The sequence below is a fragment of the Pseudomonas sp. LBUM1674 genome (assembly GCF_059695635.1).
In genome coordinates, this window is sequence record NZ_CP166779.1 from 2,691,323 (window position 1) to 2,916,755 (window position 225,433).

The 225,433-nt window shown below is 60.0% G+C and carries 207 protein-coding genes and 7 pseudogenes (2 of these 214 cut by a window edge); 105 read left to right on the forward strand and 109 right to left on the reverse strand.

The genetic code is table 11. The features are described from left to right. The 6 genes from ACA067_RS12555 to ACA067_RS12580 form a co-directional block, all read right to left on the reverse strand. On the reverse strand, nucleotides 1-529 hold the 5' end (the start) of the coding sequence (locus ACA067_RS12555) for an LTA synthase family protein (protein WP_497462048.1). It extends 1,508 nt beyond the left edge of the window; the window shows 529 of its 2,037 coding nt (coding positions 1-529); it begins with the start codon at nucleotides 527-529; its stop codon lies beyond the left edge, outside the window. A gap of 48 nt (nucleotides 530-577) precedes the next feature. Next, a complete protein-coding gene (locus ACA067_RS12560) occupies nucleotides 578-1,174 on the reverse strand; it encodes a hypothetical protein (RefSeq protein ID WP_497462049.1) in 597 nt (198 codons plus the stop codon). Then, nucleotides 1,171-2,469: a sialidase family protein gene (locus ACA067_RS12565; protein ID WP_497462050.1), complete on the reverse strand. Its 1,299-nt coding sequence runs from the start codon at nucleotides 2,467-2,469 to the stop codon at nucleotides 1,171-1,173. Before ACA067_RS12565 ends, ACA067_RS12560 begins: the two co-directional genes overlap by 4 nt. A 252-nt stretch (nucleotides 2,470-2,721) precedes the next feature. Continuing rightward, complete coding sequence (locus ACA067_RS12570) at nucleotides 2,722-3,717, reverse strand: TerC family protein (RefSeq protein ID WP_497462051.1); 996 nt, start codon at nucleotides 3,715-3,717, stop codon at nucleotides 2,722-2,724. Between the two features lie 180 nt (nucleotides 3,718-3,897). Next, the gene (locus ACA067_RS12575) at nucleotides 3,898-5,076 is read right to left on the reverse strand and encodes a cystathionine gamma-synthase (RefSeq protein WP_497462052.1); all 1,179 of its coding nucleotides are present in this window, start codon (nucleotides 5,074-5,076) and stop codon (nucleotides 3,898-3,900) included. Then, nucleotides 5,073-6,449, reverse strand: a complete 1,377-nt coding sequence (locus ACA067_RS12580) for a pyridoxal-phosphate dependent enzyme (protein ID WP_497462053.1) — start codon at nucleotides 6,447-6,449, stop codon at nucleotides 5,073-5,075. Before ACA067_RS12580 ends, ACA067_RS12575 begins: the two co-directional genes overlap by 4 nt. Before the next feature lie 283 nt (nucleotides 6,450-6,732). On the opposite strand from ACA067_RS12580, the pseudogene ACA067_RS12585 reads away from it, so the two are divergent. Beyond that, a pseudogene (locus ACA067_RS12585) lies at nucleotides 6,733-6,933 on the forward strand (DUF1801 domain-containing protein); the annotation flags it as partial. A 229-nt stretch (nucleotides 6,934-7,162) separates the two neighbouring features. Beyond that, complete coding sequence (locus tag ACA067_RS12590) at nucleotides 7,163-8,263, forward strand: polyamine ABC transporter substrate-binding protein (protein WP_497462054.1); 1,101 nt, start codon at nucleotides 7,163-7,165, stop codon at nucleotides 8,261-8,263. A gap of 438 nt (nucleotides 8,264-8,701) precedes the next feature. Here the strand turns inward: ACA067_RS12590 and ACA067_RS12595 are convergent, their stop codons facing one another. The 4 genes from ACA067_RS12595 to ACA067_RS12610 all read right to left on the reverse strand — a co-directional run bounded on the left by ACA067_RS12595 (nucleotide 8,702) and on the right by ACA067_RS12610 (nucleotide 13,199). Continuing rightward, a complete protein-coding gene (locus ACA067_RS12595; RefSeq protein WP_497462055.1) occupies nucleotides 8,702-11,134 on the reverse strand; it encodes a TonB-dependent siderophore receptor in 2,433 nt (810 codons plus the stop codon). A 102-nt stretch (nucleotides 11,135-11,236) separates the two neighbouring features. Further along, the gene (locus ACA067_RS12600; protein ID WP_497462056.1) at nucleotides 11,237-12,205 is read right to left on the reverse strand and encodes a FecR domain-containing protein; all 969 of its coding nucleotides are present in this window, start codon (nucleotides 12,203-12,205) and stop codon (nucleotides 11,237-11,239) included. Next, nucleotides 12,202-12,708, reverse strand: a complete 507-nt coding sequence (locus ACA067_RS12605; protein WP_497462057.1) for a sigma-70 family RNA polymerase sigma factor — start codon at nucleotides 12,706-12,708, stop codon at nucleotides 12,202-12,204. The genes ACA067_RS12600 and ACA067_RS12605 overlap by 4 nt, the downstream gene beginning before the upstream one ends. A 251-nt stretch (nucleotides 12,709-12,959) precedes the next feature. Further along, on the reverse strand, nucleotides 12,960-13,199 hold the full coding sequence (locus ACA067_RS12610; RefSeq protein WP_497462058.1) for a hypothetical protein: 240 nt from the start codon (nucleotides 13,197-13,199) through the stop codon (nucleotides 12,960-12,962). 168 nt (nucleotides 13,200-13,367) lie between these two features. Here ACA067_RS12610 and ACA067_RS12615 point away from each other — a divergent pair, with 168 nt between their 5' ends. Beyond that, entirely contained in the window at nucleotides 13,368-13,616 is a 249-nt protein-coding gene (locus tag ACA067_RS12615; RefSeq protein ID WP_497462059.1) for a hypothetical protein, read from the forward strand. 11 nt (nucleotides 13,617-13,627) lie between these two features. Then, nucleotides 13,628-14,794 carry a carboxylate-amine ligase gene (locus tag ACA067_RS12620; protein WP_497462060.1) on the forward strand — a complete coding sequence of 389 codons (1,167 nt, stop codon included), beginning with the start codon at nucleotides 13,628-13,630 and terminating at the stop codon, nucleotides 14,792-14,794. A 13-nt stretch (nucleotides 14,795-14,807) separates the two neighbouring features. Here ACA067_RS12620 and yghX read toward each other — a convergent pair whose 3' ends face one another. Beyond that, on the reverse strand, nucleotides 14,808-15,695 hold the full coding sequence (yghX, locus tag ACA067_RS12625) for a YghX family hydrolase (protein ID WP_497462061.1): 888 nt from the start codon (nucleotides 15,693-15,695) through the stop codon (nucleotides 14,808-14,810). 354 nt (nucleotides 15,696-16,049) lie between these two features. Here yghX and ACA067_RS12630 point away from each other — a divergent pair, with 354 nt between their 5' ends. The 3 genes from ACA067_RS12630 to ACA067_RS12640 all read left to right on the forward strand — a co-directional run bounded on the left by ACA067_RS12630 (nucleotide 16,050) and on the right by ACA067_RS12640 (nucleotide 19,185). Further along, the gene (locus ACA067_RS12630; protein ID WP_497462062.1) at nucleotides 16,050-16,376 is read left to right on the forward strand and encodes a helix-turn-helix transcriptional regulator; all 327 of its coding nucleotides are present in this window, start codon (nucleotides 16,050-16,052) and stop codon (nucleotides 16,374-16,376) included. Next, entirely contained in the window at nucleotides 16,366-17,685 is a 1,320-nt protein-coding gene (locus ACA067_RS12635; RefSeq protein WP_497462063.1) for a type II toxin-antitoxin system HipA family toxin, read from the forward strand. Before ACA067_RS12630 ends, ACA067_RS12635 begins: the two co-directional genes overlap by 11 nt. 150 nt (nucleotides 17,686-17,835) lie before the next feature. Then, the gene (locus tag ACA067_RS12640) at nucleotides 17,836-19,185 is read left to right on the forward strand and encodes an MFS transporter (protein ID WP_497462064.1); all 1,350 of its coding nucleotides are present in this window, start codon (nucleotides 17,836-17,838) and stop codon (nucleotides 19,183-19,185) included. Here the strand turns inward: ACA067_RS12640 and ACA067_RS12645 are convergent. From ACA067_RS12645 to glcD, 5 genes are read right to left on the reverse strand one after another with little or no spacing between them, the layout of a single operon-like run. Then, the gene (locus tag ACA067_RS12645) at nucleotides 19,134-21,308 is read right to left on the reverse strand and encodes a malate synthase G (protein WP_497462065.1); all 2,175 of its coding nucleotides are present in this window, start codon (nucleotides 21,306-21,308) and stop codon (nucleotides 19,134-19,136) included. The two genes, ACA067_RS12640 and ACA067_RS12645, sit on opposite strands and share 52 nt — an antisense overlap. 50 nt (nucleotides 21,309-21,358) lie before the next feature. Beyond that, a complete protein-coding gene (locus tag ACA067_RS12650) occupies nucleotides 21,359-21,760 on the reverse strand; it encodes a heme-binding protein (RefSeq protein ID WP_497462066.1) in 402 nt (133 codons plus the stop codon). A gap of 19 nt (nucleotides 21,761-21,779) precedes the next feature. Next, nucleotides 21,780-22,997 carry a glycolate oxidase subunit GlcF gene (gene glcF / locus ACA067_RS12655; RefSeq protein ID WP_497462067.1) on the reverse strand — a complete coding sequence of 406 codons (1,218 nt, stop codon included), beginning with the start codon at nucleotides 22,995-22,997 and terminating at the stop codon, nucleotides 21,780-21,782. 3 nt (nucleotides 22,998-23,000) lie between these two features. After that, on the reverse strand, nucleotides 23,001-24,065 hold the full coding sequence (gene glcE, locus ACA067_RS12660; RefSeq protein ID WP_497462068.1) for a glycolate oxidase subunit GlcE: 1,065 nt from the start codon (nucleotides 24,063-24,065) through the stop codon (nucleotides 23,001-23,003). Then, entirely contained in the window at nucleotides 24,065-25,564 is a 1,500-nt protein-coding gene (gene glcD, locus ACA067_RS12665) for a glycolate oxidase subunit GlcD (protein WP_497462069.1), read from the reverse strand. The genes glcE and glcD overlap by 1 nt, the downstream gene beginning before the upstream one ends. 234 nt (nucleotides 25,565-25,798) lie before the next feature. Here glcD and glcC point away from each other — a divergent pair, with 234 nt between their 5' ends. The 7 genes from glcC to ACA067_RS12700 all read left to right on the forward strand — a co-directional run bounded on the left by glcC (nucleotide 25,799) and on the right by ACA067_RS12700 (nucleotide 32,984). Then, the gene (gene glcC / locus ACA067_RS12670; RefSeq protein ID WP_497462070.1) at nucleotides 25,799-26,566 is read left to right on the forward strand and encodes a transcriptional regulator GlcC; all 768 of its coding nucleotides are present in this window, start codon (nucleotides 25,799-25,801) and stop codon (nucleotides 26,564-26,566) included. Continuing rightward, nucleotides 26,566-27,477 carry a LysR family transcriptional regulator gene (locus tag ACA067_RS12675; RefSeq protein ID WP_497462071.1) on the forward strand — a complete coding sequence of 304 codons (912 nt, stop codon included), beginning with the start codon at nucleotides 26,566-26,568 and terminating at the stop codon, nucleotides 27,475-27,477. The genes glcC and ACA067_RS12675 overlap by 1 nt, the downstream gene beginning before the upstream one ends. Before the next feature lie 104 nt (nucleotides 27,478-27,581). Further along, nucleotides 27,582-28,511: a hydroxymethylglutaryl-CoA lyase gene (locus ACA067_RS12680; protein ID WP_497462072.1), complete on the forward strand. Its 930-nt coding sequence runs from the start codon at nucleotides 27,582-27,584 to the stop codon at nucleotides 28,509-28,511. 22 nt (nucleotides 28,512-28,533) lie between these two features. Continuing rightward, the gene (locus ACA067_RS12685; protein WP_497462073.1) at nucleotides 28,534-29,724 is read left to right on the forward strand and encodes a CaiB/BaiF CoA transferase family protein; all 1,191 of its coding nucleotides are present in this window, start codon (nucleotides 28,534-28,536) and stop codon (nucleotides 29,722-29,724) included. Nucleotides 29,725-29,736: 12 nt separating this feature from the next. After that, a complete protein-coding gene (locus ACA067_RS12690; protein WP_497462074.1) occupies nucleotides 29,737-30,261 on the forward strand; it encodes a gamma carbonic anhydrase family protein in 525 nt (174 codons plus the stop codon). Nucleotides 30,262-30,328: 67 nt separating this feature from the next. Continuing rightward, complete coding sequence (locus ACA067_RS12695; protein ID WP_497462075.1) at nucleotides 30,329-31,642, forward strand: MFS transporter; 1,314 nt, start codon at nucleotides 30,329-30,331, stop codon at nucleotides 31,640-31,642. Between the two features lie 55 nt (nucleotides 31,643-31,697). Next, nucleotides 31,698-32,984: an OprD family porin gene (locus ACA067_RS12700; RefSeq protein ID WP_497462076.1), complete on the forward strand. Its 1,287-nt coding sequence runs from the start codon at nucleotides 31,698-31,700 to the stop codon at nucleotides 32,982-32,984. Between the two features lie 144 nt (nucleotides 32,985-33,128). Here the strand turns inward: ACA067_RS12700 and ACA067_RS12705 are convergent, their stop codons facing one another. Continuing rightward, complete coding sequence (locus ACA067_RS12705; RefSeq protein WP_497462077.1) at nucleotides 33,129-34,892, reverse strand: L-lactate permease; 1,764 nt, start codon at nucleotides 34,890-34,892, stop codon at nucleotides 33,129-33,131. A gap of 168 nt (nucleotides 34,893-35,060) precedes the next feature. Between ACA067_RS12705 and ACA067_RS12710 the strand changes: the two genes are divergently transcribed. After that, entirely contained in the window at nucleotides 35,061-35,297 is a 237-nt protein-coding gene (locus ACA067_RS12710) for a hypothetical protein (protein WP_128869851.1), read from the forward strand. A gap of 111 nt (nucleotides 35,298-35,408) precedes the next feature. On the opposite strand, the gene ACA067_RS12715 is transcribed toward ACA067_RS12710, so the two are convergent. The 4 genes from ACA067_RS12715 to ACA067_RS12730 all read right to left on the reverse strand — a co-directional run bounded on the left by ACA067_RS12715 (nucleotide 35,409) and on the right by ACA067_RS12730 (nucleotide 41,094). Next, a complete protein-coding gene (locus ACA067_RS12715; RefSeq protein ID WP_497462078.1) occupies nucleotides 35,409-36,974 on the reverse strand; it encodes an amino acid permease in 1,566 nt (521 codons plus the stop codon). A 155-nt stretch (nucleotides 36,975-37,129) separates the two neighbouring features. After that, nucleotides 37,130-38,290 carry an iron-containing alcohol dehydrogenase gene (locus tag ACA067_RS12720; RefSeq protein ID WP_497462079.1) on the reverse strand — a complete coding sequence of 387 codons (1,161 nt, stop codon included), beginning with the start codon at nucleotides 38,288-38,290 and terminating at the stop codon, nucleotides 37,130-37,132. Between the two features lie 17 nt (nucleotides 38,291-38,307). Further along, a complete protein-coding gene (locus ACA067_RS12725) occupies nucleotides 38,308-39,699 on the reverse strand; it encodes an aldehyde dehydrogenase family protein (protein WP_497462080.1) in 1,392 nt (463 codons plus the stop codon). Between the two features lie 21 nt (nucleotides 39,700-39,720). Beyond that, the gene (locus ACA067_RS12730) at nucleotides 39,721-41,094 is read right to left on the reverse strand and encodes a glutamine synthetase family protein (protein ID WP_497462081.1); all 1,374 of its coding nucleotides are present in this window, start codon (nucleotides 41,092-41,094) and stop codon (nucleotides 39,721-39,723) included. A 197-nt stretch (nucleotides 41,095-41,291) separates the two neighbouring features. On the opposite strand from ACA067_RS12730, the gene ACA067_RS12735 reads away from it, so the two are divergent. Then, nucleotides 41,292-41,609, forward strand: a complete 318-nt coding sequence (locus ACA067_RS12735) for a carboxymuconolactone decarboxylase family protein (RefSeq protein WP_497462082.1) — start codon at nucleotides 41,292-41,294, stop codon at nucleotides 41,607-41,609. Between the two features lie 12 nt (nucleotides 41,610-41,621). On the opposite strand, the pseudogene ACA067_RS12740 reads toward ACA067_RS12735, so the two are convergent. Further along, nucleotides 41,622-42,061 (reverse strand): annotated as a pseudogene (locus ACA067_RS12740) (glutathione S-transferase family protein); the annotation flags it as partial. A 683-nt stretch (nucleotides 42,062-42,744) separates the two neighbouring features. On the opposite strand from ACA067_RS12740, the gene ACA067_RS12745 reads away from it, so the two are divergent. Genes ACA067_RS12745 through ACA067_RS12760 form a run of 4 tightly spaced genes read left to right on the forward strand, consistent with a single transcriptional unit; the run spans nucleotide 42,745 to nucleotide 47,484 of the window. Beyond that, nucleotides 42,745-44,142, forward strand: a complete 1,398-nt coding sequence (locus ACA067_RS12745) for a TackOD1 domain-containing metal-binding protein (RefSeq protein WP_497462083.1) — start codon at nucleotides 42,745-42,747, stop codon at nucleotides 44,140-44,142. Then, nucleotides 44,139-45,467: a glycosyltransferase family 2 protein gene (locus ACA067_RS12750; RefSeq protein ID WP_497462084.1), complete on the forward strand. Its 1,329-nt coding sequence runs from the start codon at nucleotides 44,139-44,141 to the stop codon at nucleotides 45,465-45,467. The genes ACA067_RS12745 and ACA067_RS12750 overlap by 4 nt, the downstream gene beginning before the upstream one ends. Nucleotide 45,468: 1 nt before the next feature. Then, entirely contained in the window at nucleotides 45,469-46,317 is an 849-nt protein-coding gene (locus tag ACA067_RS12755) for a hypothetical protein (protein WP_497462085.1), read from the forward strand. A gap of 6 nt (nucleotides 46,318-46,323) precedes the next feature. Beyond that, on the forward strand, nucleotides 46,324-47,484 hold the full coding sequence (locus tag ACA067_RS12760) for an HlyD family secretion protein (RefSeq protein ID WP_497462086.1): 1,161 nt from the start codon (nucleotides 46,324-46,326) through the stop codon (nucleotides 47,482-47,484). Here ACA067_RS12760 and ACA067_RS12765 read toward each other — a convergent pair. Continuing rightward, a complete protein-coding gene (locus ACA067_RS12765) occupies nucleotides 47,474-47,734 on the reverse strand; it encodes a hypothetical protein (protein ID WP_497462087.1) in 261 nt (86 codons plus the stop codon). The genes ACA067_RS12760 and ACA067_RS12765 overlap by 11 nt on opposite strands. A gap of 444 nt (nucleotides 47,735-48,178) precedes the next feature. Between ACA067_RS12765 and ACA067_RS12770 the strand changes: the two genes are divergently transcribed. Further along, nucleotides 48,179-49,243 (forward strand): hypothetical protein, encoded by a 1,065-nt coding sequence (locus ACA067_RS12770; protein ID WP_497462088.1) that lies wholly within the window; start codon nucleotides 48,179-48,181, stop codon nucleotides 49,241-49,243. Nucleotides 49,244-49,259: 16 nt separating this feature from the next. Beyond that, complete coding sequence (locus ACA067_RS12775; protein WP_064678178.1) at nucleotides 49,260-49,613, forward strand: DUF1428 domain-containing protein; 354 nt, start codon at nucleotides 49,260-49,262, stop codon at nucleotides 49,611-49,613. Nucleotides 49,614-49,627: 14 nt separating this feature from the next. On the opposite strand, the gene ACA067_RS12780 is transcribed toward ACA067_RS12775, so the two are convergent. Then, a complete protein-coding gene (locus ACA067_RS12780) occupies nucleotides 49,628-49,822 on the reverse strand; it encodes a hypothetical protein (RefSeq protein WP_497462769.1) in 195 nt (64 codons plus the stop codon). Between the two features lie 60 nt (nucleotides 49,823-49,882). On the opposite strand from ACA067_RS12780, the gene thpR reads away from it, so the two are divergent. Next, nucleotides 49,883-50,422 (forward strand): RNA 2',3'-cyclic phosphodiesterase, encoded by a 540-nt coding sequence (gene thpR, locus ACA067_RS12785; protein WP_497462089.1) that lies wholly within the window; start codon nucleotides 49,883-49,885, stop codon nucleotides 50,420-50,422. 347 nt (nucleotides 50,423-50,769) lie between these two features. Here the strand turns inward: thpR and ACA067_RS12790 are convergent, their stop codons facing one another. From ACA067_RS12790 to ACA067_RS12810, 5 genes are all read right to left on the reverse strand, one after another. Beyond that, nucleotides 50,770-51,867 carry a polyamine ABC transporter substrate-binding protein gene (locus ACA067_RS12790; RefSeq protein ID WP_497462090.1) on the reverse strand — a complete coding sequence of 366 codons (1,098 nt, stop codon included), beginning with the start codon at nucleotides 51,865-51,867 and terminating at the stop codon, nucleotides 50,770-50,772. Between the two features lie 185 nt (nucleotides 51,868-52,052). Continuing rightward, nucleotides 52,053-52,937 (reverse strand): ABC transporter permease subunit, encoded by an 885-nt coding sequence (locus tag ACA067_RS12795; RefSeq protein ID WP_497462091.1) that lies wholly within the window; start codon nucleotides 52,935-52,937, stop codon nucleotides 52,053-52,055. Continuing rightward, nucleotides 52,934-53,815 carry an ABC transporter permease subunit gene (locus tag ACA067_RS12800; RefSeq protein ID WP_497462770.1) on the reverse strand — a complete coding sequence of 294 codons (882 nt, stop codon included), beginning with the start codon at nucleotides 53,813-53,815 and terminating at the stop codon, nucleotides 52,934-52,936. The genes ACA067_RS12795 and ACA067_RS12800 overlap by 4 nt, the downstream gene beginning before the upstream one ends. A 29-nt stretch (nucleotides 53,816-53,844) precedes the next feature. After that, entirely contained in the window at nucleotides 53,845-54,987 is a 1,143-nt protein-coding gene (gene potA, locus ACA067_RS12805; protein ID WP_497462092.1) for a polyamine ABC transporter ATP-binding protein, read from the reverse strand. Nucleotides 54,988-55,372: 385 nt separating this feature from the next. Continuing rightward, complete coding sequence (locus ACA067_RS12810; protein ID WP_497462093.1) at nucleotides 55,373-56,134, reverse strand: gamma-glutamyl-gamma-aminobutyrate hydrolase family protein; 762 nt, start codon at nucleotides 56,132-56,134, stop codon at nucleotides 55,373-55,375. 280 nt (nucleotides 56,135-56,414) lie between these two features. Here ACA067_RS12810 and ACA067_RS12815 point away from each other — a divergent pair, with 280 nt between their 5' ends. The 8 genes and pseudogenes from ACA067_RS12815 to ACA067_RS12850 all read left to right on the forward strand — a co-directional run bounded on the left by ACA067_RS12815 (nucleotide 56,415) and on the right by ACA067_RS12850 (nucleotide 63,629). Further along, nucleotides 56,415-57,791, forward strand: coding sequence for a glutamine synthetase family protein (locus tag ACA067_RS12815; RefSeq protein ID WP_497462094.1), 1,377 nt, complete (start codon nucleotides 56,415-56,417; stop codon nucleotides 57,789-57,791). 220 nt (nucleotides 57,792-58,011) lie between these two features. Further along, a complete protein-coding gene (locus tag ACA067_RS12820) occupies nucleotides 58,012-59,502 on the forward strand; it encodes an aldehyde dehydrogenase (RefSeq protein ID WP_497462095.1) in 1,491 nt (496 codons plus the stop codon). Nucleotides 59,503-59,554: 52 nt separating this feature from the next. Beyond that, complete coding sequence (locus ACA067_RS12825) at nucleotides 59,555-60,841, forward strand: NAD(P)/FAD-dependent oxidoreductase (protein WP_497462096.1); 1,287 nt, start codon at nucleotides 59,555-59,557, stop codon at nucleotides 60,839-60,841. A gap of 280 nt (nucleotides 60,842-61,121) precedes the next feature. Continuing rightward, nucleotides 61,122-61,670 carry a cupin domain-containing protein gene (locus tag ACA067_RS12830; RefSeq protein ID WP_007895886.1) on the forward strand — a complete coding sequence of 183 codons (549 nt, stop codon included), beginning with the start codon at nucleotides 61,122-61,124 and terminating at the stop codon, nucleotides 61,668-61,670. Between the two features lie 174 nt (nucleotides 61,671-61,844). Further along, on the forward strand, nucleotides 61,845-62,129 hold the full coding sequence (locus ACA067_RS12835; RefSeq protein ID WP_497462097.1) for a hypothetical protein: 285 nt from the start codon (nucleotides 61,845-61,847) through the stop codon (nucleotides 62,127-62,129). A gap of 77 nt (nucleotides 62,130-62,206) precedes the next feature. Then, nucleotides 62,207-62,866 (forward strand): ATPase, encoded by a 660-nt coding sequence (locus tag ACA067_RS12840; protein WP_497462098.1) that lies wholly within the window; start codon nucleotides 62,207-62,209, stop codon nucleotides 62,864-62,866. Nucleotides 62,867-62,910: 44 nt separating this feature from the next. After that, nucleotides 62,911-63,098: pseudogene (locus ACA067_RS12845) on the forward strand (cupin domain-containing protein); the annotation flags it as partial. Between the two features lie 84 nt (nucleotides 63,099-63,182). After that, nucleotides 63,183-63,629 (forward strand): hypothetical protein, encoded by a 447-nt coding sequence (locus tag ACA067_RS12850; protein ID WP_497462099.1) that lies wholly within the window; start codon nucleotides 63,183-63,185, stop codon nucleotides 63,627-63,629. A 135-nt stretch (nucleotides 63,630-63,764) separates the two neighbouring features. Here the strand turns inward: ACA067_RS12850 and ACA067_RS12855 are convergent, their stop codons facing one another. From ACA067_RS12855 to ACA067_RS12885, 7 genes and pseudogenes are all read right to left on the reverse strand, one after another. Beyond that, nucleotides 63,765-63,956 (reverse strand): hypothetical protein, encoded by a 192-nt coding sequence (locus ACA067_RS12855; RefSeq protein ID WP_497462100.1) that lies wholly within the window; start codon nucleotides 63,954-63,956, stop codon nucleotides 63,765-63,767. Between the two features lie 12 nt (nucleotides 63,957-63,968). Next, nucleotides 63,969-64,100, reverse strand: a pseudogene (locus ACA067_RS12860) (type II toxin-antitoxin system RelE/ParE family toxin); the annotation flags it as partial. A 95-nt stretch (nucleotides 64,101-64,195) separates the two neighbouring features. Next, the gene (locus ACA067_RS12865; protein ID WP_497462101.1) at nucleotides 64,196-64,489 is read right to left on the reverse strand and encodes a fructose-bisphosphate aldolase; all 294 of its coding nucleotides are present in this window, start codon (nucleotides 64,487-64,489) and stop codon (nucleotides 64,196-64,198) included. 682 nt (nucleotides 64,490-65,171) lie between these two features. Then, nucleotides 65,172-65,390, reverse strand: a complete 219-nt coding sequence (locus tag ACA067_RS12870) for a PLD nuclease N-terminal domain-containing protein (RefSeq protein WP_497462102.1) — start codon at nucleotides 65,388-65,390, stop codon at nucleotides 65,172-65,174. A gap of 185 nt (nucleotides 65,391-65,575) precedes the next feature. After that, on the reverse strand, nucleotides 65,576-66,991 hold the full coding sequence (locus ACA067_RS12875) for a purine-cytosine permease family protein (RefSeq protein ID WP_497462103.1): 1,416 nt from the start codon (nucleotides 66,989-66,991) through the stop codon (nucleotides 65,576-65,578). A gap of 352 nt (nucleotides 66,992-67,343) precedes the next feature. Further along, nucleotides 67,344-67,568, reverse strand: a pseudogene (locus ACA067_RS12880) (M20/M25/M40 family metallo-hydrolase); the annotation flags it as partial. A gap of 6 nt (nucleotides 67,569-67,574) precedes the next feature. Then, nucleotides 67,575-68,885, reverse strand: coding sequence for a flavin-containing monooxygenase (locus ACA067_RS12885; RefSeq protein WP_497462104.1), 1,311 nt, complete (start codon nucleotides 68,883-68,885; stop codon nucleotides 67,575-67,577). Nucleotides 68,886-69,076: 191 nt separating this feature from the next. Here ACA067_RS12885 and ACA067_RS12890 point away from each other — a divergent pair, with 191 nt between their 5' ends. From ACA067_RS12890 to ACA067_RS12915, 6 genes are all read left to right on the forward strand, one after another. Beyond that, a complete protein-coding gene (locus ACA067_RS12890; RefSeq protein ID WP_497462105.1) occupies nucleotides 69,077-69,763 on the forward strand; it encodes a DUF2268 domain-containing putative Zn-dependent protease in 687 nt (228 codons plus the stop codon). Between the two features lie 69 nt (nucleotides 69,764-69,832). Then, nucleotides 69,833-70,255, forward strand: coding sequence for an HD domain-containing protein (locus tag ACA067_RS12895; RefSeq protein WP_497462106.1), 423 nt, complete (start codon nucleotides 69,833-69,835; stop codon nucleotides 70,253-70,255). A 204-nt stretch (nucleotides 70,256-70,459) separates the two neighbouring features. Continuing rightward, on the forward strand, nucleotides 70,460-71,125 hold the full coding sequence (locus ACA067_RS12900; protein ID WP_497462771.1) for an ATPase: 666 nt from the start codon (nucleotides 70,460-70,462) through the stop codon (nucleotides 71,123-71,125). Nucleotides 71,126-71,266: 141 nt separating this feature from the next. Further along, nucleotides 71,267-72,268: a GlxA family transcriptional regulator gene (locus ACA067_RS12905; protein ID WP_497462107.1), complete on the forward strand. Its 1,002-nt coding sequence runs from the start codon at nucleotides 71,267-71,269 to the stop codon at nucleotides 72,266-72,268. A 560-nt stretch (nucleotides 72,269-72,828) separates the two neighbouring features. Next, nucleotides 72,829-74,040, forward strand: a complete 1,212-nt coding sequence (creA, locus tag ACA067_RS12910; protein ID WP_497462108.1) for a creatinase — start codon at nucleotides 72,829-72,831, stop codon at nucleotides 74,038-74,040. Between the two features lie 358 nt (nucleotides 74,041-74,398). Next, the gene (locus ACA067_RS12915; protein WP_497462109.1) at nucleotides 74,399-75,739 is read left to right on the forward strand and encodes an MFS transporter; all 1,341 of its coding nucleotides are present in this window, start codon (nucleotides 74,399-74,401) and stop codon (nucleotides 75,737-75,739) included. Nucleotides 75,740-75,956: 217 nt separating this feature from the next. Here ACA067_RS12915 and cahR read toward each other — a convergent pair whose 3' ends face one another. The 3 genes from cahR to ACA067_RS12930 form a co-directional block, all read right to left on the reverse strand. Further along, a complete protein-coding gene (gene cahR / locus ACA067_RS12920; protein WP_497462772.1) occupies nucleotides 75,957-76,973 on the reverse strand; it encodes a transcriptional regulator CahA in 1,017 nt (338 codons plus the stop codon). A 300-nt stretch (nucleotides 76,974-77,273) separates the two neighbouring features. After that, the gene (gabP, locus tag ACA067_RS12925; protein WP_497462110.1) at nucleotides 77,274-78,653 is read right to left on the reverse strand and encodes a GABA permease; all 1,380 of its coding nucleotides are present in this window, start codon (nucleotides 78,651-78,653) and stop codon (nucleotides 77,274-77,276) included. Nucleotides 78,654-78,731: 78 nt separating this feature from the next. Further along, complete coding sequence (locus tag ACA067_RS12930) at nucleotides 78,732-79,514, reverse strand: creatininase (protein WP_497462111.1); 783 nt, start codon at nucleotides 79,512-79,514, stop codon at nucleotides 78,732-78,734. A 383-nt stretch (nucleotides 79,515-79,897) separates the two neighbouring features. Here ACA067_RS12930 and ACA067_RS12935 point away from each other — a divergent pair, with 383 nt between their 5' ends. The 5 genes from ACA067_RS12935 to ACA067_RS12955 all read left to right on the forward strand — a co-directional run bounded on the left by ACA067_RS12935 (nucleotide 79,898) and on the right by ACA067_RS12955 (nucleotide 84,964). Then, entirely contained in the window at nucleotides 79,898-81,025 is a 1,128-nt protein-coding gene (locus ACA067_RS12935) for an extracellular solute-binding protein (protein ID WP_497462112.1), read from the forward strand. Between the two features lie 23 nt (nucleotides 81,026-81,048). Next, a complete protein-coding gene (locus ACA067_RS12940) occupies nucleotides 81,049-81,966 on the forward strand; it encodes an ABC transporter permease (RefSeq protein ID WP_497462113.1) in 918 nt (305 codons plus the stop codon). Then, nucleotides 81,963-82,760, forward strand: coding sequence for an ABC transporter permease (locus tag ACA067_RS12945; RefSeq protein WP_497462114.1), 798 nt, complete (start codon nucleotides 81,963-81,965; stop codon nucleotides 82,758-82,760). The genes ACA067_RS12940 and ACA067_RS12945 overlap by 4 nt, the downstream gene beginning before the upstream one ends. Before the next feature lie 36 nt (nucleotides 82,761-82,796). Continuing rightward, nucleotides 82,797-83,885 (forward strand): ABC transporter ATP-binding protein, encoded by a 1,089-nt coding sequence (locus ACA067_RS12950; RefSeq protein WP_497462115.1) that lies wholly within the window; start codon nucleotides 82,797-82,799, stop codon nucleotides 83,883-83,885. A 290-nt stretch (nucleotides 83,886-84,175) separates the two neighbouring features. Next, on the forward strand, nucleotides 84,176-84,964 hold the full coding sequence (locus ACA067_RS12955) for a DeoR/GlpR family DNA-binding transcription regulator (RefSeq protein WP_497462116.1): 789 nt from the start codon (nucleotides 84,176-84,178) through the stop codon (nucleotides 84,962-84,964). Nucleotides 84,965-84,984: 20 nt separating this feature from the next. On the opposite strand, the gene dctA is transcribed toward ACA067_RS12955, so the two are convergent. After that, entirely contained in the window at nucleotides 84,985-86,292 is a 1,308-nt protein-coding gene (gene dctA / locus ACA067_RS12960; protein ID WP_497462117.1) for a C4-dicarboxylate transporter DctA, read from the reverse strand. A 103-nt stretch (nucleotides 86,293-86,395) separates the two neighbouring features. Continuing rightward, nucleotides 86,396-87,565 (reverse strand): mandelate racemase/muconate lactonizing enzyme family protein, encoded by a 1,170-nt coding sequence (locus tag ACA067_RS12965; RefSeq protein WP_497462118.1) that lies wholly within the window; start codon nucleotides 87,563-87,565, stop codon nucleotides 86,396-86,398. A 99-nt stretch (nucleotides 87,566-87,664) separates the two neighbouring features. Here ACA067_RS12965 and ACA067_RS12970 point away from each other — a divergent pair, with 99 nt between their 5' ends. Continuing rightward, nucleotides 87,665-88,543, forward strand: coding sequence for a LysR family transcriptional regulator (locus tag ACA067_RS12970; RefSeq protein ID WP_497462119.1), 879 nt, complete (start codon nucleotides 87,665-87,667; stop codon nucleotides 88,541-88,543). Between the two features lie 80 nt (nucleotides 88,544-88,623). On the opposite strand, the gene ACA067_RS12975 is transcribed toward ACA067_RS12970, so the two are convergent. Continuing rightward, nucleotides 88,624-91,068 (reverse strand): hypothetical protein, encoded by a 2,445-nt coding sequence (locus ACA067_RS12975; RefSeq protein WP_497462120.1) that lies wholly within the window; start codon nucleotides 91,066-91,068, stop codon nucleotides 88,624-88,626. Between the two features lie 180 nt (nucleotides 91,069-91,248). Between ACA067_RS12975 and ACA067_RS12980 the strand changes: the two genes are divergently transcribed. Next, the gene (locus tag ACA067_RS12980; protein ID WP_497462121.1) at nucleotides 91,249-91,476 is read left to right on the forward strand and encodes a hypothetical protein; all 228 of its coding nucleotides are present in this window, start codon (nucleotides 91,249-91,251) and stop codon (nucleotides 91,474-91,476) included. Between the two features lie 36 nt (nucleotides 91,477-91,512). Here ACA067_RS12980 and ACA067_RS12985 read toward each other — a convergent pair whose 3' ends face one another. Then, nucleotides 91,513-92,412, reverse strand: a complete 900-nt coding sequence (locus ACA067_RS12985) for a bestrophin family protein (protein WP_497462122.1) — start codon at nucleotides 92,410-92,412, stop codon at nucleotides 91,513-91,515. A gap of 319 nt (nucleotides 92,413-92,731) precedes the next feature. Continuing rightward, the gene (locus ACA067_RS12990; protein ID WP_497462123.1) at nucleotides 92,732-93,583 is read right to left on the reverse strand and encodes a CAP domain-containing protein; all 852 of its coding nucleotides are present in this window, start codon (nucleotides 93,581-93,583) and stop codon (nucleotides 92,732-92,734) included. Between the two features lie 142 nt (nucleotides 93,584-93,725). Between ACA067_RS12990 and ACA067_RS12995 the strand changes: the two genes are divergently transcribed. Further along, the gene (locus ACA067_RS12995; RefSeq protein ID WP_497462124.1) at nucleotides 93,726-94,346 is read left to right on the forward strand and encodes a cell wall hydrolase; all 621 of its coding nucleotides are present in this window, start codon (nucleotides 93,726-93,728) and stop codon (nucleotides 94,344-94,346) included. Between the two features lie 89 nt (nucleotides 94,347-94,435). Here the strand turns inward: ACA067_RS12995 and ACA067_RS13000 are convergent, their stop codons facing one another. Further along, the gene (locus ACA067_RS13000; RefSeq protein WP_497462125.1) at nucleotides 94,436-94,921 is read right to left on the reverse strand and encodes an adenosine-specific kinase; all 486 of its coding nucleotides are present in this window, start codon (nucleotides 94,919-94,921) and stop codon (nucleotides 94,436-94,438) included. Between the two features lie 242 nt (nucleotides 94,922-95,163). Here ACA067_RS13000 and ACA067_RS13005 point away from each other — a divergent pair, with 242 nt between their 5' ends. Continuing rightward, on the forward strand, nucleotides 95,164-95,364 hold the full coding sequence (locus ACA067_RS13005) for a YbdD/YjiX family protein (RefSeq protein WP_497462126.1): 201 nt from the start codon (nucleotides 95,164-95,166) through the stop codon (nucleotides 95,362-95,364). Here ACA067_RS13005 and ACA067_RS13010 read toward each other — a convergent pair. Next, nucleotides 95,361-98,849: a hypothetical protein gene (locus tag ACA067_RS13010; protein ID WP_497462127.1), complete on the reverse strand. Its 3,489-nt coding sequence runs from the start codon at nucleotides 98,847-98,849 to the stop codon at nucleotides 95,361-95,363. The genes ACA067_RS13005 and ACA067_RS13010 overlap by 4 nt on opposite strands. A gap of 125 nt (nucleotides 98,850-98,974) precedes the next feature. Here ACA067_RS13010 and ACA067_RS13015 point away from each other — a divergent pair, with 125 nt between their 5' ends. After that, nucleotides 98,975-99,907, forward strand: coding sequence for a GlxA family transcriptional regulator (locus tag ACA067_RS13015; protein WP_497462128.1), 933 nt, complete (start codon nucleotides 98,975-98,977; stop codon nucleotides 99,905-99,907). 191 nt (nucleotides 99,908-100,098) lie between these two features. On the opposite strand, the gene ACA067_RS13020 is transcribed toward ACA067_RS13015, so the two are convergent. Genes ACA067_RS13020 through ACA067_RS13030 form a run of 3 tightly spaced genes read right to left on the reverse strand, consistent with a single transcriptional unit; the run spans nucleotide 100,099 to nucleotide 101,629 of the window. Beyond that, the gene (locus ACA067_RS13020; RefSeq protein WP_497462129.1) at nucleotides 100,099-100,797 is read right to left on the reverse strand and encodes a dienelactone hydrolase family protein; all 699 of its coding nucleotides are present in this window, start codon (nucleotides 100,795-100,797) and stop codon (nucleotides 100,099-100,101) included. A gap of 55 nt (nucleotides 100,798-100,852) precedes the next feature. Beyond that, the gene (locus ACA067_RS13025) at nucleotides 100,853-101,368 is read right to left on the reverse strand and encodes an HvfX family Cu-binding RiPP maturation protein (RefSeq protein WP_497462130.1); all 516 of its coding nucleotides are present in this window, start codon (nucleotides 101,366-101,368) and stop codon (nucleotides 100,853-100,855) included. Nucleotides 101,369-101,425: 57 nt separating this feature from the next. Then, complete coding sequence (locus tag ACA067_RS13030) at nucleotides 101,426-101,629, reverse strand: HvfA family oxazolone/thioamide-modified RiPP metallophore (protein ID WP_497462131.1); 204 nt, start codon at nucleotides 101,627-101,629, stop codon at nucleotides 101,426-101,428. A gap of 370 nt (nucleotides 101,630-101,999) precedes the next feature. Here ACA067_RS13030 and ACA067_RS13035 point away from each other — a divergent pair, with 370 nt between their 5' ends. Further along, entirely contained in the window at nucleotides 102,000-103,502 is a 1,503-nt protein-coding gene (locus ACA067_RS13035) for an aldehyde dehydrogenase family protein (RefSeq protein WP_497462132.1), read from the forward strand. 55 nt (nucleotides 103,503-103,557) lie between these two features. Next, nucleotides 103,558-103,908, forward strand: coding sequence for a BON domain-containing protein (locus ACA067_RS13040; RefSeq protein WP_497462133.1), 351 nt, complete (start codon nucleotides 103,558-103,560; stop codon nucleotides 103,906-103,908). A gap of 73 nt (nucleotides 103,909-103,981) precedes the next feature. On the opposite strand, the gene ACA067_RS13045 is transcribed toward ACA067_RS13040, so the two are convergent. Continuing rightward, a complete protein-coding gene (locus ACA067_RS13045) occupies nucleotides 103,982-104,641 on the reverse strand; it encodes a carbonic anhydrase (RefSeq protein WP_497462134.1) in 660 nt (219 codons plus the stop codon). 60 nt (nucleotides 104,642-104,701) lie between these two features. Continuing rightward, on the reverse strand, nucleotides 104,702-105,169 hold the full coding sequence (gene cynS, locus ACA067_RS13050) for a cyanase (protein ID WP_497462135.1): 468 nt from the start codon (nucleotides 105,167-105,169) through the stop codon (nucleotides 104,702-104,704). A gap of 123 nt (nucleotides 105,170-105,292) precedes the next feature. Here cynS and cynR point away from each other — a divergent pair, with 123 nt between their 5' ends. Further along, nucleotides 105,293-106,198: a transcriptional regulator CynR gene (cynR, locus tag ACA067_RS13055; RefSeq protein ID WP_497462136.1), complete on the forward strand. Its 906-nt coding sequence runs from the start codon at nucleotides 105,293-105,295 to the stop codon at nucleotides 106,196-106,198. On the opposite strand, the gene ACA067_RS13060 is transcribed toward cynR, so the two are convergent. The 3 genes from ACA067_RS13060 to ACA067_RS13070 form a co-directional block, all read right to left on the reverse strand. Then, complete coding sequence (locus ACA067_RS13060; protein ID WP_497462137.1) at nucleotides 106,184-106,486, reverse strand: hypothetical protein; 303 nt, start codon at nucleotides 106,484-106,486, stop codon at nucleotides 106,184-106,186. The two genes, cynR and ACA067_RS13060, sit on opposite strands and share 15 nt — an antisense overlap. A gap of 137 nt (nucleotides 106,487-106,623) precedes the next feature. Further along, on the reverse strand, nucleotides 106,624-106,953 hold the full coding sequence (locus ACA067_RS13065) for a hypothetical protein (protein ID WP_497462138.1): 330 nt from the start codon (nucleotides 106,951-106,953) through the stop codon (nucleotides 106,624-106,626). A 521-nt stretch (nucleotides 106,954-107,474) separates the two neighbouring features. Beyond that, the gene (locus ACA067_RS13070; protein ID WP_497462139.1) at nucleotides 107,475-107,978 is read right to left on the reverse strand and encodes a GNAT family N-acetyltransferase; all 504 of its coding nucleotides are present in this window, start codon (nucleotides 107,976-107,978) and stop codon (nucleotides 107,475-107,477) included. A 357-nt stretch (nucleotides 107,979-108,335) separates the two neighbouring features. On the opposite strand from ACA067_RS13070, the gene ACA067_RS13075 reads away from it, so the two are divergent. From ACA067_RS13075 to ACA067_RS13160, 18 genes are all read left to right on the forward strand, one after another. Next, nucleotides 108,336-109,682 (forward strand): outer membrane beta-barrel protein, encoded by a 1,347-nt coding sequence (locus tag ACA067_RS13075; RefSeq protein WP_497462140.1) that lies wholly within the window; start codon nucleotides 108,336-108,338, stop codon nucleotides 109,680-109,682. A gap of 104 nt (nucleotides 109,683-109,786) precedes the next feature. Next, nucleotides 109,787-111,097: an ABC transporter substrate-binding protein gene (locus tag ACA067_RS13080; RefSeq protein ID WP_497462141.1), complete on the forward strand. Its 1,311-nt coding sequence runs from the start codon at nucleotides 109,787-109,789 to the stop codon at nucleotides 111,095-111,097. 25 nt (nucleotides 111,098-111,122) lie between these two features. Continuing rightward, entirely contained in the window at nucleotides 111,123-111,848 is a 726-nt protein-coding gene (locus ACA067_RS13085) for an ABC transporter ATP-binding protein (protein ID WP_497462142.1), read from the forward strand. Nucleotides 111,849-111,869: 21 nt separating this feature from the next. Then, nucleotides 111,870-112,562, forward strand: coding sequence for an ABC transporter ATP-binding protein (locus ACA067_RS13090; RefSeq protein WP_497462773.1), 693 nt, complete (start codon nucleotides 111,870-111,872; stop codon nucleotides 112,560-112,562). 2 nt (nucleotides 112,563-112,564) lie between these two features. After that, entirely contained in the window at nucleotides 112,565-113,428 is an 864-nt protein-coding gene (locus ACA067_RS13095) for a branched-chain amino acid ABC transporter permease (protein ID WP_497462143.1), read from the forward strand. After that, nucleotides 113,428-114,462 carry a branched-chain amino acid ABC transporter permease gene (locus ACA067_RS13100; RefSeq protein ID WP_497462144.1) on the forward strand — a complete coding sequence of 345 codons (1,035 nt, stop codon included), beginning with the start codon at nucleotides 113,428-113,430 and terminating at the stop codon, nucleotides 114,460-114,462. The genes ACA067_RS13095 and ACA067_RS13100 overlap by 1 nt, the downstream gene beginning before the upstream one ends. 148 nt (nucleotides 114,463-114,610) lie before the next feature. Continuing rightward, nucleotides 114,611-115,528 carry a transporter gene (locus ACA067_RS13105; protein WP_497462145.1) on the forward strand — a complete coding sequence of 306 codons (918 nt, stop codon included), beginning with the start codon at nucleotides 114,611-114,613 and terminating at the stop codon, nucleotides 115,526-115,528. Nucleotides 115,529-115,593: 65 nt separating this feature from the next. Beyond that, on the forward strand, nucleotides 115,594-117,321 hold the full coding sequence (locus ACA067_RS13110; RefSeq protein WP_497462146.1) for an FAD-dependent oxidoreductase: 1,728 nt from the start codon (nucleotides 115,594-115,596) through the stop codon (nucleotides 117,319-117,321). Nucleotides 117,322-117,382: 61 nt separating this feature from the next. Further along, complete coding sequence (locus ACA067_RS13115) at nucleotides 117,383-117,772, forward strand: c-type cytochrome (protein ID WP_497462147.1); 390 nt, start codon at nucleotides 117,383-117,385, stop codon at nucleotides 117,770-117,772. A gap of 44 nt (nucleotides 117,773-117,816) precedes the next feature. Then, nucleotides 117,817-118,278 (forward strand): nuclear transport factor 2 family protein, encoded by a 462-nt coding sequence (locus tag ACA067_RS13120; RefSeq protein WP_497462148.1) that lies wholly within the window; start codon nucleotides 117,817-117,819, stop codon nucleotides 118,276-118,278. A gap of 107 nt (nucleotides 118,279-118,385) precedes the next feature. Beyond that, nucleotides 118,386-119,315 carry a LysR family transcriptional regulator gene (locus ACA067_RS13125; RefSeq protein ID WP_497462149.1) on the forward strand — a complete coding sequence of 310 codons (930 nt, stop codon included), beginning with the start codon at nucleotides 118,386-118,388 and terminating at the stop codon, nucleotides 119,313-119,315. A 246-nt stretch (nucleotides 119,316-119,561) separates the two neighbouring features. Further along, nucleotides 119,562-120,056, forward strand: coding sequence for a cupin domain-containing protein (locus tag ACA067_RS13130; RefSeq protein ID WP_497462150.1), 495 nt, complete (start codon nucleotides 119,562-119,564; stop codon nucleotides 120,054-120,056). Nucleotides 120,057-120,100: 44 nt separating this feature from the next. Continuing rightward, on the forward strand, nucleotides 120,101-121,120 hold the full coding sequence (locus ACA067_RS13135; RefSeq protein ID WP_497462151.1) for a hydroxyquinol 1,2-dioxygenase: 1,020 nt from the start codon (nucleotides 120,101-120,103) through the stop codon (nucleotides 121,118-121,120). A gap of 104 nt (nucleotides 121,121-121,224) precedes the next feature. Beyond that, a complete protein-coding gene (locus tag ACA067_RS13140) occupies nucleotides 121,225-122,688 on the forward strand; it encodes an aldehyde dehydrogenase family protein (protein WP_497462152.1) in 1,464 nt (487 codons plus the stop codon). An 8-nt stretch (nucleotides 122,689-122,696) separates the two neighbouring features. Then, nucleotides 122,697-123,764 carry a maleylacetate reductase gene (locus tag ACA067_RS13145; RefSeq protein ID WP_497462153.1) on the forward strand — a complete coding sequence of 356 codons (1,068 nt, stop codon included), beginning with the start codon at nucleotides 122,697-122,699 and terminating at the stop codon, nucleotides 123,762-123,764. A gap of 76 nt (nucleotides 123,765-123,840) precedes the next feature. Next, entirely contained in the window at nucleotides 123,841-124,713 is an 873-nt protein-coding gene (locus ACA067_RS13150) for a dioxygenase family protein (RefSeq protein WP_497462154.1), read from the forward strand. A 3-nt stretch (nucleotides 124,714-124,716) separates the two neighbouring features. After that, nucleotides 124,717-125,028, forward strand: coding sequence for a YciI family protein (locus ACA067_RS13155; protein ID WP_497462155.1), 312 nt, complete (start codon nucleotides 124,717-124,719; stop codon nucleotides 125,026-125,028). 5 nt (nucleotides 125,029-125,033) lie between these two features. Further along, nucleotides 125,034-125,369: a Rieske (2Fe-2S) protein gene (locus tag ACA067_RS13160; RefSeq protein ID WP_497462156.1), complete on the forward strand. Its 336-nt coding sequence runs from the start codon at nucleotides 125,034-125,036 to the stop codon at nucleotides 125,367-125,369. 4 nt (nucleotides 125,370-125,373) lie between these two features. On the opposite strand, the gene ACA067_RS13165 is transcribed toward ACA067_RS13160, so the two are convergent. Beyond that, nucleotides 125,374-127,323 (reverse strand): DNA topoisomerase III, encoded by a 1,950-nt coding sequence (locus tag ACA067_RS13165; protein ID WP_497462157.1) that lies wholly within the window; start codon nucleotides 127,321-127,323, stop codon nucleotides 125,374-125,376. Nucleotides 127,324-127,668: 345 nt separating this feature from the next. Here ACA067_RS13165 and ACA067_RS13170 point away from each other — a divergent pair, with 345 nt between their 5' ends. After that, nucleotides 127,669-128,037 carry a DUF427 domain-containing protein gene (locus ACA067_RS13170; RefSeq protein ID WP_497462158.1) on the forward strand — a complete coding sequence of 123 codons (369 nt, stop codon included), beginning with the start codon at nucleotides 127,669-127,671 and terminating at the stop codon, nucleotides 128,035-128,037. A 176-nt stretch (nucleotides 128,038-128,213) separates the two neighbouring features. Here the strand turns inward: ACA067_RS13170 and lldD are convergent, their stop codons facing one another. The 3 genes from lldD to ACA067_RS13185 all read right to left on the reverse strand — a co-directional run bounded on the left by lldD (nucleotide 128,214) and on the right by ACA067_RS13185 (nucleotide 132,965). Further along, nucleotides 128,214-129,356, reverse strand: coding sequence for an FMN-dependent L-lactate dehydrogenase LldD (gene lldD, locus ACA067_RS13175; RefSeq protein WP_497462159.1), 1,143 nt, complete (start codon nucleotides 129,354-129,356; stop codon nucleotides 128,214-128,216). Between the two features lie 98 nt (nucleotides 129,357-129,454). Further along, a complete protein-coding gene (locus tag ACA067_RS13180; RefSeq protein WP_497462160.1) occupies nucleotides 129,455-131,077 on the reverse strand; it encodes an MFS transporter in 1,623 nt (540 codons plus the stop codon). 241 nt (nucleotides 131,078-131,318) lie between these two features. Continuing rightward, entirely contained in the window at nucleotides 131,319-132,965 is a 1,647-nt protein-coding gene (locus ACA067_RS13185) for a GMC family oxidoreductase (RefSeq protein ID WP_497462161.1), read from the reverse strand. A 133-nt stretch (nucleotides 132,966-133,098) separates the two neighbouring features. On the opposite strand from ACA067_RS13185, the gene ACA067_RS13190 reads away from it, so the two are divergent. Next, the gene (locus tag ACA067_RS13190) at nucleotides 133,099-133,995 is read left to right on the forward strand and encodes a LysR family transcriptional regulator (protein ID WP_497462162.1); all 897 of its coding nucleotides are present in this window, start codon (nucleotides 133,099-133,101) and stop codon (nucleotides 133,993-133,995) included. Nucleotides 133,996-134,094: 99 nt separating this feature from the next. Here the strand turns inward: ACA067_RS13190 and ACA067_RS13195 are convergent, their stop codons facing one another. From ACA067_RS13195 to ACA067_RS13225, 7 genes are read right to left on the reverse strand one after another with little or no spacing between them, the layout of a single operon-like run. Beyond that, nucleotides 134,095-135,513, reverse strand: coding sequence for an ATP-binding protein (locus ACA067_RS13195; RefSeq protein ID WP_497462163.1), 1,419 nt, complete (start codon nucleotides 135,511-135,513; stop codon nucleotides 134,095-134,097). Beyond that, entirely contained in the window at nucleotides 135,510-136,172 is a 663-nt protein-coding gene (locus ACA067_RS13200; protein ID WP_497456979.1) for a response regulator, read from the reverse strand. The genes ACA067_RS13195 and ACA067_RS13200 overlap by 4 nt, the downstream gene beginning before the upstream one ends. Nucleotides 136,173-136,183: 11 nt before the next feature. Next, nucleotides 136,184-136,828, reverse strand: coding sequence for a tetratricopeptide repeat protein (locus ACA067_RS13205; RefSeq protein WP_497462164.1), 645 nt, complete (start codon nucleotides 136,826-136,828; stop codon nucleotides 136,184-136,186). Continuing rightward, nucleotides 136,825-137,634, reverse strand: coding sequence for an SDR family oxidoreductase (locus tag ACA067_RS13210; RefSeq protein WP_497462165.1), 810 nt, complete (start codon nucleotides 137,632-137,634; stop codon nucleotides 136,825-136,827). The genes ACA067_RS13205 and ACA067_RS13210 overlap by 4 nt, the downstream gene beginning before the upstream one ends. Further along, entirely contained in the window at nucleotides 137,621-138,295 is a 675-nt protein-coding gene (locus ACA067_RS13215; RefSeq protein WP_497462166.1) for an iron-containing redox enzyme family protein, read from the reverse strand. The genes ACA067_RS13210 and ACA067_RS13215 overlap by 14 nt, the downstream gene beginning before the upstream one ends. Continuing rightward, on the reverse strand, nucleotides 138,292-139,773 hold the full coding sequence (locus tag ACA067_RS13220; protein ID WP_497462167.1) for an AMP-binding protein: 1,482 nt from the start codon (nucleotides 139,771-139,773) through the stop codon (nucleotides 138,292-138,294). The genes ACA067_RS13215 and ACA067_RS13220 overlap by 4 nt, the downstream gene beginning before the upstream one ends. Continuing rightward, nucleotides 139,763-140,440 (reverse strand): thermostable hemolysin, encoded by a 678-nt coding sequence (locus ACA067_RS13225; protein ID WP_497462168.1) that lies wholly within the window; start codon nucleotides 140,438-140,440, stop codon nucleotides 139,763-139,765. Before ACA067_RS13225 ends, ACA067_RS13220 begins: the two co-directional genes overlap by 11 nt. A gap of 206 nt (nucleotides 140,441-140,646) precedes the next feature. On the opposite strand from ACA067_RS13225, the gene ACA067_RS13230 reads away from it, so the two are divergent. Beyond that, nucleotides 140,647-141,219, forward strand: coding sequence for a cytochrome b (locus ACA067_RS13230; protein WP_497462169.1), 573 nt, complete (start codon nucleotides 140,647-140,649; stop codon nucleotides 141,217-141,219). On the opposite strand, the gene ACA067_RS13235 is transcribed toward ACA067_RS13230, so the two are convergent. The 4 genes from ACA067_RS13235 to ACA067_RS13250 form a co-directional block, all read right to left on the reverse strand. Then, entirely contained in the window at nucleotides 141,200-142,309 is a 1,110-nt protein-coding gene (locus ACA067_RS13235) for a DNA alkylation repair protein (protein ID WP_497462170.1), read from the reverse strand. The two genes, ACA067_RS13230 and ACA067_RS13235, sit on opposite strands and share 20 nt — an antisense overlap. 175 nt (nucleotides 142,310-142,484) lie before the next feature. Then, a complete protein-coding gene (locus tag ACA067_RS13240) occupies nucleotides 142,485-144,293 on the reverse strand; it encodes a monovalent cation:proton antiporter-2 (CPA2) family protein (RefSeq protein WP_497462171.1) in 1,809 nt (602 codons plus the stop codon). 348 nt (nucleotides 144,294-144,641) lie between these two features. Next, the gene (locus ACA067_RS13245) at nucleotides 144,642-144,965 is read right to left on the reverse strand and encodes a protealysin inhibitor emfourin (protein ID WP_497462172.1); all 324 of its coding nucleotides are present in this window, start codon (nucleotides 144,963-144,965) and stop codon (nucleotides 144,642-144,644) included. Continuing rightward, nucleotides 144,962-146,026 carry a M4 family metallopeptidase gene (locus ACA067_RS13250; RefSeq protein WP_497462173.1) on the reverse strand — a complete coding sequence of 355 codons (1,065 nt, stop codon included), beginning with the start codon at nucleotides 146,024-146,026 and terminating at the stop codon, nucleotides 144,962-144,964. The genes ACA067_RS13245 and ACA067_RS13250 overlap by 4 nt, the downstream gene beginning before the upstream one ends. A 145-nt stretch (nucleotides 146,027-146,171) precedes the next feature. Here ACA067_RS13250 and ACA067_RS13255 point away from each other — a divergent pair, with 145 nt between their 5' ends. Then, entirely contained in the window at nucleotides 146,172-146,510 is a 339-nt protein-coding gene (locus ACA067_RS13255; RefSeq protein ID WP_497462174.1) for an FKBP-type peptidyl-prolyl cis-trans isomerase, read from the forward strand. 3 nt (nucleotides 146,511-146,513) lie between these two features. Here the strand turns inward: ACA067_RS13255 and ACA067_RS13260 are convergent, their stop codons facing one another. Further along, on the reverse strand, nucleotides 146,514-147,545 hold the full coding sequence (locus ACA067_RS13260) for a D-cysteine desulfhydrase family protein (RefSeq protein WP_497462175.1): 1,032 nt from the start codon (nucleotides 147,543-147,545) through the stop codon (nucleotides 146,514-146,516). Nucleotides 147,546-147,694: 149 nt separating this feature from the next. Between ACA067_RS13260 and ACA067_RS13265 the strand changes: the two genes are divergently transcribed. Together ACA067_RS13265 and ACA067_RS13270 are read left to right on the forward strand one after the other, a co-directional pair. Further along, complete coding sequence (locus tag ACA067_RS13265; protein ID WP_497462176.1) at nucleotides 147,695-148,576, forward strand: LysR family transcriptional regulator; 882 nt, start codon at nucleotides 147,695-147,697, stop codon at nucleotides 148,574-148,576. An 82-nt stretch (nucleotides 148,577-148,658) separates the two neighbouring features. Beyond that, on the forward strand, nucleotides 148,659-149,135 hold the full coding sequence (locus ACA067_RS13270; protein ID WP_497462177.1) for an MEKHLA domain-containing protein: 477 nt from the start codon (nucleotides 148,659-148,661) through the stop codon (nucleotides 149,133-149,135). Between the two features lie 302 nt (nucleotides 149,136-149,437). On the opposite strand, the gene pncA is transcribed toward ACA067_RS13270, so the two are convergent. From pncA to ACA067_RS13290, 4 genes are read right to left on the reverse strand one after another with little or no spacing between them, the layout of a single operon-like run. Further along, on the reverse strand, nucleotides 149,438-150,070 hold the full coding sequence (gene pncA / locus ACA067_RS13275) for a bifunctional nicotinamidase/pyrazinamidase (protein WP_497462178.1): 633 nt from the start codon (nucleotides 150,068-150,070) through the stop codon (nucleotides 149,438-149,440). Nucleotides 150,071-150,120: 50 nt separating this feature from the next. Continuing rightward, nucleotides 150,121-150,888 carry an anti-sigma factor family protein gene (locus ACA067_RS13280; protein ID WP_497462179.1) on the reverse strand — a complete coding sequence of 256 codons (768 nt, stop codon included), beginning with the start codon at nucleotides 150,886-150,888 and terminating at the stop codon, nucleotides 150,121-150,123. After that, on the reverse strand, nucleotides 150,885-151,382 hold the full coding sequence (locus ACA067_RS13285; RefSeq protein WP_497462774.1) for an RNA polymerase sigma factor: 498 nt from the start codon (nucleotides 151,380-151,382) through the stop codon (nucleotides 150,885-150,887). The genes ACA067_RS13280 and ACA067_RS13285 overlap by 4 nt, the downstream gene beginning before the upstream one ends. Before the next feature lie 54 nt (nucleotides 151,383-151,436). After that, nucleotides 151,437-151,970, reverse strand: coding sequence for a tetratricopeptide repeat protein (locus ACA067_RS13290; protein WP_497462180.1), 534 nt, complete (start codon nucleotides 151,968-151,970; stop codon nucleotides 151,437-151,439). A 237-nt stretch (nucleotides 151,971-152,207) separates the two neighbouring features. On the opposite strand from ACA067_RS13290, the gene ACA067_RS13295 reads away from it, so the two are divergent. Then, nucleotides 152,208-152,981, forward strand: a complete 774-nt coding sequence (locus ACA067_RS13295; RefSeq protein ID WP_497462181.1) for a class I SAM-dependent methyltransferase — start codon at nucleotides 152,208-152,210, stop codon at nucleotides 152,979-152,981. A gap of 133 nt (nucleotides 152,982-153,114) precedes the next feature. On the opposite strand, the gene ACA067_RS13300 is transcribed toward ACA067_RS13295, so the two are convergent. From ACA067_RS13300 to ACA067_RS13315, 4 genes are all read right to left on the reverse strand, one after another. Continuing rightward, complete coding sequence (locus ACA067_RS13300; RefSeq protein WP_497462182.1) at nucleotides 153,115-154,068, reverse strand: D-2-hydroxyacid dehydrogenase family protein; 954 nt, start codon at nucleotides 154,066-154,068, stop codon at nucleotides 153,115-153,117. A 13-nt stretch (nucleotides 154,069-154,081) separates the two neighbouring features. Continuing rightward, a complete protein-coding gene (locus tag ACA067_RS13305; RefSeq protein ID WP_497462183.1) occupies nucleotides 154,082-155,107 on the reverse strand; it encodes an alpha/beta fold hydrolase in 1,026 nt (341 codons plus the stop codon). An 85-nt stretch (nucleotides 155,108-155,192) separates the two neighbouring features. Beyond that, a complete protein-coding gene (locus tag ACA067_RS13310; RefSeq protein ID WP_497457003.1) occupies nucleotides 155,193-155,627 on the reverse strand; it encodes a YqaA family protein in 435 nt (144 codons plus the stop codon). Continuing rightward, a complete protein-coding gene (locus ACA067_RS13315) occupies nucleotides 155,627-156,073 on the reverse strand; it encodes a DUF411 domain-containing protein (protein ID WP_497462184.1) in 447 nt (148 codons plus the stop codon). The genes ACA067_RS13310 and ACA067_RS13315 overlap by 1 nt, the downstream gene beginning before the upstream one ends. A 367-nt stretch (nucleotides 156,074-156,440) precedes the next feature. Between ACA067_RS13315 and ACA067_RS13320 the strand changes: the two genes are divergently transcribed. The 9 genes from ACA067_RS13320 (at nucleotide 156,441) to ACA067_RS13360 (ending at nucleotide 168,890) form a co-directional block, all read left to right on the forward strand. Next, the gene (locus tag ACA067_RS13320; protein ID WP_497462185.1) at nucleotides 156,441-159,041 is read left to right on the forward strand and encodes a type VI secretion system Vgr family protein; all 2,601 of its coding nucleotides are present in this window, start codon (nucleotides 156,441-156,443) and stop codon (nucleotides 159,039-159,041) included. Next, nucleotides 159,038-159,580, forward strand: coding sequence for a hypothetical protein (locus tag ACA067_RS13325; RefSeq protein WP_497462186.1), 543 nt, complete (start codon nucleotides 159,038-159,040; stop codon nucleotides 159,578-159,580). The genes ACA067_RS13320 and ACA067_RS13325 overlap by 4 nt, the downstream gene beginning before the upstream one ends. A 51-nt stretch (nucleotides 159,581-159,631) precedes the next feature. Then, on the forward strand, nucleotides 159,632-161,071 hold the full coding sequence (locus ACA067_RS13330) for a hypothetical protein (protein WP_497462187.1): 1,440 nt from the start codon (nucleotides 159,632-159,634) through the stop codon (nucleotides 161,069-161,071). A 12-nt stretch (nucleotides 161,072-161,083) separates the two neighbouring features. Beyond that, nucleotides 161,084-162,142 (forward strand): hypothetical protein, encoded by a 1,059-nt coding sequence (locus ACA067_RS13335; protein ID WP_497462188.1) that lies wholly within the window; start codon nucleotides 161,084-161,086, stop codon nucleotides 162,140-162,142. A 1-nt stretch (nucleotide 162,143) separates the two neighbouring features. Then, a complete protein-coding gene (locus ACA067_RS13340; protein WP_497462189.1) occupies nucleotides 162,144-163,040 on the forward strand; it encodes a hypothetical protein in 897 nt (298 codons plus the stop codon). A 644-nt stretch (nucleotides 163,041-163,684) separates the two neighbouring features. Continuing rightward, nucleotides 163,685-163,942 (forward strand): PAAR domain-containing protein, encoded by a 258-nt coding sequence (locus ACA067_RS13345; protein ID WP_497462190.1) that lies wholly within the window; start codon nucleotides 163,685-163,687, stop codon nucleotides 163,940-163,942. Between the two features lie 3 nt (nucleotides 163,943-163,945). Next, complete coding sequence (locus ACA067_RS13350) at nucleotides 163,946-165,184, forward strand: KPHS_23130 family T6SS system protein (RefSeq protein ID WP_497462191.1); 1,239 nt, start codon at nucleotides 163,946-163,948, stop codon at nucleotides 165,182-165,184. Between the two features lie 7 nt (nucleotides 165,185-165,191). Then, on the forward strand, nucleotides 165,192-168,527 hold the full coding sequence (locus tag ACA067_RS13355) for an ImcF-related family protein (protein WP_497462192.1): 3,336 nt from the start codon (nucleotides 165,192-165,194) through the stop codon (nucleotides 168,525-168,527). 174 nt (nucleotides 168,528-168,701) lie between these two features. Then, nucleotides 168,702-168,890 (forward strand): hypothetical protein, encoded by a 189-nt coding sequence (locus tag ACA067_RS13360; protein WP_497462193.1) that lies wholly within the window; start codon nucleotides 168,702-168,704, stop codon nucleotides 168,888-168,890. Between the two features lie 19 nt (nucleotides 168,891-168,909). On the opposite strand, the gene ACA067_RS13365 is transcribed toward ACA067_RS13360, so the two are convergent. Then, nucleotides 168,910-169,281, reverse strand: a complete 372-nt coding sequence (locus ACA067_RS13365) for a fe2+ zn2+ uptake regulation protein (RefSeq protein WP_497462194.1) — start codon at nucleotides 169,279-169,281, stop codon at nucleotides 168,910-168,912. 251 nt (nucleotides 169,282-169,532) lie between these two features. Between ACA067_RS13365 and pvdQ the strand changes: the two genes are divergently transcribed. Next, nucleotides 169,533-171,878, forward strand: coding sequence for a bifunctional acylase PvdQ (gene pvdQ / locus ACA067_RS13370; RefSeq protein WP_497462195.1), 2,346 nt, complete (start codon nucleotides 169,533-169,535; stop codon nucleotides 171,876-171,878). Nucleotides 171,879-171,933: 55 nt separating this feature from the next. Here pvdQ and ACA067_RS13375 read toward each other — a convergent pair whose 3' ends face one another. Both ACA067_RS13375 and ACA067_RS13380 read right to left on the reverse strand, forming a co-directional pair. After that, nucleotides 171,934-172,935, reverse strand: a complete 1,002-nt coding sequence (locus ACA067_RS13375; RefSeq protein ID WP_497462196.1) for a FecR family protein — start codon at nucleotides 172,933-172,935, stop codon at nucleotides 171,934-171,936. Between the two features lie 172 nt (nucleotides 172,936-173,107). After that, nucleotides 173,108-177,937, reverse strand: coding sequence for a dermonecrotic toxin domain-containing protein (locus tag ACA067_RS13380; RefSeq protein ID WP_497462197.1), 4,830 nt, complete (start codon nucleotides 177,935-177,937; stop codon nucleotides 173,108-173,110). A gap of 239 nt (nucleotides 177,938-178,176) precedes the next feature. Between ACA067_RS13380 and ACA067_RS13385 the strand changes: the two genes are divergently transcribed. Further along, entirely contained in the window at nucleotides 178,177-179,217 is a 1,041-nt protein-coding gene (locus ACA067_RS13385) for an Ldh family oxidoreductase (RefSeq protein ID WP_497462198.1), read from the forward strand. A 116-nt stretch (nucleotides 179,218-179,333) separates the two neighbouring features. Here ACA067_RS13385 and ACA067_RS13390 read toward each other — a convergent pair whose 3' ends face one another. After that, the gene (locus tag ACA067_RS13390) at nucleotides 179,334-179,651 is read right to left on the reverse strand and encodes an ElaB/YgaM/YqjD family protein (protein WP_497462199.1); all 318 of its coding nucleotides are present in this window, start codon (nucleotides 179,649-179,651) and stop codon (nucleotides 179,334-179,336) included. A 165-nt stretch (nucleotides 179,652-179,816) separates the two neighbouring features. Between ACA067_RS13390 and ACA067_RS13395 the strand changes: the two genes are divergently transcribed. Beyond that, on the forward strand, nucleotides 179,817-180,068 hold the full coding sequence (locus ACA067_RS13395) for a hypothetical protein (protein WP_497462200.1): 252 nt from the start codon (nucleotides 179,817-179,819) through the stop codon (nucleotides 180,066-180,068). A 52-nt stretch (nucleotides 180,069-180,120) separates the two neighbouring features. On the opposite strand, the gene ACA067_RS13400 is transcribed toward ACA067_RS13395, so the two are convergent. Then, nucleotides 180,121-181,038, reverse strand: coding sequence for a LysR family transcriptional regulator (locus ACA067_RS13400; protein WP_497462201.1), 918 nt, complete (start codon nucleotides 181,036-181,038; stop codon nucleotides 180,121-180,123). Between the two features lie 84 nt (nucleotides 181,039-181,122). Between ACA067_RS13400 and ACA067_RS13405 the strand changes: the two genes are divergently transcribed. Next, the gene (locus tag ACA067_RS13405) at nucleotides 181,123-182,046 is read left to right on the forward strand and encodes a carbon-nitrogen hydrolase family protein (protein ID WP_497462202.1); all 924 of its coding nucleotides are present in this window, start codon (nucleotides 181,123-181,125) and stop codon (nucleotides 182,044-182,046) included. Between the two features lie 95 nt (nucleotides 182,047-182,141). Here ACA067_RS13405 and ACA067_RS13410 read toward each other — a convergent pair. The 4 genes and pseudogenes from ACA067_RS13410 to ACA067_RS13425 all read right to left on the reverse strand — a co-directional run bounded on the left by ACA067_RS13410 (nucleotide 182,142) and on the right by ACA067_RS13425 (nucleotide 185,898). Beyond that, a pseudogene (locus ACA067_RS13410) lies at nucleotides 182,142-182,683 on the reverse strand (GNAT family N-acetyltransferase). Nucleotides 182,684-182,734: 51 nt separating this feature from the next. Continuing rightward, a complete protein-coding gene (locus ACA067_RS13415) occupies nucleotides 182,735-183,208 on the reverse strand; it encodes an LEA/WHy family protein (protein ID WP_497462203.1) in 474 nt (157 codons plus the stop codon). Between the two features lie 112 nt (nucleotides 183,209-183,320). After that, on the reverse strand, nucleotides 183,321-184,772 hold the full coding sequence (locus ACA067_RS13420) for a nucleobase:cation symporter-2 family protein (RefSeq protein WP_497462204.1): 1,452 nt from the start codon (nucleotides 184,770-184,772) through the stop codon (nucleotides 183,321-183,323). Between the two features lie 232 nt (nucleotides 184,773-185,004). Further along, a complete protein-coding gene (locus ACA067_RS13425; RefSeq protein WP_497462205.1) occupies nucleotides 185,005-185,898 on the reverse strand; it encodes a LysR family transcriptional regulator in 894 nt (297 codons plus the stop codon). Between the two features lie 101 nt (nucleotides 185,899-185,999). On the opposite strand from ACA067_RS13425, the gene ACA067_RS13430 reads away from it, so the two are divergent. Then, on the forward strand, nucleotides 186,000-187,091 hold the full coding sequence (locus ACA067_RS13430; protein ID WP_497462206.1) for a polyamine ABC transporter substrate-binding protein: 1,092 nt from the start codon (nucleotides 186,000-186,002) through the stop codon (nucleotides 187,089-187,091). 14 nt (nucleotides 187,092-187,105) lie between these two features. Beyond that, nucleotides 187,106-188,065, forward strand: a complete 960-nt coding sequence (gene speB, locus ACA067_RS13435; protein WP_497462207.1) for an agmatinase — start codon at nucleotides 187,106-187,108, stop codon at nucleotides 188,063-188,065. Between the two features lie 114 nt (nucleotides 188,066-188,179). Here the strand turns inward: speB and ACA067_RS13440 are convergent, their stop codons facing one another. Next, nucleotides 188,180-189,232, reverse strand: a complete 1,053-nt coding sequence (locus ACA067_RS13440) for an aldo/keto reductase (protein WP_497462208.1) — start codon at nucleotides 189,230-189,232, stop codon at nucleotides 188,180-188,182. Nucleotides 189,233-189,449: 217 nt separating this feature from the next. Between ACA067_RS13440 and zapE the strand changes: the two genes are divergently transcribed. From zapE to ACA067_RS13455, 3 genes are all read left to right on the forward strand, one after another. Then, on the forward strand, nucleotides 189,450-190,568 hold the full coding sequence (gene zapE, locus ACA067_RS13445) for a cell division protein ZapE (RefSeq protein ID WP_497462209.1): 1,119 nt from the start codon (nucleotides 189,450-189,452) through the stop codon (nucleotides 190,566-190,568). Nucleotides 190,569-190,584: 16 nt separating this feature from the next. Beyond that, nucleotides 190,585-191,166, forward strand: coding sequence for a DinB family protein (locus tag ACA067_RS13450; RefSeq protein WP_497462210.1), 582 nt, complete (start codon nucleotides 190,585-190,587; stop codon nucleotides 191,164-191,166). Between the two features lie 201 nt (nucleotides 191,167-191,367). Next, nucleotides 191,368-191,859 (forward strand): GNAT family N-acetyltransferase, encoded by a 492-nt coding sequence (locus tag ACA067_RS13455; RefSeq protein ID WP_497462211.1) that lies wholly within the window; start codon nucleotides 191,368-191,370, stop codon nucleotides 191,857-191,859. 106 nt (nucleotides 191,860-191,965) lie between these two features. Here the strand turns inward: ACA067_RS13455 and ACA067_RS13460 are convergent, their stop codons facing one another. From ACA067_RS13460 to ACA067_RS13475, 4 genes are all read right to left on the reverse strand, one after another. Next, nucleotides 191,966-192,169 carry a hypothetical protein gene (locus ACA067_RS13460; RefSeq protein ID WP_497462212.1) on the reverse strand — a complete coding sequence of 68 codons (204 nt, stop codon included), beginning with the start codon at nucleotides 192,167-192,169 and terminating at the stop codon, nucleotides 191,966-191,968. 101 nt (nucleotides 192,170-192,270) lie between these two features. Further along, nucleotides 192,271-194,508 (reverse strand): TonB-dependent siderophore receptor, encoded by a 2,238-nt coding sequence (locus ACA067_RS13465; RefSeq protein ID WP_497462213.1) that lies wholly within the window; start codon nucleotides 194,506-194,508, stop codon nucleotides 192,271-192,273. A 259-nt stretch (nucleotides 194,509-194,767) separates the two neighbouring features. Further along, entirely contained in the window at nucleotides 194,768-196,513 is a 1,746-nt protein-coding gene (locus ACA067_RS13470) for a phosphoethanolamine transferase CptA (RefSeq protein WP_497462214.1), read from the reverse strand. Between the two features lie 196 nt (nucleotides 196,514-196,709). Further along, on the reverse strand, nucleotides 196,710-196,892 hold the full coding sequence (locus tag ACA067_RS13475) for a DUF6026 family protein (RefSeq protein WP_150766558.1): 183 nt from the start codon (nucleotides 196,890-196,892) through the stop codon (nucleotides 196,710-196,712). 246 nt (nucleotides 196,893-197,138) lie between these two features. Here ACA067_RS13475 and gnd point away from each other — a divergent pair, with 246 nt between their 5' ends. The 3 genes from gnd to ACA067_RS13490 are packed head-to-tail and all read left to right on the forward strand — an operon-like array spanning nucleotide 197,139 to nucleotide 200,481. Next, a complete protein-coding gene (gnd, locus tag ACA067_RS13480; RefSeq protein ID WP_497462775.1) occupies nucleotides 197,139-198,143 on the forward strand; it encodes a phosphogluconate dehydrogenase (NAD(+)-dependent, decarboxylating) in 1,005 nt (334 codons plus the stop codon). Then, entirely contained in the window at nucleotides 198,140-199,663 is a 1,524-nt protein-coding gene (gene zwf, locus ACA067_RS13485; RefSeq protein ID WP_497462215.1) for a glucose-6-phosphate dehydrogenase, read from the forward strand. Before gnd ends, zwf begins: the two co-directional genes overlap by 4 nt. Further along, complete coding sequence (locus tag ACA067_RS13490; RefSeq protein WP_497462216.1) at nucleotides 199,660-200,481, forward strand: HAD family hydrolase; 822 nt, start codon at nucleotides 199,660-199,662, stop codon at nucleotides 200,479-200,481. Before zwf ends, ACA067_RS13490 begins: the two co-directional genes overlap by 4 nt. Before the next feature lie 120 nt (nucleotides 200,482-200,601). On the opposite strand, the gene nhaB is transcribed toward ACA067_RS13490, so the two are convergent. The 3 genes from nhaB to ACA067_RS13505 all read right to left on the reverse strand — a co-directional run bounded on the left by nhaB (nucleotide 200,602) and on the right by ACA067_RS13505 (nucleotide 204,022). Then, nucleotides 200,602-202,104 (reverse strand): sodium/proton antiporter NhaB, encoded by a 1,503-nt coding sequence (gene nhaB, locus ACA067_RS13495; protein WP_497462217.1) that lies wholly within the window; start codon nucleotides 202,102-202,104, stop codon nucleotides 200,602-200,604. A gap of 78 nt (nucleotides 202,105-202,182) precedes the next feature. Then, nucleotides 202,183-203,472, reverse strand: coding sequence for an NHL repeat-containing protein (locus tag ACA067_RS13500; protein ID WP_497462218.1), 1,290 nt, complete (start codon nucleotides 203,470-203,472; stop codon nucleotides 202,183-202,185). Nucleotides 203,473-203,755: 283 nt separating this feature from the next. After that, a complete protein-coding gene (locus tag ACA067_RS13505) occupies nucleotides 203,756-204,022 on the reverse strand; it encodes a hypothetical protein (RefSeq protein WP_497462219.1) in 267 nt (88 codons plus the stop codon). A gap of 342 nt (nucleotides 204,023-204,364) precedes the next feature. Between ACA067_RS13505 and ACA067_RS13510 the strand changes: the two genes are divergently transcribed. Continuing rightward, nucleotides 204,365-205,690: a sigma-54 dependent transcriptional regulator gene (locus ACA067_RS13510; protein WP_497462220.1), complete on the forward strand. Its 1,326-nt coding sequence runs from the start codon at nucleotides 204,365-204,367 to the stop codon at nucleotides 205,688-205,690. Nucleotides 205,691-205,761: 71 nt separating this feature from the next. Here ACA067_RS13510 and fapF read toward each other — a convergent pair whose 3' ends face one another. The 8 genes from fapF to pnuC form a co-directional block, all read right to left on the reverse strand. Next, the gene (gene fapF / locus ACA067_RS13515) at nucleotides 205,762-207,069 is read right to left on the reverse strand and encodes a fibril amyloid transporter FapF (protein WP_497462221.1); all 1,308 of its coding nucleotides are present in this window, start codon (nucleotides 207,067-207,069) and stop codon (nucleotides 205,762-205,764) included. A 45-nt stretch (nucleotides 207,070-207,114) separates the two neighbouring features. Next, nucleotides 207,115-207,858 carry a fibril amyloid subunit FapE gene (gene fapE / locus ACA067_RS13520; RefSeq protein ID WP_497462222.1) on the reverse strand — a complete coding sequence of 248 codons (744 nt, stop codon included), beginning with the start codon at nucleotides 207,856-207,858 and terminating at the stop codon, nucleotides 207,115-207,117. Between the two features lie 44 nt (nucleotides 207,859-207,902). Continuing rightward, complete coding sequence (fapD, locus tag ACA067_RS13525) at nucleotides 207,903-208,583, reverse strand: fibril amyloid maturation endopeptidase FapD (protein WP_497462223.1); 681 nt, start codon at nucleotides 208,581-208,583, stop codon at nucleotides 207,903-207,905. A 63-nt stretch (nucleotides 208,584-208,646) separates the two neighbouring features. Further along, the gene (gene fapC, locus ACA067_RS13530) at nucleotides 208,647-209,660 is read right to left on the reverse strand and encodes an amyloid-like fimbrin subunit FapC (protein WP_497462224.1); all 1,014 of its coding nucleotides are present in this window, start codon (nucleotides 209,658-209,660) and stop codon (nucleotides 208,647-208,649) included. Between the two features lie 61 nt (nucleotides 209,661-209,721). Continuing rightward, the gene (gene fapB / locus ACA067_RS13535) at nucleotides 209,722-210,300 is read right to left on the reverse strand and encodes a fibril amyloid subunit FapB (RefSeq protein WP_497462225.1); all 579 of its coding nucleotides are present in this window, start codon (nucleotides 210,298-210,300) and stop codon (nucleotides 209,722-209,724) included. A 1-nt stretch (nucleotide 210,301) separates the two neighbouring features. Further along, the gene (gene fapA / locus ACA067_RS13540; protein WP_497462226.1) at nucleotides 210,302-210,748 is read right to left on the reverse strand and encodes a functional amyloid chaperone FapA; all 447 of its coding nucleotides are present in this window, start codon (nucleotides 210,746-210,748) and stop codon (nucleotides 210,302-210,304) included. Between the two features lie 352 nt (nucleotides 210,749-211,100). Next, a complete protein-coding gene (locus tag ACA067_RS13545) occupies nucleotides 211,101-211,625 on the reverse strand; it encodes an AAA family ATPase (protein ID WP_497462776.1) in 525 nt (174 codons plus the stop codon). Beyond that, on the reverse strand, nucleotides 211,622-212,185 hold the full coding sequence (pnuC, locus tag ACA067_RS13550) for a nicotinamide riboside transporter PnuC (RefSeq protein WP_497462227.1): 564 nt from the start codon (nucleotides 212,183-212,185) through the stop codon (nucleotides 211,622-211,624). The genes ACA067_RS13545 and pnuC overlap by 4 nt, the downstream gene beginning before the upstream one ends. A 152-nt stretch (nucleotides 212,186-212,337) precedes the next feature. Between pnuC and ACA067_RS13555 the strand changes: the two are divergent. The 3 genes and pseudogenes from ACA067_RS13555 to ACA067_RS13565 form a co-directional block, all read left to right on the forward strand. Continuing rightward, nucleotides 212,338-212,454: pseudogene (locus ACA067_RS13555) on the forward strand (IS110 family transposase); the annotation flags it as partial. An 877-nt stretch (nucleotides 212,455-213,331) separates the two neighbouring features. Continuing rightward, nucleotides 213,332-214,162: an undecaprenyl-diphosphate phosphatase gene (locus ACA067_RS13560; RefSeq protein WP_497462228.1), complete on the forward strand. Its 831-nt coding sequence runs from the start codon at nucleotides 213,332-213,334 to the stop codon at nucleotides 214,160-214,162. After that, nucleotides 214,159-214,587, forward strand: coding sequence for a DUF1294 domain-containing protein (locus ACA067_RS13565; RefSeq protein WP_497462229.1), 429 nt, complete (start codon nucleotides 214,159-214,161; stop codon nucleotides 214,585-214,587). The genes ACA067_RS13560 and ACA067_RS13565 overlap by 4 nt, the downstream gene beginning before the upstream one ends. 12 nt (nucleotides 214,588-214,599) lie before the next feature. On the opposite strand, the gene ACA067_RS13570 is transcribed toward ACA067_RS13565, so the two are convergent. Both ACA067_RS13570 and ACA067_RS13575 read right to left on the reverse strand, forming a co-directional pair. Further along, a complete protein-coding gene (locus tag ACA067_RS13570) occupies nucleotides 214,600-214,959 on the reverse strand; it encodes an MmcQ/YjbR family DNA-binding protein (protein WP_497457043.1) in 360 nt (119 codons plus the stop codon). After that, on the reverse strand, nucleotides 214,956-215,864 hold the full coding sequence (locus tag ACA067_RS13575; protein ID WP_497462230.1) for a LysR substrate-binding domain-containing protein: 909 nt from the start codon (nucleotides 215,862-215,864) through the stop codon (nucleotides 214,956-214,958). Before ACA067_RS13575 ends, ACA067_RS13570 begins: the two co-directional genes overlap by 4 nt. Nucleotides 215,865-215,993: 129 nt before the next feature. Here ACA067_RS13575 and ACA067_RS13580 point away from each other — a divergent pair, with 129 nt between their 5' ends. Both ACA067_RS13580 and ACA067_RS13585 read left to right on the forward strand, forming a co-directional pair. Then, a complete protein-coding gene (locus ACA067_RS13580) occupies nucleotides 215,994-216,605 on the forward strand; it encodes an FMN-dependent NADH-azoreductase (protein WP_497462231.1) in 612 nt (203 codons plus the stop codon). 168 nt (nucleotides 216,606-216,773) lie between these two features. Further along, a complete protein-coding gene (locus ACA067_RS13585) occupies nucleotides 216,774-217,811 on the forward strand; it encodes an alpha/beta hydrolase family protein (protein ID WP_497462232.1) in 1,038 nt (345 codons plus the stop codon). 184 nt (nucleotides 217,812-217,995) lie between these two features. Here ACA067_RS13585 and ACA067_RS13590 read toward each other — a convergent pair whose 3' ends face one another. Together ACA067_RS13590 and ACA067_RS13595 are read right to left on the reverse strand one after the other, a co-directional pair. Beyond that, nucleotides 217,996-219,183 carry an MFS transporter gene (locus tag ACA067_RS13590; RefSeq protein WP_497462233.1) on the reverse strand — a complete coding sequence of 396 codons (1,188 nt, stop codon included), beginning with the start codon at nucleotides 219,181-219,183 and terminating at the stop codon, nucleotides 217,996-217,998. A gap of 260 nt (nucleotides 219,184-219,443) precedes the next feature. Continuing rightward, nucleotides 219,444-221,033 carry an ABC-F family ATPase gene (locus tag ACA067_RS13595; protein ID WP_497462234.1) on the reverse strand — a complete coding sequence of 530 codons (1,590 nt, stop codon included), beginning with the start codon at nucleotides 221,031-221,033 and terminating at the stop codon, nucleotides 219,444-219,446. 494 nt (nucleotides 221,034-221,527) lie between these two features. On the opposite strand from ACA067_RS13595, the gene lpxO reads away from it, so the two are divergent. Continuing rightward, nucleotides 221,528-222,427, forward strand: a complete 900-nt coding sequence (gene lpxO, locus ACA067_RS13600) for a lipid A hydroxylase LpxO (RefSeq protein ID WP_497462235.1) — start codon at nucleotides 221,528-221,530, stop codon at nucleotides 222,425-222,427. Nucleotides 222,428-222,586: 159 nt separating this feature from the next. On the opposite strand, the gene ku is transcribed toward lpxO, so the two are convergent. After that, nucleotides 222,587-223,459 carry a non-homologous end joining protein Ku gene (gene ku / locus ACA067_RS13605; RefSeq protein WP_497462236.1) on the reverse strand — a complete coding sequence of 291 codons (873 nt, stop codon included), beginning with the start codon at nucleotides 223,457-223,459 and terminating at the stop codon, nucleotides 222,587-222,589. A 203-nt stretch (nucleotides 223,460-223,662) separates the two neighbouring features. Here ku and ACA067_RS13610 point away from each other — a divergent pair, with 203 nt between their 5' ends. Both ACA067_RS13610 and ACA067_RS13615 read left to right on the forward strand, forming a co-directional pair. Beyond that, nucleotides 223,663-224,016 (forward strand): hypothetical protein, encoded by a 354-nt coding sequence (locus tag ACA067_RS13610; protein WP_497462237.1) that lies wholly within the window; start codon nucleotides 223,663-223,665, stop codon nucleotides 224,014-224,016. A 50-nt stretch (nucleotides 224,017-224,066) separates the two neighbouring features. Continuing rightward, the gene (locus tag ACA067_RS13615; protein WP_497462238.1) at nucleotides 224,067-225,218 is read left to right on the forward strand and encodes a PQQ-dependent sugar dehydrogenase; all 1,152 of its coding nucleotides are present in this window, start codon (nucleotides 224,067-224,069) and stop codon (nucleotides 225,216-225,218) included. A gap of 25 nt (nucleotides 225,219-225,243) precedes the next feature. Here the strand turns inward: ACA067_RS13615 and ACA067_RS13620 are convergent, their stop codons facing one another. Further along, nucleotides 225,244-225,433, reverse strand: partial view of an ABA4-like family protein gene (locus ACA067_RS13620; RefSeq protein ID WP_497462239.1) — the 3' portion only. It continues 137 nt past the right edge of the window; 190 of the gene's 327 nt are visible here — the last part of the coding sequence; its start codon lies off the right edge, out of view; the stop codon is at nucleotides 225,244-225,246.

The following is a 225,433-nucleotide window of genomic DNA, read 5'->3' on the forward strand; positions in this document are numbered from 1 at the left end:
TGACTTTGCGCGGGCGGTCCAGGGTCACGCGTTCCAGGCGCACCAGGGCCAGGGTCACCAGGGCGACGGTCGCCAGCCAACCGAGTGAAATCCAGATGACCGGGTAGGTCTGCCAGACCATGTCCCGGGAGATTTGCGCATCATCGATGAAGCGCAGCACGGTGGCGTTGATTCTCACGCCCAGGTACGCGTAATGGCCGAAATCGATGATGTAGATCAGCAGCATGACGCTCAGGATCGCGGCCAGGTACACCCGTGCGATCCGACGCAGCAGGCGGCTGGTCGTGAGGTTCCAGCGCGGGATCCAGGCCAGCAACGCCACCGGCAACATCGCCAGGATGGCCAGGCGCAGATCGAAACGAAAGCCGATGCCCAGGGTTTCCGGCACGGCCGGTTCAGCGCTCAACGCGTTGGCGTCAAAGCCGGAAAAGCCGAAGAAGAACACCACCCGCAGCAGTGCAAACAGCGCAAACGCAGTCGCTGTCGCGCCCAGCCAGTAATGTAAACGTCTCGATTGCAGCCAACCCATCCATGTTCCCCTGTCAAAAAAAATCGTTGAATCTCGAATGGATCCCGGTCACGCCGAACGGCGCAAAGTGTTGAGCCGGCCAAAGATCCAGCCCAAGGCCAACACCAGCAGTGCCAGGCAGCAGTACAGGCCCAGCAGCGGATCAACCAGGTAATCCCAATAATTGTGCGAGGGCTTGATGCCGACGATGAACGCCAGGGTCGCGCCGGCCAGCATCACGACGGCCAGGTAGTTGCGCAGGTAAAACAGGCCGAGTGTCAGCAGTGCGACGAACACCAGCATCGGGCGCGGGCTGAAGCCGAACCGATAGGGGTCCAGGTCGCTCAAGCCCAGGGTGGCCGGGTACAGCGCCAGGGCCAGCACGGCAAAGAGGATCAATACGCCGGTTTGACCTTGCTGCGCGGGCGGCAGGACGTCCATTCGACGCAAGCAACCCCAGGCCATGAACACCAGGGTCGTGACCGCGAGGTCATCGATGTGGCTGCGCAAGTACGCGGCCAGTGTCAGTCCGTCCAGCGGGATGAAGCTGACGGCCAGCAGGGCGAACAACAGTGCGACGCGCCAGGCCTTGTTCAAGCCAAAAGACGGCAGCAGCAGGAAGAGGATCATTGCGAAGCTGATATGGGCTTGCCAGAGGTTGATCAAGGGGCGCGCTCCGACAGCCAGGCATCGTTGAAAGTCACGTGCTTGATGAATGTGTTGTTCCAGGAATACACCAGGTGATACAGACCGTCTGGACTGCGGATGAAGTAGGGGTATTCATATTCGAATTCGCAGCCCTGGCTTTTGCAGACCCGGGTGTCGAGGTTGCTCAGGAACTGTGCTTCCAGCGGTTGGCGGAGAGCGCCACTGGAACCGCGAAATTCCTGACCGATGATTTCCTTGTAGGCCTCGGGTGAAAACGGCGCACCCAATGGATCAGGCGATTTGTCCAGGTCCCGAAGCGAGCGCCAATCGTCCATCTCTGCGTCGGTACCGTACAGGCTCAGCTTGAAGCGCCCTTCCTGCAGGTCATTGAGCGCTACCAGCAACCCGTGTTCGGGCGTCGCGACAGCCGCCAGCGAGGAGTTCGGATTCGATGGGTCGAGCGGGTAGGGTTCACTCCAGGTTTGCCCGGCATCTTCAGTGCGGGTCGCCAGCACCCGGTGGTGGACGTTGCCGGCGTAGCGCAGCAAGGCCACACCGCGCTGCCCATCCAGTGGAACCACCGTGGGTTGCAGGGAGTTGTTGCCATGGCTGATGCGGTATTTATCGATCACATTGCCGTCCGCGCTCAGGTACAGGTACTCGGCGAACTTGCCGAGAAACTCGTGATAGACCGGCAGGCCGATCGAGCCGTCGGCATGAAACACCGGTGCCGAGCGGACCAGGGTGCTGATATTCAGGAAGGGTGAAGTGATCAATTGGCGCGGTTCGGACCATTGCCGACCAAAGTCGTCCGAGACCATCACATTCACCGCACTGCCGGCCCAGCCGCCCATGGACACGGACACGTAGAACAGCCAGAGGCGATTGTCCGGCGCGAGTGCGACCACCGGGTTGCCCAGCTTGCGAATGTATTTGCGGGTGCCCTGTTGCGTCGAGTCCCGCGTCGCCAGGACCTGTTCCGCACCCCATTCGCCGGATTTCGCGTCGAAGCGGGCAGAGCGCACCTGCACGTCGGCGGCGCCTTCGCGAGTGCCGGCGAACCAGACCGCCATCAGGCTGCCGTCAGGCAAGGCGGTGACCGCCGAGGAATGCACGAAGTCCACCAGCCCGGACGAGGCGAACCGGCTGGTATAAATGGGCTTGGCCACTTGATCGGCCATCGCCATGACCGGTTTCATCAGGGCAAAGGAAGAATGTACAGGGGCCGGGTGGCTGAACCATGCGCCCGCAAACAGGCAGGCAAGGGCAAGGTAGGCACCGAAGGCAGGAAGACTGGGAAGATTGATGCGCATAATTAAGGCAGAAGAGCATCTCATGGCCCGGGCAAGCGCCGTAACCTATCACTAGTAGTCGACAGCTCGGTGTTTAACGAGTCGTTGAATTGTAAGCAAATGTTTGTAGGATCTTTATCGACCGAAAACGGCAAATGCGGCACCTTGTAGCGCCAGTGTTTGCGGCGTTTAACCGGTGTTTGACCGTCAGTCTGAAACACAGTTTCCGGAGGCAAACATTCCCGGGTTTCGTCCGTTCTTGCCGCTGCGGCATCATTTAGCCGTTCCCGGGTCTCGTTTCTTCTCCAGCGCTTGGCGTTTTTCCCTGCTCAGGTACAGGCTCAACAGCACCGAGGCCAGGATGATGCCGGCGACCAGCGCCAGCGACCATTGGATCGGCACATGAAACCACGGCATGACCAACATCTTGCCGCCAATGAATACCAGCACGATGGCCAGTCCGTATTTGAGCAGATGGAAACGCTCGGCCATGTCGGCGAGCAGGAAGTACAGGGCGCGCAAGCCCATGATCGCAAAGATGTTGGAGGTGAACACGATGAAGGGGTCGGTGGTGACGGCGAAGATCGCCGGGATGCTGTCGACCGCGAATATCAGGTCGCTGGCCTCGATCAGGATCATCACCAGAAACATCGGCGTCGCCCAGCGTACGCCGTCAAGCAGCACGAAGAACCGGTCCCCGTGAAAGCCGTCGGTCACGCGCAAATGACTTCGCAGCCAGCCCAGTAACGGGTTCCTGGCCAGGTCGGGCTGCTGATCGGCGAAGACCAGCATCTTGATCCCGGTGATCATCAGGAACGCGCCGAAGACATAAAGCAGCCAGGCGAATTGCGACACCAGCCAGACCCCGGCGAAAATTATCAGGGTGCGCATCACGATGGCGCCCAGCACGCCATACAGCAACACCCGGCGCTGCAACTCCGGCGGCACGGCGAAGTAGCCGAAGATCATGACGAAGACGAACATGTTGTCGATCGAAAGCGATTGCTCGATCAGGTAGCCGGTGAGGAATTCAAGGGTTTTGCGCTGGGCAACCTGCGCGCCGAAGCTGTCGTTCAGGTACCACCAGAGCAGGGCGGCGAAAGCCAGCGCCAGGCCGCTCCAGGCGATGACCCAGGACAGCGCCTCGCGGACGGATACTCGATGCGCCTTGCGTCCGCCGAACACGAAAAGGTCCAGTGCCAGCATGCAGACGATGAAGGCGATGAAGCTGGCCCACATCCAGGGTTCGCCGATGGTCATGGGGGACATGCGATTTTTCCCGACTGATCGAGGCAGGTGCAGGTCATGCTATCGATCAGGATGTATCAGGAAAAATCGTTTATTTTTTGTCGATTCTTCGTTTTTTTCGAAGTGTTGTTGGCCTCAGCGAGCTGGCCCGTCGCGGCACGCATGCCCCTCCATCGCGCATGGATAAGCAGATGGATGTGCTTAAATCCGCGCCAGCGCCTGGCTCAGGTCCGCACGCAGGTCCTCCACATCCTCGACCCCCACCGACAGACGCACCAGCGCATCGCCGATACCCAGCTGCGCACGGGTCTCGGCAGGAATGGTCGCGTGGGTCATGATCGCCGGGTGCTCGATCAGGCTTTCCACTCCGCCCAGGCTTTCGGCCAGGGCAAAGATCTGCACACTTTCGAGGAAGCGTCTGGCACCGGCCAGGTCGCTGTTCAGGTCGAGGGAAATCATCCCGCCGAATCCGCGCATCTGCTGCCGCGCCAGTTCATGCTGCGGGTGCGATGGCAGCCCCGGATAATAGACGCGCGCCACCTGGGGTTGACGCTCCAGCCATTGCGCCAGCTCCAGTGCGTTGCTGCAGTGGCGCTCCATGCGCAGTGCCAGGGTTTTCACCCCGCGCAGGGTCAGAAAGGCGTCGAACGGCCCGGCGATAGCGCCCACCGCGTTCTGCAGGAAACCCAGGCGCTCGGCCAGCTCGGCATTCTGACCGACCACGGCGATGCCGCCGATCACGTCGGAGTGGCCGTTCAGGTACTTGGTGGTCGAGTGCAGCACGATGTCGAAGCCCAATTCCAGCGGGCGCTGTATCCACGGGCTGGCGAAGGTATTGTCGGCGACACAGATGATGTCCCGGTCACGGCAGATGCGCGCGATGGCCGCGAGGTCGGTGAGGCTCAGCAACGGATTGCTCGGCGTCTCGACCATGACCATGCGCGTGTCGTCCTGCAGCGCCGCTTCGAAGGCCGCCAGGTCTGAGAGGTCGACGAAGCTGAAGCGATGCCCGGCGCTGCGCCGGCGCACTTTGTCGAACAGGCGGAACGTACCGCCGTACAGATCGTTGCCTGAGACGATGTGCGCGCCGGTGTCGAGCAGTTCGAGCACCGTGGAAATCGTCGCCAGCCCGGAGGCGAAGGCGAAGGCCTGGGTACCGCCTTCGAGATCGGCGACACAACGCTCCAGGGCAAAGCGCGTCGGGTTGTGCGAGCGTCCGTAGTCGAAGCCCTTGTGCACGCCGGGACTCTGTTGCAAGTAGGTGGAGTTGGCGTAGATCGGCGGCATCAGCGCCCCGGTGGTGGGGTCCGGCACCTGCCCGGCGTGGATTACCCGGGTGGCGAAGGCGCGGGGTGCGGTGGTGTCATCGTGCTGACTCATGTCAGGGATCTCCGTAAATGATTGAGCAGGTCGACCCGGGTAATCAGGCCGTGGAAGCCCGACGCGTCGGCGATGATCGCCACCAGCCCGCGGTCGAGCTCGGCTTGCAGTTCGGCCAGGCTGGCGCCGGGCGGCAGGGTTTGCACCTTGTCGGTCATCGCGCTGGCCACGCTCATGCGAAAGTGCGAGGGATCTTCCTGCATGCCGAGCAGAATATCGGACTCGTCGATCACCCCGACCAGCCGCTGGCCGTCCACCAGCACCGGCAGTTGCGACACATCCGCCAGGCGCATGCGCTGGAACGCGGTGAGCAAGGTGTCGTCCGGGCCGACGCTGATCACCCGGCCATCCTCGAAGCGCCGCGCGATCAGGTCGCGCAGATCGTCATAGTGCTTGTACTGCAGCAGGCCCTGATCGTTCATCCACTGGTCGTTGTAGACCTTCGACAGGTAGCGGGTGCCGGTGTCGCAGACAAAGCTGACCACCCGCTTCGGTTCGGTTTGCTCGCGACAGTAACGCAGCGCCGCGGCCAGCAGGGTGCCGGTCGAAGAGCCGCCGAGAATGCCTTCGGCGCGCAGCAACTGGCGGGCGTGATCGAAGCTTTCTTCGTCGCTGATCGAATAGGCCTTGCGCACACTGGACAGGTCGGCAATCGAGGGGATGAAGTCTTCACCGATGCCTTCCACCGCCCAGGAGCCGGGCGTGCCAAGGGTGCCGCTGCGGCTGTACTCGGCCATCACCGAACCGACCGGGTCGGCCAGCACCATCTCCAGGTTCGGCTGCACGCGACTGAAGAAGCGGGTCAATCCGGTCAGTGTGCCGGCGGAGCCGACGCCGACGACGATGGCATCCACATCATGTTGAGTCTGTGCCCAGATCTCCGGCGCGGTGCTGCACTCATGGGCCAGCGGGTTGGCCGGGTTATTGAATTGATCGGCGAAGAAGGCATCGGGAATCTCACGGGCCAGTTTCGCGGCAACGTCCTGGTAGTACTCGGGATGGCCCTTGCCGACGTCGGAGCGGGTGATGTGCACCTCGGCCCCCATGGCCTTGAGGTGCAGGACCTTCTCGGTGGACATCTTGTCCGGCACCACCAGCACCACCCGGTAGCCCTTGGCCCGGCCGACCAGGGCCAGGCCCAGGCCGGTGTTGCCGGCGGTGGCCTCGACGATGGTGCCGCCCGGTCGCAGGCGGCCATCGCGTTCGGCGGCGTCGATCATCGCCAAACCGATGCGATCCTTGATCGAACCGCCAGGGTTCTGCGATTCAAGTTTGAGAAACAGGGTGCACGGGCCGGTATCGAAGCGGCTGATACGCACCAACGGCGTATTGCCAATCAGTTCGAGCACGGCGGGGCGGGAGTCGTTCGGCATGTTGTCACCTCGCTGCAAAAATCTGCACTGGATGGGACAGCAACCCGCGGCGAGTTTTCGCGCGCCGGTCGCAAGCAAATGCGTCGTTTGGAACATAGGCCGGGATTGCCCCACTCGCAACCGCGCACGGCCAATTGGTAGCGTCGTTGCCGAAATCTTGGGGCCTGCCGTTAGTCAGCGATAGCCGGGTGACCGGCAAGCGCCTACTACCCTGAGGCAAAGGCCATCTTCCCAGGAGGCACCATGAACAAGGACACAGCCGGTTCGCAACAGGCAACGGAGGAAGCTGACCTTCGCCAAGGGCGCCTCGCTGGATGCCCCGGCATGCCTGTTCAACGCCAGCCTCGAAGGCAACACCCGCCGGGCGATCGATATCCGCCAAAGTGACAGTCTGAATCAAGCTGCGTTGAAGGCGCTGATTCGCGCCGCCGTGGCGCTCAACAGTTCGAAGCGATCAGACGCTCGCAGCAAAGCGTCTGAATGAATGTTCCAGCGTCTTCATCCGGACACGGATATTGGCCATCTGGATCCCCTTTTGGCCAACCCCGCACTGTGATCCGCCAAGGCTGTCGGCAAGAATCAGGACCGGGCGCCGATTTACACGCGCCAGTAAAACCACCAACAGCCTTTTTTGCTCCTTGAATTTTGCAGGCCGCTGCCGTGTACAGAACATAAAAACCATCGAGCTATCGCCACACTTGGGGAAACAATCCATGGACACGATGAAACGCATACTGGGCGTCACTGTTTGCGGGCTGACGCTGCTGGCCGGCGCAGTTCAGGCCGAACAGCGCGAATTGAGGGTGTACAACTGGGCGGACTACATCCTGCCTTCGGTGCCCAAGGACTTCGCCCAGGACACCGGCATCAAAGTGACCTGGGACACCTTCGACACCAACGAGTCCCTGGAAGCCAAGCTGCTGACGGGTAACTCGGGATACGACCTGGTGGTGCCGTCGAACCAGTTCATCGAAACCCAGATCAAGGCCGGCGTGTTCCAGAAACTCGACAAGTCGAAACTGCCGAACTGGCAGCACCAGGACCCGGCACTGCTCAAGCTGCTGGACAAGAACGACCCCGGCAATCTGTACGGCGTGCCCTACATGTACGGCACCGTGCTGATCGGCTTCAATCCGGACAAGGTCAAGGCCGCCTTGGGTGAGAATGCGCCGGTGGACAGCTGGGACCTGGTGTTCAAGCCCGAGAACATGGAGAAGCTCAAGGCCTGTGGCGTGGCCATGCTCGACTCACCCTCGGAAATCCTGCCGCTGGCCCTGCATTATCTGGGGCTGGACCCCAACAGTCAGAACCCGGACGACTACGAAAAAGCCAAGGCGCTGATGTTGAAGATTCGTCCCTACGTTACCTACTTCAACTCGGCCAAGTACATGACTGACATCGCCAATGGCGATATTTGCGTCGCCATCGGCTACTCCGGCAGCTTTTACCAGTTCGGCAATCGCGCCAAAGAGGCCGGCAACGGCGTGGTCGTCGATTGGCGCCTGCCCAAGGAAGGCGCGCCGATCTGGTTTGACACCTTTGCCATTCCTAAAAGCGCGAAGAATGTCGACGAGGCCCACGAGTTCCTCAACACCTTGCTCGACCCCAAAGTCATCGCCCCGATCAGTGACTTCCTCGGTTACCCCAATGCCAACAAGGACTCGATTGCGTTGATCAACAAGGAGATCACCGGCAACCCGAACCTGACGCCGACCAGCGAGGCGTTGAAAACGCTGTATGTCGTTCAACCGCTTCCGCAGAAGCTTGAACGCGTGCGTACCCGCGTCTGGACCAGTATCAAGTCCGGTAGCTAAGCGTCACCCTGAGTCTGTGGCGAGCGAGCTTGCTCCCGCCGGGTCGCTAAGCGGCGCCAAATAACGCCTGCTGCGGCAGGGCGCGGATTGCCCGGCGGGAGCAAGCGCCCTCGCCACAGGTTAGCCAGTCAAGCGCGGAACCTGTGGGAGCGAGCTTGCTCGCGATCGCGGCGGAGCGGTCGATATAGCTGTTGAATGATCAACCGCTATCGCGAGCAAGCTCGCTCCCACACTTGATCCCGTGACGGGCACGGGATTGGTGTACGCCCGTGATGACCTGTAGGAGCTGGCTTGCCAGCGAAAGCGATGGGTCAGTTGACATATTTATCGCTGAACGGACGCCTTCGCTGGCAAGCCAGCTCCCACAGAAGGCGTCTCCAGCCCCAGCGCGACAGCGTGACGTCGAAGATGGGGCAGCCCCTCCTGCGGTTCCAGGCATCAGAACGTTGGGGTGTATTTCACGCTGAACATGACGTTTCGCGGGTCACCAAAGTTGTTGTTGCCATTGAGCTGGTTGTACCCCGCGGTGTAATAGTGCTTGTCGAACAGGTTGTTGGCGTTCAGCGCCAGGGCGATCTCCGGGGTGAGTTGATAGCCGAGGCGGGCATTCCATACGGTGTAGCCGGGCACCTCATACGTGCGTTCGTATCCCAGGGTGTGGCTTTGGGTGGTGAAACCCAGGCCGGTGCTGACACGGCTCCAGTCGCCACTGAACTGATAGTCGCTCCAGACCCGCAGCATGTGTTTCGGCGTCCACTGGCTGAAGACGCTGCCTTCGTTGACCGGATCTACGAGGTATTTGGTGGTGTTGTAGGTGTAGCCGGCGAACAGTTGCAGGCCGCTGAGCACTTCGCCGCTGATTTCCGCCTCGATCCCCTGGCTGCGAACCTTGCCTGAGGCCGTCGAGCAGTACCAGCCGTCGCAGGCGAAACCCGAGGCGACGTCGTTGACCGCTCGATTCTCCTGGTCGTAGCGGAACACCGCCAGGGACGTATTGACCCGGCCCTCCAGCAGCTCGCCCTTGAGACCGATTTCGTAGTTGCTGCCGATCACCGGCTTGAGCACCGAGCCGCTCGTGGTGCGTGCGGTCTGTGGTTCGAACACGTCGGTGTAGCTGGCATAGACCGCCCATTCGCGGTTCAGGTCGTAGACGATGCCGGCGTAGGGCGTGACTTCCCCGGTTTCGTTGGTGGTGCTTGGCAAGTCGTCGATAGCGACGCCGCTGAACGCGGCCTGGGTCGCCGACTTGTAGCTGTAGTCGTACCAACTGACCCGGGCGCCGAGCACCAGGGTCAGCGGCTCGAACGGCTTGACCCGCCAGCTGCCGTACAGGCCTTTTTGCCGGATGTCGTATTTGCTCGGGGTCGCCCGGCCTCCGGGGGTATTGAGCAAACCGTCGTAGCTGATTTCAGGCCGGTCATGATCGATGCCGAAGATCGTGTCGCTGCTGTCATTGAAGGTTCGCGCGAAACGGTCGTCCGAGGTCAGCTTGGAGTAATTGCCGCCGAGCATGATTTCCTGCTCCATGGACAGGGCTTCAAAGCGTCCGGTGAGGTTCATGTCGAGGCCGATCTTGGTGGCGTCGAAGTCCGACACGAAATCGGCGTATTGCACGCCGCTGCCATCGGCATTGAGGCCGTCGTCGATGGTTTGCAGCCGTTGGTTTTTCGCCTGGTTGTCTTCCGTCATGCGCACCGCGCCGACCTTGAAGGCCCAGTCGTCGTTGAAACGGTGCTCCAGATCGGTGTAGACCGTGGTGACATCGATATCCGAATGGTTCCAGTGCGCACCGGTGTAGGTCGAACGCGACACGTCGACCGGGCTGCCGTCAGCGTAGCGGGGCAGGCCGCGGATCATGGGGCGCGACTCGCCGTCGGAGTGGCTGACGGCCAGGCCCAGCGTGGTGTCTTCGCGCAGATCGAAGTCCAGCGCGCCATACAACGAGTGGGTCTTGCTCCATTCGTAGTCGATGAAGGATTGGCTCTGGTCTTCGTCGGCGACGAAGCGGCCACGCACGGTGCCGGTCTGGTTCAGCGGTCCGCCGGCGTCCAGTTGCAGGCCGTAATGATCCCAGGAACCGGCCTTGCCGGTGAGGGTCACGGTCGGTGCGTACTGGCCGCGCTTGCGCACCAGATTGATTGCACCGCCGGGGCTGCCGGTGCCCTGCAGCAACCCGGACGCACCACGCAGCACTTCCATGCGATCGAAGAAAATCAGGTCCTGGGTGGCCCAGTTGCCCAGCGCGTAGGTGTTGCGCGGGATCGGCACGCCGTCGTACTGCCAGTCATCGATCTGGAAGCCGCGCGAGGTCAGGATCATGCCTTTGCCCACGCCCTGGACGCCGACCAGTCCGGTGGTCTGGTTGGCTGCATCTTTAAGATCGGTGAGGCCCTGGTCGTCCATCTGCTTGCGGGTCATCACGGTGACCGACTGCGGAATTTCCTTGAGGCTGTGGGTGCCCTTGCCGATGGTCACCGCCCGTGCCGCGTAGGAGCCCGAACCTTCGGTGGTGGCATCGACACTGCGTTCGACGATGTTGGTGACTCCCAGTTGCAGCGTGGCGTTGCTGTCCGTGGCCGGTTCGACACTGAAGTTGCCTTGCTCGGTGACGCGCAACTGCAATCCACTGCCCGTCAGTGCCCTTTGCATCGCCTGGGCGGCGGGCATCTGGCCGATCACCGCCGGTGCCTGTTTGCCCTGCACCAGCGAGGGTTCCAGGGAAACGATATGTCCGCTCTGGCTGGCGATGGCATTCAGCGTGCTGGCGAGGGGACCGGCCGGCAGGTTGAAGGACAGCTCTTGGGCCTGTGCCAGGGCAGGGCTCGCCAGGGCAATGGCAGCGGAAAGGGTGTGAGGCCACGGGTTGAACACAGCATTCTCCTGATCGTGTGGAAGTGTCAGGAGATAGGTGGGGCGAGAAATGAAAACCGGACACGAATGAGAGTGATTTTCAAAAAAAATTCACCTGCACGATTATTTCGCCCGTATCAGCGTCAACCAGGGGCTATAGCGATCCACGCGTATCGGCAGGGTTTCGGCCAGCGCGGTGAAGGACCGGTCGGGGTCGTCGAGCGGGAAAACACCCTGGACACGCAAGTGGCGAACCTCGGGTGCAACCCGCACAAAACCGCGGCTGTACGGGCGCAGCGCCTCGACAACCTGCTCCAGTGGTTCGTCCAGCACGTTCAGCCGTCCGCTGAGCCAGTCGGCACGATGGCGCTGATCGCCGGCAACGACGCTAATCTGCCGGGCAGACAGCAGGGCTGACTGACCTTCTTGCAGGTCCAGCGTGGTGCCGTCGAACAACCGGGCTTGAACCGAATGCTGCAGCACGACCACGCGACTGGCGTCCTGCTCCTGAGCCACCAGGAAACGCGTGCCCAGTGCGCGTATTTCACCCTGGGCGGTGCGCACGCGCAGTGGACGCCGGGGATCGGCCGCCACCTGAATCATCAGTTCGCCGTGACGCAGTATCACCAGCCTTTGCTGGTCGTCGAACTGCAGATCCACCGCGCTGTCGGCGTTCAGGCTCAGGCGGCTGCCGTCGGCCAGATCGAAGTCCTGGCGTTGGCCGCGCCCGGTGTGCAGATCAGCCAGCAGTGAGTCACCCAGCGGGCTGCGCGCACCCAGCCATAAACCGCCACCGAGCAGGCCCAGGCCGGCGATCACACGCAACGCGTCACGTCGCGAACCATGGGGCTGCAACAGCAGTTGGCGCGCTTCGCCGGCCTGGCCTGGCACGCGTCGATCCAGGGCGCGCACCGTGTCGAAGGAACCACCGAGACGGTCTTGCAATGTCGCCCAGGCCTGCGCATGCGCAGGGTCCATCGCAAGCCAGGCGTTGAAACGCTCTTGCAGCGCGGCATCGGGTTGGCCGGCGCGCAACCTCACCATCCAGTCAATGGCCTGCTCGCTGACGGAATCCAGGCGCGTCTTGTTCATGGCGTCATCTCGCTGAGGTAGCACTGACGCAATGCCTGTTTCATGTAGCGGCTGACCGTGCGTTCCGACAACCCGAGCTTTTGCGCAATGGCCACGTAACTCAGCCCGTCCAGTTGGCTATAGAGGAAGGTCGCCTTGACCACCAGCGGCAAGCCGTCGATCGCCCGGTCGATGGCGACCAGCGCTTCAATCAGCTGCAACTGTTCTTCGGGGGAGGGTGCCAGCGCCTCCGGCACAGTGGACAGGCGTTCCAGGTAGGCCAACTCCAGCTTGCGCCGCCGATGCCGATCGAAAATCAACCGGCGGGCAATGGTGGACAGATAGGCGCGAGGCTGTTCGATGCTGTCGGGGTCGACACGGGCTGTCAGCATCTGGCAAAACGTATCGGCGGCCGTGTCCTCGGCGTCCGCGTGGTTGCGCAGGCGTCGCTGGATATGCTGCAGCAGCCAGCGATGATGGTCGCTGAAAAAGAAGCCCAGCTTGCTGGTCGGAGGAGGTTGCACCGGTGGCTTTCCAGATGTGAGTGTGAATCGTTCTCAATCTTACCTGTGAGAGGATCGCCACTGCAATCTCCGGGTTTGCAAACGCGTTGGCGTGTGATTCGTCTGAAAAAAATAAAAAGCCGCGGCCGCGATCGCGGCGCATGAGACATCTTGGAATTTTGAGCTAATGTCTAATTGTTCTCCTCGCCAGTCGCGGCCCAATCAGCTCGTCCCTGACGTGCTGGCGAGGTGGACGCCCCCTGAGTCATTCGCTAGTTACCATCCGCCACCTTGCGTTCAATCTCGGCAATTTTTTTACTGAGCTCCTCAGCGTCCTGCTCCTGGGTCCGAGTGGAAGAGGGCGTAATGCTTTCATCCACTCCCTTGGTGTCGCTGTCCCTGTCCTCAAGATCTCGTTCCACCACATTGACCGGCTTGCCGGACGTATCAGTGGGCGGGGCGTTCGACGTTGCTGGGGATTCGACGTCGTTGTCGCGGTCATCGTTGTTCATCGCGCTTACCTCGGTTGGCCTACACATTGGATACGGCACCAACGGTCGAGTTCGAGATTTTTTTATCGCCGCCTTTACACCTCTTGTCGGCCCTCATGAACCTATGTCGCAGGCGATAGCTCCATTCACAAAATAACGCTCACAAAACAACTATGGAATCGCGCGGCCATGAACTCATTCAGAAACCTGCTGACGCAGGTCGAGGAGCGACGACTTTGTGCATTGGATGGCTGGCATCGGGCGCTGGAAAACATCGCGCTGCGCATGGAATCTCCCGATGCCTACCATGAAGAGCTGCTACGACAGTCGGATGAGATGGATCGCCAGGGGATCGTCAGTTGGGAAGAGTGGCGCGACCTGCGAATCGAGGCGGATCAGGCGTATCTGCGAGCGGTTGCGGGCGAGGACTATCACTGAGGGACGCATGGATGAACAGACACCTGAAGTTTGGCATGGAAGAGGAATACTTCATCACCGACCTGGACTCCCGGTGCATGTGCGGCAAGCCCCCCGGCGCTGCGATTGACGCGTGCAAGGCGGTGCTGGGCGATTGTTTTGCCCATGAGATGTTCCAGGGGCAGATCGAAGTCGCTTCCCCGATCTTCACCAGTCTTGCGCAAGCCTCGGAGTACCTGGGGACTACTCGCCAAAAGTTGCGGCTCGCGCTCCAACCCTATGGTCTGGGATTGCTCACCGCCGGCAGTCATCCTTTGGCCGATTGGCGTACGCAACAGGCCACAGAGCAAACGCACTTTCTCAAACTGTTCGAAGATTACCAGCACGTCGCCCGGCGTAGCCTGCTATCCGGTCTGCACGTGCATGTTGAAGTGCCCGGTCATCTGGATCGCATTCAAGTGATGAACGAAGTCTTGCCATGGATGCCGTTGTTGTTGGCACTGAGCAGTTCCTCGCCTTTTTGGAACGGCGCCGACAGCGGCTTCATGAGCTATCGCCAGACGGCCTGTGATGAGTGGCCGAGGATGGGTGTTCCAGAGTACTTCGAAGATCAAGGTGCCTATGACGCCTACGTCGACTTGCTGATCCGTACCGGCGCCATCCGCCAGGCCAGCGAATGCTGGTGGGGTGTACGACCCGCCACCCGGTTTCCGACCCTGGAGCTGCGGATGACGGATGCCTGCCCGCACCTGGAGGATGCCTTGTGCATTGCCGCTCTGTTTCGATTACTGGTTGCCTGTGCCATCGATCAACCCCGCCCGGGATCGAGCTGGTCACAGCAATCGCGATGGATCCTCCAGGAAAATCGCTGGCGGGCGAAACGAACCGGAACCCGCGCGTCTTTCATTGTCCAGGGTTACGACCGGCCTTTCTCTGCCGAGCAGTGGCTGTTCATGGCAGAGCAGATCTTTGGCGATGCAGCGCAGGCAATGGGCGTGGAGGAGGTCTTTTCCCAGGCGCGCCGGATTCTCCGGGACGGTACCAGTGCCGAGCGACAGCGCAACCTCTACGAGCAAGTCCTGGGTAGCACCGGGGATGCGCAGGCCGCGCTGGCGGGTGTGGTGGATCAGTTGCTGATGGAGACGGCGGAGCAACCGTGCATCAGCAAGGACCCGAATCGAGCAGTGTGTGAATCATGACCCGAACTCAGCGCTAAACCAGATACCGTCGAAACCACTCCAGCGTCCGGTCCCAGGCCAACCTTGCCGCCGCGTCATCGTACCGAGGCGTGGAGTCGTTATGGAAACCGTGGTTGGCACCCGGATAAATGTAGGCTTCATAGGTCTTGCCCGCGGCTTTCAACGCCTTCTCAAAGGCCGGCCAACCTTCGTTGATACGGGTATCCAGCTCGCCATAGTGCAGCATCAACGGCGCCTTGATGCGAGGGACGTCCTTGGCCTCTGCCTGGCGGCCATAAAAGGACACGCCAGCCGCCAGTTCCGGATAAGCCACGGCCGCGGCATTGACCACGCCACCGCCGTAACAGAATCCGGTGATGCCGACTTTGCCAGTCGTTGCGTCGTGCTTCATCAGCCACTCGATCGCGGCGAAAAAATCATTCATGAGCTTTTCAGGGTCGACTGTCGCTTGCAGCTCCCGGCCTTTGTCGTCGTTGCCCGGATAGCCGCCGACCGACGTCAGGCCATCGGGGGCGAGGGCGATGAAACCGGCCTTGGCCACGCGCCGCGCGACGTCCTCGATGTAGGGGTTGAGCCCACGGTTTTCATGCACCACCACCACCGCCGGCACCTTGCCGCTGGCCTTCGCCGGACGTACCAGATAACCACGAACCTGCCCGTTGCCCTTGGGCGAGGGGTAGGTGACGTACTCGGCGATGATGTCCGGGTCGGTAAACTCGACCTGCTCGGCGAGCGCATAGTTCGGGCTCAGCGCCGCGAGGAGCGCGCTGGCCGTCAAACCGCCCAGGGTGAACAACGCCGCACGATCGAGAAACTCGCGCCGGTTGATCTTGCCGTGGGCGTAGTAGTCGTACAGCTCGAGCAGTTCCGGGGCAAAGTCTTTCGCAGTGAGACGGGTCATCTGTGCGCTTCCTTTTGGGCGGGTCGGGTGGCTGGCGGGTCGACGATGTGAGCGGTAATTATCGAGCGTAGTCGCTCAAGGCCCGGTGCTTGAAGTGCAGATTAAACGATCGCCGTTATCGAGCAACGCTTTTGGTTCGGATTAATTAGGAAAAATACCCGTAAAAAATACATTAAGTACGTTCGTGAGCCGTATACGGGTACATTAGCTGGCTCGAAGTGAGTTTTGCGTAAATTTTATGGATTTACCTATATATGAGTCATAAGGCTGTTTAGTGAATTGTATACGGGTATTTATGTTGCCTGAAGGTGTGTTCGCTGCTAAATTCTTTTCATCGTATGAAGAGTGTCCATCATGGCCAACCGCACCTATTCGCCCCACACCTTCAAGGCACTCGAGATTCTGGGGAAACTGATCCAGCTCAAGCGGAAAGAGCGTGGGTTGACCCTGCAGCAGCTGGCTGAGCGGGCCGGTGTCTCCCGCAGCCTCATACAGCGCCTCGAGAAATGTGAGCCAGGCTGTGAAATAGGCGTGGCGTTCGAGGTGGCTCATCTACTGGGTATCGAATTGTTTGAGTCGCCAATGGGCCAGAGCACCTTGATCGGTATTCTCACGGATAAAATCGCCTTGCTCCCGGCTTCTGCGCGCGACTCCAAAAAGGAGGTGAGCAATGCCTTCTGAGGATCAAGTCTGTTACGTATGGATGTGGTTGCCGGGCAGCACAGAGCCTGTCGTCGCCGGCAGGTTGGTGAGACGACGCGATGGCCGGTTTGCTTTTCTTTACGGTCAAAGCTACCTGAAGAATCCCCAGGCCATCCCACTGAACAATCTCGAGCTGCCGCTGGGTACAGAAATGATCGAGCCGCCAGCAGGATTGAAAATTGCCAGCGGAATACGTGACGCATCTCCCGATGCCTGGGGGCGACGCGTCATCATCAATCGCCTATACGGGAAAGCCGGACTCGCGGCTTACGATCAAGACCTGGATGAGCAGACGTATATGCTCGAGTCCGGCTCCGACCGTATTGGCGCCCTGGATTTTCAGTTGTCACCGACCGAGTATGTGTCACGTAGCAACGACAACGCCACGCTTGAAGACCTGCTCAATGCTGCCGAGCTGGTAGAGAAGGGAATTCCTCTGACGGCGGAGCTGGATCAAGCTCTGCGCCATGGATCATCTATCGGTGGTGCACGCCCCAAAGCGCTCATCAAGGCAGATGATGCGAAGTATGTAGCCAAGTTCTCTGCATCTAACGATACGGTCAGTGTCGTCAAGTCGGAGTTCATCATGATGCGCCTGGCACGCTTGCTGGGACTTGATGCCGCACCGGTAAAGATCCAGCAGGTTTTGGGCAAGGATGTACTGCTGATCGAGCGCTTCGACCGTGTCCCGCAACCGGGGGGTTGGGCAAGGCGCATTATGGTGTCGGCCCTGACGCTGTTAGGGCTGGATGAGATGATGGCTCGCTACACGAGCTATGAAGACCTCACGCACCTCATCAGGAAATATTTCCACGACCCCAAGCGAGATTTGCATGAGCTGTTCTCCCGGCTCGTGTTCAACATTCTCTGTGGGAACACAGATGACCATGCACGTAACCATGCGGCTTTTTTTGACGGCAAAGCCTATAGCCTGACGCCAGCCTATGACATCTGCCCGCAGAACCGCTCAGGAAACGTAGCGAGCCAGGGCATGCTCATCATGGGGGGCGCCAACCAGAGCCAGATCGCCCTGTGCCTGGACGCCGCGCATCTGTTCCTGCTGGACCGTGGCCGAGCCAGGCAGATTGTTCTGGGGCAGATCGAAGGTCTCCGGGTTCACTGGGAGGCTGTGTGTCAGGAGTCTGGTATCAACCAGATTGACCGCAACGTACTGGCCACTCGGCAGGTATTGAATGCGTTTGCTTTCGAGAATTTGCAGGAGAATGACCAGGATATCCGGGCGCTGGCTGAGGATGTGAGGCGCACATTGCCAGTCCGGCAGTTCTGAATATTAGCTTGGCTGGAGGTGGGTGAAATCATCTCGCAGATACACTAAGAAACAAATAGCTTGTTGAATCGTAATATAACGAAATTATAGAAGTGTTCTTTTCTTCCAAGGAGGGAAGTGAAATTTATTACATGATAAGGAGTGTCATTAATGACGTTGACAGGAGTGGCAACACAACGCAGATCAAAACGGTGGTTAGGCCTAAGCGTGCTGATGCTACCCGTATTGCTGGTGACAGTAGACAACACAGTGCTTGGATTCGCGTTGCCAAAGATCGCCGAAGCCCTGCACCCGAGCGCCAGCCAGCAATTGTGGATGATCGATGCTTATTCGCTGGTATTGGCGGGATTGCTGGTGTCGATGGGGAGCCTGGGGGATCGAATCGGTCATCGTAAGTTATTGCTGGCCGGGTCTTTGGGGTTTGCCATAGTGTCGGTGCTGACGGCGTATTCCGATACCGCCCTGCAACTGATTGCCGGGCGAGCGTGTATGGGTGTTTTCGGTGCGATGCTGATGCCCTCAACGTTGGCGTTGATACGTTCGGTGTTCGAGGATCGAGAAGAGCGCAGACTTGCGGTCGCGATCTGGGCGACAACGTTGACGGTAGGTTCGGCGCTCGGTCCTTTGGTGGGTGGGGTGTTGTTGGAGTTCTTCAGTTGGGGGTCGATTTTCCTGTTGGCGGTACCCGTGTTGGTGCCGTTGCTGGTGCTGGGGCCTCTGTTGTTACCCGAATCCGAACGAGACTCTTCAGGGCCACTGGATCCGATAAGCATTCTGCAGTCGATGGTAGCCCTGGGCGCCATTGTTTATGGCATTAAACACAGCGCCAGTAATGGTATCGATTGGATGGCGTTGACAGCATTTGCAGTGGGCGTAGTCGCGGGCTGGGTGTTTGTGCATCGGCAGTTACGATTGCCTGTGCCGCTGATGGACCTGAGTCTGTTCCGCAACGGCACCTTTAGCAGTTCCGTGCTGATCAACCTGATGAGCCTGGCATTCCTCGTAGGCTTCGTATTCTTCACTACTCAGTTCCTGCAGATTGTTCTCCAGATGTCGCCCTTGAGTGCCAGTCTTGTGTTGATACCGGGCCAGGTCATGGCGATTGTGGTGGGGATGGCGGTCGTGCCTGTCGCGCAGCGAGTTCAAGTGCATGTGCTGGTACCGATTCTCATGGCCTTTGCTGGAGCGGCGTTTTTGCTGGTCGCCAGCATGGGCAGCAACCTTACCGTTTTGGTCGTGGCGTTTGCCTTGCTGAACATCGGCGTGGGTGCGATCGCAACGGTGTCCAATGATGTGATTTTGTCAGCCGCACCACCGGCAAAGGCGTTACCACACGGCCTGACAATTGTAGGAGCTGGCTTGTCGGATCGCCGCACCGCAGCGAAGGCGGTCTCGAGCCTTGCAGCGCCCATGAAGACGCCTTCGCCAGCAAGCCGGCTCCCACAGGTTCAGCGCTGTTTGAATCTCAGCCGGAATTTATGCAGCAACGGTTCGGTATAGCCATTGGGTTGCGCGCCACCTTCGAACACCAGCGCACACGCCGCTTGAAACGCCACCGACTGTTCGAAGTCAGGCGCCATCGGTGTGTACAGGGGATCGCCGGCGTTCTGTTCGTCGACGACCCGCGCCATGCGCTGCAATATCTCGACAGTCTGCTCCCGGGTGATAACGCCGTGCAGCAACCAGTTGGCCATGTGCTGGCTGGAAATGCGCAGGGTCGCGCGGTCTTCCATTAGCCCCACGTTATGGATGTCGGGCACCTTGGAGCAGCCGATGCCTTGTTCGACCCAACGCACCACATACCCCAGCAAGCCTTGCGCGTTGTTTTCGACTTCCTGACGAATCTCCTCCGCCGACCATGATGGATCGGTTACCACCGGCACGCTGAGCAAGCCCTCCAGCAACGACTGGCTGACGCCACTGAAATCCGTGCGTTCAAGCGCTTCCTGCACGCTGCGCACCTTGACCTGGTGGTAATGCAGCGCATGCAAAGTAGCGGCGGTTGGCGAAGGCACCCAGGCGGTGTTGGCGCCGGCTTGCGGGTGGGCGACTTTCTGTTTGAGCATGTCGGCCATCCGGTCCGGCATGGCCCACATGCCTTTGCCGATCTGGGCCCGGCCGCGCAGGTTGCAGTCCAGGCCGACCAGCACGTTGTTGAGTTCGTAGGCCTCGATCCACTGCGTGCCTTTCATGTCGCCTTTGCGCAGCATCGCACCGGCGTGCATGGCGCTGTGCATCTCGTCACCGGTGCGATCGAGGAAGCCGGTGTTGATGAAAGCGACCCGTGAGGACGCGGCGGCAATGCAGGCCTTGAGGTTGACGCTGGTGCGGCGCTCTTCATCCATGATGCCCATTTTCAGGGTATGGCGTTCGAGCTGCAGCAGGTCTTCGATGCGGCTGAACAATTGCTCGGCGAAGGCCACTTCGGCGGGGCCGTGCATTTTCGGTTTGACGATGTAGACGCTGCCGGTGCGGGAGTTGCCGCGGCGTTGCAGGTCATGCAGGGCGATCAGGCTGGTGATGACGCCGTCGAGAATCCCTTCCGGAATTTCCAGCCCGCCATTGTCGAGAATCGCCGGGCTGGTCATCAGATGCCCGACGTTGCGAATGAACAGCAGTGAGCGCCCGTGCAGCTTCAATGCAGTGCCATCGGCGGCGGTGTACTCTCGGTCCGGATTCAGCCGGCGGGTGATGGTCTTGCCGTTTTTCTCCAGGTCCTCTTTCAGGTCGCCCTTCATCAGCCCCAGCCAATTGCGGTAGACCTGCACCTTGTCATCGGCGTCGACCGCCGCCACCGAGTCTTCACAATCGATGATGGTCGAGAGTGCCGCCTCCAGCAGCAGGTCCTTGACCCCGGCAGCGTCGGCCTGACCGATGACGCTCTGCCGGTCGATCTGGATCTCCACGTGCAGGTCGTTGTTTTTCAGCAGAATGGCCGCAGGATCGACCAGCGAGCCTTGGAAGCCGATGTACTGCGCGGCGTTGGCCAGGCCGGTCTGGCTGCCGTCGCTCAAGGTGGCCTGCAGTGTACCGCCTTCGATCTGGTAACGGGTCACCGCTGCATGGGAGCCGCTGCTCAAGGGGAAGGCCTGGTCGAGGAACGCCCGGGCAAACGCGATGACTTTCGCTCCGCGTACGGGATTGTAGGCCCGGCCTGGCTCGGCGCCGTCGTCATGGGAAATCACATCGGTGCCGTACAGTGCGTCGTACAGCGATCCCCAGCGGGCATTGGCGGCATTGAGTGCATAACGCGCGTTGACGGCCGGGACCACCAGTTGCGGGCCGGCCTGCACACTGATCTCTGTATCGACGTTGCTGGTGCTGACCTTGACGTCAGCTGGTTGCGCTTGCAGGTAGCCGATCCCGCTGAGGAAGTCGCGATAGGCCGGCATGTTGCTTATCGGTCCCGGGTGGGCACGGTGCCAAGTATCCAGTTCGGTTTGCAGGCGATCCCGTTCAGCCAGCTGCGCGCGGTTCTGCGGCGCCAATTCATGCACCAGCGCGGCGAACCCGCCCCAGAAAGTTTGTGGGTCCAGACCGGTGCCCGGCAGCACGTCCACCTCAACGAAACGTTGCAGGACGGGCGCGACCTTGAGGCCTTGGCAGTTGACGAAATCGGTCACTTTTTGCATCTCCATCACACAGTGTCTATCGAGCGCGAGTCGCGCCCTGTTCATTTCAGGCTTTGCGCGCCGGCTTTGGCCACTTGCGCATCCTGCTCGGCCTTGACCCCGGACACCCCGACGGCACCGATGACCTGGCCGTCGACGATGATCGGCACGCCGCCTTCCAGGGAGGTCAGCAGGGGCGCGGACAAGAAGGCGTGGCGCCCACCGTTGACCATCTCTTCATAGCCTTTGGACTCGCGCCGGCCCAGGGCCGAAGTGCGGGCCTTTTCGGTGGCGATGTAGGCGCCGATGGGGGCGCAACCGTCGAGGCGTTCGAGGGCCAGCGGGTGACCGCCGTCGTCGACGATCACGATAGTCACGGCCCACTGGTTGTTCTGTGCTTCGGTGCGTGCGGCAGCGAGGATCTGGCTGACTTCGGTCTGGCTCAGTACGGCTTTGCTGTTCATGGGGTGCTCCAGGGTTGGGTTAAGGCAATGCGGCTTCGACCAGTTCGATCCAGTGCCTGACCGGGGTTCGGCCCGCACCGTCGAGGTGCGACTGACAGCCGATATTGGCGGTGACGATGACTTCGGGGTGTCCGCTTTCCAGCGCATTGAGCTTGTTGTCGCGCAGTTGCCGGGACAGTTCGGGTTGGGTCACTGAATAGGTGCCTGCCGAGCCACAGCACAGATGACTGTCAGGCACGGGCGTGAGGCTGAAGCCCAGGCGGGTCAGGATTGACTCGACCGCGCCACCGAGTTTCTGTGCGTGCTGCAAGGTGCAGGGGCAATGAAACGCGAGGCGCTGGTCGCTGTGCACGCCGAGCTTTTCCAGTGGCTCGTCGCGCAGCACTTCGACCAGGTCCTTGGCCAGGGCGCTGACCTTTTTCGCCTTCTCGGCATAGGCCGGGTCGGCGCTGAGCAGGTGCCCGTAATCTTTGATGAAGGCGCCGCAACCGCTGGCCGTTTGCACGATGGCTTCGGCTCCGTTTTCAATGCTCGGCCACCAGGCATCGATGTTGCGTCGGGCGCGATCGAGGCCGGCGGCCTGGGCGTCGAGGTGATAATCCACGGCGCCGCAGCAGCCTGCCTCGCGAGTGGCTGTGACGCTGATCCCCAGTCGATCCAGGACGCGGGCTGTGGCCGCGTTGGTATTGGGCGACAGGCTCGGCTGCACGCAACCTTCGAGCATCAGCACCTGCCGGGCGTGGCGAGTGACCGGGCGCGGTTTGGCCGGGTAAACGCGGCGCGGCAATTTGGCCTGCAAGGTGGTGGGCAGCAACGCGCGGAACACCTGGCCGCTGCTGACCAGCGCCTTGAACAGTCGCGGATTGGGCACGACGCCGCGCAATCCTTCGCGCAACAGGCGTTGGTCAATCGAACGCGGCACGGCGGCATCGACCACCGCGCGGCCGATGTCGAGCAAGTTGTGGTAGTCGACACCGGAAGGGCAGGTGGTTTCACAGTTGCGGCAGGACAGGCAGCGATCCAGATGCTGTTGGGTTTTCTGTGTGACTTCGTTGCCTTCCAGCACCTGCTTGATCAGGTAGATGCGCCCTCGCGGGCCATCCAGTTCATCGCCGAGCAACTGATAGGTCGGGCAGGTGGCATTGCAGAAACCGCAATGCACGCAGGTGCGCAGGATACTTTCAGCTTCTTCGGCGCGGGGCAGCTGGCGGGCGTGTTCGCTCAAGGTGGTCTGCATGGGTCAAAGCTCCGCGTACAGGCGACCGGGGTTGAAGATGCCCCGGGGATCGAGTTGCTGCTTGAGGCTGCGGTGATAACGCAGCAGTGCCGGCGGCAGCGGCTGGAACGGGCTGTCGATCAGGCCATGGCTGTAGCAGGTCACATGCCCGCCGACCTCATCGACGATCGAGCGGATGAACGAGGCTTCGGCGTCGGATTTGAGCCAGCGCTGCGCGCCGCCCCAGTCGATCAGCTGCCGACCGGGCAGGGACAGTCGAGGGGTGTTGTGCGGCACCGACAGGCGCCAGAGCGGCTGGTCCTCGTCGAAGAAACTCAAGCGATGTTCGTTGAGGTCCGCCCAGTACGCAGCATCCAGCAGCTCGCCACCCAAGCGGTCATGGGCCGCCGTCACCGAGCCCTCGCCACCCTCGAGCCGCAGATGCAGGCGCTGACCGTCGTGGCACGCAGCGCTGATCGGCAGCGGTTGCTGGCCCCATTCCGCCAGGCGCAGCAGGGCGCGATCGCTGTCCATATCGAGACTGATGCTCAAGCATTGCCGCGGTTTGGGCAGGACCTTGAGCGAGACTTCGGTGATCACCCCAAGGGAACCGTAGCTGCCGGCCATCAGGCGCGACAGGTCGTAGCCGGCGACGTTTTTCATGACTTCGCCACCGAAGCGCAAATGCTTGCCAAGGCCGGTGATGACCCGGGTGCCGAGCACGAAGTCCCGAACCGAGCCTGACCAAGGGCGACGCGGTCCCGACAGCCCGCTGGCGATCATGCCGCCCACGGTGGCGTCGTCACCGAAGGACGGCGGTTCGCAGGGCAGCATCTGCTGCGCCGCGTCCAGCACTTGCGCGAGTTCGGCCAATGGCGTACCGCAGCGGACGGTGATCACCAGTTCGGTCGGGTCGTAGCTGACGATGCCCCGGTGCGAGCGTGTATCCAGCACTTCACCGGCAACGATGCGGCCCAGGAACGCCTTGCTGTTGGCACCCTGAATGCGCAGCGGCGTAGCGTTTTGCAGGGCCTGGTTGACCTGTTCGAGCAAGACGCTGCTGTCATCGATATCCTGTTCGCTGCGCATCAGAAACGCTCCAGTTCAGGGAAGGGCATCTGCCCCATGTGAACGTGCATGGCGCCAAACTCGGCGCAGCGGTGCAGTGTCGGAATATTCTTGCCGGGGTTGAGCAAACCGCTCGGATCGAAGGCGGCCTTGACCGCATGGAACAGGGTCAGCTCATCGCTGTTGAACTGCGCACACATCTGGTTGATCTTCTCCCGGCCCACACCGTGTTCGCCGGTAATGCTGCCACCGACCTTCACGCACAATTCAAGGATCTTGCCGCCCAGGGCTTCGGCGCGATCGAGTTCGCCCGGTTGATTGGCATCGAACAGAATCAACGGGTGCATGTTGCCGTCACCGGCGTGGAAAACGTTGGCCACCCGCAGGTCGTACTCGGTCGACAACGCGGCAATGGCTTGCAGCACGCCGGGCAGTTCGCGACGCGGGATGGTGCCGTCCATGCAGTAATAATCTGGCGAGAGGCGACCCACCGCCGGAAAGGCATTCTTGCGCCCGGCCCAGAAACGCACCCGTTCGGCTTCATCCTTGGCCAGGCGCACTTCGGTGGCGCCGGCCTGTTCCAGCACCTGACGCACGCGGTCGCAGTCGTCGTGGACGTCGGCTTCGACGCCATCGAGTTCACACAGCAGAATCGCTTCGGCGTCCACCGGATAGCCCGCGTGGATGAAGTCTTCGGCGGCGCGGATGGCCAGGTTGTCCATCATTTCCAGGCCGCCGGGGATGATGCCGGCGGCAATGATGTCGCCCACCGCGCGCCCGGCCTTTTCAACGGAGTCAAACGCTGCCAGCAGCACCTTGGCGGTCTGTGGTTTGGGCAGCAGCTTGACCGTGACTTCGGTGATCACCCCGAGCATGCCTTCGGAACCGGTGAACAGCGCCAGCAGATCGAACCCCGGGGAGTCGAGGGCATTCGAACCCAGGCTCAGGTGCTCGCCGTCGACGGTCAGGATGTCGACCTTGAGCAGGTTGTGCACGGTCAGCCCGTACTTCAGGCAATGCACGCCACCGGCGTTTTCCGCCACGTTGCCACCGATGGAGCAGGCGATCTGCGAGGAAGGGTCCGGCGCGTAGTACAGGCCGAACGGCGCCGCCGCCTGGGAGATTGCCAGATTGCGCACCCCCGGCTGGACCCGGGCGGTGCGGGCGGCGGGATCGATGTGCAGGATGTTGTTGAAGCGCGCCATCACCAGCAGCACGCCTTTTTCCAGGGGCAATGCACCACCGGACAAGCCGGTGCCGGCGCCGCGGGCGACCACCGGAACCTGCAGTTCGTGGCAGATTCGCAGCACGCCTTGCACCTCGTCGAGGTGACGGGGCAGCACCACCAGCATGGGCGTGGTGCGGTAGGCAGACAGTCCGTCGCATTCGTACGGCTTGAGCTCTTCGCGCTGATGCAGGATTTCCAGCTCCGGCAGTCGCGTTTGCAATGCCTGGATCAGGACGGTTCTGTCGACATCAGGCAAGACACCGTCGACGCGTTCATCGTAGAGGATGTTCATAGGCGGTTCACGGCACTCGGTTGTTTTTATTAGAGTCCTGTTTGCGGATAACGCTCCCTTGCATCATTGGCCCGAGGCGGTCTACTGTCTATGCGTTGTTTGACTGGTCGAACCAGTTTTTTATGCGCTATTTTCAGGTTTATCCAAAAAACTGACGATAAAACAACAGTTTATAAGCGTGTTTGCATAAGCTTGATTGTATTGATGCAGCTGGTCATACCAGTTGGAGGATTGATGGCAAACGCAGAAACGAGTCGTAATCCGCAAGTCGCAGACGTGGTCTGTGAGCGCATCGAACGGCTGATCGTCGATGGGGTGCTCAAGACCGGGCAGCTGTTGCCTTCGGAGCGGCGCCTGACGGAAAAACTCGGCGTCTCGCGCACGGCACTGCGTGAAGGGCTGAAGCTGTTACGTGCTCGCGGTATTATCAGGACCGAGCAGGGCAAGGGCTCATTCGTCGCCGATCTTTCTGGTCACGGTGGCGTATCACCGCTGATGCACCTGTTCAGCTCGCAGCCACGCACCCTTTATGATCTGTTCGAGGTCCGCAGCCTGCTCGAGGGCGAATCCGCGCGCCTGGCGGCCTTGCGTGGCACCGACGCCGACTTTGTCCTCATCACCCGCAGCTACCAAGCGTTGCTCGATGCCCACAACCGTTCGCTGGAGGCATCCGAACACGCCCGGCTCGACCATGCCTTTCACCTGGCCATCTGCGAGGCCTCGCACAACCCGGTGCTGGTGCAGACCTTGCGCTCGCTGACGGACTTGCTGCTCAACACGGTCTTTGCCTCGGTCAACAACCTCTACCACCGTGAACCGCAAAAGCGCCAGATCGACCGCCATCACGCACGGCTCTACAACGCCGTCACCGGGCGCATGCCGGAACAGGCACGCAAGGCGGCCATTGCGCATATCCAGAGCATCTGTGAACACCTCAAGGAAATCGAAGGCGAGGAGCAACGGCTGGTGCGCGCTACATTGCGACTTGAGGGGTGGACCTGATGCAGCACCTGGATCACTTGTCCTTGCACCTGTTCATCCTGGTCTGCGACGAAGGCACCATTGCCCGGGCCAGTGAGCGGGCCTTCATCGCACCTTCGGCGGTCAGCAAGCGTATTTCCGACATCGAGGCGCGTTTCGGTACGCCGCTGCTCAAGCGCAGCAAGCGCGGGGTCGAACCGACGCCGGCGGGGCTGGCTTTGCTGCGGCATGCGCGGTCACTGACCCGGGCGATGGAACGGCTCGACAGCGAGCTCGGCGAATACGCCGAAGGGGCTCGCGGGCATGTGCGGGTCTTGGCGAACGTATCGTCGATCATGGAGTTTCTGCCGGAAGAACTCTCCGCTTTCATGTTGGACAATCCGCGAATCCAGGCCGACATCGAAGAGCGTTTCAGCCCCGATGTCGTGCGCGGGGTGGCCGAGGGCAATGCCGATCTGGGCATCTGCCGGCGCTCGATGGCCGTGGGCGACCTGGAATTCCTGCCTTACCGTCAGGACCATCTCGCGGTGGTGGTGAGTGCGAGTCATCCCTTGGCCGAGCGCAGCAGCATCGCCTTCGAAGAGACACTGGACTTTGATCATCTGGGATTGTCGGCCTTCGCCACCCTCAATACGTTCATGCGCGAAGACGCGGTGAAGCATGGCCGGGAGTTGCGTTTCCGCTCCTATGTATCGTCATTCGATGCCGCGTTCCGGCTGGTGCAGTTCGGGCTGGGACTGGCGGTGTTTCCGCTGGAAGCGGTGGCGCGCTACGCGCAACTGTTCGACCTGCGCATCATTCCCCTGACCGACGATTGGGCGCTGGGCGAGTTTGTTATCTGCGTGCGCGACCGTGAGGCGCTGTCCCTGTCGGCGCGTCGTCTGCTGGACCATCTGCTGCTGCGTGCACCGCCGCGCCAATCGATGCTCTGATCCATCCATCGCGGTTGACGATGGATCTGGCCGTGAATCACGTCTTTTCGCCGCCTCGCGGTCTCTCTAGTCTGGGCCTGTGCTTCAGCCTGTGAGAGAACTTCATGACAACAATAACGATCAACGAAGTCGGCATGCGCGATGGTTTGCAGAGCCTTCAAGCCATCATGCCCACCACCGCCAAACGCCAATGGATCGATGCAGCCTATGCCGCCGGCGTACGCCACATGGAAGTCGCGTCCTTCGTGCCCGCCAGACTGCTGCCGCAAATGGCCGATGCCAGGGAAGTGGTGGCCCATGCCTTGAGCTACCCCGATCTGGTGGTCTCGGTTTTGGCGCCGAACCTGCGCGGCTGCCGCGACGCGCTGGAATCCGGTGCGCATCGCATCATCGCGCCGGTCTCTGTCAGCGCCGCCCATAGCCTGGCCAATGTGCGGCGCACACCGCTGGAAATGGTCGAGGAGCTGGCGCGGATGTGCCAGTTGCGCACCGAGATGGGCTTGCATACTGTCCAGCTGATTGCCGGGATGTCGGTCGCTTTCGGCTGCACCCGCCAGGGCGATGTGCCGCTGAGCGACCTCTGCGAATTGACCGGCCACGTGCTCGAAGCCGGTTGCGATCTGGTGTCCCTCGGTGACACCACCGGCTACGCCAATCCCGGCCAGGTAGCGACCACCTTGCAGGCGATTCGCGCCATTGCCGGCGACAAGCTCAGGGCCGCGCATTTCCATGACACCCGTGGCCTGGCGCTCGCCAACAGCCTGGTGGCGGTGCAGCAAGGCATCACCGAACTCGATTCGTCCCTGGCCGGCCTGGGCGGTTGCCCGTTCGCACCGGGTGCGTCCGGCAACACCGTGACCGAAGACCTGGTGTTCATGCTGCAAAGCATGGGCTACGACACCGGCATCGACCTGGCCGCGCTGATCGCCTCACGCGAGGTGCTGCGCGTCGCCTTGCCCGACGAAGCCCTTTACGGCTGTATTGCCCGCGCCGGCCTGCCACTCAATTACACCCCAGCCGCCAGCCGCGCTTGAATCTGCGAAGAGGAAAACAATAATGTCCAGACTTCCATTGGACGGCATTCGTGTCGTTGAAATCTCCCACATGGTGATGGGGCCGACGTGCGGGATGATCCTCGGTGATCTCGGCGCCGAAGTGATCAAGATCGAGCCGACCCGCGGCGACGGTACTCGCCGTCTGCTGGGCGCAGGTGCCGGGTTCTTTCGCACCTTCAACCGCAACAAGCAGTGCATCGCCATCGACGTCAACACCGCGCAAGGGCGCGATGCCGTACTGGAACTCATCGACACCGCCGACGTGTTCATCGAGAACTTCAAACCCGGGCGCATGCAGGAGCTGGGCTTCGGTTACGAGGCGATTCATCAACGTAACCCGCGCCTGATCTATGCCTCGCACAAAGGCTTTCTCAAGGGTCCGTATGACAATCGCCTGGCCCTGGACGAAGTGGTGCAGATGATGGCCGGCCTGGCCTACATGACCGGCCCCGTCGGCAGGCCGTTGCGCGCCGGCAGCTCGGTGAACGACATCATGGGCGGCATGTTCGGTGCCATCGGCGTGCTTGCCGCGCTCAATGACCGCCACGTCACCGGCGTCGGCCGTGAGGTGCAGAGCGCGCTGTACGAAAACTGCGTATTGCTCGCGGCCCAGCATATGCAGCAGTACGCCGTGACCGGTCAGGCCGCCGCGCCAATGCCGAACCGCATCAGTGCCTGGGCGATCTATGACGTGTTCGAGTTTGCCGGCGGTGAGCAGATGTTCGTTGCCGCCACCGGCGAAGGACAATGGAACGCCTTGTGCCAGTTGCTGGGCCAGACCGCGCTGCTCGACGACCAGACCTTGGCCACCAACAACGACCGGGTGCTGCAGCGCCCACGGCTGCTGGCGCATCTGGCCGAAGTCTTCGCCACCATGGACGCCCAGGCCCTGGCCTTGCAGCTCGAAGCCCACAGCATTCCCTTCGCGCCGATACGTCGCCCGGAGGAATTGTTCGAAGATCCGCACCTGCTGCAAAGCGGTGGCCTGGCCAATCTTGAGCTCGAAGACGGATCCTTCACCGCCATGCCGTTGCTGCCGTTGTCCCTGGATGGTGAGCGTCTGCAACCGCGGCGCTCGATTCCACGCATCGGCGAGCATACGCACAAGGTCATGCGCGAACTCGGTTACAGCGACGAACACATCGCCGAGCTGTGTGCCGCTGGCGTGCTGAAAACCGACGTTCAGGCCTGAGGAGACGCTGCCATGGCTATCTATCAATACGACACGCTTATCCCGGCCATCCACGCCGAAACCTTCGTCGCCGAAGACGCCACCGTCATCGGCAATGTCACGCTCGAGCAAGGCGTCAGCGTCTGGCCCCAGGCGGTGCTGCGTGGTGACAACGAGCCGATTCGCATCGGCCAGCACAGCAACGTGCAGGAAGGCGCGGTGTTGCACGCCGACCCCGGCTTCGCGCTGACCGTGGGCGAGGGCGTCACCATCGGCCACCAGGCCATGTTGCATGGCTGCACCATCGGCGACGGTGCGCTGATCGGGATTCAGGCGGTGGTGCTCAACGGCGCCGTGATCGGCAGGAACTGCCTGGTCGGTGCCGGCGCGATTGTCACCGAAGGCAAGGTGTTCCCGGACAACTCGCTGATTCTGGGGGCGCCGGCCAAGGTCGTGCGGGAACTGACGTCTGAAGCCATCGCCGACATGCACGGCAATGCCCGGGACTATGTGAGCAAAGGCCAAGCTTACAGGGACAAATTGATTCGCATCAGCTAAACCCCGTTAAGCAACTTCCTGAAGGATTTTTGCTTCTCTCCAATAATTACAAAATCGGAGAAACACCATGGTTGCCATGACTGGCGCAATGCCGCTTGCGCGCAGCGAAGAAATCAACGAGTTGCTGCTTTATCGGCGGGTGGCCTGGCGCATCATGCCGCTGGCCATCATTTGCTTTCTGTTTTCCTATTTCGACCGGATCAATATCAGCTTCGCCAAAGTTCAGATGCAACAGGAACTGGGCTTGTCCGATGCGGCCTATGGCCTGGCGGCGAGCATGTTTTTCGTCGGTTATGTGCTGTTCGAAGTGCCTAGCAGCCTGGGCCTCAAGCGCTACGGCGCGCCGGCCTGGATCTGCCGGATCATGATTTCCTGGGGGCTGGCTACCGCGGCCCTGATGTTCGCCTATACCCAATACACGCTGTACTTCCTGCGTTTTCTGATTGGGGTGATGGAAGCCGGTTTCGGCCCGGCGATTCTGTTCTACCTGGCGTGCTGGTTCCCGAAAAAGCACCTGGCGAAGATGAACGGGCTGTGGTTCCTGTCGGTACCGCTGGCCGGTGCGTTGGGCGGGCCGGCAGCCGGAATCCTGTTGGGGACGATGGACGGCGTGCTCGGCCTGGCGGGCTGGCACTGGCTCTTCCTGATGTCCGGCTTGCCCTGTGTGCTGCTGGGCCTGCTGGTGCTGTGGAAACTGGACCGGGACATCGAGTCGGCCAAGTGGCTGAGCCGGGGCGAGAAAGACCTGCTGGCGGCCAACCTCGAACATGACCGGGCCAGAGCCAAGCCGGTGCATGCCTCGCTGTGGCGCGTATTGCTGACCCGGGAAGTGGCGATCATGGCGCTGATCTACTTCGTGATCAAAATGGCCTCCTACGGCATCAATTTCTGGATGCCGCACCTGATTAAATCGTCCGGGGTGCAAAGCGTATTCTGGGTCGGCATGCTGTCATCGCTGCCTTACATCGTGGCATGCATCGGCATGATCTGGCTGACCCGCCTCTCGGACCGCACCGGCGAGCGCAAGAAGTACCTGGTGATGTGCCTGTTGCTCGCGGCCGTGGGGTACTTGCTGGCCTGCCTGTTCTCCGGTTCGTCCTGGGCGATGATGGCGGCGCTGGTGCTGGCCACGGCGGGCACCTTCATCGCGATCCCGATCTTCTGGACCATTCCGCAATCGACCTTCTCCGGGTTGGCGATTGCCAGTGGAACGGCGGCGATCAACTCCATCGGCCAACTCAGCGGCATGGTCGCGCCGGTGATGGTCGGCAAGATCAACGATGTCTCCGGGACCAGTTACATGGGCATGCTTTCCATCGCGCCGATGATCCTGCTCGCGTGCATTGTGGTCGTGTGCTTCGTCAAGAATCCGAAGGCCTGACCCGGTCGTCGAATCGATCCTCGCTCCTGATAACAACAATAAAACAGGCACAAACATGATCTCATTCACCACCCAGCGGGCATCGCTGATGCTCGCGACGCTTTGCTGCGCCTTTCAATCGGCGGTCCAGGCAGGTTTTGTCGACGATGGAAAAGGCAGTCTGGAGCTGCGTAACTTCTACTTTGATCGTGATTTTCACGGTGACTCGGCCACCCAATCCCGGCGCGGCGAGTGGGCTCAGGGCTTCATGCTGAAGTTGCAATGGGGGTTTACGCCGGGGCCGCTGGGCTTTGGCCTGGACGCGGTGGGTATGCTGGGGATCAAGCTCGACTCCAGCCCGGATCGCTCCGGCAGCGGCTTGTTGCCAAGGGGGACGGACAAACGTGCGGTCGACGATTATTCAAAAGCGGTCGGCACGTTCAAGGCCAGGCTTGCGCAGACCGAGGTCCGCGTGGGTGGTCTTAGCCCGCAGCTGCCGTTGCTGGCTTCCAACAACAGTCGGCTGTTCCCGCAGTGGTTCAACGGTGCCCAGTTGGTGAGCAAGGACCTGGACAACTTCACCTTCACCGCGCTGGAAGTGGATTCGACCAAGTTACGTGACTCCACCGATTTCGAAGACCTGACAGCGATGGCGCAGCAGGGTGCTTATTCGGCCAGCGTCACCAGCGATCGTTTGTACTACGCCGGTGCTGACTACCAACCCCTCAAGAACCTGACGCTGAGCTTGCACACCAGCCAGCTGGAAGATCTGTTTCGGCGCGATTTCGCGGGGTTCAAGTACAAGATCGGGATGGGGCCGGGCGATGTGTTCACGGAGTGGCGCTATTTTTCCGCCCGTGAAACCGGGCGCGAGATGCTGGGCAACGTCGATAACCGGACCTTGAGCACCAATTTCGGTTATTCGATCAAGGGCCATACCTTCAGCGGCGGCTACCAGAAAGTTCGTGGCGACACGGCTTACGCCTACGTCGGCGGGACAGATACTTACCTGTTCAGCGAGCAGCAGGTCAGTACCTTCGCCCTGGCCAATGAACGGGCCTGGATGATGCGCTATGACTACGATTTCGCCGCTCTGGGAATACCCGGGCTGACCTTCAACCTGCGTTATGTGAAGGGTGACCAGGTCGACCCGACGACTATCAGCAGCGTCAAGGCTGGAGCCTTGCGAGCCTCGGGTGGTGAGGGAGAGGAGTGGGAGCGGACGACGGACCTGAACTACGTCATCCAGTCCGGGGCCTTGAAGAATTTATCGCTGCGCTGGCGTAACGCGACAATGCGCTCGAACTTCGCCGATGCGGCGGATGAAAATCGGGTCATTGTGGGATATACCATCACCTTTTAGACGACATCGACCGGTCGGCCAGGCTCCACGTGAACGCATTCCCCTTACATTGACCGCGTCCGCCGCCATTTTGCGAGTTGACCTCAACCCCAACCCGCCATACCCGGGCTTTTAACCCGGGCATGGCTCGCAGGCTTGCATCGATCACTTCCCGCCCACGACCATACTGCTGAACGGCTCCACATAAGCCTGCAACGTCACCAGGCCACCGACCAGGATGGCCAGGATGATGGAATGGAAGAACACGTAACGCAGGATTTCCCCTTCATGCCCGTACCAACGAGTAGCGGTCGAAGCGACCACGATCGACTGCGCATCGACCATCTTGCCCATGACCCCACCGGAACTGTTGGCGGCAGCCATCAACACCGGGCTGAGCCCCAACTGCTCGGCAGTCACCCGTTGCAAGCCGCCGAACAGCACGTTGGAGGCCGTATCCGAACCGGTCAGGGCCACGCCGAGCCAGCCGAGCAGGGTGCCGAACATCGGGTAGAAGATGCCCGTCGCGGCAAAGGCCAGGCCCATGGTGGCGTCCAGACCCGAGTAGCGCGTGAGGAAACCGAGGGCAAGCATCGCGACGATGGTGATCAGCGAGTAACGCACCAGCCAGATCGTTCGAAGGTAATGGTGAATCAATTGCGGGATGGAATACCCCATCAGCAACCCGCCGAGGATCGCCGACAGCAGGATGCCGCTGCCGGTGGCGGTGAACCAGTTGAACTTGTAGATCGCTTCTTCGGTTTTCGGTGTTGGCACCACCGGTGGCACCTTCTCGATCTGCTGGTGAATGGTGGTGAAAGTCAGCGTCGGGGCGAAAATCGGGTTGGCCTCGCGCATCGGCTTGCCTTGCGGGTCGAGTTTGGCCGAGTTAGTGACCGGATCGATCGCCGCACGGGTATCGAACATGTTTTTGAAACTCTGGGTGCCCCAGGCGAAAACGAACACCGTCAGCACGATCCACGGCATCCAGGCACGCATCACGGCCGAGCGGTTTTCGCTGTTGAAGGTAGCGGTCGCCGTGGGTTCGACGTCGTGCTCATCGTCAATCTTGGAATTGTCCACCCGTCCTGACAGCGCCGCGGAGGTATGGATGGTGGCCGGTTTCCAGACCTTGATGAAGCCGGTCAGGCAGGCCATGGAAATCAGCGCGGCGATCACGTCCACCAGCATCGGCCCGTGATAGTTGGACACCAGGAACTGCGGCACCGCGAAACTGACACCGGCCACCAGGATCGCTGGCCAGATTTCCAGCATCTTGCGCCAGCCGGCAAAGGCCCAGATCAGCCAGAACGGCACGATCACCGAGAAAAACGGCAACTGCCGGCCGACCATCATCGACAGCTCCATTTCATCCAGCCCGGTGACCTTGGCCAGGGTGATGATCGGTGTGCCCAGGGCGCCGAACGCCACCGGCGCGGTGTTGGCGATCAACGCCAGGCCGGACGCCGCCAGGGGCGAGAACCCCAGCCCGATCAGGATGGCCCCGGTCACCGCTACCGGCGTGCCGAAACCGGCGGCCCCTTCGAAGAATGCGCCGAAGCAGAAGGCAATCAGCAGCAACTGCAGCCGTCGATCGTCGGTGATGCGTGCCAGCGAGTCTTGCAGCACCTTGAACGAGCCGTTCTCGGTTGTCAGCCGGTGCAGAAAAATGATGTTGAGCACGATCCAGCCGATCGGCAGCAAACCGTTGGCGGCGCCGTACAGCGCGGCGGAACCGGCCATGTCCGCCGGCATGTCGAAGGCGAAGATCGCAATGATCAAGGCCGAACCCAGCGCCATCAGTGCCGCCAGGTGCGCCTTGACATGGAAAAACGCCAGGGCTGCCAGCATCACCACGACCGGCACTGCGGCCATGATGGTTGAAAACACCGGGTTGCCGAACGGATCGTAGATTTGCTGCCAGACCATGTTCCACCTCTGCTTTTTATTGTTGGGAATGCAGACCCCGAGGGGGCGGTGGCTTGTAGTATAGGTGGCATTGCGCCGCTGTCCTGGCCGTGCTGCGAACGCGCCGCACTGAGCTAACATGGCCAATAGGTGAATGCGCTACTCGCACGTCAACGGGAGAATGCAGCAATGACTGAACGCCATATACAGCACAAGGAAACGCTTTCCAACGGATGCAAGATCGAGGTTAGAACCGAGATTCTGAAGGACGGATCCCTTGGGATGTTTATCGGTGTGTACCGACCTGACGGTACGGTCATCGATGAAAATCATGACCCAAAACCGCACATGCTGGATATGGAAGCCGCGATGGACTGGGGCATCGATATCGCCAAGGGCATCGGTAATAGCCAAAGAACCCTGTAACGTGCGGGGCCCCCCTGTAGGAGCCGGCTTGCCGGCGAAGGCGTCTTCATGGGCGCTGCACGACTCGAGGCCGCCTTCGCCGGCAAGCCGGCTCCTACAGGGGTTGAGGCATCAGCCCCCTGCCTGTTTATTCAATGCCGCCTCCTCCGCGGCGATTTCCGCCTGGCGCTTGACGATCACATCGCCCACCGGCGGACCCTGGAAGCGTCGCGCTTCAAAACCGAACCAGATGATGGCCGTCAGGACCAGGAACCCGATGGTGATGTACAGCGCCCAGTCGTTCGGTGGCTGGATGCCGATGATGAAAATGATCACCATCGAAAGGATCGAGAGGATGGCGAAGAATGAGTACCAGAAGCGCCCCATGTTCCACGGCCCCATGGTCGGCCACTTCGAAGTGCCGAAGGTGAACAGGCCGAGGGTGATGGGAATGACGAAGGAGAAGAACAGGAAGATCACCGTGCAGGACACCACGATGGTATAGACCGGCGTTGCACCGATAGAGATCACCGACGAGCCCCAGACGAACAGCACGGCAAGCGTAGCCCCTGTCCAGATCGCTGCCACGGGACTGCGATGGGTTGGCGAGACCTTGGCCAGAGCTTTCGAAAACGGCAGACCACCGTCCCGGGAGAAGGCGAAAATCATCCGTGATACCGAGGTCACGGTCGCCAGTCCGCAGAGAAACTGCGAGATGAAAATCGCCAGGTACAGCGCGGTCTTGACGGTCGGGTTGACCTGAGTGTCCATCGCCCAGAAGAACACATTCCAGCCCTTCGTCGCCGCTTCGTCCATGCTTGGCAGCATCAAGACGAACGAGCTGAGCATGAGCCAGCCAAACAGCAGCGACCAGACCACCGACATGACCATGCCGACCGGCACCGACATCGCCGCATTTCGGGTCTCCTCGGAGGTATGTGCGGAGGCGTCATAGCCGGTGATGGTGTAGATCGGCAAGAGCAGGCCGAGCATGAAAATCCAGCCATTGGAGACCTGTGGCCAGACGCTGCCGCCAGCCTCGCCGGAATAATTGCCAAAGGTCACCAGCCGGACGAATTCATAGCTGGGGGCCGCGATCAGGCAAACGATGGTCAATGCGATCGCGGTCGCGAAGATCAGATAGCCCGAGAAGTCGGTGAGCTTTGCGGTCAGGCCAATGCCAAAGTGGTTACACAGGGCCTGGATGCCGGTCAGGATCGCCAGGAAAATAATCCGGGTAGTCGTCGTATCTTCCATGCCCAGGGCCGGTCCGAAAGCCCCGAAAAAGAAGTAATAAGTACCGACGTTGATCGCACCGAGCACCGTCACCAGCCCCAGCAGGTTGAACCAGGCCGTCAGCCAGCCGGTGAAGCGGTTACCGAGAATCGAACCCCAGTGATACAGCCCGCCAGCGGTGGGATAAGCCGAGGAAATCTGCGCCATGGCCATGGCGAAGACTCCGGAAATCAGGCAGCCGATCGGCCAGCCGATGCCGATTGACGCGCCGCCTGCGCCCGAGGTGCCCTGGGCCAGTGAGTTGATGCCACCCGAGAGGATGCAGATGATCGAAAAGGAAATGGCAAAGTTGGAGAAAACGCCCATTCGTCGTGAGAGCTGCTGGGCATAGCCCATGCTGTGCAGCACCTTGACGTCATCGTCTTGCGGCGCGCTGGTGCCGGGCTGGCTTGCTGGGTTCATTTCGTGTGCCCCTTCAGGTTTTGATACGCATCCATCCGGGTTTTACTTTGCCGGATGGGCTGGCTTTCAACCCCTTGTCGTACTGCTCCTGAGTGCAACCGCTACTACCTGCCCATGCCGCGTGTTCAAGCCCCGGCCCGGGACAGTCAACTGCTCTACAGACGGCCGTGATAAGCCGCGTCGAAAATGTCTGCCGCGCCGGCCCGGGTCAACGGCAACGGGTTACCACCGGCAGAAGGGTCGACAACCGCCATGTCCGCGATCAGGTCGGCCTGACGATCATCCACGCCCAGCTCGAACAGCGTATGCGGTACGCCGATGTCCTTGCGCAGTTTGAGGACGAAGGCCAGGAAGCTGTCGAAGCCCGGGGAGGGCAGGCGCAGCCAGGCCGCCAGGCGCGTGATGCGCTCTTCGATGGCCGGGCGATTGAACTTCAGGACATAGGGCATCAAGGTGGCGTTGGTCATGCCGTGATGGGTGTCGTACAGCGCGCCCACCGGATGGGCGAGGGCGTGCATCCCGCCCAGGCCTTTCTGGAAGGCAGTGGCGCCCATCGCCGCTGCCGCGAGCATCTGCCCGCGCGCCTCGAGGTCGGAGGGCATGTGCACGGCCCGCACCAGGGCGTTGGCCACCAGGCGCATGCCTTCCACGGCGATACCCTCGGCCATGGGGTGAAAACCGGGAGCGCAATAGGCCTCCAGGCAGTGCGAAAACGCATCCATGCCGGTACCGGCGGTGACCTTGGCCGGCATACCGACGCTCAGGGCCGGGTCGCTGATGACCACCCGCGGCATCATTTTCGGGTGAAAGATGATGCGTTTGGTGTGGGTGCGCTCGTCGATGATCACCGCTGCGCGGCCCACTTCCGAGCCTGTCCCCGCCGTGGTCGGCACCGCGATCACCGGGGCGATGCGGCTTTCGTCGGCCCGGGTCCAGTAGTCGCCGATGTCTTCGAAATCCCAGACCGGTCGCGTCTGACCGCTCATGAAGGCGATGAGCTTGCCCATGTCCAGGCCGCTGCCACCGCCGAAGGCGACCACGCCATCGTGCTTGCCGGCGCGCCAGGCATCGAGCCCGCCCGCCAGGTTGGCCTCGACCGGATTGGGCTTGAGGTCGCAAAACAATGCCACGCCAAGACCGGCGGCACGCAGGGCGTCCAGTGCGGCGGTGGTGATCGGGGCGCGCGCCAGGCCACTGTCGGTGACCAGCAGCGGTCGCTCGATACCCTGGCTGCGGCAGGTCTCGGCCAGTTCGGCAATGCGGCCGGCACCGAAGCGGATGCTGGTGGGGTAGTTCCAGTTCGCGGTCAGGCTCATGGCTCGCCTCTCATGGTTCAAGTCTCATGGCGCAAATGGAAGGATTTCGCGCGTGTCAGATGTTCATAGCCCAGGCGCGACAGCGTGACCCCGCGCCCGCTGTTCTTGACCCCGGTCCAGGCCAGGGCCGGGTCGAGGTAATCGCAGCGGTTCATGAACACGGTGCCGGTGGCGATCTCGTCGCCCAGGTGTTCGGCGGCGGCGAGGTCTTGGGTCCAGATGGAAGCGCTGAGCCCGAACTGGCTGTCGTTCATCAAAGCGATGGCTTCGATGTCGCTGGCCACCGACATGATGCCGACCACCGGCCCGAAGCTTTCTTCGCGCATCACCGACATCCGGTGGCTGACATCGACCAGTACCTGCGGTGCGAGGTAGGCACTGCCCGGTGCATCGGCGGGAAAGGCCCGTGGATCGATCAGCGCCCGGGCGCCCTGTGTCAGGGCTTCGGCGATCTGCCCACGCACGAAATCAGCGGCGCTCGGCGACACCAGCGGGCCAAGCGTGGTGGCTTCGTCCAGTGGATTGCCCAGCACGTATTGGCGAGTCAAGGCGACGAAACGCTCGACAAAGGCCGGATAGATTTTTTCATCGACATAGATGCGTTCGATCGCGCAGCAGCTCTGACCGGAGTTGAAGAAGCTGCCGTCCACCAGGTTTTCCACCGCGTGCTCAAGGTTGGCGTCGGCCCGGACATAGGCCGGGTCTTTGCCGCCGAGCTCCAGGCCCACACCGAGGAAGCGGCCGGTGGCGGCGCTTTGTATCGACTTTCCACCGTCGACCGAACCGGTGAAGTTTACCTGCTGCACGCGTCCCGAGGCGATGATCGTGGCCGTTTGTTGATGATCGAGCAGCAGGTTGTGAAACAGGCCGGCGGGCAGATTGGCGCGACTGAACGCTTCGGCGAAGCGTTCGCCGACCAGCAGGGTTTGCGACGCGTGTTTGAGGATCACGCTGTTGCCGGCCATCAACGCCGGAATGATCGTATTCACAGCGGTCAGGTAGGGGTAATTCCAGGGTGCGATGACCAGCACCGTACCCAGCGGTTCGCGTTTGATCTGCCGACGAAAACCGGCCACAGGCGTGGGTTCCAGCTTGGCCAACGCTTCAGGCGCAATGGCGATCATATGCCGGGCACGCTCTTGGAACCCGCGCAGTTCGCCCGCGCCAAAGCGCACCGGTCGGCCCATCTGCCAGGCCAGTTCCGGCACGATGTCAGCCTGCATGGCCAACATGGCGTCCACCGCGGCGCTGCAACAGGCGGCGCGTTCGCTCAGTGGCCGGCGTTTCCATAACCCCTGGGCCGCTTGGGCAGCCGCCAAAGCCTGGTCGATCTGCGCTGCATCGGCGCAGGGGCGTTCGGCATAGACCCGGCCATCGACCGGCGAGATGAGCTGAATCATTGAGGTCATGATTTTCTCGATAAAGGCTGCTCAATAGCGCTCGAAACCGCGCTGCAGTTCCCAGTCGGTAATCCGCCGGTCGTACTCCTTCTGCTCCCATTCGGCGGTGTGCACGTAGTGGTCGATCACGTCATCACCGAATGCCTCACGCAACATGCTCGATGTCTGGAGCGCGGCACAGGCCTCGCGCAGGGTCTTGGACACTTCCGGCAAGTGCTCGTCGACGTAGGCATCGCCTTCAAAAGGTGGCGCGAGCTCAAGTTTCTCGTCGATACCGGCCAGGCCCGCGGCAATCAGGGCGGCGAACGCCAGGTAAGGGTTGAGGTCGGCGCCGCCGATGCGACATTCGATACGGATGGCCTTGCTGTCCTCGGCGCACAAGCGAAAGCCCGCGGTGCGATTGTCCCGGCTCCAGACCGCACGGGTCGGGGCGAAGGTGCCAGCCTGGAAACGCTTGTAGGAGTTGATGTAGGGCGCAAGAAAACAGGTGATGTCGTTGGCGTACTTGAGCTGCCCGGCGACCCAGGCGCGCATCAGCTTGGACATGCCGAATTCTGCCTTGGCGTCGAAGAACAGCGACTTTTTGCCATTCTTGTCCCACAGCGAATTGTGAATGTGGCTGCTGGAGCCAGCGGCGTCGTAGCGCCATTTGGCCATGAAGGTGATCGCCTTGCCTTGCAGTTGCGCGATCTCTTTGCAGGCGTGCTTGATGATGACGTGGTGGTCGGCCATGGTCAGGGCATCGGCGTAACGAATGTTGATCTCTTCCTGGCCCGGCCCCCATTCACCCTTGGAGTTTTCCACGGGAATGCCCGATGCCTGCAGATGTTTGCGAATCGCCCGCAGCACCGGTTCCTCGCGGGTGGTCTGCAGGATGTTGTAATCTTCGATGTAGTGACCGGCAGTCTTGGGCTTGTGGTAGTTGCGGTTGTGGATGGCCTCGTAGCTCTCGTCGAACAGATAGAACTCCAGTTCCGAGGCGAACATGCCGGTATAACCGCGCTTGCGCAGGCGCTCGATCTGCTTTTTCAGGATTGCCCGCGGACTGTGCGGCAAATCCTGCCGATGGTGATGATCGAGCACGTCGCAGAGCACCAGCGCCGTGCACTCGAGCCAGGGCACCCGGCGCAACGTCGCCATGTCCGGCTTGAGCACGAAGTCGCCGTAGCCTTTGCTCCAGCTGGCGGCGGCATAACCCGGCACCGGCTCCATGTCGATGTCATCGGCCAGCAGGTAATTGCAGCAGTGGGTTTCTTCATGGCCGCTGTCGATGAAAAACTCGACCTGGAAGCGCTTGCCGACCAGTCGCCCCTGCATATCGACCATGCACACCAGCACGGTATCGATTTCGCCGGCAGCAGCGGCACGCTTGAGTTGATCGAAGCTAAGGAGGGGCTCGGTCATCACGTCAGTCCTGCGTGAAGGGGTTGGACCTTTCTGAAATAGCTGTTGCAGACGCTCTCCAGAAAAAACCAAAACCTGCAGACGCGAGCATCGTGGGCAATGAGCTGTTCTTAGCTTAGCTTACTGTTGGAATGCGCAAGTTTCGCCAATCGACGCCGGCCAAATCGGGCCGGGCACAGGCTCGCGAGGAGACAGAGATGGGTAAGAAAAGAGAGCACAATCCGTACCGACAACTGAAAAAGCAGTACCCGGATTACCTGGCCGCCGTGCAAGCCCTGGGTAAGGCGGTGCGGCATGCCGGCCCACTGGACGACCAAGTGGTCCAGCTGATCCAGCTCGGTGCCGCCGCAGCCATTCGCTCCGAGGGGGCTGTGCACAGTCATGCCAGGCGGGCACTGGAAGCGGGCGCTACGCCAGAGCAGATCCGTCACGCATTGATCGCGCTGACGAGCACGATCGGTTATCCCACCGTCGTCGCGGCCATCAGCTGGGTGGAGGATGTGCTCGAGCAATGAACGGGCAACCATTTACCTTGCTTGATCCGGCCCCTGGCGAAACCGCTCCGGGATCGCCTCGGCAAATGGATAAAGCGCAAAGTACGGCCGGGCTTCGTCGATGACCCGCTGGGATGAGGGTCGTTGAGTCAGCCGGTCGAAATAGGCGTGCAGGTGGCTACAGTTCTCGGGAAACGGCTGTAGCGTGCTGGCATAGAACAGTGCGGGGCCGCGGCGCAATCGGCCAGGCTGAAATCCGGGCTGGCGACCCAGGTCCGGGACGCCAGCTGGCGCTCGAGCATGCCGTACGCCGTCGTCAGCAGGGAGCGTTCTCTGGTCAGATCACCGTTGGCGCCGAGTAGTCGATCGCTGACGATCTGTTGCATCGGGTGCTGGACGTAATTGTCGAAAAAACGGTCCCACAGCCGCACCTCCAACGCAGTCTCCCAGTCGCCTGGAAGCAGCGGGTGTTGACTCGTTCAACTCCTCGGCAGAGCCGGCTTCGCTATCCTGAACTTCAACAAGCATAGCGAAGCACTGGATAGCCCTTGCTCAAGGTTACGGGCGGTGACGCCGCGCGCCCAAGGCGCTGGCCTCGAAAATGAGCCGCAGATTGCGCGAGAGATTGAAGGTGGTTACGCAGTTGTGTTCGTGAAGTGTGTACGCAGCAGGGAGCGTAAAGTAATCAAGTTGATATCCTGTATAAATGATCATTTGTTGTTAAGTTTATGTAACGCTGTGGTGGGTTCTTAGTGTTGCGGGTCATAACGGTACGTCATTTCGCTATAATAATTTTTTGAACTTATTAATTAAGGCGAGGTATGGCGGGACGTTTTTGAGTTAAAGCTTTCTCTTTTGCAGTGATGTCGACGTCATATGGCTTAGTGCTATCGATCATGGTCATCAATAAATAGGGCGGAATAGTGGTTGATCAATCTGATTTTCCTTAGCTAAGGACATGAAATAAAACGAATAATTTTTGTTTTATAGGGTCTGGTTTCCCGGATTTGATTTTTCGTCGCAACCTTGGATTTTTCGCGTTCGTCGAATTCAAGCGAGTAACTTCGTAATAACAGATGCATTTTCCCCACGTAATGCTAGTGTTGCTTATCTTCCTGTCAAACCATGCGCTTATCTATCTATAGAGGCGAGCGTCATGCCGACGCCACATCCGCGGATTGCGATACTCGGTAACAGGGTTTCAGACTTGAACCTTGCACAGCTGGAACACTTTACCGATCTCGGCAGCCTGCTGGCGGTGGCCGTGTTTGATGTATTGCTGCTGGACATGCCCGGGGCCTATGCGGGGCGAGTGCTGCGCAAGTTACGTTCGCTGCCCCCGTATCGCTACCGCCTGATTTACTGTTGCCGCGATCAGGACGGCTGGTGCGAAGCCCTGGGTGATGGCGCCTGCCCTGTGGAGGCCAGCGAAATAAAAGCACTCTGGGACCTGTGGCAGGAGCGTTTCAGGTCGCTCAGGCAGGGGCCGACACCCGAACGTTTTGAAAGTCGGGTGCTCGCCTGGCTGTGGTTGCGCGACAACGTCCAGGTGTATGCCCTGCGGGACCCGGAAGTGCCTCAACACTATCGCTATCCATTGCTGGATGCCCTGGCTGACAGCGAGCAGGTCAATTCATTCGTCTGGCTCGCATTGATGGTGCAGCAGGATTGGCTGGAGGAAGGGGTTCTGGTCGATCGTGTTCGCCTGTGCCCGGACTGTGGTTCGGGCCGGCTCAACTTCATCGATGTGTGTACCGAATGCCAGTCCCTGGACATCGCGCGCCAGCCATCCTTGCACTGTTTCACCTGCGGGCATGTCGGCGCGCAGGAATCCTTTCTCAAGGACGGGGTGTTGCTCTGTCCCAACTGCCTGCACCGCTTGCGCCATATCGGCAGTGACTACGATCGGCCCATGGAAAACTATCGCTGTCGCTCGTGCCATGCGTTTTTCGTCGATGCCGATGTGCAGGCGCGCTGCCTGGACTGTGGCTTGTCACACACTCCTGACCAGTTGCGAGTACGCGAAGTCAGGAATTTCCGCCTGGCCGAGGCTGGCCGCTTCCGTTGCCGTCAGGAATTCAGCGAACGCTCGGTCCGGCACTTCGGTCGACTCAATCTGCTCGGCGGCAAGGACTTCTATGATCTGTTGAGCTGGCAGATCCTGCTCGCGCGGCGCTACCCACCGCCGGCTTTCTCCCTGATCGGCCTGCGCTTCGTCAACCTGGCCGGGACGTTGTCCCACCTTGGCGAACACCGCGGCCATGCCTTCATCGATAGCCTGGCTGACCGCTTGAAGGAGTCCGTGCGGGAAACCGACCGTTGTTCGCGCAGCACCGAAGAGTTCTTCTGGATCATGCTCCCGCATACCGATGCCAAGGGGCTGGAATGCGTAAAACAACGCCTGGGCCGGGTCGCCGAGCTGTTTTCCGCGCCGGAAGTCAGTGACATTTCCCTGCGCGTCATTACCCTCACCGCACCCCAGGATCTGCTCGACCAGGAAGATGGCGAACTGTTGCTGGCCCGTCTGGCCAGTGAACTGGGTGATGGGCCGTGAGCCCGTTACTGGAGCAGCTCCTTTACACGCTCACCGAACTCGCGGGGCCGGATGGCTTGAGCCGCTTGTTCTATATGCTGTTTCCCTTGTTCCTGATATTTGAACTGCCCTTGACGATCATGGTGCTGCTGGGGGTGTTGCGCTGGTTTGCCCGTCGGCGCACCGGCCTGCCGAAGATCAGTGCCTACCACCCCAGGGTCTCTTGCATCATCACCTGCTACAGCGAAGGGCTGGACGTTCAAACCACGCTGTTGAGCCTGTGTGAGCAAACCTACGCCGGCCACATCGAAATGATTCCGGTGGTGGACGGCGCCACGATGAACCAGGCGACGCTCAACGCCGTTCGCCGTTTTCATGTGGATCCGCAGTTGTATCCCAGACGCCATTTGCGCCCGATCGCCAAATGGCAGCGGGGCGGGCGGGTGTCGTCATTGAACGCCGGCCTGTCATTGGCCAGCGGTGAAATCGTGATGGCGCTCGACGGTGATACCTCCTTCGACAACAACATGGTCAGCGCCATCGTGCGCCATTTCGAGGACCCCTCGGTGCCAGCGGTCGCCGGCAGCCTGCGGGTGCGCAATGCCTGGGCTTCCTGGGTGACGGCGATGCAGGCGCTGGAATATGTGTTGTCGATTCATATGTCGAAAATCGGCCTGGCCGAATGGAACCTGGTCAACAACGTCTCCGGGGCCTTTGGCGCCTTTCGCCGCAGTTTCCTGGTGAAGATCGGTGGCTGGAACACCCACACCGCCGAGGATCTGGACCTGACGTTGCGCATCAAAAGCTACTTCAGGCGCCACAACCTGCGGATCGCCTTCGAGCCGGAAGCGATCGGTCATACCGATGCACCGGCCACCCTGCGCCAGTTCCTGATGCAGCGACTGCGCTGGGATGGCGACCTGTATTTCCTCTACGTCAGAAAACACAATCACAACATCAACCCCAGTCTGTTGGGCTGGCCGAGCTTCCTGATGATCCTGGTCAGCGGCTTCTTTTTTCAGTTGGTGCTGCCGTTCATCATCTTGAGCTACACCTTGCTCGCGTTGTTCATGCTACCGGGCAGGACGTTGTTGTTCCTGTTTGTCCTGATCTATCTGCTGTACCTGCTGATCACCGCACTGCTGTTCGGCGTCCTGCTGTTGATGGTGTCCGACCGGCCGCGACAGGACATGGCCCTGGGATTACTGGTGCCCGTCTTTCCGCTGTTCATGCTCCTCCTGCGCTGCTGGAGTGCAGTGGCCATGCTCAACGAGATGTTTCGTCGCGGCCATGAAGAAAGCTCGATGGCGCCGTGGTGGGTGCTTAAACAGGCCACGAGGTTTTGATATGCGCTCGTTACTCCTGGTCCTGATGCTGTCGTTATCGCCTGCGGTGTTGTTCGCCCTGCCGCTGACGCATCAGGCACCGGGAGCAGGACCGGACAGATGGTCCCAGGCCAGCTACGTCTGGGACAGTGAAGCCTTGCTCGATCCCGAGCAACGCCAGGCGGAGCTGGAAGCACTGCGCAGGGCCGGGATGGACAAGATCTACCTGGGCCTCAAGGCCGCACAGATCGATGACCTGGTCGCCACCCGCCGACAGCTGGAGCAATTGCTGCAGGAAGCGGCCAGCGAGCGGTTGCAAGTGAGCCTGTTGCTCGGCGATCCGGCCTGGATCGAGCCGCAGCAACGCCATCAGCTCACCGACTTACTGACCAAACTCAAAGGGCTTTCCTTCGCCAGCCTGCACCTGGATCTGGAAGTCGAGCAATTAGGCGTGCCAGTACCGGATCAGAACTTGAAGAACTGGCTCGAGACCTTGCGTGCGGCTGCCAAAGAGAGCCCATGGCCGGTGGAAATTTCCAGTCATCATCGCTGGTTCACCGAGGCCAGGCCCGGACAGACCTGTGTGCCATGCGCGCTTCCCGATGCGGGCGTGCATCGGGTCAGCCTGATGATCTACACCCGCAACCCGCAAAACAGTGCCCGCAAGGCCGAGCAGATCGCCAAGCGCTGGCCGGATCTGCAATTTCGCCTGGCGCAAAGCACGGAGCCGCAACTGGATGCCACTGAATCCTGGGCAGGTGCGTCGACCGAACAGTTGCAACGCCAGACCAGCGCCTGGCGCGAACAGCTGCAACCACGAGGAATTGCCGGTATCGACTGGCAAGCCTGGCGAGACTTTCCAAAACGGTGAGCTGTCATGAAAATCCGATTTGACAGTCGTAAAGAACTCCACCCCACCCAGGAACAGGGATTGACCGTGCTCTACGCGCCGAGCAAGCGCGCAGCGTTTCGTGTGCGCTGGTATTTGATCCTGTTTCTGGTCGCCAGCCCCTTGATCTGGCTGGGCGCAAAACTGGCCTACGGCATGCTGATGATCGACGCGCCAGCGCAACTGCGCCTGCAGATTCTCGAGGTGCGCGCGCGGGAAGCCGGTCGTGTCGAACAGCTGTTCGTCAGGGCCGGTGAGCAGGTGCGGTCCGATCAACCCTTGGTCAATCTGGACAATCCGGAATGGCGTGCCCGGCTGTTGCAACTGGCGGCAATGCCGAAAGCCCCGGCGCGCGCCGCCAACATCCAACTGGACGGCAGGGAGCGTCAGTTGCTCCGGACCCGGGTGAGCAGGGCGGAGCAACGGGTGCAGACCCTGGAAGAGCTGGTTTATCGAGGCGCCGTCTCGCGGGGTGAAGTGCTGGCGGCCGAGTCCGAACTCGATGCTTTTCGCGCCGACCTGTTGGCGTTCGAGCGCCGTGAGCAACTGGCTCGCCAGTCACCGCTGAGCGTCGAGCGCGAGATCAGTCAACAGAACGCCGAGCAGCAGTGGTTGAAAACGCGCCTCGCAGCCTTATCGGTCAATGCCACACAAAGCGGTCGGGTAGCCGAAGTATTAGTCAATCCCGGCGAAAACGTCGGTGCCGGGACCTTGCTGATGCGCATTGAGCGACTGGAAGAGCCGCTGCTGTGGATCTATCTGGAACCGCTGAACATCAGCTACGCCGCAGTTGGCCAGCCACTGCGCGTGCGCATGCCCGATGGCGAATGGCTGACGGCCCGTGTGGTCCAGGCCGTGGACAGCGCCGGTCGTACGCCGACGGTATTGCGTGGGCCGTTCGCGGCCAGCGAGATGGGCTTGCAGGTCGCCGCCCGTTTTGATCAACCGCTGTCGCCGCGCTGGCGAATCGATCAACTGCCGTTGAATGTGCGCTTTCCTACCGACTGGCAGCAGATGTTCAGTGACAGCCGTGAACTCATCGAGGGTATAGCCGACTTCATTGCAGTGGATCGAACAACCACTGATGGAGCGCAGGGGCAATCAGTCATGGCGGATGGGCATGAACGCCCATCCGCTCTCAAAAGGTGAATGAACGGGACGAATGCTGCTCCAACTCCGACTCCAGCAAATGCTCGACCAGTACGTCGTTCAAAAAGCGGAACTGATCATTGAGTCCGACCACTTCGTTGTTGAAGTGGTTAGTGGCGGCCGGCATCAGCAACGCTTCGAAGTCTTGGTCGAACACCAGAGACAGCTCATTGCGCGAGACGCCTTGCTGGGCGTAGTAGTTGCTGCCAAAGACCGGAAAACTCACGGCCAGGGTGACGGAGTGGATCATGACGTGCGCTCCTCGGACAGGACATACCAGGAAAAAATGCTCAGGGTGACGGCCGTCAGGGCCAGGCAGGTCAGGAGATGGATGATCATGATGTGCCCCTCCGATTCGGGGTTTGGTGTTGGGGGTGAGATTGATCCTACGCTGTCGGGTTTTTAGCGGAAGGCATTCGTGGCGATGATGGATATCGATGTAAGTGATGGTCGGTTTTTGCGGTGATTTCGAGGGCCTCATCGCGGGCAAGCCCGCTCCCACAGGGTTCTGCGGTGTGACACTGTTTCGTGTACGACACAGCCCCCTGTGGGAGCGAGCTTGCTCGCGATGAGGCCCTGAGCCTCGGCCACAACATCCAGACGAATGGCCAATCACCGCCACCTATACTCAAATCAGAAGGCTTGTAACCACCGAATATCCTGTTCGGGGGGAAGACTGTAGGACACCACGATCTTGAACCTGCGTTCGCTGATCGTCGCCGTGCTGGTGGTGTTGGCGGGGTGCGTCACGCCTGCGCGTGCGCCGGTGCCAGCCCCGCCGGTAGTGATTTCCCAGAGCACCTGGCAGCAGGTGGACCGGGAGATTGTCGAAGCATCGCAATCGGCCACCGAACAGACCAAGATCTACTCGCGCGGTGCCATGGACTACTGGCGAACCCGGGTTTATCAACTGACCGAAGAAAACTTCATCCCATGGTTCAGCAGCTACTGGACCCAGGAATGGCTATCGATGAAGGTCAGCTGGTACAGCCTCAGCGCCAAGGGCGAGCAGGATGCCTCGGCCAAGCGCCTGGCCGCCTATCTGCTGGAGCAATACCAGAAGCGCGTGCTGGCGCCGGTCGCGGTGGAGATCGATCCTGACCAGATTCTCAGCCTGGCTACGGCGTTCTACGTGGATATTCTTCAGGAAGAATTGCAGAAAATCTCCAAGCGTCACGGTGTACCGATGGCCCAGCTCAATGGCCGCATCCAGAAAATACCGGCCATCGCCCTGGGACCGCCATCGGCCCGCAACGCCTCGCTTTATCAGGTGGTGCACACCCAGCCGCTGAACACCTTGCCGGCGTATGCGGCGCTGATCGACAAGATCCACAAGGCGGGCGGCGACAAGGGGGTGGAAAACACCGAAACCGCCATGGCCCCCGTGGCCAAGCGCGCCAGCAAACGGATCGAAGCCGAAATGGCCCCGCGCGGGGCGGCCAGTGCCGTGGCCGCGGCGGCGGGGAAGCTGGCCGGGGCCTTGATTTCCGTGGGGGTCGCGGGCATCCGCGCGATCATTCAGGCCAACGATCGGCCCGACAGCGAAGCGCTGATTCGCAGCAGCCTGGGCAATACGTTCGACAAGGCCTGGACGAAGCTGGTGCAAAATCCGACCTCCGGTGTGATGGCCGGGACGCTGTACATGGCCGGGCAGATCGAAGGCAATCTGGCGAGCAGCGTCGAGCCGTCGGTCGGACTGGACGGCGGGCATGTCGATTGGACCGCAACCGAATCGACTAACCAGCAGATGGCCCCATGACTCAAGGAGAACGACCATGTCCTACGTAGATGGCTTTGTGATTGCCGTACCCACCGCCAACCGCGAGCAATTCAAGAAACACGCCGAGTCCGCCGCCGCCGTTTTCATCGAGAACGGGGCGCTCAGCCTTGCCGAATGCTGGGGCGACGATGTGCCTGATGGCAAGGTGACGTCGTTTCCCATGGCGGTGAAGCTCAAGGATGACGAAACCGTGGTGTTTTCCTGGATCGTCTGGCCCGACAAGGCCACCCGGGACAAGGGCATGGAAAAACTCATGGCTGATCCGCGGCTCCAGCCCGACGTCAATCCGATGCCGTTCGATGGCCAGCGCATGATCTTCGGCGGTTTCGACATGCTCGTGAAGGCTTGAAACCCACGACAGGATCACTCCGGCGTCGGGGTGATCCTGCAACTCTTGCGTTGACGAATCTCGCTGTCCGACGGCCGCTCCCTGACGAACTCGAAGCGCGGTTCACCTTCGTTGTAATGGACCAGCCAACCCCATTCCAGCTCGGACTCATCCTGCCCGGGTTTGGGTGGCACGGCCCACCATGGCTCCTTGCTGATGATTTCTCGCATGGCCCCCTCCAGTTGAATCGTTTGCATGAACTATAACTTGGATGTCAGGAGGTGCCACGTATGAGCGACGAATCCCACGAGCCGTTGAAACGACTGTTTTTTGCCCTGGACTGCGCGCCTGCCCAACGCAGGGCGATTGCCCAATGGCGCGGTGACCTGCAGCTCAGGAGCGGACGCCCGGTGCCGGCGGAAAATTTTCACCTGACGCTGTTGTTTCTGGGCGCGGTCGGCGTGGCCCGGATTGCCGAAATCTGTACGGCCGCCGCGAAGGTCCGAAAGCCGGGCATGCCTTTGCGGGTTGTGCTGGATCGTCTGGAGGTCTGGCGCAGGGCAGGGGTGTTGGTGCTGGCCCCCGATCAGGCACCGCCGCAGATGTTGCGCCTGGTTTATGCGCTGGAACAGGCGATGTTGCCGTTCGGGTTTGAAGACGCACCGAAGGAATTCCGCCCGCACCTGACGTTGATGCGCGACTATCGAATGCCGGTGCCTGAATCTGCGACTCCCCCCGAGTTCTTTTTGCGCGCCGAACACTTCACCTTGTTCGAATCCCATAAAGGGCGCTATCGGGCATTGGCGCAATGGCCGCTGGGTTCGTCGTAGCGCACACAAAAAAAAGGCGCCCGAGGGCGCCAAACTTCACCTGTACCGAGGAAGCCAGGTGAGGCCGTTCGTCAGAGAGGAGGGCAGCGGTGGTAAGGCGCTGCGTGAACGGAAAAGGGTAAACAACGCAACATTTTTTATGTCTGGCCTACCCCTGTAGAAGCGAGGCTTGCCCGCGAAGCGGTGTGTCAGTGGCCATCAATGTTGAACATGACGGCCCCATCGCGGGCAAGCCCGCTCCCACAGGGATTTATGGTGGAACACGGATGTGTGAACGACCCAACCCCCTGTGGGAGCCGGGCCTGCCCGCGATGGCAATTTCAAATACAGCACAGATGCCAAGTGAATTACTGGCCGAGCTTCACCCGCGTCCACCCCCGGGTCATCACCCGCTGCACGCCAATCGGCATATCCGGAATCGCATACAAGGTCGCCATTACCGCCTGCGATGGATACGACCCCGGATCATCCCGAATCGCCTCATCCACCAAGGGCGTTGCCGCCGCGTTGGCATTGCTGTAGCCGATGTTGTTGGTGATTTCGGCGATGATGTCCGGGCGCATCAGGAAGTTCATGAACAGGTAGGCGTTTTCCACGTTCGCCGCATCCCGCGGGATGGCGACCATGTCGTAGAAACTGCCGGCGCCTTCTTTCGGAATGCTGTAGTCGATCTTCACGGTATCGCCGGCTTCCTGCGCGCGAGCCTTGGCTTGCAGCACGTCGCCTGAGTAACCGACAGCGACGCAGATGTTGCCGTTGGCCAGGTCCGAGATGTACTTCGACGAATGGAAGTAAGCCACCGATGGCCGAATCTTCATGAACAGTGCTTCAGCTTCGGCGATCTGCGCCTTGTCCTGGGAGTTCACCGGGTACCCCAGGTAGTGCAGGGCGGCCGGGAGCATCTCGGTCGGCGAATCAAGGAAACTGATGCCGCAGGCTTTCAGCTTTTCCGCGTTTTCCGGTTTGAACAACAAATCCCAGGAGTTGGTGGGCGCGTTGTCACCGAGCACTTGCTTGACCTTGTCCGGGTTGAAGCCGATGCCGATCGAACCCCACATGTACGGGAAGGCATGGCCGTTATCCGGGTCGCTGGCCGAAGCGTTCTTCAGCAGGACCGGGTTGAGGTTTTTCCAGTTCGTCAGTTTCGACTTGTCCAGTTCCTGATACACGCCAGCCTTGATCTGCTTGGCCAGGAAGCTGTTGGACGGCACGACGATGTCGTAGCCGGATTTGCCGGCGAGCAGCCGTGCTTCCAGGGTTTCATTGCTGTCGAACACATCGTAGGTCACGCGGATGCCAGTCTCGTCTTCGAACTTCTTGACGGTGTCCGGGGCGATGTAATCCGACCAGTTGTAGACGCGCAGTACCTTGTCATTGGCCTGGGCGGCGGTAACCATTGCGCCCAATAAGGACAGTGTCAGCAGAGTCCTGCCAAACATTTTCATCGGTACAACTCCATTTCTTTTTTTATTCAAAATCACACAGCAAACATTTGTGGCGAGAACGCTTGCGCGCTCCTTTGTAGGAGCGAGCTTGCTCGCGAAAAACTCAAGGACGCCGCGTTAATTCAGGTAGCCCGCGTCATCGTTAACGTCCATCGCGAGCAAGCTCGCTCCTACAGGGGGCGGCACTAAACCGTCGCTTCTGCCATTTGCTTTTTCGGTTGCTGCCAGGATTCGCTGGCGGTCTGGTCCATCGCTTCCTGAATCGCCCGTTTGCGGGTGGCTTCAGCACGGCGGCTGAAATACCAGACCATGAAGGTCACGATCGATACCGCCAGCAAAATCAGGCTGGCCACGGCGTTGATCTCCGGTTTCACCCCCAGGCGCACCGCCGAGAACACTTCCATCGGCAAGGTCGTCGAACCCGGGCCCGAGACGAAGCTCGCCAGCACCAGGTCATCCAGCGACAGGGCAAACGACATCATGCCGCCCGCCGCCAGTGACGGCGCGATCATCGGAATGGTGATCAGGAAAAACACCTTGAACGGCTTGGCCCCGAGGTCCATGGCCGCTTCTTCGATGGACAGGTCCAGCTCGCGAAGGCGGGCGGAGACTACCACCGCGACATAAGCGGCACAAAAGGTGGTGTGGGCGATCCAGATGGTGACGATGCCACGCTCCATCGGCCAGCCGATCAATTGCGCCATGGCCACGAACAGCAGCAACAGCGACAGACCGGTGATCACTTCCGGCATCACCAAAGGCGCGGTGACCAGACCGCCGAACAGCGTGCGACCCTTGAAGCGCGTCACGCGAGTCAGCACAAACGCTGCCAAGGTCCCCAGCGCCACCGCGGCAATCGCGGTGTAGCAGGCGATTTCCAGCGAGCGCACCACCGAGCCCATCAGTTGCGAGTTGTCGAGCAGGCCGACGTACCACTTCACCGACCAGCCGCCCCACACCGTCACCAGCTTGGACGCGTTGAACGAGTAGATCACCAGAATCAGCATCGGCAGATAGATAAACGACAGGCCGAAAATCAGCATGAACTTTGAAAATCCGAAGCGTTTCATCCCCGACCCTCCATCTCTTTGGCCTGGCTACGGTTGAACAACAGGATCGGCACAATCAGGATCAACAGCATCACCACCGCCAGGGCAGACGCCACCGGCCAGTCGCGGTTGTTGAAGAACTCTTGCCACAGCACGCGACCGATCATCAGGGTCTCGGGACCACCCAACAATTCCGGAATCACGAACTCGCCGACCACCGGAATGAACACCAGCATTGCTCCTGCGATGATCCCGTTTTTGGCCAGCGGCACAGTGATTTTCCAGAAGTTGTTGAAGTTGCTCGAACCCAAGTCGGACGCGGCTTCCAGCAGGCTTTGATCATGCTTGACCAGGTTGGCGTACAGCGGCAGCACCATGAACGGCAGATACGCATACACCACGCCGATATAGACGGCGGTGTTGGTGTTGAGGATCTCGATCGGGTGATCGGTCAGCCCGGTCCACATCAGGAACCCGTTGAGCAAACCGTTGTTGCTGAGGATGCCCATCCATGCATAGACGCGGATCAGGATCGCGGTCCAGGTCGGCATCATGATCAGCAACAACAGGACGTTCTGCGTTTCCTTGCTGGCCTTGGTGATCGCGTAGGCCATCGGGAAGCCGAGCACCAGGCACATCAGGGTGCTGAAAAACGCCACCTTCAACGAGCCGAAGTAAGCCGAGATGTACAACTCATCCTGAGTCAGCAACGAGTAGTTGCCGAGGTTCAGCAACAGCTCGAATTTCTGCTCGGCGAAGGTGTAGATCTCGGAGTAGGGAGGAATGGCCAGCGCCGCTTCCGAGAAGCTGATCTTCATCACCAGGAAGAACGGCAGCATGAAGAACAGGCACAGCCACAGGAAAGGAATCCCGATGACGAGCTTTCGACCACTCGGCATCAGCCGCATAAACTGCTGATTGAGTGTTTTCATGAGCGCAGTACCACGCCGCTGTCGTCTTCCCACCACACGTAGACCTTGTCGTCCCAGGTCGGACGGGCGCCACGGCGTTCGGCGTTGGCCATGAACGACTGCACGACCTTGCCGCCAGGCAGCTCGACGTAAAACACCGAGTGGCCGCCGAGGTAGGCGATGTCATGCACCTTGCCCTGGGACCAGTTGTAGCGGGTCTCGGGCTGGGTGGTGCTGACCAGCAGTTTTTCCGGGCGGATCGCGTAGGTGATCGACTTGTCCTGTACCGAGGTGCTGACGCCGTGACCGACGTAGATCTTCTGTTCCAGGTCCGGACTGTGAATGATCGCGTGACCTTCCAGGTCTTCCACGACCGTACCGTCGAAGGCATTCACATTGCCGATGAACTCGCAGACCATGCGGCTGACCGGCGCTTCATAGATGTCGACCGGGCTGCCGATCTGGGCGATCCAGCCCAGGTGCATGATCGCGATGCGCTGGGCCATGGTCATGGCCTCTTCCTGATCGTGGGTCACCATCACGCAAGTCACGCCGACCCGCTCGATGATCTCCACCAACTCCAGTTGCATCTGCGAACGCAGCTTCTTATCCAGCGCGCCCATCGGTTCGTCCAGCAGCAACAGCTTTGGACGCTTGGCCAGGGAACGGGCCAGGGCCACACGCTGACGCTGACCGCCGGACAACTGATGGGGTTTGCGCTTGGCGTACTGGGTCATGTGCACCAGCCGCAGCATCTCTTCCACGCGGGCGTCGATTTCGCTGGCGGGCAAACGGTCCTGCTTCAAACCGAAGGCAATGTTCTGCGCCACCGTCATGTGCGGGAACAGCGCGTAGGACTGGAACATCATGTTGATCGGCCGTTCGTACGGCGGCATGTCGGTGATGTCGACACCGTCGAGCAGAATCCGTCCTTCGGTCGGGCGCTCGAAGCCGGCGAGCATACGCAGCAGCGTCGATTTACCCGAGCCGGAACCACCGAGCAGGGCGAAGATTTCCCCTTGATGGATCTCGAGCGAGACATCGTCCACCGCGGTGGTTTCGTCGAATTTCTTGGTGACGCGGTCGACTTTCACCAGCACCTTTTTCGGTGACTGGTGACCTTCAAGAGCCTTCCTGTAGATGCTGGAGGCGTTTGCCATGTGAAACTCCCAACAGGTTTCAGTCGTCGGGCCAACGCGGCCTGACTTAAGAGTGGATTGCAAGCCCAGGTCGTACGGTGCCAATCAATCCAGACACGGTCCCTGTAGGAGCTGCCGAAGGCTGCGATCTTTTGACTTTGCTCTTCAAGATCAAGATCAAGATCAAGATCAAGATCAAGATCAAAAGATCGCAGCCTTCGGCAGCTCCTACAGGGGACTGCGTTTGGCTCACTGGCCCGTACCGCTCGGGCTTATTCGGCGCCGCCGTCCTGGCTGCCTGGTGGTACTTGTTGTTATCGCAGTGTGTTGTTGTCGTGAGGGGCGGGCGCGCAAAGGCGCACCCGCCGGACACACGGGGGCAGCAAATGGATTAATCGTTTTTAAGTCAGCGCTTGTTACGCAACGCGGCCCGTTGCCGGCACGCCTCACCAAACGCCTGGAAAATACTCAAATAAGGAGGATTCGAAAGCACCTGCCATTCCGGGTGCCACTGCACACCGACGGCGAAGGCCCTGCTGTGCTCAACCGAAATCGCCTCGATCAAACCGTCCGGTGCCACCGCTTCCGAGCGCAAGCCCGGAGCCAGTCGATCAATGCCTTGGCTGTGAATCGAATTGACCTGGAACACTTGCGGCAGATCCAGCGCTTCAAACACGCCGCCAGGTTGCACCGTCACCGCATGCGCCGGTGCGTATTGCACCGCCAGCTCCGGACTGTCCGCCTCCCGGTGATCGAGCATGCCCGGCAGTTCATGCACCTTCTGATGCAGGCTGCCGCCGAACGCGACGTTCATTTCCTGAAAACCGCGGCAGATGCCGAGCACCGGAACACCGGCGGCGATGGCTGCACGTAATAAAGGAAGGGTGGTGGCATCCCGCGCCGGATCGTGATCCGTGCCGGGGGCGCTGGCCGGGCCTTGATAGTGGAAGGGTTCCACATTCGAGGGCGAGCCGGTGAGCAACAGACCATCGAGCTGCGCGAGCAGGTCCTCGATGTCGGTCAGGTCGCCCAAGGAAGGAATGACCACGGGCAGCCCCAACGCCGCGACGCTGACAGCACGCAAGTACTTGTCGCCGCTGACGTGGTAGGGGTGCAGGCCAATCTGTTTGACGCACGCTGTAACGCCGATCAATGGCTTGAGTGCCATTTTTATCACCTCGAAGTTTCACACTTGAACGAGCTTTTCCGGAGCTTAGCCTTGTTGATTTTAATTAACAACTCTCATGTAAAAAATTCTAAACGCCACACGTCCGATCCTCAGGATTTACGCGGTGCACAGGACTCATCTGGCACTCTCGTGCCCAAAAAACGCCCGAAAATAAAGGTCTCAAGGCCAAGTGTTCGCTATTGACTTCACTTTGCCTTTCGGATTGACTGGGCTCGTGACAAGGTAGTGAACATAATAATTAACAGCTAATAGGTGCATCATGTCGGTCCCTCTGCGTGCCGTTCAACTCAACGAAGCAAACGCATTCCTTAAGAAATATCCTGAGGTTTTGTACGTCGACCTTCTGATTGCGGATATGAACGGTGTGGTGCGCGGCAAGCGCATCGAGCGCACCAGTCTTCATAAGGTCTACGAAAAAGGCATCAATCTCCCGGCCTCTCTGTTTGCTCTGGACATCAACGGTTCTACGGTAGAAAGCACCGGCCTGGGTCTGGACATCGGCGACTCGGACCGGATCTGTTTTCCCATCCCCAATACCCTCAGCATCGAGCCCTGGCAGAAGCGCCCGACCGCGCAACTGCTGATGACTATGCACGAACTCGAAGGCCAGCCGTTCTTCGCTGACCCTCGCGAAGTGCTGCGTCAGGTGGTGAGCAAGTTCGATGCAATGGGCCTGACCATCTGCGCCGCGTTCGAGCTCGAGTTCTACCTGATCGACCAGGACAACGTGAACGGTCGCCCGCAGTCGCCACGCTCGCCGGTGTCCGGCAAACGTCCGATCTCGACCCAGGTGTACCTGATCGACGACCTGGACGAGTACGTTGATTGCCTGCAAGACATCCTCGAAGGCGCGAAAGAGCAGGGCATTCCTGCCGACGCCATCGTCAAGGAAAGCGCCCCGGCGCAGTTCGAAGTGAACCTGCATCACGTCAACGACCCGATCAAGGCCTGCGACTACGCGGTGTTGCTCAAGCGTCTGGTGAAGAACATCGCCTACGACCACGAGATGGACACCACCTTCATGGCCAAGCCGTATCCGGGCCAGGCGGGTAACGGTCTGCACGTGCACATTTCGATTCTCGACAAAGAAGGCAACAACATCTTTGCCAGCGAGGATCCCGAGCAGAACGCCGCGCTGCGACACGCGATCGGCGGTGTGCTCGAGACCCTGCCGGCGCAGATGGCGTTCCTGTGCCCGAACGTCAACTCGTACCGGCGTTTCGGTGCGCAGTTCTATGTACCGAACTCGCCGAGCTGGGGCATCGACAACCGTACCGTCGCGGTGCGTGTGCCGACCGGTTCCGCGGACGCGGTGCGCATCGAACATCGTGTAGCCGGCGCCGACGCCAACCCGTACCTGCTGATGGCCTCGGTCCTGGCCGGTATCCACCACGGCCTGACCAACGAAATCGAACCGGGCGCCCCGGTGGAAGGCAACAGCTACGAGCAGAACGAGCAAAGCCTGCCGAACAACCTGCGCGATGCCCTGCGCGAGCTGGACGACAGCGAAGTCATGTCGCGCTACATCGATCCGATGTACATCGACGTGTTCGTGGCGTGCAAGGAAAGCGAGCTGGCCGAGTTCGAGAACTCCATCTCGGACCTTGAGTACAACTGGTATTTGCATACCGTCTGATGAGGCCCGTGGATTCGGGGTGCACACAAAACATGTGTGCACCGCCAATCCCTGTGGGAGCGGGCTTGCCCGCGATGAGGGCGGCACAGTCAATATGGGTGGCGCCTGACACACCGCCATCGCGGGCAAGCCCGCTCCCACAGGGGATTGCGGTGTTCTGATACTTGATTGGTCGGCTTTAGTCCGACGACTACTTATTCCTCTGCGTCGAGTCACAACCATGACAAACACTCGCAGCGACTGGGAACAACGCTTCCAGTCCCTAACAATAGAAAGCCGCGCCTTCATCGACGGCCAATACCGCCCGGCACTCAGCGGCGACACCTTCGAATGCATCAGCCCGGTCGACGGCCGCTTCCTGGCCAACGTCGCCAGCACCGACGAAGCCGACGCCAACGCGGCAGTCGCCGTCGCGCGCCAAACATTCGAATCCGGCATCTGGGCGCGATTGGCACCCGCCGAGCGCAAGCGCATCCTGATCCGCTTCGCCGACCTGATCCTGGCCAACCAGCAAGAACTGGCCCTGCTCGAAACCCTCGACATGGGCAAGCCGATCAACGACTCGATGAACATCGACATCCCGGCGACCGCCAACGCGATCCGCTGGAGCGCCGAAGCCATCGACAAGATTTACGACGAAGTTGCCGCCACACCCCACGACCAACTCGGCCTCATCACCCGCGAACCCGCCGGTGTTGTCGCCGCCATCGTGCCGTGGAACTTCCCGCTGATCATGGCCAGCTGGAAGTTTGCCCCAGCCCTGGCAGCCGGTAACTCGTTCATCCTCAAGCCTTCGGAAAAGTCGCCACTGACGGCGATCCGCATCGCCCAACTGGCGCTGGACGCCGGCATCCCCAAAGGCGTGTTCAACGTCCTGCCGGGCTACGGCCACACCGTCGGCAAGGCGCTGGCGTTGCACATGGACGTCGACGTGCTGGCCTTTACCGGCTCCACCGCGATTGCCAAGCAACTGCTGATCTACGCCGGGCAAAGCAACATGAAACGCGTCTGGCTCGAAGCAGGGGGCAAGAGCCCGAACGTGGTGTTCGCCGACGCGCCGGATCTGCGCGCGGCAGCACAAGCCGCGGCCGGTGCGATTGCCTTCAACCAGGGCGAAGTCTGCACCGCCGGTTCGCGTTTGCTGGTTGAGCGCTCGATCCGCGAGCAATTCATTCCGCTACTGGTGGAAGCCCTGCAAGCCTGGAAACCGGGGCACGCCCTCGATCCGGAAACCACCGTCGGCGCCGTCGTCGATCAGCGTCAACTGGACAACGTGCTGCGCTACATCCAGGTCGGCAAAGACCAGGGCGCGCAACTGATCGCCGGCGGCAGCCGCGCCCTCGAAGCCACCGGCGGTCTGTACGTGGAACCGGCGATTTTCGACGGCGTGACCAACGCCATGACCATCGCCCGGGAAGAAATCTTCGGCCCGGTGCTGTCGCTGATCACCTTCGACACGGAAGAAGAAGCCCTGGCCATCGCCAACGACAGCATCTTCGGCCTGGCCGCAGGCGTGTGGACCAGCAACCTGAGCAAGGCCCACACCTTCGCCCGCGGCCTGCGCGCCGGCAGCGTCTGGGTCAACCAGTACGACGGCGGCGACATGACCGCGCCGTTCGGCGGGTTCAAGCAATCGGGTAACGGTCGGGACAAATCGCTGCACGCGTTCGACAAATACACCGAACTCAAAGCGACCTGGATCAAGCTCTAACACCTTTACAGCGGCGGTCGCCGGCACATGCTGGCGGCCATCGGAGAAACGTATGAAACAAACAACACATGTAAACAGCTACTACGCCGCCACCCGCAACTTCACCGGCGACTTCCCGGTGCTCGAACAAGCGGTGGACTGCGACGTCTGCGTGATCGGCGCCGGCTACACCGGTTTGTCCTCGGCCCTGTTCCTCTGCGAGGCGGGCTACAGCGTTACCGTGCTCGAAGCCGCCAAAGTCGGTTTCGGCGCCAGCGGTCGCAACGGCGGCCAACTGGTCAATTCCTACAGCCGCGACGTCGACGTGATCGAAGAACGCTACGGCGACAAGACCGCCGAAGTCCTCGGCAGCATGATCTTCGAAGGCGCCGACATCATCCGTCAGCGCATACAACACTACGACATCCAGTGCGACTACCGCCCGGGCGGCATCTTCGCCGCGCTGAACAAAAAGCAACTCAAAGGCCTAGCCGAGCAGAAAAGCAGCTGGGAACGCTATGGCAACAAAAACCTGAAGATGCTCGACGCGGCAGACATCAAGCGCGAAGTGGGTTGCGACAACTACGTCGGCGGCCTGCTCGACCTGCAGGGCGGCCACATCCACCCGCTGAACCTGGCCCTCGGCGAAGCCTCGGCCATCATTGGCCTGGGCGGCAAAATCTACGAACAATCGGCCGCGGTGGAAATCACCTACGGCGAACCGATCACCGTGCGCACCGCCAAAGGCGTGGTCCGCGCCAAGTACCTGCTGATCGCCGGCAACGCCTACCTGCCGCAAGACCTCGACAACCGCGTCACGCGCAAAAGCATGCCGTGCGGCTCGCAAATCGTCGTCACCGAACCGTTGTCCGAAAAGGTTGCGCGCAGCCTGATCAAAAACAACTACTGCGTCGAAGACTGCAACTACCTGCTCGACTACTACCGCCTCACCGCTGACAACCGCTTGCTGTACGGCGGCGGCGTGGTCTACGGCGCCCGCGAACCGGACGACATCGAGCAATTGATCAAGCCAAAAATCCTCAAGACCTTCCCGCAACTCAAGGACGTAAAGATCGACTACCGCTGGACCGGCAACTTCCTGCTGACCATGTCCCGCATGCCGCAATTCGGCCGCATCGAAAAAAATGCCTACTACATGCAAGGCTACAGCGGCCACGGCGTCACCTGCTCGCACCTGGCCGGCAAACTCATCAGCGAAATGATCCGCGGCGACGCCGAGCGCTTCGACGCTTTCGCATCGTTGCCGCACATGCCCATGCTCGGTGGCCGCACCTTCCAGGCCCCACTGACCGCCATGGGTGCCGCGTACTATGCGCTGCGTGACCGTTTCGGCATCTAGCTTCAACCCACCGGCGGCCCCCCAAAAAGGTTGCCGCCGGCACCGCCACACCGCAATACCCTGTGGGAGCGAGCCGGCTCGCGAAGAGGCCATACCAGTCGATATTGATGTTGCCTGACCCGCCCCCATCGCAAGCAAGCTTGCTCCTACAGCAACACCCACAAACGTGATTTAATACCCGACTTTCACATTTCCGGGACAGGGAAGCGGTACCTTCGCGGCCAAAAGTCGCCCGCCATCCACCCCCATAACCCTTAAGTATTCTTCGCATAAGGCTGTCATGGACACGGGCTCACGACTCAAACTAGTACGCGAAAGCTACAAACTCTCCCAGCGCGAGCTGGCCCGACGTAGCGGCGTCACCAATGCCACCATCTCCCTGATCGAACAAAATCGCGTCAGCCCCTCCGTCAGCTCCCTGAAAAAACTGCTCGAAGGCATCCCCATGTCCTTGGCGGACTTCTTTACCTTTGATCAGCCACCGCGTGAGCATCAATACGTGTTCCGCGCCAACGAACAGCCGGATTTGGGCCGTCATGGGCTGCGGTTGCTGCTGATTGGCGCTTCGGTGCCGAGTCGGCAGATGCGGTTGTTGCGCGAGCAGTACGCGCCGGGGGCGAGTTCGGGGGAAGAGCCGATTGTGCATTCGGAAGGGGAGGAGTGTGGGCTTGTCACTCGTGGCACTGTTGAGCTGACTGTTGATGGACAGATTAGTGTGCTGAATGCCGGGGATGGGTACTACTTTCCGACGACGCTACCGCATAGGTTTCGGAATATTGGGGCGGATGAGGCGGAGATCATCAGTGCCAACACTCCCGCTAACTTCTGATGCTGAAAGCGGCTAGGTGGCCGTACGGTCCAAAGCCGGCGTAAACGATGCCTGAAATATTACCTCATGACTGATTTGAAAACCTGCTGGGCCTGAAGCGGCTCAGCGCTCGACGCCCATTGGGATGTATGATAATTATTGGTTATACGTACCAGGTGTGAGCCGGAGTCAGATATGTCTCGTAAGAAAGAGAAGCGTCCCAAGACTGAGGCGCAAATTGTCGCCCAAGAATCCATGATTCCCTCGATTGCCGCAAAGGCTTTCAGAGACGCCTATAATGTGGCGCTCTCCAGAGGGCAGTCTGTGCTTGTGGTTCGTGCAGGTCAGTTGGTGAAGGTTTCTAATGCTGAGACTGTGATCCTTCGCTCAGTCGAGACCTACGGGACGATCAAGGCCGGCACTCGACTGAAGGTCAAGAAGACTCGGGACGGGGAATTTGTTCCTCTGAAACAGGCTTGAGTACACCTAGGGTCAGGATTTTCGCTGGGCCGAATGGCAGCGGTAAGAGTACGTTCAATTCAAAAGTCCCAGCTCACTTGCTCGTAAACTACGTCAATCCTGATGCGATCGAGTTAGGTATTCGTGAAACAGGCGTCTTCGATTTTGCGCAGTTCAAGCTCCAGGCACATGTGGATCGCGCGATCCCTTTTTTACGTGCCAGCGGGCTCCTTGCTAAATTCCCTGAATCTTTAGCCAAGCTCGATGATTTGATCATTGAAGATGATCAGCTTGTATTTCCTTCACGGCAGATAGACTCGTACATTGCCTCAGTACTTTCCGACTTCATCCGTGTATCGCTGATCCAGGAGCTTGCGAGCTTCACTTTTGAAACCGTTATGTCAGATGTCAGTAAAATCGAGTTGCTGCAGCAAGCACGTTTGGCCGGTTACCGGGTATATGTGTACTACGTAGCTACCGCAGACGCTGAAATCAACGTGGCTCGGGTTGCTTATCGTGCTTCGATAGGTGGGCACGACGTTCCGCTGGACAAAATTCGATCGCGCTATGCACGTTCTTTAGACAATTTGGCCGATGCTATTTTAGTGTCCAATCGGGCATACATCTTCGACAACTCCCAAGATGGGGATACTAGTTTTGCCCAAATTGCGGAAATAACTGAGGGCGAAGACATAGATATCGTGTCAGATATCCAGCCGGCGTGGTTCAAGCAGTACGTACTGGACAAACTGACCTAGCATCATGGTGACAAGTCGATGTAGTAAAAAGATCAGTTACCTTTGTTTTTTTGAAAGGGGAGGAATGTGGTCTTGTCACCCGTGACACTGCTGAGTTGACGGTGGATGGACAAATCAGTGTGCTGAACGCCGGAGATGGGTATTACTTTCCAGCGACGTTGCCGTATCGGTTTCAGAATATTGGGGCGGATGGGGCGGAAATCTCAGTGCTAGTACACCGGCTAATTTTTGATTAGTAGATGTTTCAGTGCTTCCATCGATCTGATGCATCGCTATAATGTTTTCAAATATTGTAGCCGTGATGGATCATGTTTTTATGAGTTTTAATAATGTTCGTTATTATATCTGGGTGTGCTCTCTTGTCCTCGGTTCCGCGGGGCTTTATACACTGATAGTTGTTGGAGGGATAAAGCAGCTAATACCCTTGGAGGGTAGCGACTTGCGAACGGCCTACATTGTGGCCTATATAGCTATCAGCTTTTTTTGCTTGCTTTTTTATATTCCAAGACTACGGAATGTTTGGCTTGGTGAGATGATGGATGAAAAGCATATGAGTTTGCTTGGTTCTTGGATTGGAATTTTCATTGGAGCTGCAACCGGGGCCATAGTTTTTATTCCTCAGGTGAAAAAAATTGAGTTTTTAGATGGGGTGCCTTATTTATTGATTGTAGCCATCATGTTTCTTGTTTTTACATTACTCTTGTTTTGGTTGAGCTTCTATACTGGGCAATCACGGCGCAGGCGCCTCATGTCCATGCGCTAACAAAAAAACCGAAAAAGTGACTGGCCGAAAAGACACAGATCTATTTAATAAATATCTGTCACCTTATTCACGTCGCCTTTTTCGATCCTTTGTATAGGCTTTCTCGGTTGGTACTCGCTTCCTGAGCGATTTTGTTCATGTCTTTAGCTCTGCAACTACATCCAGTGCATGAAACAGTGTCGTGTCATCAGCCTTCGTGCTTTCAGCAATGTAAGCCGCCATAATTTCCGGGCTGTCGAGAAAATTGGAAGCTTCGTGACGACTTGTGCCAGAAGTGTCGAGGTTGAGGATGGGCATATCCTCGGGATTGAATGTCGTTTCTCTCATGTCATTTACCTATCAGGGTCTCAGGATCTTTTTAGCTCGTATGATGCCTCGCGCTTGATCCGTTTTATCGCTTCCAGTGAGCATCGTGTAATCAGGCGTCCCGGTACGTACCAAGTAGACTCTGTAGCCAGGGCCCACGAAAACAGGGCAGATCGAAGTGAAATCCTGAAAAATCCTAGATGAGAATTTATGAGATAACAAAAACCCGCGTCAACGCGGGTTTTTGAATTGAAATTCGGTCACTGACCCTTGGGCGAATCAAACCCACGCTGCTCAATCACTCGAAACACATCGCTCACATCCTGGAGCAAAATTCTGGCGATATTGGCAACGGTGTTGATGTCGTTTTCGGCGTAGTCGGGGAGGTTGGTACAGCCCATGAGCTGGAGGTAGGGGAGGACGGCGTTCAGGCGTTCGCTGATGCAGTTATGGAGTTCGCGGAGCGGGGCGTCGCTGTCGATGAGCAGGACAGGGTAGTCGGTGGCGAATTGGGCCATGGGGATGAAGCGGCGGGGCGGGTTATTCATTGTCATAAGTAAATCTTCCTCGTATCTGAAAGAAGAGCTACTGCCGTTCGCTGCGAAACGAATTAGGTGGTAGCTGTGTGCGGGTTCGCAGACCGAGGATACGAGGAACCCGGCAGACCCGGAGGCCTCCCACACACAGCCACCATAAAGCGGATTCCGGCCGCTTTTGCGACCATCATTCAGATTATGGTGCTGGGTTCTACACGTATCTTAAGGGCTGCGAAACCCCATCGCTGCCAAATGTCAGCAACAGGTCGAATATAGGCGTCGATTTTGGTGCCTGCAAACGGGACTGTAGGACGGAAAACCAGGTTTTTTGGCTGATGTCGGAGGCAGCATCCGACTGAGTAGCTGGTGTCAAACCAGAACGTGTTTAGTGCAAGGTGAACCTTGTGCGCTGGAATAACGGCTGCTGCGCATCCGAACACAGGCTTCGCCAGCTGGTACAGGATATGGATACGTTTAAACATGTGGCAGGGATTGGGTCGGCTTCGCCGCCCAGCGGGAGCAAGTTCCCTCGCCACAAGGGGTAAATTCCTACACGATTTTCGGAAGGAAGGTCCAAATCTAGCGGCTTCCAATAGCCCTGTGCGGAACGGGATGGCCACATACGACAAAGCCCCGAATCATCGGGGCTTTGTTCTTTGAGTTTACGCAGCTCTAATTCTTTATCACGCGCCTTCCAACATCACTGCCTGGCCTGCGGTGAATGCGGGTTGTGGTCGGTGTGTTTCGGTCCCGCCAATGCCCACGCCACCACCCCAATCAGCGGCACGAACACGATCATTACGATCCACAAGAGTTTGTTGCTCGATTTGCCTTCGGATTTGCGCACTCTGTTAATTGCCCATAGTTCGACCAGCAAAAGAATTGCTGTCAGCACGATCCAGATTGTTTCGATTTGCATTGGTCACCCTCCAGATAGTCTTTGCGTTAGGTGGGTGGGTTTGGGCAGGGTTCATTAAATTTTTGAGGTTTTGTGGACGAGACGTAAGCGGGATTGCTCGCGATGGGGGCTGTCAACTGAATCAGTTTTAGCTGACAGGGCCTCTTCGCGAGCAGGCTCGCTCCCACAGGGGGTTGTGGGTTTAGTTAGATCGAGTTGGCGAGTTTTCCGGTTGAGAGGCGGCGTTTGTAGGCGGTGTCGCGGTTGGCGAGCCAGTAGTAGAGCGGCGAGGTGATCAGCAGGCCTACTAGCCAGGACAAATCCGCGCCGTTGATGTGTTCGGAGATTGGCCCGACATACAGCGGCGTGTTCATGAACGGAATCTGCACCACGATTCCGATCGCATACGCCAGCAGCGCCTGCGGGTTGTACCGCCCATAAATCCCGCCATCCACCTTGAAGATCGAGTTGATGTCGTACTGACCTTTGTGAATCGCATAGAAGTCGATCAGGTTGATCGCGGTCCACGGCACCAGTACCACCAGCAACACCAGCACCATGTCGACGAAGTGGCCGATGAAGTTGGCGGAGGCGCCGACGGCGGCGAAGCAGCAGGCGGCGAGGATGATGATCGAGAGGATCGCTCGGCTTTTGGCGGTCGGGATCCAGCGGTAGGCGAAGGTTTGGATCAGGGTGATCAGCGACAGCACCGCGCCGTACAGGTTGAGGGCGTTGTGGCTGATGACGCTGAGCAGGAACAGTACGAGCATCAAGGGCCCGATGGAGCCGGTGGCGAGTTTGACCGCGTCCATGGTGTCCATGCCGACGGGGGTGGCGAGGACGGCGACGGCGCCGAAGATGAACGAGAGGCTGGAGCCGAGCACGGTGCCGAGGTAGGTGGTCCAGAAAGTTGCGGCCACGGGCACGTTGGCCGGCAGGTAGCGCGAGTAGTCGGAGACGTAGGGGGCGAAGGCGATTTGCCAGAGTGCGGCCAGGGACACGGTGGCGAGCCAGCCGGAAATGTTGAAGCTGCCGCGGGTGAGGAAGTCGGCGGTCTGCACGTGGGTGAAGATGTAGCCGAAGCCGAGCACGATGCCGGCGCCGAGGACCCAGGTGCCGATGCGGTTGAGCACGTGGATGAAGCGGTAGCCGATGATGCCGATGATGCCGGAACCGAGGGCGCCGATGACGATGCCCACGGGCACCGGCACGCTGTCGACCACGCTGTGCAGGGATTTGCCGGCGAGGACGATGTTGGAGGCGAAGAAGCCGATGTACATGATGCCGGCGATCAGCACCACCAGCAGGGCGCCGAGGGAGCCGAACTGGGCGCGGCTCTGGATCATTTGCGGGATGCCCATCTGTGGACCCTGGGCCGAGTGCAGGGCCATGAGCACGCCGCCGACCAGGTGGCCGACGAGGATGGCGACGATGCCCCAGACCAGGTTGAGGTGGAACATCTGCACGCCGAGGGCGCCGGTGACGATGGGTAGCGGGGCGATGTTGCCGCCGAACCAGAGGGTGAACAGGTCGCGGGTCTTGCCGTGGCGATCTTCAGGCGGCACGTAGCCAATGGTGTGTTTTTCGATGAGCGGGGCGGAGGTTGTTGCTGCGGTAACCATGACGGACTCCAAGGCAATTTGAGTACGTGGACGTACTTCGGTGAGCGCTGCGTGGGCGACGCTTTTCTTGTTGGAGTTGATGATGTGCGGTGGGCGGGGAGAGATAAATTAGTAAGTGTGTTGGTATAGACGTTAAAAAATGTAGGTCGTTTGGGGGTGGGGGGATGGATGGTTTTCCAGCCTCCACGCGGGGGCGGACGGGCCTGAATGCCAGTCATTTGATGGGTGCAAAACCTGTGGGAGCGGGCTTGCCCGCGATAGCGGATTGGCAGTCAACATAGAGGTTGAATGTTAAATCGCTATCGCGGGCAAGCCCGCTCCCACAGGGATTTTCGGGTGTTCAAAATCTTTGCTATTCGCTGATCGATAGCAGCATCCGTTGCAGCATGGCATCGCAGGCGGTGAGTTGTTCGAGGCTGACGAATTCGTCGGGTTTGTGGCCCTGATCCATGCTGCCGGGGCCGCATACCACGGTGGGAATGCCTGCGGCGTCGAATAGACCGCCCTCGGTTCCGAAGGCCACTGTGCCGAACTCTCGGGAGCCGGAGAATGCAGCGAGCAATTCAGCCGCTCCTGAAAAGTCTTAAGCACTGACAGTGGTTTTATGGGCGACCGGGACGATTTCAGCTTCGCGCTGCACGGCATCGCGGTATTCAAGGTACGAACGCTGGATGGCGATGTGATCAGCCACGTACTTGGCATCGTGCCAAACGCCCCAGATAAACGAGGAGCCGCGACGGGACTGCCACGGCAGGCCGAGGAAATACACCCCAGGCTCGTTCGACACGCCGCGCTGATGTTTCGGCTTGCCGTTGTCGTCGAAGGCGTCGACCTTCAGCCAGCTGTAATCGGTGGCAAAACCGGTGGCCCAGATGATCGAGGTCACGCCGGCCTTGGCCAGGTCGAGCTGCAGAATCGGGTGGGTCACACACGCAGGATCCGGGAAGGTGTGGCGGGCCTCCGGTTCTTGCGGCAGGTCCAGCCCATTGCGCTCGATGTAGGCGTCGGCGGCATTGAGCAGCGTCAGGTAGTTCTCGTCGCCACGGGCCAGGTTCTCGGCCAGGTTCGGCTGGAAGCTTGCCACGGCGCCATTGAACGCTTGGGTCAGACCCACCAGGGTCATGCCGCGATGGGCCAGGCCACGGAAATCCACGGTGCGGCCGCCATGGGCGCCGCTTACGGCGATGGTCACGTGTTCCCGACCCGGTTTCATGGCGGCCTGATCCCATTCGCCGAGCACACCCAGCCACCAGCAGAAATCCCGGTTGCGATAGGCGCGAGGAGGGCGGTCGTGGGCGCCGACCGAGAGGTAGACTTTTTTGCCGGCACGCTGCAATTCATCGGCGATTTGCACACCGGACGAACCCGCGCCGACCACCAGCACCGCGCCTTCGGGCAATTGCGCCGGATTGCGGTAGTCGGCCGAGTGGATCTGCAGGAATGGCTGATCTTTCGGCGCAATAGGCGGGATGACCGGACGCTGGAAAGGCCCGGTGGCGGCCACCACGCGGTTGGCTTCGATCACGCCCTCGGAGGTTTCAATGGTGAAGCCCGGGCGACCGACATTGCGCTCGACCTTGTTCACTTCCACGCCGGTGCGGATCGGGGCCTTGAACTTCTTGGCATAGGCTTCGAAATAATCGGCGACCCGCTCTTTCGGGGCAAAGCCGTCGGGACTGAGGTCGTCAAACTCAAGACCGGGAAAACGGTCGTGCCAGGCCGGCCCGTTGGCCACCAGCGAATCCCAGCGCCCGGTGCGCCAGCGCTCGGCGATGCGGCTGCGCTCCAGCACCAGGTGCGGCACCCCGAGTTTGCTCAGGTGTTCACTCATGGCCACGCCAGCCTGACCGGCGCCAACAATCAGCGTATCTGTTTTTATTTTTTCAGTGGTCATCTCAATACCCTTCGAAGTTGGATTTAGGTCGCTAACGGCCTGCCATTTCTTGGGCTCAAGACTAGGGATCACCCTGGTATCGGTAAAATATTATTAAGCTGGCATTTGAGTATAAATAACTGATGCAGAGGCTTCGGGCCGGCGTATATGCTCGCTGCGAGTTCGAAAACTATCTTTGGATTGAGCTGATAATGGACAGATGGACGCTGCACTGGCTGGAAGCCTCAGGGAGCCTTGGCGAATGTCGCGCCGAGGTGATTGGCGAATTTGAAGCGGCCTACAAGACGGTCTCGCGTCTGATCACCCCTCCACGACTTGATGTGTTGATCCAGCGCCTGCCTGGCGAAACCATTCCTGAAATGGGCCTGATGGGGCGAGCGTATCGAAGCAGCATGTTCTCGATGACCTTCGATCCGGATAACCCGAATTGGTTGCCCTGCCTGCGCACCGGCGCGTTGCTTCGGCAGATCGTCCATGAGGTCCATCATTGTTTGCGCATGGCGGGTCCTGGCTACGGCTGGACACTGGGTGAAGCCTTGGTGAGCGAGGGACTGGCCGGGCAGTTTGTCCGCCATTTGCTCGGTAGCGATCCGGAGCCCTGGGAGGATGCCGTCAGTTGCACTGATCTTCTACGCGCCCCGGCAGACCTGAAGGCCCTTGAGTCAACGTACTACAACCACAGCGAGTGGTTCTTCGGCACCGGCGCTCAGCCCAAATGGCTTGGTTATACGCTCGGTTATCAGATGGTCGGACGCTGGCTGGCGTCGGTTGGCGACATCGATGCTGCGACCTGGATCAACGTACCCGCCGCCGATATTGTTGCCTCGGCGCTAAATGAAGGTTATGTGTTGCTCAAGCCCCGAGCGCTGACCGAGTAAATCGGGGAAGGCTCAAGCGCCCCGTCAAAGTGACCTATCATCAAGGCATTCAAGCCCGGGAACTGCGAGATGACTCAAACACTGGAACGCGCCATCGCCATCGCGGCCAACGCCCATGAAGACCAAGTCGACAAAGGCGGATCGCCTTATATCCTGCATCCGCTGAAAGTCATGCTGCGGGTCGACACCCTCGAAGAACGCATCGTTGCGGTGCTGCATGACGTGGTCGAAGACTGCGGCGTCAGTCTGGATGACCTGCGCAAGGAAGGCTTCAGCGAAACGGTGCTGGAAGCTATCGCGTCGGTGACCAAAGTGCCGGGCGAGTCCTATGGGGCATTCATCGAACGCGCGGCGCTGAACTCCATTGGCCGGGTGGTGAAACTGGCGGACCTGGAAGAAAACAGCGATTTATCGCGGATTGAACAGCCGTCCTGGGACGATCTTGAGCGCATTGAAAAGTATCGACGGGCGATCGGCGTGTTGCGCTCGTAACGTCACGGAATTACAAGGGGTGTTTGGCCAGGGTCGCCTTTAGCGCCTCGGTGACCAGAGCAATCAGGATGGGTTCGGAACTCGCTTGCATCTCGGCAACCATCGGTTTGATCAATAACCATCATCAAGCAATGCAAGTTCTGTTTTTCTGTCATCAGAGGAGGATAGCGTCATACCGAACTTGCCTTTGAAGGAATGTGCGCGATAAGAATCTCTACGATGCTGGCCCTTGTCGCCGTCTTGACCGGCGGTGTTGCCGCCACCGTGCCGGCCTACGCTGGCGAACAGTCCTGCCATTTCCTGCCGATAGCCGACAGCTCGGCCAGCCTGCAGCATGCGCAATCGGTGGGTGTGCTCTACAGCGAAAACACCCTCAACACCCTCGAATACCTTGAGCAGTACCATGCCGTAGCGCTCAAGGGTGCGAAGAACCCTGCGCTGGATGCGCGCATCAGCAATGCGTTCGTCAACAGCTCCGATCCGAAGCGGGCGATCGACTGGCTGATGGGGTCGCTGCGCAAGGAGTTCGCCTCGGTGACCGTCTACGACAACCTCGATGCGCTGGTGCAGGCTCACCCGGATGCAGTGGTGATGCTGGACACCTACAGCCGTCTGGTGTCCAAGCGCAATAATCAGGTCGAGGCGCGGTTCCTGGCCAAATTTTACGATTCGAATTTGCAATACATCGGCAAGGCTGAAGGCTCAAGTGAAAAGCAGATGCCTTCGGTCTGGGTGCAGGGCAAAGCGGCGCCGGAAATCGCCGCGCAGATTGACCAGCAAACCGAGTTGCAGTTGAACGCCCTGAAACTGTTCGATGCGTCGCTCAAGGCACTGACGGCGGGCAATGCGGCCCACGTCGCCAGCAACTGAACTCGCTCCCCGATAGCCTGCCATTTGCAAGAATGGTACTGACGAACACTTTGAGGTCGAAATCTGACACGCCTCGGTGATCCCTGACGCCGACAATCCGCTTGGTGCAACAACCTTGAAAGCGGCGCGTGGGGATCAACCATGGTTTGTAGTGTTTTTGACGTGTTCAAGCCTGGAGAGGGTGTCTTCAGCTCCCATTCCGGCGAATCTGACCGACCTCAACCACCGGCGTTGCGTATCGGCTTCTGGTTGATGGAAGCCTTCGATTTGTACACCCTGGCCAATGCGCTGGAGCCACTGCGCCTGGCCAATCAGGTGGCCGGGCGCACGCTTTGCCAATGGGACATTCTCAGCCTGCAAGGAGGGGCGTTGAACGCCAGCAACGGCATCGCTACCGCCACGGCACGACTGGATCAGGCACAGGCACTGGATGTGTTGATCCTCTGTGGTGGCGATAGCTTGCACCCAGGTGCGGATCAGCCTGACTTTCGCCAGCAGCTGTGTCACTGGGCCATGCAGCCGATCAGTCTGGGGGCCTTGGGCAAGGCCGGTTGGCTGCTGGCGAGGATCGGCGCGCTGGACGGCTGGCGCTGCAGCTTGCCGGAACCCGACGCGCCTGCGTCCTTGGCCGCCTTCAATGAGTTGACCCCGGTGGCCGCGCCGTTTTGCGTCGATCGCCAGCGCCTGACCTGCGTCGGCCCGCAGGCCGTTCAAGGGCTGATGCACGAACTGCTCGCCCGGACTCACGGTCGAGGTCTGGTGCTGCGCATGGAGAAACACGCCGCGCGCCAGGCCAGGCCGCTACAGGCCGTGCATAACGCTCCGGCACGACTGCAAGCGGCGCTGGCGTTGATGGGGGACCATCTGAACCGCACCTTGGGTATTGACGAACTGGCGGAGGCGATGGGCATGTCTCGCCGACATCTGGAGCGGCTGTTCAAGCGCAGTCTGGGGTGTTCGCCGTCACGGCATTATCTGGACTTGCGCTTGCAGCGGGCGCGGCAGTTACTGAAGGCCGGTGAGCAATCGATGGTGGAGGTAGTCCACGAGTGCGGGTTTGTCTCGTTGCAACATTTTGCTCGTTGCTATCGCCAGTACTTTGGTGCGCATCCGCGGGAGGATGTGGGTGGGGTTTGCGGGTGATGGCGGGGTGGCAAGGGACTCTATGCTGAATGTGCCGGCCCCTTCGCGAGCAAGCTCGCTCCCACAGTGGATCGCGTCGAGTCCTGATCCTCTGATCCACACAGAACCCTTGTGGGAGCGGGCTTTCTCGCGAAGAGGCCAGCCCGGCCGGCATCGATGTTGAATGCCAGGCCGCCTTCGCTGGCAAGCCAGCTCCTACAGGGTTTTGTGTTGGGCATAGTCTGTGTGCACGGCAGCGATTCCTGTAGGAGCGGGCTTGCCCGCGAAGGGGCCTGTCCAGTCGACATCCATTTTGAATGCCAGGCCGTCTTCGCTGGCAAGTCGGGTTGCCGCATCGCAGCTCCTACAGTGATCGTGTGAATCTCTGAACCAATGCCTCCGTCCGACGGGGGCATTGTCGTTTTTGCCGGATGAGTTTCGGGGCCGTTTGCCAAAGAGCGGATCTGACCAACTACAGGTCGGATTCGCACAAAAAACTTCGCCTTGCATCTGTTCGAATGATCTTCAGCGGCCCGCCAGAGTGGCGCCTTCTGTTGCAATCACTGACAAGGATAAATGACATGCAAATGCCGAAAACCATCCAGATCAAGAACGGCGAAAAAGTGACTCCGACCTTCTCGGCTCAGGAATATGCCAATCGCCAGGCGAAATTGCGGGCTTACCTGGCGCAGAACAATATCGACGCAGCGGTCTTCACCTCGTATCACAACATCAACTACTACAGTGATTTCCTGTATTGCTCCTTTGGCCGTCAGTACGCACTGGTGGTGACCCAGGACAGCGCCGTCACCATCAGCGCCAACATCGATGGCGGCCAGCCTTGGCGCCGGACCGTCGGCACTGAAAACATCGTTTACACCGACTGGCAGCGTGACAATTACTTCGTCGCGATTCAGCAAGCCTTGCCCAAGGCCGGCCGGATTGGCATCGAGTCCGACCACCTGAACCTGCTCAATCGCGACAAACTCGCCAGCCGTTACCCGCAGGCCGAACTGGTGGACATTGCGGCACCCTGCATGCGCATGCGCATGATCAAGTCCGCCGAAGAGCACGCGATCATTCGCCACGGCGCCCGCGTAGCGGACATCGGTGGCGCGGCCATCGTCGAGGCCTTGCGGGACCAGGTGCCGGAATATGAAGTGGCGCTGCATGCGACCCAGGCGATGGTGCGCGAAATTGCCCGCACCTTCCCCGACTCCGAACTGATGGACACCTGGACCTGGTTCCAGTCCGGCATCAACACCGACGGCGCGCATAACCCGGTGACTTCGCGCAAGGTCAACAAGGGCGACATCCTCAGCCTCAATTGCTTCCCGATGATCGCCGGCTACTACACCGCGCTGGAACGTACCCTGTTCCTGGATCACTGTTCCGACGAGCATCTGCGCTTGTGGGAGGTCAACGTCAAGGTGCACGAGGCCGGTCTGAAACTGATCAAGCCGGGCATGCGCTGCTGCGATATCGCGCTGCAACTGAACGAGATTTTCCTGGAACACGATCTGCTGCAATACCGCACCTTCGGCTATGGCCACTCGTTTGGCACGCTGAGCCATTACTACGGCCGCGAAGCCGGGCTGGAGCTGCGCGAAGACATCGACACGGTGCTGGAGCCGGGGATGGTGGTGTCCATCGAGCCGATGATCATGCTGCCCGAAGGGTTGCCGGGCGCAGGCGGTTATCGTGAGCACGACATCCTGATCGTCAACGAGCAGGGCGGGGAAAACATCACCCATTTCCCGTATGGCCCGGAGCACAACATCATCAAGAAGTAAGGCCGCGCGCCGCACAGTGAGCCTGTGCGGCGCTTTTTGTTGTGGCCAACGCGATTGTGGCGAGGGAGCTTGCTCCCGCTGGGCTGCGTAGCAGCCCTCAAATGGGCCACCGAGTGTTTTCTGACAATTTCGCAGTGCCTTGATTGGGGCCGCTGCGCAGCCCAGCGGGAGCAAGCTCCCTCGCCACAGGTTTCTTGCTGGCTTCAGGATTTTCTTGCAACTGATGCATGCGCGCCCAAGAGCGCGCAGCCTCTACAAACCCTTAACCCTGCCAAGTAAAACAATAGAGGGTTTTTGCCATGATCCATGTCCCGACTTTCCATCCCGATAACCGCACCTCTACCACCGGAGGTGCGCAATGAGCACCCAAAGCGCCAGCCTGACGCCCACCCTGGATCAGCAACGTGAACTGACGTCCGAGCGCAAGGCCTTGCGCCGCGCGGCCAGTGCCAGCTTCATGGGCAACTTCGTCGAGTGGTTCGACTATGCGGCCTATGGCTATCTGGCAACAGTCATCGCCATGACGTTTTTTCCGCAGACCGACAAGGCGACGGCGCTGCTGGCGACCTTCGCGGTGTTCGCGCTGTCGTTTATCGTCCGCCCGCTGGGCGGACTGGTCTGGGGGCACTTTGGTGACAAGTATGGGCGGCGCAGTGCGTTGTCCTGGTCGATCCTGATCATGTCGGTGTCGACCTTCTGCATCGGCATTCTGCCCACCTACAATCATATTGGCCTGTGGGCGCCCGCCTTGTTGTTGCTGATCCGCCTGTTCCAGGGGTTTTCCGCTTCCGGCGAATACGCCGGGGCGTCGGCCTTCCTCGCCGAGTACGCCCCCGAGGGCAAGCGCGGTTTGTACACCAGCATCGTTCCGGCGAGTACCGCCGCCGGCTTGCTGTTCGGCGCGGTGTTCGTGGCCGGCCTGCATGCCTGGATGAGCGTCGAGGATCTGCACAGCTGGGGCTGGCGCCTGCCGTTTCTGTTGGCGGCACCGTTCGGCCTGGTGGGGCGCTATATCCGCATGAGTCTGCAAGACACACCCAAATTCCTGGAGATGGAAAAACGCCTGGAAGCCAAGGAGTGCGCGACTCATTCGCCGGTGCGTGAATTGCTGACCGTGCACCGGCGCAGCGTGATGATCGGGATCGGCGTGACCTGCCTGAACGCGGTGGCCTTCTACCTGTTGCTCAGCTACATGCCGACTTATCTGTCCACCGAAATGGGCATGAGCGAGAGCGATTCGTTCATGGCCTCGACGGTGTCGCTGGCGACCTATATCGGGCTGATTTTCCTGATGGGCAAGCTGTCAGACCGCTTTGGCCGCAAGACCATGTTGCTGACGGCTTCGGTATTGTTCCTGGTGCTGACGTTTCCGCTGTTCGGCATGCTGGAGAACCAACCGCTGATAGTGATTCTGATGATCCAGATCGCCTTCGGCGCGATCCTGGCGATGAACGACGGCACCTTGCCGTGCTTCCTCGCCGAGATCTTCCCGACCCGGGTGCGCTTCAGCGGTTTTGCTTTCAGCTTCAATATTGCCAATGCGGTGTTCGGCGGCACCGCGCCGTTTATCGCGACCTGGTTAATCCAACTGACCGGTAACAAAATGGCGCCGGCTTGGTATCTGCTGGCGGCCGCGGCGGTGGCACTGGTTGCCATGCTGGCCAGCCGCGAGACGGCGCATAAGGCCTTGCAGGACTGAGTCGCACTGCCAACAGTGAACACGGCTTGCCCGCGATGGCGATCCCACGGACGCCATCGCGAGCAAACTCGCTCCCACAGTGGATGGGTGTCGTGCCGAAGTCTTGTGTACGACAAAGAACCCTGTGGGAGCGGGCTTGCCCGCGAAGGGGACAGTCCAGCCAGCATCAATCTTGAATAAAAGCCAGCCATAACAGGCGAACCGCCCCCCACCCCAATCAATGCACCGCAGCCACCTGCTTGCGCTCACCAATAGGCGATACGCCGAAAAACCGGCTGTAGCATTTGGAGAAATGCGCCGGGGACACAAAGCCACACGCCAAGGCGATATCGCGCACTTGCGATTCGCTGCGCAGCAGCAATTGCCGCGCCCGTGACAGGCGCAGTTCCAGGTAATACTGACTCGGCGTGCGTTGCAGGTGCTTGTGAAACAGGCGCTCCAGTTGCCGTACCGACACCTCGTTCAACCGCGCCAGTTCTTCGAGCCCCACCGGCTCCTCGAGATTGGCCTCCATGATCGCCACCATCTGGCTCAGCTTGGGCTGCGAGGTGCCCAGTTTCTGCCGCAATGGCACTCGCTGTTGCTCCTTCGCGCCACGTACCCGGTCACACAGCAGCAACTCGGCCGCATGGGCGGCGATGTCCCGGCCGCCCGGTTCGCGGGCAATCAACTGCAAGGTCATGTCCATCGAGGCCACGCCGCCGGAGCAGGTGTAGCGATCGCGATCGAGTTCGAACAGCTGGTTGGAAATAATGATCCCCGGGAAACGTTCCTTCAGCGCTTCGATATCTTCCCAATGAATCGTGCAGCGATAGCCCTTGAGCAGATCGGCACGCGCCAACAAGTGACTCCCCGTGCAAATCCCGCCGAGCGGCACCTGATCGTGCGCCAGTTTGCGCAGCCAGTTGAGCAGCGGACGGCTGCTGTGATTGGATACGATAGGGTTGGATCCGACTACGAACAGGATGTCGAGCTTGGGGGCATCGGTAATGGCGTAGTCGGGCAGGATACGCATGCCGTTGCTGGCCGTGACCGGGTCCAGGCTGGCGGCGATGATGACCGTGCGGAACATCGGTTCGCGCGCCGCCATGTTGGCCATGCGCAAGGTCTCCACGGCGGAGGCGAAGCCGATGGTGGTGAAGTTGGGGATGACCAGGAAACCCACGGTTTTGACCGGCCGTTGTTCATTAGCCGAACGTCCTGTAGCGGGTTTCGCCACCTGGAGTTTTGCCATCATTACCGCTCCTCAACTGTATAAGTGACGCGCTCCGGGGCAAGCTGCCGACGGGTGGCAACGTCCTCTCGATTTTATGGTTATTCACCCTGCATTCGGGTTTCTGGATATTACACCCAGTGCCTGATCAATAGGCATTCGAGACCTGTTATAGGTGTTCAGGAGGGGCAGGACAGGAGGGGGAGGGGGAAGTGGGAAGGGTAAAAAAACGGCCCGCTCCGTGGTGGAAAGCGGGCCGCAAAGAGGTGAAAGGTCAATCGTCGGTGCGGGGTTCAAGCGCGCCTTCGAGCGTTTGTTTGTTCAAGCCAATTCGGCTTTCTGCAGGGGACTCTTCCTGGCGTTAAAGATTGCACCCATACAGACGATGGAAAGCGTCAGGGCCCCGGTCGCAATCACTTCCATGCGGTGCTCCGGCAAAATCAACATCACCACCAGAATACTCAAGATGCTCAAGATCACCAGGTAACTGAGCCAAGGGTAAAACCACATCTTGAAGGCGATCGGCTGCCGCGAAGCGTTCATCTTTTTGCGCAGTATCAATTGGGACACAGCAATGGCCAGATAGACCAGCAATGCAACGGCCCCCGAACTGGCCAACAGGAAGGAAAACACTTCGTTGGGCGCAAAATAGTTCAGCGCTGTGGTCAGGAAACCCACTGCGGTGCTGGCCAGCACCGCAAAATAAGGCACCCCTGACGATGAAGTCTTTTGCAGTACTCGAGGGCCATCCCCACGTTTGCTCAAGGAGAACACCATGCGCGAGGCGGTATAGATGGCTGAGTTCAGGCAACTGGCGACGGCGATAAGCACGACGACATCGACAATCATTTTCGCGTAGGGGATGTTCATCAACTCAAGCGCCCGCTGATAAGAGCCGACTTGCACCAGCATCGGGTCGTTCCAGGGCACGATGGAGACAATGAGGAACACCGAGACAATGTAGAAAATCCCCATGCGCCAGACGACGGAGTTGGTCGCGCGGGTAATCTGTTTCGACGGGTTTTGCGATTCAGCGGCGGCAATCGTGACGATTTCCGTGCCCATGAAACTGAATACAGTGGTCAGCATCGCCCCGACCACGGCGGTCATGCCATTGGGCATGAAGCCACCGAATTCATGGCTTAATTGAACCACACCACTGACGGTCGTATCAGGCAAGCCACCCGCCAGGGCCAGCGCGCCCAGTGCGATAAAGCCCAGCACCGCAATGACCTTGAGCATGGCGAACCAGAACTCGAACTCGCCATAACGCGCGACACTGAACAGGTTCGTCAGCGTCAGCAATCCGGTGACCGCTATCGCAAATTCCCAGGTCTGGATGGAGGGGAACCAGGCGTTCAGAATGGCCGCGGCGGCAATGGCTTCGATGGGAATGACCAGTACCCAGAACCACCAGTACAGCCAACCAATGGTAAAGCCGGCGCTGCGTCCCATGGCGCGCTCGGCATAGGTCGAAAAGGATCCGGTGTCCGGCGAGGCGACGGCCATTTCTCCGAGCATGCGCATGACCAGCACGACCAGGGTGCCGGACATGATGTAAGCCAGGATTGCTGCCGGGCCCGCGGAGGCGATGGCGTGTCCCGAACCGATGAACAGGCCGGCACCGATGGCGCCGGCTATGGAGAGCATGGTGACGTGACGCTGCTTGAGCCCTGGGGCCAAAGTGGAGGTGCTGGACATGAGATGTACCCTTTTTATTATGTTCTGGAGGGTGCAGCGTTAACGGCGGGTTCTTGTTGGCGCACGCCCTTGTGCTCTTCAAGTGGCTAAATCAAAAGCCTCCCTGACAGCAGCGCTGATGCCGGATACACAGACGTCCAGTATCAACTCGCCTTTCTCGCGACTGGAGCCTTTGGGGGAGGACAGTGTTCCGCACGCCGGGGTGCGCTCCGGGATGATGGGGAAGACGTCATAAGGTGGAAAGCGGGCTGGCGGATGGTCAACGGCGCGACCCAGATCGACCTTGTCAGGGTGAAGCGCCAGCATCAGCGAAGTTTCAAAAACTCCACCATGTTCTATATCCCAACCGAGGAAGCCATCGGGATACAGCTTTTCGATAACAGCGGGATCGTTAACGAAGTCCCAATAAGACAACACGACAACTTTGAAGTCATTGATGCCGCCATAACGAAGTTCTCGAAGTGCCAGGTCAATGCCCTCGACAATGAACATCGAGTTTTCATAGTGACCGTTCATCATCACCAGTTTGCGTGCGCCATGGCGTGCCAGTTCGCGGATGATGTCCTGCACGGTATGGGTCAGTGTCGCGCCATCGAGACTGGTGGTGCCAGGAAAGTGGTTGCCGCCTCCTGATTTCTGCTGGGATTTGTAGCCGTAGGCCAGGGCGGGCAACACCAGGCCGCTGACAATCTGCGCGACCGCCTTGCATATCGCGGTCGGCAGCAGCACATCGACCTCCATGCACATGTGATGGCCATGCTGTTCCAAGGCGCCCACTGGCAGAAAGATCGGGCAGCCGGTAGCGACCTTCTCTGCGTACTCTGGCCAGGTGAGTTCGCCAATAACGACGCTGTTGTTCATCTACAGACTCTCTTAAGTGATTGACCTGAAGGCATTCGCCTTTCCTCTGGCCGACCTTTTGGACGGCAGATATCGAAAGTGGCGCATAGAACGATTCGATCAGATCGGAAGGGCAGCGATTTGTCCAAATCCGACCCGTAATTGACAAAACACCCTCTGTTTTGGCTTTTCTGACAGGGTGCGGCTTTTTCCGGTGTGGCGCTTTTGGGCAAGAGAGGGCGATGGGGTCGGATCTGACAAACTTCAGGTCGGACGCGTACAAAAACCGGTGATGGCGATCTGCTGCAATGCTTCCTGCCAGCCAATGATGCGTGTGGCTAAGCGGCAAGACCACAAGGACGAGAAGGACAGAGGCCACTTTCCATCATCCGGGAGAGACAATAATGAACAATCGCATCGACCTTTCACGCCGTACTTTCCTCAAAACCACCAGCATCCTCGCCGGCACGGCGGCGCTTTGCGGTTTACTGCCCTTGAGAAGCTTCGCCGCTGCGGAAAAAGAATTGGTGATCCTGGCCTGGGCCGGGCACGCCGAGCCGGATATCGTTGCCGATTTCGAACGCCAGTATGGGGTCAAGGTCAGGGCCAAGTACTACACCGGTGGCGACAACATGCTGGGGTTGATCTCGCAGTCGCCGCCTGGCACTTTCGATCTGATCCTGTCCGACGCCGAATATGTGCAGCAACTCAATGCGGCCGAATATATCGAACAACTCGACCCGGCTGATTACCCCTTCGACGATTTTTATCCGGAGTTCCAGCACTTTCCCGGTCACTGGCAAGGGGACAAACTCTATTCGGTGCTGATTCGCTTCGGCTTTCTCGGCATCGCCTACAACACCCAGCTGGTGCCCGAAGCCAAGGTGCGCAGCTACGATGTGTTCTGGGATGAAAGCCTCAAGGGCAAGGTCGGACACTTCGACTGGCACCTGCCGAACCTGGGGCAGATCAGTTTGCTCAATGGCAATGCCCGCCCTTACGACATCGATGCCGGGCAGTGGAAAGCCGTCCAGCAGAAAATGATGAGCCTGCGCCCGCAGATCGGTGGTTTCTTCGATTACGGCGGCACCTTTTCTTCCCTGAAGAACGGTCAGGTCCATGCCATGTGCGGCATCGGTGACTGGATCACCGGGGTCTTGCAGCGAGCCGGCGCGCCGGTGAAAACGGTGCTGCCGGAGGAGGGCGGGTTGCAATGGACCGAGTCCTACTGCATCGCCAGGAAGGCCCATAGTCCGGACTTGGCGAAGAAGTTCATCCAATACATCACCTCACCCCAAGGCCAGGTCAAGTCGGCGAAGATGGCCGCCTACCCGGCGCTGATCCCGAGCCAGAAAGGCTGGGAGCTGCTGAACCAGACCGATCCCGCCGAAGCCAAACGCCAGGGCATGCTGCTCGGCCAGCGCAACGTCATGGACGATATCCGCGACGGTCGCATCAAGTACCGCGAACTCCCGGTCCGGCAGAGCCTGGATGAGTGGAACGACTTCTGGTCGCAATACAAGGGTGCCTGACGAGACGTGTGGAGGTGGTCGCTATGATTTCAGACAAGCTCAAGACTTCACCGCCGGTGCTGAGCGACAACGCGCTGAGCCGCCGACGAGGCCACAAAAGAACCGTGCGCCTGCCCTGGTACGGCCTCGGCTTCTCGCTGCCGATCCTGATCTGGCAGTTGATCTTCTTTGTATTCCCGCTGGCGTTCCTGGTGGCGATCAGCTTCTGGCTGGTGCGCAACTTCCGCATGGTACCGACGTTCGAGTGGCTGAACTGGAGCTACATGCTCAGTCGCGGCTTCTTCTGGGATGCCTACGTCCACACCCTGGCCATGGCGGCGGGTGCCACCGTGCTGGTGAGCCTGGTGGCTTTCCCCTGCGCGTATACGATCGCCTTCAAGTTTCGCGAGTCGACCAAACAGTTGCTGGTATTGCTGCTGATCACGCCGTTCTTCACCAGCTATCTGGTGCGTACTTATTCATGGCAGGTGTTCCTCAGCGACAACGGCATCTTCAATGCCGCGCTCGGTCTGCTCGGGCTGGAGCCGTTGGCGATGCTGAACACGACGTTCGGGACCTATGTCGGTTACTTCACGCTGTGCCTGCCGCTGGTGGTGTTGCTGCAGCTGTTCAGCCTGATGTACATCGATCGCTCGTTGATCGAGGCTGCACACAACCTCGGTTGCGGGCGACTGCGTACGGTCTTCCTGGTGGTGATCCCGTCGGCACGGATTGGCATCGTGGTCGCGGCGCTGTTCTGTTTCATCCTGACCTTTGGCGATTTTGTCAGCCCGCTGTACCTGGGCGGCGGCCAGCCACCGACCTTGAGCACCCTGATCACTGACACCACCAAGTCCGGCCAGCAATGGCCGCGGGCGGCCGTGATTGCCACGATGATGATCCTGACGCTGCTGATCACGGCCTTTGCCGCGGTTCGCTTCGCTTACCGGAGACGCCCATGAACGAGCATCGACTGATCAACTTCCTGCTGCGCAGCTTTGTCGTACTGGTGTTCATCTTCATCTTTACACCCATTGCCGGCAGCTTCGTGTTCTCGTTCAACATCGACCGTTTCCCTTCCTTGCCCCTGGGTGGCTTCAGCCTGCACTGGTACGAGACGATCGCCGCCGACCCGGCGGTCTGGCAAGCGTTCAGCAACAGCCTGACGGTGGGGGTGGCGGTGTCGCTGGTCTCGACCCTGCTCGGGTTCACCGCGGCGTACACCGACTTCCGTTACCAGTTCTTCGGCAAGTCGATCTATATGGCGCTGGCACTGCTGCCGCCGACCATTCCGGTGGTGATCATGGGCCTGGCCATGCTGGCCTTCCTGTCGCGGGTCGGGCTGTCCGGCGAGGTTTACGCGGTAATGATCAGCCACATCGTGATGTGTGCGCCGTTCGCCATGGCGGTGATCAGGATGCGCCTGGCGCAGATGGATCCGAACATCGAGGCCGCAGCCTGGAACCTGGGGGCCAATCAGTGGAAGGCCATGCGCTATGTGATCCTGCCATTCACCGCGCCGAGCATCTTCGCCGCGCTGTTCGTGACCATGGCCGTGTCCTTCGATGAGTTCGCGGTCGCCTGGTTCGTCTCGGGGCTTAACGAGACGATCCCGGTGCGCATTCTCAACACCTTGCAAGGGCAGGTGAGCCCGACCATCAACGCGATCGGCACGATCGTCTTCATCACGACCATGACCCTGGTGATCCTCGCGCAGCTGCTGCTGATGCGCCGGCGCAAGCCCGCGACTGCCTGATACCACCTCAATCATCCGAACCCGAAGGATTCAGCCATGACTCAACCGCTGGTGGTATTCGACAACGTGGTCAAGCATTTCGGCAGCTACCAGGCTGTCGAACGCATGAACCTGGACATCTACAAAGGCGAGTTTGTCGCGATCATGGGCTCCAGCGGATGTGGCAAGACCACCACGCTGCGCATGCTCGCGGGGCTCGATAAACCGAGCGAGGGCGAAATTCGTCTGAACGGTGAGCGAATCAATGACCTGTGCTCCTGGGAGCGGGAGACGCCGCTGGTCTGGCAAAACCTGGCCCTGTTCCCGTTTCTCAACGTCCTGGAGAATGTCGAATTCGGCCTGCGCATGAGAGGCATGGCCAAGGCCGAGCGCCGTAAAAAGGCCCTGCACTGGCTTGAGCGGCTGGACCTGGGGGAGTTCGCCACGCGCGATATCAGCCTGCTCTCCGGTGGTCAGCGTCAACGCGTGGCGCTGGCTCGTTCGTTGGTCACCGAACCGCCGATCCTGTTGCTCGACGAACCACTGAGCGCGCTCGATGCTCATCTGAGCGTGCGCATGCAAGGCGTGCTGACCGGACTGCAGAAGGATCTGGGTATCACCTTCGTCTACGTCACCCACAGTCAATCGGAAGCCTTTGCCATGGCGGATCGGGTGGTGATCATGAGTCGGGGCCGGGTTGAACAGATCGGCTCACCGCAGGAGGTGTTCCTGGAGCCGCATAACCGCTTCGTCGCCGAGTTCGTCGGTGGCAAAAACATCCTGTGCGGCACGGTCGCCGGCTTCGACGATGCCGGCTTGGTTCGCCTCGATTCGGCGCACGGTCAATTCCAGGCGCGGTTGCCCCAGGGTAAATCGGTCGTCCCCGGCGAAACGGTCACTGTCTGCGTCAGCGCCGAGCATATCGACCTGATCGCGCAACCCGTGCTGCACAATCGACTGGCCTGTACCGTGGTCGGTGAAGAGTTCATCGGTTCGATGGTCAACATCTATCTCGAAACCAAGGATGGGCTTGAGCTGCAGGTGCAGAAACCGCATGCCGAATACAACCGGCTTGGGGTGAACTGCGGGCAGGAAATCTTTGCCGAATGGGACGGCGTGCATGCGTTGATACTGCGCGGCGACTGACGAGTCTCCCCATTGAATCTTTGCCAGACTCGGGATTTGTGTACGACCCGATTCCTGTAGGAGCTGGCTTGCCAGCGAAGAGGCCCTGTCAGTCGACATCGATGCCGGATGCCAGTCCGCCTTCGCTGGCAAGTCGGGTCGCCGCATCGCAGCTCCTACAATCTTGCCGGATTCGGGATTTGTGTAAGGCGCGGTGTCGCCCGAAACGCAGCGATACAGGTCACCGCCACGATTGTATTTGGTCATGGCTTTGGCTAATCTCGCACAAACACGCAAAAACAGGCATAAGCATGCAAGGCCAGCACTCAGCCTCCGAACTTCCTTATCTGCGTCGACAAAAAATCCTGCTGATCCTCGAGCGCGACGGCAAGGTCATGGCCACGGCCCTGAGTCAGCATTTCGGTGTTTCCGAAGACACCATTCGCCGGGACCTGTCGGAGCTGGCGACCGCCGGGCTGGTGCAACGGGTACACGGTGGGGCGCTGCCGCGGCCCAAGGACACGGGCAAGGATTACTTCACCCGGGTCAGCGAAACCGATGAAGTGAAAACCCGCCTGGCGCAACTCGCCGCGCGCCAGGTTCAAAATGGTCAGATCGTGATTTTCGATTCCGGGAGCACAACGCTGCAGATCGCGCGCTCGCTGCCTTCTGACATTTCCATCACGGCGATCACCGCGTCGCCGATGACCGCGATAACCCTGGCCGAGTACCAAGGCATCAAGGTGATCCTGGCCGGGGGGGCACTCAATCCCGCTACCATGTCCGCCGGCGGTCATGAAACCTTGCGCTTGATCGAGAGCATCAAGGCGGACCTGCTGTTCACCGGTGTCTGCGCCATTCACCCGGAAGTGGGCATCAGCTCGCTGCATTTCGATGAGGTGCCGGTGAAGCAGGCGATGCTCGACAGCGCCTCGCATGTGGTGGCGGTGACCACGGCGGACAAACTGGGAGCGGTGGAGCCCTTTGTTGTCGCGCCGTGCAATCGCATCCATACGCTGATGACCGAGCGACATGTCGCCTCGGGCGATGTCGGGGATTATCGAAAGTTGGGGATCGAGGTGGTTCAGACGGATGCCTGAACCACCCGGCCGGTCCTGGACTACGACTGCGTCGCCAGCGCTTTGCGCGCGGCCTTTTGCGCTTTCATCTCGGCGATTTCACGCTCGCAGGTCGCTACGTCAAAGGAGCCATCCCACTTGGCGATGGCGATCGTGCCGATACCGTTGCCGATCAGGTTGGTCACGGCCCGCGCTTCGTTGAGGAAGCGGTCGATGCCCAGGAGCAACACCAGGCCCACCAGCGGGATGGTGTGGATGGTGGTCAGCGTTGCCGCGAGGGTGACGAACCCGGCGCCGGCAACCCCGGCAGAACCTTTGGAAGTCAGCAGCATGACGCCCAGCAATACGGCCTGATCCATCAGCGTCAGGGGCGTGTTGGTCGCCTGGGCGACAAAGATCGCCGCCATGGTCAGGTAGATGCAGGTGCCATCCGCGTTGAAGGTGTAGCCGGTCGGCAGCACCATGCCCACCACCGATTTTTTGCAGCCGAGCTTTTCCAGCTTGACCATCATGCGCGGCAGTACTGCTTCGGTGGAGCAGGTCCCGAGCGTGATCAGGATCTCGTCCTTGAAATAGCGCAGGAACAGCATCAAAGGCATCCCCGACCATCGCGCGACCGATCCCAGCACGACGATGATGAACAGCAGGGTGGTGGCATACAGCGCGATGAGCAGATGCCCCAGCGACCACAAGGTGCCGATGCCATATTTGCCAATGGTGAACGCCATGCCGGCGCCCGCACCGATCGGGGCCAGGCGCATCACCATGGCGACGATCTTGAACAGGCCTTGCAGGAACAGGTCGATGATGTTGATCAGCGGTTTGCTGGTTTCGCCCATCTGCACCAGGGCCACGCCCATCAACACCGACAGCAGGATCACCTGCAGCATCGAGCCTTTGGCGAACGCATCGATAAACGTACCGGGGATGATGTTGAGGAAGAAATCAACGGTGCCGCCCTGTTCCTGGGCGACCTGGGCGTACTTGCCGATCGCGCCGGCGTCCAGGGTGGTGGTGTTGATATTCATGCCGACACCGGGCTTCATCACGTTGACCACGACCAGGCCGATGACCAGGGCGATGGTCGAAAGGATTTCGAAGTAGATCAGCGCCTTGACGCCGATCCGTCCGACTTCCTTGATGCTGCCCATCTTGGCGATCCCGACCACGACCGTGCCAAAGATGATAGGCGCCAGAAGCATTTTGATCAGCTTGATAAAGCCGTCGGCGAAGGGTTGCAACTTGGCCCCCATGTCGGGCACCAGGTAACCGAAAATAGCGCCGATCACGATACCGATCAGCACTTGCACATACAGCTGGCCATACCAGCGAGACTTGGACGTTTCCACGGATGCACCTCATTTTATTGTTGTGGTGGGCTATGTGGCGTGGCGTGGCGTCATCGGCAGACGCCAACAAACGACGGCTGCGCAAGGCAGCCGTCGTCGCGGATCAGCCTTCGCCGAGTTCGCGCATGACGGCGTACAGCGCGGACTTGGCTTCGAAACCGACACCCGGAATATCCGGCAGCCCGACGTAGCTGTTCTCCACGCGAATCCCGTCAGCGAAACCGCCGAAAGGCTGGAACACATCCGGATAGGATTCATTGCCACCAAGGTGCAGGCCGGCGGCGATGTTAAGCGACATCTGGTGGCCACCGTGGGGCACCACGCGGCGCGATGACCAGCCCAGGTCTTCCATCACTTTCAGGGTGCGCATGTACTCGACCAGGCCGTAGGACAGGGCGCAGTCGAACTGCACGTAGTCGCGATCCGGGCGCATGCCGCCGTGGCGCAGCAAGTTGCGTGCATCCTGATGGGAGAACAGGTTTTCGCCGGTGGCCATCGGCAGGTCGTAGTGGTTCGCCAGCTCGGCCTGCAGGGCGTAGTCGAGCGGGTCGCCTGCCTCTTCGTACCAGAACAGGTTGTAGGGTTTGAGGGCTTCGGCGTAGGCAATTGCGGTCTGCTGATCGAACCGGCCGTTGGCGTCGACCGCCAGGCGCCGGCCGTCACCCACCACCTTGAGCACCGCTTCTATCCTGCGAATATCGTCGGCCAGCGGCGCGGCGCCGATTTTCATCTTGACCACGTCATAGCCACGGTCGAGGTAGCTGCGCATCTCGTCCTGCAGCTTGGTGTCGTCCTTGCCCGGGTAGTAGTAACCCCCGGCGGCGTAGACCCAGACCTTGTCGTCGGCGACACCGTTGCGGTAACGGTCGGCCAGCAGGCGATACAACGGCTTGCCTTCGATCTTGGCGACGGCGTCCCACACCGCCATGTCGATCGTGCCGACTGCGACCGAGCGTTCGCCATGGCCACCTGGCTTTTCGTTGGTCATCAGGGCTTTCCAGATGGCGAACGGGTCGAGGTTGTTGTGCGCGGTGTCGATCAGCGTATCGGGATCGGCTTCGGTGATGCGCGCCAGGAAGCGATCGCGCATCAGCGCGCCCTGGCCGTAGCGACCGTTGGAGTTGAAGCCGTAGCCGATGACGGGTTTGCCGTCGCGAATCTGGTCCGTGATCACCGCTACCACCGAGCAGGTCATTTTTGAAAAATCGATGTAGGCGTTGGCGATAGGGGAGGCAATGGAAACGGTTTTTTCACGGATGTCGACGATACGCATGGCGTGGTCCTCTTGTTGTTGAGGGCCCCACGTTAAGCTTTGCGATGACCCCCGCCCAATGCTATTAATGCCGCGCCCTATGCTCAGGAGGCATTGCCCTTGGAACTCGTCTGGCTTGAAGATTTTGCCGCGTTGGCGGAGTACGGCAGCTTCGTTCGCGCCGCTGAAGCTCGCCATGTGACTCAGCCGGCCTTCAGCCGCAGAGTGCGGTCGCTGGAGAACTGGATGGGGGTCGAACTGTTCATCCGTACCCCGCAAGGGGCGACGCTGACCGAAGCGGGGCAGCAGATGTTGCCCAGTGCCCAGGAAGCCACCAGGCGCCTGTACCGGATGCGCAGCGAAGCACAGGAAGTGGCGGGCATGGCGGCCAGGACCCTGCAGTTCGCGGCGACCCATTCGCTGTCTTTCACCTTCTTCCCACGCTGGCTCAGGCGCGCGGAAAAAGGCACGCCGATCGAGGCCGTGCGCCTGCATTCCGACAGCATGGTGGTCTGTGAACAGATGCTGGTCCAGGGGCAAGTGCAGTTCCTGCTGTGCCATCGCCACCCGGACGTTCCGCCGTTGCTGGCCCCCGATCAGTTCGTCAGCAAAAAAATTGGCGAGGACGTGCTCATTCCGCTGGCCGGTGCTTCGGCCGATTTCGGCTCATCCCCGGCGTCGCTGCCGTACCTGGCTTACACCCAGGAATCCGGGCTCGGCCGGATTGTCGCGCATCGCCTGCAAGGCAAGGAAGATTTCCTGCACCTCAAACCGTTGTTCAGCAGCCACCTCGCCGCAGTGCTGATGTCCATGGCGCTGGAAAACAAAGGCGTGGCCTGGCTGCCCAGGAGCCTGACGGAACAGGAAGTGATCGATGGCCGCCTGGTCAGGGCCCTCGACGAAAGCTGGGATATCCCGCTGGACATTCACCTCACGCGGCCGCTGGCGCCGATCAGTCCGTTTGCCGAGGCGTTCTGGGCCGGGGTGGGTTGCGCCTGAAAGTCAGTGTCGAGTGTCATGGCCTCATCGCGGGCAAGCCCGCTCCCACAGTTACTGAGGTAAGCCAAAAGTGACCTCTGTCATCTCGACACGCGATCACACACGGCCTGCCTGGTCGCCAAACGAAAAAAATAATCCTGATACCAACGCTTGTAACTTTCCTGCGCTTCGGGATCTGCCTGCTGAAGGACTTCCATCAGCCTGGCCTCGGGTACTTCTTCCCAGCGGATTGTTGGCTGGTAAGGGACGTAGCTGCGTGTGGCGCTCTCCAGCGTTAACAGCTGGATCATCGGGAAGTCTTGTCCAAGGCCCCCTGCCAACGCTGTACGAAAGAAGCGCTGCAATAGCACGAAATCTTCCAGCGGCCCCATGAAGTCGTCGTACGAAGGGCTGTTCAATTGGGCTTTCAAGTAACCTGGCAGACGGTTCGATATTCGCTGGCGCAATTGCTGGAGTCCCCGCGCAGGGAAACCCACAGCAGTGGCGTTCGCTTCGCCGGTCACCTTTTCGGGAGCTTGCCCGCGCCGGAGTGAAAAGGTGGTGTGGACCCAAATTTCGATATTTCCAAGACGGTCAGGGGAGCGCTTCAGCCATGTCCAGTCTGGTCCTGCCGCGACTCGTCGCTCCCGATACTGCGGTGTGTGATCTTCAGCAAGCCGGTACTGGTCCGGCAGGCCTGGACCCGCTACATCGGGCATGTTGCCGGGGGAGGCGTAGGAGCCGGTGAGCGTATCGAGCAGCCGATCTGCCTCTGCCACCCTACAGCCCAGCGGTGTATCGGTCAGCACGGGATGAGTGTAAGTCACACGGCTGATCAACTTCCCGTCACCGGGCGCACTCGTCACGGCCACCACTCGATCATCCGCTGCGTAGCGCAGTGCCTGGTTGACGATGGCCGCATCATAGACGCCAAGATTTACCCATTGATCATTCGACATGATCTCCAGGGTGACTTTGGTGGTTGTGGCGCCTGTTGCCGGTTGAAGGGTCCAGCGAATCTGGTTGGCATCAATCCCTTCAGGGTCAGTGTCCTGGCCGATCAATACTTCCCGGACGCGCAAGCCACTTGAAGCCACTTCGAAGTCAGGGGCCCCGGGGAACAGTCGATCATAGCCCCCCAGACGTTCTTGCAATGCTGCTTCCATCGGGGGCGGGTGGAGTTCGGCGACCTTGGTGCTGACCGCCTCGGCGATTTTCGCTTCTCGCAGGGCTTCGGGGCTTGGCGTCCAGCCCTGGCCTTCGGCCGCCATCAGCGACCTGACCAGGTTGCGAGCGTCGTTTGTGGCTTCAAAGGAAGCCTGATGCGCCGCCACGGCAAGCACACCGGGTCGGGCAGAACTCTTGAGTGCTTCGGTCACCCAGTTCTTTGTCCAGGTGTGCGTCCAGGTTCTGACGGCATCCCTGCCCAGGTCTTTAACCAGTGTTTTAGCTTGCCTGCCCAACTCTGTCGTGGGTATGGCGACGACGGGCCCAAAGGCGTGGTCCAGCACGTGTGCAATCAGTTGTCCCTGGGCATTCAGGGGGGCGAGCGGGGTGCCATAGCGCTGTTCGAGCACAGCGGTCAATTGTGCGAAGAGAGTCGGGTTTTCCTGTTCATGGCGAGCGATAGAGGGGGCTATTGCCTGCTCGATCTGTTGTCGTGCTTTGACAATGCCTGCCTTGTCCTCGATAACATCGCCGAGCGTCGCTGCGACCTCTCGCCGGGCTTTCGTCGCGCTGTCGGCAGAGGCAGACACGTCGATGCGCTGACCGGTCAAGGCTGCGCGGACAAATTCAGACTCGCTGCGGTTTAAACGCGTGACTTGCACCCATTGCTCAAAGGCCGTGCTGCGGGTCATATCACTGAGGGCTGCCCGTACGAAAAGCCGGGTGGCGGCCTGGACGGCGGGGACAGCCGTATCTGGATCGACGTCGGCGGCATTGGGCCTCTTTGACGTGGGAATGGCGGACAGCGCTTCTTCCATGTCCCGTTGCGCTTGTTGATCTGCCGCATTCATCCGAAGGTTGTTGATCATCAACTGCATGCTGCGGGTTAGTGGTTCGGCGCTCCAGCCAATCAGGGAAAGAATGAGCAGAGCGGTGGTGAGGTAAGGCAGAGGTTTTCTCACCCTGCCTTGGTCTTCGTCCGATTGTTCGCTGGAGAGCAGGCGTGCCTGGCGCGCCGCAAAGTACAACGTAAGGCCGACGCCGAGTAAACCGAGGATGCCCAGCATTGTGCCGTATTGGCCGATTTCCCTGGTCACCCCATGGATCGACTGTGCCGAGTCAATGACCGCTTGGGGTACGACATGGGTGCTTGAGGCCAGGAAACGGCATGCCTGGATGAGCAGGATCACGGTGCCAATGATGATGGCCCCTATCCACGCCAGATGTCGGACGCGCTTGAGCACTGTCAGGCTGCCTGTACGCGTCTTTCTTTCTTGACGATCGACCGCCTTGCGTCGAATTTTGCCAAGAACCATAAGCCAGAAATGACACAAGGCCCACAGTCCAACAAGCAGTGTCAGGATTGCGTACGGGCGCATGGCGTTCTCCGGCAGACACGGCGCTTGCTTTCACAGCCTTGACCGCAGAACGCGACTGCCGTGCCGATCTTCCTCGATGCACAGAAAATCGAACCCCCACGTTTCTGTGCACGGCCGTCTGTACAGGGGCGCCGAAATCCTGATGCCGCCGTGCCACCCTAGCAGTAAGGTTGCGAAATATTGACAGTGCAACCCGATGAGACGAACGGCCCGCTCGGCGCATCGCTGATGGGTTTGCTCAATGCACAGCGCAGCCCATCAGCCGTGACCCAATGCAATGGCAAACGAGACCACGATCATGCAGGCAAATGCAAAATTGAGATTCATGAAGCGTTCTTCCGCGATAGTCGAATCGGCAACATTTTGCCCGGCGCGGAGAAGAATAAAAAATTCGCCTTCATGATTTGAATGATCGACATAATTGATAACTGGGGTTGATCGACATCAGCGCAACACATAGTCCACCGGCTCCAGGGCCGGGGGAAGTTGCGTCGCCCCCAGCGCCGCCAACACTTCCCGTTCGATGTTGCGCACCATGGCATCGGTGGGCAGGTCGTTTTCGTCGCGGCCGAACGGGTCCTCCAACTCATCGCCGATCGCATCCAGGCCGAAGAATGTGTAGCTGACGATCGCGGTGAAAACCGGCGCCAGCCAGCCCAGCGGTTCGGCCATGGCGAAGGGCAGCAGAATGCAGAAGAGGTAGGTGGTTCTGTGCAGCAACAGGGTGTAGGCAAAGGGCAGGGGCGTGTGCTTGATTCGTTCACAGACTGCCTGGGACCGGGTCAGGTCAGTCAGGTGGTTGGCCATTAACGTATAGCGCCACTCACTGATTGCCCCTGACTCGCCGAGTGCCGAACACTGCTGGCCGACCTCGATCAGGATGCGCCCGCTGATATCGGGCACGTTGCCCGTGGGCAGGGGTTCAAGCCAGTCACACGCGGCATCCAGTTCCTTTTCCGAACGCAGTTTGGCGTTGAGCGCATTGGCGAAACCGCACAGGTTACGCAGGATAACCTGCCGCTCGTTCGCGTTCTTGATGACTTGGGTTTCGCGAATCATCGAACGGATCCCGACGATCATTTCGCCCCAGGCTTTTCGCGCTTCATACCAGCGGTCATAGCAGGCGTTGTTGCGAAAGCTCATGAAAATCGACAGGGACAAGCCCAGCAAGGTGAAAGGCGTGGCGCTGACCTTGGCAAAGTAGCTGGGGTGCAGGGTTTCGACGAGCACGATGACGCAGGCCAGCAGCGTCACCATCAGGCTGCGCAAGGCAATCCGCTTGGCGATCGAGCCCTTGAGCGCACTGAGGATGGTGATCAGGTTGGGTTTGGGTCTGACGATCATGGTGGTCTACCTGCGCCGGACTCCACCTTGAGAGGGGGCTGCGCTGTTCACGGATGTGTTGAGCGCAGGCTAAGTGTAACCGGGCAAGCCGTCCAATCACTGGTTATGACCAGATGATCGATGGGCTCTATGACGGGCCTCGGTTCTGTGACTGACCCGAACCCCTGGTGGGAGTGAGCCTGTGTGGGAGCGAGCCTGCTCGCGATGGACGACAACGATAACGCGTGCTGTCTGAATGAACGCGCCGCTCTTGAGTCCATCGCCGGCAAGCCGGTCTCGCTCCCACATTGATCGGTGCCGGGTCTTGGACATCCGGCCTTTATGGCGTACCGAACATCGCCGTCCAGTAGATCCCCGAATCACTCTTCGGATCAACCGCATAGGCCGCGCCCAATTCCTGGAAGCCCGGGTTCATCAGGTTCGCGCAGTGACCTGGGCTGGACACCCAGCCATCGACCACCTTGCGCACGGTGTCTTGCCCGGCCGCGATGTTCTCGCCGATCTGCTGACCGCTGTAGCCGGCCAGTTCGGCCCGGTCACCCGGCGTGCGGCCATCGCGGTCCTTGTGATCGAAGTAGTTGTTGTTGGCCATCGAGCGCGAGTGAGTCTCGGCCGCTGTGGCCAGCGTGGCGTTCCAGGCCAGTGGCGTGGTGGCGGCAAAGGATTGCGTACCGCACTGGCGTGCCCGACTGCGGGCGACATTGAGTTCGGCCAGCAACTTCTGGCCTTCCGCCTGCCAGTCGCCGAGGCGTGCGCTCAACAGTGGACGGGCGAGCACGATGCGCCATTCACGGTCCTGGCGGCTCACGCCGATGTCGACGAATTGCGGGTCCAGCACCACCTGGCAGAAGCTCTCGCGAATCGCCGTCATGGCCGACTGTGCGTCACGGGGGCCGGACAGGCTGATCGCCTGCACATTGACCATCGGATAACCCGCCGTCGCCAATGCCTGCTGCAGATTGCCGAGGCTGGTCGTGGACAGCGCCAGCCGTGGATCGCCCGCCAGCGGTGGCAACTCCGGGGAGGCCTGGCCCGCGCACGGCTGCGACTGGCTGCGGTAGGTGTTGATCGAGTCGATCAGCTGTTTCTCATCGGCCGCCAACGCATTCACGGCGCACAACAGACCCAGTGTTAACGTGGCAAGACAGCTGACGGATGAAATGAAGCGCATGGAAATCCTCCTTGAACGGACTGCGGCCATAATGCGCGAAGTTGCCCCCTCCAAGGCAACGGATTTTTCAGATTGCCGTGGCGTGATTGCTATCATTTCACTACTACACTGAGACGATACTGCCCACCGAGTCATTTCGATCATGCGCCTCCACTGGATAGCCACCTGCGTTGCCATGATGCTGCTTGCCGGTCCCGCCATCGCCGCGGATCAACAACAAAAACAACAAGCGGCCGAGAACAAGGCTGAGGTGCTCGAGCAAAAAGCCGCCGAGAACAGCAGTCCCGCGCCCGTGCTTAAAGCCGAAGCCATCACTCAGTCTGAAGTCCAGGCCGTTGACCCTGCTGGCGCTGCGCCGCTGGACGATGCGATCACTTGCCTGGCCCGTTCCATCTATTGGGAAGCCAAAGGCAAGGATTCCGTCGACATGGAAGCGGTGGCCAATGTCGTGATGAACCGACTGGGCCACGGAGGATTCCCGGATACGGTGTGTGGTGTGGTCAAGCAAGGCTCCGAAACCAAGAGCTGCCAGTTCTCGTGGTGGTGTGACGGGAGCTCCGATTCGGTCCAGGAAGAGGTGCCTTATGCCCTCGCCAAGGAAATCGCGCGCAAGGCGTTGAACAAGCAACTGCCGGATCGCACCCATGGCGCGCTGTATTTCCACGACCGCACGGTGAAGCCGGGTTGGGCCAGGGAGTACATCAGGACGGCGGATATCGGGTTGTTTCGGTTTTACAAGCCGCATGATGGGTCGGCGAAGTAGGGCCAGAGTGGGCAGTGCAGCGATCCGCGACGCAGGTTAACTTCAGGGCAACTGAAAACTGGCTGTAACGTGCAGGCAGACTCCGATTGTCAAAGTTTGTAGCCGATCTGCCGCAACAGGTTCTTGCGCCACAGGATGTCGTCCTCGCTTTCAATGCCCTTGGCACAGAAACCGTCCACCACGCCCAGAATCGCTCGTCCCTGGTCCGTTTCGGCGAGAATCACTTCAGTCGGGTTGGCCGTTGCACAAAAAATCCGACACACCTCGGGCACCATCTTGACCGTGTTCAATACGTTCAGCGGATAGAAACCGTCACCGAGGAAAATGATGAAGCTGTGGCCGGCGGCGATGGCCTGGGCATTGCGCTGGGCCAGTTCGATCATGGCGGTATCGGTGCCGGACCAGCGCACCAGGCATTGGCCAGAAGCTTCGCAAAACGCCAGGCCAAACTGGATGCCAGGCACGGTGTTGACCAGCGCTTCGTGGATGTCTTCGACGGACTTGATGAAGTGGGTCTGACCGAAAATGAAGTTGGTCGCTTCCGGCTTGTCGATTTTCACTGTGATCAGTTGCATGTCAAACGCCTCCTTTCACGATGCCGCTGCCAGGTTCTGGCCACACATCAAGCATAGCTACCCATACGCTGATGCCTGCCAGTTAACGTGGATCTTGAGCCTGGTGAATGCCTCCTCGCCACAGGGTTTTGTATCGCCCTTTCTGGATACGTGAACATACAAAGGCCTCTCAAACGGACACATTGCAGATACAAAACTGCGGTTACATGGACCCAGTCCCACACTGCATAGAGAGATTTGCCATGTACCGCAGACTGCAGCAGGTCGCCAGGCTCTTCAGCCAGAGCGCGCGTTTGATGGTCGGGGTTCCCGATTACGACAACTACGTCACGCAGATGGCGCTCAATCATCCCGGCGAGCCGGCCATGACCTACTCGGCGTTTTTTCGCGAGCGCCAGGAAGCCCGCTTCGGCCGCGGCAAATGCAATACCCGCTGCTGCTAGAACTTCGCGTAGTTCAACGCATCGACTATGGCCGAACCACCGATCCCGGTCAGCGACAGCAGCAGTGCCCTGATCAGCGGATCTTCGGCGTAGCGTGAGAACGAGCCGGTGGTGAGTGTGGCAACCCGCTCGCGGATCATCTTGAACTTGGCGTAGCCAGGCGTCGTTTCGGGTGTTTCCAGCAGGTAGGTGTCGATTCGTTGCAATGCCAGCGTACGGGACTTTTCCGCTGCACGGCGTAGCGACAGTGCGGAGACCAGCAGAATCAGCGCCGTCAGCAGGTATGAAATGATCAGTCCGGGCGGGGTCGGCCAGTTATCGAACAGGCTGCTGCGCGAGGCCAACAGGATCAACATGACCACCGTCGGTGCGTAGATGAGGCGGCTGACGGCCGAGGTGCGCTTGGCGATCAGTTGCACATCCACCCATGCGTCGATGCACGGATGCCTGAGCATGCCAAAGGTTTTCTTGTGTTGCATCTGCAAGCTGCCGGGCCAGATTGCATGATGTTCGCTGAGATGGCGGATGAATCGCGTCAGCAGCAGGTTGGCGTCCACGACCCAGAACACCAATATCTGGAACACCAGGGTCGGGATCAGCCAAGTCAGCATCCACCACGCCGATTGACCACGAACAGGCATCCCTTCCATGGGCCAGATGACGAACAGCACGCTGGTGGCCACGACGTATAGCCAGGTGGCGAGAAGGGTCCGCAGCATTCGCGCGCCGAACGAACCGCAGACGCAGTGCGCACCCCAGAAGCGGGCAATGACGATCATCTTGCGCCCATCCGTGCACGCGGCTTGTGCCGGTGCGCAGGACTTTGACCATTCTTCGCTGGCGCTCAATAGCGGGAAAAAAATCAGTAGCAGGCAATGTCCCAACTCGTTGCTCCATCGCCGACACTTCCAGTCTTTGCCTCTGCGAATCAAGTGTCGAATCTGGCCCCACAAGGTCATCTCGTATTTGCGCATGTGCAGGCGCAGATGATAAGTGGCTTCAATCTCGGCCCGGTTGACGCGCAGGTTGCGCCAGCCCCATGCCAGCGCCGAGAGGGAGATCAGCACTGCCAGCAACCGCAGCGCCACGGTTGGCCAGGCGCTGATGCCTTCGAACAGGAACATCGGTTCACCGAGCCCGTTGTCGGTCAAGGTGCTGCGCATCTGGTACGCCAGCATCAGGGCAAGGATGAACATGACGAGGGGGACCACGATGTACCAGGCCCGGGCGGTGTATAAGCCAGTGTCTGAACGGGCGGTCGAGGGCTGGGCCAATGCCAGTTGCCTGGCCGAGCGCCGGGTCAGGTTTGACGAAACGATACCCAGCAGGACCAGCACGAAGGTGAACCAGAGGAACTCCGCGTGCCAGAACCGCGTGGCGATAAAGGCGCAGACCGCTGCCACCATGAACAGCGTGATCGGCACACCGCGGACCCAGGCCAGTCGTGCGTCGTGGTTATCGTGCGGACCGTCGATCCGCCACCAGACGATAAACCCGCCGAGTAACAGCAGGGTGAGCGTCAGCGGCCCGGCCCAGAAGAATGACTGGGACTGCTTGAATCGTTCGCGAATCGATCGGCCGGGCTCGGGGTAGGGCGGTGGCGAGGGGTCCTGCAGGCAACGCAGGGCCATCAGGTCGTGGGGGCGTACGCCTCGATCGGACTGGGATTGTGTCGGTGCCTCGCAACTGGCGGGGCGCGACGCGGTCAGCCGGCTGGCCAGGGGAATGAAGCCGCTGATGCCCACTTCATAGATGCCCGGCGACAGCAGCTCCGATTTCGAATAGTCGAACTTCGCGCGCTTGGCATCGAAGGATTGCGGCGCCAGCGCGGCCAGCACCGAGATAAACACCGCACTTTGCAGGCTGTCGCGAAACGGTGGCACGTCCTGTTGCAGGGCGCGGGTCAGCGTCAAGCCATAAGGTGCGGCGAGTATCAGGTTACGCGTGGTTTGCGCCTGGCCCCGTTGCAGCATGCGGGCATCGAGATCGGTGGAAAAGAACAGCTTGTACGGCATCCGGCTCTTGAGCGCTTGCAATACCAACAGCTTGTCGTAGGCGTCGACGCCCAGCACACCGATCGCGCCGATGCCACTTTCGCCGTTGCGTCGATAGGCTTCGTCTTCGCGGGCAATGTGGTCGGCGAGGCGCCGCAGGTAATCGAGCTGGGAGTTGCCGTCGGATTTTTCCAGTGGGCTAAGATCAATTTGCGTGACCTCTTTATTTTTACCAGGATCAGAACCGGCGCTTTTATCGTTGCTCGCGGACTCCTCCGGCAGGCGTCCGTCCAGGCCACGTAAATAGCTGAAGCGCAAAATCCACTGATCGACCACGTCCCTGTGGTTCATTTTATCGCTGCCCAGGCGCGCATCATTGGCGACCTGCGCCTTGAAGCTTTCGATCAGGGCGCGGCTGTAGAAACTGTCCCATTCGGCAATCAAGGCAATGCGATTGCCGCTGCGGCGGAGGTCACGGGTGCACGGCGAGCCGATCCGCAGCAGCGTGCCCTGGCTGCATCGCACGCCGGTGGCCGGATCGACACGGCGCAACTTCAGTTCCTCGAGCATCAGTTGGGTCATGGTGCCGTCGTCGCTGACGGTGCGCAGCAACTTCATGGGGACCCGGTTTTCCAGCGGTGGCGACAGTTTCGGGTAACCACGATCCAGGGTTTCATTATCGGCGGTGGCCAGCGGCGAGTAGATTTCGACAGTGGATGTAGCCTTGCCGAGGTCCTGGTCGTGGAACATGTCGCGCAGAACGGTTGAGGTAGAAGGGCCGATGACCTTCAGAACGGCGTTGGCGGGTGGTTCGGTGCATGGAGTGGGCGTGCAGGCTGCACCGATTTTGCTGGTCAGGGTCTCGCGCAGTTTTTCCAGCTGCTGCAGCGGGGTCGACCCGAGCACGTCCTGTTTCAACCAGAACACGATCGTTCGGTCAGGTGGCGCCGGGGCGCCTTCAAGTGACGTCGGCGGATCAAAGGGGTTGGAGACGAAAATTTCATAAGGCGTGTCGATGAAGCCGGTCTTCTGCGGCACATCCAGTGACAGGTTGGCGGCCAGTCGCAAGCAATGGATGTACTGTTCCTGATCCGGCACCCGGTGGGAATTCTTGAACCCCGCCAGCAGGGCATAACGCATGCGCCGCCGCCGTTCGACTTCGTCGGCGTAAGGGCCGCCTTCGACCAGCGCCACCATGATATCGGGGGCAGGTTCCGCTCCGGACAGCGGCGACATGTCGGGGCCGCAGACAATCTCGGCATCCGGGTTCCTGCTGTCCGTGAGCTTCTTGCGATAACGCTCGACCGCATCGAACGGGTCCTGCCATAGCCGCGCTTCGATGGGCAGTTGTGCCTGGAACTGCGCGCCGACCGGCCGCGGTTCCAGGAAGGGTTCGCGGTTGAGGGCGAACATCGACACTACAAGGCTGAGCATGACCGCGCTGCCTGGGAGCCAGAAGGCCAGGTTGATGCCGGAATCCTTGTTGTCCATGGCCTGTGCCTCTTGTTTTCGGCCAACTGCTTACAGTTATGTATAGACCCGATTAGCGCGTACAGTGCAAACGGGTGGCCTGGAAACAGGTCATGCCACCTTTAAGGTCAAGGGAGACAGCCTCCATGCTTCACATCGGACTCATTGTTTACCCTGGTTTCCAGGTGCTTGGCCTGGCCATGTGCGCGACCTTCGAGTTGGCCAACAAGGCCACGGACGAGGCGGTGTATAGCATTGCCTTGCTGTCCGAGCACGGCGGCACGGTGCAGACCTCCGCCGGGTTTGGCGTGGAGACCACGGCGTTCGACCAGCGTCCGTTCGATACGCTGCTGGTGATGGGCGATAACCTGATCCGTCCGGTTTCATCCGGCATGGTGGAATTTTTGCGCAGTGCCAGCCGGACCACCCGGCGTCTGGGGTCGATCTGCACCGGTGCGATCGCGCTGGCCGAGGCGGGTTTGCTCGATGGCCGGCGCGCGACTACGCACTGGTGTCATGCCCCGGCGCTGCAGAAGGCGTACCCCAAGGTAAAGGTCGAGGAAGACCGGATTTTCATCAACGACGGTAATATCTGGACTGCCGCGGGGATGAGCGCCTGTGTCGATCTGGCGCTGGCCCTGGTGGAAAAGGATCTGGGCGCGGAAGTCGCCCGGCGGGTGGCGCGGCAACTGGTGGTGTACCACCGACGGGCGGGCGGGCAGTCGCAGTTTTCGGTGATGCTGGAACTGGAGCCCAAGACTGATCGCATCCAGGCTGCGTTGACCTACGCCAAGCAGAACCTGAAGTCTGCGTTATCGGTCGAGAAACTGGCCAGTGCGGCCAATCTCAGCCCTCGGCAGTTCAGTCGGGTGTTTCATGCCGAAACCGGGCAATCGCCGGCCAAGGCCATCGAAAACCTGCGGGTGGAAGCGGCGCGCCTGATGATGGAAACCGGTCGGCACCCTATCGACGTGGTGGCGACCGATACCGGGTTTGGCGATCGGGAGCGGATGCGTCGGGCGTTTATCCGGGCTTTCGGGCAACCGCCGCAGGTGATTCAGCGGGCCAACCGCGGCTGATCACACTTGTAGAAACACCGCTTGCCGGCGATGGTGTCCTCGAAATCGCCTTCGCTGTAGGAGCTGGCGTGTCGGATCGCCGCACCGCAGCGAAGGCGGCGTGTCAGTCGACATCGATGCCGAATGTCAGTCCGCCTTCGCTGCGGTGCGGCGATCCGACAAGCCAGCTCCTACAGGGTTTTGTGTCGGTCTTACAGCTCCTGACCCAAAAAGATCAGCGTATTGCCATGTGCCTCAGCCGCTGCCCGCTGGTTGTAGCTGTCCCGATGCGAGCAGTTGAAGCCATGTTCGGCCTCTGGATACACGACAATTTCCACGTTGTCGTTGTTCTCGAAACGCTTGGCAATTTTCTCCACGGCGTCCAGCGGAATGTGGCTGTCCTCTTCACCGAAATGCATCAGCAGCGGCACTTCGATGTCATCGGCGCGTTCCAGTTGGTTCTGGATCCCGCCGCCATAATAAGCAACGGCCACGTCCACCAGCCCATTGGCAGCCGTGTGGTAGGACAGCAGGCCGCCAAAGCAGTAGCCGATGGAGGCGATCCCGCCGTCCAGGCCCGGCTGGGCTTTCAATGCGTCGATGGCCAGTTCGATGTCTTTCTGCGCCTGGCCGACGTCGGTGGCGTTCATCAACTCGACGGCGCGTTTCCAGCCGGCTTCGTCGTAGGTCAGTTCAATGCGCTGGCCGCTGCGCCAGAACAGGTCCGGTGCGATGACCAGGTAGCCGTCGGCAGCGTATTGCTCGGCGACCGAGCGAATGTGTTCATTCACGCCGAAGATCTCCTGGATCAGCACGATCCCCGGGCCCTTGCGGGTATGGGGGATGGCCAGGTAAGCGCCGAATTTACCGTCGGCGCTGTCAATCTCGATCCATTGGGTGGTCACGCTCATGATGGCTCCTGTCTACACAAGTGAAGTGGGAAGTGAAGCTTGTCACGGTAACATTTCAACGAGGGTTGTGACGCCAGAAGAATCGAGCCAGCAGCGCGTCGACACTGAGCTTGCCGGCGCCAGAGAGCAACAGCGGCATAAAGGCCACCAGGTAGATCAGCGGCAGCTTGAAGTTGCCGTGCCCCTTGTTACTGATGGCGTAACCCTGGGCAAGCTCACTCAATGTAGACCAATCGGCCGGCCAGTGAACGGCGGCGGTCGCAACGAGGGTCACCACGATCAGAATGAAGGCCGAAACCCGCGTCCCCAGGCCGATCAACAGGGCGAGTGCGCAAATCAGTTCGGCCCACATCGACAGTTCCCAGTTCAACGTGGCCGACACGTGGTTGAACGGAAACGGAAAGCGGTCCTGGATATCGGCGAACCAGTTCTGCCCATTGAATTTTTCCAGGCCTGATTCGAAGAACTCCCAGGCGAGGAACACCCGCAGGGTCAGGGGCGCGATCCAGGTACCGGTACGGTCGAGGTTCAGGTGCAGGCCTTTGACGGCCGAAGAGAGTGAGGTGGTCATGGACGAGATCTCCGTTCAGTCAGGGATGTGGGGCAACGGCATGCCCCACGCCAGGGGCTACTCACCGGCGCCGCACTTGCCTTCGCCACATTTGCCTTCTGCCGGTTTTTCCGCGGTGTCGGCCTGGGCCTGGCTATAGCCATGGGCCAGTTGCTTCATGCTGAATGTTTCCGACTCGGAGGCCGATGCCACATTGGACAGGGCCAGGCCACCGGCGATGATCAGGCCGAGGGTCAGGGAAGAAGTCGAGAGCTTGAACATGGTGATACTCCGTAGCATTGAGTGAATTGAGTGAATTGAGCGCCTTGACCGGCTTGGCCGATCGACAGGCGCATTTCATCAAGCGGGTGTATCTGCGGTGTGTCTTTGGTGTCGGGTTATAGCGGCGGGGTGTGTCGGGAAGGGGGCTATACACATACTGATACACAGGCAATACAACACAAAAAATGTGGGAGCGAGCCTGCTCGCGAAAGCGGTGTGTCAGACAACATAAATGTCGATTGTCTGTCCGCATTCGCCGGCAAGCCGGTCTCGCTCCCACAGGGGGATCAGGGTTTAAGGCATCGCTGATGACGCTCCGCGAATTTTGCTATACATTTTCCGGCCGCCCATCGCATGGTGAAACCGCCTCATGTCTCTTGCGCTCGAACGTCTAGTCGCTGGCACCCCGATCCCTTTCGCCGGTAACCGTGTCACGGTGGTCAGCCCCGAACTGGCAGCGCGCTTCCAGCCCGGTGACCACTTGCTGGTGGAGCAGCTCAGCGGTGAATTGTTGCTGATTCCGGTGGCGGACCAGCAAGCGGCGACTGTCGCGATCGAACGGGCGCAAGCGGCATTCAAGGCGATGTCCGCGGTATCGGATCAGGCGATCAGCGCGTTCTTCGATCTGTTCGCCCAACGCCTGGAAACCCCGGATTGCTGGGCCTTGATCGAAGCCGCCAACCTGGCAGACATCGAACGGGCCAAGGCGCGCGGGCGTTCCACCACGCGCCTGCTGGCCGATGAGCGCATGCGCCGCGACATGATCGCCGGCCTCAGGGCCTGGCGCGATGCGTCGGCCACCCGGGGCAAAGTGATCAGTTGCGTCGAGCATGACGGCTGGAAAGTCGAGCAAGTGGTGTCGCCCCTGGGCATCGTCGCCTTTGTCTTCGAGGGCCGGCCAAACGTCTTCGCCGACGCGGCGGGCGTGCTGCGCACGGGCAACACCGCGGTACTGCGCATTGGCAGCGATGCGTTGGGCACCGCCCAGGCGATCGTTGCCCACGCGCTGAATCCGGCACTGGCCGACGCCGGGTTGCCGAGCGGCGCAGTGTCGCTGGTTGAAAGCGTCAATCACGCCGCCGGTTGGGCGATGTTCGCCGATCGACGCCTGTCGCTGGCCGTGGCCCGTGGTTCGGGCCGGGCTGTCAGCCAGTTGGGCAGCATCGCGCAACAGGCTGGCACGGCTGTCAGTCTTCATGGCACCGGCGGCGCCTGGTTGATCGCGAACAACGACGCCGATGCGGGGCGCTTTGCCGCCGTGGTGCGCAATTCCCTGGACCGCAAAGTCTGCAACACCCTGAACGTGTGCCTGATCCACCGCGACCGTGCCGTTGAGCTGGTGCCGCTGTTTCTCGAGGCGCTGCAACAGGCCGGCGTTGCGCGGGGCCAGGGTTGCAAGTTGCACATCGTCGAAGGTAGCGAGGTGTACTTGCCGAGCGATTGGCTGACCGCGAGTGTCGAGGTGCATCGCGCCGAAGGTTATCAATCCGAACCCTTGGCCGAACCGCTGCCCGAAGATCAGTTGGGCCGCGAGTGGGAATGGGAAGAAACCCCGGAAGTCAGCCTGAAGATCGTCGAGGACCTGGACCAGTCCATCGTCTTGTTCAATCGCTACAGCCCGCAGTTCACCGTGTCGTTGATCAGTGACGATGCCCAGGCTCAGGAGCGCTTCTACAACGCGGTCAACGCGCCTTTTGTCGGCAATGGCATTACCCGCTGGGTCGACGGGCAATACGCGCTGAACAAGCCGGAACTGGGACTTTCAAACTGGGAGAGCGGTCGTCTGTTCGCTCGCAGCGCCATTCTCTCCGGTGATGGGGTATTCACCATTCGCAGTCGCATGACGCAGACCGATCTGTCGGTCAAACGCTGAGTCGGCAACGGGCGCACTATACTGAAGGTATGTTTGTGTGACGGAGGGTTGCACCATGAAACGTCATTCCTTTGAGCATTACTCTCATAACCTGGAAATGGTCGCGCACGACGCGTGGATTACCACCCGGGTGAAATCGGCGCTGGCGATGGCCAAACCAGGCCTGGGCCTGCATATCCATGTCAAGACCCTGGCGGGCACGGTGCTGTTGAGTGGCCGCGTCGACACCCATAGAGAGTGCGAGCAGGCTGTTGCTCTGGCCCGTTCGATCAATGGTGTCGTCGACATCGATGCCAGCGGCTTGGAGACGCACGTGTTCACACCGGGAAGTGTTCCAGGCGCGCCCGACGCCGAAGAGAGCACCGAGTATCGGCCACCTTCATCAAGGAAGTTGGACGACAAATGATCGCCGCGATGGCCTAGTGCAGCGCTCCCCTGAGCCGGGGCGCTGCAGTGTTCGTTTCCCGGACCGCATGGGTTCAAGCCACGTCAGCCGCTTTGCCATAAACCGCACAAAGGGTCGGATGCTCGGCCAGCGACACGAACGTGCGGCTGCTGCCATCCAGGGCATCGATCGAACCGGTTTCGATGTCGTAGACCCAGCCATGCAGGTTCAGCAGGCCTTTTTCCTGGGCCAGCCGTACGCTTGGATGCGTCTGGATATTGGCCAGTTGGGCAATGACATTTTCCCGCACCATTGAACTCACTTTCGCCGCGCCATTGGCGTGAGAGCGGGATTCGTTGATGACTTTTGCCGACTCGGCGTGTTGCAACCAGCCGCTGACGGCCGGCAGGTGATCCATGCAGGTGCACGTGGCAACGGCGGTCATGGCACCGCAATCGGAGTGGCCGCAGATCACGATGTCAGTGACGCCCAGCACCGCGACCGCATATTCGACCGTGGCCGATACACCGCCTGGGTGCGGGCTATAGGAGGGCACGATATTGCCGGCGTTGCGGATCACGAACAGTTCACCGGGCTCTTGTTGGGTCAGCAGTTCCGGCACGACACGGCTGTCGGAACAGGTGATGAACAATGTGCCGGGATGCTGGGTGGTGGCCAGGTGTTTGAACAGGTCGGTCCGTTGCGGAAAGACCTCGTTCTGGAACTTTAAAAAACCTTCGATGAGCGCTTTCATACTGATGTTCACCTGTGTGGCTCGGGGTCAGCCCGCACATCGGTGCGGGCCGGTATTCACTTAGAAAGGACGCAGGGGCAGGAACTTGCCGTCGAGCGTAATCACTGCGCGTGAGCCGCCTTCCGGATCCTCGACTTTCTTCATGTCGAGCTTGAAGTTGATCGCGCTGATGATGCCGTCGCCGAATTGTTCATGCACCAGGGCTTTCAAGGTGGTGCCGTAGATCTGGATCATTTCGTGGAAGCGGTAGATGGTCGGATCGGTCGGGATTCCCGAGAGGCTGCCGCGCAGGGGAATGATCTGCAGGCGGGCCACTGCGTCGGCGTCGAGGTCGAGTTTGTCGCCGATCACTTTGGCGGCGCTTTGCGGCAGCGGGTGTTGACCGAGCAGGGCGGCGGTGACATAGGCCAGGCCGAGGCCGGTGCCGTCAGCCAGTCCCTGCCAGGACAGGTTTTTGCGCGCCTTGGCATCGAGGATCGATGTGGTCAGGGCCAGACTGGGGTCGTTGTAGGCGTGGGACTGTTGCATGGCGTTTCTCCTGTCGAGGGTGGGGCTGTTTGGGTGTGGAGCCATCTTCTGCCGATTGACCCATAGCGTCCAAGACCGATATACAATGCGATGCATAAGTACTGCCTATAGATAGGAATGCCCATGCTGTTGCGTCATCTGCGCTATTTGCTGGCGGTCGCCGACCACGGCGGCTTCACTCGCGCCGCCGAGGCGCTGCACGTTTCCCAGCCGACCCTGTCGCAACAGATCCGGCAACTGGAAGAAACCCTGGGCGTGAGCCTGTTCGACCGGACCTCGCGCACGGTCAAGCCGACCGACGCGGGCGAGGCCTACATCGAATGCGCACGTCGGGTATTGGTGGAGCTGGAGGCGGGCAAACGTGCGCTGCACGACGTCAAGGATTTGTCCCGTGGCACGTTGCGACTGGCGATGACGCCGACCTTCATGGCGTACCTGGTGGGGCCGCTGGTGCGCGACTATGTGGCGCGTTTTCCGAACATCCATCTGCAGGTTTTCGAGTTGTCGATGGACGATATCGAGGCCGGGCTGGCGGATGACTCACTGGATATCGCCATTGCGTTTAGCCAGGTCAGGAATGCCGACATCGAGCCGATCCCGGCGTTTACCGAGACCCTGGGGGTGATGGTGGGACGCGACCATCCCCTGTACGAAAGCCAGGGCCCGTTGTCGGCCGGGGAGGTAGCGCAGCTGGAGTTTGCGTTGCTGACCACGGACTTCGTCACCCGCAGCCGCATCGATGAGTACTTTACCCTGGAGCAGATCACACCGAAGGTGGTGATCGAGGTCAACTCGGTGAGCACCTTGCTGGAAGTGATCCGGCATACGGCCATCGCCACCATCCTTCCGGAACCCATCGCCACCCAGGACCGTGCCTTGCGCAAAATCCCGTTGCTGGGGGAGGCGCCCAGGCGAGGTGCTGCGCTGCTGCGGCGCAAAAACAATTATCACAGTGCAGCGTCGGTGGCCTTTATGGAGCTGGTGTTGGCGGCGGTTGCGGATGAGTCGACGACATCAATCATCCACTGACTGGCACACGCCGTTGGGCGCCTTGCCGGTGGAGGACACAGTCACGGAGTCGTCATCGGCGAGGACGATAGAAATCGTGACGCCCGACCCCTTGGCCTCGAAACGACGATCGTTGATGGCTTTGGTCGTGGCTTCCTTCTCGTTGATCAAAACCGGGCCGTCCTGATCGGCGTGGACGACTACTGTACCGGGACAGTCCACATCGAATGAGGGAATGCCAGGGATGCTGTTGGCCTGGGCAGCATCGGTCATTACCAGCAACACCAGGACAGTCAGGGTACTTTTCATCGCAAGTCTCCAGGGACCAACAGCGCATAGGGTTAACCATAGCTTTGTTTTGCTGTGCACGAGACAAACAAAAAGGCCCCGCTCGATAGACGAGCGGGGCCTTTTTCATGGCTGTGGAATAAACCCTGGGCAGGTAATCAGTAGAACCGGTCAATCACCCGAACTTCGTTCTGGTTCTGCATCGAAGCCCACGCCTGTTTCAGCGTTTGCAGGACATTACCGATGAAGTCCTTGTCAGCCGCGGCTTTCTTGCCGACATAACCCTGGCCGCGACGGTACATCTTCAGTCGGGCGAGCAGGTTCTGGTTGTTCTGGTCGAACTCGGTTTCATGGGCATGCGGCGACAGGCAGTCGATATGCACCTGGCCCGACTTGCTGATCCACAGGATATGGCTGTCATGGCTGTCTTTTTGTGCCGCGAACATACGAGCCAGTTCATCAATAGTGGGTTGATTGTTCAGATTCATAATAAAGCCCCTTGACCATTTGGTGATCTTTCAAAGTTGATTCGCTAATACAGGTAGCCCATCGGTTAGTTGATCCCTGGCACCGAAACCAGGACGTCAGCGGTCGACCGACAAAAATGACGGGGTCCGCGTCTGTTGCATGTAGTCGTGTTGAATAACTGCTACGCAATAGCGTCACAACGAAGAGAAGCAGCGAAAATCTTCAGGCACTGCCGACATTTTCAGGGTCGGCCACAAGCTTCATGAGGATTGATTCGCCAGCGCTTCTCGCCCTTGTACTGGACGTTCAGGCCAGGTCAGCTTCTTCAATCTGCCTTGTGGGCAGCGTGCATCCGGGAAAAACAGCTCGGCGGTCAGACGAGCTTGCTCAAACGTGTTGCCTGTACTCCCGATCGGGGAGACATCTGCATCATGCAAGGGCAAATCGGAGGCGTCAACGGTTTTGTAGTGATTATTTTTGGTCACTACATATTGTCGGACAATGCCGTTTGGAATTAGAAAGAGGAATTGAAAAGCGCCCCTCAGGACGCTGGCTGCACGCACTGGAAGCGGTAAAAGGTACAAGGGTAACCGCCCACCGGCAACTGATGCACAGTGAACTCGCCGCCCGTGAGATCGGGCATCACCCTGGCCCAGAACCGCCGTGCCGCCTGGTTCGCATCGATGTGGAAAATCTGCCACTGACCGGGGTATTGGCTCAAGAGGGCGGAAACGACAAACTTCGCGACGCCTTGGCCACGAAAACGCCGGCTGAGAAAAAAGTAGCCGATGTTGTAGTGGGCACCGGGAAGATGGACGACGTCATCCACGGTCACGAAACCGGCCAGCTCGTCGTCGACCTTGATCAGGAATGGGCGAGTCGCCGGGTTGCGCCAGTAATCCAGTAGGGGCTGGAGGTCGAAGAAGCCATGTCCGCCGAGTTTCAGCGGCAGCCACTCGCTGAAGTCATGCATATAGAACTGCATCAGGTTTTCAATCGTATCCAGGTCGTCGCGCTGGGCGACGTGCAGTTCTATCGACGGCATAAGGGCTGGCTCCTGATGGGTGGGCGATGGGAACACTAGACCATTACAGTCTGTGCAAACTGTTTTCAAGCCTTGTCGATGACGTGCCGCGTGACCGTAGGGAATGCTTCAGAACAGATATCTGTGCCTCTGAACGTCGCCAGATTGTTCTGAATACGCAAACACTGAAGTCGCCGAGAATGGAATTGTTGGTGCAGTGACGGGCTTGTAGCCTTCAATACGCCGAACACTGCGATCTGCCGAGGATCGAGTGGAGCCCAGGCCAGGGCCCATCAAGTCAGACACCTTCACGTCATACCTTGCTTTCGGACTTTTCCCCTTGGGGGTTGGCTCCTGATAAAAATAAGGAAGGCAGGTATGAGTATTCGTGCATGGGCATGTGCAGCAACCCTGTTCGCCCCCGTGGTGGGTGCCGGCATTTTATTTCCCTCAATGGCTTGGGCGGCAGACGACCCGATGGGCTCGCTGGTGCGCGGGGTTTTCGGCGATAGCCTTGAGCGTGAACATGGCATCAAGATCTACGGCTGGGGCCAGGTGGGTGTGAGCTACAACAACAACGGCACGGATGACGTCAGCAAACAAAGCTTCTTCACCTCCGACGAAGGCGTGAACCTCAACCAGTTCGCTTTGGCCGTGGAAAAGAAAACCAAGAGCAATGTCATCGGTCGCGTGGGACCGTTTCCCGGCCCCATGCCGCAAGAGGCTGACTGGGGGTTCAACGTCACGGCGTTGTACGGCAAGGATGCGCGCTTCTTCAAGACTTACGGCTGGGACGAGGACCTGAGTATCAATCGCGACAACAAGGCCGAAGACGAAGCATTCACCGTCGCTCAAGCGTATGTCGACTTCTACTTTCCGGTGCTTGGCGGTTCGGACCTGATGATCGGGATTTTCCACACGCCGCTGGAAAACGAAATCGGCTTCGCCTTGCCATCACCCGCACCGAGTGACTTCTACTCGCACACCTATTCCTTCATGCACGGCCCGGCCAAACATGCCGGTGCGCTGTACTCGTTCAAGCTGCCCTCGGCGCCCGGGGCAAGCATGCTGGGCTTCGAACTGGGTGTGGTGCAGGGCTGGAACAACCTGCAGGATCCCAACCATGACCCGGATATCATTGCCAACGTGCGCTGGCGCTCGGCGGATTTCAGCACCTGGATCGACTGGGAAAACATCTACGGCAACGGCGCCGGCGACAGTTTCGCCGAATGCAGTTGTGGCTCGCCATTGCCGGCCGGCACCCAGGATGACGATTACAAGCGCGTGGCCTCGTACCTGACCCTGTCGCAGGTGCTCGACCCGAACAACCGCGTGGCGCTGCAGTTGAACTACGGCAAGCAGGAGCAGGGCGCTTTCGCCGGGTTTGCCAATAAAAGCGATGCCACCTGGTACGGCACCGACGTGAGCTTGTATCACCGAATCAGCGATAACCTGATGTGGAACAGCCGCGCCGAATGGTTCTACACCGATGCGCCGGTGCACGTGCTGATGGCCAATATCGACCCGCACACCGGGATTCCCGATCCGACCTGGGGCAGTTTCTACGGCGTCACCACCAACCTGGCCTGGACGCCGACACCCAACGTGCGCCTGCGACCGGAATTGCGCTACGACATCCATTCCGGCCCTGGTCGCGATGCCTACGCCGATGGGCAAAAGGACTCGCAACTGGTTGCCTCCTTCGACGTCAGCTTTTTCTTCTAAACCGACTTCTTTCGCTTACCCCTGACCCTGGGTGCTGGCTCAGCCCACACGCTGCGACCTTGCTCGTCCGGACGTTGTCGCAGGCCGCCGCATTGGAGTACTACATGAAAGACAACAACGATAAAAACCTGTTTGGCCGCGACTTCTCACGGCGTGCTTTCCTGCGCAGCACAAGCGTGGCTGCCGGTGGCGTGGCGCTGGCCAGTTTGCCGTTCAACTTTGCCCTGGGCAGTGAGCGGGTGATCAAACTCGGTTACGTCAGCCCGCAGACCGGCCCCCTGGCACCCTTTGCGGCGGCCGACAACTACATCATCGAATCGCTCAAGCAGGTGTTGAAGAACACGATCAACGTGGGCGGCAAGGCCTATCGACTGGAAGTCATCGTCAAGGACAGCCAGTCCAACCCCAACCGCGCGGCGGAAGTGGCGAGCGAGCTGATCCTGTCTGATCAGGTCGACCTGATGCTGGTGTCCTCGACGCCGGAAACCACCAACCCGGTTTCCGACCAATGCGAAATCAACGAGATTCCGTGCATTTCCACGGTCGCGCCGTGGCAGCCGTGGTTCTTTACCCGCGGTGGCAAGCCGGATCAGGGGTTCGAATGGACCTATCACTTCTTCTGGGGCCTGGAGGATGTGATCGGCACTTACAGCTCCATGTGGGGCGCCATGCCGTCCAACAAAGTGGTCGGCGGTCTGTTCCCCAACGATGGCGACGGCAATGCCTGGGGCGATCCGAAACTCGGCTTTCCTCCGGTGTTGGCGCAAAAGGGGTTCCAACTGGTCGACCCCGGTCGCTTTCAAAGCCTGACCGACGACTTCTCGGCACAGATTGCCGCGTTCAAAAAGGCTGAGGTCGAGATCGTCACCGGCGTGGTCATTCCACCGGACCTCAGCACCTTCTGGACCCAGGCTCGCCAGCAGGGCTTCAAGCCCAAAGCGGTGTCGGTCGGCAAGGCGTTGCTGTTTCCCACCGCGGTCGAGGCATTGGGCAAGGCCGGCAACAACTTGTCGACCGAAATCTGGTGGAGCCCCACGCATCCGTTCAGTTCGTCATTGACCGGTGCCAGCGCCGGGCAACTGGCCCAGGGTTTCACCCAGACCACAGGCAAGCAGTGGACGCAACCGCTGGGGTTCGTGCATGCCCTGTTCGAACTGGCGGTGGACATCCTCAAACGCACCGAAGAAATCGGCAACCCGCACGCGGTCCGCGACGCCTTGCTCAAGACCCACCTCAACACCGTGGTCGGGCCGATCAACTGGAACAACGGACCGGTGAAGAACGTCGCCAAAACACCGTTGGTCAGCGGCCAATGGCGCCTGGGCAACGACAATAAATACGACCTGGTCGTGACCAGCAATGCCACCGCCCCGGCGATTCCGTTGGGTGGCGAGATGCAGGCCATTACCTATTGATCGCTGGAAAAGACACGGGTGCACCATGCAACAGCCACTTCTGCAAATGAACGATGTGCACAAAAGCTACGGCTCTGTGAAGGTCACGGACGCGATGAGCCTGACCCTGCAACCGGGCGAAGCCCTGGGCATCATAGGACCCAACGGCGCGGGTAAAAGCACGCTGTTCAACCTGATCGCCGGCGGCGTGGCGGCCGACCGCGGCACGATCCATTTCGAAGGCCGCAACGTCACCCGCGAACCGGTGTTCAAGCGGTGCCAGCAAGGCATTGGCCGCTCCCATCAGATCCCGCATCCGTTCGTGAAAATGACCGTGTTCGAGAACTTGCTGGTGGGCGCGACCTTCGGTGCGCGGTTACGCGACAAGGAGGCCAGCCAGTGGTGCGCACAGACCTTGGAACTGACGGGGCTGATGCGCAAGGCCAATGTGCTGGCCGGTTCGCTGACACTGCTCGACCGCAAGCGCCTGGAAATGGCCCGCGCCTTGTCGACCCAGCCGCGGCTGTTGTTGCTGGATGAAATCGCCGGTGGCCTGACCGAACCGGAATGCCTGGCGCTGGTGGAAACCATTCAGGGCATCCACAAGGCCGGCGTCGCCATCATCTGGATCGAACACATCGTGCATGCCTTGCTGGCGGTGGTCAGCCGCCTGACGGTGATCAACTTCGGCGCCAAATTGGCCGAGGGCGAACCGCGCAGCGTCATGGCCGACCCTCGGGTCCAGGACATCTATATGGGCATCGGGAGCTGAAACATGTCGACCCCTTCAAACCTGTTGTCCATCGAAAAACTCTGTGCCGGCTACGGCGATTTTCAAGCGCTGTTCGATATCAGCCTGACCCTTGAGGCCGGGGAAACCGTGGCGATCATCGGCGCCAACGGCGCGGGCAAATCGACGTTCCTGCGCTCGCTGGCCGGGCTGATCAACAACCAGCCCGGCGCCATCACGTTCAAGGGCCAGGGCATCGGTGACCTGGCGGCCAATCAGGTGCTGGAGCGCGGGATCGCCCTGGTACCTGAAGGCAGAAAGCTGTTTCCCTCGCTGAGCGTCGAGGAAAACCTGCTGATCGGCGCCTACAGCAAGCGCCCCGGTCCGTGGACGCTGGCGCGGATCTACCAGCTGTTTCCGGTGCTGGAAAAACTGCGCAAACGCCCCGGCACCGCACTGTCCGGCGGTCAGCAGCAAATGGTTGCGATTGGCCGGGGCTTGATGGCCAACCCGCAACTGCTGTTGTGCGACGAGATCAGCCTGGGCCTGGCGCCGACGACGATCAAGGACATCTACGCGGCGCTGCCCTCGATCAAGGCTGACGGCACCACGGTGATTCTCGTCGAGCAGGACATCAATCAGGCGCTGAGTGTCTGCGACCGTTTCTATTGCTTCCAGGAAGGGCGCGTGTCCCTGACTGGCCGGCCTGGGGACGCGGACAAAGCGCAAATCAAAGCCGCGTATTTCGGGATCTAGTGATGGAATGGCTCAATACTCTGCTTCAAGGCATGTTGCTGGGCGGCCTCTACGCGATGTTCGCGGTGGGGCTGTCGTTGATGTTCGGCATCATGCGCCTGGTCAATATCGCCCATGGCGACTTCATCGTGCTGGCCTCTTACCTGGCGCTGATGGTAGTCAATCATCTGGGCTTCAGCCCGCTGGCGAGCCTGCTGATCGTGGTGCCGCTGATGTTCTGTTTCGGCTATCTGCTACAGCGGCTATTGCTCAACAGAACACTGGGCCAGGACATTCTGCCGCCCCTGCTGGTGACCTTTGGCCTGTCGATCATCGTGCAAAACGTACTGCTGGAATTTTTCAGCGCCGACAGCCAAAAGCTGTCCCAGGGCGACCTCGAAGTCGCCAGTGTCGGCTTCGGCAGCCTGAGCGTGGGCGTTATGCCGCTGATCGTGTTTTGCAGTGCGTTGCTGATCATCGGCGGTCTGCAGTTGCTGTTCTACAAAACCGCAGTGGGCCGGGCGTTTCGCGCCACCTCGGATGACCAGCAAACCGCGCGGCTGATGGGCGTCGACAACGCGCATATTTTCGGTCTGGCCATGGCGCTGGCGATGGCCGTGGTGTCGATTGCCGGGGTGTTTCTGGCAATTCGCACCAGCTTCGACCCCACGGTGGGGACGGCGCGGCTGTTGTACGGATTCGAAGCGGTGATCATCGGCGGTTTGGGCAGCCTGTGGGGCACGCTGGCCGGTGGGGTGATTCTCGGTGTCGCCCAGGCGCTGGGCGCAAAAATCGATCCTGGCTGGCAAATCCTTGCCGGTCATCTTGTGTTCTTGCTGATCCTGGTCGTGCGCCCGCGTGGCCTGTTTCCCCGGAGTGTCGACTGATGAATGCCCTGAATAATCCCGCGCTCGGCTATCGCGTACAACGCACGACCACCAGCAGCCTGGTCGGTCTGTCATTGCTGGGCCTGTGTGTGTTGGTGTTGATCAGTGCGCCATTCTGGGCGGATCGTTCGAGCCTGCGGCTGGTGGTGGAATTCGCCTATTACCTGGCCCTGGCACAAATGTGGAACCTGTTGGCCGGTTACGCCGGCATGGTCTCGGTGGGGCAGCAGGCGTTTGTCGGTCTCGGCGGTTACCTGTTGTTCATGCTGGCCAGCCAATTCGGTGTGCCGCCATTGTTCGCGGTTTTGCTCTCGGGTGTGCTGGTGGCGTTGTTGGCGATTCCCACGGCCTTGATCGTGTTTCGACTGCGCGGTGCCTACTTCGCGATTGGCACCTGGGTCGTGGCCGAAGTCTTTCGCCTGGGCCTGGCGCAGATGAGCAGCCTGGGCGGCGGTTCCGGGCAAAGCCTGCCGGCGGCGATCGTGCGGCAGATCGGCAATGACCGGGACGAGCGCGAGATGCTGATCTACTTCACCGCGTTGGCCATCGCCATTGCCGCCGTGGCGGTGGTGTTCTTTGTCCTGCGTTCGCGACAGGGCCTGGCGTTGGCTTCGATTCGCGACTCCGAGCCGGCGTCCGGCAGCCTGGGGGTCGACACCTTCCGCACCAAGTTGATGGTGTACGTACTGGCGGCCGGTTGTACGGGTGTGGTCGGCGCGCTGATCTTCCTGCAGAAACTGCGGATTTCCCCGGACGCGGCGTTCAACCTGCAGGACTGGACGGCGGTGGTGATCTTCATCGTCATCATCGGCGGCATCGGCACGCTCGAGGGGCCACTGATAGGCACGCTGATCTATTTCCTGTTGCGCGGCTGCCTGGCGCAGTACGGCGCGGTGTACATGATCATCCTCGGCGTGGTTGCGGTGGTGATGATGCTCAAGGCTCCGCAAGGGGTGTGGGGGCTGATCAGTGAGCGACTGGGCTGGCAGGTGTTCCCCATGCAACGGCGCTTGTCGGTGCAGAGCGACAAGTAGCGCGCCCACTCACACTGTTTGCAATTCACGAACACAGAAGTCGCTGACATTGCAATTGTTGGCGGGTAGCGCTGCGCTTATCTTCCGCTGCGCAGTGACAGCGCCGGTCATTGAACACAACAACAATAACAATAACTGGAGAATGTCGATGAGAGCTGGATTCAGTCTCGCGATGAACATGGCAGGTGTCGGGCTATGCGTTTTGGGTACGTCCTTGTGTCCAACCGAGAAGGCGCAAGCGTCGGGCATTCCTTTTGCCAGCAACCGTCCGCAAAGCTTTCAATTCAGTTCGGACTTCACCGAGTCCTATAACTCGGTCGGTCAGGAATTTGAATACAACGACGACCGCAAACGCTTTGACGATCATGGCAACAAAGTCACCGGCAGCAATACCGATACCTACGTTGGCCTGACTTCGTTACTGCACTACTGGAAGGTCGACGGGCTGCCCAATACCGGCTTTCTCGCCAGTATCACCGTCCCGGAGATCGCGATTCGCGGCAATGGTACGCGGGTCAGCGGGTTTGGCGATCCTCTGGTCGGCGGCCTGGTCTGGTACAACCCGACACCGCTGCGCACTATCGGTATGCAAGCCTACGTGCAACTGCCGACCGGCGCGGATTCGGTCAGCAGTGATACCTACGCCTTGTGGCCTTCGCTGTTCTACAACGAATGGCTGGGCAAGGTGAACATCGACCTGCTGGTGGGCGCGATCATCCGCGGCAGAGGCCCGCACGACAGCGAACCCGGCGACACCGGCCACGCCAACCTGCGCCTGGGCTACAACATCGTTGATCGCCCGACGTACCAGGTCACGCCCTTCATCAGTGCCGATTACCAGAAAACCTTCAGTTCCGATGATCGCGACAACAACACCATCGCGTTCTCTGAATCCAACGAAACCGCGCTTGGCGCCGGTGTGCTGTTTCAGCTCAAGCCCGGTGTGCAGAGAGTGTTTGCCCAGAAAAAGTGGGACCAGGTGTCCATCCACTATTCCAAAGGCGTGGAAGGGCGCAACACCACCGTAACAGACGGCTTGTTTGTGCAGCTCTGGCATTACTGGTGAGTCATCGACGCCTGCCTGCGTCCTGTGATTTGCCGTTGTGACCGCTATTGATCCGGAGAATAAAAATGAATGAAGAAAAGCAGAAACTCGCGCTGTCACGCCGCAGCTTTATCAAGGCCGGCGCCGCCGGTACCGCTGTCGCCGCGCTGTCGGGTGTGGCTGGACGGGCGATGGCCAGTGATGAACTGCCGTTCGACACAGAGCACGACATTGTCGTCGTCGGCGGGGGCGGCAGTGGGTTGCCGACCGCGTTGTTCTCCCGTTGGTTGGGTAACGACGTGGTGATCCTGGAAAAGGCCGGCAGCCCAGGCGGCACTGCGGCCAAAGCGGCGTTCTGGTACTGGGTGCCGAACAACAAGCCGATGCGCGACGCCGGCCTGGTCGATGAAAAGCCGGATTACATGCGTTATGTCGCCCGCCTGACACGCCCGCAATCCTACGATGCCTCGTTGCCCAAACTCGGTCTGTCGGACTGGGAATACGAGATGTGTGAAGCCATCTACGACAGCGCATCGCCCGCCGCTGAGCTGTTGGCCGAACGCGACGCGCTGCCTTACCGCCATTGCCCGGACGTGCCGGACTACTGGGCTGAATTGGCCGAAGACAAAGCCAAGAAAGGCCGGGTACTGGTGCCCAGGGAAGCGCGACCGAGCATGTCGGACGGCGGCCGTGTGGCGATCCGCACGCTGACCGCGGCAGCCAAGCGCGACGGGGTGCAGATCCGCACCGGCGAGCGCGTGGTGAAGGTGATCCTGAACGGCAAGGGCGAAGCGGTCGGTGTCGAAGTCGAAACCGAAGAGGGCACCCGTCAACGGGTCAAGGCGCGCAAGGCGGTGATTTTCGCCACCGGCGGATTTACCCACGACCCGGAGCTGCGCCGCAACTTCCTCAACGCTCCGGTGTACGGCGGTTGCGCAGCCCTGACCAATGAAGGTGACTTCATCCGCATTTCCAGTGAACTGGGCGTGCAATTGCGCAACATGAACTACGCGTGGTCGTGCCCGATTCTGTTGGAAAAAGCCTTGGCCAAAGACGGTTCGATGTCCGGGATTTTCACCATGAACGGCGATTCGATGCTGATGGTGAACAAGTACGGCAAGCGCGTCGTCAACGAAAAAACCCTTTACAACGAAATGGTCCCTACGATTTTCCAGTGGGATGGCGATAAAGCTGAATACCCGAACCTGGTGATGTTTTCGATTTGGGACCAGCGCGCCCAGGACTTTTGCAGCAGCGACGAATACGGCTCGCCGATCGTGCCCAAGGGTGGGAACGATCGCCATGTGGTCCGTGGCGAAACCCTGGAAGAACTGGCCACGAACATTGCCGCACGACTCGATAAACATGCCAGCGATATTGGAGGCATAAAGCTCAGCCCGGATTTCAATCTCAACCTGAAAGCCACGCTCAAGCGTTTCAACGAACTGGCGAAAAAGGGCAAGGACCTGGACTTCCATCGCGGCGAGCTGGTGATTCAGGGGGTGTTCACCGGCCCGGTAAAACCCGACCGCAGCGGCAATCTGACGATGTACCCGTTGGCCGCGAAAGGCCCGTACTACGCGGCGTTGATCACCGGCGGCAACCTCGACACCAAGGGCGGTCCGAAAACCAACTCCGTCGGCCAGGTGCTGAACAACGCCAACGCACCGATTCCCGGGCTGTACGGCGTCGGCAACTGCGTGGCGTCGGCATCCGGTCGCGCCTATTGGGCCGGCGGTTCGACGCTGGGCCCGATCATCGCCTTCGCCTATCGCGCAGCGAACCAGGCGCACACCGAACCGAGCCGAAGCTGAATCCAGCCCGAGCGGCGATCACTCGCGGCTCCCATCACCGTGATTGCATGAGAACGACGATATGACGCACATCCTCCTACGCGCCCCGGCACTGTTGATGCTGGCGGCAAGCCTTGGCCTGGCTGGCACCGCTCAGGCTGACGATCTGGCGCTCGCGCAAAAACTGGCAACCAACCATTGCGCGGTCTGCCACACCTTCGACAAGGGCGGCCCGCCGGGGCAGGGGCCGAACCTGTTCGGGCTGATCGGTCGCCAGGCCGCCAGCCAGTCGAACTTCACCTACAGCGACGGCTACGGCAAAACCATGGCCGGCAAGGTCTGGGATGAACAACTGCTGGATGCCTGGCTGACGGATGCCCAGGCCGTCGCGCCGGGCAGTGCCATGGTTTATTCCCAGGACGACCCGGCCAAGCGGCAGAAGATCATCGCGTACATCAAGTCGCTGCACTGACAGCCACCCTCCACATCACTGCAAAAAACACAGCGGAGACAGCCATGATCAGCACCCTGACAATGACCGACGAGCAACGCAAATCCATCGCCCTGGAATACCTCAAGGCCTTCGACAACGGCGGTATCACCTCCACCGGCGGCAGCATTCTCGAGCTGTTTGCCGACGACGCCCAGGTTCTGTTTCCAAAGTGGGGGCTGGCCACCGGCCGCGACCAGATCGGGCAGATGTTCGCGGACCTGGGCGCACGCTTGAAGTCGATTACCCACGACTACGCACATTTCAACTGGATCCTGACGGGCACCGACACCCTGGTGTGTGAAGGCACCAGTTTCGGCGAACACGTCGACGGCCACTGGCGCGCCGGCGTCCCGACACCGGCCGGCGCCGGTTACTGGGCCGACGTCTTCGAAATTCGCGATTTCAAGATCCAGCGCTGCTTCATCTACCTGGACCCTGATTACGGCAACAAGGACACCGCGCGCTACCCTTGGTTGAATCGCTGATTATCGGCAGCGGAAAAAGGGGCAGGCACAGGGATGTGGAGTGCCAGGGGCCGACAGGCTAACCTCGTTGTTCCTATAAGAACAAAAACATCCAGAGAGCCTGCCCCATGGATCGTTTACTCAGTGTCGAAGCCTTTGTGCGAGTGGCCGAAACAGGCAACTTCGCCAAGGCAGCCCAGCAATTGGGCGTGACTCGCTCGGTGATCACCCACCGCATTCAACAGCTGGAACAGTTCATCAACGCGCCGCTGTTCCATCGCAGTACGCGGCATGTCCGACTCTCCGAGGTTGGGGAGACGTATTACAAGGAATGCGCGGACATGGTCGCGAGTTTCAACTCGCTGACCGAGCACATGCGCGAGTTGCGCGCCAAGCCCACCGGCAAGCTGCGGGTGCAGATGCTGCCCGGCTTTGCAATCGGCCACTTCGGCAGAATGCTGGCCGAGTTCACGCGGCTGTACCCTGACATTGAGGTCGACGTCATCGTCAATGATCGGGTCGTGGACCCGATCGAAGAGGGTTTCGATGTGGCGTTCCAGATGTTCCCGCCGATGGCGGAAACCCTGATCGAGCGCAAACTGTTCAGCGTGCGCCGGTTGTTCTGCATGTCACCCGATTATGCCGCCGAGTTCGGCGTGCCCACGCACCCGCAGGAGTTGCTGCAACACAAGATTGCCTTGTACGAGGGCTACCCGTCGCGCAACCGCTGGATCTTTACCGGCGCTGACGAGCAGGTGGAGCTGAGCCTGCCGGGCCAGGTGCGCTCAAACTCGGTGCATTTGCTGCGTGATTACGCGTCGACCGGGGTCTGCATTGTCTGTTTGCCGACACTGGTGGCCAGCGACGACCTGCTCAGCGGTCGGCTGATTCCGGTCCTGCCCGGGTACGCGCTGTCGTCTTTCAATTTTTCTGCGGTATACCCGGCCACCCAGCGCCGGGCCTTGAAGGTGCGCACGCTGATCGATTTCCTGGTGGCAAACTTCGGCGATGAACCCTGCTGGGACAAGCCCCTGCTGGAGCGTGGCTGGGTACGCTGAGTCGATACACCAAACCTGTGGGAGCGAGCCGGCTCCGGGCGGCGTTCCGACGAATGCGGTTTTACATCCACCGGGGATGTTGGCTGACACACCGCCTTCGCGAGCAGGCTCGCTCCCACAAGGATTGCAGTGACCCCAGTGTTTGCGTTTCGCGAACACTGTTGTCGCCGGCTCTCTAATTGTTCCCGACGGAGCTGCGACGTACTGTTGGCTCACTGTTACTACAACAACAAAACGGTGAAAACCATGAGTAGCGCTGCAATCGAAACGGTCTTCGGCTCGCTGGACAAGTACAGCAAAGGGTCGGTTGAAATCATCAGCGGCCAGGCCAGTCATTACGCCTTTTCGAACATTTTCGAAGTGGCGGAAAAATCCCGCCCTTATGAAAAAGTCGTCGTCGGCCTCAACCTCGGCTACGTCATTGAAACCCTGCGCGCCGAAGGCCAGTCGCCTTGGTACACGGCAGCGCACGACGAGTTCGCCATCGTCATGGACGGTGAAGTACGGGTGGATTTCCTCAAGCTCGATGCGCCTTTGAAAGACGGCGAGGGCACTCGCCTGGCCGGTGAAGTGCCGGGAGGCAAACCTATGGGTTACGTGTTGCTCAAGCGCGGTCACCAGTGCCTGCTGCCAACCGGCACTGCGTATCGCTTCGAAGCCAGCCGTCCGGGCGTGATCCTGCAGCAGACCATCAAGGGACCTTTGTCGGTCGAGAAGTGGGCCGACATCTGCTTCAAGTGATCACCGCCTTCCCATCTAACAGAAGCAACAAGAGGAATCCCGTCATGGCCATGCTTGAAAACGCTGCCGATAACACAGCTTTTGCCGACGACGAAGTCCAGGCCAGCGCGCCCCATGCCGTCACCGGCTATTGCTCCTTCAAACTCGGCGCCTTCGAACTGTCGCGCGACGAGTACTTTGCCCGTATTACCTGGCCGGCCAAAGGCCAGACCCGCTCGCACCTGATTCCGGTCGATGCCTTTCTGCGCGCCATGATGCGCGATGTGGCCTGGGGCTTCTTCTATGGCTGGGTCAACTTTGACCACGTCATCGGCACCCGCAATTACTACGGAAAAGTCGACCTGTACGCCGGCACCTTCAATGGCACGCTCAAGGCCGCCGGCGTCAACTACACCGAAAACTTTGAAACACCGCTGATCATGGCGACGTTCAAGGCCATCCTGCGCGACTGGACCAACGCCTCCTTTGACCCGTTCGCGGCACCGGAAGAAACCGGTTCGGCGTTCGGTCGCAAGAACGGCAACAACATCGAAGCCATCGAGCGTTTCCGCATCGCCACCAAACGCATGCCTGGCCTGAAAGATGATTCGCCGCTGCGTAACGATTTGCCGATCAACCGCCAGTTCATCGATGTTGATCAGGATGAACCGGAAGTTCACGCGGCCGAAGGTTTCGAAGGTGAGTTGCATGCTTTCAGCCTGTTCAAGTACCTGTCGCGCTCCGACGTGACCTGGAACCCGTCGGTGACTTCGGTGTGCAAGGCCAGCCTGTTCTGTCCGACCACTGAAGAATTCATCCTGCCGGTGTTCCATGGCAATGACCGGGTCGAGTGGTTCTTGCAGTTGTCCGATGAGATTTTGTGGGACGTCGGCGACAAGGATGACGGCAATCCGCGAGCGCGCATCACCATGCGTGCCGGCGACATCTGCGCCATGCCGGCGGACATTCGCCACCAGGGCTATTCGACCAAGCGCTCGATGCTGCTGGTGTGGGAAAACGCCACGCCGAACCTGCCGCAACGTTACGAAAGCGGTGAACTCAAGCCGTATCCGATCGAGTTCTAAGACCTTTGTCTTGCCCGGCATCACGCCGGGCCATTCAGCAGGGCATGCGCTCAAGAATCAAGTCGTCAGACACTGCGCCATCGGCGCGGTGCGAGGGAAATATTATGCAAAATCAGCTTTATATCGATGGCCGGTTCGTGGATGCGGTCGCCGGCGGCACCATTGACGTCGTGTCGCCCCATGACGGCTCGTTGATCACCCGTGTCGCTGCCGCCGAAGCCGCTGACATCGAACTCGCGGTCGCCGCGGCCAAACGTGCGTTTGCGGCCTGGTCCGCCCTGGGCGCCGCCGAACGCGGGCGCTTGTTGCTCAAGCTGGCCGACAAGATCGAAGAGTGCGGCGAAGAACTGGCCCAGCTCGAATCCCTGAACACCGGCCATCCGATCCGTGATTCCCGTGGCCTCGACGTTCCACGTACGGCGGCCTGTTTCCGTTACTTCGGCGGCATGGCGGACAAGATCGAAGGTTCGGTGATTCCGGTCGAAGCCGGGTTCCTCAATTACGTCCAGCGCAAACCCATCGGGGTGGTCGGGCAGATCGTGCCCTGGAACTTCCCGCTGATGTTCACCAGTTGGAAAATGGGCCCGGCACTGGCGGCCGGTAACACCATCGTCATCAAGCCGTCGGAAATCACACCGCTGTCGACCTTGCGCATCGTCGAGCTGATGACTGAAGTCGGTTTCCCGAAAGGTGTGGTGAACGTCGTGCCGGGTTACGGTCATACCGCTGGCCAGGCGCTGGCCGAGCACCTCGACGTGGGCAAGATTGCCTTTACTGGCTCGACGGCGACCGGTCGCCGGATCGTTGAGGCGTCGAAAGGCAACCTCAAGCGCATCCAGCTGGAGTTGGGCGGCAAGGGCGCCAACATCGTGTTCGAAGACGCCAGCCTGGAAGCGGCGGTCAACGGCGCGGCCTGGGCCATCTTCCACAACCAGGGCCAGGCGTGCATCGCCGGGTCGCGCTTGATTCTGCATAAAGACATTGCTGACCGGTTTCTGGAGCGCTTCATCGAGCTGGCCAAATCCATCCGCCTGGGCGATCCGATGGACCCCGAGACTGAAATGGGCCCGCTGACGTCGGCGCTGCACCGCGACCGCGTGCTGGCCTATATTGAGATCGCCAAAGAGCAGGGCGGCAAGATCCTCGCCGGCGGTAAAGCGCCAGACGATTCGGCATTGGCCGATGGTTTTTATGTCGAACCGACCATTGTCGAGGCATCGCCCGAGGATCGTGTCTGCCAGGAGGAGGTGTTCGGCCCCTTCGTCACCGTGGTGCGTTTCAGCACAGACGAAGAAGCCCTGGCCATCGCCAACAGCACTGAATACGGACTGGGCAGCGGCCTGTGGACGCAGAACCTGGCCCGTGCGCACAAAATGGCCGACGCCATTCACGCCGGTATGTGCTGGGTCAACTGCTACAAACGCGTCAGCCCTGGCAGTCCGTTTGGCGGCGTTGGTCAGTCGGGCTACGGCCGTGAAATGGGTTTTGAAGCGATTCATGACTACACCGAAGCCCGCTCGGTCTGGGTCAACGTCGATGCGAAAATCCCTGCGCACTTCAAACGCTGAGGCCTGCCATGAATCCTTTTGTTTACCAAAGCCTGCCGACCCGTGTGGTGTTTGGCTGGGGCAAGCTCTCGGCGCTGGCTGAAGAGATCGAACGTCTGGGCGCCAGGCGCGCGCTGATCCTCACCACGCCGGAACAACAAGCGCTGGGCGAACAGGTCGCAGCCTTGCTCGGTGATCGTGCGGCCGGCGTGTATCCCAAGGCGGTGATGCATGTGCCGCTGGAAGTGGCGCAAGCGGCGCGCGACGAAGCGTCCCGTCTCGATGCCGATTGCTGTGTGGCCATTGGCGGTGGTTCGACCATTGGCCTGGGCAAGGCGATCGCGATGGATTCGGGGCTGCCGATCGTGGCGATTCCGACCACTTACGCCGGTTCGGAAATGACCCCGATCTACGGGCTGACCGAAAACCGGCTGAAAAAAACCGGACGTGATCCCAGGGTTTTACCGAAAACCGTGATCTACGATCCGCAATTGACGCTGACCTTGCCCGCGCAGATTTCCGCCTGCTCGGGGATGAATGCCATGGCGCACGCGGTTGAAGCGCTGTATGCCCAGGACGCCAACCCGATCATCGGTTTCATGGCCGAAGAGTCGATTCGCTCACTGGCGCAGGCCTTGCCGGGCGTGGTCAATGATCCCACCGACCCGGACGCTCGCAGCCAGGCCCTGTACGGCGCGTGGCTGGCGGGTATTTGCCTGGGGTCGGTGGGCATGGCCTTGCACCACAAGCTCTGCCACACCTTGGGCGGTACGTTCAATTTGCCCCACGCTCAGGCACACGCGATCGTTCTGCCCCACGCCGCGCATTACAATCGCGAAGCCGCGGCGGGGCCGCTGCAACGTGCCGCTCGCGCCCTGGGAGGCAGCGAGGCGGGCGAGGTCGGTGCCTTGTTGTACGCGCTGAACCGGAAACTGGGCATTCCACTGGCCCTGGCTGACATCGGCCTGCCGGAAAACGGACCGGCCGACGCTGCGCAAATCGCCTGTGCCAGTCCTTATTACAACCCGCGGCCGTTTGAACAAGGCCCGATCGAAGCGTTGCTGACCCGCGCCATGAAAGGTCTGGCCCCCGCCTGATCCCTGTGTGCTGCCAACACCTTCGCCCCGGCCTCATGTGTTGGCAGCAACGTCCATCCTCGTCGGAATAACAACAATGACCGATCAAGACAAAGCCATCGAATCACTGATCTCCAAGCAGGCCGTGAACAGTTTCAGCGACGCGCCCAATGCCCGATACAAACAAATCATGCAAAGCCTGGTGCGTCACCTGCATGCATTTGTCAGCGACGTCGAGCTGAACGAGCAAGAGTGGTTTGAAGGCATCCGTTTCCTGACCGAGACCGGGCACAAATGCGATGGCCTGGTGCGCCAGGAATTCATTCTGCTGTCGGACACCCTGGGCGTGTCGATGCTGGTCGATGCGATCAACCATCGGCACAGTGCCAATGCCACCGAGACCACCGTGTTCGGGCCGTTCTACATCGAAGGCATGCCGGAGCGCGAATTCGGCGAAAACATGGCATTCACCGCGGGCGAAACAGCGCTGGTGCGCGGACGTGTGGTCGATACCCATGGCAATCCGCTGGCCGGTGCAGTGCTGGACGTCTGGCAGACCGCCGAAAACGGCCTGTATTCAGGCCAGGACACCGACCAGCCGTTCGGCAACCTGCGCGGTCGCTATCGCACCAATGCCGACGGCTATTTTGCGATTCGCACGATTGTCCCGGTGTCTTACCCGATCCCCACCGATGGTCCGGTCGGGCGCATGCTCAATGCCGCCAATCGTCACCCGTGGCGGCCAGCGCACCTGCACTTCATGATCGATGTGCCGGGCTATCGCAAACTGGTCACCCACCTGTTCAATCACGATGATCCGTACCTGGAGTCCGATGCGGTGTTCGGCGTTAAACATTCGTTGCAGGTGATCTATGAAAAACGGGTCACCCACGATGATGTGTCCGCCAGCCTGGATATCGAACTGCCGTTCAAGCGTGCGTGTTACGAATTTGTCATGGAAACCGAGTGAACCATGGGACAGTTTTTTGCGGTATTCGCTACCGATCACCCGGACTCTCTGGCGTTGCGTCAGCGCTTGCGACCCAGTCATCAAGCGCACTTGCGAGCGACCGAGCGACATCGGGTGATCGTCCGGCTCGGCGGCCCGACCCTCGATGAGGACGGTGCGGCAATGAATGGCACGTTGCTGGTGATTGAGGCAGGGAGTCTGCCGGAGGTGGAAGCGTTCATCCAGGACGACCCCTATGTTCAGGCCGGACTGTTTGCCAGTATCCAGATCCGCCCCTGGCACTGGAGCCTTGGCAACCCGGAATTGCGCGGTTGATCATCATGACCACCACTACGTTGTGCCAACTGGATGACATCCCTGACGGTGGCGCCCTGGGTTTGCCCGAACACCGGCAATTGCATCCCGCCGGGCTGGTGGCGGTGCGTCAAGGCGAGCAGGTATGGGTCTACATCAATCGCTGCCCGCATTTCTCGGTACCCTTGGACTACCGCCCACAAGCGTTCTGCACCTATCGCGGCAAGGTCCTGATGTGCGCTCATCACAGCGCGATGTTTCGTTTCGAAGACGGGCACTGCATCGATGGGCCCTGCAAGGGTGCGCAATTGGAGTCCGTGCCGGTGCGGTGGGTCGGGGACCGCTTGGTCATGCAAGAATGAAAAACTACCCCTTGCTCGCCGGTTTCGCCGCGCGCCTGGTGCCCGTGGAAGGCTTGCGCTTGACGGGCTTGCGTTTGTTTTTCCACGGCGTGGCGCCACGACCGGCGGGGCTTGCCGGCCCGCTGATGGTCAGGTTCAGGCCGGCGCAACGGGCGACTTGCTTACTCATCCAGGCGGCCTGTTTGGTGACGAATTCTTCCAGGCTCATTTCACCGTTCTGCACCATGTCCAGCGCCTGTTCCCAGATCGCCGTGGTCCCGGGATCGGCAATGGCGCGCGGCACTGCATCGATCAGGCTGAACGCGGCCGGGGTCGCGGCCAGGGCCTTGCCGTTCTTGACCAGGTAACCGCGGTCGAGCAGACCCTGGATGATCGAGGCCCGGGTCGCTTCGGTGCCGATGCCGGTGGTGTCCTTGAGCTTTTGCTTGAGCAGCGGATCTTCCACCAGTTTGGCGACGTTCTTCATCGCCTTGATCAGATCGCCTTCGGTAAACGGCTTGGGCGGTTGCGTCCAGAGGTCCTTGAGCTTCACGTCGGCCACTGCGCAATCGCGCCCTTCGGCCAAGGCCGGCAGGGTTTGCGGCACCGGCGCTTCGCGGCCCTTGGCCGGGGCAAGGGCCTCGGGCAGGGCGCGTTTCCAGCCGGGCTCGACAATCTGCTTGCCCACGGCACGCAGGGCTTCACCGGCACAGTCGAAGTCGGCCTGGGTGCGGTCGTATTCGTGGTTGGGCAGAAACTGCGCCAGGTACCGCGCGCGAATCAGCGTGTAGACCGCCCGCTGCTTGCCCGCCAGCCGCTCGAGGTTCTTTGCCGCTGCGGTGGGAATGATGCCGTGGTGAGCGCTGACCTTGGCATCGTTCCAGGCCCGTGAACGCCGCTGGGGCTCCAGGTGATCGTTCAAGGCGTTCAGCGCCGGGTCGGCCTGCCTCAGCGCCGCCAGAATGCCCGGCGCTTCGCTGTGCTGGCTTAGCGGCAGGTAGCCGCAGTCGCTGCGCGGGTAGGTGATGACCTTGTGGGTTTCGTAGAGCGCCTGGGCGATATCGAGGGTTTCCTGGGCGCCGAGGCCCAGCTTCTTCGAGCAGACCTCCTGCAAGGTGCCGAGATCGAACGGCAGCGGCGCCACTTCACGCATCCGCTCGGTACGCAGCTTGATCACCCGGGCACTCGCCGCACTGGCAATCGCCGCCGCCGCTTGCTGCGCCAGCGCTTGATTCAGGCAGCGGTCCTGATCGTCGCACGCGTCGGAGGCCGCCCGCCATTGCGCGGTGAACGCGGTGCCGTCGTGCAGCAATTGGACGTCGATGGCCCAATAAGCGACCGGGACGAAATCGGCAATGCTGCGATCGCGATCCACCACCAGACGCAGGGTCGGCGTCTGCACCCGGCCGACCGGCAATACCCCCTGATAACCGGATTGACGCCCTAACAGCGTGAACAGCCGACTCATGTTCATCCCGATCAACCAGTCGGCCCGTGAGCGACCCAGTGCCGAATGATAAAGACTGAAGGTCTCGGCCCCCGGCTTGAGCGCCGCCAGCGCCTTGCGGATCGACGCATCGTCCAGCGCCGAGAGCCACAGTCGCCGGATCGGCCCCCGATATCGGCAATGTTCCACCAGCTCCCGGGCAATCATTTCGCCCTCACGGTCGGCGTCGGTGGCGATCACCAGTTCGGTGGCCTCGCCGAGCAAGCGTTTGACTGCCTTGTACTGGCTGGCAGTACGTGGCTTGACGGTCATTTTCCATTTCTCTGGAATGATCGGCAGGTCCGCCAGTACCCATCGTTTGTAACGGGCGTCATAGGCATCCGGCGGCGCGGTTTCCAGCAGATGGCCGATGCACCAGGTCACCGTGACGTCCGTGCCCAGCCAGCAGCCGTCACCGCGACGCCTGGCGCCGAGCACGGCCGCAATGTCTTTGGCCTGGGAAGGTTTTTCACAGAGGTACAGCTGCATGGCCACCGTCGTCGATCAGTGTTCGAGAGGTGCACAGAATGGCGGGTGATGAGCGCCGGGGCAATCAATATCTGTATGGATGTACAGCAAAAAGTTGCTCGCGGTGCATAAAACAGATCGCAGCCTTCGGTAGGAGCTGCCGCAGGCTGCGATCTTTTGATCTTGCGGCCAAGGTGCTTGCTCCCGTTCGGCTGCGAAGCAGCCGCCATGGCGCAACATGAGGTATACCTGTTACATCACGGTGGCAGGTTTTGAGGCTGCGGCGCAGCCCAGACGGGGCAATGCGGCGCTCCGACAAGCCCCCTCGCCACAGCCATGCATCTTCCCATGATCCAGGAGATAGTGATGAAAAGCTCCGGTCCCAGTCCTGTCATCACCATTGCAGAACAGCCAGGCTGTCTCCTGGTGAGGTTTCACGGTATTCAGGTGGCGGCCTCCTCGAGGGCGCTGGTGCTGCTGGAGGCCAATTATCCTCCGGTGTACTACGTCCCCCGGGAGGACATCGCCGAACAGTTTTTCGCCCGCACCGACCACACCAGCTATTGCCCCTACAAGGGCGACGCCAGCTATTTCAGTCTGCAGATCCCGGGGCACGAAGGCGCCAATGCGGTATGGAGCTATGAAGACCCCAAAGTGTCTGTCGAGCAGATTCGCAACTACGTGGCGTTCTATCCCGATCAAGTGACGTTCGAGATTCTGAAAGACGTCGAGTGATGGTCGTGTCCCGGAACATGAAAATGTCCCGTATGGGCGTAGTACCGTTCATTGTAGGAGCGAGCTTGCTCCGGGCGGCGTTCCGACGATGGTCGTCAACGATGTCGCGTGCTGGCTGAACGCGGCGCTCTTGAGTCTATCGCGAGCAAGCTCGCTCCTACATGACAGGGTTCAAGTCATCGAACAGCACTCACCAGCGTGGACTCGTCAATCTGACCAATTGAAGTCACCCCGGTCAAGGTCATCGCCACGCGCATTTCCCTGGCAAAGATATCCAGCATATTCTCCACACCACGTTGACCGTCGACAGCCAATGCATAGGCCATCGAGCGTCCCAGCATTACGCCTTTTGCCCCCAGCGCCAGCATCCTTACGACATCCAGCCCCGAGCGGATCCCGGAGTCGACCAGCACCGTCAGATCATTGCCGATGGCCTGCATGATCGGCGGCAATGCCCTGGTCGTGGAAAGCACGCCGTCCAGCTGTCGCCCACCGTGGTTCGACACGACGATGCCATCGGCGCCAAAGCTGACCGCGTCCCTGGCATCCTGGGGGTCGAGAATGCCTTTGATGATCATCGGGCCTTTCCAGAATTCACGAATCCACTCCAGGTCGCTCCAGCTGATAGAAGGGTCGAAGTTGTTGGCCAGCCAACCCATGTAGTCTTCGAGTGTGACCGCTTTGCCAAGGTACTTCGACACATTCCCCAGGTCGTGGGGACGGCCCATGACGCCTACGTCGAAGGCCCAGGCGGGTCGGGTCATGGCCTGGAAAATTCGCCGCGAGGCGGCAAAAGGCCCTGACATGCCCGAGTGTGCATCCCTGTAGCGGGCGCCGGGCGTGGGCATATCCACGGTAAACACCAGGTTCTGCACCCCGGCGGCCTTGGCACGCTCCAGCGCGTTTTTCATGAACCCCCGGTCTTTCAACACATACAGCTGAAACCAGAGGGGTTGCTGGCTTTGGCTCGAGACTTCCTCGATCGAACACACCGATACCGTAGACAGGCACAGGGGGATGCCTTTGTTTTGCGCGGCTTTCGCCGCCTGCACTTCACCCCGACGGGCGAACATGCCCGTCAGGCCGACGGGCGCCAAAATGATCGGCATTGACAGGGGTTGGTCGAAGAGGGTGGTTTCAAGGCTCAGGGTTTCGACGTTTTTCAGAATGCGCTGACGCAGGCTGATGTCAGCCAGATCGGCGCTGTTGGCCCGCAGCGTATGCTCTGCATAGGCTCCGCCATCTATGTAATCGAACAAAAAACGCGGGAGTTTGCGACGGGCTGCCTCGCGATAGTCGGATGCGGATGAAATGATCATGGTGCCTCGGTCTGGAGAGTGGCGGGGCGATGGTTGCGTCGAGCGATCAGATTAACGAAAACGCCCCGGTTTGCGGGGCGTTTTTTTTGCACTGGCTGTCAGTTGGTGTCCAGATCCACGTTCTTGGTCTCGCGCAGACAGATCATCCCCACCACCAGACTCACCCCGGTAATCACCACCGGGTACCACAGCCCGTAGAAGATGTCCCCGGTGTACACCACCAGGGCAAACGACACGGTCGGCAGGAAACCGCCGAACCAGCCGTTGCCGATGTGGTAGGGCAGGGACATCGAGGTGTAGCGGATGCGGGTCGGGAACAGTTCGACCATCAGCGCCGCCAGCGGGCCGTAGCACATGGCGGAAATGATGATCAGCACCACCATCAGCGCCACGATCATGGACTTGTTGACCTGTTGCGTATCGGCTTGTGACGGATACCCCGCCAGGGTCACCGCACCGCGCAGGGCTGCTTCGTCGAAGCCATCCAGCTTCACGTCACCGACGCTGACCTGCACGCCGCTACCGGCCGGGGCCGCTGCGCTGCTATAGGGCAGGCCCTGTTTCACCAGGAAGGTTTTGACCTTGTCGCACGGGCTGTCAAATTTCGCCTTGCCCACCGGGTCGAACTGGAACGTACAGGTAGCCGGGTCGGCCAGCACGGTGATCGGTGCCTGACGGCTTGCCTGGTCGATGGCCGGGTTGGCGTAGTGGGCGATGGACTTGAAGATCGGGAAGTACAGCGCGGTGGCCAGCAGCAGGCCGATCATCAGTACCGGTTTGCGCCCGACCTTGTCCGACAGCCAGCCGAAAAAGATGAAGAACGGCGCGCCGATGATCACGCTGACGATCAATAGACTGTTGGCCAGCGCCGGGTCCATTTTCAGGAACTGGGTGAGGAAGAACAGCACGTAGAACTGCGCGGCGTAGAAGGTCACTGCTTGCCCGGCGTTGATGCTGAACAGGGCGATCAGGACGACTTTTAGGTTTTCCCATTTGCCGAAGGAATCGCGCAGCGGCGACTTGCAGAGTTTGCCTTCCTCTTTCATTTTCACGAAGGCCGGCGACTCGTGCAGGCTCATGCGAATCCAGGTCGAGATGCCCAGCAATATGATCGAAAACAGGAACGGAATCCGCCAGCCCCAGACTTCGAACTGATCACCGGTGAAGTAGCGGCACGCCAGGACCACCAGCAGTGACAGCAGCAAGCCGAGGGTTGCAGTGGACTGAATCCAGCTGGTGTGAAAACCGCGTTTGCCCATCGGCGCGTGTTCCGCGACGTAAGTGGCAGCGCCGCCGTATTCACCGCCCAGGGCCAGGCCCTGAAGCATGCGCAGCACCACCAGAATGATCGGCGCCGCAATGCCGATGCTGGCGTAGGTCGGCAGCAGCCCGACGCAGAAGGTCGCCACGCCCATGAGAATGATGGTGGCAAGGAAGGTGTATTTACGCCCGATCATGTCCCCGAGCCGGCCGAACACCAGCGCGCCGAATGGCCGCACGATGAAGCCGGCGGCGAACGCCATGAGCGCAAAGATGAACGCGGTGGTGTCGTTGACCCCGGCGAAGAACTGTTTGCTGATGACCGCCGCGAGGGCGCCGTAGAGGAAAAAGTCGTACCACTCGAACACCGTCCCGAGCGATGAAGCGAAGATGACTTTCTGGGTTTCGCGGCTGGTCCCCGCACTGCGTACGGCTTCCAGTGGCTGAACATGTTCTGACATATCGTATCCCTCACAGTGATTGTTTTTGTTGTTCCACTGTCGGCACCGGCCTTGTGGGCCTGGTGCCGCTACTGTCAACTCGATGCTACCTGCATCGATCTTCCTGCTGCTTACGTTCCCTGTAGGAGCTGCCGCAGGCTGCGATCTTTTGATCTTCAAAGGAATTACGCGGTGCCTGATCCGATGTAAAGATCAAAAGATCGCAGGCTTCGCCAGCTCCTACATTGACCGCGTACGTCGTTCAGGCGTTCGTGACCCGTTCCTTTTCCTGGGTGTTGCTCCTTGTGCTGGGGTTGAGGATGAGTTGCGCGGCTTTTTCGGCAATCATCAGCGTAGGCGAGCAGGTGTTGCCCGAGGTGATGCGCGGCATGATCGAGGCGTCGGCGATGCGCAGACCGGGAATGCCATGAACGCGCAGCTCGGCGTCGACCACTGCGTCCGCGTCATTGCCCATGCGGCAGGTGCCGACCGGATGGAAAATCGTGGTGCCAATTCGCGCAGCGGCTTCGTGCAACTCTTCTTCGCTCTGCAAGCTGTCGCCAGGCAAGTACTCGACCGGTTTGAAGGCTTGCAAGGCCGGAGCCGACACGATGCGCCGGGTCAGGCGAATGGCGTCGGCCGCGACCCGCAAATCTTCTGGATGGCTTAAATAATTGGGCTGAATCAGCGGTGCTTGCTGCGGGTTGGCAGAGCGAATCTCCACTCGGCCGCGGCTTTGCGGCCGCAGATCGCAGACCGATGCGGTGAACGCGGGGAACGCGTGCAAGGGTTCGCCGAAGCGCTCCAGGGACAGCGGCTGTACATGGTATTCAAGATTGGCCGAGGTCTGCTCCGGCCCCGACCGGGCAAAAGCGCCGAGTTGGCTTGGCGCCATGGACAGCGGGCCGCTGCGGTCATACAGGTAACGCAGGCCCATGCCCATCTTGCCCAACAGGCTGCCGGCAATCTGATTCAGGGTGCGGGCGTTCTGCAGTTTGTAGATCATCCGCAGTTGCAGGTGATCCTGCAGGTTGCCGCCGACCCCGGGCAGCTCATGAGTGACGCCGATGCCCAGGCGTTGCAGCAGCGGGCGCGGGCCGATCCCGGAGCGCTGCAGGATGCTCGGTGAACCGACGGAGCCGGCGCACAGGACGATTTCCTTGCGCGCCTTGAAGGTTTTCGCCTGGCCTTGCCAGCGTGCACTGACCGCTGATGCACGGCCGTTTTCCAGCAGCAGGCGGTCGACTTCGATGTCGGTCAGCACGGTCAGATTGGGACGGTGGCGAATCGGTTTGAGAAAGGCCTTGGCCGCATTCCAGCGGATCCCGGCCTTCTGATTGACCTGGAAGTAGCCACAGCCTTCGTTGTCGCCCTGGTTGAAGTCTTCGATGCTGGCGATGCCGCTTTGCCCGGCTGCCCTTTGGAAGGCATCCAGAATTGGCCACGACAGCCGTTGACGCTCGATCCGCCATTCCCCGGCTGCGCCGTGAAATTCCGAGTCGCCGGCAAAGTGGTTTTCGCTTTTCTTGAACAGCGGCAACACATCGCTCCAGCTCCAGCCGGGATTGCCAGCGGCGGCCCAGCCATCGTAGTCACCGGCCTGGCCGCGCATGTAGATCATGCCGTTGATCGAGGAGCAGCCCCCCAGCACCTTGCCTCGCGGGTAGCTCAGGGTGCGACCCTGCAGGCCGGGCTGCGCTTCGGTCTTGAAGCACCAGTCGGTGCGCGGGTTGCCGATACAGAACAGGTAGCCCACGGGGATGTGAATCCACGCATAGTTGTCGCGACCGCCCGCTTCGAGCAGCAGCACCCGGTGTTGCGGGTCAGCCGAGAGCCGGTTGGCCAGCAAACAACCGGCCGGCCCGGCACCGACCACGATGTAGTCGTATTCCTCAAGGGAAGTCTGCATCCCTGACCTCGTTTTGTTGTTCTTGTTGTGGGTCATCCTAGTTGTTAGCTTTCGTCAAAAGAATGTTAGTTTTTGCGCAGCCGCTGTGCGTTTTTAGACAGCGACTTTAATAGCGAAGCCTCAAGGATGATTCATGTTCGACTGGAATGACCTGCGGTTTTTTCTCGAGTTGCAGCGCAGCGGGCGTTTGCTCACCGCTGCCCGCCGTTTGAACACCACCCACGCCACCGTGGCCCGGCACATCGAGGCCATCGAAAAGAGCCTCGGCACTGCGCTTTTCGTTCAGCACGCCCAAGGCTATGAGTTGACCCCGGCCGGCGAAGCGCTGCTCAAGCACGCCGAAGCCATGGAAAACGTCGCCTTGCTGGCCCAGGAAGAGATCACCCAATCCACGGCGCCGCTGGGCAAGATTCGCCTCGGGGTCACGGAAGGCCTGGGCATCATGTTCCTCGCCAGCCGCATGAACGGCCTGTTCGAGCGTTATCCAGGGCTGGAAGTAGAGCTGGTGGCGGTGCCGCGCTTCGTCAGCATCCTCAACCGCGAAGCCGAGATCAGCATCCACCTGGAACGCCCGGCCGCCGATATGCTGGTCACCCGCAAACTCACCGACTATCGCCTGGCGCTCTATGCCAGCCAGGACTATCTGGACCGCTCGCCGGCGCTGCACAGCCGCGAAGATCTGGGACGCCATGCCTGGATCGGCTATGTCGACGACCTGCTGTTCAGCCAGGAATTGATGTTCCTCAACAGTTTCTGCCGCAACCCGCAGGTGGTCTTCCACAGCACCAGCGTCATCGCCCAGCAACAGGCCGCGCGCTCGGGGTTGGGGATCGCCGTGTTGCCGTGCTATATGGCGAGCGCCGATCCCGGTCTGGTGCCGTTATTGCCGCAAGAAAGCATCCTGCGCAGCTACTGGATCAGCACCCGCCGCGAGTTGCACAAGTCGGTGCGGCTGCGGGTGTTGTGGGATTACGTGGTGCAGCTGTGCGAGAGCGAACAGGCTCTATTGCTGGGCCCCGATCCCCTGTAGGAGCTGCCGCAGGCTGCGATCTTTTGATCTTGATCTACGGGCGCTGCCAATGACGCCAAAAGATCGCAGCCTGCGGCAGCTCCTACAGAAACGGTGGTTTCAGTTGTTGGAAGGAAGATCGCGGGTAGTGCGCTGCAACGGATCTCGCCGTTGACCGTCCGGAATCGACAGGGTCGCCCGTAACCCGCCTTCAGGCCGGTTGACCAGAGTGATCCGTCCACCCAGTCGAGTGGCGATGGTGTTGACGATCGTCAGCCCCAGTCCACCCCCTTGCGCGTTCCCCCGACTGTAGAAGCGTTCGAACAAGCGCCCGCGATCCGCTTCGTCGATGCCAGGGCCCTGGTCCTCGACGCTCAAGTTATAGAACCCGTCGGCCTGGCTCAATTGCACCCTGATCACGCCATGCCCGGGTGAAAAGTTCGCGGCATTGCTGATCAGGTTGTTCAGGGCAATGTCGATGGCGGCGGCGTCGGCGACCACTTTGATCGGACGTTCATTGACGTCGAAGGCCAACTCCAGGTTTTTACTCAGCAGCCAGGGGGTGAGCTGAACCAGGCTCGCGCGTACGGTTTCGGTCAGGTCGATGGGGTGCAACACCGGTGTCACGGTGTTGGGTTCCAGGCGGGCCATGGTCAGCAACTGGTTGACCAGGCGGCTGGTACGATCGACCCCCGCGATCAGAAATTCCAGGGATTCGCGGCGTTCCTGTTCGGTACCGGCCTCCAGCAGGTTTTGTGCGTGTACCCGCAGCACGGCCAGGGGCGTGCGCATTTCATGGGCGGCGTCGGCGATGAAGCGCCGCTCGCGGCCGAGCACTTCCTGGATCTGCGCGAGCATGCGATTGAGCGCCGCCTGCATCGGCTCCAGTTCGCTGGGCAGCGGGGTCAGTTGCAGCGGTTCCAGCGACCCGCTGTGCCGCGCCCGCAATGTCGCCGCCATATCCGCCAGAGGCTTGAGGCCCCAGCCAATCGCCAGCCAGACCATTGCCGCGAGAATCAGGCTGCCCAGCACATTGGGCCACAGGGTGTGCTGTACGATCCGTTCCACCAGGTCCGAACGCACGTCGTCTCGCTCGCCGACCCAGATCCGCAGGTCATTGTGTTTGTCCTCGAGCATGAACGCGCGCCAATGGCGATTATGCAGGTCCACCACATCGCTGAAGCCGGGTTTCGACGGGACAGCGGTCAAGGCGGGCGCGCTGGCCGTATGCACTAGCACTTCGCCCTTGGGATTCCACACCTGAAAGGCAAGCTTGCTCTCATAGGGATGGCCATCGACCCTGGGGACCGCTTCGCTCAAGGCCGTGTTGAACGCCTGATACAACTCGGTGTGTTCCTTGCTCGCCATGGGCATGCGCATCACACCCTGCAGCAGGCGGGCATTCTGGGCCAATTGGGCATCGTAGACTTCGGCGATTTCGTGGTTGCTGTCATGCAGATTGAGCGCGCTGATCACCGCAAAGCCAGCGAGCATCAGGCCGATGATCAGTGTCAGGGTGCGACGCCGAATCGACGTCATCGACGCTCCTCGACCAGGTAACCGACACCCCGGACGGTACGGATCAGGTCGCTGGAAAATTTCTTGCGCAGATGGTGGATGTGCACCTCCAGGGTGTTGCTTTCCGCTTCCTCGTTCCAGCCGTAGAGCAATTGCATCAGATGATCGCGGGTCATGACCCGGCCCGGAGGCGAGAGCAGTTCATGCAATAGCTGATATTCCTTGGGGGTCAGGGCCACCGGCTCACCCTGATAGTTGACCTGCTGGGTCCCGGGGTTCAGGCTGATGCCGGCGTGTTCGATCAGCGCGTGGGCGCGACCGGCACTGCGCCGCAACAAGGCCCGCAGGCGGGCCTTGAGTTCCGCCAGGTCGAAGGGCTTGATCAGGTAATCGTCAGCCCCGGCATCCAGTCCGGCGATGCGGTCTTCGGTGGCATCCCGGGCGGTGAGGATCAGTACGGGCAGGTTGGAACCACTGTCACGCAAGCGCCGCAGCACTTCGAGCCCGTCCATGCGTGGCAGGCCAAGGTCAAGCACCGCCAGGTCAAAGGTTTCACTGAGCAGCGAATGCAAGGCACTGCTGCCGTCCTGCAACCAGTCGACCGTGTAGCCCTCGCGGACCAGGGCCTGATGGATGCCTTCGCCCAGGGCGATGTCGTCCTCGATCAGTAATAAGCGCACACGGACTCCTGTCAGTTGAGTTTCTTGTTCACATCCACCAGCAATGCCTGGATCTCTTTACGGCGCCCGGCGTCGGCGGTTTCGCGGCCGGGTCGCGGATCTGCCTGCAAGGCTTTCTGCAGTGCGCCCCTGGCTTCGCTGTAGCGCTTTTGACGGTAGAGGTGATCGCCCCAGAAGTACAGACTATCGATGCCGTTCGGGTTGAGTTGCAAGGCTTGTTTGAGCAATTGCCCGGCCTTGTCGGCGTCGCCGAATCCGATGGGCCAGCCCGGTACGCGGTCGTACAGTGCACCAAGGCTGGTGTAGGCCGAACCTTGCAGGGCTTTGGGGTCCAGGTTCAGGGCAGTTTCCAGATCGACCTTGGCGTCCTTGACCTTGCTCAGCGCACCAAGCCCGCCCTGGGCTCCGGCCCAACTGCTGGTGACGATGCCGGACCAGATCCACGCCTCGGCCACCGACTGGCGCTCCCGGGTAAAGGCCGACGCCTGGGCGGCAAGTTTTTCGAAGGCTGCGGTGCGTTGCTCGGCAGGCAGTTCGTATTGAATATGCGCCCAGCTTTGCTGGATGCCGGTGAGACGCTGCTGGTCTGCAGCGTCCAGGGCCCATACGCTCTGGCTCAAGGCCCCCAGCAGCAGGCAAAAGGTCAATTTTTTCATGGTTCCATATGCTCGTTTTCACGTTTTTGACTGAGGCGGCGGATCAGTGGCAAGTGCTTGCGCAAGCCGCGGTCCACCAGGTTCGGCAGCAAGCTGTTGAGGCGCACGAAAAAGCGTTCCGGCCAGCCCAGGTACAAGTCGCGGCGGTCGCCGGCGATGGCGTGCATCACCGCCGAAGCGACCTTCTGCGGGTCGTCGACATTGGATTTGAGTGCGTCATTCAAGGCCTGCGCCGCCGGGCTATTCATGCTCGTGCGAGTCGCACGGGGGGCGACATAGAGAACACCGACCCGGGTGTCCGCCAGTTCCCGGCGCAAGGCTTCGGAAAAGCCGCGCAACGCAAACTTGCTGGCGCAATAGCTGGCATAACCGGGGTAGCCGATCGAGCCATAGGTCGAGCCGACGTTCACCACCATCGCGCTCTCGGCTTGCTTGAGCAGGGGCAGCAAGGTTCTGGTCAGGCAAATCGGTGCGCTGATGTTCACCGCCAGCATGGCGTCGATGTCACTGTCTTCCAACTGTTCAAGCATGGCGAAGTGATTGATGCCCGCGGCGTTGATCAGCAGGTTGACGCCGCCAATGATCTCGGCCGCGACCAGCACTTTGTGTCGGTCCGCAACCAGGGTCAGGTCGGCGCCGATCCAGCACAGGTGCTGCGGGTAACGCTCGAGCAAGGGTTTCAGCGGTTCCCGATGTCGGGCCACCGCCAGCACCCGGGCTCCACTGGCGCACAGGGCGGAGGCGATGGCCAGTCCGATCCCTCCACTGGCACCGGTCAAAACAACGCAAGCCTCAGACAAGTGCATTCAGGTTCTCCCCGTCCCGTGGCAAGCCAAGGAACATATCGGCATAGAGTCTGTACACGACTTTGGACGCGTGGATCACGGCGGCCTGGTCGCTCGGATCCTCCAGTTTGTTCATCAGCCGGCGATAGGTCTGCATATGCTCGATATCCAGGGAGCCGTGGGAGTCTAGGTAGCTGAAGGCGCTTTGCGGCAGGTCCAGGCGTTCGCGGATTCCGTCGGCGGCGTGGGTGGCCAGGGCGATGCTGGTGCCTTCCAGCACATTGACCATGCCGAACAGGCCGACCGGGTTGTCCCGGGCGATCAAGTCGTAGAGAAAACTGACCATCAGTTCGATCGGCAAGGACGGCCGGCCACCGCGCACCGCGTCCTTGTCGCCGCCGCAAGCCTCGATGTCATTGAGCACCCATTGTTCGTGGCCGTATTCTTCCTCGATGTACTCGCACACGGCTTCACGCAGCCATTCAAGGCGCGATGGCAGGCGCGCCCCGCACGCCATCATCAATGGCACGGTGTGGCGCACGTGGTAATAGGCTTGCGCCAGGAAGGCCCGGTAACTTTCCAGGCTGACCTGGCCGGCGAGGGCGTCACGAATGATGGGCAGATTGAACAGTTCATGGCGTTCGTGCCGGGTCGCTTCTTGTAGCCTGTCGAAAAAACTCATGATGCGGATTCCTCGCAAAGGGCGGGTTCGGTCAGCTGCGCCCGGTAACGCTCGACGATTGCATTGCGACGTGGTCGGCCGTTGGCGGTCAACAGGCCATTGGCGGCGGTGAAGGGTTGATCCAGACGGCTCCAGTGATGGACCCGGGCGTAATCGGGCAAGGCCTCGTTGGCTTCAGTCACGGCGGCTGCCAGTTGTTCGTCGGTGCAATCCGGGCGATGGGGCCAGAGCAGCGCATGGTTGCGGGGCATGGCTTCGCCATAGACGAAGGCCTGGGCGATATGACGGCGCTGGGTCAATTCGGCCTCGACCCACTCCGGGTTCACGTTGCGCCCGAAACTGGTGACGAATTGGTGTTTCTTGCGTCCCTTGAGGTAGAGGAAACCCTCGGAATCGAACTCGCCCAGATCGCCGCTGGGCCACCATTCGCCGGTGTACGGCGCCTCGCCCAGATAACCGAGCAGGGTCGACCCCTTGATCAGCACTTCGCCATCGTCGGCGAGGCGAATCTGCACAGTCGGCAGGGGCTGGCCGACGCTGCCGGGGCGTCGTGCTTGCGGTCGATTGAGGCACACCACCGATGCGCACTCCGACAGGCCGTAGCCCTCGTAAACCGGCAGGCCGACACGTTGCGCGCGCTGCAGCAATTGCTCGGCAACCCGCGCGCCCCCCACCGCGACAAAACGCAACGAGTGGGGGGAGAAGGCCTTTTGCTCGGCGGCGCTGACCAGTATCAGTAGCAACTGCGGCACCAGGATCAGACTCTCGGGCGCGCGGCTGGCCAGGCAACCGAGCAAGCGCGGCAGATCAACGCCACTGGCACCCTCGATGCCCAGGGTTTTCTGACTCGGCACGCTCAGCGTGGCCCCTGCGTATAACGCGGCATAACAACCGATATTTTCCAGCAGGATCGCCAGGGGCAGCAGGGCCAGATGGTGCTGTGGATCGGTGGGTTTACTGGCCTGATCCAGCTCGCGGGCGACTCGCAGAATGCTTTCGGCACTCAGGCACACGCCTTTCGGCGTGCCCGTGGTGCCGGACGTGAAGGTCAGTTTGGCGGTGCCTTCGGGCATCCGCTTCGGGCCGCTGAAGTTGCGACGCCAGAACTCACCGCGTTTCTCATACCCGGCGCTTTGCAGCTCGGGTTCCATTTCCGGTTCGGCAATCACCAGCTCGGCCTGGCTCTGCGCCAGGCAATGGCTGCGTTGAGCCGGGCTGAAAAAGGCCGGCAACGCCAGGCAGGTCAGGCCTTCGAACAGCGTGGCCAGGTCCCAGAGCATGGCTTCGGCGCCATTATCCAGCGCCAGTGCGACCACCTTGACGTTTTCATCGCGCAACCGCTGCTGGCGATACACCACTTCGGCGTATAGCGTGGCGTAGTCCACTTTCAGTTGATCGCCCCACAAGGCGATGGCATTGGTCTTGCGTTCGGCATGGCGGCGCAGGGTCTGTCTGAAACGCTCCATTTCAGGCGACATGGCTGGACTCCTCGATGGACGATGGTAATCCCAGGCGGTTGAACAGCCCGATGTTGCGCAGATGGATGAAGCCGGCGCGGATGTTGCCGACATGCACCCAGGGCTTGCTCTCGTAATAACTGCCCCAGCTGTGGCGGTCTTCACCCAATCGCGCGGGATCGGCAGCGCAAAGGGTCACGGGTTTCAAACCCAGGCGATGAAAGCTGTTCACCAGGCCGATGTGGCCGGTGAACGCCACCCAATCCAGGCCACCCATGGCCAACAGGTAAGTGATGGCGATGATGCTCATGCGCGCACTGCCGGTGTCGCTGGCAGCCAGGTTGCCCACCTCGACGATATCGGCCCGGTCCACGGGGCGATCGGCCGCGGCACTGATCAGCGGCTCGATCGGTTCATCCAGGTAACGCTCCAGAAACAGTTGTCCGCTGCTGGCCAGGCGCACGCCGGCCACCGCACACAGTGCGCCTGAGGCGGTGTGCATACCGAACAGTTCCGGCATGAAATGACGAATGTCGGCCCCGTGAGCCTTGCGGAAACGTTGCTGGATAAAGGATTCGAAGAGGGGACGTTGGGGGTCGCCCGGCAGGGCTCTGGCCAGACTCGTTTGCGGGGTTTCGGCTTGGCCGAACCGCAGGGGCAGAGGGATGTTCCAGTCAAAATCGGGCATTGGAAGACGCCTCCCGGGGTCAGTGTGGGAGGAGTATCGGGGGCAATTCTTAACGAAGTCTGAAGGTGGAGAAAGAGTGGTCGACGCTTTCTTCAGATTGTCTTAAGACTGGCCGGGCAAAGTGTCGTCAGTCGATTTCGGTGCTAAACCGGATCCGGATTGCGCGAATGAATCGGCAGCCGGGCATGACGTTAACGAGGCTCACGATGACCCGCAATTCAACGACTCAGCGGTATGGAACATTGTCGATCACCTTGCACTGGCTGATGCTGGCGCTGTTTGTCGGCGTCTATGCCTGCATCGAAATCAAAGGCCTGCTGCCCAAGGGGCACGCTTTGAGAGGATTGTTTCTCGGGTTACATGGCTTGTTCGGGCTGAGCATTTTTGGGTTGGTCTGGGTGCGATTGCTCGGGCGCCTGACGCCTCGACCCCCGATCACCCCGGCCTTGCCCGGTTGGCAGACCGGCATTTCGCACCTGATGCATCTGGCGCTATATGGGTTGATGATCGCCACCCCCCTATTGGCCTGGCTGATGCTGTCGGCGGCGGGCAAGCCGATGCCATATTTCGGCTTCTTCCTGCCGTCGCCGGTTGCCGTCGATCCGGACCTGGCAAAGCAGTTCAAGTACTGGCACGAACTGCTCGGCAGCAGCGGTTACTGGCTGATCGGAGCGCACGCCGCGGCGGGGTTGTTCCATCACTACTGGGTTCGGGATAACACGTTGACGCGCATGTTGCCCGTTCGATCCGGCAATGCACTCAATCGACGTCAGCGATAATCTCGAACCCCGTGCTGGCCAGGCGCTCACCGTTCACCAGAATATGCACGGCGTGCCTGCCGGCGTAATGCCGGCGGGTGGTCAGCTCCTTGATGTGCTGGCCTCGGGCAATGGACTCGGTGGCCTTGCCGGGCAGCGTCAGGGCCTTGAGCTTGAACACCTTCGCCGAGGTGCTGCCATTGGCTTTGACGTAATCGATGGCGTAGTCGATCACCAGTCGCTGACTGTCCGGCACCGTGGATTTCATGGTAAAGGACAGGCTGATTTTTTCGCCCAGGCGAATCACCGGCGGTTCCACCTTCGCCCCGATGATCTCGACCTCAGGCTTGCCGCCCGCGCCAATGATTGCCAGCGCCCGGGGGTTGCCTTGCTTGATCAGGCTGCGCAGGGCATGTCTGGCGATCCATGCGGTGTGTTTGTTTTCCAGTGACCAGCGCTCGAGCAGGTCGAGCACCCATTCGGGATGATCCTTGGTGATGTCGTTGAGGTGGTTGGCCACCGACTTGCGCACATACGGGCTGGCGTCGGCCTTGAGATTGTCGAGAATGGCGGCGGCGAGTGTCGGGTCGGCCTGGATTCGCTCCAGGCGAAACGACCACGGCAGACGCGGTCGGCTGCCTTCGCTGGCCAGGCGCCGGACATGTTCGTTGGCATCCAGGGACCAGTGGTGCATCTGCGCCAGCGTGGGTTTCAGGTCGCTGCGCAGGAAGTGCCGGATCGCGAACTCTGATGAACCGAACGCGGTGAAGTATTTGAGTGCGTCCATGGACAGCTCGAACTGGTCAGCGCCGTAGGTCGCGACGTAGTGCGGTAACGAGATGCTGACGAAGCCGCTGTTCAGCCGCGGGGCGAGGGCGTAAAGCACCTCCAGCGTTTCTTCATAACTCAGCGGCAGGACCGCGTGCAGGCATTCGCTGACCCTGCCCATGCGCTGCATGATCGACAATTGCGCAAGCCCGTCGTTGGCCATTTCAAGGAAGGCCGTGGCGTTGAACCCGGGGTAGACCGCGGTCATCTCGGTGGCGATGTGCTGCAGGCGCTCGGCGTTGAAGATTTCTTTCAGAGCGGGGGAGGATTGATCGGCAGCCATTGTGGATTCCTTTGAAGTCGTTTTGTACCCGGTACACCGCGTTATCGTTCTTCGACGGATCGCCGCCCGGAGCAAGCCCGCTCCCACATTTGATCTCCAGCGGACACAAATTTTGTGGATGACCGAGATCCAATGTGGGAGCGGGCTTGCTCGCGAAAGGGCCCTTACATTCACCTCAATTCTTAGCCGATTGCTCTTCCAACTGGTCCGACTCAAACAACCTGGCCAGTTCCGCCCGCGCTTCCTGCGCCGTCTGCAACACCTTCGCCGCATCGTCATACACCGCATGCTGGGCTTCGAGCACCTGTTCATCGTGATGCTTGAAGCGCTTGATCCGCGCATCCGCCTGGGCCTGGCTCAGCCCCAGCCCGACCAGCGTCCGCCGACTCATTTCCAGGCTCGAATAATAGGTTTCGCGAATAGCCTCGGCGCCGATGTCCATCAAGCGGTGCACATGCTGACGGTTGCGGGCCCTGGCGATGATTTTCATGTGCGGATAGAGCCTGTGCACCAGCTCGGCGGTCTTGATGTTGGTGTCTGGATCATCCGTGGCGATGACGAAATACTCCGCCTCACCGACCTTGGCCGCGCTAAGGATTTCCGGGCGCATCGGGTCACCGTAGAACACCGGCACGCCGCCGAAGCTGCGGGACAGTTCGATGGTTTCCACCGAAGTGTCCAGCGCCACGAACTTGATGTTCTGCGCCCGCAGGATCCGCGCCACGATCTGCCCCATGCGGCCCATGCCGGCAATCACCACGCGCGGCGCATCGGTATCGATCTCGCGGAATTTCTCCGGTACCACCACCGGTTGCACCTTGGGGCTGACCAGCCGCGCGCACAACAGCAACAGCAACGGCGTGACGGCCATGGACAAGGTGATCGTCAGTACCAGCAAATCGTACAGGCGTGGCTCGAACAAGCCCTGATCGCGGCCGATCTTGAACACCACGAAGGCAAATTCACCACCGGCTGCCAGCACGATGCCAAGGCGAATCGCATTGACCTTGCCCAGGCCACCGGCCAACCGGCCGACGACAAACAGCAGCGGCAGTTTGATTGCGATCAGCAGCAGGGTCAGGCCCAGTACCACGATCGGTGCGCTGAGCAGCAGGCTCAGGTTGGCACCCATGCCGACGCTGATGAAAAACAGCCCCAGCAGCAAGCCTTTGAACGGCTCGATCTGGGCTTCCAGTTCGTGGCGGTATTCGGAGTCCGCCAGCAGCAGTCCGGCGAGGAAAGCGCCGAGGGCCATCGAGACGCCGACCAGGTCCATCAGCCACGCCGTGCCGATGACGACCAGCAACGCGGTGGCGGTAGAGACCTCCGGCAAACCGGTCTTGGCCACCACCCGGAACACCGGGCGCAGCAGATACCGTCCGCCGATCACCACCACCGCGATGCTGCCCAGCACCCGCAAGCCGTGGTTCAGATCTTCGGCGGCGGTGGTGGTGTGATCACCACCGGCCAGCAATGGCACCATGGCGATCAGCGGGATCGCGGCGATGTCCTGGAACAGCAGGATCGCAAACGCCAGCCGCCCGTGGGGGCTGGTCAGCTCCTTGCGTTCAGCCAGGCTTTGCAGCCCGAACGCGGTGGAAGACAGTGCCAGACCCAGCCCCAGGACGATGGCGCTGTTCAACGACTGGCCGAAAACGAACAGCGCACACACGCCAATCACCGAACCCGTCAGCAGCACCTGCGCCAGACCGACGCCAAACACAGCTTTGCGCATCACCCACAACCGTCGCGGCGACAGTTCCAGGCCGATGATGAACAGCAGCAACACCACCCCGAGTTCGGAAATGTGGCTGACGCTTTGCGGATTGTCGATCAACCCCAGTACCGAGGGCCCGATGATGACGCCAGCAAACAGATAACCCAGCACCGCCCCCAGTTGCAGGCGCTTGGCCAGGGGCACGGTGAGCACCGCCGCGAACAGAAACACGACAGCGGCTTGCAACAGGTTGCCTTCATGGGGCATGGCTTACTCCAGAGCTCGGTACGGCGGGGGGGCAAGGATAAAGGCTGAGCTCACGGAAGATCTACTGTGAGAGCGAGGTGGGTCCGGGTGGCGATCAGGCGAAAGCGGTCTTACAGTCGCTGATGATGTTGCCTGTTTTACCGCTATCGCGGGCAAGCCCGCTCCCACAAGGATTATGCGGGTCCCATATCTTGTGTACGGCGCAAAACCTGTGGGAGCGGGCTTGCCCGCGATGGCGATCTCACGGATCACGCTGAACAAGTGTCAACCACCCTTCCTTTCGGCCAATGCAGGACTACACAAGTCATTCGCCCCGTCGATGACTCTCCGCCCGATCCCCCGGCAGGGCTATAACACCTCGCCTTTGTCCCACAAGTGCACCAGTTCACCAGGCGCCTGGTCTTCAGGCACTTTCATCACCATCCGGTCAGCCTGCTCACCGATGCGAAAGTGCACCTCTATTTCATAAAAACGCTGATCACCTCGACCCGGGGTCGTGCCTTCGAATGCCAGGCAACCTTCCAGCACCGAACAAATCCGCGTGCGTTGATCAATGTCGCATTGCGCGAATTCGATGCGACGGGGACGCGTCAAGGCATGGATCGCCGCCACGCCGCCTTGGCGGGAGAGACGTACCACGGCATCATCGCCCAGTGCTGGCAGGGTTTTCATGATTGCTCCTGAGTCGGGACGACACCTGTTTCGGACCAGGCATGCTTCACTACTTTAGCTTCATCGGTGCCAAAACGTTGCCGGGCATGCTCAATGGTCAGGGCAGCGAAGTCTCTGAAAGACGCCTCGCTGTTCAAGCCTTGGTCGCACAGCGTGTCATACCAGATCCGACCGGCTTTCTCCCAGGCAAAGCCGCCGAATGCCTTGGCCGCGAGATAAAATGCCCGGTTGGGGATGCCGGAATTGATGTGCACGCCACCATTGTCCTCCTGGGTGATCACGAACTCGCGCATGTGATCCGGTTGCGGGTCCTTGCCCAGCAGCGGGTCGTCATAAGCGGTGCCGGGATGGGCCATCGAGCGCAAGCCGACGCCTTTAATCCGCGGTGTCAGCAAGTCGGCGCCGATCAGCCAGTCCGCCTCGTCGGCGGTATGGCCCAGCACATGTTGCTTGATCAGCACCCCGAACACGTCCGATATCGACTCATTCAAGGCCCCGGACTGATTGGCGTAAACCAGGCCGGCTTCGCTTTCGATCACGCCATGGGTCAACTCGTGCCCGATCACATCCAGCGAGCGGGTGAAGCGCTCGAAAATTTCGCCGTCACCGTCACCGAATACCATCTGCGCACCGTTCCAGAAGGCGTTCTCGTAGTCCTGGCCGTAGTGCACGCTGCCGATCAGCGCAAAACCCTTGTTGTCGATGGAGTCGCGGCCGAGCACCTTCCAGAAGAACTCATGACTGGCGCCCAACGCATCGTAGGCTTCATCGACCGCCGGATCGCCAGTCGCCGGCTGGCCTTCAAGGCGGGCAGGCATCCCCGGCAGGAGCATTTTCCCCTGGGCGTCATGAATGCTGCGCTGGACCTGACCGGGTTGAGCGGCGGGCGGCAGGATCATCGCCGCAGCAGATCGCACCGGGGGCAGCGGCGTATGGCGAAGGGTGCGCACATGGGTCAGGGTAATCAGTGCACTGGAGCGCTGCCGCTCGGAGCCATGGGCAATAATGCGGTTGAGGATGTAAGGCGGAATGAAACTGCACAGTGATCGTGAGTCGGTCATCAGAGCATCCTTTCCTGAGTACGAAGTCGATACACATCTGAGCAGCAGTTGGCGTTTCGGTTCCATGGATTGCCAACAGCGGCGGATTCTGCGAAAACCTCCGTCCGCGCCCTTATAATCGGGCGACAGTGAACGAGTAAGAAATATGAACGACCAATTGCACATCATCGATCTGCAGCCGGGCGACGGCAAGGTCGCCGTCAAGGGCGCGCTGATCACCACGCAATACCGCGGCTGGCTGGAAGACGGCACTGAATTCGACTCTTCCTACAGCCGGGGCAAGCCGTTTCAGTGCGTGATCGGCACCGGACGGGTGATCAAGGGCTGGGACCAGGGCATCCTCGGCATGCAGGTCGGCGGCAAGCGCAAGTTGCAGGTGCCGGCGCACCTGGCCTATGGCGAGCGGACAATGGGCAAGATCCCGCCGAATTCGAACCTGATCTTCGAGATCGAATTGCTGGAAGTGCTGACCCGGGATGATTGATTCTCAGGGCTGCAAGGTCTCCCGGTAGGCATAAAGGCCCGGTGTTCCGCCGGTCATCACGAACAGCACGTTGTCCCCGCGACGGAAGCGTCCTTGCCCGAGATCGGCCAACAGCCCGGCGAACGCTTTGCCGGAGTACACCGGGTCGATCAGCAAGCCTTCTGCGCGCGCCATCAGGCGCACTGCGTCTTGCATGGCCTGCGTCGGCAGGCCGTAGCCGTCACCCAGCTGACTGCCATCGATGACAATCTCTTCAGGCTGCACGATGGCGCTGCTGCCCAACAGCGCCAGTGCGTCTTGGGTCAATTGCAGGGTCCTGGCCGCTGACGTGTCTCGATCGGATAATACCGAATAGGACTTGACGATCGAGGTGCCGCGATCCAGCAACCGGAAGCCGGCCGCGAGCCCGGCATGGGTGCCTGCGCTGCCGTTGGGCACCACGACCTGATTGAAGCTCAGGCCCAGTTCGGTCTCCTGCTGCGTGATCTCCGCCGCGCAGCGCGCATAACCGAGACTGCCCAGGGGCGTTGAACCACCCGTAGGAATCACCAGCACCTTGCGCCCCGCATCCCGCAGTTGCGCAGCGCGTATCTCGGCCTTGGCGACTGAGTCACTGCCTCCGGCCAGCACCTGCAGGTGTGCGCCAAACAACTGATCGAGCAGGACGTTGCCGTTGAGTTCGTAATCCACATCGGCTTTGGGGACCGACCGGGTCAGGATCAATTCGCAGGCGATACCCAGGCGAGCACACACGGCGGCGGTCAGGCGCGCATGGTTGGACTGAAGACCGCCCACGGTAATGACCGTGTCGACCCCGGCCTCCAGCGCCGCTCCGATATGGAATTCCAGCTTGCGCAGCTTGTTGCCGCCACCGCCAATCAACATGTGATCGTCGCGCTTGAGAAACAGGCCGATGCCCTGCGACTTCAATCCCAATAGCTGTTCGAGGCGTTCGGCCCGCTGAATCGGGGTGGGCCCTTGCAGCAGGTTTGCCCGCGCAAAAGAACTCAGTGACGTGTCCAGTAGGGTTTGCATCAATGACGCCTCGTTGTTCACATTTTATTAATGTAACTGTATGAACAAAGGCCCCCGTGATAAACCCATCGCCGGTTATTACTCCTTTAACCTGATGTACTTAATGGAGCGGGTCAGCGGTCGTTTTCATCCCTTTACAAGGCACGTACATGAGCAAACTCAGGCAAATGGAAGTATTCGTCGCCGTGGTCGAGGCGGGCAGCTTCGCCGATGCGGCGACGGCGGTCGGCATGTCGGCGGTCATGGTCGGACGGCATATCCAGAGCCTGGAGAAAACCCTCAATACCAGACTGATTCAGCGCACCACCCGGCGGCAATCCATCACAGGGGAGGGGCGATTGTTTTACGAAGAAGCCAAATTGGCCCTGGAACAGGTGAAGTACGCGTTCAGTCGGGTGGAGGCGTCGAGCCCGGAGCCGAGCGGCCTGTTGCGCATCACCGCGCCGATGACCCTGGGTGTGTCATTGGTCGGTCCACTGGTGGCCGAGTTCATGCAGCGTTATCCGCAGATCCAGGTCGAGCTTATTCTGAGCAATGAAGTGCTGGACCTGTACGAGACGTCATTTGATGTGGCTTTTCGGATCTCCGAGCTGATCGGCGTCAACCTGTTGGCCAAGCCATTGCCGCCGTATCGAATGGTGATCTGCGCGTCGCCCCGGTACCTGGAAAAATGGCAGGAACCCCAGTCTCCTGAAGACTTGTACCGGCATCGAATTCTCACCCACACCTCCTGGAACAACCGGTTTGCCTGGCCACTGCAAAGCGGCACCAACGAAGTGCCCTGGCCTGAAGGTGCCGTATTGAAGAGCAATGACGGCCAGGTGCTGCTGCAGGCGGCCGTGGCCGGAGAGGGGATACTGATGCAACCCGATTTCCTGGTGTCGGCCGCCCTGGCCAACGGCGAACTGGTCAGGATCCTCGATGCCTGCGTGCCGCCGCCCAAGCCGGTGCAGATGGTCTATCCCCGTTCCAGGAAATCGCTGCCCAAATTGAAGGCTTTTGTGGATTTTGTGGTTAATCGGCTGGCATGACCGGTGCGGTTGCGGATTTTTCAGGCGGGTTTCGATAGGCTACACCGCGTCGGATAATCAATGCTTTTGCAGGGGAGGGTGCGTGTCGCCGATCAATGAATACATCGCTCATGTGCAATTGCTGGACGACGCTTACCGGCACTGGACGGGTGAAAGCCTGCCGGCCCCTCAAGCGCTGACCGGCCTTGAGCGCTTGCACTGGCTGCACGCACAGGCACCTTACAGCCTGCTGGCCCATGGCACTGAAGAAGACCCTCGTTTCTTCTATGCCAATGAACAGACGCTGGCCTGCTTCAAATACCCTCGCTCACAGTTTCTTGGCATGCCGTCACGGTTCAGCGCTTCGCCACTGGACCGCGCCATGCGCCAGTCGCTGCTGGAGCAGGTCACGGCCAATGGCATTGCCCATGGCTACAGTGGCTATCGGGTGGACAGGGACGGCCATGCATTCATGATTCATGAGGGCAAGGTCTGGACGCTGATCGATCGGCACGGCGAGCATCGGGGGCAGGCGGCGTTGTTCTGGCCGGACGAACTGCGTGTCGGCCGGGTCGATTGAGGAATGGGCGGGACCGCTTCGCCTCGCAATGGGGGCCAGAATATCAGTCAGTCAAGGAGCGGAATCTGTGGGAGCGAGCTTGCTCGCGATAGCGGTTGAGCATTCAACATCAGCATCGGCTGATCCACCGCCATCGCGAGCAAGCCCGCTCCCACAGGCCATTGCGCAGCTGATCGCAGCGGTATCAACGCTTACATCACTTGGCGAGAGCGTGGCGGCTGCACATGCGGGGCAATCGCTGTGACGCAGGACGCCTCTGGGTGCACCCCCGCGCGGGAGCATGGGAGCGATCCATAGGGTGACTATTCGCCAAATAATTCGCTTGATTGAATCAGATTCACGCCAGCCACCTGCATCCGCTCGATGGCCGCAGCCAGCGAGCCCTCCAGATCAATCGCCCGGCAAGCATCCGTTACCACCGTTGCGTTGAACCCTGCCGCCCGTGCATCGAGGGCGGAAAACATTACGCAGAAGTCCAGTGCCAGCCCGACCAGGTAAACCGTGTTGATACCCCGTTCTTTCAAGTACCCGGCCAACCCTGTGGTGGTCGTGCGATCTGCTTCCAGAAACGCCGAATAGCTGTCGATGTCCGGGTTGCAGCCCTTGCGGATGATCAGTTGCGCATGGGGCAGGGCCAGATCCCTGTGCAGCTCGGCACCGGGTGTGGCTCGCACGCAATGCTCAGGCCAGAGCGTCTGCGCGCCGTAGGGCAATTGAATCTCATCGTAAGGCTTGCGGTCCGGGTGGCTGGAGGCGAACGAGGTGTGTCCGGCCGGGTGCCAGTCCTGGGCGATGATGACTTGCTTGAACAGGCCGCCGAGGCGATTGATCAATGGCACGATCAGGTCACCTTCGGGTACCGCCAACTGGCCGCCGGGGATGAAGTCGTTCTGTACGTCGATGACCAGCAAGGCTGTGCGTGAAGAAATCGGCATGGGTAGGTTCCTCCTTGGAAATTAGACGCCAAGCATAGTTACAAACAGGATCATGCGCTAAGTCGGCTGCGCAATAACCTGGCCATATCCTCCAATTCCGCTGCCGGGTTATGCCCGATCAGCATCCACGCGTGTTCCATGTCAGCCCAATAGACGACGTTCATTCCATGCCGCTTCTCATGGGCAAACTGTCGACTGCCGCTGTTGGAGCGGGTGACACACAGCGCCAACACGCCGTGCGCCGGGTCCAGGTAAGTTATCTGGGCGATGGGCACGCCGTCGTATTCGAGGATTTGCGCGCGCTTGAATTGCGGGCGCGGCAAGGTCAGTTTGGCCGGTACCAGAGTGAGGCCCAGGCGCGCGTCGAGGGTGCGCAGTTGTGCACGCTGGGCCGCTTCGTCGCTGGGCAGATGGTCCAGGGTTTGCGGCACGTAGAGCGCCATGTAGTCCGCGACCAGGCCGCGCCAGCTGTTTTTCCGCAGGCTCAGTTGCCAGCCGAGGAACAACCGGTCCGCCACCACGCCGCTGACCACCAGTGCGGCCGCCGCCGCCATGAACCAGCGCCGGTCCATGGCGGGGCGCTCAGGGCTGGGCAAGTTGTCGAGCATGGACTGCAAGCGTTCCGTGGGCGCTTGTCGGCCCACTTCATCGTAGGCGTCCTTGAATGGCAGGCTGCTGCGGGCCAGCCATTGCAGGCGCAGGTTGAGCATTGAGTCTTCGGCGATGGCGGCGTCGATGCGGCTGCGCTGTTCGCTGTCGAGTTGGTCGTCGAGGTAGGCCACCAGTTGCTCGTCCGAAGGTATCGCGTGATCGTTCATCGACGTTCTCCTGTGGAAGGGCCCGGCACGGCGTGCAGCGGCGGATACTCGGCGAGCTTCACCCGCGCGGCGGCGAGGCGGCTCATGACGGTGCCGATGGGCACTTGCAAGACCTCGGCGACCTCGCGATAGGACAAGCCCTCGACGTAGGCCAGAAATACCGTTTCGCGCTGGGCTTCGGGCAAAGCATCGACGCGGCGGATCACCTGAACAGCGAGGACATGGGTTTGCGCCGCGGATTCACCGTCGAATGACAAGGCGTGGCCGGCATCCACCAGACCCTGGCCCTGACGCACCCGGCGCGAGCGGACTTCGTTGAGCCAGATCGAATGCAAAATGCTCAGTAGCCAAAGGTCCATGCGGGTGCCCGGGACGAACTGTCCGGCACGTTCGAGCGCGCGCACGCAGGTGGCCTGGACCAGGTCTTCGGCGACATGCCGTTGCCGGGACAGCAGCAGGCCGTAGCGCCATAGACGCGCCAGATGCTGGCCCAGTTCGGCCCGTATTGCCTGATCGCTGGCGATGGCGACCTCCGTCCGCTCGGGGTGTCAGGTTTTCGATGAGTCGTTGATGGCTGCGGCCAGATCCTGGTACTCCTCGCAGGTGCTGCCACAGATCGATTTGATCTGCTGCAACTGCTCCTGCGCCAGGTCCAGCCGCCCCGTGATCACATAGGCCTCGCCCAGGTACTCACGCACTTGCGCGTACTGCGGGTCGAGTTTTACCGCTTGCAGGTAATACCCGATGCCTTCGTCGGTGCGCCCCAGTTTACGCGTGGCGTAACCGCGATAGTTCAAGGCCTTGGCGGTATTCGGCTGTTGCAGCGTGTCGAGCAGCGCGAGGGTTTCTTCGTAGCGACCGTCCTTGGCCAGGCGATAGGCGTAATCGGTACGGTCGGCGTCCGGGACCAGGCTGCTGTTTTGCATCAGGCATTTCTGCTGCTTGCTGTCCCAGACCTGACCTTTGGGGCAGTTGGGTTTTTTGACAGGTTCCTCTTCATCACCCTCGGCGAATGCAAGTGAACCGGACAGCGCGAAGGCCAGCAGCAGCGGGGTAGTGAAAGCAGCAAGACGGATGTTCATTGGCGATGCTCCACAGGTTTTTTCGTTTCAGTTCGAACCGGGTAAAGGTTGGGACATCAAACAGGCCGACATAGTTGAATAGTTCTGCTCGCGCCCGGCGAAGCAATCTTCATGGATGATGGGAGGTGAACACCACAGCATGAACAATTATTCATTTTTTTCTGGCGGTCTTTTCAAGGAAAGCTCAAATCGAGGCGCTATGCTCGACAGCACTCGACGTCGATCCGGAGCACTGCCATGAGAGATCAGGTCCATCATTCGGCGGCTGCCGGCTATAAAACCGGTGCCGAGACCTACGTCCGCGGTCGGCCGGATTATCCGCCGCAAGTGGCCGATTGGCTGACGGGCACGCTCGGGTTGAACGCGGATAAGAGCGTGATCGACCTGGGCGCCGGCACCGGTAAGTTTACCGCGCGGTTGGTGGCGACCGGAGCGCAGGTGATTGCCATAGAGCCGGTGGCGCAGATGCTCGAGAAACTGTCCGCTGCCTTGCCTGAAGTGCTCGCCGTGAGTGGCACGGCCATGGATCTGCCGCTGCCGGATGCTTCGGTAGATGTAGTGGTCTGCGCCCAGGCCTTTCATTGGTTTGCCAACAGCGACGCATTGGACGAAATCGCCCGGGTCCTCAAGCCCGGCGGCAAGCTGGGGCTGGTGTGGAACTTGCGCGATACCCGCATGAGCTGGGTGCCGAAACTGGATGCGATCGTCAATGCGCTGGAGGGTGACACCCCGCGCTTCTACACCGGGGCCTGGCGCCGGGCGTTTCCCCATTCGGCGTTCGGGCCGCTGCAGGAGCAGCACTTCAGCCATGGGCATACAGGGCCGCCGGAGGATGTGATTTTCAACCGCGTGCGCTCCACCTGCTTCGTCGCGGCATTGCCGGCGCAGGAGCGGGCGAAGGTTGATGAGCAGATACGGGCGATGATTGCCAGGGAACCCGATCTGCGTGGCAAGGATGTAGTGACGGTGCCCTATGTCACGGTGGCATTCGTGGCGGTGAAGGTCGGTTAGCCCAACCCCTGTGGGAGCGAGCTTGCTCGCGATGGGGCCTACACATTCAACATCAATGTTGGCTGGAAGTCCGTCATCGCGAGCAAGCTCGCTCCCACACGTTTTGCGGCGTGCAGCGCTTGATTGTCTGGCGTTAGCCCAGCAACCGGATTGGCGCACCTGCTGCCCAGGCCTGAATATCCTCGATCATCTGCGAAAAGAACTGCTGATAGTTCTGCCGACTGACATACCCGACATGGGGCGTAGCCAGCACATTTTCCAACGTCCGGAACGGATGATGCGCGGGCAAAGGCTCCTGCTCGAACACGTCCAGCGCCGCGCCGGCCAGCCGTTGTTTTTGCAAGGCCTTGATCAACGCCGATTCATCGACGATCGGCCCGCGGGCGGTGTTGACCAGCAGCGCCGTAGGCTTCATCCAGTCCAGCGCCTGGGCGTCGACCATGCCCCGGCTGCGCTCGCTGAGCACCAGGTGCACCGACAGCACATCGGCCTGTTCGAACAGTTCCTGCTTGCTGACATAAGTCACGTCGACTTCCGCCGCACGCTCGGCGGTCAGGTTTTCGCTCCAGGCAATCACCCGCATGCCGAACACTTGGCCGAACCGGGCGACACGTTGCCCAATGCTGCCCAGGCCGAGAATCCCCAAAGTCTTGCCGTGCAGGTCGCCACCCAGGCTTTGTTGCCAGGCACCCGCGCGCAAGGCGTTGGCTTCCCCCACAAGGTTACGCGTGGCGGCCATGATCAGCGCCCAGGTCAATTCTGGCGCGGCGTGTTTGTAGCTGTCGGTGCCGCAAACCTGAATGCCCAGCGCGGCAGCGGCGTTCAGGTCCAGGGCGGCGTTGCGCATGCCGCCGGTGACCAGCAGTTTGAGTGTCGGCAACTGCCGCAACAGGTCCTCGTCGAACCGGGTGCGCTCGCGCATCACGCAAATCACCTCGAACTCACCCAGGCGCTGCGCCAGGGTTGCGTTGTCGGCAGGGTAATCATGAATAAAACTCACCTGGCCGATGGCGTCCAGCGCCGACCAGTCCACCACGTCCCGGGCGACATCCTGCCAGTCATCGATTACCGCAATCTGCACCGCCATCAGCCTTACCTCATCAACGAAGGGGGTCGGTTTTGCTTAGCCAGGCCAGCAACGCCTGGTGGAATTTCGCCGGTTCTTCCATCTGCGGCGCGTGGCCCATGCCGGGGAATTCGACCAGCGTCGACTGGGGAATCAGTTTCGCCACTTGTTTGCCGAGTACCTGGTAGTGACCGATTTTCGCCTTGACCTCGGGCGGCGCAAGGTCCTTGCCGATGGCCGTGGAGTCGGAAGTACCGATCAGCAGCAGCGTCGGCATCTTCAAGTCCTTGAACTCGTAGTACACCGGCTGGGTGAAGATCATGTCGTAGATCAACGCCGAATTCCACGCCACCTGAGTCTTGCCCGGACCTTTGCTCAGGCCCGCGAGCATATCCACCCAGCGGTCGAACTCGGGCTTCCAGCGGCCGTCGTAATAGGTGCTGCGCTCATAGTCGCGGATGCCTTGGGCGGTGACCTTCAGTTCGCGCTCATACCATTGATCCACCGTGCGATAGGGAACGCCGAGGGCCTTCCAGTCTTCCAGGCCGATGGGGTTGACCAGTGCCAGCTGATCGACCTGATCGGGATACAGCAGCGCATAGCGGGTGGCGAGCATGCCGCCGGTGGAATGCCCGAGCAACGTGGCCTTCTGGATGCCGAGGGCCTTTAGCAGTTGCTGGGTGTTGGTGGCCAGTTGCTGGAAGCTGTATTGGTAGTTGTCCGGCTTGCTGGACGTACAGAAACCGATCTGGTCCGGGGCGATGACCCGGTAACCGGCGTCGCTCAGGGCCTTGATCGAAGTGTCCCAGGTTGCGCCGCAGAAATTCTTGCCATGCAGCAACACGATGCTGCGTCCGTTGGCCTTGCCGTTGGCGGCGACGTCCATGTAACCCATTTGCAGGGTTTTACCTTGGGACTGAAAGTCGAAATGCTTGACGGTGTAGGGGTACTCGAACCCTTGCAGCTGCGGACCATATTCCGGGCCTTCGGCGTGAGCGATGACCGGCAGCGCGGCGGTCAACAGCAGGCTGGGCAGCCAGCGCGAGCGTGTCTGGGGCATGGGTAAACTCCATAGGAAATCCGCCGATGCTGGATCGGCATGATTAGGGCGACATTAAACACAGGCAATCGCGGCGAAAGATCGTTCAACCCATCCAGCCCAGAGTGGCGAGGGCCAGTACACCATAGCGGGCGCCCTTGGCCAGGGTCACGATCAGCAGGAATCGCCCCAGCGGCTCGCGCATCACACCGGCCACCAAGGTCAGCGGATCACCGATGACCGGCACCCAACTTAGCAGCAAGGACCAGTGACCGTAGCGCTGATAATTGATTCGGGCTTTTTCCAGATGGCGAGGACTGACCGGAAACCAGCGCCGATCGCGGAAGCGTTCGATGCCACGGCCCAGCCACCAGTTGACCAACGACCCCAGGACATTGCCCAGCGTGGCCACGGCCAGCAACAGCCAGAGCCAATACCGGTCGCTGAGCAGCAACCCCACCAGCAGCGCTTCGGACTGCAGCGGCAGCAGGGTCGCGGCACCGAACGCGGCGAAAAACAGCCCGATATACGCACCGGACATCAATGGGCAGGGTAGTCCGCCACTACCACGTCAGTGCCATCCTTTTTCAGGCCGATCACCTGATAGGCATCGCTCATGCCGTCCATTTCCATGCCGGGCGAACCCATGGGCATGCCGGGGGCGGCGACACCCAGCAGATCGTTGCGCTTGCTCAAGGCCAGTACCTGATCGGCAGGCACATGGCCTTCAACGAATTTGCCGTTGATCAGGCCGGTGTGGCACGACGACAGACGCGGCGGCACGCCGTGCTGTTGCTTGAATTCGCTCATGTTGGTTTCGACGCGATCGTCGACCTTGAAGCCGTTGGCTTCCAGATGGCTGATCCATTTTTTGCAGCAGCCGCAGTTGGCGTCGCGGTGGACCTCGATCGGGATCAGGTCGGCGGCCTGGGCCAGGGAGGAGATGAACAGGGCGCTCAGGGCGGCCAGACGCAGATGGGTTCGCATGGGGGTCTCGTTTCGGGTTACGACCAGAAAAGATTCATTCTGACCGTTTTTTCCGCCAATTAGGTATGAGAGTGTTTCAAAAAATACCGCAGACGCTGTATTCCCTATTGACGCTTTGAGTAAAAAAGGTGGGGAGAGATCACTTCCTACTAATGGTTCTCTAGGTTGCGTGTGGGGAGTGCGCTCGAAAAGGGAGGTGTGGCGAGTAGGAAGATTCGCTGCATTTTTGTATCGACGTTTCCTACGCACCCATCAGAAGCGTCCTATTTCCAACTAAGTCAACTTCACCAAAGCTTCCAACCCCCAGGACCAGGGTGGAAGCAAAGCCCTTCCTGATCGTCAATATTCAGACCAGGAAGGCCTGACCATGCCCAGCCCAACACCCATCTTCTTCGACCACAGCCGGCACAAGCTGCGCGTCCATAACTTCGACGCGACCCTCGACGTCCTGACCTTCCACGGCGAAGAACAACTGAGCCAGCCGTTCCACTACGTCGTCGAATTCACCTGCACCGAACAGGACATCGCCGCCGACCAACTGCTCAACCGCGAGGCCCAGTTCAGCCTCCACCCCGTGCCACGCCAGCTCACCTTCCTGACCCGGGACCTCAAGGTCAAACCGCTGCGCACCTTCAACGGCGTGATCACCGGCTTCAAGCGCCTGTCCGGTTCCGTCGACGAAGCCCGCTACGAAATCACCCTGCAACCGCGCCTGGCACTGCTCGCCCGCGGCCAGCAGTTCCGCCTCTACCAACACCAGTCGGTGCCGGAAATCGTCGAACACATCCTGCGCAGCCGCCACGACTTCCGGGGCGAGGATTTTTACTTCAAGCTCACGCGGGACTACCCCAAACGCCTGCAAGTCATGCAATACGGCGAAAGCGACCTGGCCTTCATCGCCCGGCTGCTGGCCGACGTCGGCATCTGGTACCGCTTCACCAGCGACGAACGCCTGCACATCGACGTCGTCGAATTCCGTGACGATCAGCTGCATTACCAATCCGGCATCGAGCTGCCTTACTACCCACCCGCCGGACTGAGCAGCAGCGAGCAGGACGGCGTCTGGGCCTTGCAAACCCACCACCAGGTGGTGGAACGCCAGGTCAACATCCGCACCTACCAGCACCGTGACGCCCGCGCCCACCTGGACGGCGAGATCGACCACACCCGCGGCGCGACCACCACCTACGGCGAGGCCTACCACTACGCCGAACCCTACACCGCCCTCGGCGACCGCTACCAATTCTACGAAGACCTGCCGCCAGAAACCGGCTACTTCTACGCCCGCCTGCAACACGAACGCTACCTCAACGATCAGACCCGCCTCAGCGGCACCAGCAGCAGCGCGAGCCTGGCCCCCGGCCAGAAGCTGATGATCTCCGGCGGCGCGCCCCAGGCCTTCGCCCCCGGCACGGTGATCACCCACCTGAGCACCCGCGCCGCCCGCGATGCCAGCTTCGAAGCCCGGTTCCAGGCCATCCCCTATTCGGAAAGCGTGTGCTTCCGCCCGCCACTGCTGGCCAAACCGCAGATCGCCGGCACCGTCCCGGCCCGGGTCAGCAACCCGCAAAAACACGACCCCTACGCCGAGATCGACGTCGAAGGGCGCTACCGCGTGCACTTCCTGTTCGACCGCGACACCTGGAAACCCGGCCAGGAAAGCATGTGGCTGCGCCTGGCCCGACCCTACGCCGGCGACACCCATGGCCTGCATTTGCCGCTGATCGCCGGCACCGAAGTGGCGGTGGCCTTCGAACAGGGCGACCCGGATCGCCCCTACATCGCCCATGCCCTGCACGACAGCCAGCACCCGGACCACGTGACCCTGCGCGCGCGCAATTACAAACGCAACGTGCTGCGCACGCCGGCCAACAACAAGCTGCGGATGGAGGACACGCGCGGCGAGGAGCACGTCAAGCTCAGTACTGAGCACAGTGGCAAGAGCCAGCTCAACCTCGGGCATTTGGTCGATGCCGAGCAGCAGAAGCGTGGCGAAGGGTTTGAACTGCGCACCGATGGTTGGGGGGCGATTCGGGCGGGGAAGGGGTTGTTTATCAGTGCCGATGAACAGCCGAAAGCGCAGGGCGAAACGCTCGACATGAGTGAAGCCCTGGCGCAATTGGAAGAGGCATTGCAACGTGTGCAAGGGTTGGCGCGTAACGCCGTAGTGGCTGGGGGACTGCAGGCGGATGAGGCTGTGCCCAAGCACCTGAAAGCCACGTTGGGGCAATTGAAAGAAGCCGGTTTGCTCGTCTCGGCTCCCGCCGGCGTGGCGCTGGTAACGCCAGAGCATTTGCAGTTGGCGGCTGGTCAGACCCTTAGCGCAGTGAGCAACAACACTGACTTTAGTGTGCTCAAGCGTTTTACGGTGACGGCAGGTCAAGCCATTGGACTGTTCGCACAAAAGCTCGGGTTGAAGTTAATTGCCAACCAGGGCGCTGTATCGATCCAGGCACAGAACGACCGCCTTGAACTGTTGGCCAGGCAAGGTATCGACATCAGCAGCACCGAGGACGAAATTCGCATCACTGCGAAAAAGAAAATCACCCTCAACGTCGGCAGCAACTACATCGCCATCGATCCCTACCGCATCGAAATTGGCTCACCGGGTGAAGTCGAAATCAAGTCTCCGCACTTCGATTACATCCAGTCGGCGGGCAGATTGAAAACTGCACTCTCACCATTGGCCGACCCGCTGGCCGACATGCCCAACAGGCTGCTGTTGAACTTCTACGATGCTGCGGCCAAGCCCGTTGCAGACGTGCCTTATACCCTGACGTTTGACAATGGCCTGGTGCTGCAAGGGAAGCTCGACGAGCGAGGTCATGCTCTGCACAGCCCGGTTCCGGATAAGCCGGCGTGTGTGCAGTACCAGCTTCCTGAGCCTGAGCCGGATCAGCCTTGGCCTTCCTATGACTTGTTACTACAGCATTCGATTGATGAACCCGCCCACACGGAAAAAATATGAATTTCACAGCTTTTTTATTAACTGGGTTCAATTGGATGGTTTGGGGTTGTGCCCATGCAACATCATTTGGTCGTATGGAATCCGCCACTATTGCTTCGATTGATAGTAGGCCAGCTATTTGTTTGCCAACTGATGCAGGGAAAACGTTTTCGGTCGGTTGGATATCATTGTCGCAAAGTTATGTGCGAAATGCCGGCGCTTGGGGGGTTGCACTTAAATCGGATGCCAAACCATTAGAGCTGCAACCGGGTGAATGTATTGTCTTTGGCGTCGTGCCAGAGGGTTACGAGCTGGACGACTATAAAGTAAAGACTTATCCATTGAGGCTTGAAGTGAATAGTACATACGTATTTAGTTTGGTTAACGCTTCCCGACCAAGAGATCGCTATACAGCTGTTTTTTGTATCAGTAACGCCATAAATGGAACTCTGGAGTACTTTCAATATATTCCTCTGGCAGACGGTGGGGAACTCGTTCCCTCTTGCGATGGCAGGCGCAATGGAAATGCTTCAAGCCCCGGCAACGCCGCGCCGGAATAGTTGCATACACCTTCTATTGGTATTTTTCTTGTCGTTGAACATGGAACTCGCATGAATCAGGAACTGCAAAACGCCTTGGCGTTCTACGAGCCTGCTCCACAGGACGCTTACTCAGGCGTCGAAGGGAAATGTCTCTGGCTGTGGGAAGTGTTACAGGGGGATTTTCATGAAAATCCGAGTACGGCACAAACTGTCACTGGAACGTTGATTTTCATGATTCCCCTCGTGGATCAGATCGGCGATGTGCGTGATTTGGTTGCCAATTGCCGAAAGATCAACAAGGACACCGACGATACCTGGGCCTGGGTCGCATTGGTTCTGACGCTTATCGGTTTGTTTCCGACTTTGGGGTCATTGGTTAAAGGGTGTTTCAAGGTTTTAATATTTCAGGTGCGTAGGGATATCTTTAAAGCGACAGCGACTATGTCGAGAATAGAAACGCCAGTGATTGATAAGGCTGTGTCGTTTCTGAAGCTCTATTTGAACGATCCAAAAGTTAGGAAGCTTTTGGCCAGGATGAAAATTCATAATCCCTTTCTGTATTTGGCTGGAAAACTGGATGACGTGAAGAATAGTCTTGCAGTTAAGGGGTTGCTGGAAAAATTCGATGAACTTATGCAGATGACGCGTCAGCTTTTCGATTCAGTTACCAGGTTTGGTCCGGAAGTATTACGTGTTCGAGTAGAGCGATTGTGGTCAGTTTTAGTGGGCGTCAGGAATAAGGCTGATGAAGGAATGGCAAAGGCCCTGCGGCCAGCGCAGGACTGTCTGGACCAGATCATCAACCGCCTGCGGGTGGAAGGAGACAACGCTTATCGTGCTCGGTTGGGAAATAATAACCATGTGTTAGGAAATCGCGAGAATGCCGAGCTGGAGTTGATCCAACAGAAAAAACCGGATTGGGTGGATAAAGTTAAAAATTCGAGTTATCCCGCCTTGAAAAAGCTTCCATCAAGCGCATTGAAAAGTATTGCTGAGGGCTGGCCAGATATTAGCGCAACTTCCAAAGGCCCAATGAAAAATAAGTTCAGTACTTTCGATGATTCTATGCGCGCGACTGAAGTATTACCCGGCGAGCGTCTATATCGGGTCGTGGAGCCCGGCGCGAAATCCTTCGACAATGGCGGCTTTTGGATGCGCGAGGCTGAATTTCAAAGACTTACTTCGAAAAGCGAATGGCGACGTAATTTTGCGGTCTGGAAAAGCTGGAATGAAAACGGCGAGTACTTGGTTTACACCGTACCGCCGGGGCAACCCCTAAAAGTTTGGGAGGGGCGTGCGGCCACACAAAAATTTGAATCAATGGATACTTATAAATTGGAGGGAGGGCGGGAACAGATTTTAATAGATCCAAATAACCTCAAGCCGGGCTTTACAAGTCCTCGAAAGAGCACCGGTTGGGGCTATGACGACGGTACCGGCAACCCCGGCTTAGACCCGCTTAAACCCTACTTGGGCCTGCCCGATTTGACCCACAACTGGTACGAATAAAAGGACTTGAACATGGCCGTACTTCACCCTCTTGAATGCTACTTGTTGGAAAGATTCAGTTCAGCTGAGCACATCGCCGCCACTCGTGATGCGGTGATCGAATTAATAGACGCGCATGAGGATGCTTATGCAAGGCTCCAGCGTGAATCTGATCCGCGACAGCGCAGCAAGCCTGTATGGCAGCAGGGCGATGTGATTTGGGGGACGCGAGTATTGCCCAACATACGCCCCGCTCGAGAGCGTTACATCAAGGCCTATATTTTGCGCTGCCATAGCGATCCGCAGACATTCCAAGGCGTTGGTAACACTTTAATCAACTGGAATCGGGGTATTGATGAGTTCTGGGATGGCTGGATGACTGAAGAAGAGCGACGGCGCATTTCGCTAGCAAGAGATCGTGCTAGCGAACTCGATAGATGGCTAGGTACGACTGCTGGGGGGGAGTGGGATGAAGGTGATTTGACCTATAACGGACAAGACAGAGTCTATCGACTTGCTGAATTGCCTCAGCGTATTCCGCGCTATGTGCTGGATTCAAGCGTGCGGATAGAAAAGAACGAACGCCCCAAGCAGATGGGTATTTATCTGCCGGATGTAGATTTTGCAGCCGCACACTTACTGTATCCCACCGAGTGGGTCGAGGGAGGCGAGAAAGTTCGGCGTGGCGTAAGACGTAGTACTTGGGTCATACCTGATACTGGTAAGCCTGACTACGACTGGACAGAGAGTGAACTGGTCGAAACTGGTTGGACACTGATCCGGCGTGTAGAAGAAGAATTCATTGAAGTACCGGAACGAGGCTTCTTCCCTAAGGGTGAACCGGACGAGCTGTACACCTGGCCCGAGCGCGAAGCGCAGTTCATCAGACGGGATGGTGTCTTTATCACGGCTCTGTCGGGAGAGCCCGCAAGCCACACCGGCAAATGGTCGATCTTCGGCCGCAAGGGCTTTGAATACCTCGACCTGCAAAACGGCCAGCGCCTGCCGCACAAGGACGAGCAGTCGGTGAAGTGGACCTTGATCGCACGGGCTGATGGTGGGTCTTGTACCGAACCTAAGGGGAAGTCTTGAAATGGCCGTTTTGCATCCGCTTGAATGCTATCTGCTGGAAAGCTTCAGTTCCCCCGAGCACTTCGCTGTTACTCGCGATGCGATTATCGAGTGGATTGACGCCCACGAGGCAGCTTTTGCACGCTTGCAAGCGATTCTCGATCCGCACGAGCGTAGCAAACCGCAATGGCAACAAGGCGATATAGTCTGGGGTCACCGTCTTTTGCCAGAAACCCGTATTAAGCGGGATAACTATATCAACGCTTATATCCACCGCGTGAATAATGATCCATCGGCGTTCAGCACCAGTGGCACCATAAATTTTAATGACCAATGTTTCAGTGAATTCAGGAATCGCTGGATGCTTGAGGAGGAAAGACAGCGTATTTCGGCAACGCGAGAATGGGCTTCAAATTTGGATGGGCGATTAGCGAAAACGTCCGGAGGAAACTGGAATGAAGGTGATTTAACCTATAACGGACAAGACAGAATCTATCGACTCAATGAACTGCCTCAACGTATTCCCCGCTATGAGCTGGATCCCAGCGTACGTATAGAGAGTGATGAACGTCCCAAACAAATGGGAGTTTATCTACCGGACGTAGATTTTGCAGCTGCGCAATGGCTGTATCCCACAGAGAGATTTAAGGGTGGCAAGAAAGTTCGGCGTGGGCTCATACGTAGGACATGGTTTGCTACCGATGCTGATAAACGCGATTTCGATTGGCGCGAGCGTGAGTTGGTTGAAACCGGTTGGACGCTGATCCGCCGGGTGGACGGCGAATTCATCGAGGTCCCGGAACGAGGCTTCTTTCCCAAAGGTGAACCGGACGAACTGTATACCTGGCCTGAGCGCGAAGCGCAGTTCATCGTTCCAGGAACTCACTGTCAGGGAAGCGAACCTCATCTCAGGGAATGATGATGGATCGTATATTGAGCTATGGGCAGGTATTAGTAATTAAAATGAGAAAGATTATCCATGGATCTATCGTTTTTCTTCTCTGGATTGCCAGGCTTTTAGGTAGGGTTGCGTACTTTATCTTGCTCGCGTTATGGCATATTTTTTTGGTTGTGGCGAAATGTTCGATCGCAGCAGTGTGCTTGGGTGTTTACAGTATCGTGCGAAAAACAGGATTTATTTTTTCAGTAAAAGAAAGGCGCAGTCTTATTAGGGTGTTGCGTCACGTGCCGTTGAGGAGGACTTGGCGAGAGATAAAGTTGGCAGAGCGTGTGTCTAACAGGCCTTTCGCAATCAATCTCCATGAAACATCTCCATATTGTTTTATTGGTATGAAACCAACTGAAGTAAGCACGATATTACAAGTTGTTGATTATGAGGAGTGGGGCGGAGATCGTGGTGAAAGATATATAACGTGGAGGCGGGCGGGGTTGGAGGTTCAATGTAGCTTTTATAGTGAGATTTGTGCTTATTGCAGTTTTTATATGCGGAGCGAGCAGGGTGGCTTGACCGAAATTTCCAGAGCGATATAGCCGTGCGACGTCTTTCTGCTCAGAAATAATGGTGCGGTTATAAAAATTGATCATGTTTAAAAAGGGAAAGATATGAAAGGAATTATCCGAATCGGCGACGGCACTACCGGCGGCGGTGCTGTGCTATCAGGCGCAACGGGGATGCGCTTTGGCGGTATCGGCGTGGCCCGTCAAGGTGATCCGGTCCGGTGTGGAAAACATGGTCCGACAGTGATTAGCGAGGGGCATCCAACCTTTCGTGACAACGGCATACCCGTCGCCTTTCATGGGCATTTGTGCGCCTGTGGCTGTGCCTTGGTTACGTCCTTGCCCAATGCGACGGCGAGTTGATTTATGCCGGTCAAATTGTACGAGGTACCCCCTCAACTGACCGCGCCACCGGCTCCGCGTGCGTGGCGTTGGCTGGTTCTGCTGCCGGTGTTATTGCTCCTGAGTCTCGGGCTGACGTCGTGGTTGGGGGGTGACGCCTTTACTCATCAACCGCTTCTGTTCTGGCAGATTGGGCTGGGGGCACCCATGGCGATCTGGGGTGTCCTCGGCTTGATCCGTGCGTTGGTGTATCTCGGCCAGTTGAGCGTGGTTGACGGCTGGAACGACGAGCGTGAAGCGGATCTGGTTCAGAAAATGCGGCAGGGGCGCCGCTCGCAACAGGTGCTCGCGGTAAGTTTGCACACCGCACTGCGTGAGCTGGGGGCGCAAAATGGCGAGGCGCAGCGGGAGGTTTTGCACGATGCGCACAAGGCCTTGCGGGTCCAGCCTGCATGGCAGCCCTGTGAAGAGGGCGTTCGCCATAGCCGCTTGGCGGTTGAACAGGGCGATTTACCTGAGACGGTGCTGCGGCGGGTATTGCGGCAAGTATTAAGTGACATCGCCCGGGTGCTGCAAGAGCTGCCGGGGGATAAGCCTCTGGCCCTGTTGCTGGAAACGGACTCCAGTGTTTCCGAGGAAAATCTCAGCAGACTGTGGCAGGACGTCTGGTCCGAGTCCGGTATACGCCAGACGGCCACACGGCTTGAAGGCCGCGGGCTGGCAGCGGTGGATGGCTGGCTGGATCAGCGCATCCGCGAACAGACGCTGTTGCTGGTCGTGGCGTTTCAGGTTGCGCCCGCGCAAGCGGAAGATACAGCCGAAGCGGTGGTGGGTTTGCTGCTGGGTAATCGCCTGACGCAAACCACGCTGGAGCCGCTGGCTTATCTGCATCGCCCTGAACCGGCGCGCACGCCTACCTCTGAAGGTTTGCTCTACGCCACTCGTCAAGCCCTCGACTGGGTGCCGGTGGAGGCGGCGTCGATTCGGCATGCCTGGCGGGTCGGTACTGATGCCCAGCGTGCTTCGGCGATCACCACGGCGGTCAGCGACGTTGCGATGCCAGTGAAGGTTGCACAGGGGTTGCACGACCTCGACTCCATTCTGGGCAATCCAGGTTGCGCGACGCCCTGGGTAGCGATTGCTGCCGCGGTGGAGTCGATTCGCGACGAGGGGGAGCCACACTTCATTTTCAGTGGGGACAGTACGGCCGACGCGTGGTTGTGGTGCTCGGCCGTCATGCCACCCTCTCCGAATCAGGAATAAATAGCTGATGCGCAATAGTCGTTCGATGTGGTTGTGGATAGTGGCAGTGGTGATCGTGTTCGGAGCGAACCTGTGTCTCCTGATCTGGTGGCGACCCGAGTTGCTGGGTATCCAGCCGGGAACGACAGAGCAAACCATCTGGTGGGGGGCCACGATCAGCCTGATCTTGCTGGTGATGGTGTTAGCCGGTAGTTACTTGTTTATGGGCCTGAAGCTGGGGCGTGTCTCTTTTCGGCAGCAAAAAGGCGATGATCGGGCCATTTCAGCTCCCGCGCCTGCCGCTAAAACCAAGGCGGACACCTCTTCCGAATCGGTGCTGCGAGAACATCTCCACCGTAATTACGGCCCCTTCTGGCGCCGCAAAATCCGCCTCATCCTGGTCGTCGGCGAACCCGAGCAAATCCAGGCCATCGCCCCGGGCCTGACCCAAGAGAACTGGCTGGAAGGGCAGGACACCGTCCTGATCTGGGGCGGCAGCGTGCAGGGCAATGCGGAGGATGCACCCTTTGCACAGTACCGCAGCCTCAACCGCTGGCGCGCACTCGACGGCGTGATCTGGGCCCTGAACAAGGCGCAGTCGAGCGACGCTACCGCGATGGGCGCCGGCGTGCGGTACCTGCAAACCCTGGCCCGCCACCTGCAGTGGCAGTTGCCGCTGTACCTGTGGCAAGTCTGCGACAGTGAGTGGCCGCAGCCCACTCGCGAGTCTCAACCGGTCGGGTGCCTGCTGCCCGCAGGCGCCACTGCCGTGAACCTGGAAACCGGCCTGGACCACCTGATCCTGCCCTTGCGCCAATCAGGCTGGGCGCAAATTTTCGGCGACATGAAGCACGACTTCCTGCTGCGCCTGTCGCGCGATCTGCAGGCCGAGGGCATTGCCCGTTGGCGTCAGGCGCTCGCGCCCTTGTTCGGCGAATTCGCCCGGGGCCTGCCGTTGCGCGGGCTGTGGTTCAGCCTGCCATTGGCTGCACACAAGGATCACGCGGCGCACCATTGGCCCATCGACCCGGCCTGGCAGGGCGTGCTCGAGGACAAGGCCGTGCACAGTCGCCGCTTGGGCGGCCACCCCATCCGCATCGGCTCGGCCTTGGTGCTGGGCCTGGCGTTGGTATGGGGCGCCGGCATGCTGCTGTCCTTCGCCACCAACCGCCTGCAGATCGCCCAGGTGCAAAGCGCACTGGCATCGCTCGAACAAGCCGGGCAGGGCGACGCACAACTGCTGGCCCTGAACGACCTGATGCGTGAACTGGCACGCCTGGACTACCGCGCCGAACACGGCACCCCCTGGTACCAGCGCTTCGGCCTGAACCAGAACCAGAATTTGCTGCAGGTGGTATGGCCCGCCTATGTCGAAGCCAACAACCGCCTCCTGCGCGATCCAGCCGCCGCCAACCTGCAGGCGAAACTCACTGCCCTGATCAAGCTGCCCCCGGGGAGCGCCGAGCGCGCCCAACGGGCCCGGGAAGCCTACGACCACCTCAAGGCCTACCTGATGCTGGCGCACCCGGACAAAACCGACGCGACCTTCCTGACCCAGACGCTGATCGACGCCGAACCCCAGCGCGCCGGAACATCGCCGGGTCTGTGGCAAGGCCTGGCGCCGAGCCTGTGGCAGTTCTACGCCGAGCACCTGGCCGCGCACCCCGAATGGCGCATCAAGGCCGACCCGAAGCTGGTCGCCCAAGCCCGGCAAGTGCTGCTCGGCCAACTGGGCCAGCGCAATGCCGAAACCAGCCTGTACCAACAGGTGCTCGACGCCGCGGCCAATCACACCCCGGACTTGAGCCTGGCGCAGATGGTCGGCGACACCGAGGCCGGCGCGCTATTTGCCACCCGGGCCAGCGTGCCCGGCGTGTTTACCCGCCAGGCCTGGGAAGGCCAGGTACGCCAGGCCATCGAGGCCATCGCCGAAGCGCGGCGCGAGGAAATCGATTGGGTGCTCAGCGACAACCCCACCGACCTCGCCGCCGACCTGACCCCGGACGTGCTCCGGGCGCGCCTGACGGAACGCTACTTCGAGGACTACGCCAGCGCCTGGCTGGATTTTCTCAACCGCCTGCGCTGGCAGCCGGCCGCTAGCCTGGGCGAGGTGATCGACCAGTTGACACTGATGAGCGACGTGCGCCAGTCGCCATTGATCGCGCTGATGAACACCCTGGCCTACCAGGGCCAGGCCGGCGTCCGCGGCCAGGCGTTGGCCGAGTCGCTGATGCAGTCCGCCCAAAAGCTGGTCGGCCAGGCCCCGGTGCCGGCGATCAACCAGCAGCTGCAGGGACCAAGTGGTCCGCTGGACGCCACCTTCGGCCCGTTGCTGACGCTGTTGGGCAAAACCGATCCCGAAAGCCAGCGCGGTGACGACAGCCTGAACCTGCAAGCCTTTCTCACCCGGGTGACCCGGGTACGCCTGACCTTGCAACAAGTCAGCACCGCGCCCGACCCGCAGGCCATGATCCAGACCCTGGCGCAGAGCGTGTTCCAGGGCAAGAACCTCGACCTCACCGACACCCAGGCCTATGGCAGCCTGCTCGCCGCCAGCCTCGGCGCGCAGTGGGGCGGGATCGGCCAGACCTTGTTCGTGCGGCCCCTGGACCAGGCCTGGCAACGGGTCCTGCAACCCTCGGCCGCGGGCCTCAACCGCCAGTGGCAGCGCGCAATTGTCAGCGACTGGCACAGCGCCTTTGCCGGCCGCTATCCCTTTGCGGCCACCGCCAGTGACGCGTCCTTGCCGATGCTGGGGCAGATGATCCGCGCCGACTCCGGGCGCATCGAACAGTTTCTGCAGCAGCAACTGGGCGGCGTATTGCGCAAGGAAGGCAGCCGCTGGGTGGTCGATCCGCGGCATAGCCAGGGCTTGCGTTTCGACCCGCAGTTCCTTACGGCGATCAACCAGCTCAGCCGCCTGGCCGACGTGCTTTACACCGACGGTGGCCTGGGGTTGGGGTTCGAACTGCGTGGCAAGCCGGTGCGCGACGTGGTGCAAACCACTTTCGTGCTCAATGGCAACAAACATGAATACTTCAACCAGAAGGAAAGCTGGCAGCGCTTCAGCTGGCCAGGCTACGGCGAACATCCCGGCACCAGCCTGACCTGGACCAGCGTGCAAGCCAGCGAACGGCTGTTTGGAGACTTCCAGGGCACCTGGGGCCTGATCCGCTTGCTGGAGCAAGCCCAAATCACCCCGCTGGACGATGGCGACAGCCGCTACCGCATCGTCATCAAGGCGCCCGATGGCCTGGGCCTGACCTGGCACCTGCGCACCGAGCTGGACGCGGGGCCGATGGCACTGCTCAAGCTGCGCAGCTTCAAGTTGCCTCCGCAGATCTTCCTCAAGGAGGGAACGTAGGGGGTCAGCGTTGATAGCTGCTTATCACCGCAAGAAGCCAAAACTCTTCATCGGCTGTAACATGAGACCCCGTGTGCAGCCCCCACCCCTGAAAAACGGTAGGAGCCTGGCATGCATTCGGATATACATTTTTCAGCTTCAGGCTCACATTCAGACTCACATTCAGGAAACGCAATGACCCAATCGCAACGTTTGAAATACTCGATTCTGATCTCCCTGGTCGTGCTGGGCATCATGTTTGGCCTTTCTTATCTGCAGAACACCGGGGTCATCGACGAAAAGCTGTTCCAGTACGTCGCCATTGGCGTAGCGGTGCTCGTGGTGGTGATCAATGGCGTGATGCGCCGCAAGGTCAAGCCCTGAGCGACGCTCATCGGCCGGGTTACTCGGGGTGAAGAACGGCGGCGGCCTGTGGATGCAGGCTGTAGCTCTTGTCCGGATTCAGGGTGATCACGCCTTCGCCGCACAGGCGCTTCAACACTTCCCGCACACTGAGAAATGACAACGGGATGTCCAGGTCCAGCAAGTGACTGTGCACGCCACGCACCCCAAGGCTGCGGTCGCTTTCGGCGGCGGTCAGCAAGGCGTCGATGACCTTCAGGCGAATGAGGCTGGTGCGCAGGCCAAAGCTCTTGAGCAGGAATCTGATCCGCTCGTTGCCGTGGCGCTCGGTACGTTGATCGAAAACGCCGGAGCCCATGGAGGTGCCCTTTGGCGCAGCGCTACCGTCCGTTGGCAGTTGCGAGTTGTACATGCAAAAACTCCTTTTCAGAGCCTGAACCGGAAAATGTGATGAGTGCTCTCATTCAATAAGACGCATGAGCTGGGCAAATCATGAAGGCTCAGATGTAGAAATTTTGTCGCCATCGCGTCAGCGCCACGTCAGACGCCGTAATGGCGGGGGCCAAAGCCCTAAATTTTTTTCGTTCGCTTCGTTCTTAGGGAGGGGCACATTGCGGGCAAATACGCAGGGTGTGACCTTCGTTTATACGATCAGGAGCGAGCGTGATTATTTCCAGGCAGTTAACCAGGTTGAGCCTTGCCGGCATGTTGGTGGGCTTGAGTCTTGCGGCAAGCGCACGCAGCCAGCCGGAGCAGGCGACTGCCGATATCCGTCGCACCAGTTTCGGCGTGCCGCATATTCGCGCCGAGAATGAGCGCGGCCTCGGCTATGGCATTGGCTTTGCCTACGCCCAGGACAACCTGTGCCTGCTGGCCAATGAGATCACCACGGTGAACGGCGAACGCTCACGCTATTTCGGTCCGGATCAATTTACCGTTGAAGAGCGGGAAAACCGGGTCAGCGATGTGTTTTTCACCTGGTTGAACACCCCCCAGGCCGTCGATGCCTTCTGGCAAGCGCAAATCCCGGAAATCCGCCAGCTCATGGAAGGTTATGTGGCCGGCTACAACCGCGCCCTGAAAGAGCGTCGGCCCCAGGGTTTGTCGCCGCAATGCCAGGGCGACTGGGTGCGTGCGATCACGACTCAGGACCTGGTCAAGTTGACCCGTCGCCTGCTGGTCGAAGGCGGAGTAGGGCAATTTGCCGAAGCCCTGGCCGGTGCCACCCCGCCCAAAGCCGTCGCTCAAGCGACAGCCGACCCGGCGTCGTTCCAGCTCGCCGATTCGCGCATGCAGCGCTTCGCCCTGGATCGTGGCAGCAATGCGGTAGCCGTCGGCAGCGAGCGTTCCTTCAATGGCCGCGGCATGTTGCTGGCCAATCCGCATTTCCCCTGGGTCGGCGGGATGCGCTTCTACCAGATGCACCTGACCATTCCCGGCAAGCTGGACGTCATGGGCGCCGCGTTGCCCGGGCTGCCGATGATCAACATCGGTTTCAACCAGCACCTGGCCTGGACCCACACCGTGGACTCGTCCAAACATTTCACCTTGTACCGCCTGCAACTCGACCCCAAGGATGCGACCCGCTACCTGCTCGACGGCCAGTCGTTGCCGATGAAGCAACAGACGGTGACCGTGAACGTGAAGCAGGCGGATGGCCAGACCCGGGCGGTGTCCCATGTGGTCTACAGTTCGCAATTCGGCCCGATCGTGCAGTGGCCGGGGAAGCTCGACTGGGACCATCAGTTCGCCTATAGCTTGCGTGACGCCAACCTGGATAACGATCGGGTGCTGCAGCAGTGGTACGCGATGAACCGTGCAACCAGCCTCAAGGCATTGCAGGCGTCAGTGCATGAAATCCAGGGCATCCCTTGGGTCAACACCCTGGCGGCGGACGACCAGGGGCAGACGCTGTACATGAACCTGTCGGTGGTGCCGAACGTCAATGCCGAGAAACTGGCCAAGTGCAGTGATCCTCGGGCCGGGTTGCAGATGATCGTGCTCGACGGTTCCAACAGCGCCTGCGCCTGGGACATCGATCCGCAGGCTGCGCAAAAAGGCATTTATGCGGCAGACCGGTTGCCGCAACTGTTGCGCAAGGATTTTGTGCAGCACTCTAACGATTCGGCCTGGATGGCCAACCCGGCACAACCGCTCACCGGCTTCTCGCCGCTGATCAGCCAGGACAGCCAGCCTTTGGGGCTGCGTTCACGCTTTGCCCTGGATCGCCTGGGTACCTTGAGCCAGACCGGCCCGATTGCGGCGGCGGACCTGCAACGGATGGTCATGGACGACCAAGTGTATCAGGCGACCCAGGTGATGCCGGACCTGCTGCAATTCTGCGCAGCGGATCTGGGGGGCGATGCGCCGACGCTGACGCCGTTGTGCGCCAGCCTCAAGGCCTGGGACCGTAGTGCGAATCTCGACAGTGGCCTGGGGTTCGTGCATTTCCAGAACGTCATGGAGGCGCTGCAGGACGCACCTGATGTCTGGCGTGTCGGGTTCGATCCGAAGGATCCGCAACACACGCCGCGTGGTTTGGCGGTAGATCGTCCGCACGTCGCCAAAGCTGTCCGTGAAGCGATGCTGGCGTCGGTAGAGCAGGTGCACAAGTCGGGGCTGAAGGCCGATAGCCACTGGGGTGACATTCAGGTGGTCAGCAGTGGCGGCCAGCAGACGCCGATTCACGGCGGACCCGGTACCCTGGGGGTTTATAACGCCATTCAGAGCGTGCCGAGAACCGACGGCAAACGCGAAGTCGTCAGCGGCACCAGTTATTTGCAAGTGGTGACCTTCGATGACCAGGGGCCGCAGGCCCAAGGGTTGCTGGCGTTCTCGCTGTCCAGTGACCCGGGGTCGAAGTACGCCCGGGACCAGACCCTGGCCTTTTCGCAGAAGCGGTTGAGTGTGTTGCCGTTCACCGAGCAGCAGATCACGGCCGACCCGCAGTATCAGGCCCTGACGATCCGCGAGCAGGATGAAAAAGCCGGGAAGGTGGCCAAACAGTAAAGCAGTGGGTGCTGGAGCGAAGAATGAAGGCCGCACCCCGCAAGGGTGGCGGCCTTCAGCTTTTCGGGGTCTGTTGCGGAATGGCGTTGAGGACCGGGTTGCCATCCTTGTTGCGGGTCAGGTAGACCGGCAGCACCTTGGGCAGGGACGCCACCAGGTTGTTGAGTTCCTTGATGTTGTAAATGCCACCGAGGCGGATCGAGCCGGTACTGTGGTCGGCCAGCATGACCGGCTTGCCCAGATACCGATTGATCAAGGGCAGGGCATCGGACAGCGCCAGATCATCGAGCACCAGTTTGCCGCTGCGCCAGGCCAATGAATTGTCGTTGGCGTAGGTCTGGCTGATCTGCGGTGTGAAGTCGCCGTGTTTATAACGGGCCTGCATCGCTGGCCCGAGACGCAAGCCATCGCCCGGAAGATCATCATTGCTGCTCACCAGCACCGAACCTTCAATCAGGTTGACGCGCACCTGATCCTCATACATCCAGACGTTGAATCGGGTTCCGGTGACCCGAATCCTGCCGTCCGCTGCCCTGACGGTAAAGGGGTGAGCAGTGTCGTGACTGACGCTGAAAAAAGCTTCGCCCTTATTCAGCGTGACCCGACGATGATCCTTGTAGTTGCTGAACGTCAGCTCACTGCCCAGGTTCAGTTCCACCTGGCTGCCATCGCTCAGGGTGACCTGGCGAACCGTTTCGCTGGCCTCGAAGTGCTGATAGGCATCGGGTAGCCAACCGAGGTTCCAGCCGCTATAGGCCGCCAGTGGCAACGCCAGGACACACACGGCGGCGGCAATGCCGACCGTGCGCCAGGGCGTTGCAGGTTTGATCCGGGCCGCTGGCACGACGGCGTCAGGACGAGGCAAATCCCCTGCGACTTCCCAGATGTCCAGCATGGCCTCGTACTCGAACGCATGAAGCGGATGAGCATCACGCCATTGTTCGAAAGCCAGGCGCTCTTGCGCGGTGCAGTCGATGGCGTGCAGACGCATGCACCAGTGCGCAGCGGCATCGGTGATGGCGTCATATTGGGCTTGCGAGAGAGGGCTGTCGGTCATTGACTCATCCTGATTTCCTGCATTCTAACCTTGAGCGAAGTCGGCGAGAACAACCGTCATGGCAATTACCCATCAAACGGGAATGTTTTTCACTTAAACACCCTGAAAAAACCGGTAGTTGCCATGCAGTATCCATAAAACCCGTGAAAAAATGATCAAAAGCAACGGCGACTCAAGGCGACGCTCTCGGCGTAACCGGCACCGGGTCGAGCTGCCGGCCCATTTCGCAGACGAGCCTCGCGATTGAATCCGCATTACGCAAAATCGTGTCGATCCGCAGATCGGGCTTCACACGGTCCAGGAACGCTTTTCGGGCGTCGCTCATCGATTTGGTGCCGGTGATTTTTTTGATTTCCTTGCCGGTATGAGCGGTAGCGGGAATGGAATCCAGGCTTTCCCATGACGACATCACGTCGTTCCATTGGGCAAACAACTCGTCACGGGGCGTTGCCATCGACAAGGCACGCTGGATTTGTTCATGTTCACTTTTCAAATTCACGGCGAATGGGGTGAGAGTTGCGATGAGATCGGCGAATGGACGTCTGGCTTCCAGATAGGCGATGTCGATCGTTTTGGCGAAGTGGTGTGAAAACTCATGGATCAACGTCGCTGCCTGGGCATGGGCATCGACATCGAATGGCTCGGTCAGATTGAACTTGTACGAGTCAAGTTGCTGATTGAAAAAGGATTCTGTGAAATACACTTTTTTTTGCATATCGGTTTCAATGACAAATGCGACCACAGGGTCAATCGTTGAAGTGTTGGAACCGACGACGAACCTTTTGGAATCGAATTCGTCCAGCTCCGGATCCACCAGCGCATTGCAGATTGGCACGATAACGGTTTTGATTTTGTCCAGAATCAAGGTGTCGATTGCGGTCACGTCAAAAAACGTTTTCAGGAAGGTGTCAAGCCGAGTGCCTGAACCCGAGGTTCGCAACTGTGACAAATTGTGAATGCTGTTAAAGGCGTAATACCTGGCCATATCGATTGCCTGCACAATTGTTCGGGCTTTCCCGGGGTATTTACGCCGTATTTCGTCCATCCCCTCTGCTTCGATGTTGAGCGTTGTCGAAGCGTCGAAACGGGTTGCGATCCTGTTCGCGAAACGGGATATCGCCTTGCCATAGTGAATGGCGTGCGGGTCGGCAGCGAAAACCAGCTGAGAGTCTGGAGCCTTTTCCAGGAGGGGGCCCAGTTGCTTTTCGTTGATCATGCGCCACGCCTTGCCGTGTTTTGCGACGCGATAGACTTTTCCCATAACAGGCGCGTAGTGGTGCGTTGTCGTAGGGTCGCGATAAGTACCCTGCGCTGCTTTTTTCTCGAATTTTTCCAGATCGACAGTTGGCGCTTCGTACGCTTGCGCCGTTGTCCGGCTCGCGGAGGTGATGTTGATTGCCGACCACTGAGACGCAACAACAGGTTGTGCGATGTGCGATCCTGTTGGGGGGATTTGCGCAGCGGTAGAGGCCGGGTTTCCCTGCAACGCCCGGCCTAGAGTGATCATCTGCGCCACACCATAGATGAATGCTTTGAACGCGCGTTTCCAGTGGTGGTTTTGCAGCGCTTCGGCAGAATCCTTGAAATCCTTGTAGGCCTGCCACAGAAACAGGCCACAGGACCATTTGCCCGGCAGAAATCCAGCCACCAGCTTGATCCCGGAACTGAACAGCTCCTTGGCTTTTTCCCAATCAGTCTGGGCGGTAACCGTGGATTGACTGCCCAACATCTGCTTCAGCAGTTGTATGTTGTCCTGGAATAGACGCTCCAGCACATTGCCAGCAATGGGGTTTGAAGCGAGGGTCATTTCCGTGGTCTCTCCCACGGTGGATTTGAGCAGGTTTTGAAAAGTTGCTTGAGACGATTCAGGCAGGCGACGGATCAACAACTCTTGCAAAGGCCCGGGCGTATTAAGTGCGGCAAGCAGGCTGGCCTCACTCTCGAACTCGGTGAAGGGTGACCCGACAAAATAGGGCGCATAGAGCACATGTGGACCGGTCACACTTTTGCCCGGGCTCACCAGGTACATCCCCAGGGCCTCGACGGCTGTGGCGCCAGCCGTGGAGATCAACTGCAGGGGACGGATAGTAGCGTCTGCCCCTTTGACCGCGGCCCGAGCCGTGGCATTGGGCATGTCCAGTATCTGCTGGATTGAGTCAAACCCCTTCTCCGACAGTTGCTCTTGCAATTTAAGCGCGTGGGCCTCTTGCAACAGCTGCCAGGGCAACTGCTGGAAGTAGCGCAGTTTTCGCGCTTTGGCATCGTCGTTATCGTCTGACAATTGCTCCGAAAGCAACTGCTCATACACTGACTTGATGTTCAACTGCAAAAGCAGTTGCTGTACGGCCTGGGTGTCCATACCCGGGGGCAATGCCTTTGAGCTGGTCGATGCTATGGAGAAACCTGTTCCCTGGAGCACATTGACGTGATTCAGCGCAAATTCGGTCAACGATTGTGCGGGGCCGGCGATGGCTAATGCAGGTGTGACCTTGACATGGTCCGGGTCAATGAAAGTGCCGTTGAAACGGGTTTTTTGCAGGTACACCAGTTGCTCGTGCACATAGACAGCCAGGGTTTTTATGCCATGTAGATAGTCTTTACCGTCCGACAGGCTCTGGCGGTGTTGCTCCATTATTTCGACATGTTTTTGCTGTTCATCGAGTGATGCCATCCCCAGCCAGGCCGGCAAGGTCTGCTGGGTAGCAATGGCCTCGCTAATATCCTTGGCCCGCTGCAGATTGGTGAAGGTGGGTTGGCGTTTAAGCGCATAAAAGGCTTTGGCCTGTTTCAGCGCCGCCAGTTTCAACGTTCGAACCTGGTCGTAGACTGCCAGAAAATGCTCGATGGCTGACTGCTGACGATGGAGCAGTAGATCGCCCTCGATTGGCCGAAAATTACCCAATTCATACTTTTTATGGAACATGCGTTCAGTCGGCAGGAGATTTTCAAGCAGCGTCAGACGCTTGAGAGGGTCAAGCAGTCGCCGTTGCAGCTCGGTCCTGGCCGTGGCGACGGAGTCAAAGACCTCCAGCCCCATGGCCGGCGTCCAGAGAATCGCCCGGCCTGAATGCTGTGTGTCCAGACCGCCGCGTTCGGTGAGCATGAAACAATGGGCCACGGCCAGCGATGTTGTACTGTCGGCAGTTTCAAGGCTTAACCAGTATGCATCGGGACGAAATCCATTGAGCGCCTTGCGCTGGCGGCGCGTCGGGTGCTCGGAATCAAGTACTGTATTGACCATTGCGCAATCGACTTCAGACAACGTGCGGTTGAGCAGACGAAGGTTGGCCTCGCCCCGAATACCCACCGACATGGCATTGGCCAGTCTGGATTTCATCCCTTCCAGATACGTTCTCTGTTGCGCATTCGTTTCGTCGGGTTGCGCGAGCCACTCCAGATCGAGCGCTGATCTGACGCTTTCAATGGTTTTGGCGAAAGCGGTCGCTTTGTCTGCCAGGACAATGGACGGACGCGATTGGCCCGTAATGACCTGGTGGGTGCTCCAGCGACCCTGCGTCGGCAATTCCAACAACTGACCGTCGACCATGCTTCGCACGTCCAGTGCCTTGTCGAACAGCGCCGGTATACTCACGATGCCGTCGCTGTGACGGAACACGCCCAGCGCGTATTCGACGTTGTGCAGCTGTTTGTCGATGATTGCGTCAAACAGCGATTCGAACACTGGACCTGCAATCGCTTCGCCGGATGCGTGAGGTTTTTGGAAACCGAGAAAGCGATGGCGCTCCTCCTGCGTCAACAATTCGTACAGCTCATCGTCATGCCCTTTGGCAGTGAACTTGGCGCGCACGGTTTGCTGCAAATCTTTATGGTCCTCAAGTAGCTGCAAACCGCTGGCGGGGGTAAAGAGATAGGCGTCCGGATGAGCAATCATGAATGAGCCCGCCAGCTCGACGAAATTCGCTGCGTGTTCCCACAGGCGCACAGTTTCGGGAACCAGCGCCGATTGCGCGGTTCCCGTGTTACTGCGGTCAAATAAAACTTCCAGTGCGCGACTTTGTTCAGGACTGATGATCTCGTCCTGTCGCTTGAACAGGATACTCGCACGAGCCTTGTCGCTGATTGCCTGAATAAACAGCTTGCGACGGGACTGCCCGTTCGGCAGCACATGAACCCAGTACGCCTGAAGTTTTTCACCAAGCAACCGGATCAGCCCGGCGGAGGCGGTCTTGACCGCCTGTTGCCATAGTCCTTTGTCGCGCTCGACCTGGTCCGGATCGTTGGCTTTCAGCGTACGGTTTGGGTTGCTGAACTCGATGGTCTGGTCTAACGGCCAGCCTTGGTGGCGGTAGTAAAACATGAGGGCGTCACTGAGCAGTATGGACTTTTCCAAAGTCGGATTCTCGCTCGAGTGGGTGGCGAAGCTGACCCGGGTTTGGTTTTGCTTCAGTCCTGAAAAGGAGCTGCCCAATAAATCGTCAAGAATCTCATTCAGCAAGCCCGTCAGTGACGGCAGTTCAACTAACTCCACCAGCATTCGCTGTGCATTCTGTTGCTGGTTGCCCTTGATGACCGTTTCCTGATCCTTGAATACCTCACCATCGATGACGTCGTTAGTCACTTCGGCGATCGATTCGCCTTCCAGTTCCTTTCGTTGGGCTATCGAGACAAAACGCAACAGTTCTTCCCGATCGGCTTGTCCCTTCAGTCTCCGGACCAACGCTTCCTTGAGTGATTCGACGTCGTCGAACTTCTCGATGCCGCCGTAGGGCGTGTACAGAATGGCACCGGCGTCGTCGGGTGTGGATGACAACATGAAACATCCGGCCAAGGGTACCGGCGACTTGTCCTTCACCTGCAGAGTCAGTTTTTCGGCAGACATGGGGGATGTTTGTTTTTGTCGAAGTTCATCGCTTGCCAACTCGATATGGCTGAGCCAGGTAAAATCCTTGTCCGACAGGTGGTGGGTTTTTCCGAGTTCTTTGTGCAAGCCCGGCTCATATAGCACTTGCGGAAAAAACAAGGGGAGGGGGGAAGTGGTCATAGAAGCCTCGTTTCAGCTCGCCTCATCGGCGATAAATGAATGGGCCTCCAACCTAGGTGATGCCCGCGCGGGCAAGGTGGTAAATAGTTATCGCAGTGTTCCGTGCCGGGTCGGTTACATTGAGCCGGTTGAGCGGCATTCAATCGAAAGATTGACAGCCGGCTCGGGTCGCGTTGTTAATCGGTTTGCTTATCCCTCGTACGCTGTTGCCCCCTCCAATAATCAGTCTGGAGCTTCAGATGTCTGCGCCACACGATCAACTGTCTACGGCTGTCTCGCAAAACCTGTCCCTCGAAGCGCTGACGGGATTGCTTGAAAAGATCTTCCTGCGTCACGGTACTTCGGCCGACGTCGCTCGCGTACTGGCGCAAAACTGCGCCGGCGCCGAACGCGATGGCGCCCACAGCCATGGCGTATTCCGCATTCCCGGTTATGTGTCGACGCTGCAAAGCGGCTGGGTCAATGGCCAGGCGGTGCCGGTGGTAGAGGATGTGGCCTCGGGTTTCGTCCGGGTCGACGCCGGCAATGGTTTCGCCCAACCGGCCCTTGCCGCGGCACGTGCGTTGCTGGTGGAAAAAGCCCGCAGTGCCGGCATTGCGGTGCTGGCGATACGTAACTCTCACCACTTCGCCGCCTTGTGGCCGGATGTCGAACCGTTCGCCTATGAGGGGCTGGTGGCGCTGAGTGTGGTCAACAGCATGACCTGCGTGGTGCCGCACGGTGCCGATCGTCCCTTGTTCGGGACCAACCCGATTGCCTTCGCCGCGCCGCGGGCCGATGGCGAGCCGATTGTCTTCGACCTGGCCACCAGCGCCATTGCCCATGGGGATGTGCAGATTGCCGCCCGCAAGGGCGAACGCTTGCCCGTGGGCATGGGCGTGGACAGCCTCGGCCAGCCGACCCAGGATCCGAAAGCGATTCTGGAAGGGGGAGCGTTATTGCCGTTCGGTGGGCACAAGGGGTCGGCACTGTCGATGATGGTGGAACTGTTGGCGGCGGCGCTGACCGGCGGTCATTTTTCCTTCGAGTTCGATTGGTCGAACCATCCGGGTGCCAGGACGCCCTGGACCGGCCAGTTGCTGATCGTCATCGACCCGAGCAAGGCGGCCGGACAGAGCTTTGCCGAGCGCAGCCAGGAACTCGTACGGCAAATGCACGGTGTGGGGCTCAAGCGTTTGCCGGGGGACCGACGTCACCTGCAGCGGGCCAAGGCCGCCACCGACGGCATCCAGCTTGATGCTCAGACGTTGGCGAATTTGCGGGAATTGGCGGGGCTCTGAAATCTACGCGCTTGTAGGAGCGAGCTCGCTCGCGATGATTCAAGGGCGACGCGTTTATTCAAAAAAACAACGCGTTATCGTTAACGTCCTTCGCGAGCGAGCTCGCTCCTACATTATTACCGCCGACCCAGCAACAACCCGACCACCAGGCCAAAACCGGCGGAGATGGCCACGGTTTGCCACGGATGACCACCGATGTAAGTCTCGGTGGCTTCGACCGCAGGCAGGGTCCGGTCACGAACGCTGGTCACCGAGTCCCGGGCCTGCTGGAGTTTCTGGGCGATTTGCCCACGAAGGGTCTCAGCTTCCTCACCGACCAGTGAGGCACTGCTCTTGAGCAGTTTTTCCGACTCTTCGATCAGAGCCTGCAGTTCGCTGAAGGCCTGGTCCTTGATTTGATCTTCGGCGACTTGTGCGGCGGTTTTGCGGGCCATTGAGGTACTCCTTGCAGGTGAATGGACAGTGAACAATGGAGTCTGTCGCCGATGAAAAAGTTGCAGTGAATGTGCGTGCCGACTCGATCCTGATGAAAAATCCAGCGCCGGACATTTCTTCCTACAGTGTAAGATGTCGCCTATTTTACGCAGCAGGTACTTCCCATGAGCTTCAATCTGGCCGACAAACCCCTTACCGAGCGCGCTGCGCTTGAAGATGAGAAATCCCGTCTGTTCGAGCTCTGGCAGAACAACCTGGGCAAGGCCAAGGGCGAGGCGGCGCGGTTGTTTGGCGAACGGGCCAAGCGCAAAGGCAAATGGGCCGAGTGGGTACGTGCCGAACTCGACGGCATGTCGCCGCCGGAATTCGCGAACATGGTGCGCAGTGAAGTCAATCGGCTGATGGCTGCGAAATAGATGTCCATCTGACACTACCCCCTGCAGGGATATCTGGACAACCGCAAGACGGTCATTGCGTATGCGCAAAGCTCGCGACAATGGCTTCTCGCACTTTCAATACCACCGGATCAAGCCGGGTGCTGGTGCGCCAGCCCAGTTCGATCGGGTAACGCGGCAGGTCCAGCGGGCAGGGCAGCAGCGCCAGGCCGCTGAGCGCGGCAATGCTTTGGGCGGCGTGGGCCGGAATCGTCGCCACCGCCTGACTGCCCTTGAGCAAGTGCGGCAACGCCGCAAAGTGCGTGGTCGAAGCACTCACCCGTCGACTTAAACCCAGCGCCGCCAGCCCTTCATCGGTGATTCCGATAAAGCCGCCGGACGACACCAGAATGTGCTCGCGGGCGACGAACTCTTCCAGGCTGATGCTGTGTTGTCCCTCGGCCAGGCTCGTCGGATCGACCAGGCACTGATAACTGCCTTCACCGAGCACCTGACGGCTGAGCAATCGTTCGGCGAAACCGCCGGCGGTAATCGCCAGGTCGATGCTGCGTTCCATCAACGCCCGGGCGACGATCTGGCTGTGGGTCTGGCGGAAGATCAGCCGCAGCTTTGGCGCGCAGAGGGCGATTTTTTCGATCAATCCGCGCCCATAGGCGATCTCGAAATCATCCGACATACCCACTGTGACCGAGCGCCCATCGTACTGATCGGCGGCCGGATCGACCATCGCCAGGCTCTGCCGGCATTTGTTCAGCGCCTCGCTGACCACCGGTTTCAACTGGTTGGCCTTGAGGGTCGGCGCCAGGCCGCGGCCGGTGCGCACGAACAATTGATCGCCATACAACTCGCGCAAGCGGCGCAACGCAGCACTGACCGCCGATTGCGTCACGCCCAGCCGCAACGCGGCACGGCTCGCGCTGGACTCTTCATGCAGGGCTTCAAAGACTTTAAGCAGATTGAGATCGACGGTAGCGATATTCATCGTGTTCATATCATTCAGCAGTGAATCGGTCTTTATTCATGATCCAGCGACGGCCGAGAATGAGCAACACTTCATTACCTTTCGGAGACTGCCATGCCCAAGTCAATTGTTGCTGCCCTGCAAATCGGCGCCTTGCCCGGCGGCAAGGAAGAGACCCTGGAGCAGATTCTGTCGTATGAACAGGCCATTCTTGAATCCGGCGCCGCGCTGGTGGTCATGCCCGAAGCGGTGCTCGGCGGTTACCCCAAGGGCGAGGGCTTTGGCACGCAACTGGGCTATCGACTGCCGGAAGGTCGTGAAGCCTTTGCCCGGTATTTCGCCAACGCCATCGACGTGCCCGGAGCGGAAACCGAGGCGTTGGCCGGCTTGTCGGCACGCACCGGGGCCAATCTGGTGATCGGTGTCATCGAACGCGCCGGCAGCACCTTGTACTGCACTGCGTTGTACTTTGATCCGCAGGTCGGGCTGGTGGCCAGACACCGCAAGTTGATGCCGACGGGTACCGAGCGGCTTATCTGGGGCAAGGGCGATGGTTCGACCTTGCCGGTGATCGACAGTCAGGTCGGGCGGATCGGTGCGCTGGTGTGCTGGGAAAACATGATGCCGCTGTTGCGTACCGCCATGTATGCCAAGGGTGTGGAGGTCTGGTGCGCGCCAACGGTGGATGAGCGGGACATGTGGCAGGTCAGCATGCGCCACATCGCCCATGAAGGGCGTTGCTTCGTGGTCAGCGCCTGCCAGGTTCAGGACTCACCGCAGGCCCTGGGCGTGGACATCGCCAACTGGCCGGCGGACCGACCGCTGATCGCGGGTGGCAGTGTAATCGTCGGGCCAATGGGCGACATCCTGGCTGGGCCTCTGCGCGGCGGGGCCGGTTTGCTCAGCGCCGAGATCGACACCGACGATCTGGTTCGCGCACGTTATGACTTTGACGTGGTCGGGCACTACGCGCGCCCGGATGTGTTTGAATTGACGGTGGACGAGCGAGCCAAACCTGGCGTCCGCTTCACCACATGACCCTGTAGGAGCCGGCTTGCTGGCGAAGGCGGCGGCACATTCAGTAGCGGTGTTGGCTGACAGACCGCTTTCGCGAGCAGGCTCCCACATGGGCTTCAGTGCAGCTGCAGCCACTCTTCACGGGTAATTTCCCATATTCCCTCGGCAAGCGCCCGCTGACGAAATCGCCCTCGTCCGTGCGGATCAAGCGCATGCCCGTGCGCTGCGAGAGTTTGCGCGAGCCGATATTGAGCGCCGCTTTTGGTACACGCAGCACTGAACGACCGAGCATCTCGAACCAGTAATCGGTCACGACTGCGCTGGCTTCGCTCATCAAGCCCTGGCCTTGCCACTGCGGTGCGAGCCAGAAGCCGCGGTTGTTGTCCTGCTGATTCATCAGGCTGACATTGCCGATCAGTTGCCCGGGTGCCGACTTCAAGCGGATCGACCAGTGCCATTCCTCGCCGCGGGCCATCGCCGGCAGGGCGTTATCCCGCAGATAAGTCAGCGCGCCGTCGGCGGGATAGGGCCAGGGCACCAAGGCGTTCAGATAGCGCACCACTTCCCAGTGCGGGAACTGTTGCTGGATCGCCTCGGCATCGGCCAGTTCCAGCGGGCGCAGGATCAGGCGCTCGGTGTATAGGGTGGGAATGTCCATGTGTGTTACCTCCTTGTCTATCCGTATTGAACGTTATCGCCAGCGCCGGATTTACCGGGGGGTGGCATTCGGCCCTGGCAGGCTGAGTTTGCCACTGTCGACAAAACGCAGGGTGCCAAACAAGCCACCAGCCAGTTTGCCGCGCAGCACGTAAGGCACGTTGTTCAGCGTCTGCGTCTGGCTCAGTCCCAGTGTCTGGCGCAGCACCGAGAATGCCGAAACGCTCACCGGCACGGTCAGCACGGCGTCGGAAAAGCGCGCAATCGTGCCTGCCTGATCACTGACGCCCGAGGCCAGTGGCTGGCCGTTGACCTCCAGGTCCAAGGCCACGCCGTTGTAGTTGATCGCGGTTTCATTGGGGTTTTGCACGCGTATCTTCACGGCAAAACGCACTTCCATGTCCTGGTTCGGCAGCGGCTCGAAACCGACCACGTTGATGTTCAGCGGATCGCGATTGGGCAGCAGGGCACAGGCGCTCAGTGAGAGCAACAGCAACGAGAAGCATAAAACGAGGAGTCTGCGCATGAAGGGGCTCTCGACAGAAAAAAGGATCGAACCACCGCTGGCTCGATCCTTGAGCTCTATTAGCGGTTTACCTGTGCGACCACGTTCACTGTGAGGGGTTCGCTGCGGACTGTCACTGGTTGATGAGCAATGTGCCCTCGGCAAGCGCCGGCGGATTTTCCATGACTTGCAGGATCGAGGCTTCCGGATCGAAATCATCCTCTTCCAGCTCGATGAATTCTTCGGGCAGGAACACATTGAGAATGATCGCGCACAGCGCACCGACGGTGATCGGCGATTCGAAGATGTTGTGCAGGGCCACCGGCAGTTCGCGCAATACCTGCGGAACCGCGGCGATCCCCAGGCCCATGCCCAGCGAAATCGAAACGATCAGCATGTTGCGCCGATGCAGGCCGGCTTCGGCGAGGATCTTGATTCCGGCCACCGCCACGGTGCCGAACATCACCAGTTCGGCGCCGCCGAGCACGGGTTTGGGCATCAGTTGCAGCACCGCGCCGATCATCGGGAACAGCCCCAGCACCACCAACAGGCCGGCAATGAAAAACGCCACGTAGCGGCTGGCGACGCCGGTGAGCTGGATCACCCCGTTGTTCTGGGCGAAGGTCACCATTGGCATGCTGTTGAACACCGCCGCCATGGCCGAGTTGAGACCATCGGCGAGCAGGCCGGACTTGATCCGGCGGAGGTAGATCGGGCCCTTGACCGGTTGCAGGGAAATCATCGAATTGGCGGTCAGGTCGCCGGCAGCTTCCAGCGGCGAGACCAGGAAAATCACCGCCACCGGCACGAACGCCACCCAGTCGAAGGAGAAACCGTACTTGAACGGCACCGGTACGCTCATCAGCGGCACGTCGGGCAGGCTGGCGAAGTTGACGTCACCCAGCAGCCAGGCCACGGCATAGCCGAGCGTCAAGCCAATGACAATCGCACCGAGGCGCAAAAACGGCACATCGACACGGTTCAACACGACAATGGTTCCGAGGACCAATGCCGCCAGCCCCAGGTGGCTTGCCGCGCCGAGATCCGCCGCACCGAAACCGCCGGCGATGTCGGTCATGGCGACCTTGATCAGCGACAGGCCCATCAGGGTGATGATGGTTCCGGTTACCACCGGGGTGATGAGCATGCGCAGTTTGCCGATGAATTGGCTCAAGACGACTTCGATGAACGCCGCGAAAAAGCACACGCCAAAGATCGTCGAGAGGATCTCATCGGGGCCGCCACCTCGGGCCTTGACCATGAACCCTGCGCTGAGAATCACGCTGATGAACGAGAAGCTGGTGCCTTGCAGGCACAGCAGGCCGGAACCGACCGGCCCGAAGCATCGCGCCTGGACGAAAGTGCCCAGGCCCGAGACGAACAGCGCCATGCTGATCAGGTACGGCACTTCGCTTTGCAGGCCCAGGGCACTGCCCATGATCAGGGTCGGGGTGATGATGCCGACGAAACTCGCCAGTACATGCTGCAGGGCGGCGAAGACCGTGGCGGTCAGGTGCGGGCGGTCGTCGAGGCCGTAGATCAGGTCGCTGTGGCGCGGGGCAGGTTTTTTTTCAGAGGCGGTCATGGTGGTGTGCATGCCAGGAGGCGGGCCGGGTCAAAAAATGGAGGCGCAGGATGCCAGAAAGACCATTTTGAGGCGAGCGATGAGCCACACATACCAAGCGCAATCCCTGTGGGAGCGAGCCGGCTCCGGGCGGCGTTCCGACGAAGAGGCCGGCACATCCAGCATTGATATCGACTGATACACCGCCTTCGCCGGCAAGCCGGTCTCGCTCCCAGAGGGATTGCGCTGGACTTCAAGCAAACGCTGCCAGCAGATCCTCTTCGAACGCCTTCTGCGCATCCCCCGGGACCTGCGCGCGATGGCGGGCCAGATGGAATGCGACGTCAAAACTCATGTCCTCTCGACGCACGCCCCTGAGCAATCCCTTGTCCTCCCAGCTCCTGGCAAAGTGACTGGGCAAATACCCGACATGCTTGCCCGAAAGAATGAAGGCGAGGGTGCCTTCGACCTGCTCCGAGCGCGCCGAACACAGCTTGCCCTGGAACGGTTCGTCGCTGCGCAGGAAGCGGTAAGGGTGATCGACCCGGTCGCAGGCCTGGAGCGCTTGATCGTCCGGTGCATCCTCGGCGAACAGCGGATGCCCGGGGGCGCAGTACAAGTGCTGGGTTTCGCTGAACAGCTCGCGGTAGTCAAACGCGCTTTGCACCTGGGAGAAATAGCCGATCGCCAGGTCCAGCCGCTGTTGCAGCAGCAAGCGCTCCATTTCGCCGGGCATGGCACTGATCAATTCGATACGTACCGATTCGTCCCGCTCGCGAAAGCGCCGGATGGCCGCGGCCACCCTTTGCAGCACCGATTGATCGAGGGCTTCGGACAGGCCCAGTCGTACTTCGCCGATCAATCGACCTGCCACGCCGTTGGATTGATGGCGGAATGCTTCGATGGATTGGAACAACCCTCTTGTCGCCGTCATCAGTCGTTCGCCCTTGGGCGTGATCTTGAATCCGCCCTTGCCGCGACTGCACAACCTATAGCCGAGCCGGGTTTCGAGCTTGGCCATTTGCTGGCTGATGCTCGACTGGCTCAAACCCAGTTCACCCTGGGCCGCACTGAAACCGCCGCACTCCACCACGCTGACGAACAGGCGCAGCAGGTGAAGATCGAGATCGTGGAGTTGGCCGAGCATCAAACATTACTCCGGGATAATGTCAGGATAATAAACTTGATATTTAATCAATGTATCCGACGACGCATCCTGCAGCCACTTCCTCTGGTCAGGTGTTCGTCATGGCTCCTTTATACAAGCTGTGTTTCCCCACGCTGTTTCTCGCCGTGGCTGTTTGCGCCCAAGCCGAGGAAAAAGTCGTCAATCTCTACAGTTGGGCCGATTACGTCGCCCCCGAGACCTTGCAGCGTTTCGAGCAGGAAACCGGCATTCACGTGCGTTACGACACGTTCGACGCGCCAGAGGTGCTCGAAACCAAACTGCTCACCGGTGGCAGCGGTTATGACGTGGTGGTGCCATCGTCCAGTGTTCTGGCCCGCGGCCTGGCAGCCGGAGCATTGAAAGCCATTCCCCACGAAGGGCTTAAAGGCTACGCCAACCTTGACCCTGATCTGTTGGAAAAACTCGCAGCGGTCGATCCGGGCAATCTCTACGGTGTGCCCTATACCTGGGGCACGCTAGGGCTTGGAATGAATGTCCAGGCGCTGCAAAAGCGCTTGCCGAACGTGCCGCTCAACAGCCTGGACCTGCTGTTCAAACCCGAATACGCCAGCAAACTGAAGGACTGTGGCATTGCGATCATCGACTCGCCCCAGGAAGTGATCGGCCTGGCGTTGCACTATCTGGGCAAGGATCCTTACAGCAGCGACAAGCATGATCTCGAAGCGGCGCAGGCGTTGTTGCATCAATTGCAGCCTTCGGTGCTGTACGTCGCCAGCGGCCGGCAGATCAACGACCTGGCCAATGGTAGCGTCTGCCTGGCACTGGCTTACAACGGTGACGCCAGCATGGCCGCCGATCAGGCACGCAAGGCCAACAAGCCGTTCGAGGTGGCGTACCGGATTCCACGGGAAGGCACGCTGGTGTGGCAGGACAACCTGGCGATCCCCAAGGACGCGCCACACCCCGAAGCAGCCCGCCAGTTCATCGAGTTCATGCTGCGCCCGGAATCCGTCGCGGCGCTGACCAACACGCTGTTCTTTGCCACCGCCAACCAGGCCGCGACGCCGCTGGTGGATGAAGCGGTGCGCACCGACCCGGACATTTACCCACCTGCCGACGTTCGCGGTCTGCTGTACGCCGACCGCAGCATGAGCCTCAAGGACATGCGCCAGCGCACACGCTTGTGGACCACTTTCCGTAGCCGCCAATAATAAGGATCCCTTCAATGGACGTCCCAGTGCAGAACGATCAAGCCATGACCCGCGACAGTCTTTATGGAACTGCCGCAGAAAGTACCTACGCCGGCATCACCAGCTTCATGCGTCGTCGCTACAGCCGCGACTTGCGCGGTGTCGACGTGGCAGTCAGCGGGGTGCCGTTCGACACCGCCACCAGCAACCGTCCCGGCGCGCGCTTCGGACCGCGGGGCATTCGGGCCGCATCCACCGGGATTGCCTGGGAGCGTCACTGGCCGTGGACCTTCGACCCCTTTGACCACCTGGCGGTGATCGACTACGGCGATTGCGACTTCGATTACGGCACGCCGCAGTCGGTGCCGGAACGTATCGAGGCCCATGCCGAGCACATCCTCAACGCCGGCAGCGCGATGCTGACCTTCGGCGGCGATCACTTCATCACCTATCCGCTGCTCAAGGCCCATGCCCGCAAGCATGGTGCGTTGTCGCTGATCCACTTCGACGCCCACAGTGATACCTGGCCGGATGAAGGTGGTAAACGCATCGACCACGGCACCATGTTCTGGCACGCGGCCAGGGAAGGGCTGGTGGATCCGTCGCGGTCGGTGCAGATCGGCTTGCGTACCACCAATGACGATCATCAGGGCTTCGAGGTGCTGGATGCGCGACAAGTGCATCGACGCGGGGTTGATGCGATTGTCGAGGCCATTCGGGCAAGGGTCGGTCACCACCCGGTGTACCTGACCTTCGACATCGACTGCCTCGATCCGGCCTTCGCTCCGGGCACCGGGACGCCGGTGTGTGGCGGCCTGAGCACGGTGCAGGCGCTGGAAATCCTCGGCGGCCTGCGCGGGATCAACCTGGTGGGAATGGACGTGGTGGAAGTGGCGCCGGCCTACGACAGTGCGGACATAACCTCACTGGCGGCGGCGACCCTGGCGATGGAGATGCTGTGTTTGTATGCCGCCAAGCACAAGGTCGACCGGTAGCACTGAACTGCGGCGAGACTGCTGGCGCTATCGCGGGCAAGTCGGATCGCCGCACCGCCGCTCCCACAGGTTTTGCGCAAATCCTGTGGGAGCGGGCTTGCCCGCGATGCTTTTTCAGGCAACCGGGATTTTTGGGAGATCCAGGGTTTCAGCCCCGGTAAACCGTGCCATCGATCCGGCAATGGATTCATGCGGCACCCCCATTGCCACGTCGCTGACGCCATCAAGCCGCGACACTTGTTCAACACTCAACCTCACCTCCAGCGCCCCCAACGTCGCATCCAGTTGCTCACGAGTCCGCGAACCCAGAATCGGAATCAACGCCGTGGTCGAACGCCGGGCCTTTTCCCGCAGCCAGGCAATGGCCACATGCGTCGGGCTGGCTTCCAGTTCCGCGGCGACGGCCAGCAAGGCGTCGAGCAGGGAGGTGTCCCGGGCGCTTTTCTCGGCGTGAACCAGCATGCCCAGTTTGGCCGCGCGGTTGTCGACATCGTTGCTGCGGTACTTGCCGGTCAGGAACCCGCCACCCAAGGGCGACCATAACGTCGCGGCCAGGCCGAGGGCTTCGGCCATAGGCAGTTGCTCCCGTTCGGCTGTGCGTTCGGCAAGGCTGTACTCGACCTGAATGGCGGCAATCGGTGCAAAGCCGCGAACCTCGGCCAGCACGTCGGCCCGGGCGATGCGCCACGCCGGGAAGTTAGACAGGCCGGCGTAATGAATCTTGCCGGCGCGCACCAGATCGTCGAAACCCCGCAGGATCTCTTCCATGGGCGTTACGCCGTCGCTCATGTGCGCCCAGAACAGGTCGATGTGATCGGTTTTCAGCCGTGTCAGGCTTTCTTCCACGGCACGGATCATATTCTTGCGGTTGTTGCCGGTGTGGGAAATGCCCGCAGCCGGTGTAGTCCCCAAGGTGTATTTAGTGGCGATGACCAGACGCTCGCGTTCCGCGGCGATGAACTCGCTGAGCATGGCTTCCGACTGCCCACCTTGATAACCGTTGGCGGTGTCGATGAAATTGCCACCAGCTTGCAGATAGCCGTCGAAAATGCGCTTGGCTTCGTCACGTTCGGCGCCGTGACCCCAACCCGTGCCGAAGTTACCGGCGCCCAGCGCCAGTTCCGAGACCCGCAAGCCGGTTTTGCGGCCAAAAACTTTGTAATGCATGGGATGACTCCTGGCAGGAAAGGCACTGGGCTGAATGTAGATGTAGTGCGACATTAAATAAATATGATGCTCGTAATATATTCCGTCAAGGCACTTTTCCATTAATGACAAAAGGGCCGACGACCGGAAATGAGGCTGGACATCTCACTTGACAAAATCGGCGCCCGGATCGCCCGGCCAGACGCCGCCCTGCAGCGGACGTGGCATACTGCCGCCCATGAATGTCGACTCCCCCCTCAGCGCTTGGCAGCACGCTATCGAACACAAGGGCTTCGTCCAGGACGAAGCCCAGGAACATGCGGTCTGGGCCTTGCAGAAATGCTACGAAGCCCTGCATGAAGGGCGCACGCCGGTCACCGGCGTCTACCTGTGGGGCCCGGTCGGGCGCGGCAAGACCTGGTTGATGGACCAGTTCTACCAGAGCCTGCAGGTTCCGGCCCGGCGCCAGCACTTTCATCACTTCATGGGCTGGGTGCATCAGCGCTCGTTTCAGCTGACCGGCACCGCCGACCCGCTGAAGGCACTGGCCCGTGAACTGAGCCAGGAAGTGCGGGTGTTGTGCTTCGATGAGCTGTTCGTCAATGACATCGGTGACGCGATCATTCTCGGGCGTTTGTTCCAGGTGATGTTCGAGCAGGACGTGGTGGTAGTCTGCACCTCCAATCAGCCGCCGGACCAGCTCTACGCGGATGGCTTCAACCGCGACCGGTTCATGCCTGCCATCGAGGCGATCAAGCAGCACATGCAGGTGATCGCGGTCAATGGCGGCGAAGATCATCGCCTGCACCCGGGCACGGGTTTGCAACGTTACTGGGTCGCAACGCCTGGGCAGACCGACGCCTTGGCGGACGTGTTCAATGCCCTGACCGTCGGCCAGCCGGTATCCAGCGAGCCGATCAAGGTCGGCTACCGTTCTCTCGATGTGATGCAGTCCAGTGAAACCGTGCTCTGGAGCCGTTACTCCGACCTCTGTGAGCAGCCCTTTGCGGCCATGGATTTCATGGCGCTGTGCGACACCTTCAAGGCTATTCTGTTGAGTGGGGTACCCAATCTCAGCGCGCAGAAACGCGCAGGTCGCATCGCGCGCGGTACCGAAGATGGCGTCGAGCGGGTGGTGGCGGGCGATCGCGAGTTGCCGCAATTGTCGGTGAATGACGACGGTGTGCGGCGTTTCATTGCCCTGGTGGACGAGTGCTACGACCGTAAAGTGCCGCTGTACCTCGAAGCACAGGTGCCAATGGAATCGCTCTACACCGAGGGTTATCTGGAATTTCCGTTTCGCCGCACCCTCAGCCGTCTACAGGAAATGCAGTTGCGACGTTTCGCCGACGCTTGAAATTAGGGAGGAGAAGATGAATCAGCCGCTGTCTCACCATTTGCTGACCATGGCCTATCAGAACGCCTGGGCCAATCATCGACTCGCCGGGGCCTGGGGCCAGTTGAATCCGGAGGAGCTGACGGAGCCCAGGGTCAGTTTTTTCCCGAGCCTGCGCGCGACGCTCAATCACATCCTGACCTGTGACTGGTTTTACGTGGATGCACTGGAGCGGGAATTGCGCGGTGATGACCCGCATGCCGATTGCGCCGTATTTTTCAAGCACGACGAGCCTTGCTCAACGGCCGCCGACCTCAAGCGCGAGCAAGCCCTGGTGGACCGACGCCTGATTGCCTACTGCGAGCAAATGCGCGACGCAGACCTCGGCAAGATCGTGACCATCGCCCGTGACACCCCCCAGCATGACAGCCGTTTGCGCCTGCTGTCGCATCTGTTCGAGCACCAGATTCATCATCGCGGGCAAGTTCACGCCATGCTCAGCGGCACCACGGTCAAGCCGCCGCAACTGGACGAGTTTTTCTGTGCCGGTGAGTCGGGCCTGAGGGCCGCGGATTTTGCCGAGCTGGGGTGGACCGAAGCCTTGATTTGGGGCCATTAAGATCAAAAGATCGCAGCCTGCGGCAGCTCCTACAGGGTCGGTGTACACCCGATTAATTGTCGAGGTACGCGATCGGTGTAGGAGCTGCCGCAGGCTGCGATCTTTTGATCTTGTCGGCACCTCAGCGCTCGCGATATTGTCGCTTGGCTTTCCAGCGCGAGATGCGCGCCGGGGCTACTTCATGTGTGATCGAGGATGGAAATGGAATCCGCAGAAATTCTTGTGCTTCAGGCCAGCTACAGCAATCCGCTGCATGCCGAGGCGATAGGTCTGGTGCTGAACGCTTACGCCGAAGACCCAATGGGTGGTGGTCACTCCTTGCCCGCCGATGTACTCAAGCAACTGCCTGGGGAGCTCGCAAAGCGTCCCCATGCGTTCAGCGTACTGGCCTTTGTCAGCGGTGAGCCGGCAGGGCTGGTGAACTGCTTTGAAGGCTTCTCGACCTTTGCCTGTCGACCGCTGGTCAATGTCCACGATGTGTCGGTAGTGCCGAAGTTTCGCGGCCTGGGGTTGAGCCAGAAGATGCTGCAAAAGGTCGAGGACATCGCCCGCCGGCGTGGCTGTTGCAAAATCACCCTGGAGGTACTGGAAGGCAACGCCGTGGCCCAAGGGTCCTATGGCAAGTTCGGGTTTGCCCCGGGCATGTTCGATCCGGCACAGGGACGGATGCTGTTCTGGACCAAGGCGCTCTGAATCGCTTTCGTGTAGGAGCCGGCTTCCCGGCGAAGGCGATCTTGAGTACGCCTTCGCCGGCAAGCCGGCTCCTGCACATCCTATGAGTGATCTGGTCGCCCTTTGGTCATTTCGGCTTGTAGGACTCGGTCACTTGCGCGGTTTGATCGTCCGGGACCCGGACCTCGGAACCTTTGTTCTCCTGGGCCTGTTGTTGACTGAACCGCAGGCTGTCGTAGTAATACCGCATCCGTTCTGCCCCACCTTCGGCCAATGCGCTGGCCGAGACGAACGTCATCAGGCCGGCGATGATCAGGGGTGTACGTTTCATGGTTTGCCTCCCATCAGGAATGTCGGGTGCCTTTCATCCATGATCCAGTGCAATGTCGAAGGTCCATTATCTGCCGATTCCGTTAAATGGGCGTTAAAATCCTATAGCTTCCAGTCCAGGCTCAGGGTGACTGCGCGCGGGTCGCCCCAGAACACACCGTTATAGAAGCCGACGTTGTCGTAATACTTCTTGTCGAACAGGTTATCGACGTTCAGCGAAGCGGACAGGTGCCGATCGAACTCGTACCGCGACATCAGTCTGACCACGGTGTAGGCCTCCTGACGGATATTCGTCCTTTCGGTGATCACCGCGCCATCGGCACTACGTCCCACCGGGCGATTGGCTGCGCGGAACACGTCGCTTTGCCAGTTCACCGCGCCACCTACAGTCAGTGCCTGCCAGTCGCCGGGCAGACGATAGGCTGTGGAGAGGCGGAACATATTCAGCGGCTGGACGGTATTGGTGCGTTTCTTTTCGCCATCGACCGAGTGGGTGTAGGTGTAGCCGGCTGTCATGTTCCAGCCGGCCATGACCTCGCCCGAGACTTCGGCTTCGAAGCCCTGCACTTTGTTGCCTTTACCCCCGGACTTGAAAAACTCCTCGCCGGTCACCGGGTCCGGTGGCACCGAGTCGTCGAGTTCCGCGACGTTGTCCTGTTTGCTCCAGAACAGCGCGGTCGCCAGGTTGAGGCGTTCTTCCAGAAGGCTGCCCTTGAGCCCCAATTCATAGTTGCTGCCCACCACCGGCTCGAGGTATTTGCGATTACGGTCCCGATTGGACTGCGGTTTGAAAATGTCGGTGTAGCTGACGTACACGGTGTATTCGGGGGTGAGGTCGTAAAGCAGGCCGGCGTAAGGCGTCCATATGTCGTTGTGTTGCTGGCGGGTGGCATCGACACTGCTCAGCTGCAGGTTATCGTCGTAGCTGTTGGTCTTGCTCGACGCTTTCCAGCTGCCATAACGACTGCCGAGTACCGCGTGCAGCTCATCCGTCAGGCTCAGGCGAGTGGCCAGGTAGCCGGCCTTCTGGCGGGTACTGTCTGTGTAACCTGAAAGGCTGGTGACGGTGTCGTGATACTTGGCGATGTTGCCCATGTATTTCCAGTCGGGAATGTTCAAATAGTCCGACGACTGTGCGCCTTTGACCAGGTAGGGGTTTTCTTCACTGCGCTCGGCTTCGCCATACCCGAGCATCATCTCGTGCTCCCGTCCGAACAGCGTGTAGGGGCCCGCCACGTTAAAGTCATAAGCCTTCATTTTCTGCGTCCCGATCATGTGGCCCGTGTAGGCGCTCATGCCACTGCGGTCCTCGTTCGGGAAGCCGCCACCGCCGTAATACAACTTGCCGTCCGTATCGCTTTCGCGGTGGGTGTAGGCCGCTTTGAAATGCCAGCCGGCGCCCAGTTGTTGGTCCAGTGTGGCGAATGCTGTCTGGTCCTTGATCGGCCAGGAACTCCAGGACGTGGCCATATTGGTGGAGCGGCCCAGGTTCGCTTTGCCTCCGTCAGAATTCCAGTAGGGCAAGGTGCCATAGGAGGAGCCCTGGACGTGTTTGTTCTGGTAGTCGTAACCCACGGCCAGCAGGGTGTCGTCGGTCAGGTCGGCTTCGAGAATGCCGTAGCCAACTTCCCGTTGTTGCTGGTACTTGTCGCGGAACGAACCGGCGTCGCGATAGGCCAGCACGCTGCGCCCGCGTAGTCGGCCGTCGAACGCCAGCGGGCCGCCGACATCCAGGTAACTGTAATAGTCGTCATAACTGCCGCCACTGGCACCGGTCTGGACTTGCCACTGCGCTGTGGGCCGTTTGCGCACCATGTTGATGGTGGCCGACGGGTCGCCCGCACCCGTGGTCAGGCCGGTCGCACCGCGAACCACTTCAATGCGGTCGTAGATGATGGTGTCCGAATCGGACTTCATGTAGCTGAAGGTGTTGAGCATGCCATCGACCTGGAAATTGGTGATCGAGTAGCCGCGAGAGGAATAGCTGACCCGGTCCGAGTCGTTGTGCTGGACCACCACGCCGGTGGTCTGGCTCATGGCTTCGGACAGCGAGCCGAGCTTGAAGTCGTCCATCTGCTGACGGGTGACCACGGACACCGATTGCGGCGTTTCCTTGATCGACAGGTTCAGCCGGGTGGCCGTGTTCATGGCGCCGGTGGTGTACGACTCGGTATGTTCGGTGGTGCTGCCCAGGCTTTGGGCGATCACATTGGTGGCGCCCAGTTCGAGGGTGCTGCCGGGTTCTTGATCGGAAGCGGTTTCGGCCAGCAGATCGGGGCACAGGGCGATACTGCACAGGCCCAGGGTAAAGGTCATGGAACGGGTGATAGGCGCGAACATCGCAGCCGACTCCTTGTCTTCGAGGGAAAAATTCCGTTTGCTCAAAGACGAAGGGGAGGGCGCAGATTTAGCTATAAACGAGAATAATTATTATCTTTGGGATTTTGCTGTCAGAAAATCCCTGTGGGAGAAGAATTCTTATGGGAGGAAGAATCCCTGTGGGAGCGAGCCTGCTCGCGAAAGCGGTGGGTCATGCAACATCGATGCTGACTGTGCCACCGCCTTCGCGAGCAGGCTCGCTCCCACAGGTTGTGAAGGGTTACTTCTGCACCACTTCCGGTGCAGTTGGTAACGCCTTGGGTTTGATCAGGCTGAAGTCGATCAACGGACGCTGCTGACGCTCGTAGGGGTTGCCGATCATCAAGGGCCGGGGCTTGAAGCTGTCGCTGACCAGGCTTTTGCTGCGATCGAGTTCATCGAAGCTGAGCCCTGCGAGATCGGCCCAGGTATGGATCAGGTGCGAGCTGCTGTACGGCCGCCCCAGATCGCCGGCAAAGTTCCAGTCATGGGTTTCGCGCCATTTCGGCGAGGCCCAGGCCATGAACGGAATGGTGTACATCGGCGCCGTCGGTTTGCTTTCGTTGCGCCCCAGGGTGCTATGGCCAGGGGAATCGAACACATCTTCGCCATGGTCGGAAAGGTACATCAGGAACCCGTTCGGATCGGACTTGGCGTAGTCCTTGATCAGGCTCGAGACCACGAAGTCGTTGTACAGCACCGCATTGTCGTAGCTGTTGTAGGTCGGCAACTGATCATCGCGCACGCCTGCCGGAACCCCCTGGCGGTCCTTGAACTTGTCGAAGGTCGATGGATAGCGGTATTGGTAGCTCATGTGCGTGCCGAGCAGATGCACGACGATCAGCTTGCGCGGCGCAGCGTCGGTCAGGGCCTTGTTGAACGGCTCGATCACATCGCCATCGTACTGGGCGGCGTTCTGGTTGCGGTTGTTGTTCAGGTACACCTGCTCATCGGCCTGCTGGGAGAAGGTCGTCAACATGGTGTTGCGCTTGGTCATGGTCTGCTGGTTGGTAATCCAGAAGGTCTTGTAGCCGGCCTGTTTCATCATGCTCACCAGCGACGGGGTCGACAGGTACAGGTCCGGATTGTCTTCGTCGGCGAAGGTCAGCACCTGTTGCAACGCCTCGATGGTGTAGGGGCGCGGGGTGATGACGTTATCGAAGACCGCCAGCTGATCCTTGAGCTTGTCCAGTTCCGGCGTGGTGTCCCGAGGGTAGCCGTACAGGCTCATGCGCTGACGGTTGGTGGATTCACCGATCACCAGCACCAGTGTCGACGGCTGATCGGCCGCCGAGTCCTTGAGGTTGTGCAGCGGTGGAATCTTGCTCGCGCTGGTGAGCATGTCTTGCATGCCGGCCAGGGTATCGAGGTAGCGGTGGTAGGCCACGGCCATCTGCCAGGGCACGGCGGGCTCGATGCGGGTCTCGAATTTCTCGAAACCACTGGCCAGGTTGCCGGTGCGCACGGTGTGTTTGATCAGCGGGTAACCGATCACGGCCACCAGAATGGCGGTTGCAGCGACCAGTGCCTGCCCGCGGGGCAGGTACACCGGACGCAAACGCGTCCACAGGAACCAGGCGAACAGCGTGTGGGCGAGGAAGGCCGCCACCATCCACCAGGCGAAGTACTGGGTCATGTACTCGCCCGCTTCAGAGATGTTCGACTCGAACATGATGAAGATGACGCTTTGGGAGAATTCTTGCTGGTAAATGAAGAAGTAGCCCAGGCTCGCCATGGAGCAGGCCCACAGCACCACGCCGATCAACGCGGCCAATACCCGGGTCTGTTTAGGGAACAGCAGCATCGGCGCCAGCCAGATGGCGCTCATGATAAAGGCCTGGCGGAACCCGGTGAAACCGGAAGTGCCCGTCAGCTGGATCAGTAGCTGGGTAATGCCGGAAAAATACCAGAAGAACAGAAACAGCCAGAGAAATCCTGCCCAATCAAAACCTTTCGCAGACGTGGTGCTGCGTTTAAACAAAGCCATTCATCGCTCCAACTGAAATCACTGCCTTCGCCGAGACGTGAATATCACCGACGAACGGGGGGCGCACGGATACCGAGCGGCCACAATGAGCCGGAGTATCAATATGTGTGTGTGAAAAAATTGTGATTGCCGGACAGTCGGGGCATCGGGGCGTATTGGAAGCAGCAGAAGGCTGCTTCCGGTTCAAGCGAAGGGATCAGGCGTGGGGAGCACGCTGTGTGACGGGCCAGGACTGGACCTGAGCATCTTGTGTGAGCAGGCGCAGTTGCGCGACTTCCTGCCTCAACTGGTCGCGCTCGTCTTTCAACTGGCGCAATTCATCGCGACGGATCGTGACGTAAAGGGTTTGTGCTGGCCGTGCTGCTAGTAATGTGCCCATTGCTCACCTCGCAAATGGCTGATTCAACTGTAAATCCGCTCCGACATGGATGCTGACTTACTATCGGCGCCGATTTTGATTTCTTTTGCTTAAGAATGGAACTTTTTTATTTTTCATGGTCGTTGTGTTTTCGGCACGATTTCTGACGTTATCAGTCTGGATCGGGCACAATGCCCGGAAACTTCACCCCGCCGCTCTGGACTAACCCACATTAGTCGCGTTGGGCTATAACCTTTGACACACTTTATTTGTAGTAGGGAGCATCAGCACATGCAACTCGGGATTATTGGACTGGGCCGCATGGGCGGCAATATTGCACGGCGCCTGATGCTCAACGGGCACACCACCGTTGTTTACGACCGCAATACCGCCTTTGTCGAAAACTTGAGCGAAGAGGGCGCCACCGGCGTTGCCGACCTGCCAGCCCTGGTTGCCGGCCTGGCCAAGCCTAGGGCGGTCTGGGTCATGTTGCCAGCAGGCGCACCGACCGAAGACACCATCGACACCCTGAGCACGTTGCTCGAAGCCGGCGACACCATCATCGACGGCGGCAACACTTTTTATAAGGACGACATCCGCCGGGCGAAATCCCTGTCGGAAAAAGGCCTGCACTACATCGACGTCGGTACCTCGGGCGGCGTCTGGGGCCTGGAACGTGGTTACTGCATGATGATCGGCGGCGATGCCGAGACCGTTAAGCGTCTCGATCCGCTGTTCGAAAGCCTGGCGCCGGGCCTGGGCGACATTCCGCGTACCAAGGACCGCAAGTCTGATGACGATCGCGCCGAACGTGGTTACATCCACGCCGGCCCGGCCGGTTCTGGCCATTTCGTGAAGATGATCCACAACGGCATCGAATACGGCATGATGCAGGCCTTCGCCGAAGGCTTCGACATCCTCAAGACCAAAGCCAGCACCAACCTGCCGGAAGACCAGCGTTTCGACCTGAACGTCGCCGACATCGCCGAAGTCTGGCGCCGTGGCAGCGTGGTGTCGTCCTGGCTGCTCGACCTGACCGCCGACGCACTGGCCAGCGATCCGAAACTCGACGGGTACGAAGGCGCTGTGGCTGACAGCGGTGAAGGTCGCTGGACCATCGAAGCCGCCATGGAGCAATCGGTGCCCGTACCGGTGCTGTCGAACTCGCTGTTCTCCCGCTACCGTTCGCGCGGGCAAGGCACCTTTGGCGACAAGATTCTCTCGGCCCAGCGCTTCGGCTTCGGTGGCCATGTGGAGACTGCGAAAAAATGACCCGCTTGATCCGCAATAAATCCAAGGCAGAACCCGCACCACCGACCACGCTGTTCCTGTTCGGTGCCCATGGTGACCTGGTCAAGCGTCTGCTGATGCCGGCGCTGTACAACCTGAGTCGTGACGGTCTGCTTGGGGACGGACTGCGGATCATCGGCGTTGACCACAACGCCATCAGCGATGAAGACTTCGCGAAAAAACTCGAAGACTTCATTCGCGCCGAGGTGGCCTCCAAGGTCGGTAAGGGCGGTCAAGCCCTTGATCCGGTCTTGTGGGCCAAACTGGCCAAAGGCATCAGCTACGTCCAGGGCGACTTTCTGGACGACAGCACTTATCAAGCGTTGGCGGCGAAAATTGCCGACAGCGGCACTGGCAACGCGGTGTTCTACCTGGCCACCGCGCCGCGTTTTTTCAGCGAAGTGGTGCGTCGACTTGGCGCCGCCGGCTTGCTGCAAGAGATGCCTGAAGCGTTCAGAAGGGTGGTGATCGAAAAGCCCTTCGGCTCCGATCTGCCTACCGCCGAAGCCTTGAACGCTTGCCTGCTCAAGGTGATGACGGAGAACCAGATCTACCGGATCGATCACTACCTGGGCAAGGAAACCGTACAGAACATTCTGATCAGCCGGTTCTCCAACAGCCTGTTTGAAGCGTTCTGGAACAATCATTACATCGACCACGTGCAGATCACCGCCGCCGAGACCGTCGGCGTGGAAACCCGTGGCAGTTTTTATGAACACACCGGCGCCCTGCGGGACATGGTGCCCAATCACCTGTTCCAGTTGTTGGCGATGGTGGCCATGGAACCGCCGGCAGCCTTTGGTGCCGATGCGGTTCGCGGCGAGAAAGCCAAGGTGGTCGGAGCGATTCGCCCCTGGTCGGTCGAGGAAGCACGGGCCAACTCGGTCCGCGGCCAATACGCGCCCGGTGAAATCGACGGCAAGCCATTGCCGGGGTATCGCCAGGAAAACAACGTGGCACCCGACAGCAACACCGAAACCTACGTGGCACTCAAGGTCATGATCGACAACTGGCGCTGGGTCGGCGTGCCGTTCTACCTGCGCACCGGCAAGCGCATGAGCGTGCGCGACACCGAGATCGTCATCTGTTTCAAGCCGGCGCCTTACGCGCAGTTCCGCGATACCGAGGTCGATGAGTTGCAGCCGACCTATCTGCGGATCCAGATCCAGCCAAACGAAGGCATGTGGTTCGACCTGCTGGCCAAACGGCCCGGGCCGGCGCTGAAGATGGCCAATATCGAACTGGGTTTTGCCTACAAGGATTTCTTCGAAATGCAGCCGTCCACCGGCTATGAGACCCTGATCTACGATTGTCTGACGGGCGATCAGACGCTGTTCCAGCGCGCCGACAACATCGAGAATGGCTGGCGCGCCGTGCAGCCGTTCCTCGATGCCTGGCGACAGGACGCGAGCGTGCAGAGCTACGCGGCTGGCGAAGACGGGCCGCAGGCCGCAGAACATCTGCTGACCCGCGACGGTCGCGTCTGGCACGGCCTCGGATGAGCGAGCCGACGCAACACCCCATCCGTTTTCTGCTCAGTGACATGGACGGCACCTTGCTGCTGCCCGATCACAGCCTCAGCCAGCGCACGATCGAAGCGGTCCGTTCGTTGCGCGAGGCGGGCGTGCTGTTCAGCCTGGCCACTGGCCGCCCGCCCAAAGCCATGCTGCAGCAGATCGAAGCCCTGGGCGTCGATCTGCCGACGGCGGCGTTCAATGGCGGTACGCTCGTCAACCCCGACGGCAGTGTTCTGGTCGCGCATTACTTGCCGGCCACGGCCGCGCTGACCACCTTGACGCTGTTTGCCGATCTGCCGGATATCGAAGTCTGGGTGTTCAGCGGCGGCGACTGGCTGGTGAAAGACCCATCCGGGCCCATGGTGCCGCGCGAGCAGCATGGCCTGGGGTATCCGCCGGTGGAGGTGGAGAGTTTCGAGCCCTATCTGGAGCAGATCGATAAAATTGTCGCCGCCAGTCACAACACTCAACTGCTGATCGAACTGGAAGCGCAATTACTGCCCAAGGTCGAGGGGCAGGCTCAGGTCTCGCGTTCACAACCGGTGTACCTGGACGTGACCGCCATGCAAGCCAACAAGGGCGACGCGCTGGCGACACTGGCCGAGTTTCTCGGTGTGCCGCTGGAACAGACGGCAGCCCTGGGCGATGGCGGCAATGACCCGGCGATGTTTCATCGCGCCGGGCTGTCGATCGCCATGGGGCAGGCGGAAGAGGCGGTGAAGCGCCAGGCGCATGTTGTCACGGGAACCAACACCGAAGACGGCGCGGCCCAGGCGATCGAACGCTACATCCTCCCTCGCTGACGACACAAAACCAATTGTGGGAGCGAGCCTGCTCGCGAAGGCGGTATTTCATTCAACATCAATGTTGACTGGCATGGCCTCTTCGCGAGCAGGCTCGCTCCCACATTGTTTGGCCGGTGTTTACAGCCAGTAACTCACGGCGTACCAGCCAAGAACGCCCATCACCACCGTGTAAGGCAACGCCATCCACACCATCCGCCCATACGACAGGCGAATCAGCGGTGCAATCGCCGACGTCAGCAGAAACAGAAACGCCGCCTGACCATTGGGCGTCGCCACGCTCGGCAGGTTGGTGCCGGTGTTGATCGCAATCGCCAACGTCTCGAAATGCTCGCGGCTCATGTGGCCGGCGATGAAGGCCCGTTTCACTTCAGTGATGTAAATGGTCGCGACGAACACGTTGTCGCTGATGGCCGACAGCAAGCCGTTGGCAATGAACAGCATGCCCGGCTGTTGCTCCGCCGGCAGCGCCAGCACCCACTGAATCAGCGGTGTGAACAGTTGCTGATCATGAATCACTGCTACCACCGCAAAGAACACCACCAGCAGCGCCGTGAACGGCATGGCGTCCTTGAATGCGTTGCCGATGCGGTGCTCGTCGGTGATGCCGGTGAATGAAGTGATCAGCACGATCACCATCAGACCGATCAGGCCGACCTCAGCGATGTGAAACCCCAGCGCGGCAATCAGGATCAGTGCCGCCAGCCCCTGCACGATCAGCGCGGCGCGTTGGCGCGCGGTGCGTGCGGCGTTATCTTCGGCGGCGTAGTTGGCCAGCACCGAACGCACGTTGTCTGGCAGCAGCGTGCCATAGCCGAACCAGCGCAATTTCTCCAGCAGCACGCAGGTCACCAGCCCCGCCACCAGTACCGGCAAGGAAACCGGGGCGACTTTCAGAAAAAACTCGGCGAAGTGCCACCCCATTTCATGGCCGATCAGCAGGTTTTGCGGTTCGCCGACCAAGGTGCAGACGCCGCCCAGCGCGGTACCCACGGCGCCGTGCATCAGCAGGCTGCGCAAAAAGGCGCGGAACTGATCAAGGTCAGCGTGATGCAGTGTGGGCAAATGCTGGTCGTTACCGATCGGGGTGTCCTGCCGCGGATCGTCGCCCGAGGCGACGCGGTGATACACCGAGTAGAACCCCACCGCCGCACTGATGATCACGGCCGTCACGGTCAGGGCATCGAGAAACGCCGACAGAAACGCCGACAGAAAGCAGAACATCAGCGCCAGCATGGTTTTGGAGCGGACCCCGAGCAGCAGTCGCGAGAACAGGAACAACAACAGGTCTTTCATGAAGTAGATGCCGGCCACCATGAACATCAGCAGCAGGATCACCGGGAAGTTGTGCACCAGTTCGTCATAGAGCGCCTGGGGCGTGGTCATCTTCAACAGCAGGGCTTCAACCAGCAGCAGGCCCCCGGGCATCAACGGATAACACTTGAGTGCCATGGCCAGGGTGAAAATGAATTCCAGCACCAGCAGCCAGCCCGCTGCCACCGGGCCGACCGTCCACAACACCAGGGCGTTGAGGATCAGGAAGCCGACAATGCTCGCCTTGTACCAGCGGGGAGAATGCCCGAGAAAATTGTGCGCGAACGCCTGGGCCATTGAACCGGACATTGGCTACTCCTTGTAATAAGAAGCGCGCAAGTTGCCGTAAGTGCAAGGCAAGATCAAGTGTAGGAAAAATCCTTTGGATTAACCCAGATAACGTGCGACGACGGCCCGACAGTTGCCGTCCAGTGAAGAACCCGCCACGACGATGCTTGCGTTCGCTTGCACGGCCAATGAAGTGGCAATATCCAGGCTGCGACCCTGGCGGGTGCGAACCCAACCGGTACCCATGCCAAAGCGACAATCGAGCTGTCCGTCGGGCATGTAGCGGGCCAGAATGAAGTCGCCCTCGACGCCGCCGATGGTTGCACCTGCCGCCAGCACGCAGCCGTCCGGCAATGCCAGGGCGGCGTTCCACTGGCAGCCACTGTGGCCGATTTCCAGCAGTTGCGGATGGCCGCCGTTGCAATGGCTGTCCGGACGGCCGTTGCTGTGGACTTTCAATGAAAGGCAGTGCATCGGGTCGCGGCTGCTGCCAAAACACTGCAAGTCGCCATTATCGTGCTGGATGATCTGGCTGATCTGAGCGCTGCGCTCTTGGGCCTTGAAACTCATGAAGCCGTCCACGGCGAAACATTCGTCGAGCCGGCCATCGGTGTGATAGCGGGCCAACAGGCCTTCCTGGGGGAAGTTGATCGAGCCGCCCACCAGAATCCGGGCGTCTCGTTGAACCATCAGGCTGCTGATCCAGGTGTTCATCAGCAAATGCCTGACCATCACGAAACCACGACCATTGAATGTGCTGTCGAGTGAGCCGTCGGTATCGAGTCGTATCAGCATGCCGACATGATCGGCCAGTTCAAAGTGATGATTGGCCAGCAGCAGGATGCGACCATCCTCCTGCACGCAGACATCACAGGCTTCGGTGCCTGGCATGCCAGGGGGCAGCCAGCCGTCGCGCGCACCCATGGAAAGATTGCCAGGCAGGCGCACCACGCAGCGACCATTGTCGCCAAAGCCTTGAGCCGGACGGCCGTGCTGATCAAACAGGGCGAGGGCAGGCAGTGTCCGGTGCGCATTCTCGTAATGCAGCCCGGCCAGTAGAATGCGCCCATCGGCCAGGACATGGACTTTTCCACCCATCGCCTCGAAGCCGTGTTCAAACTGCCCGATGACGCTGCCTTGATGACCGAATACCAGATCGGCCGAGCCATCTTCCAGCAGGCGAGCCAGGCCGAAGCGGCTGCCGCCTGGCGTTCCGACCTTCGCCGCTACCAGCAGCCTGCCCTGTGAATCGATCGCCACTCCGTTGGCCATGCTTGAGGTGCTGCCGGCGAAATACACTTGGGTCGTGCCATTTCCGGCGAAGGATAAATCGAGTGCTCCGGCGTCGTTCAGGGTGGGCGTCAAGGTAATAGCGGTCTGGATTGACATGCACGCGGCTCCTTGCGAGTCGTCCTGATCCAGAAGTTGGGCGGCGACTTTCTATAGGGAAATCATTCAATCCCTGAATGCCCGGATGCACAACAGTGAGAACTAACAGGCGGAGGGTCGTTTTGTGCCAGAACAGTGTCTTTTCGAACCACTGGCAAGCCTGGTAATAAAAGGGCTCGCACAGGTTCGAAATAAACCATCGTCAAGTGCAGATGGCCATGCAACGCCAGCTACCCATGATAGGGGAGGGTGCGGGTTACATGAAGTAACCCGCACTGAATGCTTAGTGCGGCATCGACCACGATTGCAGGGTGTAGCCTTCCTCGCTCAACTCGGCACGTGCCTGATTAAGCAGGCTTTCAAGTTGCGCGGGATCGGTATAGGCACTGCTTGGAATCTGCTGGCGACCGATGCGGGTGTTGGTACGGTCGATGACGCTCAGGCTGAGTTCGCCATTACCGTCCTGTGGGGCCCAGGCCACGCATTGAAAGGGTTGGAATGCGCGGTCGGCGATCAAAAGAGCTTCGTTGATACGGAGCGGGGCGTTCATGGGATCGTCTCTCTGTATGCCCAATCAAGTGAAGTGCCGTCGGTTGGGCTTACCGTTCGGCTCGTTACTTGTACTGATGCCCGCAACCGGGGGGTGGGTCACATTCAATCCAAAGTTATTTCAACTTTCTTTCATTGGATCAAGGTGTGGAGGGATCTTGAAAGCTGAATGAAAGGTTAGAGTCGTTAGGCAACTAACAAAGCCGCTTCTTATACCTATTCACTCAACGGTCATATAGTCAAACGATACAAGGGGCCGTCAAAATATTGCTAATGTTACAGTCAAGACCGCCAAATGACTGTTTTTAATAATATTTCATATATTTGGCGTCAAGGAACAGTCATGAGCGAAGCGCCTGCCTTACGACGTCTATTAGTAGTGGACCCCTGCGACGACTGCCATCGGCTATTGCCGGGTTTACGCTCTGTGGGGTGGGATGTAGACAGCTGTACCCTGGAAAACGCCGCAGACAAAACCTGCGACGTCGGCCTGCTGCGATTGCAACCTTTTCACCTCGAGCGACCGGAGGCGGTCAAGGAGCTGATCAGCCGCAGCGGCACCGAGTGGATCGCCGTACTCAACCAGGAAGTCCTGCGCTTGCAGAATGTCGGGGACTTCGTTTGCGAATGGTTTTTCGATTTCCATACCTTGCCGTTCGATGTGTCCCGGGTTCAAGTGACGCTGGGCCGGGCGTTTGGCATGGCGCGCCTGCGCGGCAAGGGCACGGTTCACATTGATCAGCCTGAGCATGAACTGCTCGGCGACAGCAAGCCGATTCGCGAACTGCGCAAGCTGCTGAGCAAACTGGCACCCACCGAGTCTCCGGTATTGATTCGCGGTGAAAGCGGGACCGGTAAGGAACTGGTCGCCCGCACATTGCACCGACAGTCCCAGCGACACAGCAAACCCTTTGTCGCCATCAATTGCGGCGCGATTCCCGAACACTTGATTCAGTCCGAACTGTTTGGCCACGAGAAGGGTGCCTTTACGGGCGCCCATCAACGCAAGATCGGGCGGATCGAAGCCGCCAACGGCGGGACGCTGTTTCTCGACGAAATCGGTGACCTGCCCCTGGAGCTGCAAGCCAACCTGCTGCGTTTCCTCCAGGAAAAACACATCGAGCGTGTCGGCGGCAGTCAGCCGATTCCAGTGGATGTGCGGGTATTGGCGGCGACTCACGTCGACCTTGAGGCCGCCATCGAGAAAAAACGCTTCCGCGAAGATTTGTACTACAGGCTGAACGTCCTGCAAGTCGTCACCGCACCCCTACGCGAGCGTCACGGCGATCTGTCGATGCTGGCCAATCATTTTTCCCATTTCTACAGTCATGAAACCGGTCGCCGCCCTCGCAGTTTCAGCGAAGACGCCCTGATTGCCATGGGCAAGCATGACTGGCCGGGCAATGTTCGTGAGTTGGCCAACCGGGTACGCCGCGGGCTGGTGCTGGCGGAAGGACGGCAGATCGAGGCGCGGGACCTGGGACTGATCAGCCAGCATGCGATCGCCGCACCGATGGGCACCCTCGAAGACTACAAGACCCGCGCCGAGCGCCAGGCATTGTGCGATGTATTGAACCGTCACAGCGACAATCTCAGCGTTGCTGCCCGGGTATTGGGCGTGTCGCGGCCGACCTTTTACCGATTGCTGCACAAGCACCAGATCCGCTAGAGGCAAGGTCAAAAGATCAAAAGATCGCAGCCTGCTGCCGCAGGCTGCGATCTTTTGATCTACAACGTTGATCAGAAGTAATACGGGAATTTCAGGCTGAAGGTAAAGTCCGGGGCATCGTCCGTCATGCCGATGGACAGGTTGGGGACGATGGTCAGGTTGTCGGTGGCCGCAATGGTCATGCCGACGTTGAAGTAACCGGCGTTGGCATCGCTGGAAGTAACCGATTGCCAATCCCCGCCATCTTCCCTGATCTTGCTTTTACGTTGCACCAGGTCAGACACCGAGAACGACATACTCATCTTTTCGTTCAACGCAAACGCAATACCGGCGCCGATCTGGAAGCTGTCGCCGATACGCACATCGCCAGGCGTTTTCTGGTTGACGGTGGAACTGATGTCGTCAAAAGACTCCTCGAAGTTGTGGGTGTAGGAGAGGCTACCGAACAACACGGCCGGGTCGAAGGTCTTGACCAGCGAGATGCCAGGGGTGATCGACCAGACGCCGTTGCCGGTCGGCAGGGACTCAGGGACGAACAGATTGGTGTTGGCATTATCCTGAACCAGCTTGATACCGAACGGATCCTTGCCGGTTGGCGCCTTGACGCGCAAGGTGAGCACCGCATCCGGGGTGTTGACCGACTCGTCGAGGAACTTGTAGGCAATACCGAAGTTGACGTCGCCAATGGTTGGATCGCGTTTGACGGAGCTTTCGGTGGTGACCCCTGCGGACCCCTCGTTACCGCCGCCGGACTGATAGGTCGATTCGCGGTAGATCACCGGCACGTTCAGGTCGAACTGCCAGCGGTTGTCGAAGTTGTAGCGGCCGGTGAGGTCAAGCGTCCAGGTGTCGGCCTTGATCCGGTCCAGGTTGATGTTGCCCAGAAAGATCGAGTCCAGCGCGAGAAAGCCATTGAGGATCAGCTGGCGCGTATCGTACCGCGAATAGGTCAGCCCGGTTTCCAGGCTGAACTTACCGCCGCCGAAGAACCCGCTGGCCTCGTCGTACAGGTTGGAAACACTTTGTGCCGGCTGCGAATCATCGGCCAGCGATTGCCCGTAGGAACTGCCGCCGCCCCCGGCCGCCCCCCCTGACGCCGCCGCAGCACCGGTACCGGTCGCGACTTGTGAATTGCCTTTGAGATCGGCTGGCGACTTGGCCAGACGCTTGGGTTGTTCAGTTGCCGGTTGATCTTCGACCTGACGGACCCGTTGCTCGAGGATCGCCAGTGCTTTTTGTTGTACTTCGTATCGTTGCTTCAGCTCCAGAAGCTCCTGTTTCAGAATCTCCACATCCGAAGCGGGTGCTGCCTGCAAGATCGCCGCGGGGAATAAAGTGCTCAAACATACAACTGCGCGCAGTGATACTGATCGATACATGAATAAGCCGTCCCTTAATGCCCAATGATCGAGACTCAGCGTAGTTCAATATCCCAGAGTGCGTAGTGCGTTGAGTTGAGTCAGGTTGCAGTCCAGTGCACCTGCGCTCGGGCCATTATTGTTCAGCACTACATTAAGCTGAGTCAGGTTATTGACCGCATTGCTGCTGCCCAGTAACCGCGTGTTCTGCAACAGGCCACCCTGGGCAACTTGCTGCAGGGTCGAGCCCTGGTTGTTGTTGGCCTGAATGGCCATCTGGATGCCGCCGCCGGTGGCGGAAACGGCCACACTGCCGGCCGCATTGCTACCGGTAATGGTTTGCCCGCTCATCAACACCTGGCCGTGGCCCGGGTTGAGGGCCGGGGCATGACTGGCCTCTTTGACGTCGATTGCGACGTTGTTGTAGGCGGAGTTGCCATCGCCGGCGGCGCGCACGCTCTGGGTGATCCCTTGCGCGCTGTTCAAGCCAGCGCCACCAATGACGCTGCCAGTGCCTTGCCCGGGCGTACTGCCGTCACCGGACTGGCCAAAGGTTGACACGTAGAATTCGGGTTTCAGGGTGCCTGCCTGAATCTGCATCGAAGTGGCCGCCCCGATCAAATCACCACTGGCATTACGCCAGGTACTGCTCATGACAATACCGAAACTGATGATCCGTCCCGGCATGACGTAACGGCCGCGCAGCTCGCCGAGCTCCCGGTCGTTGATTTCGATGGGTTTGAATCCGTTGGCATAGCCTGAAGCGCTCGCTGCCAGACAGGCAGCGGCCAGCCAGTATGAGGTTTTCATCTGCTGCTCCCGGAGCATCCCGCCCCACTATCATCTTTAGGCGATTAAAAGAAGTCGCTCTGTATGAAACCGAAATCCATCAATTCAGCATCTTTGACCGGATTGAAGTTATCCAGCTTGTTCTTGGCCGTCAGGGGTTCCGGTGGACTGCGAAGTGCATTGGTCTTGTCATAACCGGGACCTACGATGGCGAAGACGATGCCGTTCCAGCCTTTGACAAAATCATCATGGGAGTAGCGTTTGTGACCGAGGACCGGGTCGCCGATATACACCCAATCCTTGTCTGCCCGCTGCATCACCACGAAGTGCTTGTAGCCGCGAATTTCCATCAGTACCACCACCGGAATCGTCACTGCATCCAGCTTTTCGGTGGGGATCTTGTAGCCCCGGGCACGCATGCCGATGCTTTCTATGTAGCGCTTCATGTCCAGCATGGAAAAACCCTGGGTACGAACAAGGTCCTGGTCAGCGTTGACCAGCATGCCTTTGATGATGTGCTCTTCATCGACGTCGAGCCAATAAGCCTGGCGCAGGACTGTCGCCAGTGAGGCGGCGCCGCAGCTGAAATCTGTTTTCTGTTCGACGATGTCGCTGAACTTGCGCTCACGCAAACTCTGTACATCCTTGTAGACCAGCATGCCGCCAGGCAGGGCGGCCACGGGCATCTGTGCGGCCTGAGTCAGGCCAGACAGGCAGAGCAGGGCGAAAAGGGCAGTCTTACGCATGATCGATACGCCTTTGCGGACTGTGGAAAAGCCCCGTTGCCGGGGCTTTTATTTCGATCGCGATCACAGGCAGACGTTGCAGCCAGCAGCGATGGACAGCGAGTTGCTTTGTTGGTTGCCTACACCCGATGCTACGTTGGCGCCGCCGTTGCCGGAGAAGCCGTTCATCGAGCCCGCCATGGTGGCGGTGTTGGTCACAGGGGTTTTCCAGCCATCTGCTGTCAGTTTTTGTTCAGTGGTTACGCCAGCCAGGCCGAATACGCCGACAGCGACGAAATCAGACTTGGTGACATCGTCGTCATGGCCGCCACGGCCACCTTTGTTGCCATAGCCATGGCCGTTGCCGTGATGGTCATCCTCTCTGGACACGGCTTTGCCGGCTGCCACGAACGCACCCGCAGCGGTAAAGGTGCCTTTGAGCTCGTCTGTCTTGTAAGTCTGGGTGCCAAAGTTGTTGACAGTCAGCCCGGTGGAGCTTTGGGTTGCCACAGCAGCTGCGGTTGCTACACGGCCGCCCGATACAGCGATGGCCAGGTTGTTTTTCTGTTGGTTGAAGCTGCCGGAAGCCACGTTCATGCCGATGTTGCCGGAACCGTTGCTGCCTGCGTTGTTGAGGGTCGACGTGTTGCCACTGGAGTAGTTGTATGCAGAGTTGCCGGTGTTGAATTGAGTCGCGGCTGAAACGGCGGTTGCGGTGCCGAAGATGAAGCTTTCGTCGGAAGTGGCCAGTGCAGCGGCGTTGTCTTGCTGGTTACCGTCACCGGCTGCAACGTTGGCGCCCATGTTGCCGTTGGAACCATTGAGTGAGTTGTCGCCTTTAGCGTCGTTTTTGGTGCCTTGGTTCAATCCTTTATTGCCATAGCTGTTTTGCACGTCCAGCACGGCAGCCTTGGCGCCGGAGCTGAGTGACAGCAGTGTTTCAAAGCTTGGGCCGCGATCATGCCCGTTGTTGCCGTGGCCATTGCCGTGGCCATTGCCATGACCGCGATCATCATCGCGACCGCCTGCTTGTGCTGCGATTGCCATCACTGCTGCCAGTGCGAAAACCAGTGGTTTGAGAGCCATTGTAGGTTTCATGGTGTTTCTCCGTGCTTATTAGTTGGTTAAGTGTGTACGTTCTAATTGCACTGCGTTTGGGTCAGTCAGCGACCCGGATGCTCAGGGTGTTAGCCATGCGGTTCCCCACCCCGGCACTCTGGTTCACCTGAATCACTCCTCGGCTGCCGGTGAAGGCCTGGTCGCTGATAGCGACCTGGCGACTACCGATTGGAATGCCAGTTGTTCCCGAGTTTGGTTGCAACGCCACGTTCTGTTGAGAAAGGGCGCTATCGTCGACGCTTTGCGCTCCGGCACTGATGCTGATGCGCATTGCGTTGGCCATTTGGTTGTTGGCCCCGGCACTCTGGTTGACGCCCAGTACACCGTTGCCATTGCTGAAAGAGGTGCCACTTATCGTTGCTTTCGCGTTCATCGACGGGTTGGCGGCCGTGTCGATTGCCTGGATGACCTTGGTCGTCGCTCCCCCATTGATGCCGATGGCGATGGCACGCACGTTGGTTTGCTGCTGTTGATCACCGGCTGCCTGGTTGACGTTGAGGTTGCCTTTGTACTGGGTGCCGGAGTTGTGAATGTCGGCGTTGTTGACCACGCGAACACCGGAATCAGCCATGGCGCTGGTGCAGCCCAGCAGAGCAAGTACGATCAGGGAACGCGTCATGTCATTGGCCTCCAGCCAGTCTGCTCAGGGGGGCGAGGCCGGAAGTCATTGCCCGATTGATGGTTCCCGAAATCGCGCCGCCACTACCGCCACCACTAGCTGCTCTCATGCCAGGCATGCCGCTGGGGTTGGTGATGACGTTGAGGCCTTGCAGGCCTGAGCCATTTGGGGGAATGTTGTTGCCAATGGAGGAGCCGCTGGCGACGTTGGCGAATTCGCCATCGCTGAGCTCGGAATTGCTGAGGCTTTGGGTGACTCGTTCAGAAGGATTGACGTTGACAGCAGTCGGGTTGGGGTCCTTGCCTCCGTCGCGGCCGATGTGCACCGGCTGAACGTCACGTCTAACCACGATGACCCCATTGCCTTCAGCTTGAACATTGAAGCTGAATATCGAGGTGGCGAATCCGACCAGCAGGAGGTGGGTTATTCCGTTGTTGAAAGTTCCCATGGCAACTATTCCTTCTTCTGCGAGCTGGACCTTGTCAGCGTTATGAAGGAGAGAGCGAAAGCTGTGCCGCTTTTTGATAGTCGTGGTAATTCAATAGCTTGCGAATTATGCCGACAGGGGGCGTGTAGGGCTTTGTTTCAAATTTGAGACAGTGCAAAGTGCCTGTATCAGGCCAAAGCAGTTGCGATGCTCTAGATCAAGGGTTGACGGCGATGTGTTTCATTTTCTTAACAGCGCAGGTGTAAAGATTATGAAGCCGTTCAAATAGCGAGTTTGAGCTCGGAGGGGTGTTTCAAAAATGGACACTTACCCCCCAAACAGGGGAGTGCCGCGTCCGGATTCGCAAAAACAGTCAGGAATCGAGTAGAAGCTCAACCGCCTTCAGGGCCTGGGTGCGACGCGCTGCCCAATCGCCCTGCAGCACCTGAACCGGTTGTCGATGGTGCTCCAGCCAGGTGAGGGTCTGATCGAAGAACGCCCGGCGTTGACCCAGTTCGGGCTGGCAACGCTGGCCGTCATCCGTCCAGGCGACGTTTTCGGGAGATAACAACAGGTGCAAGTCGTACCGTCTGGCCAGCAATGCCTGTTCGATCCAGGCGGGGCAGTCACCAAACAGGGTCTGGCTCCAGAGGATGTTGCTCAGCAAGTGAGTGTCGAGCAGTAGTAACCGCGGCTGTCGGGCACGGGCCTCGTCCTCCCATTGCAGCTGTCCGCGGGCTATATGGGGAATATCGGCCAGGCAGGTGTCGCGCGGGTTTTGCTCGATGAACCAGCGGACATATTCGTCCACCAGGACGCCGCCGAAATGCGCTTGCAGCTCCGCCGCGAGCCAGCTCTTGCCACTGGATTCGGGCCCGGTGAGCACCAGGACTTTCATGTGCGCAATACCGGGTCGGCGCGCCATTCCCGCCAGCCTTGCACGGCTATCAGCAAAAACAGCGCGTAGAGGCCAGCGGTCAGGTACATCCCCTTGTAGACAAAAAGGCCGACGAAAACCACGTCGAGGGTGATCCACAGTGGCCAGCATTGCACGCGCTTCTGCGCCATCCAGACTTGGGCTACCAGGCTGAAACCGGTGAGCGCCGCATCGAGCCAGGGTTGGGCGGCATCGGTCCAGTGGGCCATGGCAGCACCCAGCAGCAGGCTGCCCAGCGCGCCGACGGCCAGGCTGAGCGTTATGGATTGACCATCGAGCTGGCTGATTTTCCGCCCTTGACGGGTTTCGCCCGCGCGCGTCCATTGCCACCAGCCGTACAGTTGCAAGGCGGCATAGATCACCTGAAGCAGCATGTCGGAGTACAGCTTCACTTCAAAAAAGATCCAGCTGTAGAGCAGCACCATGATCAGACCAATCGGCCAGCACCAGGGGTTCTGTTTGACCGTCAACCAGACGGCAATGACACCGAGGGTGGCGGCAAACAGTTCAAGCCCGGACATGGGGGTTCCTTGGGGGAAGTTGAAGAGGGGGGGGCGATTGTAACGGGTAGGCGCGGTTGGCGGGTTTGTTTGATCGTGTACATATTCGTTGCTGCTGTGGTTTCTTTGTTGGTGTACATATCCGTTTCTGCGGTAACGGCTACTTAGGGTTTCGCCATCACTCCAATCTTGTGGTCTGTGCGCTGGCCAACAAGCTGGCACGAATCGCTTGGGCGATTGCGGCGCACCACACTGAATTCGATGCGGGGCCAAGCGCGACGAACGCCTGACCCCGCTATTACCCGAGCACCACCCACCTGGTTTTGCGATGCTGGATAACTGATGACGTGAACGGCCAACCGGCCTGACGACAACCCTGGGCTCTCACACGGCTGAAAGGCCGTTCCAATAATTAGGGTCGTTGGGCATCGATTCTCATCGAGGCGCGGGGCTAGCAACCCCACTCAGACGCCGGATAGATGAAAGCAAGCCAAACACGACATCAACAACAGTATTGCAGAAAAGGGGGTAACCATAGATGTGGGAGCGAGCCTGCTCGCGAAGCTGTTGATTTTGCCGTTGCCGTTGCCGTTGCCGTTGCTTTGGCTTTGGCTTTGGCTTCAGATCTGCCGCCCCTTTCCCAGAGGCCGAACGCAGGCGTTGCGCAGGGGGCACCGCGGCAAGGATGCCGCGGTAGCCGCCCTCGGCCATGGATGGCCGATGGCGGCGGGCCCCCGGAGCAATGCCGGAGTGAGGGCATGCCGAGCCTAGGCGAGGCACCGAATGGCGGGGCAAAAGCCCTTGGTTACTTGGGGCTCTTCCAAGTGACTCGCTGTAAGAGCGAAACCGTCAGCGGCCGTTACCGCAGAAACGGATATGTACACAATCAAATGGGCCTGTTGCAGGGTCGAGCCTGGCCAATGCCATTCAAGCTCGCGCCGGACAGGCCTGGAAGACCTCAAGTCCATAAACGCGGCAGCGTTAATCGGACTTGTCTGATAGGATTTCGGCCCCGCGCGGAAAAACCTGAGTTCAAGTTGATTTTTCACGGAATTTTTACGGTTTTGTGGGGGAATTGCGCGCGCGGGACTTCATCTGCACTGATCACAGTGGCGTTCTGAAAATATTAACGGGGCATGCCGTGGCGCATCGCTTCTTGGGGGATTGATGGATCTTTGGACCGCCTTTCAGGCATTGATACTTGGCGTTGTAGAGGGACTTACGGAGTTTTTGCCCATTTCCAGTACCGGGCACCAGATCATCGTGGCCGACCTGCTCGACTTCGGGGGTGAGCGGGCCATGGCCTTCAACATCATCATCCAGCTCGGCGCGATCCTGGCGGTGGTGTGGGAGTTTCGCCGCAAGATTTTCGATGTGGTCGTCGGCTTGCCGACCCAGCCAGGCGCTCGACGCTTTACCGCGAACCTGCTGATCGCCTTTATGCCGGCCGTGGTATTGGGGGTGATTTTCGCCGACCTGATCCACCATTATCTGTTCAACCCGATCACGGTAGCCACGGCGTTGGTCGTGGGCGGTGTCGTCATGCTGTGGGCTGAACGGCGTCAGCATGAAGTGCATGCCCACAGCGTCGACGAAATCACCTGGAAGGACGCCCTGAAAATCGGCTTTGCCCAGTGTCTGGCCATGATCCCGGGCACCTCGCGCTCCGGTTCGACGATCATTGGCGGTTTGCTGTTCGGCTTGTCGCGCAAGACCGCCACCGAGTTCTCGTTCTTCCTGGCGATGCCGACCATGGTCGGCGCGGCGGTGTACTCGGGCTACAAATACCGCGACCTGTTCGTGCCGGCTGATTTTCCCGTATTCGCCATCGGCTTCGTCACGGCGTTTATCTTCGCGATGATTGCCGTGCGCGGCCTGCTCGTGTTCATCGGCAGTCACAGCTACGCGGCGTTCGCCTGGTATCGCATCGTGTTCGGCCTGTTCATCCTCGCCACCTGGCAGTTTGGCTGGGTTGACTGGACCGCCGTCCAGCCATGAACGACTCCAGCGCGCGCAACAACCCCGGACGCCGGTCCGGGGGCGAGATTCGCCATCCCCGGCTGAAACTGCTGGTGTTTGCGATCCTGTGCGCGCTGCCGCTGTCGGGTTCGATGACGATGTGGCTGGGTGGCATTTCGCGGGTGCCCCTGGCGGCCTATGGCATCGTCAGCGGGCTGGCGTTCCTGCTGTACTGGAGCGACAAGCGCCAGGCTCGGCTCGATCGCTGGCGCATACCGGAGAACGTGTTGCATGCGGTGGAACTCGCCGGCGGCTGGCCAGGCGCCTTGCTGGCCCAGCAGGTGTTTCGGCACAAGACGCGCAAGCTTTCGTTTCAGGTGCTGTTCTGGGTGATCGTGCTGCTGCACCAGGTGTTCTGGATCGATCAGTTGTTCCTTGGTGCCCATCTTTTCGCGCTGCTTTAAATTCGCGCAGCTTTAAAGTACCAGGCCGACCTGGGTGCGCCGAGGCAACTTGCGCACCACCAGTTGATGGGAACGTCGCAACAAATCTTGCAGCTCTTCGGCACCGAGCGGGTAGGGCGTTGCCATGATGATCCACTGCGCCCGCGCCAGATAAGGTGCCGGATGAATGCCCGGACGGTCGCAATGACCGAGAAACAGATCCTTGTCGACCTTGAACGCCAGGGATGCGCCCCGCAGGTTCTGCAAGGCGAACATCTTGTTCCCGGCAATCGAAAACACCCGCACGCCACCCCACTTGTAGTCTTCCCGCGCGCCGGGCAGCGCCAGGCAGAACTGCGCGACATCCTCTTCGCTCATGCGTGCGGCCTTCATAACAATCGTTCCCCACAGGCGTTGAATGATTCGATCAAATGGTCGATCCAGGCGCGCACCGCCGGCATCACCCCGCGCCGATGAGGGTAGACCGCCTGCAGCCAGCCGCCAGGCAATGACCAGTCAGGCAGCAACTGCACCAGTGAGCCGTCTGCCAGCGCTTGCTCGCAATACATCATCGGCAGCAGGGTAAACCCCTGGCCCGCCAGGGTACAGGCCTTGCGCACGATGAAATCATCGATACCCAATCGCGCTTCGAGGGTCAAGTCAACGCTGTTGCCCTGTTGATCGAGCATGCGGATGTGCACCATGCGATCGGCTTCCAGCGCGCCGAGCACCGGCAGGTTTTTCAGGTCTTCGGGATGGTTGATCTCATGTCCTTGCAGGAAGGCGGGGCTGGCGACCATCGCCATTTGCGCCTGACGCAAGCGTCGGGTGACCAGCAACGGGTCTTCGTCGCCCAACTCGCGCACGCGCAGGGCGACGTCGACACCCTCGGTCACCAGGTCGACCCGACGATTGAGCAACATGACCTCCAGTTGAACCAGTGGAAACTTCGCCAGGAAATCACTGATCACGGTCGGCAGAATTTCGTGGGCCAACCCCACCGGGCAGGACACCCGCAAACGCCCGCGGGGTTCGCTGGACATGCTGGCCACGGCCTCATCGGCCATCTCGGCTTCCAGCAGCATCGCCTGACAGTGCCGCAGGTAACGCTCGCCCACGGCCGTCAGCTTGAGTTGGCGGGTGGTACGTTGCAGCAGGCGTGCACCCAGGCGTTCTTCCAGCTCGGCGATCCGTCGCGACAGCCGCGATTTGGGAATCCCGAGCAAACGCCCGGCCGCCGCGAAGCCACCGGCTTCGACCACCTTGGCGAAATAGTAGAGATCATTGAGGTCTTGCATGCTGTCCACTCGATTGTTCTATCAGTAGGACGAACTATCGCATTGTTGCCATCTAATCAGCTATTGGTTTCGCCTGTAGGATTGTCTCCATCAGATCGCCATGAGCGGTCCTCACTTGGAGATCCCCACATGAAATTGCTGCATATCGATTCGAGCATTCTTGGTGACAACTCGGCTTCCCGTCAGCTGAGCAGCGAAGTCGTCAAAGCCTGGCAAGCCGCCGAACCAAGTGCCGTGGTGACTTACCGCGACCTGGCTGCCGATGCCATCAGCCATTTCTCCGCCACCACCCTGGTTGCCGCCGGCACCACGGCTGAACTGCGCGATGCCGCACAACAGCACGAAGCCGAGCTGAGTGCACAGGCGCTGGCTGAATTTCTCGCCGCCGATGCCGTGGTGATTGCCGCCCCGATGTACAACTTCACCATCCCGACCCAACTCAAGGCCTGGATCGACCGCATCGCCGTTGCCGGCCAGACCTTCCGCTACACCGAAGCCGGCCCTGAAGGACTCTGCGGTGACAAGAAAGTCGTGATTGTCTCGACCTCTGGCGGTCTGCACGCCGGTCAGGTCACTGGCGTTGCTCATGAAGAGTATTTGAAAGTCATGTTCGGCTTCCTCGGTATCACCGATATCGAGTTCGTCCGCGCCCATGGCCTGGCTTACGGTGATGAAGTGCGTACCAAGGCCATGAGCGATGCCCAGACGCACATCAGCGAGCAGTTGTTCGTCGCCGCGTAAGGTTTGCGTAAAGACGTCAAACAGCTCGGGCAACAACCAAAAAACTCTGTATTCTGAGCACGCAAGTGCCAGAAGCGGAGTTTTTTGTTACTGGTTGTTTCTAGTCCTGGCCCAGGTTATGCAATCGAGGGTTACCGTCTCCGGTCAAGTAGCAAGGTGGGGCATCCCATGGTGCGTCTGTGTGCAAGTTTACTGATGTGTCTGCTCGGCAGCCTGACTTCAGTGCACGCCGCACCTGCGTCGCACCCTCACTGGAGCGTCGGCTTCCATGAGATGAGCTTTCTCGATCCGCTGGACCTGCAGCCGATGCGCGCCATCGCCTTCTATCCTTCCAGCGACAAGGAACACACCAGCACACTCGAGGGCTACACCGTCGAAGCCGGCGAAGACACCCACGTCGCCATCGGTCGTTTCCCGATGCTGATGCTGTCCCATGGCAACACCGGAACCCCGCTGGCCCTGCACGATCTCGCCACCTCGCTGGCGCGCAAGGGGTTCGTCGTGGTGGCGGTGATCCATCCCGGCGACAACTCCAGGGACCACAGCCGCCTGGGTACCTTGAGCAATCTGTATGGCCGGCCGCTCCAGATTTCCCAAGCCATCACCGCGACCCTGGGCGATCGCATGCTTGCGCCCTTCGTCAACGCCAATCAGGTCGGCGTGATCGGTTATTCGGCGGGCGGGGAGACAGCGCTGATCCTGTCCGGTGCGACGCCTGACCTGGACCGTCTGCGCCGCTACTGCCAGGAGCGTCCGGATGATCGCGATGCCTGCAACACTCAAGGCGAGTTGATCGTTGATCGCGATGACCTGCAACCGGTATCTGACCCACGGGTTCATGCCTTGCTGCTGATGGCGCCGCTGAGCCTGAAGTTCGGCCGCCATACCCTGGCCGACGTGCACGTGCCGGTGCTGTTATATAGCGGCGACGGCGACAAACTGGTGGCATTCGACAAGAACGCCGCAGCGCTGGCGCGCAAACTGCCGATCGCGCCGGACTTCAAGTTGCTGGCCGGGGCTGGGCACTTTGTGTTCATGGCGCCGTGCAACGAAGAGCAGATTATCGCGATGCCGGCGTTGTGCACCGATGCCGACGGGGTTGATCGCGAAGACATCCACCGCACCCTGATTTCCGAAGCGGGGCGGTTCTTTTCTCGGGCGCTGGGCAAGCCGGACAGGGCCGGCATGCAAACCGCCGATCAATAAGACCTGCACGATGCCTGCAAACCGCCGATCAATGACATCGACGCAATCCCTGCAAACTGCCGATCAATGACACCGACGCAATCCCCTGTAGGAGCTGCCGCAGGCTGCGATCTTTTGACTTTGCTTTTCAAAAACTAGATCAAAAGATCGCAGCCTGCGGCAGCTCCTACAGGGGTCGTGGGTGTCAGGTCATTGCGCGGCGTTTCAGTAACAGGGTCAAGCCCAGGCCGCTCACCGACAACAGCGCCGCGCTGAAGAAAATCCACGAGTACCCCAGGTTCAAGGCGATCGCGCCCATCAACGGCCCGGCAATCGCCAGCGCCAGATCGAAAAACACCGCATAGGCGCTCAAGCCCGCGCCGCGACTGGAATTGGGCACCTGCTTGATCGCCTCCACACCCAATGCCGGGTAGACCAGCGACAAGCCGAAGCCGGTCAGACCTGCGCCGATCAACGCATAAGTGGTCGAGGGCGCAAGCCACAGCAGCCCCAGGCCCAAGGTTTCAACACTCATGCAGGCAATGGCCGAGGCGAATCCGCCGAAGCGGCTGATGCTGGAAATGAACAACAGCCGCGCCAGAATGAAACAGACGCCAAACACCGTCAGGCAGTAGGCCGCGCCAGCCCAGCCGCGGCTGACGTAATACAAGGTGATAAAAGTGGTCAGGGTGCCGTAGCCGATGGAGGCCAGGCTCAGGCTCGCGCCAAACGGCGCAATGCGCCCGAACACCGCCCAGAATGGCAGGCGCTCGCCGCGAATCACCGGCACCGAGGGTTTGTTGCGGATCAGCAGCAATGCCGCCAGCGCCAGCAGCGACAAGACAATTCCCAGGCTTTCAAAGCCGTACTCGGCGACCATCACCACCCCAAGCGGTGCACCAATGGCGATGGCGCCGTAGGACGCAATCCCGTTCCAGGAAATCGAGCGCGCGGTATGTTCGGCACCGACCTGGCCCATGCACCAACTGATGGTGCCGACGCCAATCAAGCCTTGGGCGATCCCCAACAGCAGGCGGCCGGCGATCAGGATCAACAGACTCAACAACGGAAAGCTTTGCAGCAAAGTCGACAACAGCGTCAGCACACCGCTCAACACGATCCCCGACAAGCCGTACACAATCGCCCGCTTGGTGCCAATACTGTCTGACATGCGCCCGGCCATGGGACGACTGAGCAGAGTGGCCAGGTACTGGCAGCCGATAGTCAGCCCCGCGATGATTGCGCTGAAACCCAGCTGTTCGTGGACGTACCCCGGTATCACCGCAATCGGCAGGCCGATGCACAGGAAGGCAATGAAGGTATAGAAGACGATGGAGACGATCTGCAGGGTGATCGCCATGGAGCTTTGCGGGGGCACTTGCTGCACAGACATGAGGGCTCGTTCGCGGGCGGCGGTAGGAGAATTGCATCATGGCTTGGGTGGGGAATAAAAGGAAGCAGGCTAACTATATCCGTGAGCTTGAGGGCCCCATCGCGAGCAAGCTCGCTCCCACATTGGATCGCGGTCACTTGTGGGAGCGAGCTTGCTCCGGGCGGCGTTCCGACGATGATTTGCGCACCACAGAAATACTTGAACATTGAAATGCAAAAAGCCCCGTCACCAGGACAGGGCTTTTCAATTGCAGCAGAGTCTTAGAACACAACACCCTGACTACGCAGGTAGTCATCATAAGTGCCGCTGAAGTCGATCACGCCGCTGGCGCTCAACTCGATGATGCGGGTGGCCAGAGACGATACGAACTCACGGTCGTGGCTGACGAAGATCAGCGTGCCCGGGTAGTTCTCCAGCGCCAGGTTCAGCGCCTCGATCGATTCCATGTCCAAGTGGTTGGTCGGTTCGTCCATGATCAGTACGTTCGGCTTTTGCAGGATCAACTTGCCGAACAGCATGCGACCTTGCTCACCACCGGAGATGACCTTGACCGACTTGAGGATCTCATCGTTGGAAAACAGCATCCGGCCGAGGGTGCCGCGTACCAGTTGCTCGCCGCCCTGGGTCCATTGGCCCATCCAGTCGAACAGGTTGCAGTCGTCTTCGAAGTCGTGCGCATGGTCCTGGGCGTAGTAGCCCAGTTCCGCGGCGTCGGTCCATTTCACAGTACCGGCATCCGGGGTCAGTTCGTTGACCAGGGTGCGCAGCAGGGTGGTTTTACCGATACCGTTCGGGCCGATGATCGCCACGCGCTCGCCTGCTTCAACAACGAAGCTGAAGTCCTTGAACAGCGGCTTGCCGTCGAAGCCTTTGGCCATGCGCTCGACGATGACCGCTTGACGGTGCAGCTTCTTGGTTTGTTCGAAACGGATGAACGGGCTTACACGGCTCGAGGGCTTGACCTCGGCCAGTTGGATCTTGTCGATCGCCTTGGCGCGGGAGGTTGCTTGCTTGGCTTTCGAGGCGTTGGCCGAGAAGCGGCTGACGAACGATTGCAGTTCCGAAATCTGTGCTTTCTTCTTGGCATTGTCCGACAGCAGTTGCTCGCGGGACTGGGTCGCCACGGTCATGTACTCGTCGTAGTTGCCCGGGAACAGGCGCAGCTCGCCGTAATCCAGGTCAGCCATGTGGGTGCACACGCTGTTCAGGAAGTGACGGTCGTGGGAGATGATGATCATCAGGCTGGAGCGCTGGGTCAGCACGTTTTCCAGCCAGCGGATGGTGTTGATGTCCAGGTGGTTGGTCGGTTCGTCGAGCAACAGCACTTCCGGATCGGAGAACAGCGCCTGAGCCAGCAATACGCGCAGCTTCCAGCCTGGGGAAACCTCGCTCATCGGGCCGAAGTGCTGCTCGATGCCGATACCCAGGCCCAGCAACAGTTCGCCGGCACGGGATTCGGCTGTGTAGCCGTCCATTTCGGCGAACTCGGTTTCCAGCTCCGCCACGGCCATGCCGTCTTCTTCGGTCATTTCCGGTAGCGAGTAGATGCGATCGCGCTCGGCCTTGACCTTCCACAGCTCTTCGTGACCCATGATCACGGTATCGATCACGGTGAATTCTTCGTAGGCGAACTGGTCCTGGCGCAATTTACCCAGGCGCACGTTCGGCTCGAGCATGACCTGGCCGCCCGACGGCTCGAGGTCGCCACCGAGGATTTTCATGAAGGTCGATTTGCCGCAACCGTTGGCGCCGATCAGGCCGTAACGGTTGCCCGCGCCGAATTTCACCGAAACGTTTTCAAATAGCGGCTTGGCGCCGAACTGCATCGTGATGTTAGCTGTAGAGATCAAAGGTTTTTCCTGCGAAGCTTGAAGAGTAGCAAGGGTTGCGGCAGTACCGATTCAGTACCCGTTTCCGGTATCCGAACCACGGGAAATTCATCCCGGTCAGACGCGGAAGGTCCATCTGGCAATAAGTGGACAGCAGCATAAGGAGCGCTTGGCCCGAGTCGAAGTGCGCTGAGGCGGGTTCTTTCCCGTCATCAACCAAGGGGGGCGCATAATGTTTGGCGGCGATTGTACTGGTCTGGCTCTTTAAACGATAGGGCGTTGAGGCCGTACGGCTGCTTTGACGCCTTCAGCGGACAGATTTTCACCGCTGAATGCTAACAATTGGTTACAAACGGCGGCTAAAATGCCATCTCTCATCCAGATGCCGACAGTCGGCAAGCGCTCAGGGACGCGCCACCGGGACCGCCGTTTCGATATCAGACGCTGCACAAGACCCCTGGCCGCAAGGCCTCCAGGGGACGCAGTTTGTTCACTTCTGACGTGTGACGATTTTCGTGAAGCTCATCATTGCTGTTATTTATTTTGTATCGATTGCGTACGTTCATCTGCGCGGACGCGTGCGTCACAAATTGGGTCGCCAGCTGAGTGATCACTCGACGTTTCTGGCACCGGTCAATTGCTTCCTTTACCTGTTCTCTAAAATTCCCAACAGGCCCTACCTCAACCCGGCGGATTTCCCCGATTTGAGTCCGTTGCAAGCCCATTGGGAGGACATTCGTGCCGAAGGCCAGAACCTGCTCAGGACTGAAGAGATCAAGCGCTCGAACCAGTACGACGATATCGGTTTCAACTCGTTCTTCAAGACAGGCTGGAAGCGTTTTTATCTGAAGTGGTACGGCGACAGCCACCCCTCGGCGATGAAGCTCTGTCCACGCACGACAGAACTGGTGCAGAGCATCGGCTCGATCAAGGCTGCGATGTTCGCCGAGCTGCCGCCGGGGTCCAGGCTGGTCCGTCACCGCGATCCGTACGCCGGTTCCTATCGTTATCACCTGGGGCTCGACACGCCGAACGATGCCGGTTGCTACATCAACGTCAATGGCGAGAACTATCACTGGCGCGATGGTGAGGCGGTCATGTTCGACGAAACCTTCATTCATTACGCTGAAAACACCACTCAACAAAACCGCATCATTTTGTTCTGCGACATTGAGCGGCCCATGAAATATCGCTGGGCGGCAGCGTTCAATGGCTGGTTCAGCCGCAATGTGATGGCGGCGGCGGGCGCGCCGAACGTTGAGGGCGACAAAACCGGTGGTATCAACCGCCTGTTCGGCAGGATCTACAAGGTTCGCCTGAGGGGCAAGGCGCTCAAGAAGCGCAATCGCAAACTTTATTACCTGGAGAAGTGGGCGATTCTGGGTGGGTTGCTGGCGGTTTTTGTGCTGATCTGAACATTGCGTTATGACGGCTGACGCCATCGCGGGCAAGCCCGCTCCCACAGATTCAGTGTTTGCCGTCAATTATGTAGCTGACACTGAACCCTGTGGGAGCGGGCTTGCCCGCGATGAGGCCGGTACACCCACCGAAAAACAGTCGGATCAAACAATCGATCAACCACTCGAACGCTTTGAAGTTTTTTTGGCCGGCGCCGGCTTGTCGGTCGATTTAGCTTTCGCAGCAGGTTTAGCAGCGGCCTTGCCACCCAGGCTACGTTTAAGCAACTCCGTCAAGTCAATCACATCCGCAGTCTTACGCTCTTCTTCACCCGTCGCCGTTTCCACGTCCTCGATCTTCCCTTCATGGGCTTTTTTCTCCACCAGCGCCATGATCTTGTCTTCGAAGCTGTCGCGATAGTCCTCAGGGCTCCACTCGGCGCTCATGTCTTCAACCAGTCGTTTGGCCATGTCCAGCTCGCCCTTGACCAGCTTGGGACTGGTGACTTCGCTGCCCAGTTCGAGCGTATCCAGACTGCGCACCTCGGCCGGCCAGCGCAGCATCACCAGGACCATGGCCGACTCCAGTGGCATCAGCGCGGCCAGGTGCTGGCGGGTATGCAAGACCACGTGGGCGAGGGCGACCTTGTTGGTTTTGCTGAGGGTTTCGCGCAGCAGCGCGTAGACCTTGCCGCCGCGTTTATCGGGTGCAAGGTAGTAGGGTGTGTCGATGTTTTGCAGGGGAATCTGTTCACTGTCGACAAAGGAAAAGATGTCGATGGTCTGCGTGGATAGCGGGTGCGCCGACTTGATTTCCTCTTCGCTGAGCACCACGTAGCGACCCTTTTCGTACTGCACACCTTTGACGATGTGCTCTTTGGTGACTTCCTTGCCGGTGACCTTGTTGACGCGCTTGTAGCCGACCGGTTCCATGCTCCGGCTGTCGAGCCAGTCGAAATCCACCCCTTGGGAAGACGTCGCCGAGACCAGCGCGACAGGGATATGCACCAGCCCGAAACTGATTGCGCCTTTCCAGATTGCCCGTGCCATCGTCGTCTTCTCCCAAGTGATGATCAGGTGACCCGTGGCCTGGAGCAAAAGTTTCAGCCGCTTTGGGCCGCGTTTCTAGGGCGGATCAGCGGTACGGTCAAAGGGTGTTACATCTTGTTGGGGAGGTTTTGATTAACAAATGCGAACCCCGGGCGTAGCGTGCTATCGAAGGCTCTATCCACGCTTACGTCGAGAGGCTCCCGATGAACCGATTAATGCTTGGCATCACCGCGTTGGCATTGAGTGGCGTGCTGAGCAATCCGGCCCAGGCCGACCCAGCGCCATCCTCACCCTTGTTGTTGGCGCAGAGCCCGACGGGCAATTCAAGCAATCCTTACAACAGCCCGATTCGCCGGACCAACCCCAACAGCATGCAGGGCACCCAACCCGGCGCTCCAGGCATTCGCGGGCCAAACACCGTGCCCGTTCCGCGACCACCGACCCTGGACAACGGCGGGATTGGCAACCGCTATCCCCAGGACCGAACGGCGCCGGCCAGCCCACCGACATTCATACCCAATCCGCCTCATCGAGACGCAGACACCAGCAACCGTTGAACGGCAAGACGCGAGTCTGCCAGCCATTCTGACGACAAAAGGAATCGTGCATGTTGCGTAAAACCCTCCTGGCCACCCTCTGTGCCAGCGCATTGATCACTGCTACCGCACCTGTGTATGCCGCGCCCGCTCAAGAATTGAAAAGTGAGCAGGGCACCCTCGAAGTCACCCCGATCGTCGAGGGCCTGGATCACCCATGGGCTTTGGCGTTTCTGCCCGATCGCCAGGGGATGCTGGTGACTGAACGCCCCGGCAACCTGCGGGTGGTCAGTGCCGACGGCAAACTCTCGGCGCCGCTCGAGGGCGTGCCGCAAGTCTGGGCCAAGGGCCAGGGCGGCTTGCTGGATGTGGTGTTGTCGCCCGACTTCAAGCAAGACCGCACGGTCTATCTGTCTTATGCCGAAGGGGGTGGCAAGGGCGACAAGGCCGGGACGGCGGTCGGCCGCGGACAATTGTCGCAAGACCTGAAGACAATCGGGAACTTCAAGGTGATCTTCCGCCAGGAGCCCAAACTGTCGGTCGGCAACCACTTTGGGTCGCGCCTGGTGTTCGACCGCGACGGTTATCTGTTCATCACCCTCGGTGAGAACAACGACCGGCCGACGGCCCAGGACCTCGACAAGCTCCAGGGCAAGGTCGTGCGGATCTACCCCGACGGCAAGGTACCGGACGACAACCCCTTTGTCGGTCAGACCGGCGTGCGCCCGGAGATCTGGTCCTATGGCCAGCGCAATCCACAAGGCGCGGCGCTCAACCCCTGGACCGGCGTCCTCTGGGAAAACGAGCACGGCCCCCGGGGCGGCGACGAGATCAACATTATCGAGCGTGGCAAGAATTACGGCTGGCCGATGGCAACCCACGGCATCAACTATTCCGGCCAGCCGATTCCGGAAGCCAATGGCAAGACCGCCGAAGGTACCGTCGCGCCGCACCACGTCTGGGAACAATCACCCGGGCTGAGCGGCATGGCGTTCTACGACGCTGATCGCTTCAAGGCCTGGCAGCACAATGTGTTTATCGGCGCGCTGGTCACTCAGGAACTGATTCGCCTGCAGTTCAACGGCGACCGAGTGGTTCACGAAGAACGGTTGATGGGTGAGTTGAACAAACGCATTCGTGATGTGCGGCAGGGACCGGACGGCTATTTATATGTGTTGACCGATGAGGCTGACGGGGTGCTGTACAAGGTCGGCCTGAAGTAAGACAGGCTCGACCGCAGCGTCAATCTCAGGCGATGCCGATAGCCTTTTTCCGATCCTGCAAACCACGGGCGACAAGGTATGACAATGGCCCGATGGACACGAAAATGGCGGTAATCAGCAAATAGGGAAGCACCGACAGTGCGGATTGCCCGCGCTTGCGTGCATCCCTGTACATCCAGATGCCGGCAAGCGTGGCCAACAGATAAAGGTCGATC

What these genes read in the sequence shown, in the direction of transcription:
- ACA067_RS13385 (WP_497462198.1), top strand. Translation starts at nt 178,177, where the DNA reads ATGTCTGCGCCACACGATCAACTGTCTACGGCTGTCTCGCAAAACCTG.
- ACA067_RS13345 (WP_497462190.1), top strand. Translation starts at nt 163,685, where the DNA reads ATGAAAGGAATTATCCGAATCGGCGACGGCACTACCGGCGGCGGTGCT.
- ACA067_RS12885 (WP_497462104.1), bottom strand. Translation starts at nt 68,885, where the DNA reads ATGACCACTGAAAAAATAAAAACAGATACGCTGATTGTTGGCGCCGGT.
- ACA067_RS13310 (WP_497457003.1), bottom strand. Translation starts at nt 155,627, where the DNA reads ATGTCCGGTGCGTATATCGGGCTGTTTTTCGCCGCGTTCGGTGCCGCG.
- ACA067_RS13375 (WP_497462196.1), bottom strand. Translation starts at nt 172,935, where the DNA reads ATGACCGACAGCCCTCTCTCGCAAGCCCAATATGACGCCATCACCGAT.
- ACA067_RS12630 (WP_497462062.1), top strand. Translation starts at nt 16,050, where the DNA reads ATGGCCAACCGCACCTATTCGCCCCACACCTTCAAGGCACTCGAGATT.
- ACA067_RS12690 (WP_497462074.1), top strand. Translation starts at nt 29,737, where the DNA reads ATGGCTATCTATCAATACGACACGCTTATCCCGGCCATCCACGCCGAA.
- ACA067_RS13080 (WP_497462141.1), top strand. Translation starts at nt 109,787, where the DNA reads ATGAAAGACAACAACGATAAAAACCTGTTTGGCCGCGACTTCTCACGG.
- ACA067_RS13350 (WP_497462191.1), top strand. Translation starts at nt 163,946, where the DNA reads ATGCCGGTCAAATTGTACGAGGTACCCCCTCAACTGACCGCGCCACCG.
- ACA067_RS13455 (WP_497462211.1), top strand. Translation starts at nt 191,368, where the DNA reads ATGGAATCCGCAGAAATTCTTGTGCTTCAGGCCAGCTACAGCAATCCG.
- ACA067_RS13575 (WP_497462230.1), bottom strand. Translation starts at nt 215,864, where the DNA reads ATGCAAGACCTCAATGATCTCTACTATTTCGCCAAGGTGGTCGAAGCC.
- ACA067_RS13400 (WP_497462201.1), bottom strand. Translation starts at nt 181,038, where the DNA reads ATGAACACGATGAATATCGCTACCGTCGATCTCAATCTGCTTAAAGTC.
- ACA067_RS12865 (WP_497462101.1), bottom strand. Translation starts at nt 64,489, where the DNA reads ATGACAATGAATAACCCGCCCCGCCGCTTCATCCCCATGGCCCAATTC.
- ACA067_RS12650 (WP_497462066.1), bottom strand. Translation starts at nt 21,760, where the DNA reads ATGAACAGCAAAGCCGTACTGAGCCAGACCGAAGTCAGCCAGATCCTC.
- ACA067_RS12790 (WP_497462090.1), bottom strand. Translation starts at nt 51,867, where the DNA reads ATGAAAATGTTTGGCAGGACTCTGCTGACACTGTCCTTATTGGGCGCA.
- ACA067_RS12680 (WP_497462072.1), top strand. Translation starts at nt 27,582, where the DNA reads ATGACAACAATAACGATCAACGAAGTCGGCATGCGCGATGGTTTGCAG.
- ACA067_RS13160 (WP_497462156.1), top strand. Translation starts at nt 125,034, where the DNA reads ATGACCACCACTACGTTGTGCCAACTGGATGACATCCCTGACGGTGGC.
- ACA067_RS13000 (WP_497462125.1), bottom strand. Translation starts at nt 94,921, where the DNA reads ATGCAACTGATCACAGTGAAAATCGACAAGCCGGAAGCGACCAACTTC.
- ACA067_RS13290 (WP_497462180.1), bottom strand. Translation starts at nt 151,970, where the DNA reads ATGAACATCCGTCTTGCTGCTTTCACTACCCCGCTGCTGCTGGCCTTC.
- ACA067_RS12635 (WP_497462063.1), top strand. Translation starts at nt 16,366, where the DNA reads ATGCCTTCTGAGGATCAAGTCTGTTACGTATGGATGTGGTTGCCGGGC.
- ACA067_RS13280 (WP_497462179.1), bottom strand. Translation starts at nt 150,888, where the DNA reads ATGAACGATCACGCGATACCTTCGGACGAGCAACTGGTGGCCTACCTC.
- ku (WP_497462236.1), bottom strand. Translation starts at nt 223,459, where the DNA reads ATGGCACGGGCAATCTGGAAAGGCGCAATCAGTTTCGGGCTGGTGCAT.
- ACA067_RS12775 (WP_064678178.1), top strand. Translation starts at nt 49,260, where the DNA reads ATGTCCTACGTAGATGGCTTTGTGATTGCCGTACCCACCGCCAACCGC.
- ACA067_RS12695 (WP_497462075.1), top strand. Translation starts at nt 30,329, where the DNA reads ATGGTTGCCATGACTGGCGCAATGCCGCTTGCGCGCAGCGAAGAAATC.
- ACA067_RS12780 (WP_497462769.1), bottom strand. Translation starts at nt 49,822, where the DNA reads ATGCGAGAAATCATCAGCAAGGAGCCATGGTGGGCCGTGCCACCCAAA.
- ACA067_RS13030 (WP_497462131.1), bottom strand. Translation starts at nt 101,629, where the DNA reads ATGTTCAAGCTCTCGACTTCTTCCCTGACCCTCGGCCTGATCATCGCC.
- ACA067_RS13545 (WP_497462776.1), bottom strand. Translation starts at nt 211,625, where the DNA reads ATGAAAGTCCTGGTGCTCACCGGGCCCGAATCCAGTGGCAAGAGCTGG.
- ACA067_RS13045 (WP_497462134.1), bottom strand. Translation starts at nt 104,641, where the DNA reads ATGAAAGCGCTCATCGAAGGTTTTTTAAAGTTCCAGAACGAGGTCTTT.
- ACA067_RS13340 (WP_497462189.1), top strand. Translation starts at nt 162,144, where the DNA reads ATGGCCGTTTTGCATCCGCTTGAATGCTATCTGCTGGAAAGCTTCAGT.
- ACA067_RS12890 (WP_497462105.1), top strand. Translation starts at nt 69,077, where the DNA reads ATGGACAGATGGACGCTGCACTGGCTGGAAGCCTCAGGGAGCCTTGGC.
- ACA067_RS13490 (WP_497462216.1), top strand. Translation starts at nt 199,660, where the DNA reads ATGAGCGAGCCGACGCAACACCCCATCCGTTTTCTGCTCAGTGACATG.
- ACA067_RS12765 (WP_497462087.1), bottom strand. Translation starts at nt 47,734, where the DNA reads ATGATCCACTCCGTCACCCTGGCCGTGAGTTTTCCGGTCTTTGGCAGC.
- ACA067_RS12675 (WP_497462071.1), top strand. Translation starts at nt 26,566, where the DNA reads ATGCAGCACCTGGATCACTTGTCCTTGCACCTGTTCATCCTGGTCTGC.
- ACA067_RS13195 (WP_497462163.1), bottom strand. Translation starts at nt 135,513, where the DNA reads ATGACGTCGATTCGGCGTCGCACCCTGACACTGATCATCGGCCTGATG.
- ACA067_RS12820 (WP_497462095.1), top strand. Translation starts at nt 58,012, where the DNA reads ATGACAAACACTCGCAGCGACTGGGAACAACGCTTCCAGTCCCTAACA.
- ACA067_RS13615 (WP_497462238.1), top strand. Translation starts at nt 224,067, where the DNA reads ATGTTGCGTAAAACCCTCCTGGCCACCCTCTGTGCCAGCGCATTGATC.
- ACA067_RS12915 (WP_497462109.1), top strand. Translation starts at nt 74,399, where the DNA reads ATGAGCACCCAAAGCGCCAGCCTGACGCCCACCCTGGATCAGCAACGT.
- ACA067_RS13010 (WP_497462127.1), bottom strand. Translation starts at nt 98,849, where the DNA reads ATGGACAACAAGGATTCCGGCATCAACCTGGCCTTCTGGCTCCCAGGC.
- ACA067_RS13155 (WP_497462155.1), top strand. Translation starts at nt 124,717, where the DNA reads ATGGGACAGTTTTTTGCGGTATTCGCTACCGATCACCCGGACTCTCTG.
- ACA067_RS13165 (WP_497462157.1), bottom strand. Translation starts at nt 127,323, where the DNA reads ATGCAGCTGTACCTCTGTGAAAAACCTTCCCAGGCCAAAGACATTGCG.
- ACA067_RS13305 (WP_497462183.1), bottom strand. Translation starts at nt 155,107, where the DNA reads ATGCCCCAGACACGCTCGCGCTGGCTGCCCAGCCTGCTGTTGACCGCC.
- ACA067_RS12825 (WP_497462096.1), top strand. Translation starts at nt 59,555, where the DNA reads ATGAAACAAACAACACATGTAAACAGCTACTACGCCGCCACCCGCAAC.
- lldD (WP_497462159.1), bottom strand. Translation starts at nt 129,356, where the DNA reads ATGATCATTTCATCCGCATCCGACTATCGCGAGGCAGCCCGTCGCAAA.
- ACA067_RS13505 (WP_497462219.1), bottom strand. Translation starts at nt 204,022, where the DNA reads ATGAACGCCCCGCTCCGTATCAACGAAGCTCTTTTGATCGCCGACCGC.
- ACA067_RS12755 (WP_497462085.1), top strand. Translation starts at nt 45,469, where the DNA reads ATGCGCTCGTTACTCCTGGTCCTGATGCTGTCGTTATCGCCTGCGGTG.
- ACA067_RS13560 (WP_497462228.1), top strand. Translation starts at nt 213,332, where the DNA reads ATGGATCTTTGGACCGCCTTTCAGGCATTGATACTTGGCGTTGTAGAG.
- ACA067_RS13180 (WP_497462160.1), bottom strand. Translation starts at nt 131,077, where the DNA reads ATGTCAGAACATGTTCAGCCACTGGAAGCCGTACGCAGTGCGGGGACC.
- ACA067_RS13335 (WP_497462188.1), top strand. Translation starts at nt 161,084, where the DNA reads ATGGCCGTACTTCACCCTCTTGAATGCTACTTGTTGGAAAGATTCAGT.
- ACA067_RS13395 (WP_497462200.1), top strand. Translation starts at nt 179,817, where the DNA reads ATGAGCTTCAATCTGGCCGACAAACCCCTTACCGAGCGCGCTGCGCTT.
- ACA067_RS12930 (WP_497462111.1), bottom strand. Translation starts at nt 79,514, where the DNA reads ATGAACAACAGCGTCGTTATTGGCGAACTCACCTGGCCAGAGTACGCA.
- ACA067_RS12700 (WP_497462076.1), top strand. Translation starts at nt 31,698, where the DNA reads ATGATCTCATTCACCACCCAGCGGGCATCGCTGATGCTCGCGACGCTT.
- ACA067_RS13460 (WP_497462212.1), bottom strand. Translation starts at nt 192,169, where the DNA reads ATGAAACGTACACCCCTGATCATCGCCGGCCTGATGACGTTCGTCTCG.
- cynR (WP_497462136.1), top strand. Translation starts at nt 105,293, where the DNA reads ATGCTGTTGCGTCATCTGCGCTATTTGCTGGCGGTCGCCGACCACGGC.
- ACA067_RS13085 (WP_497462142.1), top strand. Translation starts at nt 111,123, where the DNA reads ATGCAACAGCCACTTCTGCAAATGAACGATGTGCACAAAAGCTACGGC.
- yghX (WP_497462061.1), bottom strand. Translation starts at nt 15,695, where the DNA reads ATGACCCGTCTCACTGCGAAAGACTTTGCCCCGGAACTGCTCGAGCTG.
- ACA067_RS13450 (WP_497462210.1), top strand. Translation starts at nt 190,585, where the DNA reads ATGAATCAGCCGCTGTCTCACCATTTGCTGACCATGGCCTATCAGAAC.
- ACA067_RS13105 (WP_497462145.1), top strand. Translation starts at nt 114,611, where the DNA reads ATGAGAGCTGGATTCAGTCTCGCGATGAACATGGCAGGTGTCGGGCTA.
- ACA067_RS13170 (WP_497462158.1), top strand. Translation starts at nt 127,669, where the DNA reads ATGAAAAGCTCCGGTCCCAGTCCTGTCATCACCATTGCAGAACAGCCA.
- ACA067_RS12590 (WP_497462054.1), top strand. Translation starts at nt 7,163, where the DNA reads ATGGACACGATGAAACGCATACTGGGCGTCACTGTTTGCGGGCTGACG.
- ACA067_RS13240 (WP_497462171.1), bottom strand. Translation starts at nt 144,293, where the DNA reads ATGCCCCATGAAGGCAACCTGTTGCAAGCCGCTGTCGTGTTTCTGTTC.
- ACA067_RS13125 (WP_497462149.1), top strand. Translation starts at nt 118,386, where the DNA reads ATGGATCGTTTACTCAGTGTCGAAGCCTTTGTGCGAGTGGCCGAAACA.
- ACA067_RS12600 (WP_497462056.1), bottom strand. Translation starts at nt 12,205, where the DNA reads ATGAACAAGACGCGCCTGGATTCCGTCAGCGAGCAGGCCATTGACTGG.
- ACA067_RS12565 (WP_497462050.1), bottom strand. Translation starts at nt 2,469, where the DNA reads ATGCGCATCAATCTTCCCAGTCTTCCTGCCTTCGGTGCCTACCTTGCC.
- fapC (WP_497462224.1), bottom strand. Translation starts at nt 209,660, where the DNA reads ATGAAACCTACAATGGCTCTCAAACCACTGGTTTTCGCACTGGCAGCA.
- ACA067_RS12940 (WP_497462113.1), top strand. Translation starts at nt 81,049, where the DNA reads ATGATTTCAGACAAGCTCAAGACTTCACCGCCGGTGCTGAGCGACAAC.
- ACA067_RS13570 (WP_497457043.1), bottom strand. Translation starts at nt 214,959, where the DNA reads ATGAAGGCCGCACGCATGAGCGAAGAGGATGTCGCGCAGTTCTGCCTG.
- ACA067_RS12575 (WP_497462052.1), bottom strand. Translation starts at nt 5,076, where the DNA reads ATGAGTCAGCACGATGACACCACCGCACCCCGCGCCTTCGCCACCCGG.
- glcF (WP_497462067.1), bottom strand. Translation starts at nt 22,997, where the DNA reads ATGCAGACCACCTTGAGCGAACACGCCCGCCAGCTGCCCCGCGCCGAA.
- ACA067_RS13380 (WP_497462197.1), bottom strand. Translation starts at nt 177,937, where the DNA reads ATGACCACTTCCCCCCTCCCCTTGTTTTTTCCGCAAGTGCTATATGAG.
- ACA067_RS13260 (WP_497462175.1), bottom strand. Translation starts at nt 147,545, where the DNA reads ATGCAAACCCTACTGGACACGTCACTGAGTTCTTTTGCGCGGGCAAAC.
- ACA067_RS12975 (WP_497462120.1), bottom strand. Translation starts at nt 91,068, where the DNA reads ATGCGCCCGTACGCAATCCTGACACTGCTTGTTGGACTGTGGGCCTTG.
- ACA067_RS12870 (WP_497462102.1), bottom strand. Translation starts at nt 65,390, where the DNA reads ATGCAAATCGAAACAATCTGGATCGTGCTGACAGCAATTCTTTTGCTG.
- ACA067_RS12730 (WP_497462081.1), bottom strand. Translation starts at nt 41,094, where the DNA reads ATGACCGAGCCCCTCCTTAGCTTCGATCAACTCAAGCGTGCCGCTGCT.
- ACA067_RS13070 (WP_497462139.1), bottom strand. Translation starts at nt 107,978, where the DNA reads ATGCCGTCGATAGAACTGCACGTCGCCCAGCGCGACGACCTGGATACG.
- ACA067_RS13235 (WP_497462170.1), bottom strand. Translation starts at nt 142,309, where the DNA reads ATGGCTGCCGATCAATCCTCCCCCGCTCTGAAAGAAATCTTCAACGCC.
- zwf (WP_497462215.1), top strand. Translation starts at nt 198,140, where the DNA reads ATGACCCGCTTGATCCGCAATAAATCCAAGGCAGAACCCGCACCACCG.
- ACA067_RS13510 (WP_497462220.1), top strand. Translation starts at nt 204,365, where the DNA reads ATGAGCGAAGCGCCTGCCTTACGACGTCTATTAGTAGTGGACCCCTGC.
- ACA067_RS12830 (WP_007895886.1), top strand. Translation starts at nt 61,122, where the DNA reads ATGGACACGGGCTCACGACTCAAACTAGTACGCGAAAGCTACAAACTC.
- fapA (WP_497462226.1), bottom strand. Translation starts at nt 210,748, where the DNA reads ATGGGAACTTTCAACAACGGAATAACCCACCTCCTGCTGGTCGGATTC.
- ACA067_RS13210 (WP_497462165.1), bottom strand. Translation starts at nt 137,634, where the DNA reads ATGCACTTGTCTGAGGCTTGCGTTGTTTTGACCGGTGCCAGTGGAGGG.
- ACA067_RS13110 (WP_497462146.1), top strand. Translation starts at nt 115,594, where the DNA reads ATGAATGAAGAAAAGCAGAAACTCGCGCTGTCACGCCGCAGCTTTATC.
- ACA067_RS12815 (WP_497462094.1), top strand. Translation starts at nt 56,415, where the DNA reads ATGTCGGTCCCTCTGCGTGCCGTTCAACTCAACGAAGCAAACGCATTC.
- ACA067_RS13465 (WP_497462213.1), bottom strand. Translation starts at nt 194,508, where the DNA reads ATGTTCGCGCCTATCACCCGTTCCATGACCTTTACCCTGGGCCTGTGC.
- ACA067_RS13005 (WP_497462126.1), top strand. Translation starts at nt 95,164, where the DNA reads ATGTACCGCAGACTGCAGCAGGTCGCCAGGCTCTTCAGCCAGAGCGCG.
- ACA067_RS13440 (WP_497462208.1), bottom strand. Translation starts at nt 189,232, where the DNA reads ATGCATTACAAAGTTTTTGGCCGCAAAACCGGCTTGCGGGTCTCGGAA.
- ACA067_RS12855 (WP_497462100.1), bottom strand. Translation starts at nt 63,956, where the DNA reads ATGAGAGAAACGACATTCAATCCCGAGGATATGCCCATCCTCAACCTC.
- ACA067_RS13500 (WP_497462218.1), bottom strand. Translation starts at nt 203,472, where the DNA reads ATGTCAATCCAGACCGCTATTACCTTGACGCCCACCCTGAACGACGCC.
- ACA067_RS13145 (WP_497462153.1), top strand. Translation starts at nt 122,697, where the DNA reads ATGAATCCTTTTGTTTACCAAAGCCTGCCGACCCGTGTGGTGTTTGGC.
- ACA067_RS13610 (WP_497462237.1), top strand. Translation starts at nt 223,663, where the DNA reads ATGAACCGATTAATGCTTGGCATCACCGCGTTGGCATTGAGTGGCGTG.
- ACA067_RS13035 (WP_497462132.1), top strand. Translation starts at nt 102,000, where the DNA reads ATGTCTCTTGCGCTCGAACGTCTAGTCGCTGGCACCCCGATCCCTTTC.
- ACA067_RS12990 (WP_497462123.1), bottom strand. Translation starts at nt 93,583, where the DNA reads ATGCGCTTCATTTCATCCGTCAGCTGTCTTGCCACGTTAACACTGGGT.
- ACA067_RS13060 (WP_497462137.1), bottom strand. Translation starts at nt 106,486, where the DNA reads ATGAAAAGTACCCTGACTGTCCTGGTGTTGCTGGTAATGACCGATGCT.
- ACA067_RS13330 (WP_497462187.1), top strand. Translation starts at nt 159,632, where the DNA reads ATGAATCAGGAACTGCAAAACGCCTTGGCGTTCTACGAGCCTGCTCCA.
- ACA067_RS12620 (WP_497462060.1), top strand. Translation starts at nt 13,628, where the DNA reads ATGAACAGACACCTGAAGTTTGGCATGGAAGAGGAATACTTCATCACC.
- pnuC (WP_497462227.1), bottom strand. Translation starts at nt 212,185, where the DNA reads ATGTCCGGGCTTGAACTGTTTGCCGCCACCCTCGGTGTCATTGCCGTC.
- cahR (WP_497462772.1), bottom strand. Translation starts at nt 76,973, where the DNA reads ATGGCAAAACTCCAGGTGGCGAAACCCGCTACAGGACGTTCGGCTAAT.
- ACA067_RS13255 (WP_497462174.1), top strand. Translation starts at nt 146,172, where the DNA reads ATGAACGACCAATTGCACATCATCGATCTGCAGCCGGGCGACGGCAAG.
- ACA067_RS12710 (WP_128869851.1), top strand. Translation starts at nt 35,061, where the DNA reads ATGACTGAACGCCATATACAGCACAAGGAAACGCTTTCCAACGGATGC.
- ACA067_RS12995 (WP_497462124.1), top strand. Translation starts at nt 93,726, where the DNA reads ATGCGCCTCCACTGGATAGCCACCTGCGTTGCCATGATGCTGCTTGCC.
- fapE (WP_497462222.1), bottom strand. Translation starts at nt 207,858, where the DNA reads ATGAAAACCTCATACTGGCTGGCCGCTGCCTGTCTGGCAGCGAGCGCT.
- ACA067_RS13095 (WP_497462143.1), top strand. Translation starts at nt 112,565, where the DNA reads ATGGAATGGCTCAATACTCTGCTTCAAGGCATGTTGCTGGGCGGCCTC.
- ACA067_RS13420 (WP_497462204.1), bottom strand. Translation starts at nt 184,772, where the DNA reads ATGACCGCCTCTGAAAAAAAACCTGCCCCGCGCCACAGCGACCTGATC.
- ACA067_RS13365 (WP_497462194.1), bottom strand. Translation starts at nt 169,281, where the DNA reads ATGTACAACTCGCAACTGCCAACGGACGGTAGCGCTGCGCCAAAGGGC.
- ACA067_RS13065 (WP_497462138.1), bottom strand. Translation starts at nt 106,953, where the DNA reads ATGAATCTGAACAATCAACCCACTATTGATGAACTGGCTCGTATGTTC.
- ACA067_RS13325 (WP_497462186.1), top strand. Translation starts at nt 159,038, where the DNA reads ATGAATTTCACAGCTTTTTTATTAACTGGGTTCAATTGGATGGTTTGG.
- ACA067_RS12745 (WP_497462083.1), top strand. Translation starts at nt 42,745, where the DNA reads ATGCCGACGCCACATCCGCGGATTGCGATACTCGGTAACAGGGTTTCA.
- speB (WP_497462207.1), top strand. Translation starts at nt 187,106, where the DNA reads ATGGACGTCCCAGTGCAGAACGATCAAGCCATGACCCGCGACAGTCTT.
- ACA067_RS13390 (WP_497462199.1), bottom strand. Translation starts at nt 179,651, where the DNA reads ATGGCCCGCAAAACCGCCGCACAAGTCGCCGAAGATCAAATCAAGGAC.
- ACA067_RS13075 (WP_497462140.1), top strand. Translation starts at nt 108,336, where the DNA reads ATGAGTATTCGTGCATGGGCATGTGCAGCAACCCTGTTCGCCCCCGTG.
- ACA067_RS12610 (WP_497462058.1), bottom strand. Translation starts at nt 13,199, where the DNA reads ATGAACAACGATGACCGCGACAACGACGTCGAATCCCCAGCAACGTCG.
- ACA067_RS12570 (WP_497462051.1), bottom strand. Translation starts at nt 3,717, where the DNA reads ATGTCCCCCATGACCATCGGCGAACCCTGGATGTGGGCCAGCTTCATC.
- ACA067_RS13360 (WP_497462193.1), top strand. Translation starts at nt 168,702, where the DNA reads ATGACCCAATCGCAACGTTTGAAATACTCGATTCTGATCTCCCTGGTC.
- ACA067_RS12875 (WP_497462103.1), bottom strand. Translation starts at nt 66,991, where the DNA reads ATGGTTACCGCAGCAACAACCTCCGCCCCGCTCATCGAAAAACACACC.
- ACA067_RS13205 (WP_497462164.1), bottom strand. Translation starts at nt 136,828, where the DNA reads ATGAAAAAATTGACCTTTTGCCTGCTGCTGGGGGCCTTGAGCCAGAGC.
- ACA067_RS12760 (WP_497462086.1), top strand. Translation starts at nt 46,324, where the DNA reads ATGAAAATCCGATTTGACAGTCGTAAAGAACTCCACCCCACCCAGGAA.
- ACA067_RS13415 (WP_497462203.1), bottom strand. Translation starts at nt 183,208, where the DNA reads ATGCGCAGACTCCTCGTTTTATGCTTCTCGTTGCTGTTGCTCTCACTG.
- ACA067_RS12705 (WP_497462077.1), bottom strand. Translation starts at nt 34,892, where the DNA reads ATGGTCTGGCAGCAAATCTACGATCCGTTCGGCAACCCGGTGTTTTCA.
- ACA067_RS13250 (WP_497462173.1), bottom strand. Translation starts at nt 146,026, where the DNA reads ATGACCGACTCACGATCACTGTGCAGTTTCATTCCGCCTTACATCCTC.
- ACA067_RS12810 (WP_497462093.1), bottom strand. Translation starts at nt 56,134, where the DNA reads ATGGCACTCAAGCCATTGATCGGCGTTACAGCGTGCGTCAAACAGATT.
- ACA067_RS13115 (WP_497462147.1), top strand. Translation starts at nt 117,383, where the DNA reads ATGACGCACATCCTCCTACGCGCCCCGGCACTGTTGATGCTGGCGGCA.
- ACA067_RS12850 (WP_497462099.1), top strand. Translation starts at nt 63,183, where the DNA reads ATGAGTTTTAATAATGTTCGTTATTATATCTGGGTGTGCTCTCTTGTC.
- ACA067_RS12950 (WP_497462115.1), top strand. Translation starts at nt 82,797, where the DNA reads ATGACTCAACCGCTGGTGGTATTCGACAACGTGGTCAAGCATTTCGGC.
- fapF (WP_497462221.1), bottom strand. Translation starts at nt 207,069, where the DNA reads ATGTATCGATCAGTATCACTGCGCGCAGTTGTATGTTTGAGCACTTTA.
- cynS (WP_497462135.1), bottom strand. Translation starts at nt 105,169, where the DNA reads ATGCAACAGTCCCACGCCTACAACGACCCCAGTCTGGCCCTGACCACA.
- ACA067_RS13215 (WP_497462166.1), bottom strand. Translation starts at nt 138,295, where the DNA reads ATGAGTTTTTTCGACAGGCTACAAGAAGCGACCCGGCACGAACGCCAT.
- ACA067_RS12955 (WP_497462116.1), top strand. Translation starts at nt 84,176, where the DNA reads ATGCAAGGCCAGCACTCAGCCTCCGAACTTCCTTATCTGCGTCGACAA.
- ACA067_RS13475 (WP_150766558.1), bottom strand. Translation starts at nt 196,892, where the DNA reads ATGGGCACATTACTAGCAGCACGGCCAGCACAAACCCTTTACGTCACG.
- thpR (WP_497462089.1), top strand. Translation starts at nt 49,883, where the DNA reads ATGAGCGACGAATCCCACGAGCCGTTGAAACGACTGTTTTTTGCCCTG.
- ACA067_RS12615 (WP_497462059.1), top strand. Translation starts at nt 13,368, where the DNA reads ATGAACTCATTCAGAAACCTGCTGACGCAGGTCGAGGAGCGACGACTT.
- ACA067_RS12720 (WP_497462079.1), bottom strand. Translation starts at nt 38,290, where the DNA reads ATGAGCCTGACCGCGAACTGGAACTACCCCACCAGCATCCGCTTCGGT.
- pncA (WP_497462178.1), bottom strand. Translation starts at nt 150,070, where the DNA reads ATGCCGATTTCTTCACGCACAGCCTTGCTGGTCATCGACGTACAGAAC.
- glcE (WP_497462068.1), bottom strand. Translation starts at nt 24,065, where the DNA reads ATGCGCAGCGAACAGGATATCGATGACAGCAGCGTCTTGCTCGAACAG.
- ACA067_RS12795 (WP_497462091.1), bottom strand. Translation starts at nt 52,937, where the DNA reads ATGAAACGCTTCGGATTTTCAAAGTTCATGCTGATTTTCGGCCTGTCG.
- ACA067_RS12905 (WP_497462107.1), top strand. Translation starts at nt 71,267, where the DNA reads ATGGTTTGTAGTGTTTTTGACGTGTTCAAGCCTGGAGAGGGTGTCTTC.
- ACA067_RS13150 (WP_497462154.1), top strand. Translation starts at nt 123,841, where the DNA reads ATGACCGATCAAGACAAAGCCATCGAATCACTGATCTCCAAGCAGGCC.
- fapB (WP_497462225.1), bottom strand. Translation starts at nt 210,300, where the DNA reads ATGACGCGTTCCCTGATCGTACTTGCTCTGCTGGGCTGCACCAGCGCC.
- ACA067_RS13470 (WP_497462214.1), bottom strand. Translation starts at nt 196,513, where the DNA reads ATGGCTTTGTTTAAACGCAGCACCACGTCTGCGAAAGGTTTTGATTGG.
- ACA067_RS13190 (WP_497462162.1), top strand. Translation starts at nt 133,099, where the DNA reads ATGTTCGACTGGAATGACCTGCGGTTTTTTCTCGAGTTGCAGCGCAGC.
- ACA067_RS13355 (WP_497462192.1), top strand. Translation starts at nt 165,192, where the DNA reads ATGCGCAATAGTCGTTCGATGTGGTTGTGGATAGTGGCAGTGGTGATC.
- ACA067_RS12945 (WP_497462114.1), top strand. Translation starts at nt 81,963, where the DNA reads ATGAACGAGCATCGACTGATCAACTTCCTGCTGCGCAGCTTTGTCGTA.
- ACA067_RS13265 (WP_497462176.1), top strand. Translation starts at nt 147,695, where the DNA reads ATGAGCAAACTCAGGCAAATGGAAGTATTCGTCGCCGTGGTCGAGGCG.
- ACA067_RS13425 (WP_497462205.1), bottom strand. Translation starts at nt 185,898, where the DNA reads ATGCTCGGCCAACTCCACGATCTCGATCTTCACCTGCTGCGCCTGTTC.
- ACA067_RS12725 (WP_497462080.1), bottom strand. Translation starts at nt 39,699, where the DNA reads ATGACCTCAATGATTCAGCTCATCTCGCCGGTCGATGGCCGGGTCTAT.
- ACA067_RS13245 (WP_497462172.1), bottom strand. Translation starts at nt 144,965, where the DNA reads ATGAAAACCCTGCCAGCACTGGGCGATGATGCCGTGGTACGTCTCTCC.
- ACA067_RS12640 (WP_497462064.1), top strand. Translation starts at nt 17,836, where the DNA reads ATGACGTTGACAGGAGTGGCAACACAACGCAGATCAAAACGGTGGTTA.
- ACA067_RS12735 (WP_497462082.1), top strand. Translation starts at nt 41,292, where the DNA reads ATGGGTAAGAAAAGAGAGCACAATCCGTACCGACAACTGAAAAAGCAG.
- gabP (WP_497462110.1), bottom strand. Translation starts at nt 78,653, where the DNA reads ATGTCCAGCACCTCCACTTTGGCCCCAGGGCTCAAGCAGCGTCACGTC.
- ACA067_RS13315 (WP_497462184.1), bottom strand. Translation starts at nt 156,073, where the DNA reads ATGCGAACCCATCTGCGTCTGGCCGCCCTGAGCGCCCTGTTCATCTCC.
- ACA067_RS12895 (WP_497462106.1), top strand. Translation starts at nt 69,833, where the DNA reads ATGACTCAAACACTGGAACGCGCCATCGCCATCGCGGCCAACGCCCAT.
- ACA067_RS13230 (WP_497462169.1), top strand. Translation starts at nt 140,647, where the DNA reads ATGACCCGCAATTCAACGACTCAGCGGTATGGAACATTGTCGATCACC.
- ACA067_RS12965 (WP_497462118.1), bottom strand. Translation starts at nt 87,565, where the DNA reads ATGCGTATCGTCGACATCCGTGAAAAAACCGTTTCCATTGCCTCCCCT.
- ACA067_RS13120 (WP_497462148.1), top strand. Translation starts at nt 117,817, where the DNA reads ATGATCAGCACCCTGACAATGACCGACGAGCAACGCAAATCCATCGCC.
- zapE (WP_497462209.1), top strand. Translation starts at nt 189,450, where the DNA reads ATGAATGTCGACTCCCCCCTCAGCGCTTGGCAGCACGCTATCGAACAC.
- ACA067_RS13585 (WP_497462232.1), top strand. Translation starts at nt 216,774, where the DNA reads ATGGTGCGTCTGTGTGCAAGTTTACTGATGTGTCTGCTCGGCAGCCTG.
- ACA067_RS13040 (WP_497462133.1), top strand. Translation starts at nt 103,558, where the DNA reads ATGAAACGTCATTCCTTTGAGCATTACTCTCATAACCTGGAAATGGTC.
- ACA067_RS13580 (WP_497462231.1), top strand. Translation starts at nt 215,994, where the DNA reads ATGAAATTGCTGCATATCGATTCGAGCATTCTTGGTGACAACTCGGCT.
- fapD (WP_497462223.1), bottom strand. Translation starts at nt 208,583, where the DNA reads ATGCGTAAGACTGCCCTTTTCGCCCTGCTCTGCCTGTCTGGCCTGACT.
- ACA067_RS12800 (WP_497462770.1), bottom strand. Translation starts at nt 53,815, where the DNA reads ATGCCGAGTGGTCGAAAGCTCGTCATCGGGATTCCTTTCCTGTGGCTG.
- ACA067_RS13220 (WP_497462167.1), bottom strand. Translation starts at nt 139,773, where the DNA reads ATGTCGCCTGAAATGGAGCGTTTCAGACAGACCCTGCGCCGCCATGCC.
- ACA067_RS12715 (WP_497462078.1), bottom strand. Translation starts at nt 36,974, where the DNA reads ATGAACCCAGCAAGCCAGCCCGGCACCAGCGCGCCGCAAGACGATGAC.
- ACA067_RS13130 (WP_497462150.1), top strand. Translation starts at nt 119,562, where the DNA reads ATGAGTAGCGCTGCAATCGAAACGGTCTTCGGCTCGCTGGACAAGTAC.
- creA (WP_497462108.1), top strand. Translation starts at nt 72,829, where the DNA reads ATGCAAATGCCGAAAACCATCCAGATCAAGAACGGCGAAAAAGTGACT.
- ACA067_RS13135 (WP_497462151.1), top strand. Translation starts at nt 120,101, where the DNA reads ATGGCCATGCTTGAAAACGCTGCCGATAACACAGCTTTTGCCGACGAC.
- ACA067_RS12580 (WP_497462053.1), bottom strand. Translation starts at nt 6,449, where the DNA reads ATGCCGAACGACTCCCGCCCCGCCGTGCTCGAACTGATTGGCAATACG.
- ACA067_RS12935 (WP_497462112.1), top strand. Translation starts at nt 79,898, where the DNA reads ATGAACAATCGCATCGACCTTTCACGCCGTACTTTCCTCAAAACCACC.
- ACA067_RS12685 (WP_497462073.1), top strand. Translation starts at nt 28,534, where the DNA reads ATGTCCAGACTTCCATTGGACGGCATTCGTGTCGTTGAAATCTCCCAC.
- ACA067_RS13590 (WP_497462233.1), bottom strand. Translation starts at nt 219,183, where the DNA reads ATGTCTGTGCAGCAAGTGCCCCCGCAAAGCTCCATGGCGATCACCCTG.
- nhaB (WP_497462217.1), bottom strand. Translation starts at nt 202,104, where the DNA reads ATGTCCGGTTCAATGGCCCAGGCGTTCGCGCACAATTTTCTCGGGCAT.
- ACA067_RS13300 (WP_497462182.1), bottom strand. Translation starts at nt 154,068, where the DNA reads ATGGCGGTGCAGATTGCGGTAATCGATGACTGGCAGGATGTCGCCCGG.
- ACA067_RS13020 (WP_497462129.1), bottom strand. Translation starts at nt 100,797, where the DNA reads ATGAGCGTGACCACCCAATGGATCGAGATTGACAGCGCCGACGGTAAA.
- ACA067_RS13225 (WP_497462168.1), bottom strand. Translation starts at nt 140,440, where the DNA reads ATGCCCGATTTTGACTGGAACATCCCTCTGCCCCTGCGGTTCGGCCAA.
- ACA067_RS13430 (WP_497462206.1), top strand. Translation starts at nt 186,000, where the DNA reads ATGGCTCCTTTATACAAGCTGTGTTTCCCCACGCTGTTTCTCGCCGTG.
- ACA067_RS13140 (WP_497462152.1), top strand. Translation starts at nt 121,225, where the DNA reads ATGCAAAATCAGCTTTATATCGATGGCCGGTTCGTGGATGCGGTCGCC.
- ACA067_RS13565 (WP_497462229.1), top strand. Translation starts at nt 214,159, where the DNA reads ATGAACGACTCCAGCGCGCGCAACAACCCCGGACGCCGGTCCGGGGGC.
- ACA067_RS13025 (WP_497462130.1), bottom strand. Translation starts at nt 101,368, where the DNA reads ATGACCACCTCACTCTCTTCGGCCGTCAAAGGCCTGCACCTGAACCTC.
- ACA067_RS13320 (WP_497462185.1), top strand. Translation starts at nt 156,441, where the DNA reads ATGCCCAGCCCAACACCCATCTTCTTCGACCACAGCCGGCACAAGCTG.
- glcD (WP_497462069.1), bottom strand. Translation starts at nt 25,564, where the DNA reads ATGAACATCCTCTACGATGAACGCGTCGACGGTGTCTTGCCTGATGTC.
- glcC (WP_497462070.1), top strand. Translation starts at nt 25,799, where the DNA reads ATGGCAAACGCAGAAACGAGTCGTAATCCGCAAGTCGCAGACGTGGTC.
- ACA067_RS13015 (WP_497462128.1), top strand. Translation starts at nt 98,975, where the DNA reads ATGCTTCACATCGGACTCATTGTTTACCCTGGTTTCCAGGTGCTTGGC.
- ACA067_RS12985 (WP_497462122.1), bottom strand. Translation starts at nt 92,412, where the DNA reads ATGATCGTCAGACCCAAACCCAACCTGATCACCATCCTCAGTGCGCTC.
- ACA067_RS12835 (WP_497462097.1), top strand. Translation starts at nt 61,845, where the DNA reads ATGTCTCGTAAGAAAGAGAAGCGTCCCAAGACTGAGGCGCAAATTGTC.
- ACA067_RS13405 (WP_497462202.1), top strand. Translation starts at nt 181,123, where the DNA reads ATGCCCAAGTCAATTGTTGCTGCCCTGCAAATCGGCGCCTTGCCCGGC.
- ACA067_RS13185 (WP_497462161.1), bottom strand. Translation starts at nt 132,965, where the DNA reads ATGCAGACTTCCCTTGAGGAATACGACTACATCGTGGTCGGTGCCGGG.
- ACA067_RS13295 (WP_497462181.1), top strand. Translation starts at nt 152,208, where the DNA reads ATGAGAGATCAGGTCCATCATTCGGCGGCTGCCGGCTATAAAACCGGT.
- ACA067_RS13100 (WP_497462144.1), top strand. Translation starts at nt 113,428, where the DNA reads ATGAATGCCCTGAATAATCCCGCGCTCGGCTATCGCGTACAACGCACG.
- potA (WP_497462092.1), bottom strand. Translation starts at nt 54,987, where the DNA reads ATGGCAAACGCCTCCAGCATCTACAGGAAGGCTCTTGAAGGTCACCAG.